The organism is Xenorhabdus sp. SGI 60 (assembly GCF_056632175.1).
Map to the genome: position 1 here is coordinate 1,095,758 of NZ_CP196860.1, position 222,937 is coordinate 1,318,694.

The following is a 222,937-nucleotide window of genomic DNA, read 5'->3' on the forward strand; positions in this document are numbered from 1 at the left end:
TTTTTTCAGCTTGATAAATATATTCCTAAATTTATCAGATTTTATCTTTGTCACATCAAACATGATCTCAGATGCAATTTCATATTTAATATACTCTTTACTCAAATCATCTAAATAAACATTGTACTCATTAAGGTATTTAATGTACTTTTTTGCCTTTCTCTCTCTAAACACACATACATCTGCATAAAGCTTCTTTAATACGGACAGAATAATACCAACAAAAGTCCCGATAGATCCCAAGACTTTCACGATATCATTACCATGTTTTACGATGTATTCAAGCATGTTTTTACTCTAATGAATTGAAAACATGCTTAAGTATATACCATGATAAATGTACTGGATTGCTTTCTGATATGTTAACATCTATCTCAGATAGTTTTTCTTTGCACAGTATATTTAGTTGTAATCATTTCTTTGTAAGATACATTTTTTATAAAATATATTGCATGAAATAACAAGGGATGATCGAGAGCAACAAATCAGGAGGAAAATTAAGTCCTTAATTAAAAGGCTTAATTTATGTAAGAGGTTGAAATGGCACTACTAATTACCAAACGCTGCATTAATTGTGATATGTGTGAACCCGAATGCCCTAATCAGGCCATCACCATGGGTGCAGAGATCTACGAAATTGAGCCTGAACGCTGTACCGAGTGTATCGGGCACTACGAAAAGCCAACTTGTCAATCCGTCTGCCCAATCACGAACACCATTATCTTTGACCCTAACCATCAGGAAACCGAAGAGCAGTTATGGGATAAGTTTGTGCTTCTACATCATGCTGATAAGATCTGAATTTAATTTTCCAATATCACCGTCGCACAGGCATAACGCCGTTCATCTGCTAGTGTGACATGCATGGATTTTATCCTCAGTTTGTTAGCCAGCACTGCGGCCTCTCCATGAAGTTTCAACGTGGGTTTTCCCAGTGGATCATTAGTCACTTCAAATTGATTAAAAGCCAGTCCATTGCGGATACCTGTTCCAAAAGCTTTAGCTGCCGCTTCCTTGACAGCAAACCGTTTTGCCAGGAAGCGGACAGGCTGGTTATGCTGTTGATATTGCTGCCATTCCCTATCACTCAGAATTCGCCTTGCCAGACGTTCGCCTGAACGCCCGACAATTTCTTCAATGCGAGATATTTCAACAATATCTGTGCCTAATCCAAGAATGGCCATTAACGGCGAGCTTCCCGCAATAAAGTTTTCATATCCGCCACAGCCGCAGATAAGCCACTGAATACAGCACGACCAATAATGGCATGTCCTATATTCAATTCATAAATTTCAGGTAAGGCTGCAATACGCTGCACATTGTGGTAGGTCAAACCGTGGCCTGCATTGACTTTAAGCCCTTTAGCAGCTGCGTAAGTTGCAGCTTCTTTGATACGCTGAAATTCTTTTTCCTGCTGTACCTCATTCCCTGCATCTGCATACGCCCCCGTGTGAATTTCAATAAATGGCGCTCCAACTTCGGCAGCAGCATCAATTTGTTGGTGATCCGCATCAATGAACAAAGACACTAAAATCCCCGCTTCTGATAAAGTCTTAACAGCCGCAGCAATGTGCTCTTTTTGTCCAGACACATCCAATCCCCCTTCGGTTGTGACCTCTTGACGCTTTTCAGGGACTAAACAACAGAAAGCAGGTTTGATTTGGCAAGCAATCCCCACCATCTCATCTGTGACCGCCATTTCAAGGTTCATACGGGTTTGGATTGTATTTTTTAATAATTGGACATCTCTGTCAGTAATATGGCGGCGATCTTCACGTAGGTGAACGGTTATACCATCTGCACCCGCTTGCTCTGCAACAAATGCAGCCTGAACGGGATCAGGGTATTGTGTCCCACGGGCATTACGCAAGGTTGCAATGTGATCAATGTTGATACCTAACAATACCTCAGCCATTTTTAGCTCCTGCAATAATATAAGATTTAATAAAGTCTACACTCTTCATCATGAAAAAGTGGCTTACTTTAGTTTTCATTTTTCTTGTTGGGGTTATCAGTTTTTTTACGCACGAAGTGACGAAATAGCTCACGGCTTTTTAACGGTTTTCCCCCCAGATAAGGTTTCAAGGCAATGCGAGTAAAACGCTTCGCTGCTTTCAAGGTCACCTGATCGGGAAATTCGCTACTTGCCAATGCCTTGAGTTCATAACCTGTAAAACTGTAATGATCCACAACCAAACTGGCGATAAAGCCTTTTTCTTCACGATAACGGTATGTCATGGTATCCGATACAGGTTCACCACTTCCCGCACAGTGAAGATAATCTACTCCGTATCCCATATTGGTGAGTAGCGCTAATTCAAAACGACGCAATGCACATTCTGGTGTGTATTCACTCACTGCAAGCGCTTGTAAACATTGGAGGTAATCAAAAAAAAGCGCGGGATATGCCGTTCCTTGCTCAAGGAGTCTGGATAAGAGTTCATTCACATACAAACCGCTGTAGAGCACACTTCCCGTTAAGGGGAGGGCCAATGAGACAGGCTCTGCGTCTCTTAATGTCTTGATTTCACCCCGCCCACTCCAACGAATAAGCAGCGGGGTGAAAGGTTGCAAGCAACCTTTCAGGTTGGAGCGACGGCTGCGTGCCCCTTTCGCTAAAACACGTACCCGCCCTTCATTTTCAGTAAAAAAATCCAGCAATAAACTGGTTTCACTGTAAGGGCGCCCATGAAGCACAAAGGCTCTCTGCCAGCCGTCCACACATCAGCCTTATAAGTCGTCGATGTAACCGAGGCTACGCAGCGCTCGTTCGTCATCAGCCCAACCCGCTTTCACTTTCACCCACAATTCCAGGCGGACTTTCATATCAAACAGCTTTTCCATATCTTGACGGGCTTCTATGCCGATCTTCTTGATTTTACTGCCTTTATTACCAATCACCATTTTCTTCTGGCCATCACGCTCTACCAGAATCAAGCCGTTGATGGTATAACCGCCACGTTCATTGGTAACAAATTGCTCAATTTCCACTGTCACGGAATAGGGGAGTTCTTCACCCAAAAAACGCATCAGTTTTTCACGGATGATTTCTGACGCCATAAAACGCTGTGAGCGATCAGTAATGTAATCTTCAGGGAAGTGATGTTCCGCCTGGGGTATATGATCACGCACTAGGTTGGCAATGGTATCAACATTCATGCCTTTTTCAGCGCTAATCGGCACAACATCAATAAAATTCATCTGTTGGCTAAGAAAACCGATATGTGGCAGAAGAATGGTTTTATCCGTCACATTGTCCACTTTATTGATAGCCAGTAAGACGGGACAACGCAAATGACGCAACTTATTCACCACCATTTCATCATCTGGTGTCCAATGCGTACCTTCCACAACAAAAATAACCAGTTCGACATCACCAATGGAGCTGCTCGCCGCACGGTTCATCAGGCGGTTGATCGCCCGTTTTTCTTCAATATGAAGGCCCGGTGTATCAACATAGATGGTTTGGTAAGCCCCTTCCGTATGGATCCCCATGATGCGATGCCGCGTCGTTTGAGGTTTACGGGAAGTGATGGATACTTTTTGGCCCAATAACTGATTCAATAACGTTGATTTACCAACATTGGGCCGACCGACTATTGCAACGAATCCGCAATAGTTTTTTTCTTCGCTCATTCAAGCTCCAGTTGTTTTAATGCTTGTTCCGCAGCCGCCTGCTCTGCCTTGCGGCGGCTGGAACCGACTCCTCTGACAGGTTGTTCAAATCCACTGACCTGACAGTGAATTGTAAATTCCTGATCGTGTGCTTCCCCACGAACCTGAACAACCAGATATGTAGGCAACGGCAAATGACGCCCTTGCAAATATTCTTGTAAACGGGTTTTAGGATCTTTTTGCTTATCGCCCGGGCTAATTTCATTCAAACGGGTTTCATACCAATTCAGGATAATCTTTTCGACCGTCTGAATATCGCTATCAAGAAAAACAGCACCGATTAAAGCTTCAATACTATCCGCTAAAATGGATTCGCGACGATGTCCTCCACTCTTTAACTCACCCGGCCCCAAACGCAGGCATTCACCTAACTCAAACTCTCTGGCTAGCTCCGCCAGAGTATTACCACGCACCAATGTTGCCCGCATGCGGCTCATGTCCCCTTCATCAACACGGGGAAAACGATGGTAAAGGGCATTAGCAATGACAAAACTCAGGATTGAGTCACCAAGAAATTCCAAACGTTCATTATGCTTACTGCTGGCACTGCGGTGAGTCAACGCTTGAAGCAACAAATCGTGTTGTTTAAAGCTATATCCCAGCTTATGTTGTAACCGGTTCGTTATTATGGGGTTCATGTGCTACCAATTCAGTTAGAATTCATCAAATAAAAGCACACGCAACAGACCTGTGAGACCATACCAACCAAGTTACCTTGGGAACATTTTTTGCGGTATGCCTTACAAAACTGTTGCGTTTGCACTGGCTCCCAAAGTCTTCATCTTCTTCAGGAGCCAGTCATCTCGTTTGAAAGAATATTCTACACTGTGAGATAAATTAATGCTGCGCTAATATATAAATATTAGTGAATTCCACCAATTCGACTGAAACGCACGCCAGTAGGCCATTCGCCTTCCTGTTTTTCAAAGCTCATCCAAATGGCGGTTGCACGGCCTACCAGATTTTTCTCCGGTATAAATCCCCATGAACGACTGTCATCACTATTGTCACGGTTATCACCCATGGCAAAATATTGCCCCTTGGGAACAATCCAAGTCCCCATTGGCAAGCCTTCTTGAGAGAAACCAGGGAAACGTTGTATTACAGGAATAGTCAAAATATGGTGTGACACATTACCTAAAGTTTCGACTCTTTCGTCCTGGCGAAGAGCGTATGGTCCGACTGGTTCATCGACAGGAACCTGATAAACACCACTTATACGAACGCCTTCTGGTGTCACATCTTCTTTTATTGTCCATTCACTTGGGAACACATTCCGGTAAGTAACAGGTAAATCGCCCTTACATTGTGTATTCCAGCCACAGCCAGGGTAAACCTGAAGCTCTTTATTGACGTAGTCATAAACGATCTTATCCCCAGGCAAACCAATAATGCGTTTTACAAAATCTATGCTTGGGTTCTTCGGATATTTGAAAACCGCAATATCTCCACGTTTAGGCTCGCCAGTCTTAATTAAGGTTGTTTGCGTAATGGGATCTTTTAAACCATAAGCAAATTTTTCAACCAGAATGAAATCCCCGATCAACAATGTCGGCATCATTGAACCAGAAGGGATCTGAAAAGGTTCATAAACAAAAGAGCGCAGAACCAACACAATGGCTAACACCGGAAAGACAGATGCAAGTGTTTCAACCCATGAAGGTTTGTTCAGTTTTTTAGCCAAAGCTTCCTGAGCTTCTGCACCTGTCGCCTGTTCCTGGATGTGAGCAAATTTTTTCTTACGTTCAGGCGCAAACTTAAATCGTTCTATGCACCAAAGAATACCGGTAATTAACGTTGCTAACGTTAATATCAAGGCAAAAGTGTTAGCCATTTGAACTCCTTACGACCTTGTGTTAATTATCTTTGCCAACATGCAGAATCGCTAAGAAGGCTTCCTGCGGCAGTTCAACATTTCCGACCTGCTTCATGCGTTTTTTACCTTCTTTCTGTTTCTGCAATAACTTTTTCTTACGACTGACGTCACCACCATAACATTTCGCCAGTACGTTTTTACGTAATTGCTTAACGGTAGAACGCGCAATAATGTGAGTTCCTATGGCAGCCTGAATGGCAATATCAAATTGCTGGCGTGGGATCAGCTCCTTCATTTTTTCCACCAGCTCACGACCACGGTATTGAGAATTCTCTCGGTGAGTAATCAATGCCAGAGCATCAACTCGCTCACTGTTAATCAAGACATCCACACGAACCATGTCCGAATCCTGGAAACGGATAAAATTGTAATCCAACGAGGCGTAACCACGAGAGGTTGATTTCAAACGGTCAAAGAAATCCAGAACCACTTCAGCCATTGGAATTTCATAAGTCAGAGCAACCTGATTACCGTGATAAACCATATTTGTCTGCACACCGCGTTTTTCTACGCAGAGTGTAATGACGTTACCAAGGTACTCTTTCGGCAACAACATGTGACATTCTGCAATCGGTTCACGCAGCTCCTCAATATTGTTCAATGGCGGCAACTTGGATGGACTATCAACGTAAATAATATCACCACTGGTTGTCTCAACTTCATAAACAACGGTTGGCGCTGTTGTGATCAAATCGAGATCATATTCACGCTCCAGACGTTCCTGAATGATTTCCATGTGCAGCAAGCCGAGGAAACCACAACGGAAACCGAAGCCCAACGCAGTCGAACTTTCTGGCTCATAGAATAATGACGCGTCATTTAAGCTCAGTTTGCCCAACGCATCACGGAAAGCTTCATAGTCATCAGAACTTATTGGGAACAGACCCGCATAAACCTGAGGTTTGACCTTTTTAAAACCAGGCAGGGCTTTTTCCGCAGGCTGACGGGCAGTTGTCAGTGTATCCCCAACTGGCGCCCCCAAAATATCTTTGATGGCACAAACCAACCAGCCTACTTCACCGCAATTCAATACATTACGGTCAATACGTTTCGGTGTGAAGATACCCAGACGGTCAGCGTTATATACCTGTCCGGTGCTCATTACCTTAATTTTGTCACCCTTACGCAACGTACCGTTTTTGATGCGGACAAGTGAAACAACACCAAGGTAATTATCAAACCATGAGTCAATAATCAGGGCCTGTAATGGAGCATCAGGATCGCCTTCCGGTGACGGTATCTCTTTCACCAGACGTTCAATGACATCCTGTACACCTACCCCCGTTTTTGCAGAACAGCGAACAGCATCTGTTGCATCAATACCAACAATGTCTTCTATTTCTTCAGCGACACGCTCTGGTTCAGCCGCAGGGAGGTCAATTTTATTCAGAACCGGAACCACTTCCAGATCCATTTCAATGGCGGTATAGCAGTTAGCCAATGTTTGGGCTTCAACCCCCTGGCCTGCATCAACAACCAGCAAGGCTCCTTCACAAGCCGCCAGTGAACGGGAAACTTCGTAAGAGAAGTCAACATGCCCCGGTGTATCGATAAAGTTTAATTGGTAAACTTGCCCGTCATTTGCCTTGTAATCAAGAGTGACACTTTGTGCTTTGATCGTGATCCCACGTTCACGTTCCAGATCCATTGAATCCAGTACTTGTGCTGCCATTTCGCGATCAGACAGTCCACCACAGATTTGAATAATCCGGTCAGAGAGCGTGGACTTACCGTGGTCAATGTGGGCGATAATGGAGAAATTTCTTATTTGCTTCATTATTAAATCTTTTTTGCCTTAATATTTCTGAATCATTCGCCTATGGACACATTGATGGACATAAAGCGACAGTTTATTGGTTCGGCCACTGGCCCGAAGCGCTGTATTCTACATGCCAAACCCGCGAAAACCAAACCCGTGAAAACTTAGCCATGTCTGTCATTTTCAATATGACCCAGTTATTTTCAGTAATGATAAATTAAAATTGAAACTTGTAGGGTAAAACAGATTATTCTTGCTGTAGAACCTTAATCGAATCAGGTGGTAAGCCAATTTGTAACACGACAGGCTGGTACGCTTGCAAATTATCCCAATACGCAGCAATCTTGCGGGCAATGAAGAAACCAGCGACTCCACCGCCAATCCCCCCTAAGCAGATCCATAATTGGACAGTCGTCCAGAATTGGAAAAGCACTCCCCCCAAAAACAAACCCAACAATGGTGTCAAATAAACCAACATAGCTGAACGTAGCAGGCTGCTTTCAGGAATGCCCACTTCAACCTTCTGCCCCGGTTGGAGTGGTTGAGAAATTTCCAGTTCCAACTGATGGATGCTTTCTGGCCCTATTTTTTCCAGTAAATAAGAACCACAGGCTGTTTTGGTTTGACAGCTACCGCAGCCTGAAGATGAGCCATAACGTAATAATGCCCGGCCTTTGTGCCAACGGACAACCGTTGCCCACTCTTTAACCATCAGTTTTTCCCGTAATCGTCACACTTGCTGCAATTTGTTCGGCTGTTGCGAAAGGCAGCTCACCAATAACTGTTATGCTGTTTTTGCCTCTGGCCAAAGTATAAACCGTTCTTCTGCCTTGTCGAAATGGTTGTTCATCAACAACCTTTTTATCCGAGTTCACAACATTGACAGAAAAATTAAACAATCCATCACTATACATGATGGATTCTAACCATTCTGTCTCTGATAGTTTCAGGCTGTTACGTGAAATTTCTTTGAAGCCGTCAGGCATTTTTCCAACCAGCCAATTGAATTTCAACTTATCAGCAGGAGGAATGAGTAACATAGGCGGTAATTTCAAATCAGTAATTACATTCAATTCTGTTTTAATATAGCCATTCACCGTTGATGACACGACACGGAATTGCTCAATAACTGTTTTATTATCCTTATCTAATAAGTCAATCAGCAAAGGGAGATGATTTTTCTCATCAATCAGCAGGTTATAGTTATAGCGGAATTTATCTTTCGATATGATGCGTACAAAATTCACAGGATGATCGCCAACATTTGTGCTGCCTGCATCAATAAAACGATAAAATTTTTGCAATTGGGTAAAATCGGCAAAGATGATCGGTGGAAGATAATCGACGATATGAGAACCACGGATACTAAATGAGTCTAATCCGGGTTCGTAATAGCTGATTTGGTCACCGCGCTGGATAATTTCTCTACGTGAGCCATCCATTTGGATGATTTGAGCAATCACCTGCCCATTGATAATGGCATGACGGTAACGCAAGGGAACGAGAAATTGCTGCTCTAAGATGATGAAACCAAGCTCGTAATCCAGCGTTTGCACTGCCTTACTCATATCTTGTAACAAAGCCTCAGCGTTGCTTTGTTGTTGCGCTGAGGCTTTTAGAGGATTTATCAGGCTACTCGCCAATAAAAAAACGACAACCCAAGTACGTTTCATCACTGTTGTTGTGACTGTTGTGGCGCTTGCTCTTCAGGAACCGGACTAACCTGAGTGACACCATAATTTTTTTCAGAGTGAATGCGCCGAGCGAGTTCATATTGCTGCAACATTGCATCAATTCGCTTATTGCTTTCTCGTACTTGCATACTCAAATCACCACCGAAAGTTTCTTCTTCGGCGGGAGAAGCTAAGCCAACTGTTGAGGCTGTCCCCATCACAGGCAACGTGTTAAAAGCTGGCGCCTCAAATTGGTTATCTGTTTCAACACTGCTATTACTATTATACTGCTGGACACCGATAATCACGGTCAGCGATACACAGGCAGCAACCCCAATTTGGGCAATTTGACTCTTCCATGCGCGAATTTTGTGCCAGAATGGCATGTTAGCCCATGTTTCAGGTTTTGGCTGAGATTCCAGAACGGCCGCTGGATTAATATGAATAGGTTCTTTTTCAAGCGCCAACGCTACTTGATTTGCAATGTCCAAATGCAATACATCCCCCACATCGCCACGCAGCACATCACGCACCAGATGATAGCGTTCCCACTGTTTTTGCATGACCGCATCTTCAGAGACCAAATGAATTACTTCACTATCAAGAGCTTCTCCATCCATTAATGCGGAAAGTTTTTCTCTTTGCATGCTAAAGTACCCTTCAATATTATTTTGTCCCACTGTTTTCCACTATATTATTGTTGGATCAGTGGTTGAACTTTATTATCAATCGCTTCCCTTGCCCGAAAAATTCGTGAACGCACAGTGCCTACAGGACATTCCATAATGTCGGCTATTTCTTCATAGCTCAATCCATCCAATTCCCTCAATGTAATCGCGACCCTCAAATCTTCTGGAAGCGATTCAATAGTGCGGAAAACCACTTCCTTTAATTCTTCAGACAACATTAAGTTCTCAGGGTTCGAAATTTCTTTTAATGAACTTGACGTATCATAATTTTCTGCATCATTGGCATCCAGATCATTGGATGGTGGACGGCGCCCCTGAGCAACTAAATAATTTTTCGCAGTATTAACGGCAATACGGTACAACCATGTATAAAATGCACTATCACCTCGGAAAGAAGAAAGTGCCCGATAAGTCTTAATGAAAACCTCCTGAGCAACATCGGGAACGTCGCCCTGAGGTACGTAACGAGCAATCAGGCTCGCTACTTTGTGCTGGTATCTCATCACCAGCAAATTAAATGCTTTTTGGTCGCCCTTCTGGGCGCGTTCAATCAGCATTTGATCCGTTAACTGCTCGCTCATCCGAGGTTCACTCTCCTGAGGTAAAACTCCACATTTATACTTAAATTAAACCAATATGATGTTCTGATTTCCCGAACAAGCATGACTTTGAGTATCAGTTCATTGTGAAGTTCAACTTTAATTGTAATTTTGATTACAACCACCTGTTATTTTCGTACTGCACTTTTCTAAATCATAGCCGCTATTTCACAGGACACGCGATTTTAAACTGAGAAAAAGAAAACCTTTGTTTTATTATACCGAAAAATCTAATTCTCCATCTCAATAGTGCTAACATTATCAATAATAAAGATAAAAATCTGTTATTAACTGACAAAAGTCGTCTGAATATGTGTCATCTGAGGAACGAATCGTTAATTCACTCACCTGGATGTCCTGTTCATGCCGTGACAATCCCAGTAATAGACGATGCAACGGCTTATCTTGCCTGTCACGAACATTGACGCGGAAATGGGTAAACCATCCCAAATCTGACGCCATTTTTTCAAATTGTTCACCAATTTCATAAGGGAGTACCAGGCAAAATAACCCTGTCGGCGTAAGCAATGACCGTACACACGCCAATAACCCCTGATGCGTCAATGACTCCGTATAACGCGCCTGATTGCGAGCTTTGTTTCGACATGCAATAGCCGGCTCAAAGTAGGGAGGATTGCTAACAATCAAATCGTATTGAGAGTTAATTTTCCACAATTCACTTTGTTGCATATGTTGTCGCACGAAATCATGAATATCCTGCTGATATACCGTAATACGGGAAGGCCACGGTGATTGCTGTACATTATCCACTGCCTGCATTGCAGCAAGGCCATCCAGCTCCACCGCATCAATAAGGGTATCTTCTTTTGCACGTTGGGCTATCATCAACGCAATCAAACCACTGCCACATCCAATATCCAGACATCTTTTCCTGTTATATACTGGCACCCAAGCTCCCAACAACACACCATCCGTCCCGACTTTCATCGCACATTTATCATGTCCAACAAAAAACTGTTTAAATGTAAAACCACCGCGGCGAAAAGCGGGTTTCTGTATCGATGCCATAACCTATTCTGCTGAAATTAGAATTTGTCATAGCATAAATCTTATGGCCGACGGATAAAAGTCACCTACTTATTGGATGCTTTTATAGGATGAAGAATGCGCCTAACCTGTTTATAATCGGTAAAATAATATTATTAATCAATTAAATATATCATTAAGGGGTGCTATTGGGGTGCCATAATAACAGCACCCGAAGTGACTTTTGACGCTTTCTTTGTTAATTTGCTTTTCTTTTAACCTGTATTCTTTCCACTTCTTTTGCCGCTAATTCCCTTTGATTGTCAATGTATGCTGCCAGATCATTCACATGAACGATTCTTGGTGATTTCTGACTGTCAGTTAATTTGTATGTAGGAATATTCAGCTTTCCTTCATTTGCTTTACGCTCAGCAGTTCCAGGGCTCATTCTGAGATATCTTTCCGCTATGGCCGACAAAGGAATTTGCGAAGTTTCAAATTCCGCCAATAACAAGAACACCGTGTTCATCTTCATTACTCAACTCCTTTCTGATACCCGTTCCACAAAACCATTTTTGCCACCATTTCAGGTGCTGCCAAGTCACTGAGTGTTGCTTCAAAAATGATGTCATACAGCTCCGTAGTCAGGATATCTTCCAAATTTCTTGGCCTTTCAGAGTAGGGCACTTCATCGGGCACCCCGTTCATGACATCAATAACCAATGCGGCGATTTCCTTTTCTCCCCGTTCCGGCTTGCGGTATCCGGCTTTCCATACTGCATCGGTGATATCAGCCGGATCGCCCCAAACTGAGGCGATGATTTGAGTCAGGTGGAGTGGCTTCATTTAAACCCCCTGCATATATTCGCTGCCCGTTCGCACATATCAGTGTCGAACCAGCCGAAATGACATTCGTTGAAACTGATTTCCAGTTGATTTGCTAACCATCTGTACGCCTCCGTGCGCTCCAAATTACGACTCCTGACGACATCATCGAAATACCGATGAGCCGATGCTCTGGCTCTGCGTGTCGGTTTATCTGCCAGTGACCCCATCGGGATATCCGTTCCCGGATGAATGCTGACACGCGCACCGCATGTCCAGCAGTGATACAGCCACGGCCAGCGGTTGTCATGGATGCGTTTAAAAACATTCAGATGATGCTCAATCATCACGTGCCTGCCGCAGTATCGGCAATGAGTCGGAATGGGGTAGGGGTCGTTAACTCTCTGTATTGCTCTTGGATTCGGGTTCCATGGGGTGAACTGCATGTAATCTCCTTAATGCTTCTTTCACGGCATTTAAACGAGAATCCATCCTTTCGTATTTTGGACTGTCAATATTTAGTGCGGGAGCCAGATATCCGGTGAGATATCCGTTATCAGCCTTGAGAATAAAATCAGATAATGAACTTCCCATTGCAGGCCAGAATGCAGTCCATGAATTACCATATTCAGAGATTGTTATTCGTCCCATCTTATTACCGTAATCTTCCAGATAAACATGAATAGGGTCATGTCGTGGTACATCCGTGATTTGAATTTTCACTACATCCGATGTTTCGATATGCACAATAATCCTCCCGCCGCATAGCAGCGTAGTGATAGGGTTGGGGTTACAGGGTTCTATCTGGATTGCCGAGCACGGTGACTCGGTGTTGAAAATCGGTGGTAGGTGGTGCTGGTTGTGCTGGTTTTTTCTTGACTTTACTCACATACTTACCTTGATTCTCATTGGCGCATATTCGTCTACACACAACACATCTACGGTTATTTGTGTATCTCAAAATGTGTCCATGTGGACAGGGTTTACCGTAAAAATATTTACTCGGTTCCGTGGTCATGAGTTACCTCTTCAAACTCAGCTTCAAATACAGCAGCATGTTCTTGATCGATATCTGACTCGGCTTTTTCATCTAAAACGACGGCTTTCTGTATCTCTATGGATACAGGAAGATATTTGAATATTTTTCTAATGGCTGTTTTCTTTGCCATTTCCTCCCAATGAGTCGCCCACGGAGAGTATGTTTCGGCTAAATTTATTGATCCGTCTTTATTTGTCTTCACTGACTTACTTTGGGCTGCAACCTTGTTTATTTGCTGCCTAGACATTACCTCAAATTGAGTCCCTCCATCTTTTAATCTGGCAACGGCATAAACATGGGTGATGGGGGCGTCATCATTACCGCATGGGACATGTGTTAGCGTTTCATTCAGTCCATATTCGTAATGAAATTGGTCACCCTCTCGGACGGCTCTTGCTGAGATACTGATTATCTGACCGGATCGACGAGCTAAATCAATCATTCCTCGGTAACCAATAATCAACTGGACATCAATTCGCTCGGTAACCCAAGTTCCATCTGTATTGCGCTTATTTTTCTTAAATGGTAAGAGGTAAGCGTGCCCTAATGCGTTACCGGGCTCCAGACCTAATTGAGCGCACTGGACAACAGCTCCGATAAAGCTATCCCTGTCGCACAATCCCAAATCAGGATTTTTTCGAATTTCCGTTGTCACTATTCGGATCATTCGTTCCGCGGTTAAATGTTTTGGTAGTGCATTTGCTAACTGGTTTTTCATTCCCGGTAAGTTAATAAACTGAATTAGCTGTAGATCTTTTGTCTTTTCCTTGACTGCTGTTCCTTGCGTCTTTTGCAAATCAGCTTGCGCCAATGGCGGTGTATTAGTCATTTCTCAACTCCTTAGCATAGTGAGGTAGTGATAGCTCTCTAATACCCGGCCATTCATTTGATTTTAGGCACTGAGCATAGGTTGCTAGATTTCTCTGGTAGGCTGTACGCCCTGCCGACCTTGCTTGTTCGTTCATAACGTAGATCCTGACGGGATAACGCCCGCAATCCACTGTGGTACTGACAACCAGAAAAACGAATGTTGGAATTTCTCCTGTGAGTTCGTTGTATCCGTCCGAATAAAACGCATCCTGCACGTGATAACGGTAGTCGTAGAACGCCCTGTCAAACCTGTTCATGTCTGCTGCTGTTTTGACGTCTACTATCCAGTGGTGCGCCTCAATTAATTTATCCGGCCTGCTCCTACATAAAACTCCAGTTGCAGCATCTTCCCAATAGATGCTACTTTCCGCTCTGCCTGCTGCCTCTAGACACCATTTAGCGATCGGATGAGCTAACGTGCTGTCTCTCATTATTTTCAACTTCCGATGTTGTTCATAATCCATGATGATTTTCCCTGTGTCGGCGCATTCTTTTAGAAACTCTTGTTCTTCCTGCTTTCCTGCATTGGTGCGTCGATTGAATGGAGGCGCCTCAATGAACCTCTTGCTGAACTCATCCGGTTCCAATAATAGGCAATGCAACGCTGTTCCCATATCTAATGATTTGATTTTTTCCTCATCAATAGGAGCGCGCCGTTGCCATATCAGTTCGGCGGGGGATTGGTCGATTATGTCCAACTGCGACTTGCTCACCCCCTCGCCCTGATGATAATCCTCGTTGGAAATGTCATAATAGATACCGGGTTTCATGTAGTTCTTCCTCCACTGCTCGACACACATCAAATAGCCATTCGTTGTATTTTTCGATTAATTCATCCTGTCTGTCGCCGGTGGTGGCTAACAGAGTGTTAATGAGCTCTGACCATGTGTTATCCGGCAATTGTCCCAGTCGGTCATTAGCTCGGTTATCCAGATCCGCAGCAAGGGCGTTCTGATATTCTTCATCCTCTTCCAGCCGTTCCTGACGATTTAACGCCGCCCGAATATCGTCATTTCTATTGCGAACATCGTCCCAATAGATTTCGTTATCGTCGTAGCTCATGCGGCCTCCTTATGCATATGCTGGGCGATAGCCATAAGTTCCCGATAGCTGAAACCCGCCTTTTGCATCTCTTCCGCGAGACGCTCTGTATCACAACGCACTCTGGCGTATTCCAGCATTTCGCTAACATCGAGGTCGGAACGCAGGGCGAACTCTTTGAATGGAATATTGAATTGCATATCACCCAGATCGTGATAATTGATATAGATTCGTCCGTTAAATACCCGTTCCTCTGGTTGGACATAACTGTAATTTATTGATGGCAACATATTACCCTCCGTTAAACCGGAATAAATACGAATAATGAGATAATGAGTAGTGCAATTCGGCGCGCATGGAAGCGCCGGTTCCTGACTGCCTGTGGTTTTGTGGGTACGACTGCGCACCCGTCCAACATGTTGTTACGCATGTAACAGTCCCTCGTTAGTGAAAACGATTGGTGATTTTCGAGTTTGGATTATTTAGAGGTCAGAGAAATGAGCGCCTTGGCGTGCAGTTCGGCGGATTCGCGGATTGCTCCGCTTTTGGTGAAAACAGCTTCTTCAGCACTCCATCCTTTGCGCAATCTTTTCCCGATAGTTTGAGGGCGAACATTACACTCTGGCATTCTAGCCCATTGTGATAATGTCATAGATACTCCATTTATAGTAATGAATACATTTGTTCTTGTGTTATTGCTTTGTATTAATTTTTTCGCCCACCTGCAGTTGTCAGGGCTATAATTCCCATTATTATCAATCCTATCTAAGCTATGGCTTTTGCTTGGCCTTCTTCCCATGTCTTGAATAAAATTTTTGAATTCAGACCACCTTTCACAAACCCTTATTCCCCTACCTCCATAAGATGGATATGCTTTGTTTCTTTTATTTTCACATCGCTGTCTCATTGCTGACCAAATAGAATATTCATTCGACTTCGCCATTTTATGTTTAGTAGGTCTATTATCATTCCATTTGCACCCGCAAGATGTGGAATTACCACTTTTTAAACTAGTCCCTCTAATTTGAACTTTATTTCCACAATCACAAATGCAATTCCAAAATCTACCGGGCTTTTCTGGAACAGGACTAATCACCAAAAGTCGATCGAATCTTAAATTTGTTAATTCCAATGGTTTCATATTGTCACGATTACCCCATAATTAAATCGGCGTGAATGTGTTTAGTCATTGTTATTCTCCCGTTCATTCATCATTCCATCAGCCATTTTGTAAGCTTCTTTTGCCAATGAAATTGACCATCCTTCATCAATAATAGGTAATAAATTAGTATTAATAAGTAACGCAGTTAATGCCTGAGCCGCAAAATAATCCCTCAATGTCATTTCATCCGATTTATTATTTTTCAGTATTGCTTCTCTAGATAATCCTAATGACTCAACCAAATTTTTAACGTTATTTAATCCACCTTCGGTAACCACTCCTTTATATTGAATTTTTTCCTTTGTTGGATAATAAATAACTTTCCCTTGTTTTGTTTGTATCGTTATAGTTCCGCAGGCATCAATGGTGTGATTAATACCTATTTCGTTGAGCTGCTTAGATGATTCAAAAACTAGTTTCTGTTTTTTCTCACTGAGTTGCATATTATTCTCCTGTCGGGGGGTGGGGCAACTCCATCCAGTGGGTGATTTCTGATTCATATAACCGCATACCTCCGCTGGGTTCTACATACCACGTATCAATAAGCTCATCACTATAGATACTTCTAGTAACACCACAGAATGTTACTATTGAGTAGCGAGCTTCATTGATTGAATTTCGATACAGTACTAAATATCTACCATATGGTGGTTTGCTATCACTGAGCTTAATCCACTCCATAAACCCTCCTGTTATTCATCGTCATCACAATAGCAATTGAGAATTCGCTGGTTTAATTGAGCTATTTCCGATGCAATTTCAGCTTTTTCTTGCAGACTGTTTTGAACGTGCTCATGAAACGACTTAGTAAACAGCGCAAAATATATGGAAGGTGAGCCTTGCAAATCACTTTTGGTGCTGAGTTTCACTTCGTCGCTGCCATTTGATATCAATTTTATTGTTAGTGTAAATTCGGCCATTATTATTTTCCTATATTCAGGTAATAAAAAGCCCCGCATTGGCGAGGCTGGTGTTTAATTTTCAATGTTTCAACTAATTCTTAACTGACATATTGCAATACGGGTGAGTAATTTGCGTATTATCTACAGAGCCCACACCTCCATCTTCAACTCTAGCTTTATGATCGTAGGATATAGACTTGGAACTATCTATATATCCGTTACAGATGGGACAAATTAACGCCGAAGATAGTGCTGTTCTTATGAATACAGTATTTTTGCTATCTTCACTGATTTTCTTTCCTTTTGTAATATTGCTTCCTTTTAATACATCACCTTCAAAATGAGAGAGTGAAATAATTTCTTCCCCATTAAGCTGTGAGTTTTCTGATTTTTTAATTTTTTCAAGCAGAAGATCTATCATTGATTCTAGAAATTCAGAGTAATAAACGACCCTTTTGTTATGGCTGGCTCTATTTACTAATGATGATATCAATTGCTTATTTTCAATAAGTGTTTTTTCTAGATTAGAGCGTATGGTAATAAATTCTTTAAAAAATCGCTTGTTATTAAATTTTAATTGCTTTGCTATTACTAATAATGTTCCTAGAAACATTGGGTTAATATGTCTACCCGATGAACTATAGAAATATACAGCTGGATGTAACCCAAGGCTACCCCTGTCATTACCTGTAATCCAATTTACTAATTTTAATGTCTTATCTAACGCTAAAGCAGTTTCTTCTCCATTTTGATCATCTGTTTGAGTTATTAATTCGTTTTGATATTTTTTATTCTGAACAATAGCGATTGATATAAGTTCAATTAAAATATCCAATGCTACTCTTACTTCTCTTGAGCCACCAAGAGGAAGATCTATTGTCTTTATTTTTGAATTTATATCTGGTGAAAATAAGGCTGAATTTAATTTAAGTGATTTCTCTTCGATTTTCTTTACTTTATCATCAGAGAATGAAGACCAATATTTATGACCTTTGCCAGCCCTAATTATTGCTCGCGCTGCTATAGATATTGGCTTTTTTCTATTTCTGAGAAGAAGTTCTTCCACATTATCTAAAGGAGTTCCTTTTTTGTTTATATTGAAAAAGGAAGTTTCAGCTTTCTCCGCATCACCTTTAACCCATTGTATTTGTAGTGCCCTTACATAAATATTAGTTAGAAGCCTAGTTTCATCAGGAGACATACTATTTGGATTTTGTATTTTTTTCTCTATTTCATCCCACTTACCTACAGATTCGTTAACAAGTTTCCTGGTTTTATCAGCGATGCTTTTTTGTTCTTCGGATATATTTCCACCAAAAAAAGATCGAGAAATAACTCCATCACCATAATCATCTTCTTTCCAAGCTCTTAATACGCTGAGCCTATGACCACCATCTATAACAAAAATATAGGAACTTTTCCAAAGAATGACTGATGGAATCAAATCTCCAGAGACAAAGCTTTGTAATAAAGAAACAACCTGTTCAGGTGTCCAGTGATTGGTTTCTCGTTGAAAGTCCGGCTTTCTTAACAATCCAGTTAGCATACCCATATCTCTCATTGCTATATTCTGAATCGATTCAAACCCCATTTCGCTATCGGCTTTTACGAGAAAGTCTTCTCTCGCAATCATTGCATCTAAATTAACTAAATTAGCTTTTCTTGCCATTTTTTTACTCATTTATCACCTTTGATTGTATTGTGATGATTCATCATTAATAAAAATTTAGCAATGACCTAGATCTCGTCGCGTGATTTACAACTCACACCCTCGCTGTCACATTCCCCGACGCCAGTCTACGGCGGGAGTTGGTTTTGGTTGAATACAGAGCGACGTCACTCATGCAGCAGGAACCGCTGTTGTTGTCACTCTCATCTTTCTTGAGTTGCGCAAATAAATTGGCCAGTACGTCAATTTCATCGACCGGCTGACCGAAAATACTGTCCCAAATTTCCCCTACTGAGCGATTCTTAGGTTTGGCTTCGTATTCAGCTCGCTTCCTGTCCCAGAACTCATTTTGTTTAGCTAAACGACGGGTTTTGGCATTTGCAGGTTTATTACTTCTCAGAATTTTTGTCATAACGCCTCCGTAAGTAAGTTTTGGTGGTGCAGTGATCGCTACGTTGTGACTCTATCGCAGATTGCGTCGACCGTAGTCCTGATACAGACATTCATCTGCGCTTGATGTCTGATTACTTTTAGGCTCAGTCACCACACCCCAAAACCTACTCAGCGGTTTAATGGGTTGCTCTAACACATAGTCAGAGCGCCAGAATTTTAAAGAGCGAACTTCCTTTTGCTTTTGGCTCCGTGCCGTTGATGTATTTAGTATCACTCCTAGTAATATGTTAGTCAACACTAATAGTAATAATATTTTATCACCATTAGTAATGTCATTGATTAATAAAGAAATAAATTTTTCTATAAGTGGGATATTGTGACTTATATCACTGACTGGTGATTGATTATTCGATTTGGCTAATGGCTATGTACGGGTATGTGAGAAAAGGTCACAAAAAAGCCCTCGTGGGGAGGGCTATTTTATAAACGTTTCAATGATTTTTGGTATCGCGGGTAATAGTTGAGAGAAGACAATGGCTCCAACAATCCACAAAATTATTTTGTTAGCAGAGCCTGTTACGTCTGATTTAGTAGCATAATTCGATTTGATGACAGCAAGAGAGGTTTTTATAGAATTTATATCTTCTTTAAGCTGCTTTAGATCCGTTTGCATATTGACCCCGCCCAAAATGTAATCATTTTTATGGTTTCTTCATGTACAGGTTTAGCAAAAACATAATGACAGGCATTCCTATTGAAAATAGCAATAGGGTCAAAAACCATATCTTAAGGCCACCGATTTTTGTATCTACTTGCTCAAAACTTGCTTTCTTGTTTACAGATGAGGATAGGCTATCCATCTTTTGCAGTATTAAAGCAACGTCACTATTATTGGCTTTACTCTCTACAGACGAAGAAAGGTTATCCATTTTCTGTAAAATCAGAGCAACGTCAGTTTTCACTACACCAATATCACTGGTAACTGATTTTAGGTCAGACTTCATATCATTCATAGTAGTTTTGATGTGTTCAACATCTGACTCAAGCCGCGCCACACGAGCTTCTAACATCTCATCACCTCCATCACCACCACCTATTTTAGATGGCAAATCACCTCTTATTGGGAACACATTGTCTGGTTTATTCATTGCTGTCTTTCTCCATGATAGCAGGATACTTTTGCTTTAACCATTCCAGAACTTGCAGAGAATCTATCATTATTACATTGCCACAATTTTTGCAAATAATTGAAATATAATAGTTATTTATTTTTTCGTGATAGATGCTTTCTGCTTTAACTACATTAACGTAAGGGCCAATTCTCATTCCAGCAGACAATACTCCAGCCACCCCAACTTGAGGAACAGTAAAATGAAGGTGACCACAAAGTCCACAGCGTGGTGAAATTTCTTTTGACTCAAAATATTCACTTAATATTTCGACTGTAATAAATGTCAAGTTTTCATCCATTAGAGCTATTTAACCTCTTGATTTTTAATATTTCATAGATTGATAATTAAACAAACTACCTACCTAACTACGCATTAATTCAGCAGGGATTACACCTAAGACATTATTAGACTGCGAGGCCGCGAAATGCGGCCTATATAAAAAATATGATCAGCATAACATTTCACAACGTTATGATTTACAGATGAAAATTCTTCTGCTAACTTGCTTTGATGCCACGTTTTGCCATCATTTCGGCAAAAATCGCATTAAAATGCGCCGATTTTGCCTTTAATTCGCGCAAGAAACGATCTGCTTCTTCTGATGGTAAACTATCGAACAGATCTAGTAGTTCTTTCTGCTGTTTTGTTAACTGGTTATTGGCTGGTCTCACTGTTTCAATATGTTCGCACAATGCACGAATGTATTGTGCCATTCCGGCAATTTCTGCCGCTAACGATGAACTAAAATCATCTACTGTAATCTCCAAAATTTCAGCGAATTTAGCTGCATGAGATACACCAATAGCGTTCTTCGCATTTAATAGCTGCGCAACAGCGCTCTGTCCCATACCCAGCTTTTCAGCCAATACCTCTTGGGACAATCCCAATGTTTTTTTCTTTGCCTCATATATTGCTTTAAGGCGATTTGCGTCCGAGATTTGCTCGTCGCTCAGTGGAATCTTCTTCATTACACGATTCTATAACTTAAAGTCATAATTACCAATTACCGTTAGTGTTGACTATTTTATTACTATAAGTAATACTCGTATCGAAACCAACAGGAGGATGACATGGAACGAATTCCGTTATCAGATTTTGTATCCCAAAAAGGGCAGGAAGAAACTGCCTCCCTATTTGGAATTAACCAAAGCGCGATTAGTAAGGCGCTCGCTATTGGGCGAAAAATTACAGTTATCATTCACCATGATGGGAAAGTGGAGGCAGAAGAATTAAAGCCATTCCCTGCTCATCGTCGTGAACATTCTGCTTAGGCTATCCGTTCTTTAACATCACTGGCGCCCTGAATACGTGTTAGGGCAATTCAACATCATCTATCTCAGGATAGTTGATACACCTGTATTTTTATTAAACGAAACTAAACATTAGGAATTTTACGTATGGATCACGCAAGTTACAGCAAATTATTCAGAGACAAGGAAAGTGAACTGATCAACAAACTCGTCCTAAAAGGCTCACGGAACGTAGCCCGAATAATTGGCGTCCATGAATCCCAAATCACTCGCTGGCAGCGCCCACAGAAAATCGATGACATGAGTTTCATTGAGAAAATGGCTCGGTTCCTGGTTGCTATTGAGTATGACTCACCAGACACAAACGTAGTGATAAACAGGGAGGATGCACAGAAATTAATAGCAGCACTGGAGTATATCCGATACCCCAAAAGAAAAACCTCGAAGGGTGCAACCTCCGAGGCTTCTGAAATGCAACTTGAGATAGGGATTTAGCGGTTCCCCGAAAATACATTTCGTTGGAGATAATTATGCACTTAGAAGAGATGGAAGTCCATAAAGGAATAATAACCCATGCGGAGTTATCGGAAGGTTTCCGGGTTGAGGGTTGGGTTTATGTACTCAGCAATAAATATATGCCGGGAATATATAAAGTTGGCATGACAACCACTTCACCAGAAGCAAGAGCAAAAGAACTGGCCTCTGCTACTGGTGTTCCTTGCAAGTTTGAAATAGCAGCCACTTTTTATTCAAGAGATCCCTCTAACGATGAAGCGACCGTGCATGACATGTTATTCGAATTTCGCATTAACGAATCCAGAGAATTTTTTGACGCCTCTTTGGAGGAAATTATAGCGGCTTGCGAAGGGGCGGGGCTTGTAAAAACTGGCGAACCCGTTGAGCGAATAGCTGACTATTACGACGTTATTTGTACTGAAAAATTAAATGAACTGAATCTTGATGCTTTGTTTGAAAGTTTGGGAGTCAGTATTTTTGGCTGCAAATTATCAGTAGCCGATAGATTAATAAGGTTTGCTGTTAAAAACCTCATAGAGAAAAACAGAGAAAGACCCCATTCACTTTTCTTCCAAAACGGAACTGCTTATCTAATTCAAAGTGAAGTGGATCAAATGCTCGAAGCTCACCTAAAGGAACAGGCTGCATTTATTGGCCCCCGTCTTCCCGTTCCATCAATAAACACAATAACAGATGTGCCTTTTTAAGGAGTTAACATGGCTAGGTCAAGAAACATCAAGCCGGGCTTTTTCACCAATGATGATTTAGCCGAGTGTGAACCATTAGCAAGATTATTATTCGCTGGTTTATGGACTATTGCTGATCGTGAAGGTCGGTTAGAAGATAAGCCTCGTAAAATTAAGGCAATGATTCTCCCTTATGATGATGCAAATTGTGATGATTTATTGCAGCAACTGCATAAGAAGAATTTCATCACCCGATATGCGGTAGATGGAAATGAGTTTATCCAGATTAATAACTGGAAGAAGCATCAAAACCCGCATTGTAAAGAAGCGGCAAGTGAAATACCTAAATACTGCGAGAGCAGTAAAGAGCCGAAACAAGCACAGGAAGAGAACAAAGAAAGCACAGAACAAGAACAGTGCAAGAATAGTGCAGAGCAACTGCAAATTATTGAAAATACAGAAACACAAGAAAAGCACAGTACTAATACAGTGCAAGAACAGTACAAGAACAATTTAAATCCTGCTGATTCCCTTAACCTGATTCCTGATTCCTTTAACCCTATAAACACCCAAGCCGAAAATCCGGCTTGCGTTGAGGAAAATCAAAATCGGCCTGCCAGTGTTCACCCCATGTCGAGCAAGTACGCATTTGAAGGGCAGATCATCCGCTTAAACCACAAAGACTATTCAGCATGGAAAAACCTATACCCGAATATCGATTTGCTGCATGAGCTTCAAAGGCTGGATCTGGAGTTTCAAGCGGAGAAACCGAAGAAATGGTTTATTACCACTAGCCAGAAACTGAATTACCAGAATAACCAGCAAGCCAATCGCTACAAACGCCGCGTTGGTGATCGCATTATTCAACCTGTACGCACAGAGCAATTCATTTCGGAGGATTTCTGATGAGCATGTCAACACTGGCTCGTTTTCATCGAATGATGCCTGAACATATCAAACGCAAATTCGCGAACGCTGAGGAGCTGATGGCATGGCATCGTGAACAGGGGGAGATTGATTCAAAGCGCATCATCGAAGAGAACAGGATTAGCCGACTAAATCGCATTATGGGCCGCTCTGGTATCAGTCCGTTACACCAGAATTGCACGTTTGATAATTACATCGCGACCACGCCTGAGCAGCAACGGGCATTAGTTCGGGCACGTCAGTATGCCGAAAATTTCGGCAACTCATTCGGCGGATTTATTTTCAGTGGTAATCCGGGAACGGGGAAAAATCACCTCGCGGCAGCCATTGGCAATCACATCATTCAGAACGGCAACAATATTTTGATTGCCACTCTGCCTGATTTGATGATGCGGGTGAGGGAAACCTACCAGAAAGACACGAAAATTAGCGAATCAGCATTGGTTGATGATTTGTGTGCTGTCGATTTGCTGGTGCTTGATGATGTCGGTGTGCAGCGTAATAACCTGAATGAGGATTTGATTATTTTTCAGGTGGTAGATCGGCGTCTGGCAAACAAAAAACCGGTTGGCGTGCTGACGAATTTAGATTTTGAGCAACTGACCGCTGTTTTGGGTGAACGGGTTATTGATCGCCTAAGAATGGGTACACCTACCAGCATTAATTTCAATTGGCAGAGTTACCGCCGCCAAGTTAAGTAACCCCCACCATAAGGACTTTTGAGATGACAGAGCAAGAAAAATTAGATGCAGACGCTAGACGACTAATAGAACGTAACAATCAAGCATTGCTTAGAATCATATCAAAAATTTGTCTAATCAAGACATCTAATGAAAATGATGAGCATGACCGCCAAGAGGCATTGCGTATAGCTAAGCATCAGAATACTGAAATCGAATTCTTCTTATTGGAACAAGATGCTGGGAATTTTTGAGCATGAATAATTACTTTCGTAATTATGTACATACCTCACAAAGCAAATAATTTTTTATCAATTAAGCGGTGAGAATTGTTTAGTATATGAATACTATGACAATGTTCAGCAAGCGGTGTCTGTCTAGGGTTTAGATGATCATTAAACAAGGTTAGGTGCCATGTCTAAATTATTTAAAAACAATGGATTAACTCAATTATCGGCTATTTCAGGTGCCACTCCCGTTCAGCAGCAACTCTTTCATGTGGAAAAGCAAGTTGAGATTGATGGCGTTGAAATGGGAGTTCTTGAAAGTGGTGTACCATTTTTATCAGGCCGTGGATTAGAACGAATGTGTGGGCTGGGGCATGGTCCATTCTACAGACTTACAATTAACTGGAATGATGAAAAAACAAAACCCAGAGGAAGAGAAATACAGAAAATACTCGAACAATATAATTACAGAGAAGATTCTTTATTTCTTAATGCTGAATTTAATGGAAGAGAAGTAAATGCATTCCCAGAACCTGTTTGCATGGCCCTTCTTCAGTATTATGCTTTCGTTGCTGATGAACCAAGAGAACAGGCTAAAAATGCATTTATAACATTAGCCAGAACTAAATTTACCGAGTATATCTATCAGGCTGTTGGTTATCACCCTAACCAGAAGAACATTGATAGCTGGAAACATTTTCACGATAGAATTGATTTAACTACAAGCGCAGTTCCTGATGGATTTTTTTGTATATTTACAGAAATAGCCTCAATGATTGTACCAATGATCAGGGCTGGGTTTGTCGTTAGTGATAAAGTTATTCCTGATATATCTGTCGGGAGAGCTTGGTCAGATTTTTGGGTAAAAAACTCACTTGCTGAAAAATATGGAGAAAGGGATAAATACGAGCATTATTATCCTGACTATTACCCGCAGTCAAAAAGTAATCCACAGGCACCATATGCTTATCCAGACTCCGCCTTGCCAGTGTTTAGATCTTGGTTAAAACAAAATTATATTATCAATAATTTTCCTAAGTATCTTTTAAATCAAGTTGGTAAAAAAAGCATTGGAAAGCAAGATGCGCTGAAGCTAATTTCTTTATTTGAAACTCCTGAGCTTCCAAATAAGTACTAATTCCAGCCCTCCCAAAGAGGGCTTTTTTATACCTGAGTAAATAACGGAGGTTAGAAATGGATAATTTCTGCCTACATGAATCAACCAAAAAATTATTTTACGACAACCTGAAACAACTACTCGCCACTCACCAAAAACTCAGTATCTCAATAAAACCTTACAAGCCCAGACGTAGCCTTTCTCAAAATAACCTTTCCCACAAATGGTACGACGAAATCAGTAAGTACCTGATTAAGTCTGGTCGTACTTGGATGACACCGAAAAAGGTTAAGCATGATTTGAAAGCAACCTATTTGGGCTTTAAGAAAGTCGAGTATACCGATTTTGTGACTGGCGAAATACATACAAAAGAGGAATTACGGAAAACATCGGAACTGGATACAGGCGACATGTACTACTACATGAGCCGGATAGAGGCATGGTGCGCTCAGTTCGGACTGGCTCTGACAATTCCTCATGACAGCGAGTACATGAAACTCAAACAGGAGGCAGGATGAATGTTAAAAATATTTCTCAGCATCCCAATGAGTTAATTGGTGAGCTTTATGAAGAAAATAACCGATTACGCAAGCAATTATTGATAACCAGACAGAGTTTAATCAGTGCTAACTCACGTTTAGATGCAGCTCAACGTGAATTGAGTTTGCGCAATTTTGATATCAGTTGCATGCCACCAATTTCTGTATCACCACAGATTAGACAATGGATGGACGAATATGGTGTGCCGTGGGAAGCGCTATATTGCCAGATCTGCCGCAGTTGGTTTTCTGATTTAGATAGTGCATTCCCATACCATTTGGAAGGATGCAGGTGTAAATGTGATGAAGAGCAGGATCAATGAGGTATTTAATATTTATCGGATTTTGGACAGCACTCATGCTGATTATGGGATTGGTGTTAGGGGGATAAGGTGGCAAAGTTTCGACAACGGAAATGTAAAGAATGCAGTGAGTGGTATCAACCAGAACGGCAATTACAAAATACCTGCTCAATTCAGTGTGCAATAGCCAGAGGTAGGAAGCAAGAGCAGAAAAAACGAGAGGAACAGGAACGACGACGAAAGAAAGACAATATCATCAAGCAGAAGTTAGCCCGTGATAAACTCAAAGCCCGCAAACTCTCAGTAAAACCCCGCAGTTATTGGATTCAACAAGCCCAGCACTCAGTCAATGCCTATATCAGAGAACGAGACTGCGATTTACCGTGTGTTTCTTGTGGTACGTATACGTCTGCTCAATGGGATGCGGGGCATTACCGGACGACGTCAGCAGCGCCACAACTGAGATTCGATGAGCGGAATATTCATCGCCAGTGCATTGTCTGTAATCAGCATAAATCGGGGAATCTGGTTCCGTACAGGGTGGAGCTAATTCGGCGAATCGGTCTGGCAGCGGTGGAGGCTATCGAATCCAATCATGATCGGCACCGATGGACGATTGAGGAGTGCAAGGCGATTAAAGCTGAGTTTCAGGAGAAATTAAAGACACTGAAACGGGAGGCAGCATGATATTTGAAATGACATCAATTCCCGACCTGCTCATAAAGCACAGAGGTAATCAAACTCAGTTAGCTCGTGAATTGGGTATTAACAGAATGACAGTTGGCAAATTCGCACGTGATTTTAAATGTCAGTATCACGTTATATGCAATGGAGTACTGATGACAAAATCAAAGCTGAAAGGGAACCAGAGAGGAATAAGATGAGGAGTAAAGAATCATTCCCGTTGCTGGCCTATGTAGCCAACAAGAAAGATTTACGTCGGGTGTGGGGTAAAGGCTGGAAAACAATCACACCAAGTCAGCGTGTTTGGGTCAGATATTTACTAATGATTTGGGGTAAGCAATATGGGGGGAATGAATATCCTGGTGGAGACTGTAGCGTCATAGGCCGCTTAATGACTCGTGAAGACTGGACTGATGCCGAAGGTGAGCGAATCGTCAAGGTAGTGAAAGATCTGCATAAACTAGGCTACGAAGGCGATGAGTTATTTCAGAAGGCTCATGAAGTTCTAAACCCCAAGCAAACATTAAGCGACATCATTGCTCTCGCCAAAGAATCAGATGATGCCGCCTTTGTTGAAATGGTTCTGAATAAGACGTTTAAGCGGGGTAATCCTATTCGTGATATCGCTATTAAACGATATTGTGAGCGCAAATGCCCGCAAAAGATTGCCCGTGAGTTATCAGGGGTGACTGGCTGTGATGTCCAATGGGCTAGGAAACGCGCTACATGGTCAGAAGAGCTATTGGAAGAGGAAATGTATTACGCGATTAAGAGGGAAATTAGAAAAGAAAACTGCGAAATATATCACTAAATATAAATATTTTCTAAATTAGCTTGATTTTGAGAAATTTAAGTGTATATTTTGTGTTATGCTCGGGAGGTAAAACCGAAAGCAGAGTAACAAGAGAAACCGAGGCGGCGCTTGTTACTGAACCGTCTAGTTCGTCAAGCGAAAGATTTTCGCCTACTCGAACCACTCCGGCTGAGAGGTCGGAATAAATTTATAGCCTCGCACTCGCGGGGCTTTTCTATTTCTATCAGTGGTCAACTCGGAGTTGACAGCTAAACTACCGAGGATTTTCAGGTAGTTCAAAATCCCGATATGGGAAATCCCATAACGGAATAAATTCAATCGGTTATAAATCCAAGGCTGCGCATAGCGTGGCCTTTTTGTTTTTCCACAATAAAAGTTAGGAATCTCACAATGAAAAAGTTAAAGGTGACAATTTCAGGTTTAACTGAAAATAACACTGCTGATTCTGTGAATTTCAAGATATGGCAGCATGATAAGTTGCTGGTTGAAGATACCCTGAAAGGCAAAATATCAGGGGAATACATCAAGGCTTATGATGTTGATTGCTCTGATGAACCGATTAGGGTTGAGCATAACCGAAATGACCTGTTATCACTTGAGATCACTGCCAACATCGCATAATCAATAGCATTTTATTGAACTTTAATTAACCAATTAATAATCTATTTTCCGGGTACCCAAACAAAGGAAATAGATATGTTTGTAGAAGAAGGTCTAAAGCCAGATCCGCTTAATGTGGGCTTTGTGTTCGGATGGGGTGTTGTTCGTTATTCCCCGTGGCATTTGGCAGGTGTATATGCCACTAAAGAAAAAGCCGAAATAGAAGCAGCTAAGTTAGGTTCAGCATATGAAGTACATTACGGATCGCACGGAATGGGTAGTGATGACTTTGTGTGGCACGGTGATTCTTAATATTTATGTCTCGATAAATTAATACAGAGGTCGCTTCGGTGGCCTTTTTCATTTATGCCACCGCAATCACTCACAGAACCTCAGTATCTCTATTGCGGCTGGCAGCCTATTAACTCACGTGAGGTGAATGATGATGAATGAAATTGATGAAGTTATTACGGGAATGATTTCAGAGAGAGATAAGCATTTGGCAGATCTCCAACATTTGGTAATGACTAGTGCTGCATGGGGTGTTAAAAAGGTTGATATTGATGTAACCAAAGCGGCTTTAATGGTGAAAATAACAGAAAAATTACTTCGTTCACAAATCTCATTGAGTAATGCCGAAGATCAGCGTTCTGTTATTGATTCAGTTTTGAATCCAAGTGTTTTGGGATACGGTATATCAGAAAAAAGTGAAACCGCTACAGCGATCTCACTTGAACTAAAAGAGAATTTATTTCAGGGCTTTTGCGCGAACCGCTGAAAGAATCCCCTGTGCAATACTAAGAGAATTTTGCCTCCTATTAAGAGAAAGACGTTCTTTCACTTCGTTCTCTATTTCCCAAATGAATGAATTGGCGTTTTCAGATTGCTTTGCCAGTACGGCAATCAGGGAAATCAGCACTGCCTCAGCAGCAACATCATAATCTGATGTTGACTCTGCAAGAGCTGTTCCTATTTCAAAAGATGCCATGTTTTTCCTTGTTCAGAGGTAATCAGCCATCCCTCTACTAGTTGATTGATTTTTGGCTGATCTAGCAGCTTACCTTAACTATCAACCTATTACTTTTAACCAACTCACAGGGGTAACCATCGTTCACCCCAAGGACGCCCATTGTTCAAATGGGGTGGAATATGAAGATGAAAGAAAATCCTGATACCTGGGTACATATCAGTGACTGGCTCTTATCGGTCAAAGAGCAAGGCATCTGGGCAACCCTCGCTGGAACAATGGCGTTCTTCCGAGGTCGCTACAACGGGGGCGGCTGGGTAAAGGTATCAATCGATGCCTTTATGTGTGCCATGTTCGCCTGGTTCATTCGTGATGTATTAAATCTGTTCGGTCTGAATCCTGACTTGGCCTACATCGGCAGTGTGGTGATTGGCTACTTGGGTACAGACTTCATTGGCCAACTGCTGCGTAAGATGGCAGAGAAAAGGGCGGGGGTAAAAATTGACGAGCCAAAACAGTGAGTCAGTATTTGGTGTGAGCTTTTCTTACATGGTAGAGCTTCTACATCAAAATCGTCGTCGCTGGTTGTTGCGTAAATGGCGTGGCTATTGGAATGAAGACAGGGACATTCGAGAGCAAGTTCGCTACTCCAAGTACCTACGCGCTTTATTTAATTTTGAGAGTCGTTATCGGGTTATCAAGTTGTTCGTAAGGGCTGACCAAGAAAGGGGAAAAATCTGATGAGAGGCATTCGTAATAACAATCCGGGCAATATCCGCCACGGCGCTGGCTGGCAGGGACTGTGCAGCAGGCAGACGGATAAGTCATTCTGTCAGTTTATCGCACCAGAATATGGTATTCGGGCGATGCTCAAAATCCTGCGCAATTACGTGAAACTCTATGATGACAGGACCATCCGCCAGTTTATTTCCCGCTGGGCACCCCCGAATGAAAATGACACCGAGAGTTACATTGCCTATGTCAGCGATATGGTGGATATCTCTCGCGATGCGGTGATTGATGTTAACAATCAGGACGTCATGACAGCATTAGTCAAGGCGATGATCTACATGGAGAACGGCAAGCAGCCTTATTCCGATGATGTTTTCACACGGGCGTTTGAGATGCTATGAACTGGAAATTACAGGTCTATTCAATAGTTGGCGTTGTGCTGCTGGGTTATATCTGTAATTACCTCATTGACAGATATATTGAGGTGCGGGATGAAAATGAATCACTGAAACAGCAGAACCAGCACCAGCAGTCCATCACCGACAACGCCTACCACTCTATCAGGTTATTCCATGACATCTCACGAATTAATAGCGAAAACCGGCAGCGGTCAGCCGTGGATTCTGAGAAAACTCAGGCCGCCATCAAAACTATTGTTGTTAATCATGATTGCGCCGCTCGCACTGTGCCTGATGGGGCTGTTAGCCGGTTGCAGCAGCACGCGAACCGAATACGTTCCGGTGCCGCCGATACCGATTCCGGCGCATCTGCTCGCTGATTGTCAGCCACCTGTAATACCGGACAAAATGACATGGGTTGACAGTCTGATTTTGAATGAGCAACTGTTGACAGTCATTGAGCAATGCAATCTGGATAAACGGGCGATACGGGAAATTGAAGAAAAACAAAACCCAGTTCCTCGGATTGAGAGAGTGGGCGAATACTGAATGTAGGAGTAATAATGGAAAACCAACACCGTAAGATCACGGGGTATCGTGAATTATCCCAAGATGAAATTGATTGCATGAATAAGATTAAAGCGAAAAGTGCAGAATTAGGTCAGCTCTATGATTATCTTGTAGCGACACATACACAAACAGGAAACCACCAAATTGATATGCGTTGGCTGAACGAAGGGCGAACTGAACTGCAAAAGGGCATTATGTGTTGGGTTCGTGCCGTGGCTCAACCAACTACATTCTGATTGAGTGTGGGAGAGCACAGTAATGACAGACAAACTCAAACCGTGCCCGTTTTGTAGTGGTTCAGATACGGCTGTTAATTCATATTCAAATGACACGTGGTTTTTTGTGCAATGTACTGACTGTGGTGCATGTGGGCCAGAGGAAGCGTCATCGGTCACTGCTGTATCTGCGTGGAATAACGCAACACCACCTCAGAGCAAATGATACTGAGGTGGTGGGAATGGGTTAAGGGGCAGTGCTTTAACTGAGTATTGGAATTTTTCTTAAAATTAGCTTTACGTCAGAGGACGAAGAAAAAAATAGTGCTATATATTCAGTAAGCGTTTAAAGTTTTTGTCCTAAAAAGCGAACACATTAACTCCTTGGAAAGAAAGACAAGAAAATGAAAGACATAGACGTGCGGCGTGCTGTTCATTCTAAGATATTGAAAGAGCATCATAAAGATCCAGATACACTGGTTATTGATGAGTTTTCTTTGAATCAGGGTCTATGCCGTGCTGATATTGCGGTTATTAATGGAATTATTCATGGTTATGAGTTAAAGAGCGAGAGAGACAATCTTTTGAGACTACCTAACCAGATAGAGCAGTATTCCTTAGTTATGGATAAAGTCACACTAGTTGTACATGATTCTCATTTATTGGCTGCTCAAAAAATTATCCCTGAATGGTGGGGGATAAAAATAGTCAATCAAGGTGGTAGGGGAGCGATTCATATACATAACTACAGGCGGGATAAACTAAATCCTGATGGTGATGTTTTTTCATTAGCAAAACTGCTTTGGAAAGATGAATGTCTTCGTATTATGGAAAAATGGAATATATTGAAAGGCAATAAAAGCAAACCACGTTTTGAACTATGGGATATAATTGCACAGCATACCTCACTTGAAAAATTGAAAGTTGAAGTGAGGCACACTTTGAAGCAAAGGACTACGTGGAAAAACTAAGGTATAGCAGGATATTTAGTGGAGTATTGAGAAAGCTGCTCAACTACCATAGTGAAATGATGTGTGTGTGCAACTTTTCTCCATATCTTTGAGCTACCAGCTTTTACAGTATTGTTAGCTCTATCGTGTATATATCTATCCCCCCAACTATAATTTGGGTCAAAATAATAGGGACTATTAACTAAGATTTGAGAGAGATTTTGTGTTTGCCCCCAACCATTTTTTCTGGCTGCCAAGCCCTTAACGATGATCCAATTGCTCCAATCAGAGTAACGAACTGAAACATGCGGGGACATCAATCGAGGGTCAATATTGCTTATTTCTGAGCTGGCAGTGGGGTAATCACTAAATCCTGGAGTTCTAGTCATGCCGGACGTTTCTACTATTTTTTGCCATAAACTCCACTCTTCTCTTGGGATGGTGTGTATCGTATGTTGCTGGATACCTGTTTGAAATTGTGGATAATGACAACTTGAAAATATTATTCTCCTCCAGTTCTTCAAGTTACAAACCGTTACATAGTGATAAATTGCATCCTCTATTAGTTTTGTGGTCAGATCTGGAATATCAGTAAAATCTATAATTAAATCGACATCTTTAGCGTCTAGTTTAATTTGTGTAAGTAAGTACAATATAAGCCCTGCATTTTTTGGTGTTACTTTTATTGCAGCACCATTACTATTATTTCTCAGTACAGAATATATATATTCTGTAGAGTAATCTGGTGATATGACAGGGATTAATTCTTTCCCGTGATTTTTTGCATGACTAATACAGATATCTAGTGGGTGATTTTGCATGTCACCATGCTCATCTAAATAACCAACATCAACAAATGCAGGACGTTCAGATTTCCATGAGTCAGCTAATATTTCTCCGAATGATGAAAGGTGATCTATCAAGTTTTTTTGATAGCATTCGTTTATGAAATCCCAAGGAATATCTAGAACAGAAATAATGGGAGTTAAACCAGAAATTACATCAAGTGATAACTCTTTAAGAGCTTCATATTCAGCCGCTTTCCATCGAATTTGGGGGTAATAATGGTGTATATTCATATATAGATATCCTTATAAAGTATAAAAAGAGAAAATATTACATACTTATTTTTCAATCTTCATACGAATAACTTTCTAAATGTGACTTACTGCATTCATTTTTTAATATAAGATACCTAAATAAAATTATTGCAATAAAAATAATAATACATGAATTAAACAATATTCCTCTGCCCATTCCCTGAGTGGCTACAGAAATAACCCATGCTGCCACCCGTTCCCATCGCGTACCCAACGCTCACGGGATGGTGGCATTTTTATTTTCACTGCGCATTCGCACGCGCAAATTTAATCCAAGAACCTACAGAAAGTGAGCCTGAGAAAACCGCTAATTACGTGGTTATCTTGGGGCGGCTTTTCTGTGCGAACAGGTTCACTTTCTATAGGAAACCACATGATGAAATACCCAACCGTTATTGTTAATGGCGTATCTGTTCGTGTAGATAACGAAGGACGTTACAACCTAAACGACTTGCATGCTGCTGCGGTAGCCAACGGAGAAGCAACAGAATCTCAAAAGCCTAGCAAGTTTATTCGAAGTGCTCAGGTTAAAAGATTCATAGAAGCATTAACCAAAGGACAAAAAAGTCCTCTGGAACAAAATCAACCACTTAAAGTTAACAATGGTGGTGATAATCCAGGAATATGGGGTGTTGAGCTGCTTGTGATTAGATATGCAGCTTGGCTCAAGCCAGAATTTGAAATCCGAGTTTATAACACTTTCCGTGATGCCGTGCTGCTTGGATTTGATGCAATGGTCCGCCTAAACAAATTGGATCTGGTTATTAATGCGGAAACAAAAGATATCAGTATCTGTGCTCGGAAAATGAATCAATGGGGAGTGGGTGGAAGAAAAGAACTATTGCTTACTGCTCGCGAGCGGATGATTGAACAGGTTCAGCCATTCTTGCCGGGAGTGGAATGATGGATATGCAAGTAGAACCTTATGAGTTTTTCGGCTGGCGAGTGGCTGAAGCCTATGTCTATCACTTAGTGGCGACTTGGCATCGCCCGATTTATCGTTATGAAACAGGTGATATTGAGGTTAGCCGTCACTTCTTATTTGGTCTTCTTGATGGATATCTGATGGATAGAAAAGATACTCAATGGCGAGCCAGATTCTACTCAATGCTACTTGAGCCATTTGATGAAAAACCGGCACCCAATACGGTCATCTGCGGTGGAAAAATACCTGTTTTGAGTAAGAGAGGTATCAGGTACATGAATGCGCTCGTTCATCAGTATGGCGACATGTTAACTGATATCGGTGTTCAAGATGAATACGGAACATTGATCCCACCAGAGAGCTATAGCGGAGTAAGTTTACAGTAATCAACTCAACATCCCAAAAAGTAGAAACCTCTACAAAGCATCCTCAAACGGGTGCTTGATAGAGTTTTGTGTAAGTTTTGGTCTGGTGTGGTCTCGCCCGAATAGGGGGTTATATAAACCAAGCCAGTTGATTATGCTAAATGAGGCAAAAACGATGATGATAATCCGCATTAATGAAGATGGTAGCACCTCGATACAGGCTGCTGGATACATGGCTTGTTACGATAAAGAAGGTAAGCCCAAAATGACGATAGGAGACGCCCCTCAACATCTCATCATTCACAATGGGTTCAACCCGAAAGCAGAAAAGGAACAGGCAACTATAGCAGCCGATAGCTTCAAGGTCTGTGACTCGGAAAGGAAAGTAAGAGCAGTTGCTGCTCCATTGAAACTGGCAGTAGATACAAACGCTAACGCCATCATCAATGAGGCGAAGAGGGCTTTTGAAGTAGCTTGTGGGGTTCACTTTAACTCTGCGGTTATTAATTCAGCGAAAATAAACAACATCCCCGATGATGATCATATTCGCCAGATAGTGCGCGAAGAGATACGCCAGTTTGTCAATCGTGAACTTAGGCAAGGCGGGCTGTTTTCAAAGTAAGGAATAAGAATGGCAAAACCAGATTGGGAGGCCATCGAATCGGCTTACCGGGCTGGGTTGATGTCACTCCGAGAAATTGCGTCCCAGCATGGTATATCAGAAGGAGCTATTCGCAAGCGAGCAAAGCGTGATGAATGGACAAGGGATTTGGCGGCTAAAGTCAAATCTCGCTCTGATGACATGGTACGCAAAGAAGAGGTACGCAATCAGGTACGCAGTGAAACAACACTCTCTGAACGCGTACTGATTGAAGCGTCTGCGGAGGTGATTACCAAGGTTCGCATGGAACACCGTGGTGATATCCGCAGAGCCAGAGATATTGCTAATGCGCTATTTGATGAGCTTGGTGCGGAATGCGCAGATATCGATGCCTTGAGGCAATTGGGGCAGCTAATGCACGAACCTGATGATAACGGGCGAGACAGGCTCAATGAACTCTATCACTCCATTATCAGCATGCCTGAGCGCGTGAAATCAATGAAAGCGCTGAGTGAGACACTAAAGAACATTATCGGGTTGGAACGTCAAGCATACGGGCTTGATGATATGCAACCGAATAAAGCGATTGATCAGCTATCGAATTTAATGGACGAACTTTCCAAGGGATAATCATGAAGCCGGAACATTTAGCGTTACTGCGCGATAAACTCTGGCGGCTCAACAATCTCTACTGGATAACCAACAAAGAAGGTCGCCCTGTCAGATTTAGGATGACGCCAGAGCAGTTGGAATATTTCGAAGGCATCCACACCCGCAATATCATTCTTAAAGCCCGCCAGTTGGGATTTACTACGGAAGTCTGCATTATTCAGCTGGACGCCGCCCTGTTCGAATCCGCCAAGTGTGCCCTGATAGCGCATACACTCAATGATGCTAAGCGCCTGTTTCGGGAAAAGGTCAAGTATGCCTATGACCGATTACCGGACGAGATTAAAGCGGCTAATCCTGCCAGTAATGATGCGGCAGGAGAATTGGTTTTTCGCAAAGGTGGTTCATTGTATGTCTCAACCTCGTTTCGTGGTGGCACATTACGCTATCTGCATGTTTCCGAATTCGGCAAGATTTGCGCTAAGTTTCCTGATAAGGCCCGCGAGATTGTCACTGGGGCATTTGAGGCGGTATCAACCGACTGTTTCACAACGATAGAAAGCACCGCAGAAGGGCGAGCCGGTTACTTCTTTGACTACTGCCAGACTGCTGAGAAGGCACAGATACAAGGCAAGCTACTCTCCAACCTCGACTGGAAGTTTTTCTTCTTTTCTTGGTGGAAAAACCCACTCTATGCGATTGATCCGGTTGAGCCAACCCCGCAGCGACTGGCTGATTACTTTGCTGAATTGAAAGCAAAGCACGGCATCAACCTGACCGAACGCCAACAGGCTTGGTACTACGCTAAAGAGAAAACGCTCGGCGACGACATGAAGCGGGAATACCCGTCAATACCGACTGAGGCATTCCAGCAATCAGTAGAAGGCGCTTACTATGCTAAGCAGTTCCGCTGGTTGTATGAAAATAAACGCATCGGCAAGCTACCGGATAATTCACATCTACCGATTCACACGTTCTGGGATATCGGCGTGGGGGACTCAACGGCTATCTGGTTCGTGCGTGAGGTGGGTGATGAATTTCATGTCATCGATCACTACTCGAACAGCGGCGAAGGATTGCGGCACTACATGAAGGTATTGAAAGACAAAGGTTACACATATGCCAGCCACAATGCCCCTCATGATATCGATAACCGTGAATTTGGCTATGATGCAAAATCAAGGCGAGAGCTTGCGCGGGAAGGTTATGAGATTGACGGGCAAAAGTACTCAATACGATTTGAGGTCGTTCCCAAGCTCTCTGTTGATGAAGGTATTGAGGCAGTCCGTGAAATTCTGTCTCGTTGCGTATTTGATGAAGAGAAGTGCAGTGAAGGGATATCCCATCTGGAAAGCTATCGTAAGGAGTGGGATGACAAGCGCGGGTGCTGGAAGGATAAGCCACTTCATGACTACACGTCCCATGATGCAGATGGGTTCAGGTATTTTGCGGTAAGCAGGCGAAACACCAAACGCCTCACCAAATCAATTAATTTCAACTGGAACTAACATGAATACAAACGTCGATTACAGACATCCGGCGTATACCGAATTTTTGCCAGAGTGGAACATGATCGGCGATTGTGTTGATGGCGAGCGGGTTGTTAAAAGTCGGGGTGAAAAATATTTGCCACATCCGGCAGATAAGAAAGACAAAGACGACCCAAGCAATGAGCGCTATAAGCGTTATCTGCTCCGGGCATCCTTTATTAATGCCACAGGGCGAACGTTGTTGGGGTTGCTGGGTATCGCCTTTAACAAACCCGTCAAAATTGATATGGCTGGTGGCATTGAGTATCTGGAAACAGATATCAATGGGGAAGGGCAACCGCTAACACAGATGATACGTGATTCATTATCCCAGGTATTACAGCGTGGGCGTGCGGGCTTGCTGACTGATTTTTCAGGCGCTGGCATTCAATCAGAGGCTGAAAAAGGCCGTCCGTATATTCGCCTGTTCACAGCAAAGCAAATCATCAATTGGCGGGTAACTAACGGGAAAACATCATTAGTGGTTATCCATTATCAGGAGCCGCTCGAATCTGATAATTTTGAATTGCAACTGGTTGATCGCTGGATTGAATTACGCCTCATAAATGGGCAGGCCTATTCCCGTTACTGGTGCCGAGACAGTGACTTAATCGCTGACGATTGGGTTGAGCTAAAAGACGCCAGCGGTAATCCCCTATCTGAATTACCGTGGTCATGGGTTGGTTCAATGAATAATGACCACACACCGGATGCGCCGCCACTTGCCGATATCGCTTATGTGAACATCAAGCATTATCAATCCGAAGCTGACATTGCAGAATCAGCGCACACGGTTGGGCAGCCAATGGTGGCACTGACTGGACTTGATGACATGTGGATAGAAAATCACATGAAGGATGGGTTTACAGTTGGTTCACGTAGTGGTGTGTTACTGCCTCAAAATGGCGATATGAAGTTCGCTCAACCGGAAGAGCGCAATATTCAGATAACAGTGGCAGAGCGTCGTGAAAAGCAAATGGCAATGTTAGGCGCTAAATTGATTGAGCGTGGTACGTCTGCACGAACCGCAACGCAGGCACAAAATGAAGCACAAACGGATAACTCTATCCTGTCATTGTGTGCCGGTAATGTGGAGCAGGCATTTAACCGCGCGTTACAGTTCTGTATCCAGTTTGCTGGCACTGGAGAAGCAGCGATTGAGCTGAACAAAACCTATGAAATCGCGCAACTTGATTCAGCGGCTATCTCAACGCTGTTATCTGCCGTCCAGTCTGGTGAAATGCGCAAGGTCGATTTCATTCGGTATCTACAAAGTATCAATATCGTTCCTCAGGACGAATCCCCGGAAGATATCGAAGATCAGTTAAGAAACAAAGAACCTGAAATACAGGGGTAGATAAATGAAATCCATCAACGAAATGATCATGGATGAGTTGATTGCACACTCCCTGTTTTCGGGTCGCTATGGTACCGGTGTTGCTCGTAAGATGGTTAGGGCGCTGAATGCGTTTGATGCAGAATTGACGGCATCTTTAATTGCCGTATTAGACGATACCCGCATTGACACTGACAGTTTCACTGTGCGGCGATTAGAATCGTTGTTATCCAGCGTGAGGGCAATCAATAAAAATGCGGTTGAAAGTGCATTTTCTGTGTTGTCTAGTCAAATGCTGGAACATGTCCGCTATGAAATGGGCTACTACCCGTCGCTGTTTGAGTCTCTGTTACCGGATGCTGTTCTGAGGCAATACCCGCTGATGAGCATTACAGAAGAGATGCTGTATTCCTCCGTAATGTCTCGACCGTTTCAGGGAAAGTTGTTATCAGAATGGGCAGAAGGGCTGGAAAAAGACCGTATGGCTCGTATCAGTAATGCGGTTCGCAATGGTTATCTGAACGGCGACAGTGCGGTTGATATAGGACGAAAAATCAGAGGTCATGCCAATCAGGGACATAAAGATGGCGCGTTACAAATGAGCCGGGCTAATGCAACCAGTATTGCCAAAACAGCGATAAACCATTTACAAGCAACCGCAAGGGAGCAGTTTACAAAAGCCAATAAGGATATTTTTGATTGTAAACGGTGGGTATCAACACTGGATAATAAAACATCCAATGACTGCATCATCCGTGATGGGCTGAAATACACACTGAATGATAAGCCTATCGGCCACAAAATTCCTTATCTGCAAGGCCCCGGCAAAATCCACTTTAATTGTCGTTCAATGGAAACGCTGGTGGTGAAATCATGGCGGGAACTGGGTATTAATGCTGATGAAATGAGCGAAGGGACACGGGCATCAATGGATGGTCAGGTTCCGGCAGAAACTAAATTTATTGAATGGATACAGAGACAACCTACATGGAGGCAAAAACAAGTGTTTGGCGAAACCCGCTATCGACTGATGAAAGAGGGTGGAATGCACCCTTCAGCGTTTTACACGGATAAAGGCGAATTTATTTCACTGGGAAAACTTAAAGAGATTGACGAACAAGCGTTCAGAGATGCTGGTTATCACTAGCCGGTAAATCTTGCCGGTAAAGAAATTACAAGGTCACTTCGGTGGCCTTTTTTATTGTCCGCAGTCGGTGACTGCATCATCAAAACCCGAGGTTAATGATGTTTAAGTTTTTATTAACAAAAGAAGAATTTGAGACGCTGACTGATGAACAAAAGGCCCTGTACAAAGAACAAGGTGACAAATATCAGTTACAAATCGAAGGGTTGCCAGAGATACCCGATGTTTCCGGCCTGCAAAAGAAAGTGGACGAGCTGCTTTCTGAGAAGAAATCAGAGCAGGAAAAACGCCGTCAGGCGGAAGAGGCCGCGAAAAAAGCCGCAGAAGAACAAGCCCGCAAAAACGGTGACATTGAAGCGCTGGAAAAAAGCTGGGCTGAAAAACTCAGTAACCGTGAGAAAGAGTTACTAACGCAGCTCGAAGAGAAAGACACTAATTTGCGCACATTGCTGGTGGATAACGTCGCTCAGTCACTGGCGGCTAAGTTGGCAGGGGACAGCGCGGCGCTGCTGCTTCCACATATCAAATCACGTCTAATCGTTGAAGATGGCAAAACACGTGTTGTGGACAGCGAGGGTAAACCCTCTGCACTGACTATTGACGATTTAGAAAAAGAATTCCGTAGCAACAAGCTGTTTGCGCCTGTTGTTATCGGCAGTAAAGCGACCGGAACCGGCGGCGAAGGTCAACGCCAAACTGTTGCCAGAGGCGGCGGTAAAACTTGGCACGACTATACGGAAGCAGAGCGCATCCGTTTATTTGAAGAAGATCCCGAGGAATTTAAACGCCTCGCAAAAACACAGTAAATTAGGAGCATAAGTAATGCCAACAACTCGTTTATCCGACATTTTCCGTGGTGACTACTATCAGGCTATTGCCCCACAGAACAGCCCGGAAAAAACCGCCGTTTTTGAGTCGGGGATTATTACCCGCCTGCCTCAGTTGGATGCTATCGCCTCTGATGGGCAAGGCACGGCAACCATTAACTACTGGAATGATTTGGACGCAAACGAAGCGCCTAACGCTACATCCGACAACCCAGACCAGATCGGCAAGGTGGGTAAGGCCAGCCAGTCTAGTCTGAAAGCTCGCGTTTTGTACCTCAACAAGGGTTATGGCGTAGCTGACTTGGCGGCAGAGCTGGCAAACAGTGAGCCAATGTCCCATATCCGTAACCGATTCGGTACTTACTGGACTCGGCAGTGGCAGCGCTATCTTATCGGTACTGCGCGTGGGATTATTGGCAACAACATTGTGAACAATGATAGCGACATGGTGATTCAGGGCGGCGATGAAATCTCAGCTAACAACCTGATTGATGCTGCTTTCACTGCTGGTGATGCTGCTGACACGTTCAGTGCTATTGGCGTTCACTCTGTCGTTATGAAACAGATGGCGACTAAGAACCTGATTGAAACTATCCGTGATTCAGAAGGGCGGGTTATTCTGCAAACGTATCTGGGCAAGCCTCTTTTCATGGATGATAGCCTGAAACATTCAGATGGTCGCTACCTGACCGTTTTCTTCGGCGGCGGTGCGTTTGGTTACGGTAGCGGTAATCCCCATACTCCGGTTGAATTAGACCGTAAGGCGTCAGGCGGTAATGGTGGTGGTGCTGAGGTGCTGTGGGAACGTAAGACCTTCATCCTGCAACCCGCTGGTTTTAGCTGGTTGGGAGAGGAAGATCCCAATAAGACACCATCCATTGATGACATCGCTCAGGCGGCTAACTGGCAGCGTAAGTTTGACCGCAAGAATGTTCCGTTTGCTGCGGTATTGAGCGGAAAGGCTGTTTCCGGCAGTAAAACGAAGAATACGGGCGACGGTCAATAACAAATAGGGGCATCTGCCCCTTTATTTTTGAGGTGAGCATGATTAATTCAGATAAAAACTCGCCAGAATTTAACAGCTATGCCAGTGTTGAGGACTTAAAGCAGTTTGCTGCACAGCGTGGCTATTCCCTGCCAGATGACAGTGTCTTGCCACCCCTCTTGTTTCAGGCGATGGATTATCTGTCCACTAAACAGTGGAAGGGGCAGAAAACTAATGCAGGTCAACCGCTGGCATTCCCGAGAAAAGGGGTTTATGTCGATGGTGAGTCAGTGTCGGCTGATGTTATCCCTAAGCAGATTATTCAGGCTCAGTGTCGATTGGCTATTGATTCACTGGAGCACGACCTAACCCCCACGGTAGGTGGTGAAGTACTGTCTGAATCTGTTAGTGGTGCCGTCTCGGTGACCTATGCAGAAGGGACTAACTCAGGCAAGCCTAACATGTCTTGGCTTAATGGCATGCTGCGGGATTTTCTGTCTGGTGGTGGCGTGACATTCAAGGTTTTCAGGGGGTAGCTATGGCTAATTTCTACCCGCGAATGCAAAAAACTGCCGAGCGGTTACTGAAAAAGTATGGTGCAGAATTTCAGGTAAAACGGAGCGGTCGGCATTGGGTTGATGAGGAGGGGAGAGAGCACCACGAATTGGAGAAAAGGTTTAATACTGTCGGGTTAAAGACTCGGTACAACCCCAATGAAATTGACGGCTCACTGATACTGTCTACAGATATCAAGATGGTGTTTTCACCTGATATTGAGATAAAAAAAGGTGATCATGTGCTGGTGGATAGCGTTTGGCTGAGAGTGATTGAACCTAACCCAATAAAACCCGCTGATATCGTACTTTGCTATCAATCTCAGTTGAGGGCGTGATATGGCAGATCCATTTATGACATCCATTGATGCGTTTGTGAATAAAGCCAAAGGCAACATTGAAGCAGCATCAAAAGGAACATTTATCAAAATACTGTCACGGTTGATTGTTATGTCGCCAGTAGGTAACCCTGAGCTATGGAAGGTCAATCAAACGGCAAGAGAATATAATCAGGCCGTGCATGACTGGAATGAACAACAGCAGTCAGATCCTAATAACCTGACCCCAAAAAAACGGCAGCTAAAAAAACGTGCTCGTGTCACTGACTCTATGGATATAAAAGCCCCACCGGGATACACAGGTGGTCGATTCCGGGGAAACTGGCAGGTAACCTTTGATGAAGTCCCAGCAGAAGAAACCGGACGGATTGATAAAAGCGGAAATATGACCCAAGCTGTGGGGGATTTGGTGATTGGTCAGTTTAAGGTTGGAGTTAAAGCGGTCTATTTCTCGAATATCGTCCCTTATGCTTATCGCCTTGAGATGGGCCATTCAACGCAGGCCCCCAATGGCATGCTTGCAGTAACAGCACAGGAATTTCAGAAGTTTTTTAGTGATGCTGTTACGGAGATAAAATCATGAACCAATCCAAGATAAACGAGGCTATTCGTTCTCACATTGCTAAATTTGCCCGGCGAGAAGGGGTGCTGGTGGCGTGGCCGAATATGCCATTTGATGATATCAACGAGCCTTACCTGCAATTACATATCATGCCCGCAACGACGCAGAACATCGGGTTATCGTTAGATATGCCCGTCTTCCGTGGTGTGATTCAGGTGAATGTTGTAGGAAAATCTGGCTCTGGTGAGTCAGTGTTAACACAAATTACTGATCGGATAACTGAATATTTACCGAATGGCTTGTCACTGACTAAAAGCCTGTATCTCAATGATGACCCTAGCGTCTTTCCTTCCATTCAGGATGGCGCAAATTACACCATTCCCATACGTACATCATATCGATGTGATGCAATTCGATAATGGCCGCAATTAGCGGCTTTTTTTATACACCAAAAGAGGTTGATGATGGCCTATAACATCCCTAATGGCTCTCGTGTTTATTTAGCAAGCGAATACGGAGATGATATTAAGTTCTCCGCAGCATCTAATGCTGAAGAGGTCGTACTGACGGTTGAATCAACTGTTGGCATCACTAAAGGTGACATTGTTCATGTCAGTTCTGGCTGGAAGAAAGCTTCCGGCGCTTACCGTGTCAAGCTCGTCGCAGAAAAAGCCATTACATTGGAAGGCCTGGATACGACGGACAAAAACACATTCCCTGCTGGTGGTGGAGCGGGTTCACTAAAAAAAGTATTGGCATGGGAAGTGATGCCGCAAGTCATGACACTTTCCACCGAGGGGGGTGAGCAACAAACGCAAGAGGTTCAGTTTTTGGAGGATGAGCAGGCTGAAACTATCGACACTTATAAAAACGGCGTTGTTCAGGTTTACACCTTTGCTCATGATGCCAAGTTACCTGTCCGTAAGCTGCTCATGAAACTGGATGACAGTAAGCAAATTACTGCCATTCGTTTCTTCAATAAACGTGCAGCAGAAGACCGCTATTACACCGCTTCCGTGTCGTTCCAGCGCGTACCCAATACCGCAATGAACGAAGTGGAAAACGTCACCGCGCGCTTCTCTCTTAAGTCTGAAATGCAGATTTACGCAGAATAATAATCGCCCCTCAATGGGGCTTTCTTTTGAGGATTTTTTTAAATGGCTAAGTTTACGCTCGTCCCTAACCCTAAATTCAAAGCCAATGTGCAGATCCCCGTCGCTGGGAAAGAGAAACCGGAAGTAGTAACTTTCACATTCAATCACAAGCCGATCAGTGAACTGGATAAAATGCGGGAAATGCCTGCTCAGGAATTCTTTGAGCAGATTATTACCGATTGGGCCATAGAGGAGCCTTACAACACTGAAAATCTCCGGCTATTGCTGGATAACTACCCATCAGCAACCACGGCAATTACAACCACGTATTACAACGAATTACTGGGTAATCGGGAAAAAAACTGATTGCGGTCGCTGAGGCGCTGTACGGGGGAATGAGCGCCAAAGATGCTGCTAATTTTGAACGGGCTTTTGGCTTCCTCCCGGACGAGTGTGATGTTGAGGTATGGCCTGATATATGGGATTCCTACCAGACGTTTAGTGCCATGAGGACGCAATGGCGTGTTGGTATGAACGGCGCTACAGGGCTGGATTACACGCCATTAAATCAGGTTATGGACTATCTCAACATCAAAGACAGGGCGACCGTATTTAACGATATTCGGGTGATGGAAGTTAAGGCACTCGAAGTTATGCATAAGAAGTAACAACTCCTTTTGTGACCTCCCTAGTGGAGGTTTTTTATACCCGAAGGAAAATCAAATGACTGATGTTGCAACTATCTCACTAAAGGTGAACACCTCTGACCTTGAAAGAGGTGAGCAAAAGTTAAACTCATTCAAGGATGCTGCTGACAAGGCCAGCAATTCCACAAATAAGTTAACCAGTCAGTCAGAAAAGAGCGCTGCGGCTTCGGCTGACATGGCTAAAGAAATTGACCGGATACACCGAAGTGTTACTGAGTTGGCTGCAAAGGAGCAAAGGGCAGCCGCATCTGCGAAGGTTCTTGCTGCGGAACAAGATAAAGTTGCAGAGTCCTTCTTTAAGCAGATTGATGCCATTAAACGTAATGCTACTGCGACAGAACAGTTAACCAGGATTCAGGCAGAGGCCAGAAAAGCCAGAAAGTCTGAAAAATTAGACCTTGAGTCTTATCGGAATATTCTGTCTGACATTATCGGCAAAAAGAAGCAGATGGCAGAAGCCGATGCGAAACAGACAGCAGCAGGTCAGGCGTTTATTACCAGATTAAAAGATCAACTGGCAACACAGAATCTCAGCCGTAATGAATTGCTGAAATATCGGGCGGCACAATTGGGTGTGAGTTCTGCGGCGGAAATTTATATCAATAAGCTTAAGGAAACGAGTAAGGAAACCAAGAATTTAAACCGGAATAACACTTCGGTTATTGCTGGACTTAGAAATATCTCCGATTCAATGGGTATGGGAGTATTGTTACGTGGTGGAGGGTGGGGGGCGGTAATTACAGGAATAGGAGGGGTTACTAAAGCTTATTATCATGCATTAGAAGTACAGGAAAACTTTAATAAGGCTATTATCGCTTCTGGGCGGTTTGCAGGAATTACGCAGGGGCAATTGATTGGTTATGCTGACAATATCAGTAAAACGGGTGCAGGTGCAGACGTTGCCGCCGAAGCGCTCACTAAGCTGATGAATGCAGGGCTTAAGCTAAACGTAGATATCGGTAAAGCTGGGGAATCTATTGTCGAGTTTTCCCGTTATTCTGGGCAGAGCGTTGATGAATTAGTTTCTCATTTCGCTCGATTATCTGATGATCCTTATGGTGGCTCTGTTGCCCTGAATAAGCAATATCGTTACCTCTCCGTTAACGTACTCCAACATATTAAGGAATTAGAGCTTCAAGGGAAAATAACAGAAGCCGTTACTTATGCCACTGACGCATTGAGCGGGGCGATGGCTGAGCGGGCAAAAGAAATCCGAAATAGCATGGGGACATTACCTAAACTATTTGACGAGATTAAACGTGCAGCTAATTTGATGTGGGACTCTGTCATGGGAATTGGAGCTAAACCGTCTGAAGCGGAGCACAGAGCCAGATTAGTGTTAAAAATCCGCACGGCAGAAAATGACCCCCGTCGCTATAATGGGAAAAAACCCAGTATATCAAATGAAATATTAGATCAGTGGAAGAAAGAACTGCGTGAACTGGATACTAAGATAAAGAAAGAAAAGGAATCCGCAGAACTTCAAGAGCGCAGTATTACCAGCCAGATTAAGTTTAATCAGCTGGTTGATAAAGGGACGAGTTGGACAGAAAAAAGAAAGCATGAACACAAGATGCTCAATAAATTGATAAAAGAAAATATCCAACTGGCAAAAGAAGGCAAGACCAAGCTATGGACGGCTGAGGATATTGCGAAAGCTCGCGCCGGTATCGAACATGAGTTTCGTGATCGTCGAGGACCTGGTTATGGGAAAAAGCTACCCAAGGAACCAAAATTTAAGGTTGATGCAGGCACTCGTGCGGATGAATCCGCTAAGGCTCGGATATTAGCATTGCAAGCAGAACTGAGAGCTTTAAGTGATGAAAGCCGTTATGTTGGTATTATTAGTCAACAGCGCAGGGAGCTACTTAGAGAACAGGCTAAATTTAATATTCTTGAGAATGCTCAGAAAGAGCGAAAGCTTAGCCTTGATGAAACCTTATTATTAGCCAAAAAGAATGAAATTCTTGCCGAAAAAGAAAAAGCGGCAGAATTGGGAGATCGGATTGAAAAACAAAAGCAACTTAATGCTTTGCGGTTGTCTAATGATGGGTTAGAGGAAGAGTTAAGGCTTCGCCATGAAAGTATAGGCAAAACTGACGAGCAGATTGCAAAAGAACGGGAGTTGTTAAATCTCAGAGGAGAAATGCGACGTAAAGGCATTTCAGAAGGCGATTCTGAGTATTTGCGCAGAATTGATCTGGTTGAACAAAAATATGCGAATGAGGAGTCTCTTCGTTCTAATTGGGAAGCAGGAGTTAAGAAGGGATTCGAGAACTTTGAAAAGGAAGCATCAAATACCTATGGAAATGTAGCTCAGATTACCCAAGCTACTTTTATGGGAATGAGTAACAGTCTTTCTGATTTTCTTCTCACAGGTAAGGCTAATTTCGCTGACTTCACCAAATCAGTGCTTGAAATGATCACCAAGATGCTTATGCAGATGGCTATGTTACAAGCTATGAAAGCCGCATTTGGTGGTACTTCATTTGGGGCTACCCTTGGATTTGCTGGTGGTGGTTACACAGGTAACGGTGGCAAATACGAACCTAAAGGCATTGTCCACGGTGGCGAGTTCGTGTTCACTAAGGAAGCAACTATGCGCCTCGGTGTGGCTAACCTATATCGATTAATGGATAGCACCAAGAAAGGCTATGCGAGTGGTGGTCACGTTGGTGGCTCTCAGCCGATGACAGTCAGCACTCCGGCTCCAATAATGTATGGTATACAACCTGCTTCCGCTGGTGGAGTTCAGGTCAATCTTGGCGGCATCCGTGTAGAAGGCCAGCAGCAACAATCTATTGCTTCAAATATAGACGCGCAGGCAGCGGAGCAATCACTGACGAGAAAAATAAGGGCGGTGATAGTTCAAGAAAGCCGTGATGGTGGTGATTTGTATAAGATCATTAGAGCGGCCAGAGGTAGAAATTATTAATAAGCGAGGTATGTATGTTTTTCAAAATTGGTTCAACAATAGTTAGCCCTGAACAGGAAAATATCAGCATTCCGGTAGAGGTGTTTAAAGGCAATCCCAAAGATGGTGGGTGCTTTATTGCGGGATTGAGTCCTGATGTTCACATCATCTATCACGCAGAATTCAATGCTGATAAGCCGCTATCGGTGTACTTCAAAGAGGCTGAGGAATACGCAGCTAGAGTTATCAAAGAATTTAACGATGAACAGCCACCAATCCGGTGACTTTTGTTACTAATACCTCAATTGAATAGAGTTTGCTTCATTTTGCACCATACTTTGTTTAAGATTCATGTATCTGATTAAAGAGGGAAAGCAGATGAAAAGGTTTTTTATTTTAGTTATTGGATGTGTATTTATGGTCACTGGTTGCGTTACTCCTATGACAAAACAGGAAATTTCGAGCGCGAAATATGACCAATTACCAACTAATTACCAGGAAACATTGAAAAATATTATAGCTTACACATTGAAAGATTCTGATTCGGCTAAGTATAAGTTTCATAAACCTAGGCTGGCTTATACCCCTGCTTCAAGAAACGTAGCTTATGTTGTTCCAGTGGATGTCAATGCCAAAAATAGTTACGGTGGTTATACAGGCTATAAAACAAAGTACTACGTTTACATTGGTGGAAAATACAAAGATGTTACAGCGGGAGTGCATTACACAGCAGTTAAATGGGTTGATGAAGTAATGGAATAACCAATAGAAAAGAAGGGATAAGGTGAAAACATTAACTACTGGGATGGTTGAAATGTTGGCGCTGAGTGGGTGCGCTCAGATAATGGATAACAAGCCCAGCCGACCTTGCAATACAGATCACAAACCATACCTCTTGAGTGAGGTTTTTGGTGTTTCTTTGCTAACCTCCTCAAGGAAAATTGAATATTACTGAGGGTGGTTATGAAATCCAAATCTCTGGGGCTAGACCCATTATATTGGCAGGCTGTTGACTTTGTAGTCAGAAAAAACTGTGTATCAATAGAAGAAATCCAAAGAGAATTTGATATTGAATGGCAAAGAGCAAACAGGTTAATCAATGAGTTAGAGTTGACCGGGGTTATATCAGGCAGTGATTATGATGGTAACCGAAATGTATTTGGCTTTCCTACAAGATTAGAATGGCGCGAGGTTAGTTCAGGGAAAAATAATGAAGGTTATTTTTCAAGGAATAGGTACACGAATGTTTTAAAATTGGATAAAGGTAAGACGGTAATTTACCAAGATTTCTACAATCGAGGTTTTTCTGAGAAACCTGAGTTTATCATTGATATTCACAATGATCTCGACAAATACAGCTCAGTGAATCTTGGTTCTGTCGATGAAAGGTTAAAACATGCTTACCTGTCATCATATTGGTCAAGAGAAACCATAGTTGCCTTCCATTATGATGAAGAAATCAGCACCTTATTCATTGATGTAGACTTGCCAGAAATAGAAGATACACCAGTCTCTAATGGTGAGCGCTTGAAAACCGCTGAGGAATATTTTCATGATTACGCGAGGCATGTTCACGCCGTGATCCTTCGCGTGTCAGGCATAGCTTTTATAGTGTGCCCAGAAATCCAATTTGTTGTGACGGCTGGTTATTCACAAATATTCAATCACGATACTGGTGATGAAGATGATCGTTATCTGATTAACGCTAGGCTCAATAGAGAGAAATTTGAGCATCTACCAATCAAAAGCATAGCTAAATGTGACCCCATACAATATTTATCAGGCTTTGATGTACTGATTAACATGGCAACTAACAACAAAATGAATGCAATTGAGTTGAGATGGTGACATAAAGCCCCATAGGGGCTTATTTGTTGAGTAGTTGCTCAAGCATGGAGTGGATAGAACTTAATTTCTTATCCATCTCTTTAAGGTGTGAATTTTTCTTAGTGATATGAATCGGCAAGGAATCTCTTTTTGAATGGATATCGAATTGTGATTGCACTGCAATACCTATAACTTCAAAATCTTTTCTATTAAAGGGCATAATTTCATAGCTAGCGTTTAAAGGTCTAAGATACCATTTACCCTGGTCGAAAAAGACCTGCCTAACCATAGAGTCACCGTTAGTTATGGAAAAAGTAAAAACAAAGTCACCATTTTGAGCTGTGAGATTTCTGTCAAAAATAACCACAGTTCCTTCAGGAAAACTGAGTCCTGACTCGGATTCCATGGAGTCTCCTGAGATTTTAACAGCAAAACAATCAGAACTAGCATTAGGAGGAGCCAAGACCGAACCATGACCAATGCCAGATGCAGTAAAACCGATTGTTGAAAATACATCACTATAATATTCCATCACTGGAATCTCATGTGTTGTCACTGTCTTGCGAATGTTACCTAGATCAGGTTCATCACCAACTCCGATTGCTAACCATTCTCTACTTGTGCCAAGTGCCGCAGCTAAATTAGTTAGAACATTATCCCTTGGCTTTGAGTCTCCAGCTTCATAGGCAGCGATTTGCCTTCTGACAACACCAACTTTATCGGCTAATTCTCCTTGAGTTAGATTGGCTGCCTGCCTAGCCATGGAAATTCGTGTTTTAAAATTGTCATCAATGTTCATATGTGAAGTCCAAAAAATTCATATTGACACATGGTGATTCATGGATTATAACTAATCATATCTTATGAAGATGTGAAGTTACAAATATACATAGGAGATAAAAATGAAAAAAGATACAAGACCATCCCCATTTCCTTTCAGAATGAAACCAGAAATGCGCCAATGGTTAGAAGATAAAGCCGAAGAAAAGCGCCGCTCTGTGCAGGTCCAATTGGAATACATAGTGGATATCGTGATGGAAATGGAGAAAAAAGGTGAGTTACAACTTCCATAAGAACGAAACCCCAACCGCGCCAACAGTTGAGGTTCCTAATTTGTCAGTAACGCTCGAAGAAACCGACATGTCAACCCATAACAGAGAGTGACAATATGAATAATGTAGCAAATAAAAACCTTCCTGTCATTGCAGGCGTAGAAATCACTACCGATTCAGAAGGTCGTTTTAATCTGAATGCCCTGCATAAAGCAAGTGGGCTTGGTGAAGAAAAGGCACCAGCTAAGTTCTTTCGCAACAAAACAGCAAAGGATTTGATTTCTGAATTAGAAAAACAAACTGGACAAATTTGTCTAGTTAGCTCAGAAGGCAAGTCTGGCGGTACTTTTGCCCACGAACTCTTAGCCATTGAGTACGCGGGGTGGATCTCTCCCAAATTCCGTTTGCAGGTAAACCAGACTTTCATTGATTACCGTTCTGGTAAGTTGGCGCCAGTTGACCCAATGCAAGTACTCAGTGACCCCGACGCATTACGCGGGATTCTTCTGACGTATACCGAGAAAGTGATTGCGTTGGAAGATAAGGTCGCGGACATGCAGCCTGACGTTGACGCCTTCGAACGCATTGCGAAAAAATCTACTGGCAGTATGTGCATAACAGACGCAGCGAAGCACCTACAAATTAAACCGAAAATTCTTTTCGATACATTATCGTCAATCAAGTGGATTTATCGCCGTTTAGGTAAAAAGAGTTGGATTGGCTACCAAGACAAGTTACAGCAAGGGTTATTGGAACACAAAATAACTGTTGTTGCCAAAGATGACGGAACAGAACGAGTTTGTGAACAGGTTCTCGTGACTGCAAAAGGCATTTCCAAGCTAGCTAAGATGTTGAGCGTGGATAAAGCAGCTTAAGAATTGCGCCAAGGATGGCGATCAAATACTGATCTATTCAACAGAATCAGCCAATCTAACAGTGATTGTTGGTGATAACAATACAAATTTACTCTTAATACGTGTGTAAATGGTTGAATATTCGAGGCGTCTCGCAATTCACGGCAGATAACCTTTACAAAACGTTACAATTACGTAATAAATATTGTCGTCCTAAAACGGCGAAGCCCCCAACTGCTGTAACAGTTGAGGGCCTCTAAATCGTCTAATACCATCTCAAGGAAAATAGACATGTCTATTATAGCAACTAAAGAAGTTAGTGAAACCATTAACGTTCCATTTTATGGTTCAGATCTCTATGTCGTAAATTATAACGGTGAGCCGTATGTACCGATGAAGCCGATTGTTGAAGGTATGGGAATGAATTGGGCTTCACAATTCACCAAATTAAAACAAAGATTTAAATCAACTGTTGTGGAAATCACAATGGTTGCCAATGATGGTAAGGGACGTGAAATGAGTTGCCTTGCCCTCCGTAAACTTGCTGGCTGGTTAGCGACTATCAGTCCAAATAAAGTCAAACCTGAAATCAGGGATAAAGTTATCCGCTATCAGGATGAATGCGATGATGTTCTTTATGAATATTGGACAACTGGTGAGGTTAAAGCGAAAAATAGCACAACCCAAGATAGAACTCCTCTTCGAGGTCTGGTTAACACTCTGATGGGTAAATATGGCGTCAGTAACAAAAAGTTGTTCCAGATGGTTCATCATGAGTTTGGGGTGAAACATATAAATGAGTTAACCAGTGAACAGATCCCATCTGCGATAGAGTATCTGGCGACCAAGGCAATTGAGGGTGAGTTTCTGGGTAAAGAAACTTTATGTATGCCAGAAAGTGAACCGCAAATTTCAGATGATAATTTACAAACTCTCTGCTGGTTATGGCAACATTCCATCAACATGGCTCGTTACATGATTGATGTAGAACCAATACTCAAAGTAGCTGAGCATAAACTAGCTGGTGAATACTACGCATACCCACGCAATGCCATAAAATGCGCCAACAATGCAAGGCGAATATTGGAAAAGGCCACAGAACATATCCAGATAAAGCGGATTCAAAAGGATAACTGGCAAGTATTACATAAGCTGAGGATTCCGAACTGTCCATTTTAACACCAAGCCACGGACGGTAAGATATGTTCCCCGTACACACGGGGATAAACCGGACGTCTGAAAAATGATTTTCATCACATGTATGACATTTAATACAAAGTGGTGGCAATATGGGGGTATTGGTTTAAATTCTTCTTCTAACGTGTCTATAACGTGCCGACATCTTCTTTAAACGTGATATATATGTCCTCTTCTTACCGAATCAAGTGGCTTGTATTGCTAAAGCTATTTAATTAAACTTAATACTAAGTTGCAGTTTTGGCACTGTGAAATTAACTGAATGGGAGGTAATCATGACAGCCACGATGCGCCGCTATATGAGGGCAATAGGTAGTGTTATGGACATTATGCCTTCAACTAATTATCGGAGTATTATTGCAGCTGGTAATGATGCGCAGAAATTGAGAAATGACGCTCTCAATATATCGAGAGACATGACTAGCGCTATTGTGAGATGTGGCGAGATAGCAAATGAGCGAAAACCAAAAGCCGATAAGTGACAATAATCAAAACGAGGATAGAAGCAGTACTGAGTTATCAGTGGAGCAGCTAGAGAGCGTCGTTGAAACCAATCCTCAGTTACTTGAAAGGCTTTTAGATAATCCTAAAGTCGTCTCTATTATTCAGCATAAAACATCTTTGTTCCAAGGCCCTCTTCCTCCACCCGATATGCTCAGAGAATATGATTCTATATTACCGGGGATGGCAGAGAGGATTCTTGAATTAACGGAAAAAGAGCAGCAATTTAGACACGAGACCCAAAAAACAGCACTCAATGCAGTTATAAAGAAAGATACCAGAGGGCAATGGATGGCTTGTGTTTTAAGCATTATTATCTTAGGTATAGCTGTGTATTTCGGTGTTAAAGGTGAATTAGGTTTTGCTGCAAAATTGATCACAGGAAATTTGATAGCGATAGCAGCTATTTTTGCTATTGGCAGGATATTCAAATCCAAAGATAAAGAAGATTCATAAACCCGCCTCGTGCGGGTTTTTCATTTTAACGCCGCTTAATTGCGGTTTTTTCTTTTATAGGTACTTATATGGCTATTGAAGAGTTTAAATGGCGAACTCAAATACAGGATTCGCCCAGCGGTGAATTTAAGCATCGAATTAAAACGGTTGAGTTTGGCGATGGTTATAAACAAGTATCAGGGGATGGAATTAACCCAGAAAGTCAGTCATGGCCTTACTCTTATATCGGCATAAAAGGGGAGGTTACTCCAATCTTTCAGTTTATTCGCAATCACACCTTGAAATCATTTATCTGGACGCCGCCGTTTGGAGAGAAAGGGTTGTATCGAGTTAAAGCAGACTCAATCACCATGCTCCCTATGGCAGGTGGGGTCATGAAAATATCAGCAATATTCGAACAGGCATTCAGTGCATGAAAATTAATGCAGATCTCCAGCGCCTTGAGTCGGGGAATAAAATTCTTTTGTTTTCTGTTGATGGTTCAGTGTTTGGTGGGCCAGAACTCTATTTCCATAATCACCCTATCCCTTATACGGAAAATGAACTGGAGGGTGATATAGATAATTTACCGATTAAATCGATCTGGTGGCAGGGCGTAGAGTATAAGCCGTGGCCTGTCAAAATTGAGGGGTTGGAGGTGAATAGCGATGGTCGTTCAACTTCATCCGCACTCACTGTGGCTAACCTTGATGGTGCTATTAGCGCCCTGTGTCTGGCATATCAGAACATGGCGCAGGCTTGCGTCACTATTCGTATGACATTCGCGCATTATCTAGATGCGCGTAATTTCCCGGAGGGTAACCCAGAGGCTGATCCCACACAGGAGAAAATCGACGTCTACTATATTGACAGCAAGACACATGAAGACAATACAGAAATTCATTTTGCCTTGTCTTCCCCCGCTGACTTACAAGGGATTCAAATTCCTACCCGTCAGATTCATAGCCTTTGCACATGGTGTATGCGGGGGTTATATCGCAAATCCCCCTGCAACTATACGGGAACGCGGTATTTTGATGAAGAGGGTAACCCGACCGATGATCCGTCAAAAGATGCCTGCGGTGGACTGATGAGTGATTGTAAAAAACGTTTTGGCGAGAACGCACAATTGCCCTTCGGTGGTTTTCCGGGTTCTGCGTTGCTTAGGAGGTAATATAGTGCAAACTCTGCCTGATGATATATCCTTATAGTCAATCCTTGATTATTGATTCAATTTTCTTCATTGTTGCAATTTTACTGACAAGTGAGAGAGCTTTTGATGAAAAAAATTATTTTAATTATCTTGACATTTTTCACCATAAATCAGTTGGCGTTTGGGTTGGCAAAAGATGAACCTCAAGCACCATTCGGATTCAAATGGGGTATGACTATTGATGAGGTTAGAAAATTAGACCTAAAAAAATTTAATGAATATCAAGATAAATTAGTATATACGGTAAGGATAGAATCAGCTCCTATAGAGTCTAAATATGATGGTGAGTACTTTTTGGACTTCTTTCCTCTTAACAGAGGGTTAAGATCAATTACTTTTGGCGTGAATGATTCGGGTAAAAATTTCGATAAATTAAAAGAGAAATTTAATTTCATTGCATCGAATCTGAACAATAAATATGGATCGCCTGTTCTTAATGAGCAGAATAACCATGAATTAGCTAAAGACTATGAATACAATGAAATGAAAATTCAGTTAAGACTCAATAAAGGAGAATCTGAACCTTATATACTGTGGGTGAATTATGAATATTACCCCAAGGAATTATTTACTAAAGACGAGCCAATACTTAAAAAATTAGGGTCACGTATTCAAAATGTTGATTGGTCTTAAATATAATATTCTCTTTCGATAAAAGTCCCGATGACTTTGTCATGCATTTCCGGTGATTTTGAATAGCCTAATGTTTTACGATTCAGCCGCTTAATTCGGTTTCTAAGGGTGAGGTTTTCACGTTCAATACGCTGCGTAAAACTTTTTCCGATGAGGTGTTTATCCGTGGGCAACAAGGTGTAAGCCTTGAATTTATCGGTACACCAAAAAGCGACGTTAAAGTGCGATAATTTTTTGAGCAGTTTCTTCAACGTCTTTTTGCTTCGTCGGCCGAAAGTATGGGCAATAATACGCTTCAGACGAGGCTCCCAAGCATACCATAACCAACGTTGTTGCTTTTTATTCCCAACAAATGACCACATCTCATCGACTTCACAGATGAGCTCAATTTCCACCTGCTCCAGCGGTAATGTGGTTACACATCGTGGGGACAATTTTTTAAAGTGCGAACGACAGCATTAATACTGATATGTAGTGCCCGTGCAGTGTCACGGATACCGGCATTATTCATGGCAAGATCCACAACTTGTTCTTTTATGCCCGTCCGGCAAGCACGATAAGCATATTCAAGCTGAAAAGTACGGCGACAAGACAGGCAACGATAACGCTGACGTTCACCTTGACCCGTGCCATGTTTTCTTACCGATTCGGTTTGTTGACAAAATCGACATTTCACTTCTACCGTTGCCATCTGATTTCCTGAAAAAGTGAGGAGTATACATGAGAAACAACAAATTGAATACGTGACCAAAATTAGCAGAAAAATACGACAACCCATTCTAGATATAATCATATGGCAATGTATGAACTATGAGATCCCGTCTTGACGGGATTTTTTATTATATAAGGAAACCTACATGCGCCCACACATCATCCAGTCCATCATAGATCACGCCAAAGCAGAATACCCCAATGAATGCTGTGGGCTGGTGGTTCAACATAGCCGCAAACAACAATATATCCCCTGTCGCAATACCGCACCTTTACCCACCGAGCAATTCAGCATTCACCCCGAAGATTATGCCAATGCCGAAGATATGGGGACTATTATTGCTATCGTTCACAGTCACCCCGACGCCACAACACAACCCAGTCAACTGGATATCGCCCAGTGTGACCTGTCACAAATCCCGTGGGTGATTGTCTCATGGCCCGAGGGGGATATTCGTACCCTGATGCCGACTGAGGGGATAAAACCGTTAATCGGTCGCCCGTTCGTGCATGGTATCTGGGACTGTTACGGCATTGTGCGCGACTGGTATCGGCTGGAGCGTGATATTGATATCCCGGATTTTGAACGCTCAGATAGCTGGTGGGAACGGGGCGAAAATCTGTATATGAAGCACTATGCTGAGGCTGGATTTGTGGAGTGCAGCGGTGAATTACAGGTGGGGGATGTGATCATTATGCAGGTACAGGCCAAAGAACCTAACCATGCCGGGGTGTATATCGGCGAGGGGTTAATGCTACACCACATGTACGGACAGCTCAGTCATCGCGTGTCGTACAGTGGCTACTGGCAGGAACGGACAATTATCACCCTGCGTCACAGGCACTCACCCGCTTCGGCGGGTTTTTTGTTGGAGTAAATCATGAATACAGTACGAATAATACGGCTGTACGGGATACTCGGTGCCCTGTTCGGGCGAGAGCACCGGTTGGCGGTATCGTCCCCTCAGGAAGCTATCAGGGCACTGTCTGTCCTGATTGACGGATTTGAAAAGTTTCTGCTGACCGCGAAAGAGCGCGGACTGACCTTTGCGGTGTTCAGCGGCAAGCGCAATATCAGTCAGGATGAATTGGAATTTTCCGGTGAGGACGATATCCGCATTGCCCCGATGATTATTGGCAGCAAAAAAGCGGGCGTGTTTCAGACTATTCTCGGTGCGGTGATGGTCGTCGCCGGGGCGTTTATGTGGATGACACCTTACGGTGCGCCAATGGTAATGTCCGGTGTGTCCATGATGCTGGGTGGCGTAGTGCAGATGTTATCCCCGATGCCGGGCGGACTGGCGCGACGGGAAGATCCGGATAACAAACCGTCCTATGCTTTTGGTGGGCCTGTGAACTCTGTCGCGCAGGGCAACCCTGTTCCGGTGGGCTACGGAAAGCGGCGTATCGGGGGCGCCATTATTTCAGCGGGCATTTACGCCGAAGACCAGCAGTAACGGTAATTGTTTTTTAGTCTCGCCGCACTTGCGGCTTTTTTTATGGGTGAACTATGGGAAATCATCTTATTCAGGGCAGCAAGGGCGGCGGTGGCAGTCCGCGTACCCCCGTTGAATCACCGGATTCACTGCAATCCACCTCGTATGCCAAAATCTTATTAGCATTGGGGGAAGGGGAATTCGCAGGTGGACTGGATGGCACCAATATCTTTCTGGATAACACGCCGATTATTGGTCCCGATGGTCAGGCTAATTTCGAGGGGGTGAAGTGGGAATTTCGTCCCGGCACCCCGCACCAGGATTACATACCGGGTATGCCCGCAGTGGAAAATGAACTGACCGTCGGCACGGAATTAGTCGAGTCATGGGTCAGATCGGTCACCAATACCCAATTATCCGCAGTGCGTATCCGGTTATCGTGGCCCCAGTTGCAAACCCAAAAAGAGGATGGGGATACCGTCGGCTATCGGATTGATTATACCATTGAAGTTGCTACGGATGGCGGTTCGTATCAGGAATTACCCACGCTGGCTGTTGATGGCAAGACCACCACGAAATACGAACGGTCACACCGTATTGACTTACCTAAAGCGCATTCAGGCTGGCAGGTGCGTGTGCGTCGTCTCACCCCGAAACAGAACAGTAACCGGATTGCCGATGCGATGGTGGTTGAGGCCATCACTGAGGTGATTGATGCCAAACTCAGTTACCCCGAAACCGCACTGTTATTTGTTCAGTTTGATGCTAAACAGTTCCGCAATATCCCTCAAATCTCATGTGAACCGAAGATGCGTGTTATCCGCGTGCCCGATAATTATGATCCGGAAAGTCGCACGTATTCGGGGGTATGGCAAGGTACATTTAAATGGGCGTGGACCGATAACCCCGCCTGGATACTGTATGACCTGATGATCAATGACCGGTTCAGTATTGGCACACGGGTTAAGACGGAAAACCTGAGTCTGGCAAAATGGGATTTATACCGCGTTGCGCAGTATTGTGATCAGCTAGTGCCCGATGGTAAAGGAGGGCAGGAGCCGCGTCATACCTGCAATGTCTATATCCAGTCACAAGAGGATGCATGGACGGTACTGAGAGATATTGCCAGCATTTTTCGGGGTATGACCTTCTGGGCCAACAACAATATGAATGTCCTGGCGGATATGCCACGTGATGTGGATTATCTCTATACCCGCGCTAATGTGCGTGACGGGAAATTTGTATATGCCAGTTCCAGCGAGAAAACCCATTACAGTACGGCCATGGTGAGCTGGTCAGATCCCCAGAATGGCTATCAGGATGCGGTCGAGCCTGTTTTCGATAACCGGTTAATCCGCCGTTATAACGTGAAACAGGCGGATGTGACGGCAATCGGCTGCACCCGCCAGAGTGAGGCGATCCGTCGCGGTAAGTGGATATTGCTCACCAACGAATATGACCGGATGGTGACCTTTACGGTGGGACTGGATGGCAAGATCCCGTTGCCTGGATATATCATCGGGGTGGCTGATGAAATGTTTTCCGGTCGTGTGTTGGGTGGGCGCGTGAGTGCGGTGAATGGGCGCAATATTACCCTGGACAGAATATCCTCAGCAAAAGTGGGTGAGCGGTTAATCCTGAATTTGCCATCGGGCAAAGCGGAGGGGCGCACCATTCAGGCTGTGAACGGGCCGATTGTCACAGTGACCACGGCCTACTCAGAAACGCCGGTCGCCGAATGTATCTGGGCGATTGATGCAACAGATTTAGCTATCCAGCAATTCAGGGTGACGGGCATTAAGGAAGGTGAGGACGGTGTATCCTTTGAAATCACCGCGGTTGAACATAACACCGACAAATACGCCCGCATTGACACTGGCGCCCGTATCGAAGAGCGGCCCATTTCTGTTATTCCGCCTGGCGTTCAATCCCCCCCGAAAAATGTCTCTATTAATAGTTACTCGGTCGTCAATCAGGGCATTGCTGTCACCACACTGCGTGTAACGTGGGATGCGGTGGAGAATGCGATTGCTTATGAGGCAGAATGGCGGCGGGATAATGGTAACTGGATATCGGCACCCCGCACCTCGACGCAGGGATTTGAGGTTCCAAACATTTACGCCGGTCGCTATCAGGCACGTGTCAGGGCAATCAATGCCGCTGAGATATCCAGTATCTGGGCGAATGCACCGGAAACCCATCTGAAAGGGAAAGAGGGCAACCCGCCGACACCGTTAGGCTTCAGAACAACGCCGATTATCTTCGGTATTCAGCTCGATTGGGGCTTTGCTGCCCAGACCGATGACACGCTAAAAACGGAAATCCAGTACAGCCGGACTAATGACGGTGAGGGATTGATGTTATTGGCCGACATTCCCTACCCACAACGCACGCATACTATGCAGGGACTGGCGGCAGGGGTGGCATTTTGGTTTCGTGCCCGCCTAGTAGATAAATCCGGCAATCAATCCCCGTGGACAGAGTTTGTCAGGGGTGAATCGTCCGATGATGCCAGCTGGATTATTGATGCAGCCGGTGACCAGTTCTTTTCAGCTCAGGCCGGAAAACGCCTGCAATCCGACATGAATTGGAGCAATGAAACCGCCCTTATTCTCGCCGACGCCCAGCAGCAACTATCCCGAGAGCTGATGGTGCGCGACGGGGAGAATAAAGCCAAAATCAGCGAGCTATGGCAGGTCAGAGTGACGGACAATGAGGCGTGGGCGCAGAAACTCACGGAATTGCGTACCAATATCGGGAACACTGACGACAGCGTGAACCGGATTGCAGCGGATATAATAGATAATAAGCAGGCCATATCCAATACGCAGAAAGCGGTCGCTGAATCAACGCAACAGTTTCAGGTGCAGTTTAAGAACCAACAGGCCATCATCAACAGCAAAATGCAGGCGGAATTTAACCAGTCCGGTAACGGTTATGCCATTCATAGTGTGAATATCACCATCAAGCACAATGGCCGGAATTACAACGCGGCGGGCATGGTGATTAGCGGTGAAGTGAAGAACGGTAATCTGGAGTCGTATATCGGATTTTCTGCCAATAATTTTGCGTTCTATAACCCCGTTAACGGCAGGATGGAACCGTTTATGGTGGTTAAAAATGGACAGTTGTTTGTCAGAGAGGCGTTTATTGATATGGCGAATATCAGGCAACTATTGGTTGGACTGGATATTAAATCCACGAATTACATTCCCAATCAGCGGGGCTTTCGGATTGACGCTAAAACTGGATACATTGAGATAAACGGTTCAGGAAATGGTTACCGGGTGCAGATCAAAGATTCAGGCTGGTATATGTTTGACAACAACGGCAGGGCAATCATTGAACTGGGGGAATTCTTATGAGTGGTTACGGGCTGAAAATTGTCAATCCACACGATGGAACGAGTTTTATTTTTAATGAGAAAACAACACCTGCCAGCCTGGTATGGACTGATTATGTCGCCAAAAATACACCGGGGATTCATCAAAGCCCGACTGACTGGCGGCATTATGAATGGGAGTGTCAAATCAAAATCCCGGTGGGCTATCAGGCACATGTCTATCCCGTTGGGTTCACAGAATTTCATCAAGATCGCTCAGGAAATGGATTCAGATTAACGGGGTTTTCTGAGCGAATTCGGTTCTCTCAGAATGGGGAAAACGTCATCGTCGATGGCCTGAGTTTACAGAATGTTTTTGATAATTGGCTCACGGAGCTGATAAAAATTATCGCGTACCCGCTGATGTTGGGTGGCAGGGCGGGATTAAAAATATTAAACAACAGTAATTTTAATACCAGCGTTCCGCCTGCCGGATTTGGTTATGTTTCCCATAAAGCGCGTGTGTATATACAGGGGCGATTTAACCCGGCGTCAATAGATCCCAGACTCAATTACGGAAATTGTCTGATGTTTTTTTACAATGAAGACCCGGCGTGCATGTTGGTTCACCGAGAAGGTTATTACAGCTGTAACAGGTACGATGGCGGTGACAGGGCGGGGTGGTATCGGGTTGTGGTTTTTTCTGACATCGGCGTTAAGGAGCGGCTCGAAGGTAAGGGATATGGCCTTAAACTTAGAAACAAGGACGGGGTTATTACCTTTAACTCCGGCGTTGGTGTGCTGACCAAACCCGTAAGTCTGGATGTCAGCAACAGAAAGCTGGGTGACATCATCCCCACAGCGGGGATACAACGCCCGATGTTGGTGCCTGCCTGGATAGGACATCATCTGTGGATGGACGGGAGTACCGCCTACAGCCGAGATTTGTCACTGACCTGCAATGGGGAGGGGGCGTTATTTGTTGGTTCAGGAAGGAGCGCATACCATAAGGCGAGCCAGTGGGGAACGACCAACTATACCACAAAACAACCCATTCTTATCTTGGACGCTGCCAGTTATTTCAATTTCTAATTTCTCAGGAACACACTATGCTCTATGAACAAGGCACGATTTCCACCGTGTCCGGCTCGGCTATTGTCCGCGGTACGGGCACCAAATTTATCTCGAACATTAACGGCGTTGCACCCGGACAGATTATATTGATCCAGTCCGGCAACGGTAATTTAATCTACATGATTCAGGCGGTGAACTCGGATACCGAACTGGTACTGGCTAGTAATGTCGCTGTCACCCTGAATAACACAAAATACCAGATTCAGGTTACCGTTCCTGATTCCGCCTCCGATGCCGTCCGGCATATTGTGGCCAACACCACCTACGTCACTCAATTTCTCCAGAACATGGACAAATGGATGTCACAGAATGGTGTGGTTGATGTGACCTTACCGAATGGACAGACCGTGTCATTGCAGTCTATACGGGCATTACAGGCGGCGATGCTGGATAAGAATAAAAACGGGGCAGACATCCCGAACAAATCGGAATTTGTAAAAAACCTTGGTTTGGTAACTCAGCAATGGGTAATAGATAATGGTTCTGGGTTTATCCAATATAAACCAATTGCTCCGACCGCCCTTACCGAGTTCACGTCGTGGATTAAATCGTTACCGAATGGTGGACATGCATTCCGTTTTGGAGCGCATGACGGGGAAATAGGTTACAAATGGTCATGTGGTTATGTAACACGAGCGGGGGATACATGGGCTGGATTCGTTGCACACTATAATCGGGGTGTTGCAGTCGTCCATGGTAGTGATGATGGTGGTTCTACAAAAGTGAGTTATTTGTGGACTAATAAAAATGCATGGAAAGATAGTAACGGCTACCTGAGAGCATCCTCCCCTCTCATCCAAATCTACCCCGATGGCAAGTTCACCACCAACGACGAATCCGAGGGGGCTACCGTCACTAAACTCGGCATCGGTCATTATCAAATATCTGGTGTGCTGGGCTATAACGCTGACGGGGCATGGGGTGTTCACGGCGGCATCTCGTCGCCTAAGAACAATAACGGACTGGAACTCATCTATATTGATGACCAGGTGCAAAAGGACGGTTGCATCACCATCAAGACATTCCACCGTCAGCACACTCATTTACCTAAGCAGTTCCAGAACAAGCGGATAAAAGACATTGTCGATGGTGAAAAGGTCTACTATGCCGATGCTGAACCTTGTGATATTCCCGAAGGCTGTCGATTAGATGTTCGTGTCCAGATGCCGGAGGATTCGGTGTGGAATTTGAGGCAGGGGAAGGTGACAGAGGATGGTGAACAGGTGACATGGTAGATGAATAAGCAAAAAGCCACCATAAGATGGCTTTCTGCAAGGGTATTTAATTCAGGCAACTTTATGATAAGTTCGTGCTAGTACTTCTTCTTTGCGAGCATATAATTCTGTTACAATTTTATCTAATCGCCTTGAAAGTGCTAGCATTTTATTAATGCTCTGTTGTTTGGTCATTGATAGTCTCCTAGGTATATTTATATTAGTATAGCGGTGATTTTTTCAACATCATTGCACTATTAGCACACATTTCTGGATTTTTAATTTTGATATCGTTTATTAGCATTTGTGCAATTAACAGGATTTGCTGAAGATTAAGATCGTCATGCTGTTTAGCTTCATGGCTCAGTTGCGAGACGATATCAGCCAAATCATCTAAGGATGGGTCAGTTATTTCATGTAATTTATCAATCCCTAGCTCAGCAAGACTTACAGTCACAAACTCAACTAAACCAGCTACAGCTTTCTTTATGCCATATAGCTGTCTTTCCTGAACAGACGCCTGAGCATCATCCTTAAGTACTGCATTATGAAATTGATGGGTCACAAATTATACTCCATATATAATACTTGACAATGTATTTTGCAAGGTATGTCTGGTAAATAATCATTAACTACGCATCCAATAATGAAAGAGGTGAAACAACACCAATGAATTTCAATCAACTGATTTTGTTTAATTTAACTTCTAATGAATTTAAATTCTGCAAACTTATATTTGTCAGTTACTTAACAGATTATTAACTAATATTATGTTTGTAGCTTACCTCTTTATGCTCAAGCGTTCAGAAACACTACTATCATCCTACTAAATAATGCTACTAAGCATCACTTCGCGCCTGTGCAGGGCATCATACACTACATTACTTTTATTGATATTTGATAGGAGATTGTCTGATTTTTGAGATAACTGCCATAATTAATTCACACAGAACTAAATAAAAAATATTATTTCAACTCAAAACTGTATCACTAGTTATATTATTGCCTTGTACCCACTTGTCCCACTCCCCACACAATCCCCATCAATTTATTCAACTATCCCCATTCGTTAATATATTCGGGCTGTCCAGCAATTAATAATTAAACAAGGAAATAGTATGTCTGACGTTATTAAGCCCGAATGTGAATGTCCATTCGATCCAAAACAATATCAGTGTGATTGCTTTATTGCCCCAGTAGGTTCTTTCTCTTGGGCGTTGATTCAATTAAAACTTCGCAAACGTGTTACCCGTTCTGTCTGGGGTGACAAAGGAATGTATCTGGCGATTACACCACGTGTGAGTAACTTAATCGTAGAAGAAGGCAGTGCTTACGCGGTTGATGGTGTAGCGGTTGGAACTCAGTACGATTATCTGACACACATTGATCTGCGCAATGAACACGGTAACTTCGTACCGTGGCAACCGACACAGGAAGATATGATGGCGTGTGATTGGGAGTTTGTGGAAGAAGAGGCGGCGAAGTCTGAGATTAAACCAGAGACATCAGAATATAATTTAGTCTTTGATTTGACTACCTCCCAGAAATATACAAACGCATATGGAGGTGATGTAGCAAATGGTAACTTAGTTAGGATTGAAGATAATATAGGTAATGATCCAATTTTTGCTTTTTATTTTGAAAAAAACTATAACGCAATCACTGTAAATTTTTCACATTTAAATCTAGCAAACGATATGGAAACATTAAATAATATAAGAGCGAAGCTACTAACAATTACTGTGGATGGAACAAAATATGAACTCGGGTATCCTATTGAAAAAACAGATTGGCCTCAACCTATTTATATTCCATGGTATAAAGGTAGCGATGTGGAAAAAATTTCTAACCTGCTAAAACAAGAAAATAAAAAATTCCGTTTCCATCTCAACTGGCATGATTAATCTTTTTAGGCTGCGCACCGCGTGGACTTCCCCAACCCCTTGATCTCCTTAATTTCCGTTTTTCTGACAGAAATAAGTAAAATCAAAATGTTACGTTAAATAGGATAATTATCCTATTTTAACCCCTTGATTTAATTGAATTCCGTTCCTGAGCAGGAATTAAGCAAAATCAACGACTTAGATAAAGGTGGGATTCCTCACCTTTAACCCGTTACTCGCTGATCACGTTATTCGTGATGCGTCACGATAAATAAAGGCCATTGATTCTTCCGTTTCAAACGGAGGTATGGAATTAACTGTAGGAATTACTTTAGTTTAAGGAGTCACTTTACTGAGCATGAGGGCTACGGAACTGTAGGGGATTCCTCTGTAGTTGATTACCCTGAGAGTTAAAGGGCCGACTGCAGCCCCTCCATGTTACTCTTCTTTCTTCTGCATGAGCTTATTGAATTTTTCATGCAGTGATTGTGGGTACAGTTCTGTGTATACCTGCCATAATACATCCAGTGAACGATGCCCTGTGACTTGCGCGACCTCTTCAATGGAAAATCCCGCCTCAAACAAACGACTGGCTCCTTCTCGGCGTAGGTCGTGGTAGCGGAGGTCTTCGATGCCAAGCTCGACACATGCTTTATGAAAACCCTTGGATATACTTCTCGTATTATAAGGAAATATCAGCCCACTATCAGATTTAGGCTGTCGTTGAACTATATCCCACGCCTCCCCAAGTAAGGGAACGAGCATATGATTGCCGACTTTCTTTCTGGGGTCTTTTCTGTCTCTTACGAGCACAGACCTCTGCTTCTCATCAATATCATCCCACCTGATTTTACATACCTCCCCAATGCGCATGCAGGAAAGTATTGAGAAATTCAATATATCCTCGTAAGGAATATTACTTGTCCAGTGGCTGCCTCGCCTGCGCAGCACCTCCATTAATCTATCTAACTCCTCGCGTTCTGGTCTTCTGCTGCGTCGTTGGCTTTTACTGATTAATCCCATTTGGGTTAAAACTGAACGAGCTTCATGTGCGGGATTCGAGGTGTAGTCTATACCATAGACAGGCTTGGCTGATTTTAGGACAGATGACAAATAGACGACATCATGATTAATTGTGGCGGGGGTAGTCCCTGTAGAATGTCGTTGCTTGCAATGTTCAATAATATGGCTGACCGAAAGCTCAGTTAGAATACGTTTTGCGAGATCACTCTTTAACAACGAATTCAATACATTTTTCTTATCTCTTCCTGCCTTTCCACCCAAACCTGGATCATTGATATATTTATGCAATAGAGCACCAACTGTAAAATCTTCGGTATCATTCTGTGTAGGGACTCCATTTTGTTCTAACTCAGCCACCCGCTGAGCACCCCATGTTTTGGCATGAGAGTGTTTTCCAAATGTACGGTTCTCTCTGTAAATGTATTTACCGCCAGACTTAACACCGACAGTGCAGCGGTAACGGACAGTGCCATCTGCGCGAGGGCGCTTTTCTATGCTATAGTAGGCCATCTGTGATGCTCTCCAGTTCAAATTTTTCACGACATAAAGGGGTGCCATTAGGGGTGCTGATAATCCCAAAATAGCCTAAAAAACCCTTAAATGCACGAAAATCAGCAAAAATAACAACTCAGGAAATTCAGCATAATAGCGAGCTATGGCGGGAGTCTGGCGTGTTATTTGGGTATTTTCTTTTTTCGTTTTACCGATTTATAATCGGCGGCCCAAACAGAGGTATATAATGACTGCGACAAACTTTTCCGAATTCGAACTTGATGAATCCTTGCTTGAAGCACTGAACAACAAAGGCTACGAACACCCGACCGCCATTCAGGCGGCAGCCATTCCTGCGGCGATGGACGGACGTGATGTATTAGGCTCAGCGCCGACCGGTACAGGTAAGACCGCCGCTTACCTGCTACCGGTTCTACAGCATTTACTGGATTTTCCTCGCAAAAAATCGGGACCTCCACGCATCCTGATTTTGACGCCAACCCGTGAATTGGCAATGCAGGTTGCCGAGCAGGCGAAAGAATTTGCGGCCCATACACATTTGGATATTGCCACCATTACGGGTGGTGTAGCCTATATGAATCATGCCGAAGTATTCAGTGAGAATCAGGATATTGTTGTCGCAACGACAGGGCGTCTGCTGCAATACATCAAAGAAGAAAATTTCGACTGCCGTGCAGTGGAAACGCTGATCCTTGATGAAGCTGACCGCATGTTGGATATGGGATTCGCCAATGATGTCGAAACGATTGCAGGCGAAACCCGCTGGCGTAAACAAACCTTGTTATTCTCCGCAACCCTTGAAGGGGAATCCATCCGTGATTTTGCCGAGCGCCTGTTAACTGATCCTATTGAAATTGATGCCGAACCTTCTCGCCGTGAGCGCAAGAAAATTCAGCAATTTTATTATCGTGCTGATTCGTTAGAGCACAAAACAGCCTTACTGTGTCACCTTCTCCAACAACCTGATGTGACTAAGTCCATTGTTTTCGTACGCAAACGAGAGCGTGTACGTGAGCTTGTCGACTGGTTGAATCAGGCAGGTATTCAAGCCGGTTTCCTTGAGGGTGAAATGGTGCAAGCCAAGCGTACCGATGCCATAAGACGCTTGAATGATGGCAAAGTCAAAGTTCTGGTCGCCACCGACGTTGCTTCCCGTGGATTGGATATCGAAGATATCAGTCACGTCTTTAACTTTGATTTACCTCGCACCGCAGATGTTTACTTACACCGAATTGGGCGTACAGCTCGTGCAGGTCGTAAGGGAACCGCCATTGCTCTGGTTGAGGCACACGATCAATCTCTTTTAGGTAAAATCAGCCGTTACCTCAAAGAACCTTTGAAAATACGAGTGGTTGATGAGCTTCGCCCGCAATCCAAAGCGCCAAGTGAGAAAAAGAGCAATAAGCCATCCAAAAAAGTACTGGCAAAACGTAAAGAGAAGAAGAAAACAGAAGAGACAAAGAAAAACCGCGTAAAAGTTCGTCATCGCGATAGCAAGAATATCGGTAAACGCCGCGCTCCTTCTGGCAATCCCAGACCAGGATTAACTGAATCTAGCAACGATTAACTCATAACCGATCGTAGAACATGGGCGAAGCCATACAGTGAATTCGCCCAAGTTCCGCAGACTGAGCGCTAAATATTACACAGCATAATGCTGCTCACTTTGCTGCGATGTGATATCTGTAACATCCGTTGACGCCAACATGGTATTCCCATTGTTCAGCCAAGGCTTTTGCTCCGCCATCAATTCGAGGACAGCTTCCAAAAAATGGGCTTTAAAGGTATGAAAACCATATCGATTGAGCAGAATAACATCCCATATACTGTCCAACTCATATTCATACTTAAGCTCTATGTTGTGTCCCATCGGTTGACGAAGCGGTAATGTTTTTTGCAAGTTACCCAACCAATCATGTTGGACGGTATAGTGGCGTATCAAACCGCTATCAGCCAATTCACGAGCAACGTCGGGTGATACTCCCATATATTTCAATGTAGCATCAGAAACACTAACAGAATTGTAAATAACTGCTGGTTTTCCTGTTGCCAATGCAGCCACTGTTGCTAATCCGCCTCCCAATGAATGCCCGGTGAAAATGATGTTTTCACCAAATACTTCTAACGCCTTATGTGCCAATTCCACGGCTTGATTATATTGCTTTTCATTGTAACCAAGCCCTTGACGAATACTTACCATAAAATCCTTTAATTCGTTCGAACCTGTAAAAGAGACAATATATAGTCCCTTATTATGGTATATACCGGCCTGAAACCCTGTTGAATAATCATTCAGAGTGTCAGGATCAATCCCTAATTTTGATAAATCCTCATCAGACAGGCGCACATAATCGCCAATCCCTAAACTAGTTTGTCGATAAACATCACGGGTAACCAGCGTCAAGGTATAATCGGCCAGTTTAGATTGTTTTCCCGCAATATCATTGGCTTTCAATTCAGGAGCTGCCATCGTGCTGGCATTTAAGTTATTAACCAATGATTGATAGAGCGCATTAACCTGCTTGGTATTTTCTGAAAATGAAATACTTGGGGAAGAAATGTGATCAACTTTGTCAGGTGGTGATTGAGCTGAAGAATGAGGTTGAGGTTGTAGCGCATTTCCTTGTAATGAATAGATCCCTAAGCTACTGAAAAAATCGGTATTAACTAATAAAGTCATGAAATTCCCCTACAGATTATTTAAATTTGGTGTGGTTTAAAAGCCCCAACTCTCTATCGGCAGAATTTTTAACAAAATTAAAACAAATTTAATCCATAATTAACAAAATTAATTCCCATAATTAAAACATGGAAAATAAAAAAGGGAGTATTGATTCTCCCTTTGGATTTTTTTTATAGCAGGATTGAATGAAATTATTTTCATATTTTTTCAAAAAAATTTATAAAAATAGATTTTCATCCTGAGAATTAAGCTTAGATTGGGATCTGAGGGTTTCCCTATCTCAAGGGAATCGGTAAGCTTAAGTCATCTAATAATCATCTAGAAAGGGATTGGCTATGTCCGTACCTCTCACATGGCACGATGTCATCGGCAATGAAAAGAAACAGCCTTATTTTGTTGATACATTGGCTTATGTTGCCAATGAACGTCAGGCGGGAAAAACCATTTATCCGCCTCAAACAGATGTTTTTAATGCATTCCGCTATACCGAATTGGCTGATGTAAAAGTCGTGATTTTAGGACAAGATCCTTACCACGGCCCGAATCAGGCCCACGGTTTGGCTTTCTCCGTACAGCCAGGTATTCCTGCGCCGCCTTCTCTGGTCAATATGTACAAAGAACTGGAATCGGACATTGCTGGATTTACTCGACCAAATCACGGTTGCTTGATCAGCTGGGCAAAACAGGGCGTATTATTGCTTAATACCGTACTCACCGTTGAGCGCGGTAACGCACATTCTCATGCTCATTTAGGCTGGGAAACGTTCACTGACAAAGTCATTGCAGCAATCAATGAACATCGCAACGGAGTCATTTTCTTGCTTTGGGGATCTCATGCCCAGAAAAAAGGCCATTTCATTGATATCCGACGCCATCATGTATTCAAAGCCCCCCATCCTTCACCTTTGTCTGCCCATCGTGGTTTCTTAGGCTGTAAACATTTTTCACAGTCCAACAACTTATTGGAATCACAAGGATTATCTCCTATAGATTGGGAGCCTCAATTACCCCAATAACCGATTTTGCCGACAAAAATGCCGCCTTTCTCATGGCGGCATTGCATCACGAGAGACCGTAACCTTTATTTAGAAACAGCAACCATTGCAGGACGCAATAGACGACCATTCAAGGTATAACCTTTCTGCATCACCAACATAACCTGATTAGGTTCATGCTGATCTGATTCCATCATGGTCATCGCCTGATGCACTTCTGGATTGAAAGGAACATTGGTGTCACAGACCACTTCAACGCCAAACTTACCCACTGAATCGATAAAAGATTTCAGAGTCAGTTCAATACCTTCAACCATTGGCAGTAACGCTTCATTGGTACGATCAGCCGCATCTAATGCACGTTCCAGATTGTCGATAACCGGCAGAAGTTCATTGACAAATTTTTCCAATGCAAATTTATGTGCCTTTTCTACATCCTGCTCAGTACGACGGCGAATGTTTTCGATTTCAGCACGTGTACGCAACAAAGCATCACGTTCATTAGTCTGAGCCTGTTTCAGTTGTTCTTCCAACTCAGCAACACGCGGATCAACAACGCTTTCAGTCTCTGGCGCATCTGCCTGTTCCGCATTTATTTGTTGCTCTAATACATTTTCTGTATTTTCTGCGACTTGCTCGTCAGGTACTTTTTGGTCTTTACTACTCATGAATATCTCCGCGTATTTTGTATTATCTTCGCCATTTGAGCTTATTATGGGGATCAAAATGCGGGATTCAAGGGAACAATCATTATTGTGAGGGCAAAACCATATGCTGAAGGAAATAACAGCAATGAATAATGAATTCAAATGCATCGGTATTGTCGGTCGTCCACGTCACCCTGAAGCGCTGGCCACCCACGAAATGCTGTATCACTGGCTGGTATCTAAAGGTTATTGTGTCATTGTGGATAGACAGGTCGCGAAAGACATTAATTTAAAAGACGCTCAGACGGGAGGATTGACAGAAATTGGTAAAATTGCCGATCTTGTGATTGTTGTCGGTGGTGATGGCAATATGCTCGGTGCAACCAGAGTATTATCACGTTATGACATTAAAGTCATTGGTATCAACCGAGGCAATTTGGGCTTTTTAACGGATTTGGATCCCGATAATGCTTTACAGCAGCTATCCGACGTTTTGGATGGCAAATATCGAGACGAAAAACGTTTTCTGCTTGAGGCACAAGTGACAAAAACTGGGCATAAATCCCGTCGTAGCACTGCATTAAATGAAGTCGTACTACATCCAGGCAAAGTTGCCCATATGATTGAATTCGAAGTATATATTGATGAACGTTTTGCTTTTTCTCAACGTTCAGATGGCTTAATCATAGCAACTCCTACTGGCTCAACGGCCTATTCACTGTCTGCTGGAGGACCGATATTAACCCCAAACTTAGATGCTATCGTGCTAGTGCCGATGTTTCCACATACGCTCTCGGCACGCCCTCTCGTTATCAGCAGCGAAAGTAGCATTCGCCTGAAATTTGCCCAAAACAGCAGTGACTACGAAGTCAGTTGTGACAGCCAGATCGTCCTGCCAATCCAAGATGGTGAAGAAGTGATCATCAAACGCAGTGACTATAATCTGCATTTAATTCATCCAAAAGATTACAACTACTTCAATACACTGAGCACAAAATTGGGCTGGTCGAAAAAAATGTTCTAAAAACAAGCTTTCCTACTTTACTGTATAAAAAACCAGTTTATACTGTATGGAAGTACAGACATGTTTTTATGCACAGGAACATGTTCTTATACAGTAACGTGTTTATATACAGTAAAAAGAAGGAGGAGCACGATGCTGACTCAATTGACCATCAGTAACTTTGCTATCGTTCGCGAACTTGAAATTGATTTCCGCCCAGGAATGACGGCAATCACAGGTGAAACCGGAGCCGGTAAATCCATCGCGATTGATGCATTAGGTTTATGTCTTGGCAATCGTGGCGAAGCTAACATGGTTCGCCCGGGTGCTCCGCGTACCGATCTTTGTGCCTGTTTTTCACTGGCTGATGCACCTTCTGCCCGCAAATGGCTTATAGACCACCAGCTTGACGGAAGTTTTGACGATGACAATGAGTGCTTGCTGCGTCGTACAATTACTGCTGATGGGCGCTCTCGCGGTTTTATCAATGGCACAGCTGTACCACTTTCTCAATTACGTGAATTAGGTTCCCATCTCATTCAAATTCACGGACAACATGCTCACCAATTATTGTTAGAAAATCGTCACCAAAGGCGCTTACTGGATATTTACACGAGCGATTTCGAACTTCAGCAAGAAATGAAACAGGCTTACCTAAAATGGCGCCAAAGCTGTCAGGCTCTCTCCCAATTCCAACAACAAGCTCTTGAGCGTCGCTCACGTCAGCAATTGTTGGAATATCACCTGAAAGAATTGGACGAACTGTCACCACAGCCAGGTCATTATCAAGAACAAGATAGTGAATACAAACGGCTGGCAAATTGCGGGCAATTTTTGTCCGTCAGTCAAAATATCCTCCAAATTTTAAGTGATAATGATGAACAGAACATTGTCAGTCTTCTTAGCTATGCCCGCAGTGAACTGACAGAGCTTGCCAGCATGGATCACAAACTCAGTGGCCTGCTTAACATGCTGGAAGAGGCTGCTATCCAAATCAATGAAGTGAGTGACGAGTTACGTCATTACAGCAACCAACTGGAACTGGACCCCAATCGTTTATTTGAACTGGAACAGAAAATTTCCCAACAAATCAGCATGGCCCGTAAACACCATGTTGCGCCAGAAGAGTTACCTGCATTACATCAACAATTGTTGGAAGAGCAATATCAACTATCCCAGCAGGAAAATGATTGTGCCCATCTCAGTGAACTTGTCAGCTTACATTATCAACAAGCCTTGACTGTGGCAGAAAAATTGCATCATATTCGCCAAAAATATGCCGCAGAATTGGGCCAACTGATAACAAACAGTATGCACCAACTTTCTATGCTTCATGGCCGTTTTACCATCGATGTTACCTTTGAAGCAGAACATTTAAATATTGATGGAGCCAGCAAAGTTGAATTCAATGTCACAACCAACCCTGGCCAACCCCATCAACCACTGGCAAAAGTGGCATCAGGTGGTGAACTTTCCCGTATTGCACTGGCAATCCAGGTCATTACGGCGAAAAAAATGGAAACCCCTGCGCTGATTTTCGATGAAGTTGATGTAGGTATCAGCGGTCCAACAGCGGCCATTGTTGGGCGTTTGCTACGTGAATTGGGGGAATCCACCCAAGTTATGTGTGTCACCCACTTACCTCAAGTCGCAGGGTGCGGGCATCAGCATTTTTATGTCAGCAAGCAAACAGACGGCGAAGAAACAGAAACCCAAATGCAACTATTGGATAAAAAAGCACGACTTCAAGAACTGGCGCGGCTTTTGGCGGGGAGTGAGGTTACAAAAAATACTCTGGCTAACGCAAAAGAGCTGTTAGCGGCATAAATTGAGACAACTTTCTTGTATAATTGCAGTCATAGGTAAATGCGTAGAGGTTTTCAACCTCTTCAATGTTTATTATTATCGACGGCCTAACGCCTAAAGGAATGTAATTACTATGCGCTGTAAATTGTTGACTGCCGCTACTGTATCACTTGTTATGCTGACTGCGGGTTGCTCCATGTTTGAGCGAATTGTTTATCGTCCTGATATTAATCAAGGGAACTACCTTACGCCGGCTGCGGTATCAAAAATCCATAAGGGAATGACTCAGCAGCAAGTTTCTTACACTTTGGGAACACCAATGCTGACCGATCCATTTGGAAGTCAAACTTGGTATTACGTATTCCGCCAACAACCAGGCCATGGGAAAACAACTCAGGAAACCCTGACACTTACCTTTGATAGCAAAGGTGTGCTAACTGATATCAAGGATGAAAAATCACTGCCAGAGAATCAGTAAGATGTGTGTTTTATTTATTCGCCAGTAGAAAATCTGGCGAATAAACAGACATTATTGTGTATTATTTTTCGCGCGCTCTGCTCGTTTACGGCGCATTTCTTTTGGATCAGCAACCAGAGGGCGATAAATCTCCACACGATCTCCCTCTTCCAACGTTTCAGTCAGTTTGGCAGGACGACTATAAATACCAACTTTATTTTTAGTCAAATCGATATCATTACGTAATGTCAAAAGGCCAGACGTTACAATCGCCTGTTCGACGGTAGCTCCTTGCGGTACTTTCACATTACGCAGATATTGCCGTTCAGGCAGAGCATAAACGACTTCGATATTAATCTCAGACACTATAGACCTCACGTGCACGCTGGGTAAAAGCCTGAACCATATTCCCAGCCAGCTCTTTAAATACTTTGCCAAAGGCCAGTTCAATCAACTTGTTGGTAAATTCAAAATCGAGATGCAACTCAACCTTACAAGCATCTTCACTTAACGGAGTAAAATGCCACCCTCCCATCAATTTACGGAAAGGTCCGTCAACAAGCTGCATACTGATGCGTTGATTATCAAATAACGTATTGCGCGTTACGAACGTCTTACTGATCCCTGCCTTAGAAACCTCAACGGAAGCCGTCATTTCATTATTGTTACTGCTTATTACACGGCTACCTACACATCCTGGTAAAAAATCAGGATAAGAAGTCACATCGTTGACCAATTTATACATTTGTTCCACGCTGTAAGGTACTAGCGCAGAGCGACTAATCTGTGGCATATCATTTCCTGTAAAACATAACAGCGCTGAATAGTATCACTTAAACATGGTTAAATAAAAACCCGATAACATTTAGAACAATAAATGCGCACTTATCGCTAAATATCATACAGAAGAGATTTCTTTCACTAACGCATGCAGTATAATACAACGCATTATGACAAAGAAAAAAGCATACAAACCCGGTTCGGCAACAATTGCCATGAATAAGCGAGCCCGCCACGAATACTTCATTGAGGAAGAATTCGAAGCAGGCTTATCCCTACAAGGTTGGGAAGTTAAATCACTGCGTGCTGGCAAGGCTAACATCAGTGAGAGTTATGTTTTACTCAAAGATGGTGATGCTTATCTTTTTGGTGCCACGATTACGCCATTAAACGTTGCTTCTTCCCACGTAGTTTGTGATCCGACACGGTCACGCAAGCTACTACTTAACAAACGCGAGCTTGATTCACTGTATGGTCGAATCAATCGAGAAGGTTATACCATCGTCGCACTTTCCATGTATTGGAAAAATGCCTGGTGCAAAATCAAAATTGGCGTTGCAAAAGGTAAAAAAGCGCACGATAAGCGTTCAGATATCAAAGAACGTGAGTGGAAATTAGACAAAGCGAGAATTATGAAGAATTCTGGGCGTTAATCGCTGGCATTATCATCCAATATTCTGATATACTTAATGCTTATTATACTTGGGGCTGATTCTGGATTCGACGGGATTCGCGAAACCCAAGGTGCATGCCGAGGGGCGGTTGGCCTCGTAAAAAGCCGCAAAACAATAGTCGCAAACGACGAAAACTACGCACTGGCAGCTTAATAACCTGCGCAGAGCCCTCTCTCCCTAGCCTCTGCTCTTAGGACGGGGATCAAGAGAGGTCAAACCCAAAAGAGATCGCGTGGATGCCCTGCCTGGGGTTGAAGCGTTAAATCCAATCAGGCTAGTTTGTTAGTGGCGTGTCTGTCCGCAGCTGGCAAGCGAATGTAAAGACCAGACTAAGCATGTAGTACCAAGGATGTAGGAATTTCGGACGCGGGTTCAACTCCCGCCAGCTCCACCAAATAAAACAAGGGGTTGCGTGAAAACGCAGCCCCTTTTTGTTTGTCCATGTCCACTTTACGTCCACCCATTTTATTTTTATGGGCACGCATGGACACTAACGAGATGTTAAAGCATTCACCAGTTTTAATTTCTCAGTAGCAGTCATTCCATTGATTAATTGCCTTACATCACAAACTCTTCTGTCTTCATCTTCAATTTGCAAATAGTGGCTGAATAAAAGGTCTACTTTAAATGGCAGGCTTGGGCACTGAGCGTTATTGCATAAAGCAAAAATTTCTGATTTTTCGCGGTGATAATATTTGACGTCGATAATACTGGCTGGCTTCTGACAGCATGGACAAATGATAGATTGTTCCAGAGAAGCAACATTCTTTTTACTTATGTAGCTACCTGTCTTTCTGATTGCAGGCAGAACTACACTAGTAACCCACTTACGAAAACGATGGGGTAGCGTTCCTGTCTTCACGGCATCACGACAGCGAATGGTCAGAAAGTACATTCCTGATTCATTGATAATGTTGACTTTACCCTGACGCCCTATGTTAAACATAGACCGTTCATCGCCATCTAATCTATCAATGGCTTGTGTCACGTTCTGGATATTTAATGCAGAACAAACATCTTGAGCAACAAACCACGGGTTACCACTAATATTGAGGGTTCTAATGTTATGAGATTCGAAAACGAATGGAACTACTAATTGATTAGCCATTACTGACTCCTTACTTTTCTTTGAGAGTTAGATTCACCATTAAAAATATGGTGTCAGGAGGCTCAAAACGGTAGTAAGAAACCGCGGACGTATTTCCCTTGCGGGTGTTGTATTAGTCGCCCTCCCGACATTGAGTCGGTAAGATGATAGCCGAATAGCTACCACTAAAAATTAGGCATAAAAAATCCAACACTGACGGGGTTGGTTTTGGCCGCTTACTTGAGGTTTTGAGTCCTCGTGCAAAAACGATAATGAATTACTTTCAGAAAATCAACTACATTTTCTTACAAAGAAAAAAATTTCAGTTCTGCACTCCCACAAAGCCGCACCAATCCTGAATTTTCATAGTTACGTGGCTTTGTTTTGTGATCCACTTACCCCACGTAAAATAGAATTCTCCTTTAATATCATTATGTTGATATCCTCTCCGCGATCCAGTCTTTGATTCAAGAACTGAAATTTCCTGAAAATCTTTTCACTCCTTTCAGTTCAGGATTTTTCCCATGCCGCCCGTGCTGGCGCGCTCTGGCGATACCGTTTGTAGTATTTTCAAACTGAAATAACTTTTTGATCCAAAACGTGCAGGCGGGCGCGGTGTAGTCCGTTTTACGTGGGGTTTCCGTTTATTTCGTGGGGATTCGTGGCTTATGCGCGATGTGGTGACGTGATCCAAATAAACCACATCAGGGCGGTGAGTTGATAGGTGAATGGCTTATAGTGCGTCTGATGTGCTTAATGAAGGAACGTAAAAAAGGCCACGATTTACGCAGCCTTTGAGGAGTGATCATCTTTATAGGATAGACACGGTTAATTGATGCCCGATAGCCGTCGCAGCCTTAGCGACCGTATCAATCTTAGTCGAGTGATGCAGGTCAAACAGGCGGGTGACTTCCTGTTTCTTCACGCCCATACGCTGGGCTAGCTCTGTTTGCGTTAAACGGGAATCCACAAACGCATTGAGCATCAGCACCTTTGAGGCCACGCTCAAGGACACATCAACATAATCATCACCTGACTTTACCGGGCTGGGTGATGGGATTTTTTTGCTGTCTTCGAAGTAGAATTCGAAAGAGGTTATTAACGCATCAAGCGCCATCGCTAACGCTTCTTCCCGTGTTTCCCCTTGGGTTAAGGCTTCAGGGATATCCGGGAACGAGACGAAATAGCCGCCCTCTTCTACAGGTTCGAGTATTACGGGATATCGCATATATTTGATAGTAAAGCTGTGCGAGAACCCGCCTCTGGTGAGACGGGTTTTTATTACAATCCTAACTGCTTGATGATTGCTTTCCTCAGTGGTTCTTTTATCTCATGGCTGGGATGCCTTGGCATTACGCTCTGCTTCCCCTTATATCTCAGTTTCAGATGGTTTGTCCCGTTTGAAACTTCGACGCCCTGAGCTTCCAGCCACCGTCTAAACTCGCTTTGCTTCACCACTCCTCCATTCTGTTGAACATGCAAACATAGTAAACATTTATGCTTACCATGTCAACTTTTTTGTTTACTAAAGTAAGGAAGTGCAGATAAAAATAAAGCCCCGGGTTCAACGCGAGGTTTATCTACGTTTCCGTTATTTTAAAAATGCACGGATCAATTCTAAAAGCGCAATTAACGCCTTGAGAACGATGATAGCGGTATAAATACATGCTTTCACCCGTTGACTCCAATTAAGGAATAAAGATTCACCCAATCACAGGCGAATACTTCTGTTTCAGCTCATCGGATTTATAAGCGGTGTTCCTGATGGCGCTGGCGTTCTCCGGTGTGCCTGTGTTGTGATGGGTATGGGCGGCGGTCAGTTCGGCCAGTTCCTTCACCACATCCAGTGTCTCTAACATCAAGGTCATGACGTTAAGTTGCTGGCTGCCCACCCAGACCACCGGCGCGACAATCTCTTGTTTAGCCCCCGCGATGCTTTGCTTAAGCAGGCCGATTTTCTCAATCAGCTTTTGCCCGACGTCAATATGAGCCGCTTTCCCCACACTGGCGATAAAATTCGCTGAGGTGGCCAGGCAGTAATCCCCGTCTGCCACCTGCTGGACAGCGCCCGCCAGTAAGGTAGATGTACCCAAAACGGTAGTCTTATCCGTAGCCTGAATGGTGGTATCACGGGTGACCACGGTGCGCGTTTCCGTGTCTGCCTTGACTTCACGGTGCATGGACGACTCATTAATGGTCTGGTCAGTCTGCCTGATCCAACTGCCTTCTTGTGTGACCCGTTGTGACACTTCCGCCCGCTGCTGCTGCAATTGTTCACCCGGCTTAATATCGGGCAGGGTATTGCCCTGGCTTAAGGTCTGGCGGATAAAGGGCTTGTCCGGTCGGCCACCTTCGAACGCAATTTCAACCACGGTGCCAATGGGCGGATACTGGAACATGCCCGATTCAGCGCCTGCCATCGGCAGGGGCAGCGGCACAGCCCGGTAAACCGGGGCGGCGGCATCCTTACCGTTATCATCCAGCAATTGCACATCCACCGCATAGCGTGGCCGGAACGGGTCAGCCATATCACCACTGACCGTATTTTCCGTGTGCGCCTCAATACGACCAAATTTGGGCAAGTGCGTGCCCGCCGATAATTCCGGATAAACGGCATCAATCTGGCGTTGGGCAGGGGTTTTGTCCGCGGGCTTCCCGTTAGGTAACCAGGTGATGGTCATGTTTTCATTGGTCAGATTGACCTTGCTGAGCCGTTGCTGATTGATCACAAAACCCGGCCGCAGGGATTGGATCATCGGAATCGTCATGCTATTGCCCGCCGACTGTTGCTGGCTAAATTCATTGGGGATCTCAACGGGCTTACCCTTAAACATCGAATGCGCCCAACTCCCCAGATAGACCGAACCCTCCGGCAACTGATGCCAGATATAATCCTCAATAGCAAAGACCTGCCCCAGATTTGCCAGTAGCTGGTAGCCTGTGCCATTGTGCGTGTAGTGCGGGACAGGCTTATCCGTGTAAGGGGCGTCCGGTAAGGTAAACGTCAGCCCGCTGTGCGTCTGCAACCAGCCCGCAATCTGGCGCAGGGTGGGATGCTGAAACGAGCACGGCCACGCTTTATCAAACACGCCAACCAGTTCACGCACAAACAGACGCTGGTAACCGTTCTGGGCAGGCTGTGAACGTTCCACATAGCCCGTAAACCAGCGCAGCACCAAATCCGGGTAGCCCACATCAAGGCGCACCAGTTTTCCGGTGTAATCGGTGGTGGTTTCTGCCGTCATGAAGCCTCGACCACAGGATGAGAGTTCCAGCATCAGATTGGCATCCACCAGGTGGATCTCATCACCCGACAGATAAAGCCGGTTAAGGGGTTTCATTGGCGGCCCCTATGCTGTCATTAATGGGCTTTAACACCTCGCGTTCAAACCAGCTTAATTTTTCTGGTTCTTCCCTGGCGGCTCCGCTTCCCTGTTCGGTCTGTTTCTTGGCCTGAATATTGCCGGTTGCACGGGCATCGCGTTTTTCAGATACGGATAAATGCTCCCGCAAGGTAAAGGTGACCTGCCAGGCCTGTTTACCGTCTACCTTGCTGGCATCAATCGTGCCCGTAAAGGTACTGATACGAAAGTTAATGGCCTGGGCGGTCAGGTTAGCGACCCGGTAGCGTTTCAGGTTACCGCCGTCTTTGGCTTCCGCCAGAGCAAACAAACGGGACAGGGTTTTCTGCTCGGTAAAGGGAATAATGCCCGTAATGCGCAGTTCTTTCGGCTTAATGCCCTGCTCGGCGACGGCGGTGCTGGATGACTGCCCGCTTTGGTCTTGATCCTGAAACATCATCGACGGTGTCACGGTCAGGCTTTTTAACGGAATAGCCTCGCCATCAAGGGCGAGGGTGATAATCTGGCTCATGCGATAATAGCATCCTTTCTAATGGGCGGAGCTCGTCTCCGGCAAACAAGATTGCCAGGGTATAAACGGCGTCGGGTTCAGGGATATTCTGGCACAATTTTTCCGCCAGATGTGTGCCGTTCCCTTTCCCGGAGAACGCCCAGACGTCGGCGGATTTTCCCTTAAGCCCGTTCATTGCCTCACTCATTTGCTGCAAGGCCGACTGGCGGGCGGTCGTGAATACCGCTAACTGTGACTTTATTCCCGCAATACTGCTGCCTGCACGGGTCTGCGCTTTGGCCTGTGCGATTAATTGCGCATTGACGACCAGACGGCTGGTTGCCGTTGACAAGGGTTGTGGCAGCGGTAGCCCACCGCCCGGCTTGCCCGGCAATTGCATTTTGGTGATAGCCAGACTGTCGGCTGTAGTTGCCATGCGCTTGACCTGCGCAAAAACCGGAAGCGGCAAGACCGATGAAAACTGCGTGAGGTGCTGCATAAACTCTGTGTGCGTCTTGGCGCAGACCATCAGCACCAGACTGTTGATATTGCCTGCGCCCGTGAGTTTCGTCGCCAGCGTGTCAATGGCGTTCGCCGGGCTTAAGTAACTGCCACTGTCGGTCTGTTGCCCGATACCATAAAGAAACGGGTGAACGGGCACAATGGCGGGGGATGTATCCCCGACAAATCCGGGGACAGTTGTAGGGTTTTACGCTGCCAGTACATTATGCGGGTTGCTCCGGCCAGTCAATATGAGCGACATTTGACACATCCAGGCGTATCAACATGACCAAGTATTTTTTCCAAGCCAGCAAGGTCTGTTCTTCGGCTTCGGTCGCCAGCCCGGTATCGACAGCATATTGTAAAGGCATAATGATTTTTTCTGCCTGCTCGCGCAATTCTTCCCGGCGTTTTTCCGCCTGTTGCACATCATGACGCTGTTTTGCCCTGGTATCTGTTACCCACTTTTTACCCTCCCATTTATCAAACGGGGTTCGGGGTTCAAGTAACGTCAAATCAATGGCGAGTTCCCCTATTTTCTGTATCTGTTGCGGTGCCTGGGTTTTGATATGGTAGGCCGTTTTGCCACGATAATCGGGCACCTGCAGCCAGCAGGTTTCATCAGGGGAACGGATCACCGCGATATCATCTGCTTCCGGTAATTCTGGTTCATCTAAATACGCATCCGAAACGATGGAAAAACCGACAGGCACACTGTCATACGATTTACCTAAAAACTCGCGTGTCTGCGCATGGCAGTGATAAACCTCTACCCAGCCCGCTTCAATTGCCAGTCCATGATCATCAAATTCCGCCATCGGAATATGGGTTGTGTATTTTGCCATTAGAATATCCTTGTAATATAAATCACTGCCTTGTTAATGGGGCGGTTTTCGTTTGCTGTTGGGACAACGCGTGACGCATCAAAGGTGAATGTGATTGAACCACCGCCACTTCCCGCAGAACGGCCGCCATCTTTAAATGTTGAAGCAAATGCCCCATCACCATACCCCCCTCTCTCTACCGTGGGTGAACCCAAACTACCCGTAATATTCCGTATAGTATCTCCCTGAACCGTGCCCAATTTACGCCCCGGATCAAGTCCCCTACTGATCCCGCCCATGGTATCCAATCCACGTTTAAATAATCCCCGATCATCAGGCAACCGCCCACTGGGAAACACTTTCAATAATTCTGGATATTGGGTTTTATCAAATTCTCGCCCGTTATTTTCCATAAATCCAAGCGGGATCAGTGCCTCGGATTGCCATTCAATCGTGGCACCAATGGGAACTCCGAGAATTTTTTGTTGTTCAATATTTCCATTTGAATTCAAATACCGTGTGTACAATGTCGCATAGGCATCAATCCAGATTTGTCCTACATCACTATTGATAAAACCCATACTAATTCCCCTGACCCACTCGCCTTCTCTACCACAGGCGAACGGTCCTATGTAGCTGCCATCAGGAATATGAGTCATAGACTTGGTTTGAGGAAATGCGTTCACATCCCATGCATTCAGTGTGATATCCCCCGTTAATAGCTTATTATTAATTCTCCGGGTAGTCGGAACCGCATTTTCTGCTTTTTCTACTGTTTTCGACAAACCCAGTTGCCGAACAAACTCAGATTTATTGAAAATATCTGCACCGTTTGCGGATTTAGCCAGACGGCTGTTGGCATTGTCACTGACTGCATTCATTGCGGCATTGGCGGCATAGTCCCCCTTCGGTTGTTTTGCATCCAATCCATTTAATACTTCCTGCCGTGTAGCATAATCCCCTTTGGGTTGTTTTCCACTCAAACCGCTGGATAACGCGGCTTTCGTGGCATAGTCTTGCTGAACCTTACTCAATGCTTTTTGTAGATCAGCAATATCTCGGTCGCTTAATGTTCCTTTATTACGTAAATCAACCACATTGCCATTATCATCAATACGAGCAATGGCAAACACATAATGCGGGTAGCCCGCTGCATCAATGTAGTTTTTTAGTTCGTTAGCTGCCGTCACCTTAACCACGGTTTTCCACTGGCTCACCAGATTGCCCTGATAGCTGAAATCGGCATACACGCGGGTATTGCGTTGACTGTTAAGCGTCTGGTCAAATGCCAGCAGCCCACGCAAGCCGCCGACATAGGCCAGCCCTTTTTTCACCAAGTATTGGTCACCGTGGCGCACCACGGCAAAGCCCTCACCGAAAAATGCGGCCTCGCCGTAACTGTCGGTATTGATCAAACGCTGCATCTCGTCGATACCGGATAAACGGGCGGTAAAATCAATCTGCCATGTTTCGGCGGTCGTAGTGATAGCGGTTTCAATCGCCGCGCCGTCAAACTCCAGCAGGAACGAGCGGGTTAAGACATTGCCCTGCAAGCCGTTGGCGGTCTTGATTTTCTTCTGGGTCGGGGCATGGGTGATCATCCCAATCACACCGGAAGCCTGATTGATTAAGCCAATCCAGTTAAAATCAAAATGGCCGACTTCCGTCCCTAATGTGACGCTGTAGGCCACGGCGTTCTCACTGGCCAGCCCGGTTTTATTGACCGCCTGACGGTGTACGATGTGGTTTTGTGCAGGTAATTTCTCATCACGGTTGATGGGTTGAGTGGGATCTAAATCCGGCACATTGGCAAAGACAAATTCATCCAAGATGACAGGCTGATTTGCAGCAACCTGCCGGGCTTTCCATTTTTCAAAGTCCAGGGTAATGACTGAGGCCATGTTTTATTTCCTTATAATGACGCACCGTAGGTCACAGTCGGTGCGGTATGTTCCTTGAGGCTGGCATTGTCACAGACGGCAACGCCCGCAATATGCCCGACCCGTAATAACAGGGGTTGTGTCGGGAGGGCAGCGGCATAACAGCCATAGTCAGCGCCCACGCTCCCCACACGCATAATCAATTGATTTTTGGCGATCACTTCAAAACGGTAGCGGCGGCAGGTGCGACCATACTGGCGGATGATGTTCATCAGCAAATCGGGGTTAGCCGCTATTTGGCCGTCACTGAGGCGCAGGATAATCACATCCCAGTCAATGCCTGGCTGACGCTCCAGCAATTCCACATAGCCCACGCCCAGCCGCGCAAAGATGGCAATAAAGCCTGCGATACTGCCCGCGTCCCTGGCGTTGATAAAGGCGTACTTCACCCGCTTGCGAAACAACGCCAGTGGTTCCCCGTTAAAGCGCTGGGTATCCCGCTGGTACGCCAGCATCGACAACAACGCTTCGGAGCAGGTTTCCGCATCCAGTTGCGCCAGCGGCCATTTAAGCCAGCTATAAACCGCTGTCCAGAATGCCCGCGCCGCACTGAGCAACTTGGCGGGTTCGCCCTTGTCCATCCATGAGGGTAAGGCCAGCCGCTTAAGGCGTTCCCGGAACTCAGACATTTTTCACCGCCACAGACAACGATTGCAGCCGGGGCACACTCAGCTCACTGAGGATGTCGCCCAGTGAAAAGGTCAGTGACTCAATGTCGGTGAATTCACGGTGTATCTCACGCCCCAGATTCGAAAAGGAAAAGCGCGAGTACGGCCAGGTCTTTTTAACCTGATAGTCGGTATTTTCCCGAAAGGCGCAGCGGATCAGATTGCTGACATCGGTTTTCAGGGTAGCGATTTGTTCCTGGCTGTAGTTCGCCCTATTCGCCACAAACAACGTCACGGTTAGCGCATGATGCGTTTCCGGCATCGGCAGGCACTGCATATCATCGCCGTGCCCGTGATGCCCCTGATTGCTGATGTAATCGTTCACCGCCGCAATAAAGGGCTGGCTGATGACCCCCGAATCCAGCAACAGGTAGGCATTCGCCGTGCCTGCCCCACGGGGCGCATCATGCAGAAAGAAAATACGGTCAATGCTTAAGCCTGCCACCGTCGCAATCATGCCCCGGTAAACCGCATCGGTATGGTAGTTACCCACGAGGTTATACTGGTTGCGGCAACGGTCACGCAGGTCATCATCGGATTCGGCATCTGCACCGGGCGTTAACAGCCAGCCTTCTTCATTCTGCACTCGTTCAACGCCGGACACGGCCACAGGCAGGATGCGAAAATAACCGGGGGCCAGGTTAAAGGCCCCGCCCGCGGCGTCGGCCGTCACGGGCAGTAAAGCACTGCTGACCCCTTCGGCCATCACGATACTTTCCGTGATGCTGACCCGGTAGATTTCGCCATTAATGCGCTCCGTCTGAATAACCGTTCCGGCAGGCACGGTCACCGCCGAAGCCCCTGCGGCTTTATAGAAACGGATCACCCCAAGGGCGGCCGAGGCAGGTTTACGTTTCAGGTTCACGCCCCAGGCGAACATATCCAGCCAAGTGCCCGATGCCGTCGCCAGGTACATGTTTTTCAGCGTGACGTTGATTAACGCTTCCTTGAGCCACAGCACCGGGCGCGTGACAAGGGTGTTAATCAGCCGCCAGAACGGCGACATGCGCGAGGTGTTGGTCACCAGACCCGCTGCATCCACGACCTGAGCAAAGGCTTTGCTGATATCGGCTTCCGTGGTCGGCATCCCGCTGTCACGCAAGACCTTTTCATAATCTATCGTCGGTTTAGTGTCCATGCCCCACACTCACACTCAGGCGGCCAAAATCATAGGTTTCCGCCGTGATCCATAACAAAGTCTGCGACGCTTCATTAATCGTGACCGTACCCGGAATAATCCGCTCATCATCCTCAACCAGAATTTCTATCTGAGTGCGGATATCGGCACGCAGGGTCGGGCTGCGTTCGGCAACCAGCGCCGTAGCCAGGCCGCTTTCAAGGATGGCATGAACACAATCCTGACCGACCGACACGCGGTTATTGCAAAAGCGCGGCTCATTCCCAGAGTTGAGCGTAAAATTGCCGCCCGTGATCCATAAATCAATGTATTTCGGCTCATCCATAAGCCACCTGTTCCCATTCTGTGAGTTGTGCCGGTGTGACGTTGCCCTTCACATTCAGTGTCACATTTTCAATCCGGCGACTGTTATCCGTGATGGTCTGTGAATGCGTTGTCACCGCTTTCATCAGACCCTGCTTGCCAATGCCCTGCGTTTTCCCGCCTGTTAATACGCCCTCAGTTTCGGGCGGCTTCATGGCTTTCACCGGCTGGATCATCGCTTGAGGCTGCCCCTGCAAAATCCCGCTGGGCTGAATCATTAATTTGGGATGATTTGCGCCCATGCCCATATTGGGTACTGCCGCGCCTCCCATGACTTTGGGCTGTTCCTGCACCGGAGCCGCCGCTTTTCCGGTCGGTTCGGTGACCGTCTTCTCAATAGCCTGGGTTTCAATATTGATGCCGGGAATGTAATTCAACTTGTCGATAATCCAATGGTAGGCGTCCCCAAACGACCCTTTCAGCCAGTCCCATAAGCCACCAAAGAGATTGCTGACACTGTCCACCATGCCGGAAAACGTATCCGCCAGTGAAAAGTTGCTGAACCAGTTACAGAGGTTATCCCACGCCTCACCAATCCAGGCAAAGACCGCCCCGAAGATCTCACCAACCCATTTCACACAAGCCGCGATAACCTTAAAGGCCGTCGTGTTCATGATGGCCGCCTTGATGGTATCCCAATGCTTAATCAGCAGGTAGATGCCGACAGCCAGCAACGCAATCGCCGCGATAATCAGCAGGATCGGCCACGTCATAAAACTGAATGAGATACCCGCTAATATGGCCTGCATACGGACAGCTATCAATGTATTGCGTAATATTCTCAGTCCGACGTTCCAGACGGTAACCGCGCCGTTACACAGCCACACCGCCGCCGTCCACAGCTTCATCACCAGCGTACAGGCTGCCCAAATACCCTTAAGGCCCATCCAGATAAATTTAGATACCCCCATCACGATATTGGCGGCCGCACCTGCGGCGGCAAAACTCAATATGCCCACCGCGATATACCCGATCCAACGGGCGATATTGGGAAACAGTTTCAGCCAGCGCACCACCAATTGACTGGTATTGGCCATCTGGTTCACCAATGGGGCAATCACCGGTAACAGGGTTGTGCCAATGGCAATACGGATATTTTCCCAAATCGCATGCAGCCGTTCCCACGGGTTCGCCATCTGTTCGGCCATCTCCTGTGTGCGTTTCATGCCATCGTTGGCGCCCAGTGCGGTCATGTTCTTGCGCAGCATATCGACATTGCCGTAAAGCTGTTTGACCACCACGGCCGAATCGCCAAAGGCGTCCTCAATTTCGGCCTGTGCCTTCAGGTTACCTTCAATGCTCTTGCCGTATTTGGCCTGGAGCTTCTCCAGCATGTCCGGCATCGACAGCAATTTCCCCGACGCATTGACAAAACTGAGTCCCAGTTTTTTCGCACTCGCTTCGGCGCTACCGATAAACGACTCATAGGCACCACTGGATTCACTGCCCAGCGAGCGTTGCAATTCCCCCAACACGGCCAACTGCTCATCAATGCCAACACCAAACTGGGTCCCGGCCGCGCGTGCCCCTTCCATAGCATCCGCTATTTCGGTCATGGACATGCCGAACGTTTTTGACATCACCACCGCCTTGCCAGCCAGTTCCTCGGCAAACTGGAGATGCCCCACTGCGTTGGCCTGGCTGGAGAACTGCGCAAACATTTTCCCCATATAACCCGCGGTATCGCTGGCACTGGATTTCAGGGCGGCGGCGGTTGTGTTGGCAATGTGGGTCATCTGAGGCAAGTCGCTGTGTGACAACACGCCGATCGCCTTACTGATTTCCGATGCCGACTGCACAAACTCAATGGACGATTTGCCGTACTGGGAGCTAAACGTCATGGCATCTTTGGCGACCTTATCCATCACGCTGCTGTCAATGCCCTGCAAAGACGCCGATTTCAGCGCCTCATCCATTTCAATGGCCGGATCAAGAAAGCCCTTGATAGACCAGAACGACGCCGCCAGTCCCGCCCCGCCCACGGCCAATTTCTCAAAGGCGCCTTGTGAAGACTGGGCGAACCCTGACACCGCTGCCTGGGCTTTCGCCAGCGGTTGGGTGATCTTATCAATCAGGCTTAAGGTAAAATCTAATTGCCCACTCATGGTTCACCCTTGAACGCCAATGCGATGCCGTTTGCCGTCGCAATGCGCATATTTTCCCAATAACGATTATCCAGCCAAATAGCCCGGGCTAAATTTTCCGTATTATCTGTTTCATTCGGTAAATAATGACGGCGTAATATTAAAGCCTGCTCGAATAAACTCGCTTCAATGGCCTTAACCCGTGCATTTAGTTTTTTATTTCGATCTCCAGTTTAGGGGCATATTCCGAATTCACCCGCTCCACAATCTGCATGGCCGCACCGGGGATTTGCAGGAACTCATCCAGCGCGGCTTTAGCCGCAGGTTGCACGATGCGGCGTAAGTAAGTGACAATCGGCACAATTTTATTATCCAGCGTCATGTCATTAATCATGCTGTTATAGGCAATAATATTCGGTTCAAATTTAATGTCAGTTTCGCCAATCATTAAGGTGATAATTTTATTTTCTTTACTCATGATTTAATTCCTTTCCTTTTATTTATTTCATCCACTAATTGATTATGCCGGGCGGCGCAATGGCCATATATCTGGACATAATCAATGACAATATTCGCTAAATTATTTCCGGTCATTCCCGCCAGTCGGGGTAACCGTTCCTGACAGGTTGTCAGCAGGCTTTCCTGATAAGGTACGCTCGACCCGTTCGGCGGTATCGTTGTACATCCTGACAAACTCAGGGCTAACGCACACAGCAGTAAAAACAGGCTTAACCACCTCAGTCCGTATTTCTCTGGGGGCAGCATGGGCGATCTCCTCCAGTTTACCTTCCAGTTGCCGGGCGGAAGCGCTGGCAATGGCCTGCAATGCCTGCCGGATATTCTCTCCGGTTTTCGCTGCCCGTGTGATGTTCAGTTCCACGCTGTCACGGTAATAACCATTCACGCGCCAGCCCGCAACGAACGCCAATGCCACGATGAGGAAATAGAGCGTCCGCGCCTTAAGCATCATTTCACCCCGTTATGGGCCAGCGAGAAATGATTGCCATCGGGACGGGAGAAACGCCCGCCCCATGTGCCGCCGAGCGACTCCCAATATTCCCCCAATGGCAAGTAGGCCTGACTGTGGGTCTGGTATTTGCCCTGGATAAACAGATTCAGATCAACCGCCAGACGCTGGGTATGCAGGCTATGGGCAATGCCCGTCCCTGTTTGCGCATTCAGTTTCGCCTGCTCCGGTGTCCGGTAGGCTTCCCCGAACGTCACGCGATAGCCGCGCTCATCCGCCCATAAAATAAGCTGGGCGATCAAGACGGCAAATAACTGCTGTTTCTCACTCAGTGTCATGGCTTTAACTTCCCTGTCAGTAAGGCGCTGCCGCGCTTCTGTAACCAGACCTCAACCAACTGATAGCCGGCAATCCCTAATGCGCTGCCAATCCCCGTGACCGCTATCGGGCTGATACCCGGCCACCAAATCAACAAGGCACCTGCCATCACTGACACCGCCGAACCGAGGATCACGCGACCGATAAACAGCCGTAAGGTGATGGGTTCATTGCCGGTCAGCATTTTGCCTAACGCAATCAGTGCCCCCAATAGCACCAGCGTGACAAAGGTTTTTTCATGTTCTTCCATGAACCGCCATCCTTAGCCAATCAAACTTTGTGTCAGTTCCGCTTCCAGATAGGGAATGCCGTTAATGCGCACAAAATCCGGTGAGGTGACGACAAACTTGACCTTATGGGTCATGACGCTGCCGCCTTTTGGGTCAACGTCGAGAATGTCACTGACAATCAGCTTGCAACCGTAGGCTTCGACCTTGATTTCCTCGTTGCCCGCTTTGGCGTACCACATTAAATCGACGGGCTGAATGCCGCGCCATGACCCCGCCGAACGGGCTTTGGCGGTCACAATCTCCAGATATTTGGTGCTGAGTTCAATCTCCCCTTCCGCCGCCACATCCCCGGCGATATAGCCATCCGGTACGCCCTGCGTCTGCGCGGCGGCGGTGTTGTCGGTAATGGACAGGTTGACCTTTTCCGCATGAACCAGATCCCCGTCCATATTAAAATCAATCGACTGGCCTGAAATACGTTGGCTCATGCGCTTTTCTCCAGCTGGCTGTCCAGCAACAGACTGACCGATATTCCTTTCGGGCATTCATAGGTGCGGATAGTGATATAAATCTCCACGGTGTTTTTATTGCGCCAGGTAATAGCGACATCGCCGTCTTTCGGTGACTTCACTTCGCCCGGAAACGTCACCCCGTTAATTTCAGTACTGCGTGACATTTCACGCAAGGTGCGGGCAAAGTAAGCCTGATGCGTGGCAACGCTGCCCGGCGTACTGTTTAAGCTGCGGTCGGCAATTTTGGCAATCGCCTGCAACCGCACACGGCGGGCAACCTTATCCACGACCCGCAAATTTTCGATACTCTGGTAGTCCCCGCCTTCCACGTCCAGCGTGCGGCCATCTGACCAGTACAATCCGTCATAATCGGGATACCACATCGGCACACTGAAACGCAGTTTTTCCAGTGCCTGTAAGGTGGCCAAATCAATCGGCGCGCCTGTACCATCCAAAGGAAAATCGGCTGAACCCAAATCCATCAGGGCACCTGTCTGTACCCGCGCCGGGCTGTCTGCCACGGTCACGGCGCGGTTACACAAACGCCCGGCCAGTACGCCCGCCTCATTGCCCCACAGGCACGGCACCAATTGCACCGATGACACGGCTTCCCCTTTTTGCAATTCCGCCAGTCGGTTCACGTAATCCGCCCATGGCTCTTTGGATTGCGGGCCATCCACGGTCAGGATCGCCCACTGCCAGCGACCAAACTTGGCGATGGTGTTGGCACGCAGGGTTTGCGCTGCCTTGATAACCGCTTTAGTGGCGCCAAGGGTCAGCACATAGCCCTCAACGCTGGCGACCGTCTGCGCGGCGGTCACTGCCTCGATAAAGGCCAGTTCATCCGCCGCGTCGGGCAAAATATGCACATAGCCCGACCAGTTTTGCCCCGCGTTGGCCATTGCCGCCAGTACGTGACGTTTGAGGGCGGTTTGTGCCGTTCCCAGCACGGCATCAAAGTCCGTTTGGGTATTGACGGCAATCGTCTTGCCTGTGTGGGTTTTGCCCGTCCCGACAAAGAGCAATACCCGCTCAATTTCCCGGGTTTCGCCTTGCAGTTGGTTAACCTGGTTAACCTGAACATGTGGCCACATAATTTAATCCTTTATCTTATGTCTCGTGGTTTATCTTTGCCCACCGTAATTAATACCTTGTAGTACTCTTTCCAGCGCCTTAACAAAATCCTCTTGGTTTATACCCAAAAATTCGCGCGCAGGAAGATCAATAGTCCATGTTTTTTTAGGAGCTTTTCCACTCAAGATTCGAATAAATTACCCCGCCTGCCAAAAACTCATGACACCCGTGATATTTTTTTGCGCTGGTGCTTTCCATCCCTTTCCCTTTCTGACCTTATAACCCAATGAGAGTAATTTTTTAGCCTGTTGTTTTTCCGCGCTTTTTTTGCTTCTATCACGGGGAGTTTTACTGTGACCGCTTTGTAAAGCGATAGCCATTTTGTTGGGCGACCACCTACCACCCCAGCAGGGATTGATTTTTTCCCGCTACGGTATCCTCCCCCCTTTAAGTAAAGACGGACACCCTGAATTTCCGGCATATGCTTGACATGTAAGATTTTCGGTAATTTTTCCAGCATTTCTGTTTTCTCTTACCTTTTCTCGCAGGCCACGGCTGCCCTTCCGGTGTCTGTTGTTTCGCGACATAACGTTTAGCTGCCGCGATAACTCCCTGCTTCGCCAATCTCATCATTAACGTCCGTTTTTTATTGGGCGTTAAATCAAGCTGTTTCAGTTCATTTTGCAGGTATTTCAGTTGCCCTTTGTTAATCTGTCCACTAAACATGATTTACTGCCCCAATCCGTGCACCTGTTTCATCCACGCTGTGAACTGCGCCTTGTTCAGCAAACCAAATCTCTGTGGCTGCCAGTGACCAGTGTTTGCCATCAAACGGGATCATGCCCTTAGGGTTTTCCCGTATCACCACAGGTTCAGCCAAAGAAAGCGTCACAATGACTACGGCTGTTTCACCATCAACATCAACTGTCAGTGTTGGCCGTTCCTGCTCGACATTGGCATCACCGAAACGATTTCCCTGAGTGGTTAACCATGAATCAATCAGCAGCGGAATATTGCGCGGATCGCACTCCCGATACGGAAAACGTCCCCAGGCAATCACCGCCTCATATTGCTGGACAAACATCTGGTATTGCCCCAGCCCTAAATCCCGCTGTGCCGGAATAAAGCGGATTTCATCCATTTCACTGGTAAATTCCGTCTCGCAAATCCGTTCCGGCAGGTTTTCCCGTAAAAAAGCCGTTAATTGCTGTAATTTGCTCATATTGAACGCACCGTGACACGTTTATGCCCTTTCATATTGCGCAGTACCACTGCGGCCTCAGCCAGCAGACGGGGACGGACTTCCGGGCTTTCCTGTCCCGGATGGGGGGCACGGCTGACCAGTGAAGTATATTCCCCCAATAAATCGGCTTTTGCCCGCGCATAAACCGCTTTTTTATACTGACTGACCAGCGCCGTATTGCCGTTAATGGAAATACCTGACACCTCAGCGGCGTTCTGGTAACCTTGGGCCTGTAAGCTGGCTTTCAGGCGTTGCAAATCAAGGTTGATCTCCGCCACCGTTGCCAGCAGCGCATTCGCCAGCATGTCGTTATCCAAATCAGGCGGTAATTTGCGATTGACCTGAAACTCCCGCAAATTCAAGTCCGGCCAAAAACCATCATTAGTGAGCGGGGCATCCCGATAATCCACCGTGTTGCCATTAAACATCGGTCATTCTCTCCCTGAAAAAAAGCGGGCTGTCCGGTTTCCACGGCCATCAGCAATCAATTGCTCTGCCTCCACCGCGCCCGCTCCGGCTTGCGGTAGTCGTTACGATTCGGTTGTCAGTGCCCGTATCCGGGCGGCAATCCTTTGCCGATAGGTTTTCACGCCGGAGGCCGGGTTGCATTGATGGGCTTTTGCTAACCAACTATCGGCTTGCTCCAGCACATCTAACCTATCCACTGAACTGGCTTTAATGTCGGTGTTATCCCCTTTTATCAGGTGCAAAGCGGCAAATTTGTAGTATTTGGCCTTGATTTTCTCGTGTACTGTCCATTTTTCAGTGACATTCTGAAATGTCCGTGAAAAATAGGGTTCAACGGGGTTCCCGGCTTCCGCTTCCCGTTGTGCCCAAAGCAGCACGGTGTCCGCGACAAAGGCCGGAAAACCACTGCGAAAATTGTCCGGGGTGAGCTGTCCCTGCTCAATGGCAATGTCTGCCCAGTCCAGTCCCTGACTGAATTCCCCGATATCAAATAACCAGATCACGCAGTAGACAAAAATCGGGTTGTGGTACACCTCGCCCTCTGCCAGATAGCGTTGTGCCGTGGGCAGGTAATTGGGCAGCAGTTCCCGCTTTTTCATGTCTACCCGTTCCGCCGTGGTCAGTAACTCACGTAATCGCTTAACATCCTGCCCAATGGCACGGGCTTGCAAGTGCATACTCGCGCCATCGGCAATGGCTACGGCTTGCTGCCGTGCCAGTTTCTGGCGAAGTTCCACTGCTGCCCGGTGTCGTTGAGCGGGTGATAACATTATTCGTGATCCGGTTTTTCATCCGGGACAGCATTCTGCCCCAGTTTTTCAGCCGGCTCTGCCACTGTGCCAATCGTGATGGCATTTTCATCATAGGCTGCATACAATTCCGGCGTTTCCAGTGCGTAACCTTCGTTGCGCAGGTATTTATTTTCGAACTGTTTACGGTCGTCCACAAATTCCGCCTTACGCTGACGGGTATTGCGCTGGGTCAGGATTTGCAGGTTCGGCAACATCGTGACGACCATACGCTTGCCCGGCATAAACGGCGGCACCATCGCCGGACGGCCAGCAATAGAGCTGCCCAGCATCTGCGCGGCGATTTTTTCTGTTGGCCTGTCAGCAGCCTGATAAAGCCGATATTGTTCAGCGGCGACCAAATCCGCGCCAACCAACACCGTTAAGCGGGGGTCATGGCGGAACTGCGGCGGAATACAGGTGTTAATCAGGTCGGAGGCCATCGCATCCAGTGACTTTAAATCGCCGTGTTCATCCAGTGTGACCGGGGTGGTAATAACCTGTTTCCCTTCGTTCCACTCTTTGGCAATCTGATGCCAGCCTTTGTTGACGTCTTCGCCATTCGGGTTAGCTTTGGGATCGGTAGTTTCCGCTACACCCTGACCGTTAAAGCCGACACGCAGCATATCCAGCGCAAAAGATTCATTGGTGAATGCCTGCATTTTCTGGAAGAATTCTTCTTCACTGCCGGAGTTCGCCCAGATAGACAGCAAGTCCCATTTCAGCGCGGCACCGGAATCAGTTTCGGCCAGTTTATACTCATTACCATCGACACCCGTCGCACGGATAAAACGGCCATCTTTTTTACGCCCGGTATAGAGTCCCGGATTACCGACCGATACGACCTGCCCGGAAAGGTGATCTACGTCCGCACAGGTAATCATGTTGAGGAACTCAACCGATTCCAGCAGTGCACTGCGCAGCGCCGTCTCTTTTGGATCAGACAAGGCGAAGTAACGTGAAGTATCAGGAACGCCATAGTCTTCGGCGAGTCCTACAGAATAATTCTGTAAAAAAGCACGTGCCCGTTGATTTAATTGCATAGTTCTTCCCTTCGCTGTTATAGGAAATTAAAACGGGCGTTTTTATTACCTTTCGGATTTTTATTCGGCAATGGCGTGGCAATGTTATTCAGCTTGCCGAAGTTCTTTAAAATTGTGCCCAAATTGTCACGTAAGCGCGCAAATTCTTCGGTATCGACCACTTCTTTCACGGTTTCGACCTCTTCCTGAACCGCTTCTATTTCCTGCTCTGTGGGTCTGCGCGGTTTCCAGTGTCGCCACGCGAGCTTCCAAATCTGCGACGGCCTGAGCCAGTGCCTGCAACGCATCATCACCGGATGTTTCGGTCGAGGTATCGTCCTGCTCTTCAATATTGAAGATACTGCGCCATGATTTTTTAGGTTTTTTACTTAGCCATCTTTGTTCCCTTTTGCTTAAATTCCCTGACCTCATCAATGACCAGCGGTTTATACGCACCGAATCGATGAGATTGTTTCTTTTTACTAAATTGTAGGCGTGTGGTGCCTACACTGGCTGGCGAGTCAGTCACTGCCAGTCCTTCCAGATAGGTTTTGCCGGTGCCGCGAAAATTACCGTTAAGGGTAAACTCCACGGAGGTAAACAGCAGTTGCCCGTCCCGGTTGGCCTCCAACAAGCGGTGATTGGGGCGCAGTTGCGCATAGAGACGCAAAGCGCCCTCATCGCCCCGCTCGGCTTTGACCGCGAGCACTTCCCCCATTGCCCCGAACCAGCGTTCATGTTCCGGCCAATCCGGGCGGTGTACAGTTGCGGATCGTAGAGTTCGGCCGCTTCCAGGATCCATTGCGGCTCGATTGTTCGGCCATCAACGGTGTCGCCCTCCATGGCAATACATATCCAGTTCGTCATTAACTGAGACATATCGCATTCCTTTCGTTTGCTTCGGACACAGTATTGCGAAATCAATCGGTCTGCGCGAGCAGTGCAATTCGGATGAATTCGGATATCACGCATAACCGAATGTAACCGAAGTAAACTGAACGAAAGCCATCTGTTCGCCCTGCATAATGAGGGCACCAAGGAAAGGATGCTTAAGGATATGGCTAAATACTCCCGATGAATTAATAAAAGTAGCGAAGTCGCTTTACCTGCGCCGCTATACGCCGGCTGAAATTGCCGGTGAGTTAAATCTGCCCAATCGGCGGATCATTTACTACTGGGCGGAAAAGTGGCACTGGGCGGATATGCTCAGTCATGAAACGGTGGCTGAGGCCATCAATCGCCGGATTGCCCTGCTCAGTGAACGCAATAGTAAAAACGCCCCCCGAACAGGACGAACTCGACCGCCTGATTACCCATCATGTCAAACTGATGGCGCAGGAAAATAAACATAAAGAAAAACTGGCTGAGATTCAGGCGCGGGCACACGCCGGCAATGACAGCGATCCGGCGTTCTCCGGGAACGGGGAACCGAAGAAAAGAAACGCTATCGCAAAAATGATATCTCTGCCCTGACGAGACTTCCAGACCTTTGTTGACGGCAATTTGTTTGGCTATCAAAAACATCTGCGCACCAACAAGCATAAACAGGTCAGAAATATCTTAAAATCGCGCCAGATTGGAGCAACATGGTATTTTGCGTTTGAAGCCTTTGAAGATGCCGTATTAACAGGCGAAAACCAGGTGTTTTTGTCAGCATCCAAACCTCAGGCGCAAGTCTTCCGCTCTTATATCGTTAACTTTGCTGAACAGCTTTTCGGGATGATCTCTAACGGGTGAGCGTCCGCGCCTGAGTAATGGAGCAGAACTTATTTTCTTATCCACCAATAAGAACACCGCGCAATCTTATTCCGGTCATTTGTATTGTGACGAATATTTCTGGGTACCCGACTTTAAGCGCCTGAATGAAGTCGCCTCTGCTATGGCAACCCATAATCATTGGCGCACGACCTATTTTTCAACACCCAGTGCCAAAACGCATCCGGCTTACCCGTTCTGGACGGGTGACGAATGGCGTGGTAACGATGCCAAACGTAAGAATGTGATATTTCCTACGGTTGATGAGATGCGCGATGGCGGGCGGGATTGCCCTGATGGTCAATGGCGCTATGTCATTACCATGATGGATGCTATCAAGGGCGGATTTAATCTGGCATCTATCGAAAAGCTACGTAACCGCTATAACCAAGATACCTTTAACATGCTCTATATGTGCCAATTTGTGGACAGTGGCACATCCGTCTTCAAATATCACCAACTGGAAAAGTGCGCTGTTGATATCAACCTGTGGGAAGATCACGACCTTGATGCGGCGCGCCCGTTCGGTGAGCGGGAAGTCTGGGGCGGTTTTGACCCGGCGCGCTCCGGTGATACGTCTACCTTTGTGATTGTTGCCCCGCCCCTGATGGCAGACGAGCCTTTTCGCATTTTGGCCACATTTTATTGGCAGGGTATGAACTGGAAACATCAAGCCAAACTGATTGAAGATCTCTTCAACCGTTACCGTTTTACCCATATCGGCATTGATACCACGGGCATTGGTCACGGGGTCTATGAGATGGTGCAGGACTTTGCGCCGCGCCAGACACAGGCGATTCACTACAGCCAGCAGAGCAAAAACCAGCTCGTTATGAAGATGATCGATGTGGTCAGCGAAGAACGCATCGAATGGGACGGCGAACAAAAAGAAATCCTGGCCTCATTCCTGGGTATTCGCCGTACGACCACAGGCAAAGGCGGTGCAATGACCTTTGTTGCTGACCGTTCGCAGGAAACCGGACATTCAGACACGTTCTGGGCAATCTCCCATGCCCTGATGAATGAACCCCTCAATTACGAGAAGAAACGCACCTCCAAATACCAATTTTCAAAGGCCGCATGATGAGCAAGAAAACGTTAAGGAAAACCACCAAAGCAGCACAGACCAACAACCGTCAACGGAAAATGAGCCTGATCACACTGGGTAAACCAGAACCCATACTCACGACCATGACGGATTACCAGAAAATCTGGTATGACAACGATTATGATCATTACACCCTGCCCATTGACCGTCTGGCACTGGCGCAGCTCACCAACATGAACGGGCAACACGGCGGTATTATTTACTCCCGCCACAATATGATTGCCTCGGATTACCTCGGCGGGGGCTTAAGCCACGAACAATTTAAATCCGCCGTGATTAATTTCCTGATTTTCGGGGATGTGGCCATCCTGAAAGTGCGCAACTTCTGGGGTGATATTGTGAGACTGGCGGTGCTGCCCTCCCTTTACCTGCGCCGCCGTAAAGACGGGGATTTTGTCGTCTTGCAGGAAGGTGAGCCATTGGTTTACTCACCGGACGAAGTGATTTTTATCAAGCAATATGATCCCCAGCAGCAGGTTTATGGCTTGCCGGATTATATCGGCGGCATCCATGCGGCCCTGCTCAACTCGGAAGCGACCATCTTTCGCCGTCGCTACTATCATAACGGGGCACATACGGGCGGTATCATCTATACCAATGATCCCAATATCTCTGATGAAACCGAAGAAGAAATCATCAGGAAACTGCAACAAAGCAAAGGGATCGGCAACTTTGACACGCTGTTTGTGAATATTCCCAATGGGGACCCTGACGGCATCAAGTTTATTCCGGTCGGGGACATTTCCGCTAATGATGAGTTTGCCAATGTCAAAAGTATCAGTTCCCAAGATGTGCTGACCGCCCACCGATTCCCGGCAGGGTTGGCAGGTATTATCCCGACCAATACGGCAGGTTTTGGCGACCCGGAAAAGATACGGGAGGCGTATCGAAAAGATGAGGTGATCCCGGTCCAAACCCTGTTTATGAATGCCATAAATCAGGATAATGTACCAGAAACACTACACGTTCATTTTAATCAAGATCGCGTTATTTCGGGTGAAAAATGAGGCTAAAAATGATAAAATCGCGTCAATTCGAGACATTAGGAATGAGGAATATGCGCGTATTAAAAATAATCTGCCCTGAGTGCGGCGCTAAGGCCGTCATTCGCAAAACCAACCGGATGCACCGCGAAATTGCTGATGTGTATTGTTCATGCGCTGATGTTGAGTGTGGTCATACGTTTGTGATGAACCTGACCTTTTCACATACCCTCAGCCCCAGTGCGAAAACTGGGGATATCCTGCTGCGAAATGTGATCAATAATCTCAGTTCGCAGCAGCGCCAGATGGCGTTAGATTTGTTGCAGACTCGTGCCGCATAAGTTTAGTGTTGAGCCACTCTTCAGTGGCTTTTCTCTTTGGGTTTCCAGCTCACTTTTGACTTGCTTAATCAAATCGCCAAGCCAGAACAGGGCAATCTGCCTGTCATTATCATTTAAATATTCCGAACCTCCCATTTTGCAAATTAATTCAATACGGTCTAAAAGAATGGAGGTGTTTAAAAGATCTAACATTTTATTCCTACTATTTGAAATACGACACTTGTAATACTGTATATATAAACAGATGTAATTAATATAATTGCTCTCTGAATTAATTGCATTAGGTAATATTTAATTGTGTGACTTAGCCGATATTTCTAGAATTTTTCACTAAAAACCACGCGTAAATTGATTTTTGATTGTAAAAATGACTTTTAAATCAATATGTAAACTTAGATTCTTTTTAGAGCAATAAGGCTGTTTTGGTGGCGCGAAGGTGGATGGTTTATTTTTAATTTCCTTGTGTAACCTTAAATCCTTGCTGTTCGATAGACGTTGTCATAGTTTCCTCATTTCCCCAAGTTGATTAATTCGCGCCCGCAACTTGTCGCGGCGCACCTGTTTTTGCCGTTCTGACTCCATAGGCATAAAGCTGCCATTCGTCCATAACTTAAATGGCTGCCCGTCTATGCTGATTTTTCCGGCTATGGTTAATGACTTCGCCATAAATCGGCTGAAATCCATGCCGACCGAATCGGCATAATCAATGATTTTCTCAATGAGTCCGTCACTACTGCTATTGACCGAACCAGACAACCCCGTACAGTTATTGACAGAACTCCAAGAGGATGAACAAGGTCAAGGTCAAGACCCTTGTCCGCTAGCTGCGGATTTCGGCACAATCTTCCACTTCACCGCACGGGTAAAAAGAAGAAGACTCGCCCAGAGCGAGTAAACACCAGAAATACGCTGAACATCTTCACCATAGGCATTACCTTGCTCTGTGATTTCATAGGCCAAACGCACAGTGAGATTTTTACGGGCAACCAGTGGCCCACCCTGACATTCAGTATAGGCTGACCAGTTACCCATATCCGCCGCAAATCTGAACGTTAATTCCACGTCTCATCCGGTAAAATCTGCTCGTCACCGCGTAAGCGACGCAGCTCGCGCCAGACAGATACCGGAGCACCGCCAATCTGCTGGAACTGACGAATACGCCAGCGACTCGCCCAGGCAGTCACGGAACGTGACATATCCTTGAGGTTTCTCGCCTGTCTCGTTATCTATTTCGCCATCCAGTGCGTAGCCATCAATATTCTTTGAAATGTATTTAGCGATATAGCCGGTTGCACTCCAATCTTTGGATCAATCGTTTCACCAGAAAACGGGCATTGCGGGCTGCCTCACTGTTCAACTCGTGGGCATCTTCCTGCATCGCATACTTGCGAACAATACCGCGCATTTGTTCGAGATGTTCAGGCAGCATAAATAACAACAGGTGCCAGTGTGGTGTGCCATCATGATGAGGCTCAACCACCCGAAAACCGAATACACTGATGCCAGCACGGGAATAAGCAGCACGGATTTTTGCCCAGACACGACATAAATACTTCTGGGTATCCCGTGGGCTTGCACCGTTCCAGTTCTTTACAAAGCCGCCGCCACTATGTACAGAGTGATATTTAGAAGGGGCAGTGATGGTATAAAAATCACCGACACAGCCCATTTCATTGGCTAAATCTTCAAATCCACGCTGACGCACCATCAGTTCACAACGACGAACGGCAGGGTTAGCAATGCTACCTAACACCTTATCAATGAGTGAAACCCGGTCACCGTCTTCATTTTCCAGTTCCATCGACTTAATAAAATCTTTGGTGCGGCGCTTCTGCTCCTTCCATTCGGAAATCGTTGTTTTGCTGGCGTAGGTGCTGGCTTTTTTGCTGACGCGGTTGATGGCGATTTGCAAGTGTTCGCGCCACTCTGCCGCCAGACGGCGGAGACGGCCTAACCACCACGTATCTAACGTCATGCGGGAAATGGCGGCAATCGCCTGTGATTCACCAAAACAGTAACCTGTCAGCTTATCCCAGTAAGGCACGGCCTGACGGTATGCTTTGGTGATGGTTGCTGCGCGCATATACAACTCATGCATCCGTTTCAGATCGCTCTCTTCAGGACGTTCGTCGGCGAGTGCCTGTAATTCCCGGTTGATAAAATCCGCAATATCTCTTGCCAGTAATTCGACATCTTCCCGTGTCATATCAGGAATACGATTAAACCGCCCCAGATACGTTGCGTTATCCGCGTTCATGTCCTGAATCCGGTAACGGTTCGTGACTAAATCCACTCTGGGCAAAATGCGATCAATGAAAGTCTTAGATAAAAAAGCCTCAGCGCGAGATGTCCCTTGCTCCTTTTCTAAAACACTCATTTTGTACTGCACGTCCATGCGAACAACAGCAGGCTGTTTCTTTAATACGTTCTGAGCATCCTCCTGCGCTTTGATCACCTTTGCAATAGCACGACGCTCTTCGTCTTTCTGGTATTGCTCTGCGTAGGTTGGGAATGGTCTGGTGATTGGCTGGAGAGGTTTATTCCACGGCGTAGAAATGCCAGCAACCAGAGCTGCGCTTTGTGGCATCTCTGGCTGGAATTTGCTGGATTGTGGTACGGGGTTCACTCACAAACCTCTGCAACTTCATTGCAGAAATAGGCAGGTGTTAATAACGAGTATTCATAAAAATTAATACAGACCTCATTAGGTGCGCTCATTCGATTAATAAGATGATACACATCCTCTATTTGTATCGTGATACGAGGTGAAGATTTATCACTCAATCCCTCTTCATCTCTCATCGTGATCAGAATTAACTCGCCGGGTAATGCAGTAGCAGGTAAAGCGGTATCATCGAAAAGGCATTCAATATTAATATGCTTAAAAATAAAAAATTGACCCGCTACCTCTAACTGTTTTGCAGTCAGTCCTTCCTCAAACGTATTAGCAACACCCACAACTCGATTATTTTTAATGATATTAAATTCTTGCTCAGTAACAAAAACTCGACGTAAGAAGTTCATCTTATTAACTCCGGTAATATTTCTTAATTAGTTCAAAATCACCCTGACAATCCACACAGCGTGTACAGCCCAATGCCTGAACACGGCGCATTTCGGGGATCACTTCGCCACAGTCTTCACACTCAAGCGCTGAATCTCCGACCCAACGGTTAACATGCGCAGTAATCTGACGTTCCAGTGTTGCCGCTGCGTATTCGCTGGCGCGGTCGATATCATCAGCCTCAAACATAATTCCACTCCTGCGCCTGACGCTCGATTCACAGGCTTCACTTTCCAGCAACTCCGCCACGGCGTAGCAATCTAAACGGTCTTTGATTGCCTTCGCTTTCAGATAGCGCAGACGGTCAGCCTGACGTTCTGCGCGGGCGCGTCTTTCATCTTCGCGGTTTTGTTGAATGCAATCCGCCAGAATGATGGCGTGAACATCCCGCCCCGTTAAATTCAACGGGGATAAATATGGGTTCGGGTATATTCATTTTTTGATTTCCTGTTTTAAGATAAAAAGAATCCCTGACGCGTTGACGCCATTAAAAATAAATCAGTAATTATTGTTATTTAATTAGGCAGTGATAACCCTGTGGGTAATAATGGAACAACTGCCTTAATTTTATTGATGGCTTTAATTAACTCGCTTCGCTCTTCGATGCTGAACTGATCTAATTCCAGCCCATGGCGTTCTTTTTTAATATTGGCAAGAAAGAAAATGGCTGCCAGTACGCGAATATTATCGACATAACTCGGATTGCGTTTATTCCGCATCTCATCAATAAAACTCTTTAATTGCTCGTTACCCGCCTTAAGATGTTGCTGTCTGATTTTTGCCAGTTGATTTAAACCATTCACGCGCACATCAAACGCTATTTTGCTGGCGCGTTGTTCTGTTGACTCAAATTGGTATTCTGTGTTCATTTAAACCTCACCGAATAAGAAACAGAAAAAAATAAGCAACGGAGCATAAGACAATCGGGAAAATAAATCCGTCACCTGACTTTGTATGGAATGACTTACTACTTAACCTGTACTGGTGCTGCTGTTGCTTTAATGCGTTCATGCTCACCTCAGACAATAAATAGTTGCCGGGTTTTTCCATGCCCGGCTCATGGTGTGGTAAGATTGAATTCCCCAAAACAAACGCACCACAAGGAAACAGAAACTTATGACAAACTAAAAACAAGGATTTTAAATAATGACCACTCAACCAACCCAAAGAAACCTTCCTTTTGATATCAGCTATTCCTTCCATCTCGAAGAAATGACGAGCTTGTTTCATCTTCACTGCAATCAAATTTGTACGCTTTTCCAGTGGTTTCTTGGTGCTTTTATCTTTGCTGGCAACCTGCACTGGCTGCTTGGCCTGATGATTGTCCTCATTGCTTCCCTGCAATTCAGCGCCGGATTTAACGAAAAAGCCGGTAACGCGAAAGTTCAGGCCAGCCGATATCGTCTCTTGCTTGATGACATGCCCAACTTGTCTGAGGATGACATTATCAAGCAATTGCAAGCCATCGAGAAAAGCGATAGCCAAGTAGTGTCCTCGCTTTGCAACCCAGCCCGTAAAAGAACCAGTATCGCACTGCACGGCTACGATCTTGAATCTGCAATGCCACTGACAGGACGCGAAAAAATCAGCGCTATTATTGGTGGCGGCATCCCTAGATAACATCGCATTCCCCTCAAACAATTGACGCACTTAAACCCGTAAAGGCATCTAATGCTGTTGTATAAGCAGGGTTTGAGTGCAATCGTGATGAAATGGTCACACCCGCCAACGTTAATAACCGCACTGCGTTATTGACTGTCTTCTTAAACTCTGCAACACGCGTCTGGTTGAAATGCTCACCCGAAACAGCCTCACTTGCCAGCTTGCCCACTTCTGCTGTTGCTCCTAACAGGTAGCTTGGCATATTGGCATCGCATACTTCATTCACCGGCACGGCGGGCTGACGCTGCAACTGCTTCAGCAGACCATCCAGAATGGAGGCGTCTTCTGTGGCATCCGTTAACTTCATTAAGTCAACACAAGTCAGCATGTGAGGCTGCTCAGGGTTTAGCTTATTGCGTAACATTTGCGGATTCATTCCGATGGCAGTTAGCAATCTGAACTAAATCGCCTTTGTTTGCATTGGAGAAAGCCCGACATGCGTTATCAAAGTGCAATTGTTTTGATACTCGATAGTCAAACATTGCCATTTACCTTTCCATTCACATAAAGTGAATACCAAATCCAAATGAGAACAAATAATGAAAACCCTAACCGTTATTCCAATCCAACCAATCAATGTAAACCTTCTCACCCGGCTTCTTTTTTGGTTTGATTTTTACTTTACCAGAAGCAACATAATACTTAGCAGTTCTTAAGCTAACTTCTGCTCTTTCGCAAAATTGCGGATAAGTAACCCACCGATGCTTAGCGTTTATTGCATTAGTTGTTTGCATAGTGCTAAATTCCCCTTTCGTGTTTTGTGCTCTATATTGCACGGCTTTGTTCTACATTGCCCGTAACTGTTCGTTAATGCACTACATAGTAGTGAATTGGCGGCAATATTACTCACTACAATGTAGCGAGTCAACTAGATTATTCACTTTGGTTAAGAAGATGAAACCATTTACAAACGCAAGAGAAGCGATAGAAAGAATATGCCAAGCATATGAATTTACTTCATTTAATCAATTAGCAACTTATTTATCGACTAGTAGTGGATCGCTTGGAAACAGAATGACAAGAAACAATTTTCCCTATGATCTTGTATTACGTTGTGCATTAGAAACAGGGGCATCGATAGAGTGGTTATCTTACGGCACAGGCAGTATGAGCAGCAGTATTCAAACCAAAATTGAAGCTGATGCTGAAACAATAAAGTTAGCTACATATAAACTGGCTGATGCAAAACTTCTGCAATCTAGCGCCCTTATTTTCGATAAGGTTATGCTGCCAAAAGACTATGGAGATATCGAGGCAATCAGATATGGCAGCGATATCTATTTCATCGATAGGAAACAGAACAAAGTCAATGATGGAAATTGGTTAATCGAGTTTTCAGGAAAATACCAATTTAAAGAATTGGAATTGATACCCGGAAACAAAATCCGTATGGATGGCGGTAAGTACCCTATCGACTGCGATATAGACGATATTACGGTAATAGGTAAAGTTATTTCTATTTATACGACTCTATAATGACCATAAGAAAAATTGATTCAGGTGAATGGCTATGTGACTTACGCCCTAATGGAGTTAAAGGCAAGCGCATTCGTAAAAGGTTTGTAACTAAGGGGGAAGCCCTTGCTTACGAACGCTATATATTGGGTGAAATGGAAGATAAACCGTGGATTGGTGAAAAAGAAGATAATAGAAAATTATCTGAGTTAATTTCGCTCTGGCACTCACTCTATGGTCGAACACTAGCAGACTCCGCTAGAATGCTATCAAAATTGACTGCTATCTGTAACGGATTAGGTGATCCGATAGCAAATCAGCTTACTACTGCTGATTTTAGTAAATACAGAGAGCAACGACTAGCGGGTTTATTGCCAGATGCTAGAGGTCGAATCATGGCAGTAAAACCGATTACAGTAAACCATGAGCAACGTAATCTATCCTCAGTTTTTGGAACACTCAAAAAATTAGGTCATGTCAATTATCCTAATCCCTTATCAGGTTTACCTACATTTAAAACCCAAGAAAGTGAGTTAGCTTTTTTATACCCTAATGAGATCACTCAATTACTAGAAGCCTGTAAAGACTCCCAAAGTAAAGATCTACTGTTAATTACTAAAATATGTCTAGCTACTGGAGCACGCTGGGGAGAAGCCGAAGAATTAGAAGGTCATCAAATTACACCAAATCGAATTACGTTTACCAAAACCAAAGGTAAACGCAATAGAACCGTTCCTATCTCCGAATCACTTTATAATCTGATTCCTAAAAAACGAGGCAGGTTGTTTACTCCTTGCCGTAAATCCTTTGAACGAGCAATAAAACGAGCAAAAATAGAATTACCTGAAGGACAATGCACCCACGTTCTACGACATACATTTGCCAGTCATTTTATGATGAACGGAGGAAACATTTTGGTATTACAGCGCATACTGGGTCATGCTGATATTAAAATGACTATGGTGTATGCACATTTCGCTCCGGATCACTTAGAAGATGCAATAACTAAGAACCCTCTTACGTTGCTAAATTTAGAAAATAAATGATCCACATTTTGTCCACACAGACTGTAAACCATTGCGCGTCATTGTTCCTTATTGCACGGTAACTAATTGAAAAATTACATAATCATATGTTTTATATATACCACTAGGAAAATGTAGGAATTTCGGACGCGGGTTCAACTCCCGCCAGCTCCACCAAATAAAACAAGGGGTTACGTGAAAACGTAGCCCTTTTTGTTTGATGATGGCGGCAAAATGGCGACAGCCATTTCTAGCTAAAGTCTTACTAACCCTAAAATTATTCTTGGCTTGCCTTCTGTTTTTACCTCTAACATAATTCATCACGGTTTAGTCAAACCGTACTTCAACCATTAAGGATAATGAAAATGTTTACGACAGAACGGAATATCAAAATCGAAGTTTCTAAAGACAGTACCCTAATCGATTTAAAAGGATTGTCGGCAGAAGAAGCCATCAAAGTTATCGAAACAGCTCAGGCCATCAGAGTTGTACACGCAGAAGAAGATAATTCACCGAAGCAATAAATTTCAGTCCCTCTTCTCTCACAAGGCCGCATCAATCCTGAATTCTCTAACCCGCTACGGCTTTGTTTTGTGATCCACTTACCCCACGTAAAATAGAATTTTTCCTTTAATATCAATGGAGTGATATCCTCTCCGCGATCCGTCTTTGATTCAAGAACTGAAATTCCCTGAAAATCTTTTCAATCCTTTCAGTTTAGGATTTTCCCCATGCCGCCCGTGCTGGCGCGCTCTGGCGATACCGTTTGTAGTATTTTCAAACTGAAATAACTTTTTGATCCAAAACGTGCAGGCGGGCGCGGTGTAGTCCGTTTTACGTGGGGTTTCCGTTTATTTCGTGGGGATCGTGACCTAGAGCACGATGCTGTTAACGTGATCCAAATTAGCCACGGTTGGACTATGTCAGTGAATGAATGCCCTAGCGGGCGTTTGGTTACGTTTTATAAGCACCTAAAAAAGACCACTCCGCGAAGAGTGGCCTTTGGTTGGAGGTGTTGAGTTCAAAAATGCAATCTATCACCGAAGCTAAGTTAAGCCGCGGTGAGTATTAATTCATAGCCTAAACTTGATAAGGCCTTTTCTACCGTGTCAATTTTTGTCGCGTGATACACATCCAGCAGTTGCTTGACGTTCTGCTTTTGAATGCCAACACGGCGCCCCAGTTCCGAACGGCTAACACCTGACCTTACCATAGCATTAAGCAACAAAATTTTAGCCGCAACACTCGCCGGAATATCAATATAGTGCTCCGTTACCGTATCGCCCGGTAACGGTATTTCCTTACTCTCATCGTCAAAATACATAGAAAAGGCAGTGAGTAGCGCATCATAGCCCATGGCTTTTGCATCGGCCAGGTCATCACCACAGGTCAACGCCTCTGGTATATCAGGGAACGAGACAAACAGGTTCGTTCCGTCTTCTTCAATATTTACTGGATATCGCATAATCATAGTAGTGAGTCGAGTTAGCCCAAGAACCAGCCCCGAAGGGCTGGTTAGTTATTTAAGTTTTAACTGCTTAAGGATTGATAGCCTTAATTTTTCGTTAATCTCTTTACTCGGATGTCTTGGCATTGCACTTCTTGCGTCTCCATTGAAGAGTATCAAGTGATTCTTTCCATTCTTGATTATGACTCCTTGAGACTCAAGCCACCGCCTGAACTCACTCTGCTTCACTCATCCTCCATTCTGCTTAACATGGTAAAATAGTAATATTTTTTTATTACCCTGTCAATGTGTTTGTAATATTTTTTTATTACCCCAGAAAAACAAAAAACCCGCCGAAGCAGGGTTAATTTGATCAACAGGCAATCAAGTGGTGAGGTTGGTTACTCTGTTTTTATTTTGATGAGAGGGTGTTTAGGAGTAAACGGATGAAAAAGTTTGACACCACAATCATCGTGTTCAAAGCGTTAATAGCGCTTTTAGAATTGATTCGTGTATTTCTAACGTAGACTTCATTACTCTACTTCTTACCACTTCAAATAGCAACTCCACACATTTGTAAGATAAACGACACTCACCCAATCACAGGCGAATACTTCTGTTTCAGTCCGTCCGATTTATAGGCCGTATTTCTTATCGCGCTGGCGTTCTCCGGGGTGCCGGTATTGTGATGGGTATGGGCGGCGGTCAGTTCGGCCAACTCCGTCACCACATCCAGTGTCTCCAACATTAAGGTCATCACGTTCAGTTGCTGGCTGCCAACCCTACACCACCGGCGCGCACAATCTCCTGTCTAGCCCCCGCGATGCTTTGCTTAAGCAGGCCGATTTTCTCATCAGCTTTTGCCCGACGTCAATATGAGCCGCTTTCCCCACACTGGCGATAAAATTCGCTGAAGGTGGCCAGGCAGTAATCCCGCTCGCCGCTGCCGCAGAGAGTTTGCGCTCGCCGGAGTAAGGTAGATGTACCCAAAACGGTAGTCTTATCCGTAGCCTGAATGGTGGTATTACGGGTGACCACGAGGTGTTTTGCGTCTGCCTTGATTTTCACGGTGGTTCACGCCTCATTAATGGTCTGGTCAGTCTGCCTATTGAACCGCCCTTCCGCGCGACCCGTTGTGACATTTCGCCTGCTGCTGCTGCAATTGTTCACCCGGCTTAATATCGGGCAAACGGGCATTGCCCTGGCTTAGGCTTGGCGGCATAAAGGGCTTGTCCGGTCGGCCACCTTCGAACGCAATTTCAACCACGGTGCGCCAGGGCGGAGATGGACATGGCCCGATTCAGCGCTGGCCATTGGCAGGCAGCGGCATAGCCCGGTAAACCGGGGCGGCGGCATCCTTACCGTTATCATCCAGCAATTGCACATCCACCGCATAGCGTGGCCGGACGGGTTAGCCATATCACCACTGACCGTATTTTCCGTGTGCGCCTCAATACGACCAAATTTGGGCAAGCGCGCGCCCGCCAGAACTCCCGGATAACGGCATCAACTGGCGTTGGGCAGGGGTTTTCTGCCGCGGGTTTCCCGTCAGGTAACCAGGTGATGGTCATGTTTTCATTGGTCAGATTGACCTTGCTGTACCGTTGCTGATTCATTACAAAACCCGGCCGCAGGATTGGATCATCGGATTCGTCATTGCTATTGCCCGCCGACTGTTGCTGGCTAAATTCATTGGGATCTCACGGGTTTACCCTTAAACATCGAATGCGCCCAACTCCCCAGATAGACCGAACCCCCCCTCGGTCTGACGACACAGGTCCCCAGAACAAAGACCTGCCCCAGATTTGCCAGTAGCTGGTAGCCTGTGCCATTGTGCGTGTAGTGCGGGCACAGGCTTATCCGTGCAAGGGGTGTCCGGTAAGGTAAACGTCAGCCCGCTGTGCGTCTGCGCAACTAGCCCGCAATCTGGCGCAGGTGGGATGCTGAAACCAGCACGGCCACGCTTTATCAAACACGCCAACCAGTTCACGCACAAACAGACGCCGGTAACCGTTCTGGGCAGGCTGTGAACGTTCCACATAGCCCGTAAACCAGCGCAGCACCAAATCCGGGTAGAGCGACATCAAGGCGCACCAGTTTTCCGGTGTAATGGTGGTGGTTTCTGCCGTGACTAAAGCTCGACCACAGGATGAGAGTTCCAGCATCAGATTGGCATCCACCAGGTGGATATCCCCATCACCCGACAGATAAAGCCGGTTAAGGGGTTTCATTCAGGCCCTATGCTGTCATTAATGGGCTTTAACACCTCGCGTTCAAACCAGCTTAATTTTTCTGGTTCTTCCCTGGCGGCTCCGCTTCCCTGTTCGGTCTGTTTCTTGGCCTGAACATCGCCGGTTGCACGGGCATCGCGTTTTTCAGATACGGATAAATGCTCCCGCAGGTAAAGGTGACCTGCCAGGTGGCTTTTACCGTCTACCTTGCTGGCATCAATCGTGCCGGTACTGATACGAAAGTTAATGGCCTGGGCGGTCAGGTTAGCGACCCGGTAGCGTTTCAGGTTACCGCCGTCTTTGGCTTCCGCCAGAGCAAACAAACGGGACAGGGTTTTCTGCGGGTAAAGGGAATAATGCCCGTAATGCGCAGTTCTTTCGGCTTAATGCCCTGCTCGGCGATGGTGTGCTGGATGACTGCCCGCTTTGGTCTTGATCCTGAAACATCATCGACGGTGTCACGGTCAGGCTTTTTAACGGTATAGCCTCGCCATCAAGGGCGAGGGTGATAATTTGGCTCATGGTGTAGCATCCTTTCTAATGGGCGGATAGCGTCTCCGGCAAACAAGATTGCCAGGGTATAAACGGCGTCGGGTTCGGGGATATTCTGGCGCAGTTTCTCCGCCACATGTGCGCCGTTCCCTTTCCCTGAGAACGCCCAGACGTCGGCCGATTTTCCCTTAAGCCCGTTAATGGCCTCACGCATTTGCTGCAAGGCGGACTGACGGGCGGTCGTGAACGCGGTTAATTGGGATTTTAACCCCGCAACACTGCTGCCTGCACTGGCCTGCGCTTTGGCCTGTTCGATTAACTGTGAATTAGCGGTCAAGCGACTGGTTGCGGTTGACAGCGGTTGCGGCAAGGGTAGCCCGCCGCCCTGTTTACCCGGCAATTGCATTTTGGTGATGGCAAGACTTTCTGCTGTTTTTGCCATCCGTTTGACCTGGGCGAACACCGGAAGTGGCAACACCGATGCAAACTGCGTGAGGTGCTGCATAAATTCATTATGGGTTTTGGCACAGACCATCAGTACCAGGCTATTGATATTGCCTGCACCCGTGAGTTTATTCGCCAGCGTATCAATGGCGTTCGCTGGGCTTAAATAGCTGCCACTGTCGGTCTGTTGCCCGATACCGTAGGCAAAGGGGTGAACGGGGACGATAGCACAATGAATCCCCGATAAATCCGGGGACAGTTGCATGACTTTACGCTGCCAGTGCATTATGCGGGCTGCTCCGGCCAGTTAATATGAGCGACATTTGACACATCCAGGCGTATCAACATGACCAAGTATTTTTTCCAAGCCAGCAAGGTCTGTTCTTCGGCTTCGGTCGCCAGCCCGGTATCGACAGCATATTGTAAAGGCATAATGATTTTTTCTGCCTGCTCGCGCAATTCTTCCCGGCGTTTTTCCGCCTGTTGCACATCATGACGCTGTTTTGCCCTGGTATCTGTTACCCACTTTTTACCCTCCCATTTATCAAACGGGGTTCGGGGTTCAAGTAACGTCAAATCAATGGCGAGTTCCCCTATTTTCTGTATCTGTTGCGGTGCCTGGGTTTTGATATGGTAGGCCGTTTTGCCACGATAATCGGGCACCTGCAGCCAGCAGGTTTCATCAGGGGAACGGATCACCGCGATATCATCTGCTTCCGGTAATTCTGGTTCATCTAAATACGCATCCGAAACGATGGAAAAACCGACAGGCACACTGTCATACGATTTACCTAAAAACTCGCGTGTCTGCGCATGGCAGTGATAAACCTCTACCCAGCCCGCTTCAATTGCCAGTCCATGATCATCAAATTCCGCCATCGGAATATGGGTTGTGTATTTTGCCATTAGAATATCCTTGTAATATAAATCACTGCCTTGTTAATGGGGCGGTTTTCGTTTGCTGTTGGGACAACGCGTGACGCATCAAAGGTGAATGTGATTGAACCACCACCACTTCCCGCAGAACGGCCACCATCTTTAAATGTTGAAGCAAATGCCCCATCACCATACCCCCCTCTCTCTACCGTGGGTGAACCCAAACTACCCGTAATATTCCGTATAGTATCTCCCTGAACCGTACCTAATTTACGCCCCGGATCAAGTCCCCTGCTGATCCCGCCCATGGTATCCAATCCACGTTTAAATAATCCCCGATCATCAGGCAACCGCCCACTGGGAAACACTTTCAATAATTCTGGATATTGGGTTTTATCAAATTCTCGCCCGTTATTCTCCATAAATCCAAGCGGGATCAGTGCCTCGGATTGCCATTCAATCGTGGCACCAATGGGAACTCCGAGAATTTTTTGTTGTTCAATATTTCCATTTGAATTCAAATACCGGGTGTACAATGTCGCATAGGCATCAATCCAGATTTGTCCTACATCACTATTGATAAAACCCATACTAATTCCCCTGACCCACTCGCCTTCTCTACCACAGGCGAACGGTCCTATGTAGCTGCCATCAGGAATATGAGTCATAGACTTGGTTTGAGGAAATGCGTTCACATCCCATGCATTCAGTGTGATATCCCCCGTTAATAGCTTATTATTAATTCTCCGGGTAGTCGGAACCGCATTTTCTGCTTTTTCTACTGTTTTCGACAAACCCAGTTGCCTAACAAACTCAGATTTATTGAAAATATCTGCACCGTTTGCGGATTTAGCCAGACGGCTGTTGGCATTGTCACTGACTGCATTCATTGCGGCATTGGCGGCATAGTCCCCCTTCGGTTGTTTTGCATCCAATCCATTTAATACTTCCTGCCGTGTAGCATAATCCCCTTTGGGTTGTTTTTCACTCAAACCGCTGGATAACGCGGCTTTCGTGGCATAGTCTTGCTGAACCTTACTCAATGCTTTTTGTAGATCAGCAATATCTCGGTCGCTTAATGTTCCTTTATTACGTAAATCAACCACATTGCCATTATCATCAATACGAGCAATGGCAAACACATAATGCGGGTAGCCCGCTGCATCAATGTAGTTTTTTAGTTCGTTAGCTGCCGTCACCTTAACCACGGTTTTCCACTGGCTCACCAGATTGCCCTGATAGCTGAAATCGGCATACACGCGGGTATTGCGTTGACTGTTAAGCGTCTGGTCAAATGCCAGCAGCCCACGCAAGCCGCCGACATAGGCCAGCCCTTTTTTCACCAAGTATTGGTCACCGTGGCGCACCACGGCAAAGCCCTCACCGAAAAATGCGGCCTCGCCGTAACTGTCGGTATTGATCAAACGCTGCATCTCGTCGATACCGGATAAACGGGCGGTAAAATCAATCTGCCATGTTTCGGCGGTCGTAGTGATAGCGGTTTCAATCGCCGCGCCGTCAAACTCCAGCAGGAACGAGCGGGTTAAGACATTGCCCTGCAAGCCGTTGGCGGTCTTGATTTTCTTCTGGGTCGGGGCATGGGTGATCATCCCAATCACACCGGAAGCCTGATTGATTAAGCCAATCCAGTTAAAATCAAAATGGCCACTTCCGTCCCTAATGTGACGCTGTAGGCCACGGCGTTCTCACTGGCCAGCCCGGTTTTATTGACCGCCTGACGGTGTACGATGTGGTTTTGTGCAGGTAATTTCTCATCACGGTTGATGGGTTGAGTGGGATCTAAATCCGGCACATTGGCAAAGACAAATTCATCCAAGATGACAGGCTGATTTGCAGCAACCTGCCGGGCTTTCCATTTTTCAAAGTCCAGGGTAATGACTGAGGCCATGTTTTATTTCCTTATAATGACGCACCGTAGGTCACAGTCGGTGCGGTATGTTCCTTGAGGCTGGCATTGTCACAGACGGCAACGCCCGCAATATGCCCGACCCGTAATAACAGGGGTTGTGTCGGGAGGGCAGCGGCATAACAGCCATAGTCAGCGCCCACGCTCCCCCACACGCATAATCAATTGATTTTTGGCGATCACTTCAAAACGGTAGCGGCGGCAGGTGCGACCATACTGGCGGATGATGTTCATCAGCAAATAGGGGTTACCCGCTATTTGGCCGTCACTGAGGCGCAGGATAATCACATCCCAGTCAATGCCTGGCTGACGCTCCAGCAATTCCACATAGCCCACGCCCAGCCGCGCAAAGATGGCAATAAAGCCTGCGATACTGCCCGCGTCCCTGGCGTTGATAAAGGCGTACTTCACCCGCTTGCGAAACAACGCCATTGTTCCCCGTTAAAGCGCTGGGTATCCCGCTGGTACGCCAGCATCGACAACAACGCTTCAAGCAGACCTCCGCATCCAGTTGCGCCAGCGGCCATTTAAGCCAGCTATAAACCGCTGTCCAGAATGCCCGCGCCGCACTGAGCAACTTGGCGGGTTCGCCCTTGTCCATCCATGAGGGTAAGGCCAGCCGCTTAAGGCGTTCCCGGAACTCACACATTTTTCACCGCCACAGACAACGATTGCAGCCGGGGCACACTCAGCTCACTGAGGATGTCGCCCAGTGAAAAGGTCAGTGACTCAATGTAGGTGAATTCACGGTGTTCTGTTCACCGCCCAGATTCAAAAGGAAAAGCGCGAGTACGGCCAGGTCTTTTCAACCTGATAGTCGGTATTTTCCCGAAAGGCGCAGCGGATCAGATTGCTGACATCGGTTTTCAGGGTAGCGATTTGTTCCTGGCTGTAGTTCGCCCTATTCGCCACAAACAACGTCACGGTTAGCGCATGATGCGTTTCCGGCATCGGCAGGCACTGCATATCATCGCCGTGCCCGTGATGCCCCTGATTGCTGATGTAATCATTTACCGCCTCAATAAAGGGCTGACTGGTTACGCCGGAATCTAATAACAGGTAGGCATTGGCCGTCCCTGCCCCACGGGGGGCATCATGCAAAAAGAAGATGCGGTCAATACTTAACCCTGCCACCGTGGCAATCATGCCTCGATACACCGCATCGGTATGATAGTTCCCCACGAGGTTATATTGGTTGCGGCAACGGTCACGCAACTCATCATCGGATTCAGCATCCGCGCCGGGCGTTAACAACCAGCCTTCTTCATTCTGCACCCGTTCAATGCCCGACACGGCCACAGGCAGAATACGAAAATAACCGGGCGCCAGGTTGAACGCCCCGCCCGCGGCGGCGGCTGTCACGGGCAGTAAGGCGCTGCTGACCCCTTCGGCTATTACGACACTTTCCAGGGTGCTGACCCGGTAGATCTCACCATTAATGCGCTCCGTCTGGATCACCGTTCCGGCTGGCACGGTCACCACCGAAGCGCCCGCCGATTTGTAGAAACGGATCACGCCCTGTGCTGCCGATGCAGGCTTACGTTTCAGGTTCACGCCCCAGGCGAACATATCCAGCCATGAGCCGGAGGCCGTGGCGAGATACATATTTTTCAGGGTGACATTGATTAATGCCTCTTTCAGCCACAACACCGGGCGCGTCACAATCGTGTTAATCAACCGCCAGAACGGGGACATACGCGAAGTATTGGTCACCAGGCCCGCTTCATCCACAACCCTGGCAAAGGCATGGCTGATTTCGGCTTCCGTGGTCGGCATCCCGCTGTCACGCAGCACCTTTTCATAATCAATGGTTGGTTTAGTGTCCATGCCCCACACTCACACTCACACGGCCAAAATCGTAAGTTTCCGCTGTGATCCACAATTTCACGGGCGATTCTTCGTTAATAATGACCGTACCCGGAATAATCCGTTCGTCATCTTCAACCAGAATTTCTATCTGGGTGCGAATATCCGCCCGCAGGGTCGGGCTGCGCTCGGCCACCAGTGCCGTGGCAAGGCCGCTTTCCAGAATGGCGTGAACGCAATCCTGACCGACTGACACGCGGTTATGGCAAAATTGCGGCTCATTGCCGGCGTTAAGCGTAAAATTGCCGTCTGTTATCAATAAATCAATGTATTTTGGCTCATCCATAAGCCACCTGTTCCCATTCCGTGAGTTGTGCCGGTGTGACGTTGCCTTTGACATTCAATGTCACATTTTCAATCCGGCGACTGTTATCAATCGATGTCTGGCTATTGCGGTTAAGGTTCTGACTCAACCCGCTTTTACCGATCCCTTTCATTTGCCCGCCCGTAATAACGCGGGATGCCACTTTCTGATTATCTATCGACGGTACTGTGACGGGCTTAGGGATTGACGTGCTGTTCTCAATGGCCTGGGTTTCAATATTCACGCCCGGAATGTAATTGAGTTTTTCTACAATCCAGTCGAATGCTTCACTGAATGACGCTTTGATGCTGTCCCATAAGCCACTAAAAAGATCACTGACACCCCCTGCCATGCCTGATAGCGCATCAGCCAGTGAAAAGTTGCTGAACCAGTTCCAAAATTTGTCCCAGCTTTGCCCAATCGCCCGCAATGCGGCACCCAATAACTGCGCCAGCATACCGACCGCCTGGATCACCCGATTAATCGGCATCATCAACAAGCCGATGGCACCAGACACAATACGCCCAAAAGAGCGACCCGTTTCAGTCACGCCCTGTAACGCTTCATCCGTATATTGGATGGGCGCTAATAAATCGGCAAACCAGCCAAACAGGCTTTTCACCGCTTCCCAGACAAAACCTATCGCACTCCCCAATGCATCAAAGGCGGGCGATAACGGTGCCAGTGCGCCACTGGCGCCACTAAATCCCTGAATAAACCCGTTAATAAACGCCTTAATCGGGTGCCAAAATTTAATGATCGCAATCACCAGGGCAGCAATCACCGCCATAATCGCCAGTACAGGCCAGGTCATGGCCGTAAACCCTGCCGCCGCCGCCCAAGAGGCTATCTTGGTGTAAATCAGGCTGGAACGCACCCAACCTAACATCGCTGTGAGTTTGGTGCTGGCCGCTGCCATAACGCCCATTCTTCCTGTCAATAAGGAAAGCATGAATGCGCCGGAATGCCATAACGGGATCAAGCCCAACCAGATAAATTTAGATACCCCCATCACGATATTGGCGTCGCACCTGCGGCGGCAAAACTCAATATGCCCACCGCGATATACCCGACCCAACGGGCGATATTGGGAAACAGTTTCAGCCAGCGCACCACCAATTGACTGGTATTGGCCATCTGGTTCACCAATGGGGCAATCACCGGTAACAGGGTTGTGCCAATGGCAATACGGATATTTTCCCAAATCGCATGCAGCCGTTCCCACGGGTTCGCCATCTGTTCGGCCATCTCCTGTGTGCGTTTCATGCCATCGTTGGCGCCCAGTGCGGTCATGTTCTTGCGCAGCATATCGACATTGCCGTAAAGCTGTTTGACCACCACGGCCGAATCGCCAAAGGCGTCCTCAATTTCGGCCTGTGCCTTCAGGTTACCTTCAATGCTCTTGCCGTATTTGGCCTGGAGCTTCTCCAGCATGTCCGGCATCGACAGCAATTTCCCCGACGCATTGACAAAACTGAGTCCCAGTTTTTTCGCACTCGCTTCGGCGCTACCGATAAACGACTCATAGGCACCACTGGATTCACTGCCCAGCGAGCGTTGCAATTCCCCCAACACGGCCAACTGCTCATCAATGCCAACACCAAACTGGGTCCCGGCCGCGCGTGCCCCTTCCATAGCATCCGCTATTTCGGTCATGGACATGCCGAACGTTTTTGACATCACCACCGCCTTGCCAGCCAGTTCCTCGGCAAACTGGAGATGCCCCACTGCGTTGGCCTGGCTGGAGAACTGCGCAAACATTTTCCCCATATAACCCGCGGTATCGCTGGCACTGGATTTCAGGGCGGCGGCGGTTGTGTTGGCAATGTGGGTCATCTGAGGCAAGTCGCTGTGTGACAACACGCCGATCGCCTTACTGATTTCCGATGCCGACTGCACAAACTCAATGGACGATTTGCCGTACTGGGAGCTAAACGTCATGGCATCTTTGGCGACCTTATCCATCACGCTGCTGTCAATGCCCTGCAAAGACGCCGATTTCAGCGCCTCATCCATTTCAATGGCCGGATCAAGAAAGCCCTTGATAGACCAGAACGACGCCGCCAGTCCCGCCCCGCCCACGGCCAATTTCTCAAAGGCGCCTTGTGAAGACTGGGCGAACCCTGACACCGCTGCCTGGGCTTTCGCCAGCGGTTGGGTGATCTTATCAATCAGGCTTAAGGTAAAATCTAATTGCCCACTCATGGTTCACCCTTGAACGCCAATGCGATGCCGTTTGCCGTCGCAATGCGCATATTTTCCCAATAACGATTATCCAGCCAAATAGCCCGGGCTAAATTTTCCGTATTATCTGTTTCATTCGGTAAATAATGACGGCGTAATATTAAAGCCTGCTCAAATAAACTCGCTTCAATGGCCTTAACCCGTGCATTTAGTTTTTTATTTCGATCTCCAGTTTAGGGGCATATTCCGAATTCACCCGCTCCACAATCTGCATGGCCGCACCGGGGATTTGCAGGAACTCATCCAGCGCGGCTTTAGCCGCAGGTTGCACGATGCGGCGTAAGTAAGTGACAATCGGCACAATTTTATTATCCAGCGTCATGTCATTAATCATGCTGTTATAGGCAATAATATTCGGTTCAAATTTAATGTCAGTTTCGCCAATCATTAAGGTGATAATTTTATTTTCTTTACTCATGATTTAATTCCTTTCTTTTATTTATTTCATCCACTAATTGATTATGCCGGGCGGCGCAATGGCCATATATCTGGACATAATCAATGACAATATTCGCTAAATTATTTCCGGTCATTCCCGCCAGTCGGGGTAACCGTTCCTGACAGGTTGTCAGCAGGCTTTCCTGATAAGGTACGCTCGACCCGTTCGGCGGTATCGTTGTACATCCTGACAAACTCAGGGCTAACGCACACAGCAGTAAAAACAGGCTTAACCACCTCAGTCCGTATTTCTCTGGGGGCAGCATGGGCGATCTCCTCCAGTTTACCTTCCAGTTGCCGGGCGGAAGCGCTGGCAATGGCCTGCAATGCCTGCCGGATATTCTCTCCGGTTTTCGCCGCTGCCCGTGTGATGTTCAGTTCCACGCTGTCACGGTAATAACCATTCACGCGCCAGCCCGCAACGAACGCCAATGCCACGATGAGGAAATAGAGCGTCCGCGCCTTAAGCATCATTTCACCCCGTTATGGGCCAGCGAGAAATGATTGCCATCGGGACGGGAGAAACGCCCGCCCCATGTGCCGCCGAGCGACTCCCAATATTCCCCCAATGGCAAGTAGGCCTGACTGTGGGTCTGGTATTTGCCCTGGATAAACAGATTCAGATCAACCGCCAGACGCTGGGTATGCAGGCTATGGGCAATGCCCGTCCCTGTTTGCGCATTCAGTTTCGCCTGCTCCGGTGTCCGGTAGGCTTCCCCGAACGTCACGCGATAGCCGCGCTCATCCGCCCATAAAATAAGCTGGGCGATCAGGACGGCAAATAACTGCTGTTTCTCACTCAGTGTCATGGCTTTAACTTCCCTGTCAGTAAGGCGCTGCCGCGCTTCTGTAACCAGACCTCAACCAACTGATAGCCGGCAATCCCTAATGCGCTGCCAATCCCCGTGACCGCTATCGGGCTGATACCCGGCCACCAAATCAACAAGGCACCTGCCATCACTGACACCGCCGAACCGAGGATCACGCGACCGATAAACAGCCGTAAGGTGATGGGTTCATTGCCGGTCAGCATTTTGCCTAACGCAATCAGTGCCCCCAATAGCACCAGCGTGACAAAGGTTTTTTCATGTTCTTCCATGAACCGCCATCCTTAGCCAATCAAACTTTGTGTCAGTTCCGCTTCCAGATAGGGAATGCCGTTAATGCGCACAAAATCCGGTGAGGTGACGACAAACTTGACCTTATGGGTCATGACGCTGCCGCCTTTTGGGTCAACGTCGAGAATGTCACTGACAATCAGCTTGCAACCGTAGGCTTCGACCTTGATTTCCTCGTTGCCCGCTTTGGCGTACCACATTAAATCGACGGGCTGAATGCCGCGCCATGACCCCGCCGAACGGGCTTTGGCGGTCACAATCTCCAGATATTTGGTGCTGAGTTCAATCTCCCCTTCCGCCGCCACATCCCCGGCGATATAGCCATCCGGTACGCCCTGCGTCTGCGCGGCGGCGGTGTTGTCGGTAATGGACAGGTTGACCTTTTCCGCATGAACCATATCCCCGTCCATATTAAAATCAATCGACTGGCCTGAAATACGTTGGCTCATGCGCTTTTCTCCAGCTGGCTGTCCAGCAACAGACTGACCGATATTCCTTTCGGGCATTCATAGGTGCGGATAGTGATATAAATCTCCACGGTGTTTTTATTGCGCCAGGTAATAGCGACATCGCCGTCTTTCGGTGACTTCACTTCGCCCGGAAACGTCACCCCGTTAATTTCAGTACTGCGTGACATTTCACGCAAGGTGCGGGCAAAGTAAGCCTGATGCGTGGCAACGCTGCCCGGCGTACTGTTTAAGCTGCGGTCGGCAATTTTGGCAATCGCCTGCAACCGCACACGGCGGGCAACCTTATCCACGACCCGCAAATTTTCGATACTCTGGTAGTCCCCGCCTTCCACGTCCAGCGTGCGGCCATCTGACCAGTACAATCCGTCATAATCGGGATACCACATCGGCACACTGAAACGCAGTTTTTCCAGTGCCTGTAAGGTGGCCAAATCAATCGGCGCGCCTGTACCATCCAAAGGAAAATCGGCTGAACCCAAATCCATCAGGGCACCTGTCTGTACCCGCGCCGGGCTGTCTGCCACGGTCACGGCGCGGTTACACAAACGCCCGGCCAGTACGCCCGCCTCATTGCCCCACAGGCACGGCACCAATTGCACCGATGACACGGCTTCCCCTTTTTGCAATTCCGCCAGTCGGTTCACGTAATCCGCCCATGGCTCTTTGGATTGCGGGCCATCCACGGTCAGGATCGCCCACTGCCAGCGACCAAACTTGGCGATGGTGTTGGCACGCAGGGTTTGCGCTGCCTTGATAACCGCTTTAGTGGCGCCAAGGGTCAGCACATAGCCCTCAACGCTGGCGACCGTCTGCGCGGCGGTCACTGCCTCGATAAAGGCCAGTTCATCCGCCGCGTCGGGCAAAATATGCACATAGCCCGACCAGTTTTGCCCCGCGTTGGCCATTGCCGCCAGTACGTGACGTTTGAGGGCGGTTTGTGCCGTTCCCAGCACGGCATCAAAGTCCGTTTGGGTATTGACGGCAATCGTCTTGCCTGTGTGGGTTTTGCCCGTCCCGACAAAGAGCAATACCCGCTCAATTTCCCGGGTTTCGCCTTGCAGTTGGTTAACCTGGTTAACCTGAACATGTGGCCACATAATTTAATCCTTTATCTTATGTCGTTATCTTTGCCCACCGTAATTAATACCTTGTAGTACTCTTTCCAGCGCCTTAACAAAATCCTCTTGGTTTATACCCAAAAATGCGCGCCCAGGAATGATAATAGTCCATTGTTTTTTTAGGCTTTCTCCACTTAAATATTGATCAATTACCCCGCCTGCCAAAAACTCATCACACGGGCGATAATTTTTTTGCGCTGGTGCTTTCCATCCCTTGCCCTTTCTGACCTTATAACCCAATGAGAGTAATTTTTTAGCCTGCCTGTTTTTCCCCTTTTTTTCTTCTATCAAGGGGGAATTTTAAAACTGTGACCGACTTGATAGTAAAGCGATAGCCATTTTGTTGGGCGTACCCCACTACCCAAGGCAGGGATTGTTTTCCCGCTACGGTAATCCGTCCCCCTTTAAGTAAAGACGACACCCCTGAATTTCCGGCATATGCTTGACATGTAAGATTTTCGGTAATTTTTCCAGCATTTTCTGTTTTCTCTTACCTTTTCTCGCAGGCCACGGCTGCCCTTCCGGTGTCTGTTGTTTCGCGACATAACGTTTAGCTGCCGCGATAACTCCCTGCTTCGCCAATCTCATCATTAACGTCCGTTTTTTATTGGGCGTTAAATCAAGCTGTTTCAGTTCATTTTGCAGGTATTTCAGTTGCCCTTTGCTTAATCTGTCCACTAAACATGATTTACTGCCCCAATCCGTGCACCTGTTTCATCCACGCTGTGAACTGCGCCTTGTTCAGCAAACCAAATCTCTGTGGCTGCCAGTGACCAGTGTTTGCCATCAAACGGGATCATGCCCTTAGGGTTTTCCCGTATCACCACAGGTTCAGCCAAAGAAAGCGTCACAATGACTACGGCTGTTTCACCATCAACATCAACTGTCAGTGTTGGCCGTTCCTGCTCGACATTGGCATCACCGAAACGATTTCCCTGAGTGGTTAACCATGAATCAATCAGCAGCGGAATATTGCGCGGATCGCACTCCCGATACGGAAAACGTCCCCAGGCAATCACCGCCTCATATTGCTGGACAAACATCTGGTATTGCCCCAGCCCTAAATCCCGCTGTGCCGGAATAAAGCGGATTTCATCCATTTCACTGGTAAATTCCGTCTCGCAAATCCGTTCCGGCAGGTTTTCCCGTAAAAAAGCCGTTAATTGCTGTAATTTGCTCATATTGAACGCACCGTGACACGTTTATGCCCTTTCATATTGCGCAGTACCACTGCGGCCTCAGCCAGCAGACGGGGACGGACTTCCGGGCTTTCCTGTCCCGGATGGGGGGCACGGCTGACCAGTGAAGTATATTCCCCCAATAAATCGGCTTTTGCCCGCGCATAAACCGCTTTTTTATACTGACTGACCAGCGCCGTATTGCCGTTAATGGAAATACCTGACACCTCAGCGGCGTTCTGGTAACCTTTGGCCTGTAAGCTGGCTTTCAGGCGTTGCAAATCAAGGTTGATCTCCGCCACCGTTGCCAGCAGCGCATTCGCCAGCATGTCGTTATCCAAATCAGGCGGTAATTTGCGATTGACCTGAAACTCCCGCAAATTCAAGTCCGGCCAAAAACCATCATTAGTGAGCGGGGCATCCCGATAATCCACCGTGTTGCCATTAAACATCGGTCATTCTCTCCCTGAAAAAAAGCGGGCTGTCCGGTTTCCACGGCCATCAGCAATCAATTGCTCTGCCTCCACCGCGCCCGCTCCGGCTTGCGGTAGTCGTTACGATTCGGTTGTCAGTGCCCGTATCCGGGCGGCAATCCTTTGCCGATAGGTTTTCACGCCGGAGGCCGGGTTGCATTGATGGGCTTTTGCTAACCAACTATCGGCTTGCTCCAGCACATCTAACCTATCCACTGAACTGGCTTTAATGTCGGTGTTATCCCCTTTTATCAGGTGCAAAGCGGCAAATTTGTAGTATTTGGCCTTGATTTTCTCGTGTACTGTCCATTTTTCAGTGACATTCTGAAATGTCCGTGAAAAATAGGGTTCAACGGGGTTCCCGGCTTCCGCTTCCCGTTGTGCCCAAAGCAGCACGGTGTCCGCGACAAAGGCCGGAAAACCACTGCGAAAATTGTCCGGGGTGAGCTGTCCCTGCTCAATGGCAATGTCTGCCCAGTCCAGTCCCTGACTGAATTCCCCGATATCAAATAACCAGATCACGCAGTAGACAAAAATCGGGTTGTGGTACACCTCGCCCTCTGCCAGATAGCGTTGTGCCGTGGGCAGGTAATTGGGCAGCAGTTCCCGCTTTTTCATGTCTACCCGTTCCGCCGTGGTCAGTAACTCACGTAATCGCTTAACATCCTGCCCAATGGCACGGGCTTGCAAGTGCATACTCGCGCCATCGGCAATGGCTACGGCTTGCTGCCGTGCCAGTTTCTGGCGAAGTTCCACTGCTGCCCGGTGTCGTTGAGCGGGTGATAACATTATTCGTGATCCGGTTTTTCATCCGGGACAGCATTCTGCCCCAGTTTTTCAGCCGGCTCTGCCACTGTGCCAATCGTGATGGCATTTTCATCATAGGCTGCATACAATTCCGGCGTTTCCAGTGCGTAACCTTCGTTGCGCAGGTATTTATTTTCGAACTGTTTACGGTCGTCCACAAATTCCGCCTTACGCTGACGGGTATTGCGCTGGGTCAGGATTTGCAGGTTCGGCAACATCGTGACGACCATACGCTTGCCCGGCATAAACGGCGGCACCATCGCCGGACGGCCAGCAATAGAGCTGCCCAGCATCTGCGCGGCGATTTTTTCTGTTGGCCTGTCAGCAGCCTGATAAAGCCGATATTGTTCAGCGGCGACCAAATCCGCGCCAACCAACACCGTTAAGCGGGGGTCATGGCGGAACTGCGGCGGAATACAGGTGTTAATCAGGTCGGAGGCCATCGCATCCAGTGACTTTAAATCGCCGTGTTCATCCAGTGTGACCGGGGTGGTAATAACCTGTTTCCCTTCGTTCCACTCTTTGGCAATCTGATGCCAGCCTTTGTTGACGTCTTCGCCATTCGGGTTAGCTTTGGGATCGGTAGTTTCCGCTACACCCTGACCGTTAAAGCCGACACGCAGCATATCCAGCGCAAAAGATTCATTGGTGAATGCCTGCATTTTCTGGAAGAATTCTTCTTCACTGCCGGAGTTCGCCCAGATAGACAGCAAGTCCCATTTCAGCGCGGCACCGGAATCAGTTTCGGCCAGTTTATACTCATTACCATCGACACCCGTCGCACGGATAAAACGGCCATCTTTTTTACGCCCGGTATAGAGTCCCGGATTACCGACCGATACGACCTGCCCGGAAAGGTGATCTACGTCCGCACAGGTAATCATGTTGAGGAACTCAACCGATTCCAGCAGTGCACTGCGCAGCGCCGTCTCTTTCGGATCAGACAAGGCGAAGTAACGTGAAGTATCAGGAACGCCATAGTCTTCGGCGAGTCCTACAGAATAATTCTGTAAAAAAGCACGTGCCCGTTGATTTAATTGCATAGTTCTTCCCTTCGCTGTTATAGGAAATTAAAACGGGCGTTTTTATTACCTTTTGGATTTTTATTCGGCAATGGCGTGGCAATGTTATTCAGCTTGCCGAAGTTCTTTAAAATTGTGCCCAAATTGTCACGTAAGCGCGCAAATTCTTCGGTATCGACCACTTCTTTCACGGTTTCGACCTCTTCCTGAACCGCTTCTATTTCCTGCTCTGTAGAGGTCTGCGCGGTTTCCAGTGTCGCCACGCGAGCTTCCAAATCTGCGACGGCCTGAGCCAGTGCCTGCAACGCATCATCACCGGATGTTTCGGTCGAGGTATCGTCCTGCTCTTCAATATTGAAGATACTGCGCCATGATTTTTTAGTTTTTAGGCCGTTAGCCATCTTTGTTCCCTTTTGCTTAAATTCCCTGACCTCATCAATGACCAGCGGTTTATACGCACCGAATCGATGAGATTGTTTCTTTTACTAAATTGTAGGCGTGTGGTGCCTACACTGGCTGGCGAGTCAGTCACTGCCAGTCCTTCCAGATAGGTTTTGCCGGTGCCGCGAAAATTACCGTTAAGGGTAAACTCCACGGAGGTAAACAGCAGTTGCCCGTCCCGGTTGGCCTCCAACAAGCGGTGATTGGGGCGCAGTTGCGCATAGAGACGCAAAGCGCCCTCATCGCCCCGCTCGGCTTTGACCGCGAGCACTTCCCCCATTGCCCCGAACCAGCGTTCATGTTCCGGCCAGATCCGGGCGGTGTACAGTTGCGGATCGTAGAGTTCGGCCGCTTCCAAGATCCATTGCGGCTCGATTGTTCGGCCATCAACGGTGTCGCCCTCCATGGCAATACATATCCAGTTCGTCATTAACTGAGACATATCGCATTCCTTTCGTTTGCTTCGGACACAGTATTGCGAAATCAATCGGTCTGCGCGAGCAGTGCAATTCGGATGAATTCGGATATCACGCATAACCGAATGTAACCGAAGTAAACTGAACGAAAGCCATCTGTTCGCCCTGCATAATGAGGGCACCAAGGAAAGGATGCTTAAGGATATGGCTAAATACTCCGATGAATTAATAAAAGTAGCGAAGTCGCTTTACCTGCGCCGCTATACGCCGGCTGAAATTGCCGGTGAGTTAAATCTGCCCAATCGGCGGATCATTTACTACTGGGCGGAAAAGTGGCACTGGGCGGATATGCTCAGTCATGAAACGGTGGCTGAGGCCATCAATCGCCGGATTGCCCTGCTCAGTGAACGCAATAGTAAAACCGCGCCCGAACAGGACGAACTCGACCGCCTGATTACCCATCATGTCAAACTGATGGCGCAGGAAAATAAACATAAAGAAAAACTGGCTGAGATTCAGGCGCGGGCACACGCCGGCAATGACAGCGATCCGGCGTTCTCCGGGAACGGGGAACCGAAGAAAAAGAAACGCTATCGCAAAAATGATATCTCTGCCCTGACGGAAGAAGACTTCCAGACCTTTGTTGACGGCAATTTGTTTGGCTATCAAAAACATCTGCGCACCAACAAGCATAAACAGGTCAGAAATATCTTAAAATCGCGCCAGATTGGAGCAACATGGTATTTTGCGTTTGAAGCCTTTGAAGATGCCGTATTAACAGGAAAAAACCAGGTGTTTTTGTCAGCATCCAAACCTCAGGCGCAAGTCTTCCGCTCTTATATCGTTAACTTTGCTGAACAGCTTTTCGGGATCACTTTAACGGGTGAGCGTCCGCGCCTGAGTAATGGAGCAGAACTTATTTTCTTATCCACCAATAAGAACACCGCGCAATCTTATTCCGGTCATTTGTATTGTGACGAATATTTCTGGGTACCCGACTTTAAGCGCCTGAATGAAGTCGCCTCTGCTATGGCAACCCATAATCATTGGCGCACGACCTACTTTTCAACACCCAGTGCCAAAACGCATCCGGCTTACCCGTTCTGGACGGGTGACGAATGGCGTGGTAACGATGCCAAACGTAAGAATGTGATCTTTCCTACGGTTGATGAGATGCGCGATGGCGGGCGGGATTGCCCTGATGGTCAATGGCGCTATGTCATTACCATGATGGATGCTATCAAGGGCGGATTTAATCTGGCATCTATCGAAAAGCTACGTAACCGCTATAACCAAGATACCTTTAACATGCTCTATATGTGCCAATTTGTGGACAGTGGCACATCCGTCTTCAAATATCACCAACTGGAAAAGTGCGCTGTTGATATCAACCTGTGGGAAGATCACGACCTTGATGCGGCGCGCCCGTTCGGTGAGCGGGAAGTCTGGGGCGGTTTTGACCCGGCGCGCTCCGGTGATACGTCTACCTTTGTGATTGTTGCCCCGCCCCTGATGGCAGACGAGCCTTTTCGCATTTTGGCCACATTTTATTGGCAGGGTATGAACTGGAAACATCAAGCCAAACTGATTGAAGATCTCTTCAACCGTTACCGTTTTACCCATATCGGCATTGATACCACGGGCATTGGTCACGGGGTCTATGAGATGGTGCAGGACTTTGCGCCGCGCCAGACACAGGCGATTCACTACAGCCAGCAGAGCAAAAACCAGCTCGTTATGAAGATGATCGATGTGGTCAGCGAAGAACGCATCGAATGGGACGGCGAACAAAAAGAAATCCTGGCCTCATTCCTGGGTATTCGCCGTACGACCACAGGCAAAGGCGGTGCAATGACCTTTGTTGCTGACCGTTCGCAGGAAACCGGACATTCAGACACGTTCTGGGCAATCTCCCATGCCCTGATGAATGAACCCCTCAATTACGAGAAGAAACGCACCTCCAAATACCAATTTTCAAAGGCCGCATGATGAGCAAGAAAACGTTAAGGAAAACCACCAAAGCAGCACAGACCAACAACCGTCAACGGAAAATGAGCCTGATCACACTGGGTAAACCAGAACCCATACTCACGACCATGACGGATTACCAGAAAATCTGGTATGACAACGATTATGATCATTACACCCTGCCCATTGACCGTCTGGCACTGGCGCAGCTCACCAACATGAACGGGCAACACGGCGGTATTATTTACTCCCGCCACAATATGATTGCCTCGGATTACCTCGGCGGGGGCTTAAGCCACGAACAATTTAAATCCGCCGTGATTAATTTCCTGATTTTCGGGGATGTGGCCATCCTGAAAGTGCGCAACTTCTGGGGTGATATTGTGAGACTGGCGGTGCTGCCCTCCCTTTACCTGCGCCGCCGTAAAGACGGGGATTTTGTCGTCTTGCAGGAAGGTGAGCCATTGGTTTACTCACCGGACGAAGTGATTTTTATCAAGCAATATGATCCCCAGCAGCAGGTTTATGGCTTGCCGGATTATATCGGCGGCATCCATGCGGCCCTGCTCAACTCGGAAGCGACCATCTTTCGCCGTCGCTACTATCATAACGGGGCACATACGGGCGGTATCATCTATACCAATGATCCCAATATCTCTGATGAAACCGAAGAAGAAATCATCAGGAAACTGCAACAAAGCAAAGGGATCGGCAACTTTGACACGCTGTTTGTGAATATTCCCAATGGGGACCCTGACGGCATCAAGTTTATTCCGGTCGGGGACATTTCCGCTAATGATGAGTTTGCCAATGTCAAAAGTATCAGTTCCCAAGATGTGCTGACCGCCCACCGATTCCCGGCAGGGTTGGCAGGTATTATCCCGACCAATACGGCAGGTTTTGGCGACCCGGAAAAGATACGGGAGGCGTATCGAAAAGATGAGGTGATCCCGGTCCAAACCCTGTTTATGAATGCCATAAATCAGGATAATGTACCAGAAACACTACACGTTCATTTTAATCAAGATCGCGTTATTTCGGGTGAAAAATGAGGCTAAAAATGATAAAATCGCGTCAATTCGAGACATTAGGAATGAGGAATATGCGCGTATTAAAAATAATCTGCCCTGAGTGCGGCGCTAAGGCCGTCATTCGCAAAACCAACCGGATGCACCGCGAAATTGCTGATGTGTATTGTTCATGCGCTGATGTTGAGTGTGGTCATACGTTTGTGATGAACCTGACCTTTTCACATACCCTCAGCCCCAGTGCGAAAACTGGGGATATCCTGCTGCGAAATGTGATCAATAATCTCAGTTCGCAGCAGCGCCAGATGGCGTTAGATTTGTTGCAGACCCGTGCCGCATAATTTTAGTGTTAGAGCCACTCTTCAGTGGCTTTTCTCTTTGGGTTTCCAGCTCACTTTTGACTTGCTTAATCAAATCGCCAAGCCAGAACAGGGCAATCTGCCTGTCATTATCATTTAAATATTCCGAACCTCCCATTTTGCAAATTAATTCAATACGGTCTAAAAGAATGGAGGTGTTTAAAGATCTAACATTTTATTCCTACTATTTGAAATACGACACTTGTAATACTGTATATATAAACAGATGTAATTAATATAATTGCTCTCTGAATTAATTGCATTAGGTAATATTTAATTGTGTGACTTAGCCGATATTTCTAGAATTTTTCACTAAAAACCACGCGTAAATTGATTTTTGATTGTAAAAATGACTTTTAAATCAATATGTAAACTTAGATTCTTTTTAGAGCAATAAGGCTGTTTTGGTGGCGCTGGATGGTTTATATTTAATTTCCTTGTGTAACCTTAAATCCTTGCTGTTCGATAGACGTTGTCATAGTTTCCTCATTTCCCCAAGTTGATTAATTCGCGCCCGCAACTTGTCGCGGCGCACCTGTTTTTGCCGTTCTGACTCCATAGGCATAAAGCTGCCATTCGTCCATAACTTAAATGGCTGCCCGTCTATGCTGATTTTTCCGGCTATGGTTAATGACTTCGCCATAAATCGGCTGAAATCCATGCCGACCGAATCGGCATAATCAATGATTTTCTCAATGAGTCCGTCACTACTGCTATTGACCGAACCAGACAACCCCGTACAGTTATTGACAGAACTCCAAGAGGAAGCAAGGTCAAGGTCAAGACCCTTGTCCGCAGCTAGCGGTGGGGATTTCGGCACAATCTTCCAGCTTCACCGCACGGGTAACAAAAGAAGAAGACTCGCCCAGACGGGGCGAGTAAACACCAGAAATACGCTGACAACATCTTCACCATAGGCATTATGCGCTTGCTCTGTGATTTCATAGGCCAAACGCACAGTGAGATTTTTACGGGCAACCAGTGGCCCACCCTGAACATTCAGTATAGGCTGACCAGTGACCCATATCCGCCGCAAATCATGAACCGCCGTTAATCGCATGCTACATCGCGGTAAAATCTTGCTCGTCACCGCGTAAGCGACGCAGCTCGCGCCAGACAGATACCGGAGCACCGCCAATCTGCTGGAACTGACGAATACGCCAGCGACTCGCCCAGGCAGTCACGGAACGTGACATATCTCTTTTTCAACGCCTGATCTCGTTATCTATTTCGCCATCCAGTGCGTAGCCATCAATATTCTTTGAAATGTATTTAGCGATATAGCCGGTTGCCTACCCTTTCTTTGGATCAATCGGTTTCACCAGGAAAACGGGCATTGCGGGCTGCCTCCACTGTTGCTGCATTCAACTCGTGGGCATCTTCCTGCATCGCATACTTGCGAACAATACCGCGCATTTGTTCGAAATATTCAGGCAGCATAAATAACAACAGGTGCCAGTGTGGTGTGCCATCATGATGAGGCTCAACCACCCGAAAACCGAAAATACACTGATGCCAGCACGCAGGAATAAGCAGCACGGATTTTTGCCCAGACACGACATAAATACTCTCGGGTATCCGTGGGCTTGCAACCGTTCCAGTTACTTTTACAAAGACCGCCGCCCCTATGTAACAGAGTGATATTTAGAAGGGGCAGTGATGGTATAAAAATCACCGACACAGCCCATTTCATCGCTAAATCTTCAAATCCACGCTGACGCACCATCAGTTCACAACGACGAACGGCAGGGTTAGCAATGCTACCTTAACACCTTATCAATGAGTATGAAACCCGGTCACCGTCTTCATTTTCCAGTTCAAACTCTTTCAGAAACTCCCAGTTACGGCGAAGCTTTTGCTCTGTCCACTCATGCAAGGGGTCTTACGGGAAACATAGGAAGAAGCCGCACTTTCTGAACCTGACCCACGCCAATCGCCATATGCTTTTTTTCGGCGCGAATGTCACGACATACGCTTTAAGCAGGCATAACCACGATTGATCTGTCATTTCATGCGCAGCACACTGGCGGCGATCCACGGCTTAATCACTTCAGAAGAACGGCCTTTAGCAAATTGCTGTGAGTAAGGGGCAGATGTGCCAATTTGTTGGGCTGATTTCGCCAGTTGGGTATAAACCGAAATTAACTGACGGCGCCCTTTCCTTCTTCGCGTCGCAGGTGTTGGTAATTCACTGAGATAGAACTCATAGCTGTTTAGACATATAGCGAGAAACGTTATTTGCCAACGTTCTTTATCTCCTTGCGTCCTAATGTGGCAAGGCGATCAAGTTGTTCAATAAAAGAGCATTATCTCCCCCCAGTTCACTTTGAAACTGATATTGCTCACTGACCAGATTGAACCGTGGTATATACCTCAATGAATGTACTGGCTCAAGATGCCTTGGCCAGCGTTCGTGGCCTGACCTAAAGAAAATATTAGCGTTTTGGCAAAGTAAACTAAAGCCAACGAGTCCGGCAGGTTCCTAAGTATTTGCTGAAAACACCATGTGTAATCGTCTGGGTTTGCTTCCCATATAATGCGTTCAGCCAGCGTTGCTATTTTTGGCATCGCTGGCTGAATTTGTTGTATTGGGGTACGGGGTTCACTCACAAACCTCTGCAACTTCATTGCAGAAATAGGCAGGTGTTAATAACGAGTATTCATAAAAATTAATACAGACCTCATTAGGTGCGCTCATTCGATTAATAAGATGATACACATCCTCTATTTGTATCGTGATACGAGGTGAAGATTTATCACTCAATCCCTCTTCATCTCTCATCGTGATCAGAATTAACTCGCCGGGTAATGCAGTAGCAGGTAAAGCGGTATCATCGAAAAGGCATTCAATATTAATATGCTTAAAAATAAAAAATTGACCCGCTACCTCTAACTGTTTTGCAGTCAGTCCTTCCTCAAACGTATTAGCAACACCCACAACTCGATTATTTTTAATGATATTAAATTCTTGCTCAGTAACAAAAACTCGACGTAAGAAGTTCATCTTATTAACTCCGGTAATATTTCTTAATTAGTTCAAAATCACCCTGACAATCCACACAGCGTGTACAGCCCAATGCCTGAACACGGCGCATTTCGGGGATCACTTCGCCACAGTCTTCACACTCAAGCGCTGAATCTCCGACCCAACGGTTAACATGCGCAGTAATCTGACGTTCCAGTGTTGCCGCTGCGTATTCGCTGGCGCGGTCGATATCATCAGCCTCAAACATAATTCCACTCCTGCGCCTGACGCTCGATTTCACAGGCTTCACTTTCCAGCAACTCCGCCACGGCGTAGCAATCTAAACGGTCTTTGATCTTTGCTTTTCAACGTCTGCGCGGGCGTCTTTCATCTTCGCGGTTTTGTTGAATGCAATCCGCCAGAATGATGGCGTGAACATCGCCGTTAAATTAACGGGGATAAATATGGGTTCGGGTATATTCATTTTTTGATTTCCTGTTTTAAGATAAAAAGAATCCCTGACGTGTTGACGCCATTAAAAATAAATCAGTAATTATTGTTATTTAATTAGGCAGTGATAACCCTGTGGGTAATAATGGAACAACTGCCTTAATTTTATTGATGGCTTTAATTAACTCACTGCGTTCTTCAAGATTAAATTCGTTTAATTCCAGCTCATGCCGTTCTTTTGGAATATGAGCAAGAAAGAATATGGCTGCCAGCACACGAATATTATCGACATAATTCGGATTGCGTTTATTACGCATCTCATCAATAAAAGTCTTTAATTGCTCGTTACCCGCTTTCAAATGTTGCTGCCTGATTTTTGCCAGTTGATTTAGACCATTTACGCGAACATCAAAGGCAAGTTTAACCGCCCGCTGTTCTGTTGATTCAAATTGGTATTCCGTGTTCATTTGCTTTACCTCATCTTAAACCAAGGATGCACCCATGCCTGCCATAACATCAACCGCTGAATTAAATGTAGGGTTAGAATGCAACCGTGATGAAATTGTCACCCCTGCTAATGTTAATAACCGCACTGCGTTATTAACCGTCTTCTTAAACTCCGCGACACGGGTCTGGTTAAGATGCTCACCCGAAACAGCCTCACTTGCCAGCTTGCCCACTTCTGCTGTTGCTCCTAACAGGTAGCTTGGCATATTGGCATCGCATACTTCATTCACCGGCACGGCGGGCTGACACTGCAACTGCTCCAGCAGACCATCCAGAATGGAGGCGTCTTCTGTGGCATCCGTTAACTTCATTAAGTCAACACAAGTCAGCATGTGAGGCTGCTCAGGGTTTAGCTTATTGCGTAACATTTGCGGATTCATTCCGATGGCAGTTGCAATCTGAACTAAATCGCCTTTGTGTGCATTGGAGAAAGCACGACATGCGTTATCAAAGTGCAATTGTTTTGATACTCGATAGTCAAACATTGTTTTAGTTCTCCAAAAGTTCCTATAATTGGTATTACTAACCAACGATGATACGAAAATTGGAATGACCAAGAGATTCACGAATCTGATCAGCTTTGTACATCAGATAGCGTAGGCTTACACGCCCCTTATTTTTTTCCTTTTTAACCATGTACTTAGCGAGTTTCCCATGATGGATTTTCTGGTAAACAGAACCGCGAGAAATACCTTCCCATTCCGCGAACTCTGCAGGTGTTGCCAGCTCTTTTGGTACATGAATTGATATATCTATGCTCATAGTGCATTATCTCTTAGTTTTAGTTCGTTTTACGTTGTTTAATTCCAACTTCTAAACTCTCATATTAGAAGTTTAAGATAAAAATACAGTCCTGATATTGCATTGTCAAGCGGAGGGTTTAATTTGAAGATCACTTCAGGTGTGGATACGGGAGGCAGAGAAGCCGTCAACCGGCTGATGGCTGCCTATGGGTTCGATACCCAAATAGCATTGGTTAAGCATCTGGGAGCGTCGAAAAGCACTATGGCAAACAGGCTATTACGTGACAGCTTCCCTGCTGATTGGGTTGTCCAGTGCGCTCTAGAAACGGGCACATCTTTGCTCTGGCTAGCAACAGGGCAAGGAGAAATGCACCCAACGGTAGATAATGAAAATAAGTCCAAAAACGAGACTCAAGCAACAATTAGGCCGTTATCGAAACTAATTACCCCATCCATAAGGCAAGTAAAAATCGAGAACGGCGCGCTTCTTGAACACGATGAAGTTTTCCTAGACCACAGTCTGATCCCTGGAGAAGCTGATAACTACCTTTATGTTAAAACCGCTGAATGTTTCTATATTGTTGATAAATCAGTAAAAAAAGTAAGTAATGGCTACTGGCTGATAGATATTGATGGAATGAAAAACATAGCCAAAGTTGCGCGCATCCCCGGTAATAAAATTATCGTTCACCAAGATGAATCGTCTTTCGAATGCTCCATTGATGATATTGATATCATTGGACGCGCTGTAAAAGTCATAAAGAGCATCTGATCATGACTATTAGAAAGCAGCCGAACGGAAAGTGGTTGTGTGAATGCTACCCAAACGGGCGTGACGGCAAACGCCTACGTAAGCAGTTTGCGACAAAAGGCGAGGCCATCGCTTTCGAAAACTTCACTATGGAAGAGGTGAATAAAAAGCCCTGGCTGGGTGAAAAGGAAGATCGGCGACACTTGTCCGAAATAATTGAACAATGGCATTCACTTTACGGGCAGACTCTTGCTGACCCAAAACGACTAATGGCGAAACTGAACATTATCTGTAATGGGCTGGGCGATCCCATTGCCTCAGAGTTAACGGCAGGTGACTTCACAAAATACCGAGAAGCCCGGTTAAAAGGTGAGGTTAAAAATGAAGAAGGTACGCTGATGTCGCCAGTTAAGCCCCGAACAGTGAACCTTGAACAGCGCAACCTATCATCTGTTTTTAGCACTCTGAAAAAATTAGGCCACTGGCCTGCGCCCAACCCGCTTGCAGGTCTACCAACATTTAAAATCGCAGAAGGTGAACTGGCGTTCTTAGCGCCGGAAGAAATTAAGCGCTTACTTGATGCCTGCGCCGATTCCCAAAACTCCAGCCTGTTAATGATTGCGAAAGTTTGTTTAGCTACCGGGGCACGCTGGAGTGAAGCCGAAAATCTACAGGGTCATCAAATAACAAGGTACCGAATCACCTATACAAAAACCAAAGGTAAGAAAAACAGAACCGTTCCGATATCTCAGGATTTGTACGAGGAACTCCCTAAAAACAGAGGAAAAATATTTACCCCCTGCCGAAAAGCCTTTGAACGAGCAGTTAAACGTGCGGGGATTGACCTACCTGAAGGACAATGCACTCATGTTCTGCGTCATACTTTCGCTAGCCACTTTATGATGAATGGCGGAAACATATTGGTATTGAGGGATATTCTAGGTCATGCCGATATTAAAATGACTATGATTTACGCTCACTTTGCGCCCGATCACTTGGAAGATGCAGTAACAAAAAACCCCCTTCACAATCTCAACTGGAACCGCTAATTTATGGCGGCGATTTGGCGACAGATAAATAAAAACACATAAAACCGAATGACACAAAATAAGAATAACCACATGAAAAATAAAATAATATATTGTTTTTAATGCTATTAAATTAGTATGTAGGAATTTCGGACGCGGGTTCAACTCCCGCCAGCTCCACCATTTTTGTATTCGGAAATCATCGGAATACACCGAAAGTAAAAGAAAAAGCCCTAAATCATAATGACTTAGGGCTTTTTTATTGCCTGTTTATATTCGTTTAGCATCGTTATAACTCGATAGTTTTGGTAGTATGTTTGGTAGTAAGTCGGCTACACTACAAAAACACTTACTACCAAAACCCAAATACCCAAGTAAACGCATTATATATTTAAGTTTTTCGCAAAAAATGTCGTCCCGACGTCCCAAAAACACTTAACTATATGATTTATAAAATAAAATACTATAGAAACGTCGTCCCAGACATATTTTCGCACACGTCCCAAAGCAGAAAATAAACATCAAGATATTGATTTAAATAATAAAAAATAAACAAAACACTTGTCCCCAGCACACAGCACAAGGTTAAAAAGATAAAAAGTTAACGCGATGCTCGACTTTAACATCCTATAACGTTGGCTTGTTGAAGCCAGTCGCGTTGACTTTTACCTTGTTTAAAATTGGCAAAAATACCCAACGTGTGAGAAAGCAGTTTTCTGGCAATTCGATTACCCAAATGCCACAAATCCCGCGCCCAGCACTTCTCGATAGCAAATTGCCCGGCGAGTTGACCAATCACGGTTTCAATTAAACGGCGTTTGTCATTAATACGCTTTCTGATTTCCCTGGGGAATCGGATCATCCATACTGGCACGCACCGGCGTAATCATCTCAATGCCCTGCTTTTTCATTTCCTGTTTAAACTCAACGCCTAAATACCCTTTATCGCCCAGCAAATAGCCTTTTATCGGGACAGACAAATCCCAGGCCGCTTCACGCTCACTGACGCTCGCAGGTGTTAACGTGAGCCCCGTGACTACGCCGGTTTCATCTATCATCAGATGCCCCTTAAAGCCGTAGTATGTTTCGTTCTGGCGGCACAATATCCATAATCCGCTTGCCCTTTAAAGTTGGCGCTGCCTTTCGCTCTTTTGAATCCACAGACGGGCAGGGGAAATCCGTCGATAATATGCACCGGTCTGTCGAGCACACCCAATAACGTCGCCAGCTGCTCTTGCAGCTTTTGTTTGACAACCCAAAGATTTGCCGCCTGTTTAGCAAAATTGGCGCGTGAGCCCGTCCCGGAAACCACTCGCGCCAGTGGTCAAAAAAGTATTTCCAAATCCCTTTATCTGTTGAAAACCCTAAGAATTCACCAATCACTTCCATCGTGATGACTTCGGCATCGCTCATTTATGTGGGTGCCCCCGGCTTCGTAATCGTGTGCCTTGCTGTAACGCCGTTAAATTATCGTCTACCCAACAAAACACCCAAATGATAAAATCTTGCTGTGACATAGCCTTTTGTTCCTTTATTTCTCTATTTTTGGCGATTTAAAGTTATAAAGGAGCGGCTATGTCATTTCAACTCATCATAAAAAGTCGAGCATCTCGTTATTTTACTAAAGTGGCAAAAATCATCGACATCACAAAAACTTCAACTAATTTGTCCATAGCCTGTTCTTTTTTAGATCGACATTTTATTAGTCAAAAATATTGATCCTGGAACAGGCTTTTAGTTTAACTTGTTATCCAGAATTCGGGTGTATTAGAAAACCGTACTAAATGACTTTGTGTGGGCCAAAACATTCATAATGGATATGTTGTTCATCAATGCCCATTGCCAGCAACTGTTTGGCGATATGTTGCATGAAAGCCACAGGCCCACAGAAATAGAAGTGCATCCCTTCTACCGCTATTGCGTCTCGCACGAGAGACAAATCCATAAGTCCGGTATGTTGATAATGTACGCCTTTCTGATCGAGGTCTCTGGGTTCACGATACCAAACTTGTGAATACAGATTAGGCATGGACTGGGAAATCTCATTCACGTTATTCGCGAAAGCGTGATGACCACCATGCTCTGCGGCATGGAACCAATTTACTGAGCCAATATGATGCTGGTTATGCAAGGATTGCAGCATACTCATCATCGGTGTCAAACCAACCCCGGCAGAAATCAGCGTCACTGGTGTATCAGATTGCACGTCAAGGAAGAAATCACCGTGTGGTGCTGCCAGCATCACAATATCCCCTTCTTGTACTTTATCGTGCATGTGGTTTGAAACCTTGCCCTGAGATTCACGTTTAATGGCAATTTGATAACTGGTGCTATTTGGCGCGGCGGTCAGTGAATATTGGCGGATTTCACGGTTTTCAAGTGTTGGATCTTCTATATAGATCGCCAAATATTGCCCTGGCTTGTAATCCATGACCTTGCCACCATCAACAGGCACAAACTCAAAGCTAGTAATGACATCACTTTGTGGTTGTTTCCGGCTAACACGGAACTGACGCAGATCACGCCAACCGCCCTCCAGAGACTCACCGCCTTGATAGATTTCCTCTTCCCGATTGATAAAGACATTAGCCAATATGTTGTAGGCTTTTTCCCAAGCGTTGAGAACGTCATCACCGGGATGAAATAGTTCATCAATGGTCGCCAGCAGGTGCGTACCTACAATTTGATAATGCTCAGGCTGAATGTTAAGGCTGGCATGTTTATGGGCGATTTTTTCTACGGCAGGTAAGAGCGCCGGCAGGTTATCGATATTGCCAGCATAAGCACAAAGGGCACTGAAAAGGGCTTCACGCTGATCACCATTGATCTGGTGACTCATATTAAAAATATCTTTTAATTCAGGATGGTGCTTGAACATACGTTCGTAAAAATGTGCAGTGAGCTGAGGGCCTGTAGAAATAATTAGTGGAATGGTCGATTTTATGGTTGCGATAACCTGATTATCTAGCATGGGGATCTCCTGAAATTTTCTCACATAATGCTGAAATTTATAAATTGCATTTTAAATGCAACTTATAGAGTTTGGGAATATGCCAGCTCAAGAAAAGAGGATTATCTTTCTTTAAATCAAAAAAATAGTGGTTTTGTTATTGTTGATCCCGATCAGGATCACAAATATCAGTAATAAATCCGTAATCATTAGCAAAACAACCCGTTATTTAACTGCTAATCGACCACTAACACTTGATGCAAACGTTTGCGTAATTTATTTTGTCAAGACTATCTCATTCGATAAAAAGAGTTTACACTGTGTGCCATTCTGGCCCTCAGGGGTATTTTTTTAGAGATGTAGCTGAGTCAGGAGAACCCAATGTTAAAGCGTGAAATGAATATTGCGAATTACGATCCCGAACTGTGGCAAGCGATGGAACAGGAGGTTTGTCGTCAAGAAGAACACATTGAATTGATTGCTTCTGAAAACTACACCAGCCCAAGAGTAATGCAGGCACAAGGCTCTCAGCTTACTAACAAGTATGCGGAAGGTTATCCGGGTAAACGTTACTACGGTGGCTGTGAGTATGTCGATGTGGTTGAACAGCTTGCGATTGACCGCGCAAAAGCGCTGTTTGGTGCAGATTATGCTAATGTCCAGCCACACTCTGGTTCTCAGGCAAATGCTGCGGTGTATATGACACTGCTAAAACCCGGCGATACGGTTTTAGGGATGAACCTGGCGCACGGTGGCCATCTGACTCACGGTTCTCCGGTTAACTTCTCTGGTAAACTTTATAACATCGTGCCTTATGGTATTGATGAAAATGGCAAAATCGATTACGACGATATTCGTAATCAAGCGCAAAAACATCAGCCTAAAATGATCATCGGTGGCTTCTCTGCGTATTCTGGCGTTGTCGATTGGGCGAAGATGCGTGAAATTGCGGATGAAGTCGGTGCCTATCTGTTCGTTGATATGGCTCACGTAGCGGGTCTGGTTGCCGCAGGAGTTTATCCAAACCCAGTACCTCATGCACACGTTGTGACAACAACAACGCACAAAACATTGGCTGGCCCACGTGGTGGCTTGATTTTGGCGAAGGGTGGCGATGAAGAGTTTTACAAGAAACTGAATTCCTCTGTCTTCCCGGGTTCCCAGGGTGGCCCGTTGATGCATGTGATTGCCGGTAAGGCCGTTGCATTGAAAGAAGCGATGGAGCCTGAATTCAAAGCTTACCAACAACAAGTCGCCAAGAACGCTAAAGAGATGGTAGACGTATTCTTGCAACGTGGTTACAAAGTGGTTTCTGGCAAAACCGAAAACCATCTGTTCTTGCTGGATCTGGTGGACAAAGACATTACGGGTAAAGATGCTGATGCGGCCTTGGGACGTGCCAATATCACTGTGAACAAAAACAGTGTTCCTAACGATCCACGCAGCCCATTCGTCACCTCTGGTATCCGTATTGGGACACCGGCAATTACCCGTCGTGGTTTCAAAGAAACCGAATCTCGCGAGCTGGCGGGCTGGATGTGTGATGTGCTGGATAACATCAATGATGAAGCAACCATTGAACGCGTTAAGCAAAAAGTATTGGACATCTGCGCAAAATATCCGGTTTACGCCTAATTTAAATAAGATGTAGTTTAGTAATAAGCCCGACTCATAACGTTAGTTTTGAGCGGGTTTTTTGTATCAAAAACGGGGGCATTTGGATGGTTGTTCCATCGACATTTTGGTTGGGCTTGGGCTATTTCACCTATTTTTTCTCCTACGGTATATTCTTGCCTTTTTGGTCTGTCTGGTTAAAAGGTGAAGGCATTGATGCCTCAATGATAGGTATTTTGCTAGGTGTTGGCATGGTAGCTCGTTTTGTCGGTAGTCTGGTTATCTCTCCTACGGTGAAAAACCCCGCTAAATTAATTAATGCATTGCGTCTCCTCTCATTATTGGCATTGCTTTTCGCTATTGGTTTTGCATTCGGTAGCTATTGGGTATGGCTTTTCTTTGTCATGGTTGGTTTCAACTTATTCTTCTCACCACTAGTTCCCTTATCAGATGCTTTGGCGGGAACATGGCAAAAGCAGTTTACCTTTGATTATGGCAAGGTAAGGGTTTGGGGTTCGATTGCATTTGTGATTAGTTCTTCGTTGACGGGCATATTGATGTCTGCCAATGGTATCAATCTCTCAATCAGCAGCCTGAATTTTGGTTGGAATATATCGTTTGATAGTTTGAATCATTGGGTTGGCAACGAGTTATTTGGCACACATCATATCATTCTGGCTTTTTTGCTATTCAGCGTTACAACTATGTTACTGGGAATGATGTTAAAACCTTCCATCATGCCGGTAGGTAAGATTAAAGCCGCCAATACCAATGCCGTTTCTTTTAAAGAACTCTTATCCGAAAAGTCAGTGTGGCGGTTTTTACTCTGTGTAACTTTATTGCAGGCTGCCCATGCGGGATATTACAGTTTTGGTTCCATTTATTGGGAGCAAGCGGGTTATTCCTCATCAACTATTGGTTATCTCTGGTCGTTGGGAGTGGTGGCTGAAGTTATTATCTTTACTTTTAGCAAGCGATTATTCCGTCGTTGGAGTGCCCGTAATTTGCTGTTATTGTCGGGGATTTGTGGGGTTGTTCGCTGGGGACTCATGGGAACCTCAACGGAATTATCGGTGCTTATTATTATTCAAATCCTGCATTGTGGTACTTTTACCGTTTGCCATTTGGCAGCGATGCGTTTTATTGGTGCCAGAAAAGAAAACGAAATCATCCGGTTGCAGGCAACTTACTCTGCTTTAGCTATGGGAGGCGGTATTGCCGTCATGAGTATGATTGCGGGTTTCATGTATGAGCAGATAGGAAGTGGCATATTTTGGGTGATGGCGCTGGTTGCGTTGCCCGCCCTCTTCCTGAGACCAAAAGTTGAAGCCCATTCACTTTCGCGCTAATAAAAAACGAAAATAAGAAAAAAGGGCACCTGAGAGGTGCCCTAAAAATAACATTGCTCAAATTATATTTATTCAATAATAACGAATTAACGTTTCAATGCTTCAGTCAATTCTTCACGCATTTCAGACAGAATGTCTTTAACGATACGTGGGCTACCTGCAACGATATTGCCAGAGGAGACATAGTTATGGCCACCAACGAAATCAGTGACAATACAACCTGATTCACGTACCAACAATTCACCGCCGAAGAAATCCCAAGGTTTCAGGCCAATTTCGAAGAAACCATCTACCCGTCCGGCAGCAACATACGCCATATCCAGCGCCGCAGAACCCGTGCGACGGAAATCTGCACAGCGATCGAATAATTTATTCAGTACATTCATATAAGGAATAGTGTGCTGCTTGGTTTTGAATGGGAAACCGGTCGCAAGGATAGTTCCATCCAGATCACGGGCATTAGTACCACGCAGACGATAACCGTTCAATTGAGCGCCTTGACCTCGAGTTGCAGTGAACAGCTCATTGCGCATTGGATCGTAAACCACGGACACTTCTGTGCGGCCTTTAATGCGCACAGCAATGGAAACAGCAAAATGGGGAAGACGTTTAATAAAGTTGGTGGTGCCATCCAGTGGATCGATAACCCATTGGAAGTCATCCTCTTCTCCTATGTGATCACCACTTTCTTCGGTGATAATCGTATGCTTAGGGTAAGATTTACGGATGATGTCAATGATCAGCTTTTCTGCTTCACGATCAACATTGGTAACGAAATCATTACTGCCTTTTTGGCTTGCTTCAACAGCATCAGGAGTTTCGTAGCTTTTGGCAATGTAGTTGCCGGCCTTACGCGCAGCGCGTATAGCGATGTTTAGCATCGGATGCATGGGTATCTTCCACCAGAATTTTAAAGAACGGGAAATAAATTGGCGCGCATTATAGCAGTAGTTCGTCAAAATGACTAATGCTGTGTTAAGATATTCGGCTCTTATACTGAATTTAAAAGCCGTCATGTTAGAGAATATCCGCATTATTCTGGTAGAAACTTCCCATACAGGGAACATGGGATCAACCGCCAGGGCCATGAAAACAATGGGATTGACCAATCTGTATCTGGTGAATCCGCTTGTCCAACCTGATTCTCACGCTGTTGCACTTTCAGCCGGTGCAAGTGATGTTATCGGCAATGCAACGATTGTGAATTCGTTGGATGAGGCATTGGCTGGGTGTGAGTTAGTCATTGGTACCAGTGCTCGTTCCCGAACCCTATCCTGGCCGATGGTTGAGCCACGTGAATGTGGTGAACGCTGTGTCGAAACTGCCAGCCACTCTCCAGTTGCTATTGTCTTTGGCCGTGAGCGTGTTGGCTTGACTAACGAAGAGTTGCAGAAGTGTAATTATCACCTTTATATCCCAACCAACCCGGAATATGGTTCGTTGAATTTGGCGATGGCGGTTCAGTTGGTTAGCTATGAAATTCGCATGGCATACCTTGTGGCTCAAGCGCAATTAGAAGAAGCAACGTCTCCAGAGCACGAAGTCGAGTATCCCCCTGTCGAAGATATGGAGCGTTTTTATCAGCACCTTGAACAGGTGTTGCAAGAGTCTGGTTTCATTCGCAAAGCGCATCCGGGCCAGATAATGAATAAATTAAGACGTCTTTATACTCGTGCCCGGCCAGAAACCCAAGAGCTGAATATCCTGCGTGGTATACTGACTTCCGTGGAGAAATGGGATAAAAAATAAATTGATGTAATTAAAATTAATGTACAGTTAGAATTGTGGCAGAAAGTAACAGGAAGCAGTCGCTAGAAAATACAATTCAACGGGATAATAGGTAACTGGATAATAGCGGAAAGCAGTTGGGAAAGCCGTGGGATAGGCAAATAATAGTTGAGTAAATTACTTGGTTAAATAGTTGACTAAAATACTCAGGAATGCCACAATTTCCCCCATATTTCACCACGGAGTTTTTGTTATGAGACTGACATCAAAAGGACGTTATGCGGTAACAGCCATGTTAGATGTGGCGTTGCATTCACAAGAAGGGCCGGTGCCGTTAGCCGATATTTCTGAACGTCAGGGTATTTCCCTTTCCTATCTTGAGCAGTTGTTTTCCCGCCTGCGTAAAAATGGTCTGGTTTCTAGCGTCCGTGGTCCAGGTGGCGGCTATTTATTGGGCAGAGATGCCGGTAAAATTTTCGTTGCCGAAGTGATTTCAGCCGTTGATGAATCTGTTGATGCCACTCGTTGTCAGGGGCGAGAAGGTTGTCAAGGCGGCGATCGGTGTTTGACTCATGCCTTGTGGCGTGATCTCAGTGATCGTATCACGAGTTTCCTGAGTAGCATCAGTTTAGAAGAATTAGTCAATAACCAAGAAGTATTGGATGTCGCTGATCGTCAAGACGGCGATAAGCGCCGTACCCCTGGCCCCAACGGCAGACTTCAAGAGACGATTAACGTTAATCTGCGTGCGTAACTTGCGGCAAATACTTGTGTGGCAATGAAAGTATTAAAAGTGTCTTACGGAGCATGTGAGCAATGAAATTACCCATTTATTTGGACTATTCAGCAACAACACCGGTCGATCCACGTGTTGCTGAAAAGATGATGAACTATTTGACTATTGACGGCGTCTTCGGTAACCCCGCTTCCCGTTCACACCGTTTTGGTTGGCAGGCTGAAGAAGCGGTTGATATCGCGCGCAATCAAATTGCTGACTTGGTTGGTGCGGACCCACGTGAAATCGTGTTTACTTCAGGTGCGACAGAATCAGATAACCTGGCAATTAAAGGTGCTGCAAAATTTTATCAGAAGAAAGGCAAGCACATTATCACCAGCAAAACTGAACATAAAGCGGTTTTAGATACTTGCCGGCAGCTGGAGCGCGAAGGTTTTGAGATCACTTATCTGGCACCAATGAGCAATGGTCTAATTGATCTGAAAGAACTGGAAGCGACCCTGCGTGAAGACACAATTCTGGTTTCCATCATGCACGTCAATAACGAAATCGGTATTGTTCAGGATATCGTGACCATTGGTGAATTATGCCGCAGCCGTGGCATTATTTTCCATGTGGATGCAACCCAAAGTGTGGGTAAATTGCCAATCGATCTCAGTCAGTTAAAAGTTGATTTGATGTCCTTTTCGGCCCATAAACTTTATGGCCCGATGGGGATTGGTGCGCTGTATGTTCGCCGTAAGCCTCGCGTGCGTATTGAAGCACAACAGCATGGTGGCGGTCATGAGCGCGGTATGCGTTCAGGTACATTGCCTGTTCACCAGATTGTTGGCATGGGTGAAGCTTACCGTATCGCGAAAGAAGAACTGGAATCAGAGGCAGAGCGTCTGCGTGGTCTGCGTCTGCGTTTGTGGAACGGTATCAAAGATATTGAAGAAGTTTACCTGAACGGTGATTTAGAACAGGGTGCGCCGCACATTCTGAATGTCAGCTTCAACTATGTTGAGGGTGAATCATTGATGATGTCATTGAAAGATCTGGCAGTTTCTTCTGGCTCGGCGTGTACTTCAGCGAGTCTGGAACCTTCTTATGTCCTGCGCGCACTAGGTATGAATGATGAACTCGCGCACAGTTCTATTCGTTTCTCTTTGGGGCGTTTTACCACAGAAGAAGAAATAGACTATGCAATCAATTTGATTCACAACGCAATTGGTCACCTGCGTGATCTTTCTCCATTGTGGGAAATGTTCAAACAGGGCGTGGATCTCAGCACCATCGAATGGTCTCATCATTAATCAGACGGTTTCAGGAGTAACGACATGGCTTACAGCGACAAAGTAATTGATCATTATGAAAACCCACGTAATGTTGGTTCATTCGATAGCGAAGATCCGACAGTGGGTAGTGGCATGGTAGGGGCACCGGCTTGTGGTGACGTCATGCGACTGCAAATCAAAGTCAACGATGAAGGTATCATTGAAGACGCTCGTTTCAAAACCTATGGCTGCGGCTCTGCAATTGCATCCAGTTCTTTGGTAACAGAATGGATGAAAGGTAAATCGTTGGAACAGGCTGAGTTGATAAAAAACACTCAGATTGCTGAAGAGTTAGAATTACCACCAGTGAAAATCCATTGTTCTATTTTGGCAGAAGATGCTATCAAAGCGGCTATTGCTGATTACAAAAGCAAGCGCCAGGCCAAATAATTTTTTCGCAAAAAGAAAATAATTCTGGTGGATATTGTTGCAATATCCACCTTTACTAGTTTTAAAGTGAGGTGTTGTATGTCAATTTCCCTGACAGAAAGTGCAGCCCAACGTATTTTGGCCTTTCTTGCCAATCGAGGAAAAGGTGTCGGGTTGCGCTTGGGAGTGAGAACATCCGGCTGCTCTGGTATGGCATATGTGCTTGAATTTGTTGATGCAGTAAATGAAGAAGATCAGATTTTTGAAGATAAGGGCGTGAAAGTCATCATTGACGGTAAAAGCATCATTTACCTTGATGGTACTGAGTTGGATTTTGTTAAAGAGGGCCTGAATGAAGGCTTTAAATTCAACAACCCCAATGTTTCCAGCGAATGCGGTTGTGGAGAAAGTTTCCACGTTTAACCCTGTTTTTTGACCCGCATTTTGCGAAACCAAGAGTAACTTATGGACTATTTTACTTTATTTGGGCTGCCTGCACGTTATGCGATTGATCGTGAACAGTTGGCGACCCGTTATCAGGAATTGCAACGCCAATTTCATCCTGATCGTTTTGCCAATCAGCCAGAACGTGAAAAAACACTGGCACTCCAACAAGCGGCTACCATCAATGATGGTTATCAGACGCTAAAACATCCCCTGAAACGCGCAGAATATATGCTGTCTCAGCAAGGATTCGATCTATCCAACGAACAGCACACGATGCAGGATACGGCTTTTTTGATGCAGCAGTTGGAATTGCGTGAAGAGCTTGATGCCATTGGGCGTAGCGTAGATCCAACAACAGCATTGAGTGATTTTTCATCTCGCTTGAATAAAATGATTAAAACACGTAGTGAGCAGATGGAACAGCAACTCAATGCTGCCGAGTGGTCAGTTGCAGCCGATACGGTCCGTAAATTACGCTTTCTGGATAAATTGCAACAGCAGGTTGAACAACTGGAAGAGCGGTTGTTGGATGATTTTTAGCGGACTTTTGACTACTTTTACTAATCGTATTGTTTAGCATGATTTTTGGCTGAATGGATTTCAGTTGAATAAATTTATGCTGATATAGATTTATAGGGGCACATATGGCTTTATTACAAATCAGCGAACCGGGTTTATCTGCCGCACCGCACCAACGCCGGCTGGCAGCGGGGATTGATCTTGGTACAACCCACTCATTGGTTGCGACTGTCCGTAGCGGTCAGACAGAAACATTGGCAGACAGTGAGAACCATCACTTGCTTCCTTCTGTTGTACAGTATCGCAAAGAAGACATCCAGGTTGGTTGGCAGGCGCGTCAGCAAGCTGCATCTGATCCTGCCAATACTATCAGTTCAGTCAAGCGGCTGCTGGGACGCTCTTTGGCTGACGTGCAACAACGTTATCCCAACCTGCCATATCAGTTTCAGGCCAGTGAAAACGGTTTGCCGTTGATCAATACCGTGGCGGGGCTGGTAGATCCTATTCAGGTTTCTTCTGAGATATTGAAGTCGTTGGCACAACGGGCAGAAGAAACGTTGGAGGGTAAACTGGATGGGGTCGTGATCACAGTTCCTGCTTATTTCGATGATGCTCAACGTCAGGGAACGAAAGATGCAGCTCGTTTAGCGGGCTTGCATGTTCTCCGTCTCCTGAATGAACCCACTGCGGCAGCAGTTGCCTATGGGCTTGATTCCGGTCAGGAAGGAGTGATCGCCGTTTACGATCTTGGTGGCGGAACATTTGATGTTTCCATTCTTCGCCTTAGCCGAGGCGTGTTTGAAGTACTGGCAACGGGAGGAGATACCGCCCTCGGTGGGGACGATTTTGATTCGTTGTTAGCAAATTGGATACGTGAGCAGGCTGGGATCAGCGATAACGGCCACGGATTGCAGCGTCAATTGCTGGATGTTGCTACCCAAACCAAAATTGCCTTGAGTGAGGCTGATAGAGCGGAAATCGATATTGCCAACTGGCAGGGCAGAATTACCCGTACCGAATTTAACGAATTGATTGCCTCTTTGGTCAAACGCACACTACTTTCCTGCCGTCGGGCGTTGAAAGATGCAGGTGTGGCCGTTGATGAGGTTTTGCAGGTTGTCATGGTAGGGGGGTCAACGCGCGTGCCGTTGGTACGCAGCATGGTGGGAGAATTCTTTGATCGTGAGCCATTAACTTCTATCGACCCGGACAAAGTGGTGGCTGTTGGTGCTGCCATTCAGGCCGATATTCTGGTGGGTAACAAACCAGACAGCGAAATGTTGTTACTTGATGTTATCCCGTTGTCACTTGGTTTGGAAACAATGGGAGGGTTGGTTGAAAAAATCATTCCACGTAATACCACCATTCCTGTTGCAAAAGCGCAAGAATTTACCACTTTTAAAGATGGTCAAAGCGCGATGAGCATTCATGTGGTGCAAGGCGAGAGAGAATTAGTCACCGATTGCCGTTCACTGGCGCGTTTCGCGCTGCACGGCATTCCGCCATTACCGGCTGGCGGTGCACATATCCGTGTGACTTTTCAGGTTGATGCGGATGGCCTGTTGAGCGTCAGTGCCTTGGAAAAATCTACGGGAATTGAAGCCTCCATTCAGGTTAAGCCTTCCTATGGTCTGTCGGATGAAGAAATTGCCCGTATGCTCAGAGACTCCATGACTAATGCACAGGAAGATGTTCAGGCACGCAAATTAGCTGAACAGAAAGTAGAAGCCGCCCGAATGCTGGAAAGTTTAACCCGTGCATTGGAAAAAGATGCGGATTTACTCAGTGAAGAAGAGCAGGCTGCTATTGATGCTGCCGCACAAGTATTAATTGAAAGTGCTCAGGGAACCTCCCCTGATGCGATTGAAAGTGCAATAAAACAATTGGACAAGCAAACGCAGGAATTTGCAGCACGCCGTATGGACACATCAATCCGCCGGGCTTTGGCGGGTCATTCTGTGGATGAGATTTAATTATGCCTAAAATTGTCTTTTTACCTCATAACGAACTTTGCCCTGAAGGAGCAGTATTGGACGCGCAGGAAGGCGAATCCATTTTGGATGTGGCATTACGTAATGGCATTGAAATTGAACATGCTTGTGAGAAATCCTGTGCGTGTACCACGTGTCACTGTATCGTCAGGGAGGGCTTTGACTCACTGGAAGAAAGCTCTGAACTGGAAGATGACATGTTGGATAAGGCATGGGGATTGGAACCTGAAAGTCGTTTGAGCTGTCAGGCCAAAGTTACCGATGAGGATTTAGTCGTTGAAATCCCGAAATACTCCATTAACCATGCGCGCGAACACTGACAGGAGAACAGAAAATGAAATGGTCTGACAGTCGTGATATTGGCGAAGCACTGTATGATAAATTTCCTGATTTAGATCCCAAAACAGTGCGTTTCACCGATATGCATGAATGGATTTGTGAGCTGGAGGGTTTTGATGATGATCCACAGAAATCCAACGAAAAAATATTGGAAGCAGTCTTGCTGGTGTGGCTGGATGAATATGAATAGTGTGCAATTTATCTAAGGCGGAAAATAGCGCAATTTCACCGATTCTTGCTCAATAGCTTGGCATAGTCTGTATTTAGTGGAAAACTGGCAATCGCCAGTTTTTTTATAAACCCTTACTGTGGAACAGTGACCGATGCGACACAGTGAACAATAAGATAAGAAGTGAGAAAAAATGACAAAGCAAATCATGCCCATAACACTGTCTTATGAGCCAGCTAACGCTTGCTGGGGTGAAAAAGCACTAATTAGCTCAAGTGAGCAAGGGATCACAATCCATTTAGAAGGCAATGGCAAGCTGGGGGCAATTCAACGTGCTGGACGTAAAATTGACGGGCAAGGAATTCGCAACATTGCCTTGATGGGTGAGGGTTGGGATCTGGAAAAAAGTTGGTCATTTTGGCTGGGCTTCCGTTCACCTAAGGGATTGCGCACCATTGAATGGCCACAACTCCCTGCGGCGGAAAAACAAGAGCTGGAAAGGCGGATCAAGTTCATTGATTGGGTGCGTGATACCATCAACCTTCCGGCAGAAGATTTGGGACCAGAACAGCTTGCCCGGAGAGCTATTGATTTATTGCGCGGGGTAGCAGGTGATGCCATTAGTTATCGAATTATCAAAGGAGATGAATTGCGTGAACAGGGATATGCGGGGGTATATACCGTCGGCCGTGGTTCTTCGCGTGATCCCGTGTTCCTGGTATTAGATTTCAATCCCACAAAAGAGGCAAAAGTCCCTGTCTTCGCCTGTTTGGTTGGTAAGGGGATTACCTTCGATTCCGGTGGATACAGCCTCAAACCTTCTAATTTCATGGAATCTATGAAATCGGATATGGGCGGTTCTGCGACATTAACAGGGGCACTGGCTCTGGCAATCAGTCGTGGCTTAAAACATCGTGTAAAACTATTCCTGAGTATCGCAGATAACATGGTGAGTGGTAATGCTTTCAAATTGGGCGATATCATTCACTACCGCAACGGTAAAACGGTTGAAGTGATGAACACAGATGCGGAAGGGCGTCTGGTTCTGGCTGATGGTTTGATTGATGCCAGTGCGGAAAAAGCGCAACTTATTATTGATGCCGCCACGTTGACTGGTGCAGCGAAAACAGCAGTAGGAAATGATTACCACTCAGTCTTAAGTTTTGATGATCAACTGGTATCTGACCTAATGGCAGCGGCCGATAATGAACATGAATTATTCTGGCGTTTACCGCTGGCTGAATTCCATCGTAGCCAACTGCCATCCAACTTTGCTGATCTGAATAACATTGCGTCACCGGCACATTCGGCAGGAGCAAGTACCGCAGCAGCATTCTTGTCGCACTTTGTTGAAAATTACAAAAAAGATTGGGTACATATTGACTGTTCAGCAACTTACCGTAAATCCTCTGTTGAACAATGGGCGGCTGGAGCAACGGGATATGGTGTACGTACCATTGCCAATTTATTGCTGACGAAAGCGAAATAAACTGAAACTCTTTTCTTAATAGCTCCTCTTGTGGGGGAGCTATTGTTGAATTTTTCGATGACCTTAACTTCAATTTAAACAGTATTGTCGGAGATTCTCATGAGCTTATTAAATGGGACTATTGCTACCGAAATAGAAGTTCCTGACGGAAGCCTTATTACGCTAAGTCAGCCAGAAGAACAGCCGACTCAGCTTATTGAGTCACTAATTCAATTATTTAAACAACATAAACCTGTTCGACAGGCTTTTTTAATTATGGCCCATGATAAAAATGTGGATGAAAAACCCAATGTATTAATTGGCCTGGAATTCAATGTGACACTGACAGAAAATGAGATTAATTTGTTGATTCAAGAAGCTGGTGAACTGGCTTGTACATATCTTGATGAAGATGAATTTGTCGATTTTTGCCTGCTTGATGAACAAGAAGGGGGTATCAGCCATTTCTTGCTTCATCATACTCAACCCTTTTATCAGCGAAAATTAGGGAGTTGGTTGCGTGATACCATCCCCGTTATTAATCAATAACGACTTGATTGCTTTACCATGACACCATTTTTTTCGTCATGAAATCAGCGTCTACAGCAATAGAATTTATTTTAAACGTAACGCATAACATTGCTGTTTCACCTATTCTGCCCTGTGACTTTCTTGTGATCTACGTTTATGTAACTTGATAACGTCTAATATTGCGAGGAGCATCGAAAATATAAAAACATAGGGTATAACTATAAGATCAATTCTTCTTTTGTCAGCAAATTAGTCTTATTTTTCTGTGCCTTAGTCATGCAAACGAGAATTGCCATAGTAAATATCCAAAAAATAATATCTCGGTATATCCGATAATGATAAGGATTATGGTTATGTATCAATATCAATGGCAGCAATGGGTGGCATGGAGAAAACAATATCTGGTAGCGCTGTTTGCCATCTTATTTTCGCTTCTTGCATTAGCTGGCTGCGATCAATCTGAAAAAACGAAATCAGAGGCATCAAAAAATAAAGTTGTGCAATCGACGAAGTGACCACTCAGAATAATGCACAAACCAAAATATGGGCAAAACGCTATGCGGGTAAAGATGTCACTATCTTAGATGCTTCTGAGCTGCAATTGGATGGGGCCAGTGCGATGGTCGTGACGTTTTCTGTTCCTTTGGAACCTGATCAGGATTTCGCAAAAGGTACATCTTGTTGATGTTAAATCCAGAGCTTGGGATGGTGCGTGGGAGCTTTCCAATAATCAGATGGAACTCAGGTTACGTCATTTGCCTCCTGCTCGTAGAGTACAGTTGACGGTTGACGCGGGCATAAAAGGTATAAATGAGCGTCATTTGATGAAAGCTTATGAGAAAAAGCTTAATACCGCGTCTATTATACCTACCGTTGGATTTGCCAGCAGGGGGCTATTGTTACCCGGCAAGGCGGCAGGAAGGATTACCTGTTCTGGCTCTTAATGTTGATAGTGTAGATGTCAATTTTTTCCAGATTAAAGAAGGTGCCTTCCTTAAATTCATCGCCAATTGGCGATCCGGCAGTGATGTGAACGATTGGGATTCCGAGGAATTACTGCGAGACACGGAGTTAGTTTACACTGGACGTTTTGACCTCAACCCTACCGCTAATACCCGCCGAAAAAATATTACTACCCTTAAGTAATATCAAAGAACTGCAAAAAAATGGGGTTTATTTGGCAGTGGTGCAGGACGGGAGAATCTTATTTCCAGTAATCCGGTTACTCTGTTCACACTGAGCGATATTGGTGTTTCTGTGCACAGTTATCTGAATAGGGTTGATGTATTTACCCAATCTTAAGCCTATGGCCTGAAAGGTGTTGAGATCCGCATGTTGGACGCAAAGGAGCGACTGGTCAAAAGCGACGACAGACAGTGATGGGCGTGCTTCTCTGGAAAAAAATAACAAAGCTAAACTATTGCTGGCTATCCAGGGTGGACATACCAGCATGATTGATTTGAACTCACCGGCGTTGATCTCTCTGAATTTGATATTGGTGGGCCGCAAGGATATAGCAAGCAGTTTTTTGTATTTGGACCAAGGGATCTTTTATCGGCCAGGAGAAACGTTGATCGTTAATGGCTTACTACGTGATGCTGATGGCCACCCGTTAAAATCACAACCAGTTAAGGTGGATGTATTAAAAGCGGATAATCAGGTTGTCCATACGTTTGTTTGGCAAGCGGAAAACGGATTATACCAATATCATTACCTGATCCCTCGTGAAGCTGAAACCGGAATGTGGTAAACGCGATTTGGTTGGAGATAAGGCGCCGCGCTATTACAAATTTAATGCTGGAAGATTTTAGATACCTTGAACGGATGGCGCTGGAAATGGAAATGTTAATAATCAGCCGATATTGACTAATGAAAATGTTGAATTTGCTATAACAGGTAGTTATCTGTACGGTGCGCCTGCTGCTAATAATCGTTTTTAGGGACAATTGTTTCTGCGTCCTGCCCGTCATGCTGTGGCGAAATTATCTGGATACGAATTTCGTTATGCAAAAGAAACCGATTTGCGACGGACGCTGGATAAAGTGACCTTACCTAAACAGTGAAGGGAAGACGAACCTTTCTGTCAACAAGGATAACTGGAAGTCAATGGCGTCTCCGGCAACCGTTATTGTACAGGCCAGTTTGCTGGAATGGGTGGACGTCCGGTGACACGCCGTGCTGAACAAACTATCTGGCCGCTAAGAAATTGGTTGGCATCGTTCCACTTCAACAAAAAGGGCGGTTGATTTACCGTACCGATCGCGATGAAGATCGCTATAGTGTGGATGAACACTCCCTGGCCGACTTTGAAATAGTGTATGCAGATGCCAGCGGTAAAAAATATGCGGCACCAGACTTAAGAGCGCGTCTGATATATGAACGGCGTGATTACTATTGGCGTTGGTCAGACGATACCGGTTGGAACTGGATTATGACCAGAAAGATTTGGTTATGGCCGATCAACATATCCAGATTGCAGAAAATGGAACAGCTAAAGTCAGTTTTCCTGTGGATTTTGGGTCTTATCGTATTGAAGTTGTTAACCCTAAAAATCAGCTCGTTACCAGCTTGAATTTCTGGGCGGGTTATTCATCGCAGGTAATACCGGAGGTACGGGGGCTGTGCGTGGGATCAGGTTAAATTGTCATTGGATAAGCCTGCCTATAAACCGGGCGAAAAAATGCAAGTGCGTTTGGTTGCGCCACAACAAGGTAAAGGTTATTTGCTGGTGGAATCTAGTGATGGCCCGTTGTGGTGGCAGGAGATAGACATCCCCGGAAAAAGGGTTGGATATTGAAATTCCAATTAATCAGGCATGGGCTCGTCATAATCTGTATCTCACTGCCGTTGTTGTGCGTCTCGGAGATAAATCCCGTCAAGCAACACCTAAGCAGGCAATCGGTGTATTGCACATACCTCTGATGGATGAAGGACGTAAATTAAACGTAACCTTAAATGCACCCGATAAGATGCATCCAATGAGAATATCAAAGTTAAAATCAAAGTAACGCCTCAACAAGGGCAACAACTGCCGCAACAGGTTAATGTTCTGCTTTCAGCCATGATCCACGTGCTGGCGTTCAAGCCTTAGACCCCGATCCTTATGAAGCGTTCTTTGGTCGTAAACGTTATGGCGTTGATCAATATGATGTTTATGGTCATCTGATTGAAGCAGAGGGACGACAGGCCAATCTACGCTTTGGGGGAGATGGTAGTGATGATGATCTGGAACGAGGGGGTAAAAAGCCGCTAACGGCAGATCAAATTTATCGCAGAGCAGGCTAAACCCGTCACCCTGAACGCCAATGGTGAAGGCGAAGTGACCTTGTCTATTCCTGACTTCAATCGGAGAACTCAGGTTGATGGCTCAAACCTGGAATAATGATAAATTCGGTCACAGTGAGCATAAAATTATTATCGCAGCACCGGTCATTACTCAAAATGTCATTGCCTCGTTTTATGGCAGGGGCAATGAATCCCAACTGTCGTTGGATCTCACTAATTTAACAGAGCAGCCTCAAACCCTGACATTGAGTTCTCAGCGGAGGGATTGATTAAATTACAGGGGGTGACAGCAAAAAAATCATGTTGGAAAAAGGGAAACGTTCGACCATTCAAATTCCGGTTAAAGCAAGACATTCGGGTTTGGGCAAGGTGAAGTCTTACTGAGATTAATGGCTTGAACCTGCCCAATAAAACTGACGCAATATCAAATCGTGGAAAATCGGTGTTCGTCCTGCTCATCCCGCCAAACAAATCCAGTTTTACTAACGTAATCCATCAAGGGCAAAATTGGCAATTACCACCGTCAGCCATTTCAGGTCTGGCACCAGAAACGACGAAGGGCAGCTATTGCTGACCAGCCGGCCACCATTGCAATTCCCCGTTATATTCGTGAATTGTACGCTTATCCTTATGGCTGTTTGGAACAAACAGTGGGTATTATCCATCACTCTATTCCAATGAAGCTGAATTGAAAAAGCTGGGTATTAATACACAAAGTGACGAAAAGCGCAGGAAGGCCATTGAGGTGGGGGAATTACCCATCTGCTCAGTATGCAGCGTTATGATGGCAGCTTACGTTGTGGAATCGTAATGGTAATGAAGAGTTTTGGCTGACGGCTTATGCGACGGATTTTCTGTTCCGTGCAAGCCAGCAGGGTTACAGCGTACCTGTCGATGCCCTGAAAACAGGCTAATAACCGTTTATTGCGTTATATTACAAGATAGAAACATCATCAGTGATCGCTACAGTGGTTCACGTTTAGCGACACAATTTTCTGTGCAGGCTTATGCTGGTACCATTATGGCCAGTCAGCAAAAAGCACCGCTGAGTGGGTTGAGGCAACTCTATGAACATCAGGAAGCAGGCTGAAAATGGCTTATCTTTGGTTCAATTGGGTATCGCACTGAAAATGATGGGAGATAATACCCGTGGTAATGAAGCTGTTTATCTGGGAATTAATCAACCCCGAAAACCGGGTTATGGCTGGGGGACTATGGCAGTGTTATCCGTGATAACGCACTGATTGTTGCTCTGCTGACAGAGCACAAGATGTACGAAAAAGAGCGTGATGAGAAGCTGCTCAACTTATCCGAATGAGTTATCGCCGCCGTTATTTCTCAACTCAGGAAAGTAATTCGCTGTATACTGGCTGGCCGTTACTTTATCAGTGCGACTGAACGACCCATGAGAGCGGTAATTAATCAGCAAACGCCACCACTTAACCGTGACAGTGCGTTAACCGAAGTGCTAACGGCAGGCCAGCTTTTAAAAGGCGTGGATATCAGCAATCGTGGCGACAGTACTCTGTCACCGCCTGAATATCATCAGGGTATCCACTGAATACTCCTGCCCCTTACTCAAATGTTCTGAAAATTAAGCGTACTTACCTAATCTGGGAGGGCAGTCCTGCCTCCATCGGCGTATGAGAAGTGGTGAAATGGTTGTCGTGAAGCTGGAGATCAGCGCAACCCAATCAGTGCCAGATGCATGAGTTATGTGATTTATTACCGCCGGATTGGAGATAGAGAATCAAAATCTGGCGACCAGCAGTGCCAGTTTGGATGAAAGTGTGACGGGTTTGACAGATTTTGTTGAAGACATGCAGGATGCGGATATCCGCCATATCGAATACCGTGATGATCGCTTTGTTGCCGCTGTTGCTGTGCCATCTTATACCCCAGTGACATTACTGTATTTGGCTCGTGCGGTTACACCTGGCATTTATCAAGTACCGGCACCACAGGTTGAATCCATGTATGTCCCTGACTGGCGGGCAGTGGGTAAAACCGACTCAAGACTGGAAGTACCGCTAATCATCGTTTGCCCTCTTTCGGAAGGTAGGGGCTGTTTCACTTCGGATACGGTTTTAATAGAAGATTCCTTTTTCCGCAAGCATCAAATTGTTTTGACGCTGTTTCTGGTCATTTTATTTGTTTTTCCCGCCGCCCTGTGGTTGGCAAATAAGATACGGGCCGTTGCCAATCGTCCACGTCAAAATGACACGTGTAGTCGTGGGGGCTGATGGTTCACCACTGTGGCGTTTTGCCGACAGCGGAGGATCTGGCGTTATCCTGTTACATTAAATAGAGTTTCTCCTGAATACCTACAGGCATTACTGACTTATGAAGATCGCTGGTTTTATAAGCATCCGGGCATCAATCCAATCTCTCTTTTGCGGGCAGCATGGCAAGACTTTCGTGCAGGAAAAATAGTGTCGGGGGCGGTGCTATTTCCATGCAAGTGGCCCGACTGATTCAGCCACACTCACGAACCCTTACCGGAAAATTCAAACAAATTGGGCGCACATTGCAACTGGAATGGCACTATTCAAAAGATGAAATTTTGGCGATGTACCTGAACCGTGCGCCATTTGGTGGAACATTCCGGGGGTTGGGGCGGCAAGTTCAGCTTGTGGGGAAATCACCGTCAGAACTTTCGCCGGAGAAGCGGCATTATTGGCCGATGTTGCCAGACACCACGACGTACGGCCTGATCGCTACCCGGAACGGGCACAAGCAGCGCGTGACAAAGTATTGCAGCGATTGGTGCAGTATTCAGTGTTGGTCAGAGAGTAAAGTAGCTGATATTAAAGAAGAAAATATCTGGCTGGCTACACGTTGAGGTCCCTCATCTTGCGCCATTATTGGCGAGGCGAATGGCAAATAGAAATCAGCAGGATGTGATCCAAACGACCATTGATATCGGTTTGCAACGTCAATTAGAAGATATGGTGCTTAACTGGAAATATCAGTTGGCGGGAAAAACATCAATTGGCGTATTAGTGGTGATCACACCGATATGTCTGTTAAAGCCTATATTGGTTCCGCAGATTTTCAGGATAACAGTCGCTTTGGGCATGTGGATATGGTGAGTGCATGGCATTAGCCCGGCTCGACACTGAAACCTTTTTTATATGCTATGGCGCTGGATGATGGATTAATTCACGCAGAATCTTTATTGCAGGATGTTCCCCGCCGTTTAATGATTATGGACCGGGTAATTTTGACAGTGGATTCGACGGGCCGGTGAGCGCCAGTGAGGCATTGGTTGAATCGCTTAATACCGCTGTACAGTTGCTTGAGGCCTATGGTTCGAAGCGATTCACGGCTAATTTACGCAATGTGGGAATGAATACATTTACCCGTTGGGCAGTGAACCCAATTTATCCCTTATCTGGGAGGGGGCGCTCTCGAATGGACGAATTGGTCTCGGTTTACAGTGCCTTTGCCCGTCAGGGAAAAGTCTCTCCACTGCGCTTTACACCGCAACAAAAAATACGGGACTGGCAACTGTTCTCTGCCGGGGCAGCTGATTGTCGAAAGAATTATCGCCGGTGCGAGGACATCCTCAGCCTGATGATATTCTGCCTGCCCGTGTTTACCGTTGGCATGGAAAACAGGCACAAGTTATGGCTATCGGGATGCATGGGGCAATTGGCCTGAATGCTCGTTATACCTTCGGGGTTTTGGGTAGGCCGACCCGACGGAACGCCTGTTACTGGTCAGTCAGGGTATGCCACAGCAATACCAATCATGAACCAAATTAATAATTTATTAATGAATAAATTACGTTATAGCTCAATGCGCATTCCTGTTAAATGCCGCCTACCAGTGTCACTCAGGCAACCTTAGCCAAGGTGGGTACTGTCTTGCCCCAAGGCAGTAATAACTACCAGCAACGGCGCTTAAGCTGGATTTCGGTAATTTCTGTTCCCCGACACTATCCGCTATAGAGCAGGAAGGTACTTTCAGGCATTAACGAGCCGATTTTCATTACGCAGATGATCCTAGCTTTGGTGTTCTCCTGATTTACCCGAATGCTCATCCTGAAACCATAAGCTTATGGCCAATCTCATTGGAAGCATGGCTACCAGCTAAAAAGCATCGGCAAATCGGCTGCCTCTTATTAATCCACAATGTCCGCCCATAAAAACGGATGTAGCACCATTATTGATGCTGGTCTTCAGGATGGAGAGGTGTTGAAGCGTATTCCAGGGAAAATGAGTCTGGATTTGCGGCTCACAACACAAGGAGGCAGCGGGAAGCAATGGTGGTTTTTGAATGGTGAACAGTGGGCCGTGACAGAAAATAATCAACCATGGAGCGAGACGTTATCACAATCAGGCAAATACCAACTTAGTGTTTTCAGTTTGGGTGGGCAAGTTAGCGTAATCAATTTTGTGGTGAAGTGACGGAAAAATCCAAGGGGATACGATTTTCTACCAGCAGGGCACAAATATACTATCACTATTATTGGTACGTCAGATAAAACTACCCAAGATCCTAAAGAATAATTCACAGGAAAATTTATAGTCTCTGATGAAAGTAAACAAGATATAAGTAAGAAAAGGGCTGACGAAGTTAAGCCTTTTATTCAATCTGTAACAGAGAAGGTTTTATAATTGACACTTAGTGAAAAACGCTAATTCAATGATCTTGGTCAGCATGCCTGTTTGGGAATTCATCGCCTGAACGGGCATTATTTTATAAAATAATTATTTTCATCGGGTATAACGAAGCGAAAATGTGATTTATGCTAAAAAATGATATTTTCGCTAATAAAGTTTTAATAAAATGTTATGTTTTTTGTAGGCAAGCCGAAACTCTCCTCCTATAATCAACGCCTATTTTATCCCTGTCAGATTCAGGGTAGAGTTGCCCCTCTGGGGCATAAAAATTAAAATGAATCATCGCTGAAAGTGCCAAAGAGGTTACTCAATGACAATTGAACGTACTTTTTCCATTATTAAACCCAATGCCGTGAAGAAAGATGTTATCGGTTCTATCTATGCCCGTTTTGAAAGTGCAGGATTTAAAATCATCGCGGCCAAAATGCTACATTTAACTCGCGAACAAGCGGAAGGCTTTTATGCTGAACACAAAGGCCGTCCTTTCTTTGATGGTCTGGTGGAATTCATGACCTCTGGCCCAATAATGGTACAAGTTCTGGAAGGTGAAAATGCCGTTCAACGTCACCGTGATCTGATGGGGGCGACTAATCCTGATAATGCCTTGGCAGGTACTCTGCGTGCAGATTATGCAGACAGTTTTACTGAAAATGCCGTTCACGGTTCAGACTCGATTGAATCTGCAAACCGCGAAATCGCTTATTTTTTCAGTGATGATGAAATTTTCCCTCGCTGCTAACGTTTTTCGCTGCATGTAGCATATAAACAGTAAAGTTTGTACAATGATGCGCCCCACTGATTTGGTTCAGCGGGGCGTTTATTATTTTATTTCAATGTCCATTCAATATGGTTCTGATTAAAAGAGAGAATGATCATTGAATTGGCAGTCACCGCATGAAAACTTAATGCTGAAATCAGATCAGCATAGAGCCGAAAGTGTAACAACGAGGCGATGTAACAATGTCCCAACTTAACGAAACCGTACTACTTGCAACTTCCGCCGTATCTGTCACGCCTGAAAAGAAAAACGGTAAAGTCAATTTGCTTGACCTTAACCGTAAACAAATGCGTCAATTTTTTGTCGATATGGGAGAGAAGCCTTTTCGTGCCGATCAGGTCATGAAATGGATTTACCATTATTGCTATGACGATTTTGAGCAGATGACGGATATTAACAAAGTGCTCAGGGCAAAATTACAACACGTTGCCGAAATCAGAGCACCCGAAGTTGCAGAAGAGCAACGCTCTGCTGATGGCACTATCAAATGGGCGATTACTGTCGGTGATCAACAGGTTGAAACGGTTTATATCCCAGAAGATGATCGTGCGACACTGTGTGTTTCATCTCAGGTGGGATGTGCTTTAGAGTGTAAATTTTGTTCTACGGCTCAACAGGGCTTTAACCGTAACCTGCGAGTTTCCGAGATTATTGGTCAGGTCTGGCGCGCCGCCAAGATTATAGGATCATTGAAATCCAGTGGTCGTCGTCCCATTACCAACGTCGTGATGATGGGAATGGGAGAACCATTGCTTAATTTGAATAATGTCGTGCCAGCAATGGAAATTATGATGGATGACTTCGGCTTTGGTTTGTCGAAACGTCGTGTGACATTGTCAACGTCTGGTGTTGTCCCTGCACTGGATAAACTGGGGGATATGATCGATGTTGCACTGGCCATTTCTTTGCATGCACCTACTGATGACATTCGTGACGAAATTGTGCCAATTAACCGTAAGTACAATATTGACGAGTTTCTGGCGGGAGTACGTCGTTACCTGACAAAATCCAATGCTAATCAGGGGCGGGTTACGGTGGAGTATGTGATGCTTGATCATGTCAATGACAGCGTTGAGCAGGCCCATCAGTTGGCCGAATGCCTGAAAGATACCCCCAGCAAGATCAACCTGATCCCGTGGAACCCGTTCCCGGGCGCACCTTATGGGCGCAGCTCAAACAGCCGCATCGATCGTTTTGCCAAGGTCCTGATGGGATACGGTTTTACAACCATCGTGCGTAAAACGAGGGGAGATGATATTGATGCAGCATGTGGGCAGCTTGCCGGTGATGTCATTGACAGAACCAAGCGAACCATGAAAAAACGTCTTGCAGGTGAACCTATTCAGGTAAAAACAGTCTAATTTTTTGTTTAATATCGATTAATGGCTAAAAATTTGGCAAATTTTAACATATCCTTATAAATGAAGATGGTATGATACGGAAATCAATAATTTGGTCTATAGTTTGTTTTGGCCTGTTAACGGGGTGTGTGGAACAATCAACGCATCGCGCTCATCAGGTTGTTGCCATAGATACACGGTTGCAGCTAGGGAAAGCTTATTTGGCGGAACGAAATTTATCGGCCGCTAAATATCATTTTCAAAAAGTCCTGCTGGCGGAACCTCATCATTCAGAGGCACATTTAGGCATGGCACTGCATGAACAATATGCAGGTCGCCCAGAAACCGCCAGTCAGCATTATAGAATGGCTATGCAGTATGCGGCTGAAAGTGATACCGTAGTACATCACTACCATATTTTTCTTTGTGAACAAAAGCAGTATGAAAAAGCTGAACAGTTGATCATTCATGAAAAGTAACACAGGCCGTTATAGCTGTGATAAATGATTTTCTGTGTCTAACGCAGTATTTAGATGATTTCGCTACACAAATTAAATGATATGTTCTATTCATTTAATTTGTGTAAATTCTTTAACCCTGAACAGTACCAGTATCCCTTGCTAATGAAGACTGAAACTTATCCAGAAGAAGCTAATCTGACAACCGGTCAGATTTTGCGTCAGGCTCGTGAAAAACATGAGCTTTCTCAGCAAACTGTGGCAGATCGCTTGTGTCTTAAACTGTCCACTGTTCGTGATATTGAAGAAGATAATATCCCGTCAAATATTTCGCCGACATTCCTTCGTGGATATATTCGTGCCTATGCAAAATTGGTTCAGGTGCCTGAATCTGAAATCTTGAGTACCTTGGATAAACAGATCCCCTCCAAGGCCATAAAACCGGCGCCTATGCAAAGTTTTTCAGCGGGGAAAAACGCAAGAAACGCGACGGTTGGTTAATGAAAATAACATGGGCTGTTATTGTTGTGTTGTTGGGAATGACATTCCTGTGGTGGTGGCAGAACTATAAAGTACAACAAACAGAACTGTCTTCAATGACCACACAATCAAATGCCCAGACAAATGCCCAGAATAGTCAGGTAACAGGTTCTGAAACTGATGCTCAATCTGGTGTTTCCCAGGAAAAAACATCGTCGGCAGAGGCAAATGACACAGAAGTAAACAGCAATGCTCCCGTATCTTCCAGCGCGCCAGTATCCACAGCAACAAATCAGCCTGCAACCAATGCAACGCCAGAAAATACGACTGCTGCTGCCAATGCAGAGATGAATAGTGCAGAGATGAATAGTGCTGTTGTGAGTCCCTCATCGACTGATGTAAATAGTATCAGCACGGCGAACCACGGTGAGTTAGCGATAGATTTCAGCGGTGAATGTTGGCTGGCAGTCGAAGATGCTAAAGGTAAGGTGTTGTTTAGTGGGATAAAAAAGAAAGGGGACAGCCTAAAACTTTCTGGTAATTTACCTTATTCGGTGAATATTGGCGCACCAGCCAAGGTTAAAGTCCAGTTCCAGGGAAAACCCGTGGATCTAAGTTCCTTCGTGAAGAAAGGCATCACTGCTAAACTGACGCTGAAATAAATGCCTTAACTGTTTTGGCCAAATTATTCACCACAGCATAGTTGTAATTCTTATAAACAAAAATACAGGGATGTAGGGGAGTAATGTAAAAATGCATATTGAATCACCGATAAAAAGACGTCAGTCTACACGTATTTATGTCGGTAATGTGCCTATCGGGAATGGCGCACCGATTGCAGTGCAATCAATGACTAACACACGAACAACTGATGTTGAAGCGACAGTCAAGCAAATTAAAGTGTTAGAGCGTGTAGGTGTTGATATCGTTCGAGTGTCTGTTCCAACAATGGATGCAGCCGAAGCGTTTAAGTCCATTAAACAGCAAGTCAATGTCCCTCTTGTTGCCGATATTCATTTCGATTACCGCATTGCTTTGAAAGTTGCGGAATATGGTGTTGACTGTCTGCGCATCAATCCTGGCAATATTGGTAATGAAGATCGTATTCGTCAGGTTGTGGATTGCGCCCGCCACAATAATATTCCAATTCGCATTGGGGTTAATGGTGGATCGCTGGAAAAAGATCTACAGGAAAAATATGGTGAACCCACACCAGAAGCGTTGGTTGAATCGGCAATGCGTCATGTGGATATTCTTGATCGCCTGAACTTCGACCAATTTAAGGTGAGCGTTAAGGCCTCTGACGTTTTTCTGGCGGTTGGGGCATACCGGTTACTGGCACAAAAAATTGATCAACCGCTGCATTTGGGGATTACGGAAGCAGGCGGAGCCCGTGCTGGTGCGGTGAAATCTTCAATTGGCCTTGGCATTTTGTTGTCAGAAGGCATTGGCGATACGCTGCGTATTTCGTTGGCCGCAGATCCCGTGGAAGAAGTTAAAGTCGGTTTTGATATTCTGAAAGCATTGCGTATTCGTTCACGGGGTATTAATTTCATTGCCTGTCCAACGTGTTCGCGCCAAGAATTTGACGTTATCGGTACAGTTAATGCGCTTGAGCAGCGTCTTGAAGACTTAATCACCCCGATGGATGTTTCTATCATTGGCTGTGTCGTGAATGGTCCGGGAGAAGCAGAAGTTTCAACGCTTGGCGTAACGGGGGCGAAAACAAAAAGTGGCTTTTATGAAGATGGCATTCGTCAAAAAGAGCGTTTTGACAATAACAACTTGATTGATCAACTTGAAGCGAAGATTCGGGCGAAGGCAGCTATCCTCGATGCTAAGAACCGAATCGGCATCAATCAGCTTGATGAGTAATTTATTGGGGATATAAGCATATAGATTTGCTTGCAGATTGAACCTTGCAAGTATTCGCTTTTATAATCGGTGGCATTGTATAAATATTAATAAGAGATAAAACGTGACAAAAAATATCCCAGCTATTCGTGGCATGAACGACTGCCTTCCTGCTGAAACGGCCATCTGGCAACGAGTTGAATCTACGGTGAAGCGTGTGCTGTCAGGTTACGGTTTTAGCGAAATTCGGACACCGATTGTAGAGCAGACCCCGTTATTCAAACGTGCAATTGGGGAAGTTACTGATGTTGTCGAAAAAGAGATGTATACCTTTGACGATCGCAATGGTGAAAGCTTGACCCTGCGCCCAGAAAATACCGCAGGATGTGTCCGTGCCGGTATTCAGCATGGTCTGCTGTACAATCAGGAACAGCGCTTATGGTATATCGGGCCTATGTTCCGTTATGAGCGCCCACAAAAAGGCCGTTATCGTCAATTCCATCAGTTAGGGGCTGAAGTGTTTGGCTTACAGGGGCCAGATATTGATGCCGAGCTTATTTTAATGACAGCACGTTGGTGGCGCGAACTCGGCATTGCTGATCACGTTACACTTGAGTTGAACTCAATTGGTTCATTAGAAGCCCGTGCCAATTATCGTGAGGCGCTAGTGGCATTCCTTGAACAACATAAAGAGAAATTGGACGAAGATTGTCAACGCCGCATGTATACCAACCCACTGCGTGTATTGGACTCTAAAAACCCTGAAATTCAACAAATTCTGAATGATGCACCGGAGCTGTTTGATTATCTTGATAGCGAGTCAAAAGAGCACTTTGATGGACTGTGTCAGCTACTTGATAGTGCAGGGATCAAATACCGCATCAACCAGCGTCTGGTTCGCGGCCTTGATTACTATAACCGTACTGTTTTTGAATGGGTGACATCGGCGTTGGGGGCACAGGGAACCGTCTGTGCTGGTGGTCGTTACGATGGCTTGGTGGAACAATTGGGCGGTAAGGCAACACCAGCGGTTGGTTTTGCCATGGGCATGGAACGTATGGTCCTGTTGGTGCAGGAAGTCAATCCTGATTTTGTTGCTGATCTGACTGTTGCCGATGTCTATTTCTCTTCCTTTGGTGAAGGTAGCCAGCAAACGGCATTGATATTGGCCGAAAAAATCCGTGATCAACTGCCAGAATTACGTCTGATGACCAATCATGGCGGTGGTAACTTTAAGAAACAGTTGACACGTGCGAGTAAACACGGTGCCAAAATTGCCTTGATCCTGGGAGAAGATGAAATTCAGGCAGGTAATATTACAGTGAAAGATTTACGCAACGGTGAACAAGAAACGTTGCCACAACAAGCGGTCGCAGCGCGTTTGAGCGAACTGTTAAGCTAAGGAGAGAGACTCTAGTGCAAGTCTATACCACAGAAACTGAACAAGTTGACGCGATCAAGCGTTTTTTCTCTACCAACGGTAAATACCTTGCTGTTGGCTTGGTGCTAGGCATTGGTGTTTTGTTGGGTTGGCGTTACTGGCAGACTCATCAAACCAACCAATTGTATAATACGGCAGCAGTATTTGAAGAGTTGAACAAATCACTGGCGTCGGGGTCGAAAGAAAATGTTGTTGCCGTAGAAAAGTTCGCTAATGAGACAGACAATGTCTACGGTGTTATGGCTGACCTGGAACTGGCAAAACAGGCTATTGCTCAGAATGATCTGGTTCAGGCAGAGAAAAATTTGCTAGCGGCATCCGGTAAAGCCAAAGATGGGAATATGCAGGCATTGTCTAACCTTCGTCTGGCTCGGGTTCAATTGGCGGAAGATAAAACAGATGCTGCATTGAAAACGCTGGATTTGGTCAAAGGCAAAGGCTGGCAGGTTATGGTTGAGGATATTCGTGGGGATATTCTGGCTAAAAAAGGGGATATTGCTGGCGCGCGTGCAGCCTATTCCATAGGGCTTGGACTTGATGGCCCGCAGGTAATTAAGGATTTTATGAAAATCAAACTTAATAATTTATCCAACTAAGGGAGCCAACTTCATAATGCAGCTGCGAAAAACACTCTTGGTTGGGCTGGTTGCTTCTGTTCTGCTAGCAGGTTGTTCAAGTGAACAGGATACGGTAACAATGTCACCGTTACCGAAGGTTGAAAATCAATTCAAACTTCGTATCGTTTGGGATAAGTCCGTTGGGAGTGGTACGGGAGAGTATTACTCTCATTTATCACCAACCTGGCAGGGTTCAACAGCTTACGTTGCTGACCGTCATGGTGTTGTCAAAGCATTTGATATAGACAGCGGCAAAGAGATATGGGCAACGGATCTGTCAGAAAAAGTAGGTTTATTGTCATCCCGTTTGCCAGCGCTGCTTTCTGGTGGTTTGACTGTATCCGGTGATCGTCTGTATGTCGGAACAGAAAAAGCAAAAGTCATCGCGCTGGATGCAACGAGCGGTAAGGTTGAATGGGAATCGACGGTTGCTGGCGAAGCGTTGTCCCGTCCTGTAGTGAGTGATGGTTTTGTCTTGATTCATACCGGCAATGGTATGTTGCAGGCATTAAACGAAACCGATGGTAGTATTGCCTGGTCAGTTAACATGGATACACCTTCGTTATCCGTTCGTGGTGAATCCGCTCCTGCCGTAGCCTATGGTGCAGCTATTGTAGGTGGTGACAATGGTCGTATTAGTGCGGTGTTGTTGTCTGAGGGACAACTAATTTGGCAACAGCGTATTTCTCAGGTAACAGGTTCTACCGAAATAGATCGCCTGAATGATGTTGATATGACCCCGGTCATTTCTGACAATGTTATTTACGCGATTGCTTATAACGGCAATTTGGTGGCAATGGATATGCGTTCAGGCCAGATCATCTGGAAACGTGATCTGGGATCAGTGCATGATATGGTGGTCACTGACAGCAACATTTTCATTGTTGATCAAGATGATCATATCTTGTCCTTGCGCAAGAGTGATGGCGTGACATTATGGTCGCAAAATGATCTCTTGCACCGTAACCTAACAGCACCGGAAATGTACAATGGCTATCTGGTTGTTGGTGATGCTGAAGGTTACTTGCATTGGTTGAATATGGCTGATGGCAAATTTGTAGCGCAGAACAAGGTCGATAGTTCTGGCCTGTTGAGTCGTCCGGTTGTTGCCAGCGATAAATTGATGCTACAAGCGAAGGACGGGACAGTTTATCTGTATACCCGCTAACTTCGAGCGTGTTTTAAATAACACGAAATTATACGGCTCCTGGACAATAACAGGGGCCGTTTCGTCTTTTTAGACTCTTTGTATCTTGCTGTGGTGAGCAATATTGAGAAATCACTTTCAGCAGGATATCGATTTAAATCTAGTCATGAGGCATCAAGAAAATGATACCTGTCGTTGCGCTGGTTGGGCGCCCCAATGTTGGAAAATCCACCTTATTTAACCGATTAACCCGAACCAGAGATGCGCTGGTAGCGGATTTCCCTGGCTTAACCCGTGATCGTAAGTATGGACGGGCAGAGGTTGAAGGGCAGGAATTCATCATCATTGATACGGGTGGTATTGATGGTACGGAAGAGGGCGTAGAAACGCATATGGCTACGCAATCTCTGATGGCCATAGAAGAGGCGGACATTGTTCTATTTATGGTTGACGCCAGATCGGGATTGATGCCGGCTGACCATGCGATTGCCAAGCATCTGCGTAGCCGTGAAAAAGCAACTTTTTTGGTGGCAAATAAAACCGATGGTATCGATATTGATATCTCGATAGCTGAGTTTTATTCACTAGGGTTAGGAGATGTTTATTCCATCGCTGCTTCTCACGGCCGAGGTGTAACACAACTGATTGAACGTGTGTTGTTGCCATTTTCTGATAAAGAAGAAACAGAAGAAGAAGTTGAATTAACGGAAGAAGAAGCTAACGCAGCTTATTGGGCGGAAATGGAGCAAGCCGAATTGGATGCTTCTGCTGAACAGGAAAAAGAGGAGGAGGCATTTGATCCCACAACCTTGCCTCTGAAACTTGCGATTGTTGGCCGCCCCAATGTGGGTAAATCCACATTAACCAACCGTATCCTCGGTGAAGAGCGTGTTGTCGTTTATGATATGCCAGGTACAACCCGTGACAGCATTTATATTCCCATGGAGCGTGATGGCCGTGAATATATTTTGATTGATACAGCGGGCGTTCGTAAACGAGGGAAAGTCACTGAAACGGTTGAAAAATTCTCTGTGATCAAAACGCTCCAGGCGATTGAAGATGCCAATGTTGTGTTACTGGTAGTGGATGCCCGTGAAGGCATTTCTGATCAAGATCTCTCTCTGCTTGGTTTTATTCTTAACAGTGGTCGTTCTCTGGTTATCGCCATCAACAAATGGGATGGCATGAGTCAGGAAGACAAAGATCACGTCAAAGATATACTTGAGTTGCGTTTGGGTTTTGTTGATTTTGCCCGTATTCACTTTATTTCCGCGCTACATGGTAGTGGTGTTGGGAATTTATTTGAATCAATTCTGGAAGCTTATGAAAGTGCAACTCGCCGCGTGAGTACTTCCTTATTGACCCGTATAATGCGCATGGCAGAAGATGATCACCAGCCGCCAATGATCCGTGGTCGTAGGGTGAAAATGAAATATGCCCATGCTGGTGGCTATAACCCACCTATCGTAGTTATCCACGGTAATCAAGTAACAGATTTACCTGATTCCTATAAGCGTTATTTGATGAATTATTTCCGTCGTTCTTTGAAGGTGATGGGAACACCTATCCGCATCCAATTTAAAGAAGGGGCTAACCCTTATGCGGATAAGAAAAATACATTAACAGCAACTCAGCTCCGTAAACGTAAGCGTTTAATGGAACATTTGAAAAAACGGTAATTATTTAAAAATATTGATATAAATAGAGGGCTATTCTTAGCCCTTTATTATTCCTTCATTTAAAGAATAGTTTAACCATCATAAAACAGAGCAGATAGAAAGAATTTTAAAAATTAATCTAATTAGCTTTAAAATATTTCAAGCTTATCAATGGATCTATTGTATATTTAGTTTTATTAATTTATTTGTCTCTTTTTTTTATATTAAAAATGATGAAAATCAGAGAGTAACGCTACTTTCCTGATAATTAATAGCTATCTTCTGGTTCAGGATTTTTTCTATTTTTATACAATAAAGGATCATCCTCAGAGTTTAAGACATCTTCTTTGATTGATTGCTTCATGAGTTTATTGACATGATCTAATGTGTTCAAAACATACTCTTTGTCATTAGCATCACAGGTTTTTGCAATATACTCCAATAAATAAGGGGGGATTATATTTTGTTTTTTTGCTTTATTATTACTCATGATAATGCCCTATTTTGTATGTATGCTATGGTGTTGGTGTATATTTGGTCGAATCTGAATAGTAGCCAAACTAACCATGTTAGTCACTACTAAAAATGTAAATTTTTTTATGATATGGCATGGAAGGATAAGATGATTAGTTTAATTAAATTAATGATAAATATATAAATGTAATCAAGACCTTCCCTGGTCTTGAATGATTAGAGAGGTATTATCATTTTTAGAGTAAAGTTCCGACTTGTTTCCATGAATGAGTCACAATATCTGAAATTTTCTTGCCAAATAATGTGTCAGCATTATCAACGGTTAGCTGTGCAAAATCATTAAAACTGGCTTTGTGGGATAATCGTTTGTCCAATAATGTGTGATACCAAATTTTTCCAGCTTGCTCCCAAGAATACCCTCCCAACTCTGTTGCTAATAAATAGAATGCCTTATTAGGAATACCAGAATACTTGTGGACACCGCCGTTATCATCTCTGACGGATAAGTCCTGATATTGATCCATATGACCGACTTGATTATCTTTCGGATTTGCTGTTCCGGGATTTTTGAATGAGCGCAAGGCAACATTAGGATCATTGTCCTGATTAAGGGCTGGACCAAATATTCCCTGACCTATCAACCAATCAGATTCGTTAGCCTTTTGGTTATTTGCATACTGTTTTACCATAATCCCGAATACATCTGAGATAGATTCATTTAATGCACCCGATTGATAAGCATAATCAAGGTTTGCTTCACTTTCAGTGACTCCGTGAGTGATTTCATGCGCTGTAATGTCAATGCAGGAGGTGAAACAGTTAAAATAAGGTGCATAACCATCACCGAAGACCATTTGATTATTATCCCAAAATGCATTCATATAGTTTTTTTGATAATGCACAGTAGCAACTAATTTAAGACCCTTGTTATCTATAGAATTACGGCCAAAAATTTCCTTGTAAAACTCATATGTTTTACCAAGGTAATTATAAGCTTCAGTGGCTGCAATATCATCAATCACAGCCATACCTTCGCATAAAATTAATTTATGTCCTGGGTATTGATCATTATACTCAGCATTGTAAATAGTTCTATTTAATTTATTGTCAAAACCTGGCCGATATCCATGAATTAATATATCCATTTCAGCAGAACTATTCATTAGATTGTAAACATGATCTAATGTTTTTAATATATGTGCTTTATCGATTTGGCCGCAAATTTTAACAACGTATTCCAATAAATATGGTGGGATGATACCAGATTTATTTAATTTATCTTGATGATTGCGCATAATGATACCCCCGATTTTTAGGTGTTATGCATATTTTATCTCTAGGGACTTTAATTAATTATTAATCTAAATGATGGTATTTGCTACTAATGGAAGGTGTTTTTGTTGGGATCTAACATATTAATCTATAAACATAATAAAGGGTTAATAGCAACCCTTTATTATTTATTTTAGGATTATCTTAACGCTACTGCTTAAAATATGAATTGGTATTTTATTAATGGTAATTTCATTATTCTTCGGAAAGTAGAACACCAACTTCTTTCCAACCATGACTAACAATATCTGACGTTTTCTTGCTGAATAATTTTTCAGCATTATCAATCGTCAGTTTGGCAAAATCTTCAAAATCTGCATCTGAAGATAGACGTTTATCCAGGAGCGTTTCATACCAAATTTTTCCTGCTTTTTCCCAGGCATAGCCTCCCAATTCCATCGCCACTAAATAAAATGCCCTGTTAGGAATGCCAGAGTGTATGTGAACGCCGCCATTATCAATTATGAAGGGAAGGTCTTCATATAGATCCATATGACCAACTTGCTTATCGCCGGAAAATGCGCTTCCGGGGTTAATAAAGGTGCGTAAGCCAACCTCGGATTTATTTTCTGGATTAAATTTTGGCCCCAGTAGACCTTGGCCTAATAGCCAATTGGATTCATCGACTTTTTGGTTATTAACATATTGTTTTACCATAATGCCAAATACGTCTGAGATGGATTCATTAAGTGCACCAGACTGATAGATATAATCCAGTCCAGCTTCGCTTTCGATAACACCATGGGTTAACTCATGAGCGATAATATCAATAGCAGAGGTAAAACTATTGAAGTATTTCCCATCACCATCACCAAATACCATTTGTTTTCTGGTCCAGAATGCATTCAGATAATTTTTTCCATAATGTACTGTAGCAACTAACTTGATTCCTTTGTTATCAAGAGAATTGCGGCTAAAAACTTTTTTATAGAATTCATGAGTCTTACCAATATACTCATAAGCCTCATTAACTGAATCGTCTGAACTCTTTGGCATACCTTCACTGCGAGATAAATCTTCCCCTGGGAATTCTTCTTTATTTTTAGCATCATAGATAGTACGATGCAGTTTATCATTCACCTCTTTTTTAGTTTCTTGTTTATCCTGTTGAGAAATAGTTTCTTCAGCAGGCGTACTCATCAATTGATAAACATGACCTAATGTCTTTAATACATATTGATTAGTATATGCATCACAATCATCAGAGATATGTTCCAGAACAAATGGAGGAATTAAGCTGTATATGTTGGTTTGATTATTGCTCATAATAATACCCTGTTTTGTTGTTAGATGTTGTATTCGTTTTTCGGGCCCAGATTGAATACTAGCTGTAATTAATAGGCGAGTCATTAGTGTAAGTATTGACTTTTTATGGCAGGGTATTGCTAATGAAAAATAATAAATGTTTTTATCAGTATTATGATAAATAACCCATCTGTTTTAGGTTTGTTTTTTATAAACAAGGAGTAAAACAGGAATAAAGAAATTGTCTTGTATTCCTGTTTTGAATTGTCATACCCAATCTTTTTTTATCAGAAATGAAGTATATAATTCAGATTCAGGAGAGTTTTTTTCTGGAGAGTAGCCATATTCCCAACGCACTAATGGAGGCATAGACATTAATATAGATTCAGTTCTTCCACCGCTTTGCAGGCCAAAAAGCGTTCCCCTGTCCCAAACAAGATTGAATTCAACATAGCGGCTTCGACGATATAATTGGAATTGCCTTTCATGCTCACCCCAGGTTAAATCTTTTCTTCTTTCTACAATAGGTAAATAGGCCGATAGAAATCCATTTCCGACAGCTTGCGTGAAATTAAAGCAGGTATCAAAATCAGGCGTATTCAGGTCGTCATAAAACAAACCACCAATGCCACGCGGTTCATTGCGGTGCTTAATAAAAAAGTAATCATCACACCATTTTTTATATCTGGGATAAACATCATCGCCAAACGGTTGACATAAATTTTTGGCAACGGTGTGCCAATGAATAGCATCTTCTTCGAAACCATAATAAGGCGTGAGATCAAAGCCACCGCCAAACCACCATACAGCAGGCTCACCTTCTTTTTCAGCAATAAAGAAACGCACATTTGCATGGCTGGTTGGGATATAGGGATTAAGTGGATGAATAACAAGAGAAATTCCCATCGCTTGGTAACTGCGACCTGCTAACTCAGGACGATGAGCCGTAGCAGAAGCGGGCATTGAAGCTCCAGAAATATGTGAAAAATTCACACCGGCTTTTTCAAAAACCTTACCTTCCGTCAACACACGGCTTCTTCCACCACCACCATCTTCTCGTTGCCAGCAATCTTCCATGAAGGTTGATTGACCATCAAGTTGTTCTAGCTGCTTGCAGAGGTGATCCTGTAATGAGAGGAAAAAATCCTTAACTTGATATAAATTAGGTATATTCATTTCTGCTTTCATTTTGGCTGGTTTATAAAGATATGCAGTATACCTGTTAGTATCAGTAAACGCATTTTCAGATTGATTCCAAAATAAAAGCAGTGATAATTAACATTGATTCAACTGCTTATTAAATAGGCTTACTAACTATGGAAATTCGGGTATTTCGGCAAGACGATTTTGAAGCCGTTATCACACTTTGGGAACGTTGTGATTTGATTAACTCTGGTGATGATCCAGAAATAGATATTGAGCGCAAACTCACCCATGACGCTGATTTATTTCTGGTTGCTGAAGTTGCGGGAGAAGTGGTTGGTACAGTTATGGGTGGTTATGATGGACATCGTGGTCATGCCTATTATCTGGGGGTGCATCCTGAATTCAGGGGCAGAGGAATAGCCAATGCATTAATCTCCCGTTTGGAAAAGAAATTATTGGCCAGAGGTTGCCCTGGTATTTTGATTGTGGTTCCAGAAGAAAATGATGCAACAATATGCATGTGTGAAAAAATGGAATATGATTATTTGGGCCAAGAAAATGTCATGTTTAGCAAGCGATTGATTATTGATTAAATGAATCGTTAGATAAATATACAAGCTAATGAAATGGCTGAATAGAATCATACTATTTATATACTCTCTATTTAGCCATTATCTTTTTCAACCACTACTTTTTTGATGAAGCATGAACAGAGTGTACCCATTTTCTCATATATTTGTTTTTTATAACAAGAAGATCTTTTGACATTGCCGGCTTTTCATTGTCAATGTAAAGCAGCACTTTAATATTTCCATTCTTATCCTTAGATAGAAAATAATGCTCAGGTATAGAGTATAGGGACTTTCCTTTTAATACAGTCCAGTCAGAAGGTTGTTGATAACTAACATGATATTGATAAGGAATATTCATCTTTTCTTTCCTGAGTTATATCATCTGGCCAATGAGCCATAACAAGGACATATGAAAATAAGCGTTGGCAGGCAGATAAGGATAAAAATTTATAATACTACTTTGATCATACAGTTTATTTTATAAATAGATGTGTAATATTTGATAAATAACATCTTTTAAACATGATTTTGATGTTTCTGTTGATGAATGGTTTGTATATTTACAATTGAATGTTTTTTTTAGAATGTGGTCTGATAGATATCAAATGACAATTCCATAGAGCCAAAGGTAAGAAAACAGTGATGGATAAATTTTTTACATTTAATTTCTGTTCTAAACAGAAGAGGGTTATGGTTGCCAGTAGTTTAGTCGGATGCTCATTTTTGTTGACGGCATGTGCCGGAACTTTAAAAATGTCATGGCCTGCCTTATCACCTTTTAATTGGTCTGGCAGTTCCTTAAGCGTTTCCGAGCAGGGTCTAGGAAAAATCAATAAACAGATGGATATGTCTCAATCTGCGATCGAAAAAGGGTTGGAGGGAAAATATCGTCTGCGTAGTGGTATGGAGATGCAAGATGGCAAGTTAGTGAGTGTTATTCAGGGCATGGAAGAAGGTCAGGTAAAACTGGAATTTCACGGTCTGGTCAATGGTAAAGTTAATCGTATTGACGTGTTGGATGATGAAGTTAAAACAGTTTGGGGAACGAAAATAGGTACACCTTTCTCCAATCTCTATAACCGGGCATTTGGAAAATGTCAGCGCTCCCATGATCTCACTGTGCCGCCTACAGTCATTTGTGCTGCTCCACAAAGTCAGCATGTCAGTTATGTTTTTACCGGAACTTGGGAAGGTCCTGAAGGATTAATGCCTTCTGATGATGTTTTGAAGGGCTGGAAAGTGTCGCGTATTATTTGGAAATCCTGATAAACGCCTACAAATAACTTTATATCAAGTAAAAAATCCTTTAATCCACTTGCATAGTGAGGGCAGAGTGCCAGAGTTCAAACCGTTTCAGTTCCTTGAAAAGCGGCTGGCACTTGTAATCTGATATTTTCTACATCTTATCGCTTTTCATCATTTCTCATGAAAATTCGGTATATAAAACAGTAGCCGGTAAACTACCCTGTTATAAAGATTCTGGATACAGTAGAGAAATTGTTGTCGAATAGCGTGATGAGTAAGGTGTTGGATGAAAATAGTGGCAATAAAAAATAAATTATTAAACGGAGTGGCTAGCCTGTTGTTTTTTGCCTGTCTCAACGTTTATAGCTCTAGCGCCTTGTCTGTTGAGTTGCTGAATAGTTCTTACGATATTGGACGAGAATTGTTCTTGAGCTTGAATCCGAAATTTGAAAAACAATGGAATGAACAGAACCCGCAGGATAAATTGACCATTAAGCAGTCCCATGCCGGTTCATCTAAACAAGCATTGGCTATTTTGCATGGATTGCGGGCGGATGTTGTCACTTATAACCAAGTCACAGATATTCAGATCTTGCACGATCGCGGCAATCTCATTCCCGTCAATTGGCAGCAGCGTTTGCCGAATAATAGTTCTCCATATTATTCCACTATGGCGTTTCTGGTACACAAAGGTAATCCCAAACATATCCAAACTTGGGAAGATTTGGTGCGAAATGATGTGAAATTAGTTTTCCCAAACCCAAAAACATCAGGTAATGGACGCTATACCTATTTGGCTGCATGGGGCGCTTTTCAGCAAAACAATCCGCATGATCCCGCTACGGTTAGCCAACTGATGCAGCACTTTTTACAGAATGTAGCGGTGTTTGATACCGGAGGTCGCGGGGCAACAACTTCCTTTATTGAACGGGGTATAGGGGATGTACTGATTAGCTTCGAATCTGAGGTCAAGAACATTCGCAAACAGTATGGAGAAGATAATTACCAGGTCATTGTACCGCCGGTAAATATTTTGGCTGAATTCCCGGTGACCTGGGTGGATAAGAGTGTGCAGAAAAATGGTACGGAAGCGGTTGCCAAAGCGTATTTAAATTATCTGTATAGTCCGTCAGCCCAGCAGATCATAGCCAGTTTTAGTTATCGTGTGATTGATCAACATGTGATGAAAGCACAACAATCCCGTTTTCCTGTAACCAAACTGTTTCGCCTCGAAGAACAATTCGGTAGCTGGCCTCAAGTGATGAAAACTCACTTTAATACTGGCGGTACGCTTGATCAGTTATTGAAAGAAGGGCGCAAATAATGTGGGTATTTAGCAAACGTGTCTTGCCCGGATTTGGGTTGAGTTTAGGCTGTAGCCTGTTTTATGTCTGCCTTATCCTGCTATTGCCATTAAGTGCATTGGTCGTACAGCTTTCCAGTATGACATGGGAACAATATTGGCAAGTCATCGCTAACCCGCAGGTTGTTGCCGCTTATCAGGTGACACTGTTGGCCGCGGCGATTGCCAGTTTATTCAATATGGTTTTTGGTATGTTGATGGCCTGGATATTAACGCGCTATCAATTTCCCGGACGTAGTTTATTAGATGGTTTGATGGATTTGCCATTTGCTTTACCGACGGCAGTTGCTGGTTTAACGCTAGCGACACTCTTTTCTGCCACAGGGTGGTATGGGGTTTGGCTTGGTCATTTCGATATCAAAATCGCCAATACCTGGCTGGGGATTGCGGTCGCAATGGCATTCACTAGCCTGCCGTTTGTTGTGCGTACTGTTCAGCCTGTGCTTGAAGAATTAGGTCCTGAATATGAGGAAGTAGCACAGACATTGGGAGCAAGCCGTTGGCAGACTTTTCGGCGGATTATATTACCAGAGGTTTCGCCTGCATTGATTGCCGGAACTGTGCTCTCTTTTACGCGTAGCCTGGGAGAATTTGGTGCCGTGATTTTCATTGCAGGCAATATTGCCTGGCAAACCGAAGTTGCCTCCCTGATGATCTTTGTCCGCCTGCAAGAATTTGATTATCCAGCGGCTAGTGCGATCGCTTCAGTCATCCTCGCGGCGTCGTTATTACTGCTGTTTAGCGTCAATATCTTGCAAAGTCGTTTTGGTAAACGGATAGGGGGACATTAATGACTGAATTTTCCGCATACACAGTGGCACAACGTCCCGCTATAAATTGGGAAAAATGGTTATTGATCGGCACTGGTGTACTTTTTTCCCTTCTGTTGTTGGTCATACCGATAGCATGGATTTTCTTGACCGCCTTTTCCAAAGGAATCGACATAGTTGCCCAGAATCTTTTCGATCCCGATATGCTGCACGCTATCTGGCTAACAGTGATGATTGCGCTTATCACCGTCCCCCTTAATTTAGTTTTTGGTGTGATGACGGCATGGTTAGTGACACGTTTCCAATTCCCCGGCAGACAATTATTGCTGACATTAATTGATATTCCGTTTGCGATTTCGCCGGTTGTGGCTGGATTACTTTATCTGCTGTTTTATGGTGCGAATGGCTGGTTAGGAAGTTGGCTTGGAAATTATGACATCCAATTGATGTTCTCATGGCCTGGTATGGTATTGGTGACAGTGTTTGTGACATGTCCGTTTGTTGTCCGTGAATTGGTGCCGGTGATGTTGAGCCAAGGCAATCAGGAGGATGAAGCTGCCATATTGTTGGGCGCCTCTGGCTGGAAGAGGTTCTGGCGCGTGACATTGCCAAATATTCGTTGGGCATTGTTATATGGTGTCGTTTTGACCAATGCGCGCGCGATTGGGGAATTTGGTGCTGTGTCTGTGGTATCGGGGGCAATTCGCGGTGAAACCTATACGCTGCCTTTGCAGGTTGAGCTGTTGTATCAAGATTACAACACGGTTGGCGCATTTACGGCTGCGGCCTTATTGGCGGTGATGGCGATTATTACTCTGATTGTCAAAAGTGCATTGCAATGGCGTTTAAGCCGCCAGCACGGGTAGGTTAGGAGCGGGATATGAGTATTGAAATCAATAAAATCAGTAAATCTTTTGGTCGATCTCAGATACTGAATGACATTTCACTGGATATCGAATCTGGTGAGATGGTCGCCTTGCTTGGTCCATCGGGTTCTGGCAAGACGACATTGTTGAGGATCATCGCAGGGCTGGAGCAGCAGAGTGCGGGCCAATTGAAATTCCACGGCCAGGATGTCAGCCGGCTACATGCAAAAGATCGGCGTGTTGGATTTGTATTCCAGCACTATGCCTTATTTCGCCATATGACGGTATTTGATAACGTGGCTTTTGGCCTGACGGTTCTTGCTCGTCGTCAGCGTCCCAGTGCTGAGGTATTGCGTAGTAAGGTCATGGCATTGCTGGATATGGTGCAACTGGCCCATTTGGCAGAACGTTATCCGTCGCAGCTTTCTGGTGGACAAAAACAACGTGTAGCATTAGCGAGGGCATTGGCGGTTGAGCCACAGATCCTCTTATTGGATGAGCCTTTTGGTGCATTAGATGCTCAGGTGCGCATGGAGTTACGTCGCTGGTTGCGTCAGCTGCATGAAGAATTGAAGTTTACCAGCGTATTTGTCACCCATGATCAGGAAGAGGCTATGGAGGTGGCTGACAGGGTAGTCCTTATGAATCAAGGACGCATTGAACAGGTCGGTACTCCCCAGCAGGTATGGCATGAACCAGAGAGCCGATTCGTGCTTGAATTTATGGGGGAAATAAACAAACTGAATGGTGAAATTAAAGGTTCCCAACTCCGTATTGGTGGGAAAATTTTTCCATTGAATATCACCCCCCTGCATCAAGGAAATGTTGATGTTTTTTTCCGGCCTTGGGATATGATGCTTAGTGCCAGGCAAACACCTGCTTGCCCTTTGCCGGTACAAATCGTGGAAGTAAGTCCTCGCGGTCATTTTTTCCTGTTATCAGTGCAGCCGATAGGGTGGGGTGATGAATATCTGTCGGTGATTTGGCAGGATAATTCATCCATACCAGTTAGAGGAAATCACTATTTTATTGGGGGCACTGGTGCCCGCTTGTATGCGGGAGATTTACCATTAAAAGTGTTGAGATTTGCTGAATCAGCCTGATTTAATTTACCTTTATATTGAATCCCTATTTTCCGCCATGCAAGGAAGTAGGGTTTTTTTGCTTAATGTCTTGCTACAGTTTCCTTAATATGATTATTTGCTTATCCATTCTCATACGAACTAGGTAATGCTGTGGCAAGCTTGGAAGAATTTATAGGTAATACACCGCTGGTAAAATTACAGCGAATTACAGAAGGTATTGACGCTGAGATTTGGGTGAAGCTGGAAGGTAATAACCCGGCGGGTTCCGTAAAAGATAGAGCTGCGCTTTCGATGATCCTGCAAGCGGAATTGCGTGGGGAAATCGTCCCGGGTGATGTTTTGATTGAAGCAACGAGTGGTAATACCGGTATTGCACTGGCGATGATCGCGGCGGTAAAAGGATATCGCCTAAAATTATTGATGCCTGAAAATATGAGCGTTGAGAGACAGGCATCAATGCGGGCTTACGGTGCTGAATTAATTTTAGTCAGTAAAGAATTGGGAATGGAAGGTGCGCGGGATTTGGCGCAAGAAATGGAGAAAAATGGGGAAGGAAAAGTTCTGGACCAATTTAATAATACGGATAATTCACTGGCTCATTTTAATACTACTGGCCCGGAAATTTGGCAGCAAACACAGGGACGGATCACGCACTTTGTTTCCAGTATGGGAACAACAGGCACGATTACGGGGGTAAGCCGCTATTTGAAATCTCAGTCAGACAGAGTGAAAGTTACCGGATTACAACCTGCGGAAGATAGTCATATTCCTGGTATTCGTCGTTGGACTCCAGCGTATATGCCCGGAATTTATCAGAAAGCGCTGGTGGATCAGATCCTGGATATCACCCAAACGGAAGCGGAAGAGACTATGCGTTTGTTGGCGCAAAAGGAAGGTATTTTCTGTGGTGTCAGTTCTGGTGGGGCAGTTTCTGGGGCATTACGTATTGCCGCCGAAAACCCTGGTGCCGTCATTGTAGCGATTATTTGTGATCGTGGTGACAGGTACTTGTCTACGGGGGTATTTAATTAACCTTTTATTATCCGTAAAAAATCGTCCTGTTTTATCAGACACTCTGAACTGACTAGCCTGATAAAGCAGTGACGATTTACGAACAGTTCATCAATTAAAATGAATCGGTTAACAGAAAAAGAGGCACATATTCCTCAATGACTTTTCTGTTACTTTTTGATTCGCATGATGACTGACTCACCTACGACTACGGAGCCATTTACTTTCGTTAACTCTTTAATTTCATCCATGTTAGAAATAACCACAGGCGTTAAGGTTGATTTAGCTCTTTCTTCCAGAAATGCCAGATCAAACTCTAAGACCAAATCCCCTTTTTGTACCCGTTGACCTTCTTCGGCAATGCGTTTAAAACCTTCACCTTTCAGTTCAACGGTGTCAATGCCAAAATGGACGAATAGCTCAATGCCACTATCAGATTCGATAGAAAAAGCATGATTAGTTTCGAAGATCTTACCAATGGTGCCATCAACAGGAGCGACAATTTTGTTGCCGGTTGGTTTAATTGCAATACCATCACCGACGATTTTTTCGGCAAAAACAACATCTGGAACATCTTCGATGTTGACTATCTCACCTGACAATGGCGCGATAATGTCAATACTGCCACTATTTTTTTTATCGTCTGAAACCAGAGATTTCAATTTATCAAGCAGACCCATGAATCTTCTCCTAATTGTTTAATGGGACCGTATTCTGGCTAATTCTTAGCAGAGTGTTTTTTCTCTGGTAAAGGTGTCAACCAAATCCATCAATTCCTTTGCTGTTGGCTGAGTCAAGGCCTGCTCTGCCAGTGCTTTTGCATCATCATAATTAGTATTACGGATGATCTTTTTAATGCGTGGAATTGATATTGCACTCATGCTGAACTCATCCAACCCCATGCCAAGGAGCAACAACGCGGCGCGTTCATCACCGGCAAGCTCTCCACACATGCCTGTCCATTTACCTTCGGCGTGTGAAGCATCAATAACCTGCTTGATTAAGCTCAGCACTGCTGGTGACATTGGGTTGTAGAGATGAGAAATCAGCTCATTACCACGGTCTACCGCAAGAGTATACTGAGTTAGATCGTTTGTCCCAATACTAAAAAAGTCAACCTCTTTTGCAAGATGATGAGCAATGGTTGCAGCAGCAGGCGTTTCCACCATGATGCCTACTTCAATCGATTCATCAAATGCTTTGTTTTCATTGCGTAATTGCTCTTTGAGTAACGCAAGCTCAACTTTCAATTCCCGAATTTCTTCAACTGAAATAATCATTGGGAACATAATGCGCAGTTTACCAAATGCAGAAGCTCTCAGGATAGCACGTAATTGAGAATGTAAGATCTCTTTACGGTCAAGGCAAATACGGATCGCGCGCCAGCCAAGGAATGGGTTCTCTTCTTTTGGCAGATTCATGTAAGGTAAGTCTTTATCGCCACCAATATCCATTGTACGGATAATGACGGCTTGATTACCAACAGCTTCTGCAACTGCTTTATAAGCTTCAAATTGTTCGTCTTCGGTTGGCAGCGAATCGCGATCCATAAATAGAAATTCAGTACGGTATAAACCAATACCTTCGGCACCATTGCGTTCAGCGCCGGCAATGTCACGCACCGTACCGATATTGGCGCAAACCTCAACTTGGTGACCATCCAATGTGATGGCAGGTAAGTCTTTCAGCTTCGCCAGTTCGGTTTTTTCTGTCAGATACTCACTTTTCGCCGTTTTCAGTTTCTCGATTTCAGTATCAGATGGGTTCACATAAATGTGATTATTGACGGCATCCAGAATCAGGTAATTGCCATTTTGGATTTGCTTGGTCGCATTGGTTGTGCCAACAATCGCCGGTAATTCCAGAGAACGAGCCATAATGGAAGTGTGTGACGTTCGGCCACCAAGATCAGTGATGAAGCCTAATACCTTGTCCAGATTAAGTTGTGCGGTTTCTGATGGGGTCAGGTCACTGGCAACCAAGATGACTTCTTCTTCAATGGAACCTAAGTCGATAATTGGCATATCCAGAATATTTCTCAGTAAGCGCTTACCAATATCACGGACATCGGCGGCTCGCTCTTTCAAATATTCATCATCCAGTTCTTCCAGCGCATTGGCCTGATCTTCAATAACGGAATGAACGGCTGCATCTGCTGTTAACAGATTTTTTTTAATCAGTGTGATAATTTCCTGCTCTAGCTCTTCATCTTCCAGCAACATAATATGGCCTTCGAAGATTTCAGCTTTTTCTGCACCCAGATTTTTTTCGGCTGTTTCTCTAATAATCTCTAATTGTGCGGAAGATTTGTCACGGCCTTGCTTAAAGCGGGAAATTTCTTGTTCAACTTGTTCAGGAATAATTTTTTTATGATTGATAATGATGGGATCTTCTTTCAGTAATAACGCTTTACCGAAAGCAATTCCTGGTGATACTAAAATACCTGAAATCATATTATATGACCTTACTGCGGGTGATTACCTTTCATTAAGACTTAGGGGAAACCCTAAATATCCCCAGATTTTATTGGCCTGGGGATAAACTGAATGGAATAGATTGGTTTAATTGAACGGACGATTATTCCAATTCACCCATTAATTTAACTAAATGTTCAACAGCCTGTTGTTCATCTTCGCCTTCAGCAGAAATCGTTACGACTGTACCTTGAGTCAATCCCAGCGTTTGTAATTTGAACAGGCTTTTTGCGCTGGCAGACTTGCCTCCAGAAGTCAGAGTAATGTCAGAAGCAAAGCCTTTTGCTTCTTTGACAAATTGTGCCGCAGGGCGAGTGTGGAGGCCATTTGGTGCAGTAATAGTAACTTCTTGCTGGAACATAGTATTTCCTCAATAACTTAAATATTCGTTGATAAGCCACAGAGAATTCCATTGGATATAGCTGAATTCTCTGTGGCTTATACAACCGTTAAAATGATAATGAAGTAAAGCGTATTCCCTTCGCTTTTCAAGTTATTGCGTGGCTAATTTTAACTTGAAATTTAGTGGGATTATAATAATCATTATCAAAAAATTAACATACTTGATGTACTCAATTGTTGATTTGGTGTTAATACACGCTATCCGAAGAATGCTTTAATTGAATAACGTCTGGTTGGCGATTAATTTCGTGCATCAAAATAATTACTGGTTAAATACTAAAGCTACTTGAATAAATCATCTAGGAAAGTTTTAAACTTTGATCTGATGCACAAAAAAGCACCCTGGAGGTGCCTTTTTGTCAAGGTAGTGAAAAATTCTAAGTATAATTTTTACTCACTGAGTAAGTCAGCAAACAGTGCTGTACTGAGATAACGTTCAGCCGACGAAGGCAAAATTACCACGATGTTTTTGTCTTTATAGGCTTCTTCTTGCGCTATTTTGACAGCCGCTGCAACAGCCGCCCCTGAAGAAATGCCAGCAAGAATTCCTTCTTTTTCAGTGACTTCCCGTGCAACTTGCATCGCTTCTTCACTGCTGATTTTAAATACACGGTCAACTAATGTTAAATCTAAGTTATCAGGAATGAAGCCAGCACCAATTCCCTGAATTTTATGTGGGCCTGGTTTAAGTTCTTCACCCGCCAATTTTTGGCTGATAACAGGTGAACTTTCGGGTTCTACCGCAACGATAGTCACTTGTTTGCCCCGCGTATTTTTTAAGTAACGGGCAACACCCGTGATTGTGCCGCCAGTTCCTACGCCAGCAACAAAAACGTCTACATTACCATCAGTATCTTCCCAAATTTCAGGGCCAGTGGTTTTTTCATGAATTTCCGGGTTGGCAGGATTACTGAATTGTTGCAGAAGGATATAACGGTCAGGATTGCTGTCACGGATTTCGTTAGCTTTCTCAATCGCGCCTTTCATGCCTTTTGCACCTTCGGTCAGCACCAAATTTGCGCCGAGTACTTTCAGCAATTTACGTCGTTCAAGGCTCATTGTTTCAGGCATGGTCAATGTCAGCTTATAACCACGAGCAGCTGCAACATAGGCAAGTGCAATCCCTGTATTACCACTGGTTGGCTCGATAAGTTCTTTATCTTTGGTCAGAATGCCACGTTTTTCAGCATCCCAAATCATATTGGCACCAATGCGGCATTTGACACTGAAGCTGGGGTTACGGGATTCTACTTTTGCCAAGATGCGACCATTTGCGAAATTTTTTAAACGTACTAGCGGAGTGTGACCAATAGTCAACGAATTATCTTCATAAATTTTGCTCATTGTTCGATTGCCCCTAACATACCGTAAATACTGATTAACCATACGCTAACATCCTATTTATGGAAATAAGGTTTCAGTCTATTCTTATTATATAAAAGAATAATTGATGGTCATTTTATATTCTTCTGATTATTTAAGATTGGCATGAATTTTTGCAAAAACAAAGCCCTCTGATATGCTTATAATTTGTCAGGGGCTTTGTTTGATGTAGTAGGCAGAAGGTAGTCAACAGGCGACTAAATTAGTTTGATGATGTGCGATTCAGGGCATGTTGAGCATGGTAGCGATCAACCCACATCGCAGTGGCTCCACAAACCGCAACGGGCATGATAAACAGGTTCACAATTGGGATCATAGTCAGAATGCTTACCGCTGTGCCGAATTGCAGGTTATCTATTTTATTTTGGCGTAACGTATTGCGCATGGTGGTAAAACTGACTTTATGGTTATCAAACGGATAATCACAATATTGGATTGTCAGCATCCAGGCACTGAAAATAAACCAAAGGAGGGGAACGATGGTTTGGCCTATTCCTGGAATGAAGTAAAGTAACAGTAGGATAAATGCACGCGGAATATAGTAAAGAATTTTCACTACTTCGCGTTTCAAAATACGGGGCGTGTCTTTGAATAAGTCAATAACGCCAGTATCAGGTGTCGGAATGCCTGTTAAGTCAGCCTCCAGTTTTTCTGCCAGCAAGCCATTGAATGGCGAAGCGATAAAATTAGCCAGTGTACTGAAAAAATAAGTAAAAACCAGTAAGATAGAGATAACTGCAATTGGCCAAATCAAATAGCTTAACCATTGCATCCAGTCTGGTATTTTATCGAGAGTCCATTGTATCCAGTCACCCAGTTTATGGTATAGCCACCAAAATGAACCACCTAGCAATAAGATGTTAGCCAATAAAGGTAATAAAACGAATCTCTTAATGCCAGGACGGATTATTAGTTGCCAACCTTGGGCAATATAGTGAAATCCACTCGCATGTTTTGGCAACTTTGTCGAATTCGTCATATTTTCTTATTCTCTCTTAGATGATTGAGACGGTATGATATAGGCAGGATTTTCTACTGACTAGTCGTTTTATGAGTAAAAAACATCCGAAAAAACAGAGAAATTCTCTCATTATGGTAAGAAAAGTACGTAGAGACTTGCACTTGTCCTATTTGACAAATACTCTTATCTAAAGAATATTCCGCCGTGATGGCAATTAATTTAAACAACAGAGATAGCAATGATGCAGGATTTGCGTCTGATATTAATCGTTGTTGGTGCGATAGCCATAATAGCATTGCTATTACATGGGTTGTGGACCAGCCGTAAAGAGCGTTCATCACTCTTTCGTGATCGCCCAGTTAAACGTCATAAACAGGGGCGTCAGGAAGAGCCAAAGGATGATGATGGCGATGAACAGTTTGATAATACGCCAAAATCGAATGTTCAGGAGTCGGCGAAACCGCAGACTGAACATCGTGCAGAGCCGGTTATCGAACGTCATGCGTCTGAATCGTCGGCCATAGTGCCTGATGATGGTACTGATCCTTTACTTGCCAGGCATCAATCTGATGCTTCTACAGTCAAGGTGAAAGATGTCGATGATCAACAGGAAGAACCACAACTTGGCTTGTTTGATCCGGTTGAGTCCGTTGAATCGAAAGAAACCAGTGTAGCAGACTCTGACATTGTGGAAGGGCAGCCAAAAGCAGCGAAAAATGAAGCACAGTCTAAATCTGAACAGACTAAAAAAGAGACCGTGTTGGTGTTGCATGTGGCCGCTCATCATGGGCAGGAGCTGAATGGTGAAGTACTGTTCCAAAGCGTTTTACAGTCAGGCTTCCGGTTTGGTGAGATGAATATTTTTCATCGCCATCTAAACCCATCGGGTAGCGGTGCTGTGTTGTTCAGTTTAGCTAACATGGTAAAACCTGGTTCGTTTGACCCAGACCAAATGGTCGATTTCACTACACCTGGCGTTTCCATATTTATGCTTGTGCCTTCATATGGTGATTCCCATCAGAATTTTAAACTGATGTTACAGGCGGCCCAGCGCATCGCTGCTGATGTGGGAGGCGTAGTTCTGGATGGTGAGCGCAAGTTGCTGACACCACAGATGATCGAACGCTATAAGGCGCGTATCCGTGATACGCTCAATGTCAGTGAATAACCCTTCTTTTTTAGTATCAAGCCCCCGCTAGTCGGGGGTTTTTCATCTCTGGTGATAAATCATGGAAAATATTATCCAAAAAATCAATGAATTAAAAACAACATTACGTCATCACGAATATTTGTATCATGTTATGGATGCGCCAGAGATCCCTGATGCAGAATATGATCGTTTGATGCGAGAATTAAAAGCGCTGGAAGAGCAGCATCCAGAACTGGTGACTGCGGATTCTCCTACCCAGCGAGTGGGAGCAGCACCGTTAACGGCGTTTGAGCAGGTACGCCATGAGATCCCTATGTTGTCTCTGGACAACGTATTTGATGAAGAGAGCTACCTGGCATTTGACAAACGCGTTCGTGATCGTCTGAAAGATGGCCGGGATTTGGTGTTTTGTTGTGAGCTAAAACTTGATGGTTTGGCGGTCAGTTTGCTGTATGAAAATGGGGAATTGGTACAAGCTGCGACTCGTGGTGATGGGACAACGGGGGAGAATATTACCGCCAACGTCCGTACTATCCGTGCCATTCCCTTGCGTTTGAAAGGGGATAATATTCCCGCTAGCGTCGAAATCCGTGGTGAAGTCTTTATGAAACAAGCCGGGTTTGAAAAATTCAACGAAGAAGCGCGTCGTACTGGAAATAAAGTCTTCGCCAATCCCCGCAATGCGGCGGCTGGATCATTGCGTCAGCTCGACCCTCGCATTACTGCCAAGCGTCCACTTACTTTCTATTGCTATGGGGTTGGTGTGCTGGAAGGCGGAGAGTTACCAGCAAGTCACTATGAACGCCTGATGCAATTCAAACGGTGGGGATTGCCTGTCAATGACAACGTGAAGTTATGCCAGGGCACTCAACGGGTGATGGATTTTTACCGTGACATTGAGCAGAAGCGGCCGACACTCGGCTTTGATATTGATGGAATTGTCGTCAAGGTTGATTCCCTCGAATTACAAGAAAGGTTGGGCTTTGTTGCCCGAGCGCCACGTTGGGCGACGGCTTTCAAGTTTCCGGCTCAAGAACAGATGACTATCATTCGTGATGTCGAGTTTCAGGTAGGGCGTACTGGCGCCATTACTCCGGTTGCTCGTCTGGAGCCTGTATTGGTGGCAGGTGTTACGGTGAGTAATGCCACGCTGCATAATGCAGATGAAATTGAACGTCTGGGGCTGCGTATTGGTGATACGGTGATTATTCGTCGTGCCGGAGATGTTATCCCGCAAGTCGTGGGCGTTGTTTATGAAAACAGACCAGCAGAAACTCAGGAAGTGATTTTTCTCGTACATTGTCCGGTTTGTGGCTCCGATATAGAGCGTGTCGAAGGTGAAGCAGTCGCTCGTTGTACAGGAGGCTTGTTCTGCGGAGCGCAGCGCAAAGAGGCACTGAAACATTTTGTTTCCCGTCGTGCTATGGATGTTGATGGCATGGGCGAAAAAATTATTGAACAGCTTGTGGATAAAGAATATGTCAAAACGCCAGCTGAACTTTTCCGATTGACCGCCGGGAAATTAACAGGTCTTGAGCGAATGGGACCTAAATCTGCGCAAAATATCATTAATGCCTTGGAGAAAGCGAAGAAAACCACTTTTGCACGCTTTATTTACTCTTTGGGTATTCGTGAAGTTGGTGAAGCGACAGCCGCCAACCTGGTTGCACATTTTGGCACGTTAGAAAAATTACGTGCAGCGGACATGGAGGCACTGATTGCGGTGCAAGATGTGGGAAGTGTTGTTGCCCGCCATGTCGTGAATTTCTTTAATGAGCCACACAATCAGGTGGTGATTGATGATTTGGTTAACAATATTGGTATTCATTGGGAATCGACTGAAAGTCTGAACTTTGATGAAGTCAACAATCCATTTGCTGGCAAGACAGTAGTATTGACGGGTTCACTGAACCGTTTATCCCGAGATGAAGCTAAAGATAAGCTGACTGCTTTAGGCGCAAAAGTGACAGGAAGTGTGTCTAAGAAAACAGATCTGGTTATTGCAGGTGAAGCTGCGGGTTCTAAATTAGCTAAGGCTAATGAGCTGGGAATTTACGTTATTGATGAAGAGGAAATGCTCCGTTTATTAGGTGAATAATATGTCTTCTATTTAGGGCGGCGATTATTAAAGTGTGATCGAGTTAGCTAAATAGAGACATGTAACCACCTAAATAGTAAATTAATGTGACAGTAATCAAAATTTACTATTATGTGTTACATAGAATACAGATGTAAATTTGCACAGAATCGTGTTTGGAGTTCTTCTTTATGGCTATATCTCATGTTTTACATTTTTTACTCGCATTAGTGGTCATTGGCGGCCTGGCGGTTTTGGCAAGTAATAACCGGAAGGATATTAAGATTCGTTATATTATTCAGCTGCTGATAATCGAACTCTTTCTGGCCTGGTTCTTCCTGAATTCTAACGTCGGTTTGGGAGTCGTTAAAGGATTTGACGATTTATTTGTCCATCTATTGTCTTATGCAGCGAAAGGGACCAGTTTTGTTTTTGGTGGCATGATAGAAGCAAATCTGGCCTTTTTCTTCCTGAATGTATTGTGTCCTATCATTTTTATCTCCGCCCTGATTGGTATTTTGCAACACATCAAAGTACTACCCATTATCATTCGTGTAATAGGTACAGTGCTGTCTAAAATTAACGGCATGGGTAAACTGGAATCATTTAATGCGGTCAGTTCATTGATTTTGGGGCAATCAGAGAATTTTATTGCTTATAAAAATGTGCTGGGCAAAATGTCTGAGCGCCGGATGTATACGATGGCGGCAACGGCAATGTCTACCGTATCTATGGCTATCGTCGGTGCTTACATGACGATGCTGGATGCAAAATATGTGGTTGCGGCACTGATCCTCAATATGTTCAGCACTTTTATCATCTTATCTCTCATCAACCCTTACTCTGTTGAGAATGAAGAAGATATCCATATGAGCAACCTCCACGAAGGGCAAAGTTTCTTTGAAATGCTGGGCGATTATATTCTGGCGGGTTTCAAAGTTGCTTTGATTGTCACTGCGATGTTGATCGGCTTTATTGCCTTGATTGCAGGCATTAATGCAATTTTCCATCTGGTATTTGGTATCACTTTCCAGGAATGTATGGGATATGTGTTTTATCCGTTTGCATGGATCATTGGTATTCCAAGTGATGAAGCGCTGAAAGTCGGCAGTATCATGGCAACCAAGTTAGTTTCTAACGAATTTGTGGCGATGCAGAGCCTGCAAGAGATGTCTGCTCAACTAAGTGAACATTCGAAAGGTATTCTGTCCGTATTTTTGGTTTCTTTCGCTAACTTTGGTTCCATTGGGATTATTTCTGGCGCTGTTAAAGGGCTGGATGAACAACAAGGTAATGCTGTTGCGCGCTTTGGCTTGAAATTGCTGTTTGGTTCAACGCTGGTGAGTTTCCTGTCCGCAGCAATTACCGGACTGATTTTGAGCGTCTAATCTGTGTCATTGGATTTGATAAAAAACAATCGAAAGTGGTGTCCTGGCAGATGCCACTTTTTTTATATTCATAGTGAGATAATAAGGTTGATATGATGAACAAAGAAAACTTGTTGGAAATAGCCAATACAGCTATGCCATTTGGTAAATACAAAGGGCAAATGCTAATTGATTTGCCGGAAGAGTATTTACTTTGGTTTGCCCGCAAGGGGGCGTTCCCACAGGGAAAACTGGGAGAGTTGATGGAAATGACGCTTGCAATAAAAATTGAAGGATTGGACGCGCTGGTAAAACCGTTGAAAGAAAAAATCCCTGAAAACTTGTGTCTTCAAGGATTGAGAATTTTGGTGGAGCTAAGCGGGATCGAACCGCTGACCTCTTGCATGCCATGCAAGCGCTCTCCCAGCTGAGCTATAGCCCCACAAATGTGGTTCAGGTTTTGAATACCAAATACTGATTACTCTGATGAGTAAGTAAGATAAGTATTTGGTGGAGCTAAGCGGGATCGAACCGCTGACCTCTTGCATGCCATGCAAGCGCTCTCCCAGCTGAGCTATAGCCCCAAATCAAAATCCTGTAGAACGGGGCGAATCATATGAAAACCGGAGAATTCTGTCAATGAATTCATTAATATTCTCCGTGTAAGCGCTGAAAAAGCCGTCAATGACCCGTTTTGAGGACAAAAAATCAAGGCACTGTAATAAGTTGAGTGCCTTGATTATTCACGCTACGTTATGACGTAACATCGGTAAATGATTATTTATTTTATTGCGCTTCACGCTGGGCAATATAAGCCAGAGCCTGATCAATACGAGCTAATGAACGAGCTTGGTTAATCGCGTGGATTGTTACATCAACGCTCGGAGACTGACCCGCACCTGTTACAGCAACACGCAGTGGCATACCGACTTTACCCATGCCAACGTCCAGCTCGTCAGCGGTAGCCTGAATAGCGTGATGGATATTCTCAGGTGTCCATTCAGTAATCGCGGCCAGTTTCGCACGGGCAACTTCTAGTGGCTGGCGAGCAACAGGGCGCAGATGTTTTTTCGCCGCATCCGCATCAAACTCGGCAAACTCTTCATAGAAATAGCGGCAAGATTCAGCCATTTCTTTCAGGGTCTTGCAGCGCTCACCCAACAGTTTGATCAAATCAACCAGTTCTGGACCCGTGCGAGTATCAATATTTTGCTGTTCAATATGCCATGCTAAATGTACAGCAACTTTTTCTGCTGGCAGGGTATTGATGTAATGGTGGTTCAACCATTGCAGTTTTTCCGTATTGAATGCACTGGCAGATTTACTGATGGCATCAAGGCTAAACAGTGTAGTCATCTCTTCAACGCTGAAAATTTCCTGATCGCCATGTGACCAGCCCAGACGAACCAGATAGTTCAACAATGCTTCTGGCAGATAACCATCATCACGGTATTGCATTACGCTGACTGCACCGTGGCGCTTGGACAGTTTTTTACCATCGTCGCCGAGGATCATGGAAACGTGGGCATATTCTGGGACAGGTGCGTCGAGCGCTTTTAGGATATTGATCTGACGTGGGGTATTGTTGATATGGTCTTCACCACGAATAACATGGGTAATTTCCATATCCCAGTCATCAATAACCACACAGAAATTATAAGTTGGTGAGCCGTCGGTACGGCGAATGATCAAATCGTCCAGCTCCTGGTTACTGAATTCAATCGGGCCACGGATGCTGTCATTAAAAATGACAGACCCTTCTTGTGGGTTGCGGAAACGCACAACATGTGGCTCATCGTGACTATGCAGGCATTCGCTATCACGGCATTTTCCGTCATAACGTGGTTTTTCACCATTAGCCATCTGAGTTTCACGCAATTGTTCCAAACGCTCTTTAGAGCAATAGCAGCGGTAAGCAGTACCTTGCTCTAACATTTCATCAATAACCTGGTTATAACGGTCGAAACGTTTGGTCTGGTAATAAGGGCCTTCATCCCAATTCAGATTTAACCAGTTCATCCCGTCCATAATTGCGTCAATGGCTTCTTGGGTAGAACGTTCCAGATCGGTATCTTCGATGCGAAGAACAAATTCACCTTTATTGTGGCGACTGTATAACCAGGAATAAAGAGCAGTACGCGCACCACCAACATGTAGATAGCCAGTAGGACTTGGTGCAAAACGGGTTTTAATTTTACTCATCAGGAATTGCCTTAATTACGTTTCTCTTTATCAGAGAGCGTGTTGGATGATTGAAGTAACAACAGTGGGGGTTATTTTATCACTGCACTTCAATTCCTCAATGGCGTTAACGGCAGGTTATTGAGAAAAGCTAAAATAACCCATCTAAATAATACCATGACGTGATTATAATTGTTTCATTCTGTTTAATTTTACGACGAACGATTGTTTTAGTGATAAAAAGCGTTGACTCACTTCGAACTATCCCTATAATGCGACTCCATCACGACGGGCGATTAGCTCAGTTGGTAGAGCATCTCCCTTACAAGGAGGGGGTCATCAGTTCGAATCTGGTATCGCCCACCATATTTCTCGTAGTGATAAAAATGATTTTATGATTGGGCGATTAGCTCAGTTGGTAGAGCATCTCCCTTACAAGGAGGGGGTCATCAGTTCGAATCTGGTATCGCCCACCAATCATAAATCAGTGGTATTGATGTCGTTAATAGTCATCATGAAGTGGGCGATTAGCTCAGTTGGTAGAGCATCTCCCTTACAAGGAGGGGGTCATCAGTTCGAATCTGGTATCGCCCACCACTTCATCGGGTTGTTTCGTCTCCGGTATCACATTGATATTTAGAATGGGTCGTTAGCTCAGTCGGTAGAGCAGTTGACTTTTAATCAATTGGTCGCAGGTTCGAATCCTGCACGACCCACCATTCAAATATCAAAATCAAAATTATCTAATTGGGTCGTTAGCTCAGTCGGTAGAGCAGTTGACTTTTAATCAATTGGTCGCAGGTTCGAATCCTGCACGACCCACCATTTAGATACCAAAATCAGAATTACCTAATTGGGTCGTTAGCTCAGTCGGTAGAGCAGTTGACTTTTAATCAATTGGTCGCAGGTTCGAATCCTGCACGACCCACCATTTAGGTAGCAAGATATGAAGTGGGCGATTAGCTCAGTTGGTAGAGCATCTCCCTTACAAGGAGGGGGTCATCAGTTCGAATCTGGTATTGCCCACCACTTCATCCCAGCACTTCTTATCAGGCACTCGCTTACCCTAGGATCATATCCCCTTGATACTTTTTCTTCTGATATACAAAACCTCGCGGCTATTTTACCTTTAGCCCATAACTTTTGAATTTTTCCAGCACTTGCTGCATTTCTGCCGGAGAAAGTATTGAAACTGTCCCCATAATTGGCAGCACTTTTAAATAAAGTTGTGCCAGTATTTCAATTTCATTGGCCAGCCATAGCGCTTTTTCCAAGCTAACTTCCATTGCGATCATGCCATGATGCTGCATCAATAATGCCTTACTGTATGTGATCCCCTTTTTTACATTGTCAGCTAATTCAGCTGTGCCAAAAGTGGCATAGGGAATGCAAGGAACATGATCAGTTCCGGTAACGGCAACCATGTAGTGGATAGCGGGTATGGCATGATTGAGAATAGAGACTGCCGTGGCATTAACAGCATGATTATGTACAACGGCATTGAGATCAAAACGTGTTTGATAGCAAGAGAGGTGAAAATACCACTCGCTTGAAGGCACCTTATCGGCTTCATATTCCCCCTGATGACTGACAAATACGATTTGATCAGCCGTTAGCTTTTCATAAGGTATGCCACTGGGGGTAATCAGAAAACCGTCTTGATAGCGGGCACTGATATTGCCCGATGTCCCTTGGTTCAATCCGAGTGCGTTCATTTTGAGACAAGTTTCAATAATCTCTTGGGCGATTTGCTCTCTAGTCATCATTTTTACCTTGCATGATAATGAGGTTACCCACACAGATCAGGGAAAAGCGCCTGTATTCCTGCCGCACTGGCATCACAAATCCCACGTTCAGTAATCAATCCGGTGATAAGTTCAGCAGGTGTAACATCAAAAGCATAATTTTCGCAGGATGTTCCATGTGGCGCTGTATTGACCCAGCTTCGTATACCTTCAGGTGTGATGCCATATACGTGGGATTGTTCTTCACCTGAACGCCGCTCAATGGGAATTTCTTTTACGCCATCCCAGATTGTAAAATCCAGTGTAGGAGATGGCAGGGCAACATAAAAAGGCACTTGATTGGCTTTGGCTGCTAATGCTTTGAGGTAAGTACCAATTTTGTTGCATACATCGCCGCGGGCCGTTGTCCGGTCTGTGCCAACAATACAGAGGTCCACTTTGCCATGTTGCATCAAATGCCCACCGGCGTTGTCAGCAATTAAAGTATGTGGTACGCCATGTGAGCCTAATTCGAAAGCAGTTAACCCTCCCTGATTACGTGGGCGGGTTTCATCAACCCAGACATGAACCTTGAGTCCGGCATCATGTGCCATATAAATTGGCGCCAGAGCAGTTCCCCAATCTACCGTTGCGAGCCAGCCGGCGTTGCAGTGAGTCAAAATATTGACTGTTTCGCCTGTTGATTTTGTTTCTGCGATACTCTGGATTATTTTTAATCCGTACTCACCAATTTTGCGACAGAGTTCCACATCTTCATCTGCAATTTCATTGGCGATACGATAAGCCATTGCTTCACGTTGTGAATGTTCGATATTTTCTAATGCTCGATAAATGCGCTCCAAGGCCCACTTTAAATTGATCGCAGTAGGACGAGTTTTCACCAAAACATTGTAAGCCTGTTGCAGACTTTTATCGCTACTTTCTTGATGCATTGCCAAAGCCATACCATAAGCGGCGACGACACCAATCAACGGCGCTCCCCGTACCCACATTTCTTTGATGGCTGTTGCAGCATCTTGCATAGTGCGTAGTTGAATCGTCTGCACTTCAAAAGGAAGTTTGGTTTGGTCGAAAATTTCGACGATATAACCATCGTCAGCAAGCCAAACAGAACGGTAATGAATACCATTAATTTTCATATCAACCTCTTAACACTGTGCAATATAACGTCTGATTAGCGAAAAAGTGGGATAATTTTCTCCATTGACTATCAATTCTCGTGCCAGTTTCAGTACTCGTTTTTCACAGATAGCGCGCTGGTTTTGATCTTCAATTTGTTTGAAATCGGCAACACCGGCAAACCCAACAATACGCCGATTGATTTCTAAGCCGGCATAGGCGAGTGTGTCTTTAAATAGGGTGGATAGAAAGTCATCTTGCACTGTTTTTAAGAAGGAAGCATCGAATGTACCCTGTTGATAAAGTACGATAGGATAGGCATCGCCAATCTCTTTTTCATTCCATAATTGGCGAAAATGGCGTTCAAATACCGACCAGGTTGTTTCTATTTGTCCTAAAAGCCATGTTTGATAATCAACGCATTGCGCATTATTTTCTCGCAGGGCTGGCTGGGCGAAGTAAGCCATTAATAAATTACCGATATAGTTACCGATATCAAACGCCATTGGTCCCATAAAACTAAATTCTGGATCAATAACTTTGATGGAATTTGACGTCACCATGATTGAGCCGGAATGGAGATCACCATGCAGCAAAGCTTGTGCTTGCGTCATGAATTGATACTTATACTGCATGGCGGCTTGAATAAGTGCTCGATCTTGCCAAATGGAGTCGATCTCATCGTCAAGTTGGGGGGAAGTCCAGCTATTTCTCTCTGCGTTAAAATAGGGTTCAGTAAAAATCAGATCTTCAGTGATCTTGCAAAGTTCATGATTATTAGCGAAGCGAGCAACAAGATTTTTTTTATCTTTACCAGCCATACCAATATCAGAGGTATAGAACAGCGTATTTGCAAGGAAAATGCCCATATCTTCAGCGAGATGGGGGAGTTTTTCTCCGGCAATCAGGCGATTGCGCAGGATGATATGCTGAGATAAATACTCCATGACAAAGAGCGACATTTTCTCATCATAAAAATAGACATCAGGAACATATTCTTTGGCGACTTTTTTTTCTTCAATCAGGGCATGATATTCAAAATGCGCACGAACAAGGGAAAGCGGCCATGATTCACCCGCAGCCCGTACATAAGGCAGGGCCTGTTTTACGACAATCGTTTTTTCTTTTCCAGAGACGATAAAGACTAAATTAAGATTTCCATCACCCACTTCTTGAATTTGCCAGGTTTCAGGGGAACCGCCTGGTGAAATGGTTGTTGGTAAATTTTTAGTGAGATAATGTGATAAAGATTCGCAAGTTTGTGGAATATACCCTGTGGGGAGATGAGCAGACATTATTTTTCATCCTGATAATTTCATGAAGGAAAGTTCATAAACTGCACAGCGATAACTCATTCTGCTGTAATAAAATTGACATTTGTTAACTATAGATATGCAAAAGTAAGGTGTCTGTGATGAGACTAACGAATTCCTCTTGAGTGAAATATTCTGTTTTTTATTCGACTAATATCAAACGAGTATCAACTATGTTTGAGGTTTTGGCAGAGGGGGAAGGCCATAAGCCGCTCTGGCACGATCACAACTTTCATTATAATCTTCCGTTTCCCAGGCTTGGGGAAATTCTCTGCAAGGGGAGGGCCTTTTATCATAAATAGAACAGGAAACCGACTTACCAATTTCACCACATAAATTGATACATCGAGGGTGAGGTTCATTGGTGCCTTTCATACAGCGCCTGAAATCATTTAATTTTTCGGTCATAGATACGGGAACTGTGCCGCCACCATCCTCAGCTTCAGCCCAATAAAATGAAACACGAAAATATGCACAGCAAGCTCCGCAATTAATACAGGGATTGTCTTGTAACTTGGATTGAGATATTAACGTTTTACTCATACCCGATGTCATTATCTGATGTTTAAGACCTATACTTAGGAAAAATAACCTTTCCGCAAAAAGCCCGTTTTCCAATGGAAATCGAGCCTCCTTAAAAATAAATTATGTTGCCAAATTATGTCTATTTTCAAGATAAATTTATATACCAATCGCCTTTCAATATGTGTCTTATTATCTCCCTCGCTACGCGGGGAGATATAAACAATCACATTGATTTGCAAGCTGCAATTTGAAGTTGGATTGGTATATATAGTCAAGATTAAAGGCTATTTGATCTACAAAATCAATGCAGTGATTGATTTTAAATTTATTCGCGATGCCGTTGCTGTAAAAAATATTAAAGTTTGCGGGTTGTTTAATTCCTTTAATTACAGTTCTTGACTGCTTTTAAGTAGAAGAACGAATAAGCTGAATGACAGATCATGCTGTCGATTTGAATGAAAATGAAATATTTTCGAAGTGGTTTTTCTCTAAAAATGAACTTTAATAAGGATCACATTTTCGATTGTTCCACTCTGCTGTAATTGTTTCTTGATATGGGCAGTTTGATCTTGACGCTGGGATTACCATTAGGCACTGATTGTTTTTGGTGCCGACGTCATTGTGGTTGATGAATAAGAAATATCTATTTTAATTAAAAACGTAAGGTTTTTAAACATATCTGAATAGTCTGGAGATACTATGCAGCCATTATTGCAGTTGATCCACCGCCATAAATCAGGCGAGAACGTTGGGGTTTACTCTGTTTGCTCGGCACATCCCTGGGTGCTGGAAAGTGCTATTCGTTTTGCCAAAGAGAGAGACTCTTCGGTACTTATTGAGGCAACTTCTAATCAGGTTAATCAGTTCGGTGGATATACCGGAATGCAACCGACAGATTTCCGCGCAATGGTCTGGAACATTGCTGACAAAATAGGGCTTCCTCGCGAAAAAGTCTGGCTTGGTGGTGATCATCTGGGGCCTAATGCATGGCAAAACCGTAGCGCACAAGAGGCGATGCAGCTCTCTGAAACACTGATTTACGATTATGTTGCGGCAGGTTTCAGGAAAATTCATCTCGATTGTTCAATGTCCTGTGCCGATGATCCGGTGCCGCTCTGTGATGAAATCGTAGCATCTCGTGCAGCGAGGCTGTGTCAGGTTGCTGAGCGCAGTTGGAAAGCGCACGGCGGTGAACGCCCTGTTTATGTGATTGGCACTGAAGTTCCTGTTCCGGGAGGTGCTAAAGCGTCAATGGCAGGGATGCAGATCACTTCGCCTCTGGCTGCAGAAACGACGCTGAAAATTCATCAACACGCATGGCAGGAACATGGTTTAGCGGATGTCTGGCCGCGGGTTATTGGCCTTGTGGTTCAGCCAGGCGTCGAATTTGATCATCATAATGTTGAACATTACAAGTCAGCGAAAGCACAAACACTCAGCCAGTTTATCGAGACAGTCCCCCATTTGGTTTATGAGGCGCATTCTACGGATTACCAAACTCCGCGTGCTTACCGTGAATTGGTGCGTGACCATTTTGCCATCCTAAAAGTGGGGCCTGCACTGACGTTTGCCCTGCGCGAGGGGTTGTTTGCTCTCGATAAGCTAGATCGTGAATGGAATGGTGAGCTGAATGCGGCTCACCTGCACAGTACGCTGGAGCAAATCATGCATGAGCAGCCTCAGCACTGGCATCCTTATTACCAAGGCAATGCACATCAGCAATATATCGACCGCCAATACAGTTTTAGTGACCGCATTCGTTATTACTGGGCAGATCCAAAGGCAGAAGCGGCAGTCAATAAGCTGTTGGATAACCTGCGTAATAACCCAATACCTCTGTCGATGTTAAGTCAATACCTGCCTGAGCAGGCTGAAGCAGTAAAAGCAGGGCGGCTGGAACAGGATCCGAAAGTGTGGGTGATGGATAAAGTGAGAACCGTTTTACTTCAGTACGCACTCGCGTGTGAAGGAGCTGTCGCATGAAGACGATACTGTCATATTCACAGTCATGGCTAGAAGAACACGATGCGCTGTTTACCGCAGAGGAAATAGCCCATCAACCCCGTTTATGGCGTGAACTCTATCGTGAATTGGAGTCCAGTGCGGCACAGTGGCAGCCTTTTTTGTCTTCATTGTTAGCTAAGCCTGATCTACAGATTATCCTCTGTGGTGCCGGTTCTTCCGCTTTTGTCGGTAAAGCGATGGCTCCGTGGTTACGTGAACATTGCGGGTTGGATGTTTGCGCCTATGCATCGACAGATATTCTGCCGACACCGTGGCAGTATCTTGAAAAACAGCGTCCGACCTTACTAGTCTCCTATGCACGTTCTGGTAACAGTCCGGAAAGTGTTGGTGTAATTGCGCTGGCAGATCAACTGGCAGGTGATGTTTATCACTTGATACTTACCTGTAATCCTGATGGCGCGCTTGCCCATTATGTCAAGGAGAAGCGGGCTGAGGGTAAGAACAATGTCTGTTCGCTGATTATGCCTAAAGGTTCCCATGATCGTAGTTTTGCAATGACATCCAGCTTCAGCTGCATGACATTGGCGACATTGCTACTGCTTGGCAAACTGGATTTTGCACGGGCAGATAAGTCAGTCGAAAAGATGGCCACTCTCTGTGAAAAGTGTTTTTCAGAATGGTTGCCGCAGATTCAGAAAGTATCACAGTCCGATTTCAACAGAATGGTAGCGTTGGGTTCCGGCTGTTTTACCGGTATCGCGGAAGAAGGTGCCCTGAAGATGCTTGAACTGACCGCCGGGAAAGTAGCAACCCGTTTTGATTCTACACTTGGCGTACGTCATGGTCCTAAATTTATGATCGATGAAACTACCTTAGTTGTCGTGATGCTGTCGGCTGAAGCGTATTGCCGCCGCTATGATATCGATCTGCTCAATGAACTGAAACATGATGAACTAGCAAAACAGATTATTCCGCTTAGTAGCCTGCCATTGTTGGGAGCTGTTGAACTGAATAGTGAGCTCTCTGATGTCTGGTTAATGTTCCCGTATCTTATCTTTTTCCAGTTGTTGGCATTCAATACCTCGCTGTCACATCGCTTATCGCCCGATAATCCTTGCCCAACAGGGGAAGTAAATCGGGTTGTACAAGGTGTCCAGCTATACCCTTATTAACAACAAAATAATAACAGGAGTGAGTATGTCTACCCCAAACATATTGATGACCCGAATCGATAACCGTCTGATTCATGGTCAGGTTGGCGTGACCTGGACAAATTCACTGGGCGCGAATTTGGTTGTGGTGGCAAATGATGAAGCATCAGCCGACCCTGTTGCGCAATCTTTAATGGATATGGTGGTTTCTGACGATGTGCAGACCCGCTATTTCACATTGCAGAAAACAATCGATGTCATCCACAAGGCGGCGGACAGGCAGAAAATTTTTATTGTCTGCAAAACACCTCAGGATGTGCTTACTCTGGTTAAAGGAGGTGTTCCTATTAAATTTGTCAATGTCGGAAATATGCATTTCTCGGAAGGAAAAAAACAGATCCACAAAACAGTTTCTGTTGATGATGCTGATATCAATGCATTCCGTGAGTTGGATAAATTGGGAATCACTTGTGAAATCCGTCGGGTGCCGGATGAAGCAGGTGAATCTGTCTCTAAGCTGATTAGCTGAGGAGGTCAGTATGCTTACTAGCGCACTACTTATCGCTTTACTGGCAGGGATAGCTGGTGTTGATTTGTTCAACGGACTGACTCATATTCACCGTCCCATCGTGATCGGCCCTTTGGTTGGACTGATTTTAGGGGATGTACAGACGGGTTTGCTGGTTGGCGGAACGCTGGAACTGGTCTGGATGGGGATGGTGCCACTGGCCGGAGCACAGCCACCTAATGTGGTTATCGGTGGGGTGATTGGAACAACGTTTGCGATCATGGCACATACCGATCCGAAAGTGGCGATAGGGATAGCTGTGCCATTTTCGATAGCCGTACAGGGTTGCATCACACTGTTGTTTACTATCTATTCACCGATGATGCACAAGTGCGATGAAATGGTGAAAAAACTAAACTGGCGTGGTGTTGAATGGGTTAACTACTTCGGTATGCTCATTCTGTTTTTGTTCTACTTTATTGTGGCTTTCCTGCCTATCTATTTCGGTGCAGATGCGGCGAGTGCCATAGTCAGAAAAGCGCCACAATGGTTGCTTGATGGCCTTGCGGTCGCAGGGGGAATGATGCCTGCGATTGGTTTCTCATTACTGATGAAACTCATGATGAAAAAAACCTATGTGGCCTACTTCATGCTAGGTTTTATTTCCGTAACTTTCCTGAACATGCCGATTATTGCAGTCGCACTCTGCGCATTCGCAATCGCACTGATTGATTTCTTTAATCGTACCCGTAACGACAGCAACGACGATCAGGGTGCTGGTTCTCAGACTACCGCACAGGAGATGAACGATGGCATTTAACATGGAAACCAGTCAGGTTGATCGGGACGACTATATTGATAGTGATCCTGCTCCCGAACTGACAAACCGCGATATTAACGTAATGGCGCTGCGCTCACTATTATTGCAAGCATCGTTTAACTATGAACGTATGCAGGCAGGAGGTTGGTTATATACCCTGATACCAGCACTGCGCAAGATCCATAAAAATCCACAGGATTTATCCAACTCCATGAAAATGCATATGGAGTTTATCAATGTTCATCCCTTTGACGTCACTTTTCTGTCTGGGCTTGTACTGGCGATGGAAAAGAGCAAAGAGAAGGTATCTACTATCCGTGCTGTGAAAGTTGCATTAATGGGACCTTTAGGCGGGATCGGTGATGCTCTATTCTGGTTGACTCTACTACCTATTTGCGCCGGCATTGGGGCATCTTTGGCACTTCAGGGCAGTTTATTCGGACCGATTATTTTTCTGCTAATGTTTAATATTGTGCACTTTGCCCTGCGTTTCGGGCTGGCGCATTACGGCTATCAGGCCGGTACCAAAGCGATTGCCATGCTGAAAACGCACACCAGAAACATCTCTCATGCGGCTTCAATTGTCGGTATGACAGTGATAGGCGCGCTGGTCGCTTCTTATGTTCATCTTTCCACTCCGTTAGTCATGAAGGCTGGTGAGGCGAAGGTTGCTCTACAGACGGATGTACTGGATAAACTGATGCCTAATCTGCTGCCTCTGGCTTTTACTCTACTGGTGTACTGGCTGATGAAGAAGGGAAGCTCACCGGTGAAACTGATTGGTATCACAGTGGTGTTCGGGGTTGTCGGTAAATTAGTTGGTTTTCTATAAGGGGTGCAGATGTTAGGTGTAGTGATAACCGGACATGGTAGTTTTGCCAGTGGCCTGTTGCAGGCAGTAGAGCAGGTCATTGGCCCACAGGCGCAGTGTGTAGCCGTAGATTTTCCAGAAGGAATGTGTACTGAGACACTGAAAAAGGCACTGGCGGCTGCGTGCAGTCAATGTGATCAGGGGGACGGGCTGGTTTTTCTCACCGATTTACTCGGTGGTTCTCCATTCAGACAGTCTGCGCAACTGGCATTAAATCATCCTGCATATCAGGTTATTACCGGTACTAATATGCAGATGGTTGTGGAAATGATGCTTGAACGTGACGGTATGACAGCCTTTGAGTTCCGTGACATGGCACTGGAATGTGGACATCGTGGGCTGACCAGTCTGTGGCATGAGCAACAGCGTGAAAAACCGTCATCACAGGATATTGATGGTATCTGAGGAGGTCACATGTATCTGATTTCTAATCGAGAAATGCTAAAAAAAGCGCAACGGGGTGGATATGCTGTACCCGCTTTTAATGTCCATAACCTTGAAACAGTGCAGGTGGTAGTAGAAACCGCCGCCGCACTGTCATCACCGGTAATATTGGCGGGAACACCTGGCACTTTTACCTACGCAGGGCTGGAATATATGGTGTCTATCTGTCGTGAAGCGGCCTATATCAACCATCTGCCAGTGGCACTGCATCTGGATCACCATGAAGAGTATGATGATATCTGTCATAAAGTGCAGTCTGGTATTCGTTCTGTGATGATTGATGGTTCACATCTGCCTTTTGAGCAGAATATTGAGGCAGTATCCCGGGTGGTTCGATTTTGCCAGAACTACGATGTCAGCGTTGAGGCAGAATTAGGTCGACTTGGCGGGCAGGAGGATGACTTAGTCGTCGATAGCAAAGATAGCTTCTATACTGATCCTATAGCGGCGAAAGAGTATGTTGCTCGGACAGGTATTGATTCACTGGCGGTTGCGATAGGTTCAGCGCATGGCCTGTATCACGGGGAGCCGCACCTTGATTTTGGTCGCCTGGACGCCATCAGGCAGCAGGTTGATATTCCACTGGTACTGCATGGTGCATCGGGTATCCCTGAAGAGATGGTTCGGCGTGCGATTAATTTTGGGATCTGCAAGGTGAATGTGGCGACAGATCTGAAAATCGCTTTTGCTGACGCGGTCAAAGCCTATTTTGCTGAACACCCTGAGGCAAACGATCCGCGCAAATATATCACACCAGGTAAAGAGGCTATGCGCAAGGTGGTCGAAACTAAAATCCACATTTGCGGTAGTGCAGGAATGATGTAACATTTTACAGCAATGCTTTCACAAAGAAGGCGCTCGCTTTTTTAGGGTTGCCTTTTCTATTCTTAATTATTTTTTCTTTACGGACTTTCATTAATTCCTGTTGTTCATCGGAAGTTAATGTCTTGGGTTGGGATTGTTCAACCTGCAAAATTATCTGTAATTTTTTAGCCGATTTACGCTTTATAACGACATGTTAATTAATGTCATTCTATTCCTTTACCAAGGTGTCCTGATTGATTAAAGCACACACATCCCACAGTAAAATTTCCAAAAGATTACAGGCCTCTGAAGGGATATTGGCAGTGTCAGGGGGGTATTTTGGAATTTGATAAATGCATACAAAAAAAAGTCATCAATCAGGTTGTGTAATTACAGAAGTCGATATATTGTGACGAGAGTGATAGCTATGTCACATAGCTGATTGGCTTTTCTTGAATGGTGAGAAACAGTGGCATAGTGTTATCACAGGTTTATTTAATTTCAGACATTTTACCTCGCTTCGGCGAGGTTTTTTGTTGTGTGCCATAGCCTTTGATGTGGTTCAAAGCGCGGATAAGGGAACTAACGGGGCGCAATACGGGAAGAAAAAGCCTCGCTCAGCTAATCCAAGGGCTAAAACGCTATCTGAGGAGCTGGAAAAGCCACTATAGCCAGAGCCAGTGGCCATCGGTGATGCCGATGGATAAGACGTAAGCTACGCAGCATCCTCTGGAAACAGTGGCGAATAAGTTGTAGCCCCCTGAATATGGCACTGCCGTGGAGCTGGGCTTGGTGGAGTCACGCGAAATTAGATTTGGTATTCTATCATGCGTTTTAGAAACAGTGCCTGTATGTCTTGTCGTTGGTTTAAAATGACATGTACGACTACATCAGTTTCTGAATCGACTGTGTAAAGAATTTTGTATCCATTTTTTGTATTACACTCACGATACTCAAATACACCAATCTTACTTAGCTGAAACGAGATTGGGCTTGCTAATGGAAAAATGCTCACATTACTTTCGAATTCCGAAATGAAATCGTTAATTATGGATAAAGGATCAATATCTTTAGTCCGCAAAAAGTTCGCAATATCTTTAACGCATATTTTGCAGTGCCAGTGTATTTTATTGTTACAGTTTTATTCATAATAATTAAATAAAATTTAAAACTCATAAAACCTACAAGTGAACACACTAATGTACAAACAGAAAACATATTCGCCATAGCACATAGTTATGGATTTTATGCTAGTTGGATAGGGAAAGCTTAAGAATAACGGGTAAGGATAAAAAGAAACCATTATCACTATAGGGCGGTCATCTGCCCTTTAACTCTCAGGGTGATCAACTATGGTAGAAATTAACGGTTCCCGCAGATGGCTCAAATCTGAGTCATGATGGAAATTCCCATCATCTTTAAACCCTGCATTGTTATTTTCCCAACACAGGGTGACTTAATGTAACTGAGTAACTCACAACGAATTTCGTCGGCAGTGAGTTAATTGGCTTTTAAATCCCATTTAACAACATTAAGTAAGGCTCGCAGGCAACCTTTTAATAAGTCTCGTAGTCCTCATACTCAGTAAAGTGAGGAGCCTCCGAGATTAAGGATTCCTTGTTGACGAAAGTATAACCTACGAAAATTTCGTAGTTGAATCTTTAAGATTGATGACACCTTAATCTGAAGGAATCCCTATAATCGCGTAAAATATCGCGAGCGTTTTCAGTATCTCAATGAGCACGTTCCAGAAAATATTGAATACTATCCGGTGAGTGTTCACCCAACCATTCAGCTAGTTGCCAGCTTCATAACCCACCCAATATTGTATAGAAGAAATATTGGGAGTTTCTATACAACAAATTGTAGAGATTTAGGAAGACGGTTGTAGACTTCGAGAGATTAGGGTTTTTCTCTATGGCTTGATTTATCTGGGATTAAGAGACTTTAGTAGACGTCGAGAGAGGTTTGTTTGGCGTCCCCTGCAGGAATCGAACCTGCAACTAGCCCTTAGGAGGGGCTCGTTATATCCATTTAACTAAGGGGACAGCGGAACGCAGTATACCTGTTTTTCTTGTCAGAGATAAGGCATAACGAACTGTTTGCCTATATAATCACCACTCTTTTTGATTACCATTAATGAAAGATAGGCAGTATATTTTACATATTGGGTGCAATAGCTGGTATACAGCACGATAATTGATATCTAAAAATAATTATATGGAGAACAATATGAAGTATCGTCTGAGCGGGGTTGCTCTTACAGCCGTCTTACTTGTGGGATGTGCCAGTTCATCAAATACGATGGAGCAGGGACGTTCTGATCCGCTGGAAGGGTTTAACCGCGCTATGTTCAACTTTAATTATGATGTTCTCGACCCATATGTGCTGCGCCCTGTTGCTGTAGCTTGGCGTGATTATGTGCCGATGCCCGCACGAAATGGTATTGGTAATTTTATGAGCAACCTCGAAGAGCCAGCCAGTATGGTGAACAGTTTCTTGCGTGGCGATGTTCATGAAGGTGCAAAACACTTCAACCGTTTCTTTTTGAATACCTTGTTGGGAATGGGAGGGCTTATTGATGTTGCTTCCATGGCGAACCCCAAACTGGCAAAAGAAGATCCGATGCGTTTTGGTAGCACATTGGGATACTATAACGTGGGGTATGGTCCCTATGTTGTTCTGCCCGGTTACGGTAGTTTTACATTGCGTGATGAAGGCGGTAACTTTGCGGATATGACTTATCCCATATTGAGTTATCTCACGGGTTGGATGTCGGTAGGTAAGTGGGTTTTCCAAGGTATAGAAACCCGCTCACGCTTGCTGGACTCTGATGGCCTGTTAAAGAACTCTTCAGATCCTTATTTGATGATGCGCGATGCTTACTTCCAACGCCACGATTTTATGGCCAATGGCGGCATATTGGAGCCAGAAAAAAATCCTAATGCGGCAAGTATTCAAGATGAATTGGATTCTATAGATTAGTTCGTACTCATAATCAAAAAAGGATAGCGGGCGCTATCCTTTTTGGGGTTACGGTATGTAGTTAGAACGTATAGTTAAAGTTTATACCATACAACCATGCGGTTCCTTTGGAATCGAATTCATATGATGTACTGAAACCGTCGCGTCCTCTTGCAGTTTTTCGCTAACATGTACTTTTTTACCGCGCATATAGGAAACACCAACATCTACAGAAGCATCTTTATTGAATGCATAAGTGGTTCCTAAGCTAAACCAAAAACGATCTTGATCCGGAATGGAGATAGAACGATTTTTGGCTGGTACAGGGCTTTCATCAAAAGCGATACCGGTACGGAATGTCCAGTTATCGTCATAGTAGTAAGTTGTACCTAGCGAGATACGGTAAGCATCGCGGAAACCTTCGTGTTTGTGGAATAAGGTATCGCCGGAATCTTTGTTTTTACCACGTAATTCTTTAAATTCGCTCCAGCCTGTATACAGGAAGCTATAGTGAATTGCCCATTGTGGTGCAACGCGGTTATAGCCTGAGAATTCCCACATATCCGGTAAATTCAGATCCAATGTTCCTTTGATGGTATTACCCTCAAGGCCATTTATGCCAGGAAATTTGATAGCCGGGTTAGCAGGAATATTAGGCAGTTCATTGCTGTAATCGCCTTTTTTAAACTTCACTTTAACTTTTGAACGGTAAGTTAAGCTATAACGATTATTTTCATCAAATTGGTACAAAAGGCCTGCATTCCAACCATAACCCCAATCTTTGCCTTCCAAACGGGCACCTTCGGTATGTTGAAGGGATGTTAGTCTTAGATTTTGGGATTAATTTTGTGAATCATTCCTGTTAACGCTGGCCCGACTTCGCCCATATGACGAACAATTTCAGCATCGGCATAAATAGCATTAACACCTAAGCCAAAGCTGAATTGATCATTAAATTTGTAAGCGCTACTCAGATTAAAGTTCACAGTCTTGAGCGATGTTTTTCCACCAATGGGGCCAGCAGAATAATTATTACTGAAGTTGGTAGACAAGCCAAAGTTAGAAGTCGCAGAGGCGCCAATATACCACTGATCATTAATTGGAGCGATAAAATGCAGGTTTGGGATCCATGCATGTGGAGCGATGTTTTTAGCATTTGTGCTCTGACCCGTTACAGGTGACTTCCCGGTAATATCAACATCTGGGTTGACATACACCAAACCACCAGAAAACGACGGGCGATCAAATAAGGTCATGGCCGCAGGGTTACGACTGCCGACGGAAGCGTTGTCTGCAACGGCACCTGCCCCAGAAAATGCACGGCCTAGTCCTGATGATGAATATTCATTCAATTGAAAACCAGCAGCACTAGCGTTGGATGAGAGGATTGCAACCGCCACTGCTAACGCTGAACGTGTAAATAGGTTTTTCTGGTCCATAACCAAACCTCATTGTCTAATTATTATTAACATGCCACTCAAGTAGCTGAGAGCGCGGGATTGTAGAGTCGATTTGTCGCAATGACAACAATGACAAATCAGACCAGTGCACGAAGTATAGGCTTGATAATAGAATATGTTGCAAGAATGTTTTCTAAATACAACTAAAATGATTCTTAAATTGGGACTTACTTAACAAAAAATAGACAACTTCCGTTAATGAAGTGTAAACGAGTTTCTGTTGACGTGGTCAGATCAATAAATAGTGAGATAAATGGCTTCAAACAGCGTAAGTGCTGGTTATCGGCAGTCAGGAAAACGTAGAATTATCAGCAAGTTTTTTAGCCGGAGTCAATTTAAATGTCTGATGCGATTAATCGCTGTAATGCCGAAGAAACGGCAGCTTACTGTTGTGTTGATGTGGGAACCGTTATTGATAATGAAGACTGTACCGCTTCTTATCAGTGTATTTTTACGAGTGAACAAGACGCCGAAATCATGCTTAATATGTTGATCAAAAAGGCAAAATCAGTGGAATCAGATCCCTGTGTTATACGCCATAGTATTGAAGCGGTTGACGGTGGAATGCAATTATCTGTGGACTTTACCTTTAGCTGCCAAGCGGAAGCCCTCATCTTTCAATTAGGCTTGCGTTAATTCACTCTGAACAACGGTTTTCTCATTGTTTTGTCATGCCAATCAGTGAGAAAATCGCTTGTAATAGATTGTAAATCATTGTCTTCTCTTTGTACTCCTGTCGCTCATTCTTCGTTTAAGTTGTATAAATTATAAATAGTTTAAAGTTGAGTTTGTTCTCATTTTTCGTTTATTCCTATTTGCTATTTTCCAACATTGCGTTAACAATGCATCAGCAGGTCTGACCTCTTATGAGGTGAGTAAATATTTTTAATCAATCAATTGATTTAGTTAATAATAATGATTAGGAGTTGCTATGGGTCGTTCTTCAACAAAAGTAATACCGCAAAAGGAACGTGTCGCTATTGTCAGCGGATTGCGCATTCCTTTTGCGAAACAGGCAACTTGCTACCACGGTATTCCGGCTGTTGACTTAGGAAAGGCGGTTGTGAGCGAGCTGGTCATTAGGAGCGGTTTGTCGCCTGAGAAGATCGACCAATTGGTTTTTGGACAGGTGGTTCAAATGCCGGAAGCACCAAATATTGCAAGGGAAATTGTTTTGGGGACAGGCTTAAGTGTAAATACTGATGCCTATAGTGTTTCCCGCGCCTGTGCGACGAGTTTTCAGGCAATTGCAAATGTGGCTGAAAGTATTATGGCAGGGACAGTCAATATAGGGATCGCCGGAGGTGCGGATTCTTCATCCGTTTTGCCCATCGGAGTGACTAAGTCACTGGCGCGCACGTTAGTTGACATGAACAAAGCCAAGAGCCTCTCTCAACGATTAAAATTACTCAGCCGATTGAAATTCCGTGATTTATTGCCTGTATCCCCTGCCGTTGCTGAATATTCTACAGGGTTGAGAATGGGGGATACCGCTGAACAGATGGCAAAAACGTATCATATCAGTCGCGAAGATCAGGATGCACTTGCGCATCGCTCCCACGTATTAGCCGCTAAAGCCTGGGAGCAAGGGCTTTTGCAAAAGGAAATTATATCGGCATATTTCCCGCCATACAGTAAGACATTGGCAGAAGATAACAATATCAGAAAAAACTCCACCTTAGCTTCTTATGCCAAATTGCGCCCGGCTTTTGATCGTAAACATGGCACAGTTACCGCGGCAAACAGTACACCATTGACTGATGGTGCAGCGGCAGTAATGTTAATGCGTGAATCGGTTGCCAAAGAACTCGGTATGGTTCCATTGGGGTATTTACGCAGTTATGCATTTTCTGCCATTGATGTTTGGCAGGACATGTTACTGGGACCGTCCTATGCAACCCCGCTGGCACTGGATCGTGCGGGTATCACCCTGAATGAGCTGACTCTTATCGACATGCATGAAGCATTTGCTGCCCAAACATTAACGAATTTAAACATGTTTGCCAGTGAGAAATTTGCCCGTGAAAAGTTAGGGCGTTCTCAGGCAATAGGCGAAGTGGATATGGATAAATTCAATGTATTGGGTGGATCAATTGCTTATGGGCATCCCTTCGCGGCGACAGGAGCCAGAATGGTTACCCAGACGTTGAATGAATTGCATCGCCGTGGTGGTGGTTTTGGGTTAACGACAGCTTGTGCCGCTGGTGGTTTGGGTGCAGCAATGGTATTGGAGGTAGAATAATGGCTCAGGTTGAAAAAGAAACGGTTATGTCAGCAGCAATGCAACCGGAGCAATCAGTATTCAGTTTTTCTGTCAGGGACGACAAGGTGGGAATTATCACCATTGATGTACCCGGAGAGAAAGTCAACACACTGAAAGCTGAATTTGTTGAACAGTTCCTGATCATGTTTGAAAAAGCGCAACAAGTTTCAAGCTTGAAAGGGCTGGTTATTGTATCCGGTAAGCCAGATACTTTCATTGCTGGTGCTGACATTAGCATGATAGCTCACTGCCAATCTCAGGAAGAAGCGACAGCATTGGCTGAAAAAGGTCAAAAACTGTTTGCGCAGATTGCCAGCTATCCTTTACCGGTTGTGGCCGCGATTCATGGCGCGTGTTTAGGGGGTGGGCTGGAGTTGGCATTGGCTTGTCATGCGCGAATCTGTTCTTTGGATGAGAAAACCCGTCTTGGTTTGCCGGAAGTTCAGCTTGGGTTATTACCAGGTTCAGGCGGAACGCAAAGATTGCCTCGTTTGATTGGTGTCAGTGCTGCTTTAGACATCATATTGACCGGCCGTCAGCTCAAGGCAAAACAGGCGCAACGGTTGGGCGTTGTGGATGACGCAGTTCCTTTAGATATCTTGCTGGATGTTGCTGTGCAGTATGTTAAAAAAGGCATCGTGAAACGTAAGCCATTGGCATGGTCACAGCGCATACTGGCAAGTGCATTAGGCAGGCCGTTGTTATTCCAGATGGTCCATAAAAAAACGCGAGAAAAAACTCGCGGTCATTATCCCGCACCAGAAAAAATCATCAATGTGATTCGTGCCGGCCTGGAAAAAGGCCCAGAGAAAGGTTTTCAGCTTGAAGCCAGGGCGTTTGGTGAACTGGCGATGACACAAGAATCAGAAGCATTGCGGAGTCTGTTTTTTGCTTCTACAACGTTGAAGAATGAAACTGGCTCTTCAGAACAGCCTGCCGAAATCAGACATGTGGGGATTTTGGGAGGAGGCCTGATGGGGGGCGGTATTGCCAATGTGACCGTGACGCGAGGAAATTTACCTGCTCGCATTAAAGATATTAATGAAAAAGGCATTAATCAGGCCTTGAAATATACATGGGATCTCCTTTCTAAGCGGGTAAAACAGCGTCGTTTGCAATCAAGTGAGCGTTCTCGTCAGATGTCTCTATTGACAGGAACGACAGATTACAGTGGGTTTAAGCAAGCTGATATTGTTGTTGAAGCGGTATTTGAAGATTTAGTATTGAAACGCAAAATGGTTGCAGAAATTGAAGACAATACAAAAACCGAAACTATTTTTGCGTCTAACACTTCTTCATTGCCAATCCATAAGATCGCTGAAGCTGCGACTCGGCCAGAGCAGGTGATCGGTCTTCACTATTTCAGTCCTGTAGACAAAATGCCGCTGGTGGAAGTCATTCCACATGAGGGAACGAGTGAAAAAACGATCGCAACGGCCGTAGCGTTAGCCAAGAAACAGGGAAAAACAGCGATTGTTGTCGGGGATAAAGCGGGTTTTTATGTGAACCGAATTCTGACACCTTACATTAATGAGGCGGGTTATTGTTTATTGGAAGGTGAACCGATTGAACATATTGATAATGCTTTGCTGAATTTTGGTTTTCCTATTGGTCCCATCAATCTGCTGGATGAAGTTGGCATAGATGTGGGTACTAAAATCATCCCTATTTTAGTAGAAGAATTAGGCAGTCGATTTGCGGCACCGGAGATTTTGGCTGCAATTTTGCAGGATGACCGAAAGGGCAGGAAGAATGGCCGCGGTTTCTATTTATATGCGAGTAGAAAATTATATGCGAGTAGAAAAAGCGCATTCTGGCCTTTTGGCAGAAAAAACAAAGAAGTGGATGCTTCGATTTATTCCTTATTAAAGATCAAACCAGCGATAAAAATGTTGCCTGCTGACATTGCCCAGCGTTGTGTGATGCTCATGCTGAATGAAGCCGTGCGTTGTTTGGATGAGGGGATTATCAGAAGTCCGCGTGATGGTGATATTGGTGCTGTATTTGGCATTGGGTTCCCACCGTTCTTGGGTGGGCCATTCCGTTATATTGATAAGCTTGGCAGTGATAAAGTTGTAGAAATTTTACGTCGTCTGGAGACGCAATATGGCGAAAGATTTACTCCCTGTGAGGGTTTAATTCGGATGGCAGAACAGAAAAAGAAATTTCACGTATAGCTTGAATTTTATTTGTTAAAACAGTCAGGTCGGCTCTTGTAATTAAGGGCCGATTTTTTATAGGAAATAATTAATTGTTTATTCATGGTTTGAAGAAAAGCTAAAGTGTGGGGTATTTTGAGACAGATTCACAATTAACTTAACGGTGGATTATGTACGTTTTTATTATGCGTCATGGTGATGCTGCTTTGAATGCAATCAGTGATGCAGCGCGGGAACTGACCTCCAGAGGATATCAAGAATCACAGCAAATGGCTCATGGGCTTTCGCAACAATCGCCTGACATCGACTGTGTTCTGGTCAGTCCTTATATCCGAGCAGAACAAACATTGAAGGCGGTACGAGAAAACCTGGCGCTTCCCGACAAGGAAGAAATACTGGCTGAGTTAACGCCATCGGGAGATGTAATGTTGATTGCCAGCTACTTGCACGTTTTGTCAATACAAGGGTATAAATCTGTATTGATAGTTTCTCATTTACCGTTGGTCGGCTATTTGGTGTCTGAGCTTTGCCCGGGGCAAACTCCGCCGATGTTTACGACATCAAGCATTGCTTGTGTCGAGTTGGATCACCAAACGGAAAAAGGGTGTCTGTTATGGCAAACATCCCCTGCACAATTAGCGGCGAAATTCTAACCAGACACCTTAATTCTCAGGCAATTTAATTAAATATAACGACAAGTTAGCGCTGCGTAAATTCATCCATCTCTACCAAAATGAGTAACGCCGCGCTCCCTCCCCACGCTTTGGGAGCTTGATGGAAGGCAATAATATCAGGATGTTGGGCAAGCCATAGCGGGGCTTGTTGTTTGAGAATATGTTTACCATGTCCATGCATAACGCAGGCACAATAGACATGCTCTCGACGGCAGGCAGCGATTAATGCCCCAATTTCTTGTTTGGCCTGTAACTGAGTTAGTCCATGTAAATCCAGGAAAAGTTCAGGGGAATAATCTCCACGCCGCAATTTCTTTAATTCATAATGGCTGGTGCCTTCCCGAATGTAGCGGGTCGGGCCTTCCATATCCAAATTTGGCTGGAATTCATCGGAAAAATAATAACTGGCATCAGCTTGCTCTTGCTTCAAGCGTTCGGGGGCAATACGGTTAATTTTTTTTCTTTTCGGGGGATGGGAAATCGTATCTTGTGCAATGCGACGGGTTCCCGTGACAGACGTCCTGAATAGGCTGATGTCTTCTGTGTTTAATTGATATTTTTTCTTCATTACACGTTCATTTACTCACAACTTTTAGCAAGTGTACCTGATTTTTTGTGATTTTTCCTGATAGTTATCATTTAAAGTAACAAAGTGTTCACAAAATGATTTGACAATTATGTCTGGTTATAAAATAAATGTATATACAACATGAGGTCTGATACAAACAACAAAAATAACAGGATAGTACAATGTCGATTGAACTAAGAGACACTGATGTCATATGGCGCAATGCCAAACTTGCCACAATGAATCCTGCAATTAAAGACATGGCTGGTGAAAGCAATTATGGCATGTTAGAACAGCATGACCTTATTATCCGGGCCGAAAAAATCTTAGCGATTGTGCCGACAGATAGCGTACCCGCCAACCAATGCAAGGTCATTGACGCAGAGCAGAGGCCGATCACTCCCGGCTTAATTGATTGCCACACTCACTTAGTTTTTGGTGGTAATAGAGCCTCTGAGTGGGAACAGCGCCTGAATGGGGTTTCTTATGAAGAAATTAGTGCCAAAGGGGGAGGGATTAATTCTACAGTGAATGCCACCCGCAACAGTTCAGCTCAACAGTTGGAAAGTGTATCCCAGAAACGTCTCAATACACTGATGGCCGAAGGCGTGACAACGATTGAGATGAAATCCGGTTATGGGCTGGATCTGATAAATGAAGAAAAACAGTTGAATGTCGTGCGGGCATTGGCACAGAAAAATCCCATCGAAATTAGCCCGACATTACTTTCTGCCCATGCCGTCCCACCTGAATATAAACATGATCCAGATGCCTACACTGATTTAGTTTGTGGCTCCATCCTGCCTACTCTTTGGCAAAAACAGTTATTCGAAGCTGTAGATGTATTTTGTGAAACGGTTGGTTTCAATCTGGAACAGACCCGACGCCTTTTTGAAACAGCAAAGCGCCTGAATATTCCTGTAAAAGGTCATGTTGAGCAACTTTCCAATTTGGGAGGAAGTGAACTGGTTGCTGAATATCAAGGTTTATCAGTGGATCACATTGAACATTTGGATGAAAAAGGCATTGAGGCTCTCAGTCGTAGTGGAACAGTGGCCGTGTTACTGCCGGGGGCATTTTACTTCCTGAGAGAAACTCAACGTCCCCCGATTGCATTATTGCGCCAATATGGTGTTCCAATGGCTATTTCGACAGATTTTAATCCCGGCACGAGTCCTTTTGCCTCTTTGCGCCTGATGATGAATATGGCATGCGTACAATTTGGTTTGACGCCGGAAGAAGTATGGCAGGGAGTCACCATTCATGCAGCCAACGCATTGGGACGAGCGGAGAGTCATGGTCAACTTACGGCAGGTTTTATAGCGGACTTTGTCGTTTGGGATGCCCAGAATCCGGTGGATATCTTATATGAATTGGGACATAACCCGTTGGTTTATCGTATTTATCATGGTGAAATGACGCATCGTGATGACTTAAATAGCTTTAATTAATGGTGGTGAGGGAAAAAATATGAATTTATGGCATCCAACATCAGAAAATATTTGGCAGGGGCGTAATGATCTTGCAGAAGCCAATAATGCCTTACGTATATTCCAGACAATAAAGCAGCCCGCCAGTTTCTCCCCAGCCGAATTTCCCCATCACATTGCGCTATTGGGTTTTGAATGCGATGAAGGCGTTAAACTGAATCAGGGGCGTCCGGGAGCAAAACAGGGAGCAGAATATCTACGCCAATCGCTGGCAAATCTGGCGAGCTATGACGGCCATGATAGGTTAGTGGATTTGGGAAATATTCGCGCTGATTCAGGCGAACTGAGTGAAGCCCAGCAAGCGCTCAGTGATGCTGTTTATGAATGCCAGCAACATAATATGAAAACGCTGATTTTTGGGGGGGGGCATGAAACGGCTTTTGCTCATGGGATGGGAATTTACCGTGCGTTTCCGAAGCAGCGTGTTGGTATCATCAATTTTGATGCCCATTTGGATCTGCGCAATTCACCGCAGCCTACATCAGGCACTCCATTTAGGCAACTTGCGCATTACTGCCAGCAACACCAGCGTCCATTTAATTACAGTTGTGTTGGTGCCAGCCTGGCATCAAATACTGAGGCATTACTGGATGAGGCTAATCATCTTGATGTCACGATTATTTGGGATACCCACTGTGTTGAATCCATGTTGGATAAGGTACAGCAGCAATTACAAGATATAATTAATCAGGTTGATATTATTTATATGACTATCGACTTGGATGTGCTGCCAATTTGGCAAATGCCGTCTGTTTCTGCGCCTGCGGCATTGGGAATTCCGCTGGAGCGTTTATTGCCATTGGTTCAACTCATCTGTCAGAGCAAAAAATTGCAGGCGGTGGATTTAGTGGAGCTTAACCCTTTGTATGATATTCAGGGAATGGGGGGAAAAGCGGCGGCTCGCCTTGCCTGGCAGTTGGTGCACTGGTGGAATAAATAACTGGTGGGGAGCGAAAAAGTGGGAAGGAAGGGATAATGACAGACGATTTACCAGATACATATGCCAAGCCTGTGCCCCTGTATGCAAAAGTCAAACAAGCGATTATTGAAAAGATCTATACAGGGGAATGGAAACCGCATGATCGGGTTCCTTCGGAAGCGGAATTAGTCAAAAAATTTGGCTGTAGTCGTATGACGGCTAATCGGGCATTGAGGGAGTTAACGGCAGAAGGTTTCCTATTTCGTTTGCAGGGAGTGGGATCGTTTGTCTCTGAGCCAAAAGGACAATCTGCGTTATTTGAAATTCACAGTATTGCAGATGAAATTGCTTCCCGCACTAACCGACATAGTTGCAAGGTGCTGAAACTCGCTGAAGTGACCGCCAATATCACTCAGGCTGAGGAATTCAGTATTGCAGCAGGGGCGCCTCTCTACCATTCCATCATTCTGCATTATGAAAATGATATACCTGTGCAAATTGAAGATCGTTATGTCAATGTTCAGGCGGCACCGGAATATTTGCGGCAAGATTTTCGGCAACAAACCGCCCATGATTACTTATCTCAGGTAGCACCATTAACAGAAGGGGAGCATATTGTTGAAGCTGTGGCGGGAGATGCCCTTTTTTGTCGGTTATTACAAATTGAAGCAAATACACCTTGTTTATTAATTAGTCGACGAACCTGGTCGAAAGAGTTTATTGTTTCCAGTGCCAGATTATTGTTTCCTGGTCATCGATATAAATTAAAAGGGCGGTTTAATTCATAGTCTTCCTATAAGTTACAAAAAATTAAGCCACAAAAACCTCTTTTTCCTTATTGGGAAGGAGAGGTTTTTCATTAACCATTGTGACAATAATGTAAAATCAATGTGATATTAAACACAAAACCAGTAAAAATATTTACCTGTTTATCACGGAATAAATCAATATCATCTTATTGATTTTTATCATAAATGGTATTGTGTCCCGCATCATTCACTTTATCTGTGTCACATTTTTGCCTATTGAATATACATGTATATACAACTATACAATTAACAAAATTCACAAAAATGAAATAGGAAAAAAACCGTGACGACGCAAAATAATAAATTCAGCAACGTAACCATCCGCTCTCCCAGAGGGACACAACTCACAGCAAAAAGCTGGCTAACCGAAGCACCGCTTCGTATGCTCATGAATAACCTTGATCCCGATGTGGCGGAAAATCCCTGCGAATTGGTGGTTTATGGTGGAATTGGCCGTGCAGCCAGAAACTGGGAATGCTATGAAAAAATCGTTGAAACCTTAAAAAATCTGGACAATAACGAAACTCTGCTGGTGCAATCAGGTAAGCCTGTGGGGGTGTTTAAAACACATGAAAATGCCCCGCGTGTTTTAATTGCCAACTCGAATTTGGTGCCCCATTGGGCGACATGGGAACATTTTAACGAACTGGATGCCAAAGGGCTGGCTATGTATGGCCAGATGACCGCCGGTAGTTGGATTTACATTGGAAGCCAGGGCATTGTACAGGGAACTTACGAAACTTTTGTCGAAGCAGGTCGCCAACACTACAACGGCAATTTGACCGGCCGCTGGATATTGACGGCGGGTCTGGGTGGTATGGGAGGAGCACAGCCACTGGCAGCAACATTGGCAGGTGCCTCTTCATTAACCATAGAGTGCCAACAAAGTCGCATTGATTTTCGTTTGCGTACCAAATATGTGGATGAACAGGCCGTTGATCTGGATGATGCTTTAGCGCGTATTGAACGTTATACCCAGGAAGGTAAAGCAATCTCAATCGCATTATGTGGTAATGCTTCAGAGATCTTACCTGAATTAGTACGCCGCGGTGTACGTCCTGATATGGTGACAGACCAAACCAGCTCCCATGATCCATTACATGGTTATTTGCCAGCTGGTTGGACATGGGAAGAATATTGTCGTCGTGCTGAAAGTGAACCAGAAGTGGTGATCCAAGCGGCAAAAGCGTCAATGGCCGCACATGTTGAAGCCATGCTGGCTTTCCAGAAACAAGGTGTGCCTACCTTTGATTATGGCAATAATATTCGCCAAATGGCGAAAGAATCGGGGGTTGAAAACGCCTTTGATTTTCCCGGATTTGTACCTGCTTACATTCGCCCTCTATTCTGTCGCGGTATCGGACCTTTCCGTTGGGCAGCACTTTCCGGTGATCCTGAGGATATTTATAAAACCGATGCCAAGGTAAAAGAGCTGCTGCCGAATGATGACCATTTACACCGCTGGTTAGATATGGCGAGAGAGCGCATCAGTTTTCAGGGCTTGCCTGCCCGTATTTGTTGGGTGGGATTGGGAGATCGCGTCAAATTAGGCTTGGCATTCAATGAAATGGTTCGCCGTGGGGAACTTTCCGCGCCAATCGTAATTGGTCGTGACCATCTGGATTCCGGCTCTGTCGCCAGCCCTAATCGTGAAACTGAAGCCATGCAAGATGGTTCTGATGCTGTTTCTGACTGGCCATTGCTGAATGCCTTACTGAATACTGCCAGTGGTGCGACGTGGGTTTCCTTGCATCATGGCGGCGGCGTTGGTATGGGATTCTCTCAGCATTCCGGCATGGTCATTGTTGGTGATGGAACGGATGAAGCGGCTGCACGCATTGCTCGCGTCTTACACAATGATCCGGCAACAGGCGTTATGCGTCATGCTGATGCGGGCTATGAATTGGCTATTCAGTGTGCGAAAGAGCAGGGACTAAACTTGCCAATGTTAAACCTGCCAATGGCTGATGCGAAATAAGGAGCGTTGTTAAAATGAAAAACATTACTATTCATCCGGGAAAAATGACGCTTGAAGAACTACGTCATGTTTATCAGCACCCTGTTCAGATTCGTTTGGACGAACAGTGCTTTCCTGCCATTGAGAACAGTGTTGCTTGTGTGAATCGCATTATCAATGAGAATAAAACGGCTTATGGTATCAATACCGGTTTTGGTTTGCTGGCGAATACCCGTATTGCAGAGCAGGATTTAGAAGAGTTGCAGCGTTCTATCGTGTTGTCACATGCGGCGGGAGTGGGTAAGCCTCTGCCGGATGAAATTGTCCGATTGATTATGGTGTTGAAAATTAATAGCCTTGCCCGTGGTTATTCTGGCATTCGTCTGGACGTAATTCAGGGATTGATTGCCCTGGTCAACGCTGAAGTGTATCCCTGTATTCCAGGTAAAGGTTCAGTAGGGGCTTCCGGTGATCTGGCGCCATTAGCGCATATGAGCTTGTTATTGTTGGGAGAAGGTAAGGCCCGTTATCGTGGCGAATGGCTCCCGGCAAAAGTGGCACTGGAAAAAGCAGGACTTGAGCCGATGTGTCTTGTCGCAAAAGAAGGATTGGCACTGCTCAACGGTACACAAGTTTCTACTGCCTTTGCCTTAAAAGGGCTATTTGCCGCCGAAGATTTACTCGCATCGGCGATTGTTTGTGGCGCCTTGTCGGTTGAAGCCTCTCTTGGCTCCCGTAAACCTTTTGATGCTCGTATTCAGGAAGTCCGTGGACAGAAAGGCCAGATTGATGTGGCAGCCCTTTACCGTCTGGTATTGGAAGAACAAAGTGAGATTTCTGCATCTCATCAAAACTGTCCGAAAGTTCAGGATCCTTATTCGTTGCGTTGCCAGCCACAGGTAATGGGGGCCTGTTTAACCCAAATCCGCCATGCTGCTGATGTCATTATGGTTGAAGCCAATGCCGTCTCTGATAATCCCCTGGTCTTTACCGAAGAAGATGAGGTGATTTCTGGTGGTAATTTCCACGCTGAACCGGTCGCGATGGCAGCGGATAATCTGGCTCTTGCTTTGGCAGAAATCGGTTCATTGTCAGAACGCCGTATTGCTTTGCTGATGGATAGCAATATGTCGCAGTTACCGCCATTCTTGGTCGAAAACAGCGGTGTTAACTCCGGTTTCATGATTGCGCAGGTGACGGCGGCGGCGCTGGCAAGTGAGAACAAGGCGCTGGCACATCCTTCTAGTGTCGATAGTCTGCCAACATCTGCCAATCAAGAAGATCACGTTTCAATGGCACCTGCCGCGGGCCGTCGCCTATGGGAAATGGCAGATAATGTGCGTGGTATTTTAGCGATAGAATGGTTGACGGCTTGCCAAGGCATGGATTTTCGTCATGGTTTGGAAAGTAGTCCGATATTAGAAAAAGCCCGCCATATTCTCCGCGACAAAGTGGCCCATTATGATAAAGATCGCTTTTTCGCACCGGATATTGATGTAGCAATCCAGTTGTTGGCTGGGCAGCAACTTTCTGCCTTGTTGCCTGCTGGGAATATCTTAGAAAACTAAGTACAAAACATCGTTTTAGGCCGGATAAAATCCGGCCTTATCGTAGTATTTATCTCTTCCAATCTAATAATAAAAGACACAAGGATAAATCATGCAAAGCATCTCACAACTCAAGCGAGGGTTAAGCGTTCGCCACATTCGATTTATGGCACTGGGTTCGGCAATTGGCACAGGTCTTTTCTATGGTTCGGCAGGCGCCATTAAAGCCGCAGGACCCGCAGTATTGCTGGCTTATGCCATTGGTGGTGCCGCCGTTTTTATGGTCATGCGGGCTTTGGGGGAAATGGCGGTACATCGCTCTGCGCCAGGCTCTTTCTCTTATTATGCTACCCAATACTTAGGGCCATTGGCGGGTTTTCTGACCGGATGGACTTACGTCTTTGAAATGCTGGTTGTTTGTCTTGCTGACGTCACCGCATTTGGCATCTATATGAAGCTCTGGTTTCCCCATGTTGACCAGTGGATTTGGGTACTTGGCATTGTCTTTTTTATTGGTGCCATCAACCTGTGTAATGTCAAAGTATTTGGTGAAATGGAGTTTTGGCTGTCAATCATCAAGGTTGTTGCGATTATCGCCATGATTGTCGGCGGTTTTGCCATCATGATGTATGGGTTTGGTCAGGAGTCTGAGCATGCCACAGGCCTGTCGAACTTATGGGAGCATGGTGGATTTATGCCAAACGGCATCGCGGGAATAATTGCTTCGCTCACCGTCGTTATGTTTGCCTTTGGTGGTATTGAAGTCATCGGCATTACTGCCAGTGAAGCTAAAAACCCGGAAAAATCCATTCCGCGTGCAATCAATGCGGTTCCGTTTCGTATCTTACTGTTCTATGTCCTTACGCTGTTTGTTTTAATGTGCATTTATCCGTGGAACCAGGTGGGGCAAAATGGCAGCCCATTTGTCCAAATTTTCTCCAGTTTGGGAATTGATTCCGCAGCCAATATTTTGAATATTGTCGTGATTACCGCAGCAATTTCCGCGATTAACAGTGATATTTTTGGCGCCGGACGGATGATGTATGGCATGGCGCAGGAAAAACAGGCACCGGCCTCGTTTACTCAACTGACTAAAAACGGTGTACCGTGGGTTACAGTGCTGGTGATGTCAGGGGTCTTGCTGGTGGGCGTTCTTTTAAATTATTTACTGCCGGAAAAAATTTTCATCATCATTGCGTCTATTGCAACATTTGCAACCGTCTGGGTATGGCTGATGATTTTGCTGTCACAATATATCATGCGTCGGAAAATGCCGGCAGAAGAGGCCAAACAGCTTAAATTCCCTGTTCCTTTCTGGCCTGTAGCACCGGCTTTGACTATTGCTTTTATGGCCTTTGTTATTGCGGTATTAGGCTATTTCCCCAATACCCGCATCGCCTTGTACGTTGGGATAGTATGGATAGCATTATTGACAATAAGCTATTACCTATGGGTGAAAAAGAATAAATAATCACCAACTAACCTAAACATGCCACCCTGCCTTTAGGGTGGTTTTTATAACCTCCTTTTCAATTCCTAAGATAATTCATCTGTTCAGAAAGCTGATTTGTGTCCGGGAACGTGGCAAACTAGCGCGTTGATACATTTTTATTATTGGGAGGTGGTTTTTGGATAAGATTTTTGTGGATGAGGCGGTTGCAGAGTTACAGACCATTCAGGATATGCTGCGCTGGTCTACCAGCAGCTTTAATGCTGCCAATATCTATTATGGACATGGAACGGATAACCCGTGGGATGAGGCTTTGCAACTAGTTCTTCCCACCTTGTATTTGCCTCTGGATATTCCAGAAAATATGATGACATCGCGCTTAACATCAACAGAGCGCCTTCGCATTGTTGAGCGAGTCCTACGCCGCATTAATGAACGAATTCCCGTGGCTTACCTGACCAATCGTGCCTGGTTTTGTGGTCACGAGTTTTATGTTGATGAGCGGGTTTTAGTTCCGCGTTCACCAATTGGCGAATTGATCAACAATAAATTTGCTGGTTTGGTTGCACACGAACCATCAACCATTTTAGATCTCTGCACAGGCAGCGGTTGTATTGCGATTGCTTGTGCTCATGCTTTTCCAGAAGCTGAAGTGGATGCAGTTGATATTTCAGAAGATGCTTTGGCAATCACTGAACAGAATATTGAAAATCACGGGCTTTCCCACCGCGTCATTCCGATTCGTTCAGATCTATTCCGTGATATGCCGCCAATGAAATATGATCTCATTGTCACTAATCCGCCGTATGTGGATGAAGAAGACATGAGTGATCTACCCGACGAATTCCATTATGAACCTGAATTGGGATTGGCCGCGGGAACTGATGGATTACAATTGGCTTGCCGAATTCTGGCGACAGCACCGGATTTCCTCACGGAAAACGGAGTGCTTATTTGTGAAGTAGGCAACAGTATGGTTCATCTGATTGAGCAATATCCAGAAGTGCCATTTACCTGGCTGGAATTCGAACATGGCGGTGATGGGGTTTTCATGCTGACTCGCCAGCAATTAGTTGAGCATCACGCATATTTCTGCCAGTTTAAAGATTAATCATTTCTTATGGCACTCAATGGTTAAAACAGACATACAGTGTTAAATCATATCTAATAACAAGCTAGCAAGTAAATATCAAGGCATAGACTAGCCAACCACGTTATGGTTTGAAAAATAAAGGCAAATAAAATTGCTGAAATAAGATAGGTTTTAATCATTGAGTGAGTTATTGTTATTCGATCTCATTTGTAACGCAAATAATGATGGCAGGGTAGGAATGGCAGGAAATAGTATTGGGCAGTTTTTTCGTG

General features: G+C 45.0%; 263 protein-coding genes, 10 tRNA genes, 1 other RNA gene and 14 pseudogenes (2 of these 288 cut by a window edge). 145 read left to right on the forward strand and 143 right to left on the reverse strand.

Annotation, left to right across the window (positions count from 1 at the left end; genetic code table 11):
- Positions 1-288 carry the 5' portion of a hypothetical protein gene (locus ACSJJG_RS05060; protein WP_481088706.1) on the reverse strand. It extends 360 nt beyond the left edge of the window, so 288 of the gene's 648 nt are visible here — the first part of the coding sequence; it begins with the start codon at positions 286-288; its stop codon lies beyond the left edge, outside the window.
- Between the two features lie 252 nt (positions 289-540).
- On the opposite strand from ACSJJG_RS05060, the gene ACSJJG_RS05065 reads away from it, so the two are divergent.
- Positions 541-801, forward strand: coding sequence for a YfhL family 4Fe-4S dicluster ferredoxin (locus ACSJJG_RS05065; RefSeq protein ID WP_481088707.1), 261 nt, complete (start codon positions 541-543; stop codon positions 799-801).
- Positions 802-803: 2 nt separating this feature from the next.
- Here ACSJJG_RS05065 and acpS read toward each other — a convergent pair whose 3' ends face one another.
- The 30 genes and pseudogenes from acpS to ACSJJG_RS05215 all read right to left on the reverse strand — a co-directional run bounded on the left by acpS (position 804) and on the right by ACSJJG_RS05215 (position 21,299).
- Complete coding sequence (acpS, locus tag ACSJJG_RS05070) at positions 804-1,184, reverse strand: holo-ACP synthase (protein WP_481088708.1); 381 nt, start codon at positions 1,182-1,184, stop codon at positions 804-806.
- Entirely contained in the window at positions 1,184-1,915 is a 732-nt protein-coding gene (gene pdxJ / locus ACSJJG_RS05075) for a pyridoxine 5'-phosphate synthase (protein WP_481088709.1), read from the reverse strand. Before pdxJ ends, acpS begins: the two co-directional genes overlap by 1 nt.
- A gap of 68 nt (positions 1,916-1,983) precedes the next feature.
- The gene (gene recO, locus ACSJJG_RS05080) at positions 1,984-2,721 is read right to left on the reverse strand and encodes a DNA repair protein RecO (RefSeq protein WP_481088710.1); all 738 of its coding nucleotides are present in this window, start codon (positions 2,719-2,721) and stop codon (positions 1,984-1,986) included.
- A gap of 9 nt (positions 2,722-2,730) precedes the next feature.
- A complete protein-coding gene (gene era, locus ACSJJG_RS05085; protein ID WP_481088711.1) occupies positions 2,731-3,636 on the reverse strand; it encodes a GTPase Era in 906 nt (301 codons plus the stop codon).
- The gene (gene rnc, locus ACSJJG_RS05090; RefSeq protein ID WP_481088712.1) at positions 3,633-4,313 is read right to left on the reverse strand and encodes a ribonuclease III; all 681 of its coding nucleotides are present in this window, start codon (positions 4,311-4,313) and stop codon (positions 3,633-3,635) included. Before rnc ends, era begins: the two co-directional genes overlap by 4 nt.
- Positions 4,314-4,537: 224 nt before the next feature.
- On the reverse strand, positions 4,538-5,509 hold the full coding sequence (lepB, locus tag ACSJJG_RS05095; protein WP_481088713.1) for a signal peptidase I: 972 nt from the start codon (positions 5,507-5,509) through the stop codon (positions 4,538-4,540).
- A gap of 22 nt (positions 5,510-5,531) precedes the next feature.
- A complete protein-coding gene (gene lepA / locus ACSJJG_RS05100; RefSeq protein ID WP_481088714.1) occupies positions 5,532-7,328 on the reverse strand; it encodes a translation elongation factor 4 in 1,797 nt (598 codons plus the stop codon).
- Between the two features lie 229 nt (positions 7,329-7,557).
- Positions 7,558-8,022 (reverse strand): SoxR-reducing system protein RseC, encoded by a 465-nt coding sequence (gene rseC / locus ACSJJG_RS05105; protein ID WP_481088715.1) that lies wholly within the window; start codon positions 8,020-8,022, stop codon positions 7,558-7,560.
- Positions 8,015-8,983: a sigma-E factor regulatory protein RseB gene (rseB, locus tag ACSJJG_RS05110; RefSeq protein WP_481088716.1), complete on the reverse strand. Its 969-nt coding sequence runs from the start codon at positions 8,981-8,983 to the stop codon at positions 8,015-8,017. The genes rseC and rseB overlap by 8 nt, the downstream gene beginning before the upstream one ends.
- Positions 8,983-9,630 (reverse strand): anti-sigma-E factor RseA, encoded by a 648-nt coding sequence (rseA, locus tag ACSJJG_RS05115; protein WP_481088717.1) that lies wholly within the window; start codon positions 9,628-9,630, stop codon positions 8,983-8,985. Before rseA ends, rseB begins: the two co-directional genes overlap by 1 nt.
- A 47-nt stretch (positions 9,631-9,677) precedes the next feature.
- Positions 9,678-10,253, reverse strand: a complete 576-nt coding sequence (gene rpoE / locus ACSJJG_RS05120) for an RNA polymerase sigma factor RpoE (protein ID WP_481088718.1) — start codon at positions 10,251-10,253, stop codon at positions 9,678-9,680.
- Positions 10,254-10,532: 279 nt separating this feature from the next.
- Positions 10,533-11,300 carry a tRNA(1)(Val) (adenine(37)-N(6))-methyltransferase TrmN gene (trmN, locus tag ACSJJG_RS05125; RefSeq protein WP_481088719.1) on the reverse strand — a complete coding sequence of 256 codons (768 nt, stop codon included), beginning with the start codon at positions 11,298-11,300 and terminating at the stop codon, positions 10,533-10,535.
- 217 nt (positions 11,301-11,517) lie between these two features.
- Positions 11,518-11,787: a pyocin activator PrtN family protein gene (locus ACSJJG_RS05130; RefSeq protein ID WP_189760422.1), complete on the reverse strand. Its 270-nt coding sequence runs from the start codon at positions 11,785-11,787 to the stop codon at positions 11,518-11,520.
- A 5-nt stretch (positions 11,788-11,792) separates the two neighbouring features.
- Complete coding sequence (locus ACSJJG_RS05135) at positions 11,793-12,104, reverse strand: hypothetical protein (RefSeq protein WP_189760405.1); 312 nt, start codon at positions 12,102-12,104, stop codon at positions 11,793-11,795.
- Positions 12,101-12,529, reverse strand: coding sequence for a zinc-finger-containing protein (locus ACSJJG_RS05140; RefSeq protein WP_282885501.1), 429 nt, complete (start codon positions 12,527-12,529; stop codon positions 12,101-12,103). The genes ACSJJG_RS05135 and ACSJJG_RS05140 overlap by 4 nt, the downstream gene beginning before the upstream one ends.
- On the reverse strand, positions 12,480-12,830 hold the full coding sequence (locus ACSJJG_RS05145) for a phiTE_072 family protein (protein WP_189761435.1): 351 nt from the start codon (positions 12,828-12,830) through the stop codon (positions 12,480-12,482). The genes ACSJJG_RS05140 and ACSJJG_RS05145 overlap by 50 nt, the downstream gene beginning before the upstream one ends.
- A gap of 251 nt (positions 12,831-13,081) precedes the next feature.
- On the reverse strand, positions 13,082-13,951 hold the full coding sequence (gene recT, locus ACSJJG_RS05150) for a recombination protein RecT (RefSeq protein WP_189761364.1): 870 nt from the start codon (positions 13,949-13,951) through the stop codon (positions 13,082-13,084).
- Positions 13,944-14,762 (reverse strand): annotated as a pseudogene (locus tag ACSJJG_RS05155) (PD-(D/E)XK nuclease-like domain-containing protein); the annotation flags it as partial. The gene recT and the pseudogene ACSJJG_RS05155, both read right to left, overlap by 8 nt.
- Complete coding sequence (locus ACSJJG_RS05160) at positions 14,740-15,054, reverse strand: hypothetical protein (protein ID WP_282885500.1); 315 nt, start codon at positions 15,052-15,054, stop codon at positions 14,740-14,742. The pseudogene ACSJJG_RS05155 and the gene ACSJJG_RS05160, both read right to left, overlap by 23 nt.
- Positions 15,051-15,323 carry a hypothetical protein gene (locus ACSJJG_RS05165; protein ID WP_282885499.1) on the reverse strand — a complete coding sequence of 91 codons (273 nt, stop codon included), beginning with the start codon at positions 15,321-15,323 and terminating at the stop codon, positions 15,051-15,053. Before ACSJJG_RS05165 ends, ACSJJG_RS05160 begins: the two co-directional genes overlap by 4 nt.
- A gap of 188 nt (positions 15,324-15,511) precedes the next feature.
- Positions 15,512-16,174: a hypothetical protein gene (locus tag ACSJJG_RS05170; RefSeq protein WP_282885498.1), complete on the reverse strand. Its 663-nt coding sequence runs from the start codon at positions 16,172-16,174 to the stop codon at positions 15,512-15,514.
- 41 nt (positions 16,175-16,215) lie between these two features.
- Positions 16,216-16,638, reverse strand: coding sequence for a hypothetical protein (locus ACSJJG_RS05175; RefSeq protein WP_189761425.1), 423 nt, complete (start codon positions 16,636-16,638; stop codon positions 16,216-16,218).
- 1 nt (position 16,639) lies between these two features.
- A complete protein-coding gene (locus tag ACSJJG_RS05180; RefSeq protein WP_189761424.1) occupies positions 16,640-16,876 on the reverse strand; it encodes a DUF551 domain-containing protein in 237 nt (78 codons plus the stop codon).
- A gap of 11 nt (positions 16,877-16,887) precedes the next feature.
- A complete protein-coding gene (locus ACSJJG_RS05185) occupies positions 16,888-17,115 on the reverse strand; it encodes a hypothetical protein (RefSeq protein WP_193836487.1) in 228 nt (75 codons plus the stop codon).
- A gap of 73 nt (positions 17,116-17,188) precedes the next feature.
- The gene (locus ACSJJG_RS05190; RefSeq protein ID WP_223281901.1) at positions 17,189-18,778 is read right to left on the reverse strand and encodes a DUF262 domain-containing protein; all 1,590 of its coding nucleotides are present in this window, start codon (positions 18,776-18,778) and stop codon (positions 17,189-17,191) included.
- Positions 18,779-18,860: 82 nt separating this feature from the next.
- Complete coding sequence (locus ACSJJG_RS05195) at positions 18,861-19,178, reverse strand: hypothetical protein (RefSeq protein WP_189761075.1); 318 nt, start codon at positions 19,176-19,178, stop codon at positions 18,861-18,863.
- 456 nt (positions 19,179-19,634) lie between these two features.
- Entirely contained in the window at positions 19,635-19,832 is a 198-nt protein-coding gene (locus tag ACSJJG_RS05200; RefSeq protein WP_189761074.1) for a hypothetical protein, read from the reverse strand.
- 28 nt (positions 19,833-19,860) lie between these two features.
- Positions 19,861-20,307 carry a hypothetical protein gene (locus ACSJJG_RS05205; RefSeq protein WP_189761073.1) on the reverse strand — a complete coding sequence of 149 codons (447 nt, stop codon included), beginning with the start codon at positions 20,305-20,307 and terminating at the stop codon, positions 19,861-19,863.
- On the reverse strand, positions 20,300-20,629 hold the full coding sequence (locus tag ACSJJG_RS05210; protein ID WP_223281855.1) for a hypothetical protein: 330 nt from the start codon (positions 20,627-20,629) through the stop codon (positions 20,300-20,302). Before ACSJJG_RS05210 ends, ACSJJG_RS05205 begins: the two co-directional genes overlap by 8 nt.
- A gap of 199 nt (positions 20,630-20,828) precedes the next feature.
- Positions 20,829-21,299 (reverse strand): helix-turn-helix domain-containing protein, encoded by a 471-nt coding sequence (locus ACSJJG_RS05215; RefSeq protein WP_189761072.1) that lies wholly within the window; start codon positions 21,297-21,299, stop codon positions 20,829-20,831.
- 102 nt (positions 21,300-21,401) lie between these two features.
- On the opposite strand from ACSJJG_RS05215, the gene ACSJJG_RS05220 reads away from it, so the two are divergent.
- From ACSJJG_RS05220 to ACSJJG_RS05290, 15 genes are all read left to right on the forward strand, one after another.
- Positions 21,402-21,602 (forward strand): Cro/CI family transcriptional regulator, encoded by a 201-nt coding sequence (locus ACSJJG_RS05220; protein ID WP_189761071.1) that lies wholly within the window; start codon positions 21,402-21,404, stop codon positions 21,600-21,602.
- 126 nt (positions 21,603-21,728) lie between these two features.
- Positions 21,729-22,076, forward strand: coding sequence for a CII family transcriptional regulator (locus tag ACSJJG_RS05225; protein ID WP_189761070.1), 348 nt, complete (start codon positions 21,729-21,731; stop codon positions 22,074-22,076).
- 35 nt (positions 22,077-22,111) lie between these two features.
- On the forward strand, positions 22,112-22,804 hold the full coding sequence (locus ACSJJG_RS05230; RefSeq protein WP_189761069.1) for a GIY-YIG nuclease family protein: 693 nt from the start codon (positions 22,112-22,114) through the stop codon (positions 22,802-22,804).
- 9 nt (positions 22,805-22,813) lie between these two features.
- Positions 22,814-23,689: a hypothetical protein gene (locus ACSJJG_RS05235; RefSeq protein ID WP_189761068.1), complete on the forward strand. Its 876-nt coding sequence runs from the start codon at positions 22,814-22,816 to the stop codon at positions 23,687-23,689.
- A complete protein-coding gene (locus tag ACSJJG_RS05240; protein WP_189761067.1) occupies positions 23,689-24,411 on the forward strand; it encodes an ATP-binding protein in 723 nt (240 codons plus the stop codon). Before ACSJJG_RS05235 ends, ACSJJG_RS05240 begins: the two co-directional genes overlap by 1 nt.
- A gap of 23 nt (positions 24,412-24,434) precedes the next feature.
- Positions 24,435-24,644, forward strand: a complete 210-nt coding sequence (locus ACSJJG_RS05245) for a hypothetical protein (protein WP_189761066.1) — start codon at positions 24,435-24,437, stop codon at positions 24,642-24,644.
- A 160-nt stretch (positions 24,645-24,804) separates the two neighbouring features.
- Complete coding sequence (locus ACSJJG_RS05250) at positions 24,805-25,755, forward strand: BstA C-terminal domain-containing protein (protein ID WP_189761065.1); 951 nt, start codon at positions 24,805-24,807, stop codon at positions 25,753-25,755.
- A 56-nt stretch (positions 25,756-25,811) separates the two neighbouring features.
- Positions 25,812-26,252, forward strand: coding sequence for a NinB/YbcN family protein (locus ACSJJG_RS05255; protein WP_189761064.1), 441 nt, complete (start codon positions 25,812-25,814; stop codon positions 26,250-26,252).
- Positions 26,249-26,596, forward strand: coding sequence for an SH3 domain-containing protein (locus ACSJJG_RS05260; RefSeq protein ID WP_189761063.1), 348 nt, complete (start codon positions 26,249-26,251; stop codon positions 26,594-26,596). The genes ACSJJG_RS05255 and ACSJJG_RS05260 overlap by 4 nt, the downstream gene beginning before the upstream one ends.
- 69 nt (positions 26,597-26,665) lie before the next feature.
- The gene (locus ACSJJG_RS05265; protein WP_189761368.1) at positions 26,666-27,262 is read left to right on the forward strand and encodes a recombination protein NinG; all 597 of its coding nucleotides are present in this window, start codon (positions 26,666-26,668) and stop codon (positions 27,260-27,262) included.
- 8 nt (positions 27,263-27,270) lie between these two features.
- Positions 27,271-27,459 carry a helix-turn-helix domain-containing protein gene (locus ACSJJG_RS05270; RefSeq protein WP_399494491.1) on the forward strand — a complete coding sequence of 63 codons (189 nt, stop codon included), beginning with the start codon at positions 27,271-27,273 and terminating at the stop codon, positions 27,457-27,459.
- Positions 27,381-28,070, forward strand: coding sequence for a hypothetical protein (locus ACSJJG_RS05275; protein ID WP_311062333.1), 690 nt, complete (start codon positions 27,381-27,383; stop codon positions 28,068-28,070). Before ACSJJG_RS05270 ends, ACSJJG_RS05275 begins: the two co-directional genes overlap by 79 nt.
- A gap of 393 nt (positions 28,071-28,463) precedes the next feature.
- The gene (locus ACSJJG_RS05280; protein ID WP_189761437.1) at positions 28,464-28,694 is read left to right on the forward strand and encodes a hypothetical protein; all 231 of its coding nucleotides are present in this window, start codon (positions 28,464-28,466) and stop codon (positions 28,692-28,694) included.
- 75 nt (positions 28,695-28,769) lie between these two features.
- Positions 28,770-28,985, forward strand: a complete 216-nt coding sequence (locus ACSJJG_RS05285; protein WP_189761438.1) for a hypothetical protein — start codon at positions 28,770-28,772, stop codon at positions 28,983-28,985.
- 127 nt (positions 28,986-29,112) lie between these two features.
- A complete protein-coding gene (locus ACSJJG_RS05290) occupies positions 29,113-29,451 on the forward strand; it encodes a hypothetical protein (protein WP_282885465.1) in 339 nt (112 codons plus the stop codon).
- Here the strand turns inward: ACSJJG_RS05290 and ACSJJG_RS05295 are convergent.
- Positions 29,422-29,661, reverse strand: a complete 240-nt coding sequence (locus ACSJJG_RS05295) for a hypothetical protein (protein ID WP_189761445.1) — start codon at positions 29,659-29,661, stop codon at positions 29,422-29,424. The two genes, ACSJJG_RS05290 and ACSJJG_RS05295, sit on opposite strands and share 30 nt — an antisense overlap.
- A gap of 167 nt (positions 29,662-29,828) precedes the next feature.
- Between ACSJJG_RS05295 and ACSJJG_RS05300 the strand changes: the two genes are divergently transcribed.
- The 8 genes from ACSJJG_RS05300 (at position 29,829) to ACSJJG_RS05335 (ending at position 32,526) form a co-directional block, all read left to right on the forward strand.
- The gene (locus tag ACSJJG_RS05300) at positions 29,829-30,161 is read left to right on the forward strand and encodes a phage holin, lambda family (protein WP_189761361.1); all 333 of its coding nucleotides are present in this window, start codon (positions 29,829-29,831) and stop codon (positions 30,159-30,161) included.
- A complete protein-coding gene (locus ACSJJG_RS05305) occupies positions 30,142-30,381 on the forward strand; it encodes a hypothetical protein (RefSeq protein ID WP_189761358.1) in 240 nt (79 codons plus the stop codon). The genes ACSJJG_RS05300 and ACSJJG_RS05305 overlap by 20 nt, the downstream gene beginning before the upstream one ends.
- Positions 30,378-30,773: a structural protein gene (locus ACSJJG_RS05310; RefSeq protein WP_189761360.1), complete on the forward strand. Its 396-nt coding sequence runs from the start codon at positions 30,378-30,380 to the stop codon at positions 30,771-30,773. The genes ACSJJG_RS05305 and ACSJJG_RS05310 overlap by 4 nt, the downstream gene beginning before the upstream one ends.
- Positions 30,770-31,150 carry a hypothetical protein gene (locus tag ACSJJG_RS05315; RefSeq protein WP_189761362.1) on the forward strand — a complete coding sequence of 127 codons (381 nt, stop codon included), beginning with the start codon at positions 30,770-30,772 and terminating at the stop codon, positions 31,148-31,150. Before ACSJJG_RS05310 ends, ACSJJG_RS05315 begins: the two co-directional genes overlap by 4 nt.
- A complete protein-coding gene (gene lysC, locus ACSJJG_RS05320) occupies positions 31,065-31,319 on the forward strand; it encodes an Rz1-like lysis system protein LysC (RefSeq protein ID WP_420856253.1) in 255 nt (84 codons plus the stop codon). The genes ACSJJG_RS05315 and lysC overlap by 86 nt, the downstream gene beginning before the upstream one ends.
- Before the next feature lie 14 nt (positions 31,320-31,333).
- Positions 31,334-31,576 (forward strand): Acb2/Tad1 domain-containing protein, encoded by a 243-nt coding sequence (locus tag ACSJJG_RS05325; protein ID WP_189761357.1) that lies wholly within the window; start codon positions 31,334-31,336, stop codon positions 31,574-31,576.
- Between the two features lie 22 nt (positions 31,577-31,598).
- A complete protein-coding gene (locus ACSJJG_RS05330; RefSeq protein WP_189761273.1) occupies positions 31,599-31,781 on the forward strand; it encodes a Lar family restriction alleviation protein in 183 nt (60 codons plus the stop codon).
- Between the two features lie 178 nt (positions 31,782-31,959).
- Positions 31,960-32,526 (forward strand): sce7726 family protein, encoded by a 567-nt coding sequence (locus ACSJJG_RS05335; protein ID WP_189761270.1) that lies wholly within the window; start codon positions 31,960-31,962, stop codon positions 32,524-32,526.
- On the opposite strand, the gene ACSJJG_RS05340 is transcribed toward ACSJJG_RS05335, so the two are convergent.
- Positions 32,523-33,584 carry a beta family protein gene (locus tag ACSJJG_RS05340; protein ID WP_189761271.1) on the reverse strand — a complete coding sequence of 354 codons (1,062 nt, stop codon included), beginning with the start codon at positions 33,582-33,584 and terminating at the stop codon, positions 32,523-32,525. The genes ACSJJG_RS05335 and ACSJJG_RS05340 overlap by 4 nt on opposite strands.
- 397 nt (positions 33,585-33,981) lie before the next feature.
- Here ACSJJG_RS05340 and ACSJJG_RS05345 point away from each other — a divergent pair, with 397 nt between their 5' ends.
- From ACSJJG_RS05345 to ACSJJG_RS05440, 20 genes are all read left to right on the forward strand, one after another.
- Positions 33,982-34,509, forward strand: coding sequence for a KilA-N domain-containing protein (locus tag ACSJJG_RS05345; RefSeq protein WP_189761274.1), 528 nt, complete (start codon positions 33,982-33,984; stop codon positions 34,507-34,509).
- On the forward strand, positions 34,506-34,916 hold the full coding sequence (locus tag ACSJJG_RS05350) for a hypothetical protein (RefSeq protein WP_189761272.1): 411 nt from the start codon (positions 34,506-34,508) through the stop codon (positions 34,914-34,916). Before ACSJJG_RS05345 ends, ACSJJG_RS05350 begins: the two co-directional genes overlap by 4 nt.
- A 154-nt stretch (positions 34,917-35,070) precedes the next feature.
- Positions 35,071-35,517, forward strand: coding sequence for a hypothetical protein (locus tag ACSJJG_RS05355; RefSeq protein ID WP_189760187.1), 447 nt, complete (start codon positions 35,071-35,073; stop codon positions 35,515-35,517).
- A 9-nt stretch (positions 35,518-35,526) separates the two neighbouring features.
- Positions 35,527-36,126, forward strand: a complete 600-nt coding sequence (locus ACSJJG_RS05360; RefSeq protein ID WP_189760186.1) for a hypothetical protein — start codon at positions 35,527-35,529, stop codon at positions 36,124-36,126.
- A 2-nt stretch (positions 36,127-36,128) separates the two neighbouring features.
- The gene (locus ACSJJG_RS05365; RefSeq protein WP_282885497.1) at positions 36,129-37,613 is read left to right on the forward strand and encodes a terminase; all 1,485 of its coding nucleotides are present in this window, start codon (positions 36,129-36,131) and stop codon (positions 37,611-37,613) included.
- Between the two features lies 1 nt (position 37,614).
- A complete protein-coding gene (locus ACSJJG_RS05370) occupies positions 37,615-38,991 on the forward strand; it encodes a DUF4055 domain-containing protein (protein WP_189760512.1) in 1,377 nt (458 codons plus the stop codon).
- Positions 38,992-38,995: 4 nt separating this feature from the next.
- The gene (locus ACSJJG_RS05375) at positions 38,996-40,117 is read left to right on the forward strand and encodes a phage minor head protein (protein WP_189760511.1); all 1,122 of its coding nucleotides are present in this window, start codon (positions 38,996-38,998) and stop codon (positions 40,115-40,117) included.
- Positions 40,118-40,212: 95 nt separating this feature from the next.
- Positions 40,213-40,920 carry a hypothetical protein gene (locus tag ACSJJG_RS05380; RefSeq protein ID WP_282892735.1) on the forward strand — a complete coding sequence of 236 codons (708 nt, stop codon included), beginning with the start codon at positions 40,213-40,215 and terminating at the stop codon, positions 40,918-40,920.
- Between the two features lie 16 nt (positions 40,921-40,936).
- A complete protein-coding gene (locus ACSJJG_RS05385; protein ID WP_189760510.1) occupies positions 40,937-41,947 on the forward strand; it encodes a phage coat protein in 1,011 nt (336 codons plus the stop codon).
- A gap of 38 nt (positions 41,948-41,985) precedes the next feature.
- On the forward strand, positions 41,986-42,462 hold the full coding sequence (locus ACSJJG_RS05390) for a DnaT-like ssDNA-binding protein (RefSeq protein ID WP_189760509.1): 477 nt from the start codon (positions 41,986-41,988) through the stop codon (positions 42,460-42,462).
- A gap of 2 nt (positions 42,463-42,464) precedes the next feature.
- Complete coding sequence (locus tag ACSJJG_RS05395) at positions 42,465-42,818, forward strand: hypothetical protein (protein WP_189760508.1); 354 nt, start codon at positions 42,465-42,467, stop codon at positions 42,816-42,818.
- A 1-nt stretch (position 42,819) separates the two neighbouring features.
- Positions 42,820-43,401 (forward strand): hypothetical protein, encoded by a 582-nt coding sequence (locus ACSJJG_RS05400; RefSeq protein WP_189760507.1) that lies wholly within the window; start codon positions 42,820-42,822, stop codon positions 43,399-43,401.
- Positions 43,398-43,799 carry a phage tail terminator-like protein gene (locus ACSJJG_RS05405; protein WP_189760506.1) on the forward strand — a complete coding sequence of 134 codons (402 nt, stop codon included), beginning with the start codon at positions 43,398-43,400 and terminating at the stop codon, positions 43,797-43,799. The genes ACSJJG_RS05400 and ACSJJG_RS05405 overlap by 4 nt, the downstream gene beginning before the upstream one ends.
- Positions 43,800-43,841: 42 nt before the next feature.
- Positions 43,842-44,495 carry a phage tail protein gene (locus tag ACSJJG_RS05410; protein ID WP_223281782.1) on the forward strand — a complete coding sequence of 218 codons (654 nt, stop codon included), beginning with the start codon at positions 43,842-43,844 and terminating at the stop codon, positions 44,493-44,495.
- Between the two features lie 42 nt (positions 44,496-44,537).
- Positions 44,538-44,840 carry a phage tail assembly chaperone gene (locus ACSJJG_RS05415; protein WP_189760505.1) on the forward strand — a complete coding sequence of 101 codons (303 nt, stop codon included), beginning with the start codon at positions 44,538-44,540 and terminating at the stop codon, positions 44,838-44,840.
- A gap of 29 nt (positions 44,841-44,869) precedes the next feature.
- Positions 44,870-45,142 (forward strand): DUF1799 domain-containing protein, encoded by a 273-nt coding sequence (locus ACSJJG_RS05420; protein ID WP_189760504.1) that lies wholly within the window; start codon positions 44,870-44,872, stop codon positions 45,140-45,142.
- 55 nt (positions 45,143-45,197) lie between these two features.
- Positions 45,198-48,116: a phage tail tape measure protein gene (locus tag ACSJJG_RS05425; RefSeq protein ID WP_189760503.1), complete on the forward strand. Its 2,919-nt coding sequence runs from the start codon at positions 45,198-45,200 to the stop codon at positions 48,114-48,116.
- Between the two features lie 14 nt (positions 48,117-48,130).
- Entirely contained in the window at positions 48,131-48,379 is a 249-nt protein-coding gene (locus tag ACSJJG_RS05430; protein WP_189760502.1) for a hypothetical protein, read from the forward strand.
- A 94-nt stretch (positions 48,380-48,473) separates the two neighbouring features.
- On the forward strand, positions 48,474-48,857 hold the full coding sequence (locus tag ACSJJG_RS05435) for a hypothetical protein (protein ID WP_189760501.1): 384 nt from the start codon (positions 48,474-48,476) through the stop codon (positions 48,855-48,857).
- A gap of 201 nt (positions 48,858-49,058) precedes the next feature.
- Positions 49,059-49,943 carry a DNA translocase FtsK gene (locus tag ACSJJG_RS05440; RefSeq protein WP_189760500.1) on the forward strand — a complete coding sequence of 295 codons (885 nt, stop codon included), beginning with the start codon at positions 49,059-49,061 and terminating at the stop codon, positions 49,941-49,943.
- A 19-nt stretch (positions 49,944-49,962) separates the two neighbouring features.
- On the opposite strand, the gene ACSJJG_RS05445 is transcribed toward ACSJJG_RS05440, so the two are convergent.
- Positions 49,963-50,721: a LexA family protein gene (locus tag ACSJJG_RS05445; RefSeq protein ID WP_189760499.1), complete on the reverse strand. Its 759-nt coding sequence runs from the start codon at positions 50,719-50,721 to the stop codon at positions 49,963-49,965.
- 103 nt (positions 50,722-50,824) lie between these two features.
- On the opposite strand from ACSJJG_RS05445, the gene ACSJJG_RS05450 reads away from it, so the two are divergent.
- The 7 genes from ACSJJG_RS05450 (at position 50,825) to ACSJJG_RS05480 (ending at position 55,807) form a co-directional block, all read left to right on the forward strand.
- Complete coding sequence (locus ACSJJG_RS05450; RefSeq protein WP_189760498.1) at positions 50,825-50,995, forward strand: hypothetical protein; 171 nt, start codon at positions 50,825-50,827, stop codon at positions 50,993-50,995.
- Between the two features lie 95 nt (positions 50,996-51,090).
- Positions 51,091-51,849 (forward strand): phage antirepressor KilAC domain-containing protein, encoded by a 759-nt coding sequence (locus ACSJJG_RS05455; RefSeq protein WP_189760497.1) that lies wholly within the window; start codon positions 51,091-51,093, stop codon positions 51,847-51,849.
- A 270-nt stretch (positions 51,850-52,119) separates the two neighbouring features.
- Positions 52,120-53,007, forward strand: a complete 888-nt coding sequence (locus tag ACSJJG_RS05460; RefSeq protein ID WP_189760496.1) for a phage antirepressor N-terminal domain-containing protein — start codon at positions 52,120-52,122, stop codon at positions 53,005-53,007.
- 471 nt (positions 53,008-53,478) lie between these two features.
- Entirely contained in the window at positions 53,479-53,982 is a 504-nt protein-coding gene (locus ACSJJG_RS05465; protein WP_189760495.1) for a DUF2335 domain-containing protein, read from the forward strand.
- Between the two features lie 68 nt (positions 53,983-54,050).
- Entirely contained in the window at positions 54,051-54,398 is a 348-nt protein-coding gene (locus tag ACSJJG_RS05470) for a phage tail protein (RefSeq protein WP_189760494.1), read from the forward strand.
- Positions 54,395-55,135 carry a phage minor tail protein L gene (locus ACSJJG_RS05475; protein WP_189760493.1) on the forward strand — a complete coding sequence of 247 codons (741 nt, stop codon included), beginning with the start codon at positions 54,395-54,397 and terminating at the stop codon, positions 55,133-55,135. Before ACSJJG_RS05470 ends, ACSJJG_RS05475 begins: the two co-directional genes overlap by 4 nt.
- 105 nt (positions 55,136-55,240) lie before the next feature.
- Positions 55,241-55,807, forward strand: coding sequence for a hypothetical protein (locus tag ACSJJG_RS05480; RefSeq protein WP_189760492.1), 567 nt, complete (start codon positions 55,241-55,243; stop codon positions 55,805-55,807).
- Here the strand turns inward: ACSJJG_RS05480 and ACSJJG_RS05485 are convergent.
- Positions 55,804-56,498, reverse strand: a protein-coding gene (locus tag ACSJJG_RS05485) for an IS1 family transposase (protein WP_189761441.1) whose coding sequence is annotated in 2 segments (ribosomal slippage) — positions 55,804-56,249 and positions 56,249-56,498 — 696 coding nt in all. Because the reading frame shifts where the segments join, the coding sequence is not laid out codon by codon here. The genes ACSJJG_RS05480 and ACSJJG_RS05485 overlap by 4 nt on opposite strands.
- 166 nt (positions 56,499-56,664) lie before the next feature.
- On the opposite strand from ACSJJG_RS05485, the gene ACSJJG_RS05490 reads away from it, so the two are divergent.
- The 5 genes from ACSJJG_RS05490 to ACSJJG_RS05510 are packed head-to-tail and all read left to right on the forward strand — an operon-like array spanning position 56,665 to position 63,645.
- Positions 56,665-57,396, forward strand: a complete 732-nt coding sequence (locus ACSJJG_RS05490) for a C40 family peptidase (RefSeq protein WP_189761256.1) — start codon at positions 56,665-56,667, stop codon at positions 57,394-57,396.
- Between the two features lie 3 nt (positions 57,397-57,399).
- Entirely contained in the window at positions 57,400-57,975 is a 576-nt protein-coding gene (locus tag ACSJJG_RS05495; RefSeq protein ID WP_189761255.1) for a tail assembly protein, read from the forward strand.
- Positions 57,976-58,028: 53 nt separating this feature from the next.
- A complete protein-coding gene (locus ACSJJG_RS05500; protein WP_282885496.1) occupies positions 58,029-61,319 on the forward strand; it encodes a TipJ family phage tail tip protein in 3,291 nt (1,096 codons plus the stop codon).
- Positions 61,316-62,368, forward strand: coding sequence for a hypothetical protein (locus ACSJJG_RS05505; RefSeq protein WP_282885495.1), 1,053 nt, complete (start codon positions 61,316-61,318; stop codon positions 62,366-62,368). The genes ACSJJG_RS05500 and ACSJJG_RS05505 overlap by 4 nt, the downstream gene beginning before the upstream one ends.
- Before the next feature lie 17 nt (positions 62,369-62,385).
- Complete coding sequence (locus ACSJJG_RS05510; RefSeq protein ID WP_282885494.1) at positions 62,386-63,645, forward strand: phage tail fiber protein; 1,260 nt, start codon at positions 62,386-62,388, stop codon at positions 63,643-63,645.
- 51 nt (positions 63,646-63,696) lie between these two features.
- On the opposite strand, the gene ACSJJG_RS05515 is transcribed toward ACSJJG_RS05510, so the two are convergent.
- Both ACSJJG_RS05515 and ACSJJG_RS05520 read right to left on the reverse strand, forming a co-directional pair.
- The gene (locus tag ACSJJG_RS05515) at positions 63,697-63,819 is read right to left on the reverse strand and encodes a hypothetical protein (RefSeq protein ID WP_262985625.1); all 123 of its coding nucleotides are present in this window, start codon (positions 63,817-63,819) and stop codon (positions 63,697-63,699) included.
- 25 nt (positions 63,820-63,844) lie between these two features.
- The gene (locus tag ACSJJG_RS05520) at positions 63,845-64,189 is read right to left on the reverse strand and encodes a hypothetical protein (RefSeq protein WP_189761386.1); all 345 of its coding nucleotides are present in this window, start codon (positions 64,187-64,189) and stop codon (positions 63,845-63,847) included.
- Between the two features lie 553 nt (positions 64,190-64,742).
- Between ACSJJG_RS05520 and ACSJJG_RS05525 the strand changes: the two genes are divergently transcribed.
- Positions 64,743-65,528 carry a DUF2829 domain-containing protein gene (locus ACSJJG_RS05525; protein WP_282885493.1) on the forward strand — a complete coding sequence of 262 codons (786 nt, stop codon included), beginning with the start codon at positions 64,743-64,745 and terminating at the stop codon, positions 65,526-65,528.
- Positions 65,529-65,945: 417 nt separating this feature from the next.
- On the opposite strand, the gene ACSJJG_RS05530 is transcribed toward ACSJJG_RS05525, so the two are convergent.
- On the reverse strand, positions 65,946-67,040 hold the full coding sequence (locus tag ACSJJG_RS05530; protein ID WP_189760701.1) for a site-specific integrase: 1,095 nt from the start codon (positions 67,038-67,040) through the stop codon (positions 65,946-65,948).
- A 229-nt stretch (positions 67,041-67,269) separates the two neighbouring features.
- Between ACSJJG_RS05530 and srmB the strand changes: the two genes are divergently transcribed.
- Entirely contained in the window at positions 67,270-68,610 is a 1,341-nt protein-coding gene (gene srmB / locus ACSJJG_RS05535; protein WP_481088720.1) for an ATP-dependent RNA helicase SrmB, read from the forward strand.
- Positions 68,611-68,685: 75 nt separating this feature from the next.
- Here the strand turns inward: srmB and ACSJJG_RS05540 are convergent, their stop codons facing one another.
- The gene (locus tag ACSJJG_RS05540) at positions 68,686-69,723 is read right to left on the reverse strand and encodes a Tle-like phospholipase domain-containing protein (RefSeq protein ID WP_481088721.1); all 1,038 of its coding nucleotides are present in this window, start codon (positions 69,721-69,723) and stop codon (positions 68,686-68,688) included.
- Between the two features lie 338 nt (positions 69,724-70,061).
- Here ACSJJG_RS05540 and ung point away from each other — a divergent pair, with 338 nt between their 5' ends.
- Complete coding sequence (ung, locus tag ACSJJG_RS05545; RefSeq protein WP_481088722.1) at positions 70,062-70,742, forward strand: uracil-DNA glycosylase; 681 nt, start codon at positions 70,062-70,064, stop codon at positions 70,740-70,742.
- 65 nt (positions 70,743-70,807) lie between these two features.
- Here ung and grpE read toward each other — a convergent pair whose 3' ends face one another.
- Entirely contained in the window at positions 70,808-71,389 is a 582-nt protein-coding gene (gene grpE, locus ACSJJG_RS05550; RefSeq protein ID WP_481088723.1) for a nucleotide exchange factor GrpE, read from the reverse strand.
- A gap of 124 nt (positions 71,390-71,513) precedes the next feature.
- Here grpE and nadK point away from each other — a divergent pair, with 124 nt between their 5' ends.
- From nadK to bamE, 3 genes are all read left to right on the forward strand, one after another.
- Positions 71,514-72,392 carry an NAD(+) kinase gene (gene nadK / locus ACSJJG_RS05555; protein WP_481088724.1) on the forward strand — a complete coding sequence of 293 codons (879 nt, stop codon included), beginning with the start codon at positions 71,514-71,516 and terminating at the stop codon, positions 72,390-72,392.
- 132 nt (positions 72,393-72,524) lie between these two features.
- Positions 72,525-74,198 carry a DNA repair protein RecN gene (gene recN, locus ACSJJG_RS05560; protein WP_481088725.1) on the forward strand — a complete coding sequence of 558 codons (1,674 nt, stop codon included), beginning with the start codon at positions 72,525-72,527 and terminating at the stop codon, positions 74,196-74,198.
- 112 nt (positions 74,199-74,310) lie between these two features.
- On the forward strand, positions 74,311-74,655 hold the full coding sequence (bamE, locus tag ACSJJG_RS05565; protein WP_189760706.1) for an outer membrane protein assembly factor BamE: 345 nt from the start codon (positions 74,311-74,313) through the stop codon (positions 74,653-74,655).
- Positions 74,656-74,706: 51 nt separating this feature from the next.
- On the opposite strand, the gene ACSJJG_RS05570 is transcribed toward bamE, so the two are convergent.
- Both ACSJJG_RS05570 and ACSJJG_RS05575 read right to left on the reverse strand, forming a co-directional pair.
- Positions 74,707-75,000 carry an RnfH family protein gene (locus tag ACSJJG_RS05570; RefSeq protein ID WP_481088726.1) on the reverse strand — a complete coding sequence of 98 codons (294 nt, stop codon included), beginning with the start codon at positions 74,998-75,000 and terminating at the stop codon, positions 74,707-74,709.
- Positions 74,993-75,427: a type II toxin-antitoxin system RatA family toxin gene (locus ACSJJG_RS05575; protein WP_481088727.1), complete on the reverse strand. Its 435-nt coding sequence runs from the start codon at positions 75,425-75,427 to the stop codon at positions 74,993-74,995. Before ACSJJG_RS05575 ends, ACSJJG_RS05570 begins: the two co-directional genes overlap by 8 nt.
- 157 nt (positions 75,428-75,584) lie before the next feature.
- Between ACSJJG_RS05575 and smpB the strand changes: the two genes are divergently transcribed.
- Positions 75,585-76,067 carry an SsrA-binding protein SmpB gene (gene smpB / locus ACSJJG_RS05580; RefSeq protein ID WP_047768254.1) on the forward strand — a complete coding sequence of 161 codons (483 nt, stop codon included), beginning with the start codon at positions 75,585-75,587 and terminating at the stop codon, positions 76,065-76,067.
- Positions 76,068-76,118: 51 nt separating this feature from the next.
- Positions 76,119-76,482, forward strand: a transfer-messenger RNA (tmRNA) gene (ssrA, locus tag ACSJJG_RS05585).
- A gap of 96 nt (positions 76,483-76,578) precedes the next feature.
- Here the strand turns inward: ssrA and ACSJJG_RS05590 are convergent.
- The 28 genes and pseudogenes from ACSJJG_RS05590 to ACSJJG_RS05725 form a co-directional block, all read right to left on the reverse strand.
- On the reverse strand, positions 76,579-77,196 hold the full coding sequence (locus ACSJJG_RS05590; RefSeq protein ID WP_189760710.1) for a BRO-N domain-containing protein: 618 nt from the start codon (positions 77,194-77,196) through the stop codon (positions 76,579-76,581).
- Between the two features lie 790 nt (positions 77,197-77,986).
- Entirely contained in the window at positions 77,987-78,403 is a 417-nt protein-coding gene (locus ACSJJG_RS05595; RefSeq protein ID WP_481088728.1) for a type II toxin-antitoxin system HicB family antitoxin, read from the reverse strand.
- A gap of 53 nt (positions 78,404-78,456) precedes the next feature.
- Entirely contained in the window at positions 78,457-78,630 is a 174-nt protein-coding gene (locus ACSJJG_RS05600; RefSeq protein ID WP_481088729.1) for a type II toxin-antitoxin system HicA family toxin, read from the reverse strand.
- A gap of 136 nt (positions 78,631-78,766) precedes the next feature.
- Entirely contained in the window at positions 78,767-78,850 is an 84-nt protein-coding gene (dinQ, locus tag ACSJJG_RS05605) for a damage-inducible type I toxin DinQ (RefSeq protein WP_481090383.1), read from the reverse strand.
- Between the two features lie 28 nt (positions 78,851-78,878).
- Positions 78,879-80,516: a hypothetical protein gene (locus tag ACSJJG_RS05610; RefSeq protein WP_481088730.1), complete on the reverse strand. Its 1,638-nt coding sequence runs from the start codon at positions 80,514-80,516 to the stop codon at positions 78,879-78,881.
- Positions 80,503-81,048, reverse strand: coding sequence for a baseplate complex protein (locus tag ACSJJG_RS05615; RefSeq protein WP_481088731.1), 546 nt, complete (start codon positions 81,046-81,048; stop codon positions 80,503-80,505). The genes ACSJJG_RS05610 and ACSJJG_RS05615 overlap by 14 nt, the downstream gene beginning before the upstream one ends.
- The gene (locus tag ACSJJG_RS05620; RefSeq protein ID WP_481088732.1) at positions 81,020-81,688 is read right to left on the reverse strand and encodes a hypothetical protein; all 669 of its coding nucleotides are present in this window, start codon (positions 81,686-81,688) and stop codon (positions 81,020-81,022) included. The genes ACSJJG_RS05615 and ACSJJG_RS05620 overlap by 29 nt, the downstream gene beginning before the upstream one ends.
- Positions 81,689-81,752: 64 nt before the next feature.
- Entirely contained in the window at positions 81,753-82,373 is a 621-nt protein-coding gene (locus ACSJJG_RS05625; RefSeq protein WP_481088733.1) for a tail fiber assembly protein, read from the reverse strand.
- Entirely contained in the window at positions 82,373-84,253 is a 1,881-nt protein-coding gene (locus tag ACSJJG_RS05630; protein ID WP_481088734.1) for a phage tail-collar fiber domain-containing protein, read from the reverse strand. Before ACSJJG_RS05630 ends, ACSJJG_RS05625 begins: the two co-directional genes overlap by 1 nt.
- An 11-nt stretch (positions 84,254-84,264) precedes the next feature.
- Complete coding sequence (locus ACSJJG_RS05635) at positions 84,265-84,921, reverse strand: phage tail protein (protein ID WP_481088735.1); 657 nt, start codon at positions 84,919-84,921, stop codon at positions 84,265-84,267.
- Positions 84,914-86,098, reverse strand: a complete 1,185-nt coding sequence (locus tag ACSJJG_RS05640; RefSeq protein WP_481088736.1) for a baseplate J/gp47 family protein — start codon at positions 86,096-86,098, stop codon at positions 84,914-84,916. The genes ACSJJG_RS05635 and ACSJJG_RS05640 overlap by 8 nt, the downstream gene beginning before the upstream one ends.
- The gene (locus tag ACSJJG_RS05645; RefSeq protein WP_481088737.1) at positions 86,088-86,423 is read right to left on the reverse strand and encodes a DUF2590 family protein; all 336 of its coding nucleotides are present in this window, start codon (positions 86,421-86,423) and stop codon (positions 86,088-86,090) included. The genes ACSJJG_RS05640 and ACSJJG_RS05645 overlap by 11 nt, the downstream gene beginning before the upstream one ends.
- Entirely contained in the window at positions 86,416-88,566 is a 2,151-nt protein-coding gene (locus ACSJJG_RS05650; protein ID WP_481088738.1) for a phage tail tape measure protein, read from the reverse strand. The genes ACSJJG_RS05645 and ACSJJG_RS05650 overlap by 8 nt, the downstream gene beginning before the upstream one ends.
- Positions 88,563-88,736 carry a DUF6890 family protein gene (locus ACSJJG_RS05655; RefSeq protein ID WP_481090384.1) on the reverse strand — a complete coding sequence of 58 codons (174 nt, stop codon included), beginning with the start codon at positions 88,734-88,736 and terminating at the stop codon, positions 88,563-88,565. The genes ACSJJG_RS05650 and ACSJJG_RS05655 overlap by 4 nt, the downstream gene beginning before the upstream one ends.
- 17 nt (positions 88,737-88,753) lie before the next feature.
- Positions 88,754-89,023, reverse strand: coding sequence for a putative phage tail assembly chaperone (locus ACSJJG_RS05660; RefSeq protein ID WP_481088739.1), 270 nt, complete (start codon positions 89,021-89,023; stop codon positions 88,754-88,756).
- A 102-nt stretch (positions 89,024-89,125) separates the two neighbouring features.
- Complete coding sequence (locus ACSJJG_RS05665) at positions 89,126-89,515, reverse strand: hypothetical protein (RefSeq protein WP_481088740.1); 390 nt, start codon at positions 89,513-89,515, stop codon at positions 89,126-89,128.
- Entirely contained in the window at positions 89,512-89,850 is a 339-nt protein-coding gene (locus ACSJJG_RS05670) for a M15 family metallopeptidase (RefSeq protein ID WP_481088741.1), read from the reverse strand. The genes ACSJJG_RS05665 and ACSJJG_RS05670 overlap by 4 nt, the downstream gene beginning before the upstream one ends.
- Entirely contained in the window at positions 89,847-90,140 is a 294-nt protein-coding gene (locus ACSJJG_RS05675) for a phage holin family protein (protein WP_481088742.1), read from the reverse strand. The genes ACSJJG_RS05670 and ACSJJG_RS05675 overlap by 4 nt, the downstream gene beginning before the upstream one ends.
- Before the next feature lie 12 nt (positions 90,141-90,152).
- A complete protein-coding gene (locus ACSJJG_RS05680) occupies positions 90,153-90,608 on the reverse strand; it encodes a DUF2597 family protein (RefSeq protein WP_099117085.1) in 456 nt (151 codons plus the stop codon).
- Positions 90,605-91,729, reverse strand: coding sequence for a DUF2586 domain-containing protein (locus ACSJJG_RS05685; protein ID WP_481090385.1), 1,125 nt, complete (start codon positions 91,727-91,729; stop codon positions 90,605-90,607). Before ACSJJG_RS05685 ends, ACSJJG_RS05680 begins: the two co-directional genes overlap by 4 nt.
- 27 nt (positions 91,730-91,756) lie before the next feature.
- A pseudogene (locus tag ACSJJG_RS05690) lies at positions 91,757-92,432 on the reverse strand (hypothetical protein).
- Positions 92,425-92,928 (reverse strand): phage tail protein, encoded by a 504-nt coding sequence (locus ACSJJG_RS05695; protein ID WP_481088743.1) that lies wholly within the window; start codon positions 92,926-92,928, stop codon positions 92,425-92,427. The pseudogene ACSJJG_RS05690 and the gene ACSJJG_RS05695 overlap by 8 nt, the downstream one beginning before the upstream one ends.
- Positions 92,925-93,377, reverse strand: a complete 453-nt coding sequence (locus tag ACSJJG_RS05700; protein ID WP_481088744.1) for a head completion/stabilization protein — start codon at positions 93,375-93,377, stop codon at positions 92,925-92,927. Before ACSJJG_RS05700 ends, ACSJJG_RS05695 begins: the two co-directional genes overlap by 4 nt.
- Before the next feature lie 102 nt (positions 93,378-93,479).
- Positions 93,480-94,187, reverse strand: a complete 708-nt coding sequence (gene gpM, locus ACSJJG_RS05705) for a phage terminase small subunit (RefSeq protein ID WP_481088745.1) — start codon at positions 94,185-94,187, stop codon at positions 93,480-93,482.
- On the reverse strand, positions 94,187-95,248 hold the full coding sequence (locus ACSJJG_RS05710; RefSeq protein ID WP_481088746.1) for a phage major capsid protein, P2 family: 1,062 nt from the start codon (positions 95,246-95,248) through the stop codon (positions 94,187-94,189). The genes gpM (ACSJJG_RS05705) and ACSJJG_RS05710 overlap by 1 nt, the downstream gene beginning before the upstream one ends.
- A 126-nt stretch (positions 95,249-95,374) precedes the next feature.
- Positions 95,375-95,659 carry a hypothetical protein gene (locus ACSJJG_RS05715; RefSeq protein WP_481090486.1) on the reverse strand — a complete coding sequence of 95 codons (285 nt, stop codon included), beginning with the start codon at positions 95,657-95,659 and terminating at the stop codon, positions 95,375-95,377.
- Positions 95,613-96,029 (reverse strand): GPO family capsid scaffolding protein, encoded by a 417-nt coding sequence (locus ACSJJG_RS05720; protein ID WP_481088747.1) that lies wholly within the window; start codon positions 96,027-96,029, stop codon positions 95,613-95,615. Before ACSJJG_RS05720 ends, ACSJJG_RS05715 begins: the two co-directional genes overlap by 47 nt.
- A pseudogene (locus tag ACSJJG_RS05725) lies at positions 96,029-96,199 on the reverse strand (hypothetical protein); the annotation flags it as partial. The pseudogene ACSJJG_RS05725 and the gene ACSJJG_RS05720, both read right to left, overlap by 1 nt.
- An 85-nt stretch (positions 96,200-96,284) precedes the next feature.
- Between ACSJJG_RS05725 and ACSJJG_RS05730 the strand changes: the two are divergent.
- From ACSJJG_RS05730 to ACSJJG_RS05740, 3 genes and pseudogenes are all read left to right on the forward strand, one after another.
- Positions 96,285-98,066, forward strand: a pseudogene (locus ACSJJG_RS05730) (terminase large subunit domain-containing protein).
- A complete protein-coding gene (locus ACSJJG_RS05735; RefSeq protein ID WP_481090386.1) occupies positions 98,066-99,097 on the forward strand; it encodes a phage portal protein in 1,032 nt (343 codons plus the stop codon). Before ACSJJG_RS05730 ends, ACSJJG_RS05735 begins: the two are co-directional and overlap by 1 nt.
- Complete coding sequence (locus ACSJJG_RS05740; protein WP_481088748.1) at positions 99,094-99,414, forward strand: Ogr/Delta-like zinc finger protein; 321 nt, start codon at positions 99,094-99,096, stop codon at positions 99,412-99,414. Before ACSJJG_RS05735 ends, ACSJJG_RS05740 begins: the two co-directional genes overlap by 4 nt.
- Here the strand turns inward: ACSJJG_RS05740 and ACSJJG_RS05745 are convergent.
- The 8 genes from ACSJJG_RS05745 to ACSJJG_RS05780 form a co-directional block, all read right to left on the reverse strand.
- On the reverse strand, positions 99,385-99,606 hold the full coding sequence (locus ACSJJG_RS05745; protein WP_481088749.1) for a hypothetical protein: 222 nt from the start codon (positions 99,604-99,606) through the stop codon (positions 99,385-99,387). The genes ACSJJG_RS05740 and ACSJJG_RS05745 overlap by 30 nt on opposite strands.
- A gap of 306 nt (positions 99,607-99,912) precedes the next feature.
- Positions 99,913-100,170 (reverse strand): hypothetical protein, encoded by a 258-nt coding sequence (locus ACSJJG_RS05750; RefSeq protein WP_481088750.1) that lies wholly within the window; start codon positions 100,168-100,170, stop codon positions 99,913-99,915.
- A 48-nt stretch (positions 100,171-100,218) separates the two neighbouring features.
- A complete protein-coding gene (locus ACSJJG_RS05755) occupies positions 100,219-100,476 on the reverse strand; it encodes a hypothetical protein (protein WP_481088751.1) in 258 nt (85 codons plus the stop codon).
- Positions 100,467-100,610 (reverse strand): hypothetical protein, encoded by a 144-nt coding sequence (locus ACSJJG_RS05760; protein ID WP_481088752.1) that lies wholly within the window; start codon positions 100,608-100,610, stop codon positions 100,467-100,469. The genes ACSJJG_RS05755 and ACSJJG_RS05760 overlap by 10 nt, the downstream gene beginning before the upstream one ends.
- Positions 100,611-100,687: 77 nt before the next feature.
- Entirely contained in the window at positions 100,688-102,040 is a 1,353-nt protein-coding gene (locus ACSJJG_RS05765; RefSeq protein WP_481088753.1) for a replication endonuclease, read from the reverse strand.
- Positions 102,037-102,438, reverse strand: a complete 402-nt coding sequence (locus ACSJJG_RS05770; protein WP_481088754.1) for a hypothetical protein — start codon at positions 102,436-102,438, stop codon at positions 102,037-102,039. Before ACSJJG_RS05770 ends, ACSJJG_RS05765 begins: the two co-directional genes overlap by 4 nt.
- 4 nt (positions 102,439-102,442) lie before the next feature.
- Positions 102,443-102,883, reverse strand: a complete 441-nt coding sequence (locus ACSJJG_RS05775) for a TraR/DksA family transcriptional regulator (RefSeq protein ID WP_481088755.1) — start codon at positions 102,881-102,883, stop codon at positions 102,443-102,445.
- 110 nt (positions 102,884-102,993) lie between these two features.
- Positions 102,994-103,347, reverse strand: coding sequence for a DUF5347 family protein (locus tag ACSJJG_RS05780; RefSeq protein WP_481088756.1), 354 nt, complete (start codon positions 103,345-103,347; stop codon positions 102,994-102,996).
- 277 nt (positions 103,348-103,624) lie between these two features.
- On the opposite strand from ACSJJG_RS05780, the gene ACSJJG_RS05785 reads away from it, so the two are divergent.
- Positions 103,625-104,098, forward strand: coding sequence for a hypothetical protein (locus ACSJJG_RS05785; RefSeq protein WP_189761195.1), 474 nt, complete (start codon positions 103,625-103,627; stop codon positions 104,096-104,098).
- 13 nt (positions 104,099-104,111) lie between these two features.
- Here ACSJJG_RS05785 and ACSJJG_RS05790 read toward each other — a convergent pair whose 3' ends face one another.
- Together ACSJJG_RS05790 and ACSJJG_RS05795 are read right to left on the reverse strand one after the other, a co-directional pair.
- On the reverse strand, positions 104,112-104,504 hold the full coding sequence (locus ACSJJG_RS05790) for a phage regulatory CII family protein (RefSeq protein WP_481088757.1): 393 nt from the start codon (positions 104,502-104,504) through the stop codon (positions 104,112-104,114).
- A gap of 184 nt (positions 104,505-104,688) precedes the next feature.
- On the reverse strand, positions 104,689-104,874 hold the full coding sequence (locus ACSJJG_RS05795) for a hypothetical protein (protein ID WP_189761194.1): 186 nt from the start codon (positions 104,872-104,874) through the stop codon (positions 104,689-104,691).
- Positions 104,875-105,034: 160 nt separating this feature from the next.
- Between ACSJJG_RS05795 and ACSJJG_RS05800 the strand changes: the two genes are divergently transcribed.
- The 3 genes from ACSJJG_RS05800 to ACSJJG_RS05810 all read left to right on the forward strand — a co-directional run bounded on the left by ACSJJG_RS05800 (position 105,035) and on the right by ACSJJG_RS05810 (position 107,144).
- Positions 105,035-105,616: a phage repressor protein CI gene (locus ACSJJG_RS05800; protein WP_189761193.1), complete on the forward strand. Its 582-nt coding sequence runs from the start codon at positions 105,035-105,037 to the stop codon at positions 105,614-105,616.
- Positions 105,616-106,641 (forward strand): site-specific integrase, encoded by a 1,026-nt coding sequence (locus ACSJJG_RS05805; protein ID WP_189761192.1) that lies wholly within the window; start codon positions 105,616-105,618, stop codon positions 106,639-106,641. The genes ACSJJG_RS05800 and ACSJJG_RS05805 overlap by 1 nt, the downstream gene beginning before the upstream one ends.
- A 344-nt stretch (positions 106,642-106,985) precedes the next feature.
- On the forward strand, positions 106,986-107,144 hold the full coding sequence (locus ACSJJG_RS05810) for a hypothetical protein (RefSeq protein ID WP_189761191.1): 159 nt from the start codon (positions 106,986-106,988) through the stop codon (positions 107,142-107,144).
- Positions 107,145-107,671: 527 nt separating this feature from the next.
- On the opposite strand, the gene ACSJJG_RS05815 is transcribed toward ACSJJG_RS05810, so the two are convergent.
- Positions 107,672-108,091 carry a type II toxin-antitoxin system HicB family antitoxin gene (locus ACSJJG_RS05815; protein ID WP_311062342.1) on the reverse strand — a complete coding sequence of 140 codons (420 nt, stop codon included), beginning with the start codon at positions 108,089-108,091 and terminating at the stop codon, positions 107,672-107,674.
- A 48-nt stretch (positions 108,092-108,139) separates the two neighbouring features.
- A complete protein-coding gene (locus ACSJJG_RS05820) occupies positions 108,140-108,316 on the reverse strand; it encodes a type II toxin-antitoxin system HicA family toxin (protein ID WP_099143265.1) in 177 nt (58 codons plus the stop codon).
- A gap of 197 nt (positions 108,317-108,513) precedes the next feature.
- Between ACSJJG_RS05820 and dinQ (ACSJJG_RS05825) the strand changes: the two genes are divergently transcribed.
- Positions 108,514-108,594, forward strand: coding sequence for a damage-inducible type I toxin DinQ (dinQ, locus tag ACSJJG_RS05825; protein WP_370588394.1), 81 nt, complete (start codon positions 108,514-108,516; stop codon positions 108,592-108,594).
- Between the two features lie 65 nt (positions 108,595-108,659).
- On the opposite strand, the gene ACSJJG_RS05830 is transcribed toward dinQ (ACSJJG_RS05825), so the two are convergent.
- Positions 108,660-108,827, reverse strand: coding sequence for a hypothetical protein (locus ACSJJG_RS05830; protein WP_481090487.1), 168 nt, complete (start codon positions 108,825-108,827; stop codon positions 108,660-108,662).
- Between the two features lie 270 nt (positions 108,828-109,097).
- Here ACSJJG_RS05830 and ACSJJG_RS05835 point away from each other — a divergent pair, with 270 nt between their 5' ends.
- The gene (locus ACSJJG_RS05835; RefSeq protein ID WP_481088758.1) at positions 109,098-109,277 is read left to right on the forward strand and encodes a hypothetical protein; all 180 of its coding nucleotides are present in this window, start codon (positions 109,098-109,100) and stop codon (positions 109,275-109,277) included.
- A 157-nt stretch (positions 109,278-109,434) separates the two neighbouring features.
- Here the strand turns inward: ACSJJG_RS05835 and ACSJJG_RS05840 are convergent, their stop codons facing one another.
- From ACSJJG_RS05840 to ACSJJG_RS05960, 25 genes and pseudogenes are all read right to left on the reverse strand, one after another.
- Positions 109,435-109,683: a hypothetical protein gene (locus tag ACSJJG_RS05840; protein ID WP_481088759.1), complete on the reverse strand. Its 249-nt coding sequence runs from the start codon at positions 109,681-109,683 to the stop codon at positions 109,435-109,437.
- Positions 109,684-109,923: 240 nt separating this feature from the next.
- Positions 109,924-110,298 (reverse strand): hypothetical protein, encoded by a 375-nt coding sequence (locus ACSJJG_RS05845; protein WP_481088760.1) that lies wholly within the window; start codon positions 110,296-110,298, stop codon positions 109,924-109,926.
- Positions 110,295-110,820, reverse strand: a pseudogene (locus ACSJJG_RS05850) (baseplate complex protein). Before ACSJJG_RS05850 ends, ACSJJG_RS05845 begins: the two are co-directional and overlap by 4 nt.
- On the reverse strand, positions 110,792-111,520 hold the full coding sequence (locus tag ACSJJG_RS05855; protein ID WP_189761239.1) for a hypothetical protein: 729 nt from the start codon (positions 111,518-111,520) through the stop codon (positions 110,792-110,794). Before ACSJJG_RS05855 ends, ACSJJG_RS05850 begins: the two are co-directional and overlap by 29 nt.
- A complete protein-coding gene (locus tag ACSJJG_RS05860) occupies positions 111,520-112,140 on the reverse strand; it encodes a tail fiber assembly protein (protein WP_189761238.1) in 621 nt (206 codons plus the stop codon). Before ACSJJG_RS05860 ends, ACSJJG_RS05855 begins: the two co-directional genes overlap by 1 nt.
- A pseudogene (locus ACSJJG_RS05865) lies at positions 112,140-114,019 on the reverse strand (phage tail-collar fiber domain-containing protein). The gene ACSJJG_RS05860 and the pseudogene ACSJJG_RS05865 overlap by 1 nt, the downstream one beginning before the upstream one ends.
- Before the next feature lie 11 nt (positions 114,020-114,030).
- Entirely contained in the window at positions 114,031-114,180 is a 150-nt protein-coding gene (locus ACSJJG_RS05870) for a hypothetical protein (RefSeq protein WP_481088761.1), read from the reverse strand.
- Positions 114,170-114,686, reverse strand: a pseudogene (locus ACSJJG_RS05875) (hypothetical protein). The gene ACSJJG_RS05870 and the pseudogene ACSJJG_RS05875 overlap by 11 nt, the downstream one beginning before the upstream one ends.
- Positions 114,679-115,864 (reverse strand): annotated as a pseudogene (locus ACSJJG_RS05880) (baseplate J/gp47 family protein). The pseudogenes ACSJJG_RS05875 and ACSJJG_RS05880 overlap by 8 nt, the downstream one beginning before the upstream one ends.
- The gene (locus tag ACSJJG_RS05885) at positions 115,854-116,189 is read right to left on the reverse strand and encodes a DUF2590 family protein (RefSeq protein ID WP_189761247.1); all 336 of its coding nucleotides are present in this window, start codon (positions 116,187-116,189) and stop codon (positions 115,854-115,856) included. The pseudogene ACSJJG_RS05880 and the gene ACSJJG_RS05885 overlap by 11 nt, the downstream one beginning before the upstream one ends.
- Before the next feature lie 1,029 nt (positions 116,190-117,218).
- Positions 117,219-118,412 (reverse strand): phage tail tape measure protein, encoded by a 1,194-nt coding sequence (locus ACSJJG_RS05890; protein WP_481088762.1) that lies wholly within the window; start codon positions 118,410-118,412, stop codon positions 117,219-117,221.
- Entirely contained in the window at positions 118,409-118,582 is a 174-nt protein-coding gene (locus ACSJJG_RS05895) for a DUF6890 family protein (RefSeq protein WP_481090384.1), read from the reverse strand. Before ACSJJG_RS05895 ends, ACSJJG_RS05890 begins: the two co-directional genes overlap by 4 nt.
- Positions 118,583-118,599: 17 nt before the next feature.
- The gene (locus tag ACSJJG_RS05900; protein WP_481088739.1) at positions 118,600-118,869 is read right to left on the reverse strand and encodes a putative phage tail assembly chaperone; all 270 of its coding nucleotides are present in this window, start codon (positions 118,867-118,869) and stop codon (positions 118,600-118,602) included.
- Between the two features lie 101 nt (positions 118,870-118,970).
- Positions 118,971-119,363 (reverse strand): hypothetical protein, encoded by a 393-nt coding sequence (locus tag ACSJJG_RS05905; protein ID WP_481088763.1) that lies wholly within the window; start codon positions 119,361-119,363, stop codon positions 118,971-118,973.
- Complete coding sequence (locus ACSJJG_RS05910) at positions 119,360-119,698, reverse strand: M15 family metallopeptidase (RefSeq protein WP_481088741.1); 339 nt, start codon at positions 119,696-119,698, stop codon at positions 119,360-119,362. Before ACSJJG_RS05910 ends, ACSJJG_RS05905 begins: the two co-directional genes overlap by 4 nt.
- The gene (locus ACSJJG_RS05915) at positions 119,695-119,988 is read right to left on the reverse strand and encodes a phage holin family protein (RefSeq protein ID WP_481088742.1); all 294 of its coding nucleotides are present in this window, start codon (positions 119,986-119,988) and stop codon (positions 119,695-119,697) included. The genes ACSJJG_RS05910 and ACSJJG_RS05915 overlap by 4 nt, the downstream gene beginning before the upstream one ends.
- 12 nt (positions 119,989-120,000) lie before the next feature.
- On the reverse strand, positions 120,001-120,456 hold the full coding sequence (locus ACSJJG_RS05920) for a DUF2597 family protein (RefSeq protein ID WP_481088764.1): 456 nt from the start codon (positions 120,454-120,456) through the stop codon (positions 120,001-120,003).
- Positions 120,453-121,577: a DUF2586 domain-containing protein gene (locus tag ACSJJG_RS05925; protein ID WP_481090385.1), complete on the reverse strand. Its 1,125-nt coding sequence runs from the start codon at positions 121,575-121,577 to the stop codon at positions 120,453-120,455. The genes ACSJJG_RS05920 and ACSJJG_RS05925 overlap by 4 nt, the downstream gene beginning before the upstream one ends.
- Before the next feature lie 21 nt (positions 121,578-121,598).
- Positions 121,599-121,886, reverse strand: a complete 288-nt coding sequence (locus ACSJJG_RS05930) for a hypothetical protein (RefSeq protein ID WP_481088765.1) — start codon at positions 121,884-121,886, stop codon at positions 121,599-121,601.
- A 93-nt stretch (positions 121,887-121,979) separates the two neighbouring features.
- Positions 121,980-122,273 carry a phage virion morphogenesis family protein gene (locus ACSJJG_RS05935; protein WP_481088766.1) on the reverse strand — a complete coding sequence of 98 codons (294 nt, stop codon included), beginning with the start codon at positions 122,271-122,273 and terminating at the stop codon, positions 121,980-121,982.
- The gene (locus tag ACSJJG_RS05940) at positions 122,273-122,776 is read right to left on the reverse strand and encodes a phage tail protein (protein WP_481088743.1); all 504 of its coding nucleotides are present in this window, start codon (positions 122,774-122,776) and stop codon (positions 122,273-122,275) included. The genes ACSJJG_RS05935 and ACSJJG_RS05940 overlap by 1 nt, the downstream gene beginning before the upstream one ends.
- Positions 122,773-123,225, reverse strand: a complete 453-nt coding sequence (locus ACSJJG_RS05945) for a head completion/stabilization protein (RefSeq protein ID WP_481088767.1) — start codon at positions 123,223-123,225, stop codon at positions 122,773-122,775. Before ACSJJG_RS05945 ends, ACSJJG_RS05940 begins: the two co-directional genes overlap by 4 nt.
- 102 nt (positions 123,226-123,327) lie before the next feature.
- The gene (gene gpM, locus ACSJJG_RS05950; RefSeq protein ID WP_481088745.1) at positions 123,328-124,035 is read right to left on the reverse strand and encodes a phage terminase small subunit; all 708 of its coding nucleotides are present in this window, start codon (positions 124,033-124,035) and stop codon (positions 123,328-123,330) included.
- A complete protein-coding gene (locus ACSJJG_RS05955; RefSeq protein WP_481088746.1) occupies positions 124,035-125,096 on the reverse strand; it encodes a phage major capsid protein, P2 family in 1,062 nt (353 codons plus the stop codon). The genes gpM (ACSJJG_RS05950) and ACSJJG_RS05955 overlap by 1 nt, the downstream gene beginning before the upstream one ends.
- A gap of 17 nt (positions 125,097-125,113) precedes the next feature.
- Positions 125,114-125,958 (reverse strand): annotated as a pseudogene (locus tag ACSJJG_RS05960) (GPO family capsid scaffolding protein).
- A gap of 178 nt (positions 125,959-126,136) precedes the next feature.
- On the opposite strand from ACSJJG_RS05960, the gene ACSJJG_RS05965 reads away from it, so the two are divergent.
- Genes ACSJJG_RS05965 through ACSJJG_RS05975 form a run of 3 tightly spaced genes read left to right on the forward strand, consistent with a single transcriptional unit; the run spans position 126,137 to position 129,269 of the window.
- Complete coding sequence (locus ACSJJG_RS05965) at positions 126,137-127,921, forward strand: terminase large subunit domain-containing protein (RefSeq protein ID WP_481088768.1); 1,785 nt, start codon at positions 126,137-126,139, stop codon at positions 127,919-127,921.
- A complete protein-coding gene (locus ACSJJG_RS05970) occupies positions 127,921-128,952 on the forward strand; it encodes a phage portal protein (protein ID WP_481090386.1) in 1,032 nt (343 codons plus the stop codon). The genes ACSJJG_RS05965 and ACSJJG_RS05970 overlap by 1 nt, the downstream gene beginning before the upstream one ends.
- Entirely contained in the window at positions 128,949-129,269 is a 321-nt protein-coding gene (locus tag ACSJJG_RS05975) for an Ogr/Delta-like zinc finger protein (RefSeq protein ID WP_481088748.1), read from the forward strand. The genes ACSJJG_RS05970 and ACSJJG_RS05975 overlap by 4 nt, the downstream gene beginning before the upstream one ends.
- Positions 129,270-129,762: 493 nt before the next feature.
- On the opposite strand, the gene ACSJJG_RS05980 is transcribed toward ACSJJG_RS05975, so the two are convergent.
- The 12 genes from ACSJJG_RS05980 to ACSJJG_RS06035 form a co-directional block, all read right to left on the reverse strand.
- The gene (locus ACSJJG_RS05980; protein ID WP_481088769.1) at positions 129,763-130,107 is read right to left on the reverse strand and encodes a hypothetical protein; all 345 of its coding nucleotides are present in this window, start codon (positions 130,105-130,107) and stop codon (positions 129,763-129,765) included.
- A 12-nt stretch (positions 130,108-130,119) separates the two neighbouring features.
- Positions 130,120-130,347: a hypothetical protein gene (locus tag ACSJJG_RS05985; protein WP_481088770.1), complete on the reverse strand. Its 228-nt coding sequence runs from the start codon at positions 130,345-130,347 to the stop codon at positions 130,120-130,122.
- Position 130,348: 1 nt separating this feature from the next.
- On the reverse strand, positions 130,349-130,483 hold the full coding sequence (locus ACSJJG_RS05990) for a hypothetical protein (RefSeq protein WP_481088771.1): 135 nt from the start codon (positions 130,481-130,483) through the stop codon (positions 130,349-130,351).
- 112 nt (positions 130,484-130,595) lie between these two features.
- A complete protein-coding gene (locus ACSJJG_RS05995) occupies positions 130,596-130,844 on the reverse strand; it encodes a replication endonuclease (protein WP_481088772.1) in 249 nt (82 codons plus the stop codon).
- Positions 130,771-131,013 (reverse strand): hypothetical protein, encoded by a 243-nt coding sequence (locus tag ACSJJG_RS06000; protein WP_481088773.1) that lies wholly within the window; start codon positions 131,011-131,013, stop codon positions 130,771-130,773. The genes ACSJJG_RS05995 and ACSJJG_RS06000 overlap by 74 nt, the downstream gene beginning before the upstream one ends.
- A gap of 647 nt (positions 131,014-131,660) precedes the next feature.
- Positions 131,661-131,897, reverse strand: a complete 237-nt coding sequence (locus ACSJJG_RS06005) for a hypothetical protein (RefSeq protein WP_481088774.1) — start codon at positions 131,895-131,897, stop codon at positions 131,661-131,663.
- Positions 131,890-132,291 carry a hypothetical protein gene (locus ACSJJG_RS06010; protein WP_481088754.1) on the reverse strand — a complete coding sequence of 134 codons (402 nt, stop codon included), beginning with the start codon at positions 132,289-132,291 and terminating at the stop codon, positions 131,890-131,892. The genes ACSJJG_RS06005 and ACSJJG_RS06010 overlap by 8 nt, the downstream gene beginning before the upstream one ends.
- Positions 132,292-132,295: 4 nt before the next feature.
- On the reverse strand, positions 132,296-132,520 hold the full coding sequence (locus tag ACSJJG_RS06015; protein ID WP_481088775.1) for a TraR/DksA family transcriptional regulator: 225 nt from the start codon (positions 132,518-132,520) through the stop codon (positions 132,296-132,298).
- Between the two features lie 72 nt (positions 132,521-132,592).
- The gene (locus tag ACSJJG_RS06020; RefSeq protein ID WP_481088776.1) at positions 132,593-132,736 is read right to left on the reverse strand and encodes a hypothetical protein; all 144 of its coding nucleotides are present in this window, start codon (positions 132,734-132,736) and stop codon (positions 132,593-132,595) included.
- Positions 132,737-132,815: 79 nt separating this feature from the next.
- A complete protein-coding gene (locus ACSJJG_RS06025) occupies positions 132,816-133,169 on the reverse strand; it encodes a DUF5347 family protein (protein ID WP_481088777.1) in 354 nt (117 codons plus the stop codon).
- Positions 133,170-133,184: 15 nt separating this feature from the next.
- Positions 133,185-133,694: a phage regulatory CII family protein gene (locus tag ACSJJG_RS06030; protein ID WP_481088778.1), complete on the reverse strand. Its 510-nt coding sequence runs from the start codon at positions 133,692-133,694 to the stop codon at positions 133,185-133,187.
- A gap of 37 nt (positions 133,695-133,731) precedes the next feature.
- Entirely contained in the window at positions 133,732-133,971 is a 240-nt protein-coding gene (locus tag ACSJJG_RS06035) for a Rha family transcriptional regulator (RefSeq protein ID WP_189761295.1), read from the reverse strand.
- Between the two features lie 123 nt (positions 133,972-134,094).
- Between ACSJJG_RS06035 and ACSJJG_RS06040 the strand changes: the two genes are divergently transcribed.
- Entirely contained in the window at positions 134,095-134,724 is a 630-nt protein-coding gene (locus tag ACSJJG_RS06040) for a phage repressor protein CI (protein ID WP_223281886.1), read from the forward strand.
- Positions 134,725-134,726: 2 nt separating this feature from the next.
- Positions 134,727-135,752 (forward strand): site-specific integrase, encoded by a 1,026-nt coding sequence (locus tag ACSJJG_RS06045; protein ID WP_189761296.1) that lies wholly within the window; start codon positions 134,727-134,729, stop codon positions 135,750-135,752.
- Between the two features lie 598 nt (positions 135,753-136,350).
- Here ACSJJG_RS06045 and ACSJJG_RS06050 read toward each other — a convergent pair.
- Both ACSJJG_RS06050 and hmpA read right to left on the reverse strand, forming a co-directional pair.
- Positions 136,351-137,248 (reverse strand): annotated as a pseudogene (locus tag ACSJJG_RS06050) (IS982 family transposase).
- Between the two features lie 263 nt (positions 137,249-137,511).
- A complete protein-coding gene (hmpA, locus tag ACSJJG_RS06055; protein WP_481088779.1) occupies positions 137,512-138,702 on the reverse strand; it encodes an NO-inducible flavohemoprotein in 1,191 nt (396 codons plus the stop codon).
- A 360-nt stretch (positions 138,703-139,062) separates the two neighbouring features.
- On the opposite strand from hmpA, the gene glyA reads away from it, so the two are divergent.
- Positions 139,063-140,316: a serine hydroxymethyltransferase gene (gene glyA / locus ACSJJG_RS06060; RefSeq protein WP_481088780.1), complete on the forward strand. Its 1,254-nt coding sequence runs from the start codon at positions 139,063-139,065 to the stop codon at positions 140,314-140,316.
- Between the two features lie 86 nt (positions 140,317-140,402).
- Positions 140,403-141,644: a 3-phenylpropionate MFS transporter gene (locus tag ACSJJG_RS06065; protein ID WP_481088781.1), complete on the forward strand. Its 1,242-nt coding sequence runs from the start codon at positions 140,403-140,405 to the stop codon at positions 141,642-141,644.
- Positions 141,645-141,730: 86 nt separating this feature from the next.
- On the opposite strand, the gene suhB is transcribed toward ACSJJG_RS06065, so the two are convergent.
- Complete coding sequence (gene suhB, locus ACSJJG_RS06070; RefSeq protein WP_481090387.1) at positions 141,731-142,534, reverse strand: inositol-1-monophosphatase; 804 nt, start codon at positions 142,532-142,534, stop codon at positions 141,731-141,733.
- Between the two features lie 124 nt (positions 142,535-142,658).
- Here suhB and trmJ point away from each other — a divergent pair, with 124 nt between their 5' ends.
- The 26 genes and pseudogenes from trmJ to der all read left to right on the forward strand — a co-directional run bounded on the left by trmJ (position 142,659) and on the right by der (position 168,964).
- Positions 142,659-143,393 (forward strand): tRNA (cytosine(32)/uridine(32)-2'-O)-methyltransferase TrmJ, encoded by a 735-nt coding sequence (gene trmJ / locus ACSJJG_RS06075; protein WP_481088782.1) that lies wholly within the window; start codon positions 142,659-142,661, stop codon positions 143,391-143,393.
- Positions 143,394-143,625: 232 nt separating this feature from the next.
- Positions 143,626-144,126 (forward strand): Fe-S cluster assembly transcriptional regulator IscR, encoded by a 501-nt coding sequence (gene iscR / locus ACSJJG_RS06080; protein ID WP_099132109.1) that lies wholly within the window; start codon positions 143,626-143,628, stop codon positions 144,124-144,126.
- Between the two features lie 62 nt (positions 144,127-144,188).
- Positions 144,189-145,403, forward strand: coding sequence for an IscS subfamily cysteine desulfurase (locus ACSJJG_RS06085; protein ID WP_481088783.1), 1,215 nt, complete (start codon positions 144,189-144,191; stop codon positions 145,401-145,403).
- A gap of 24 nt (positions 145,404-145,427) precedes the next feature.
- A complete protein-coding gene (gene iscU / locus ACSJJG_RS06090; protein ID WP_047768467.1) occupies positions 145,428-145,814 on the forward strand; it encodes a Fe-S cluster assembly scaffold IscU in 387 nt (128 codons plus the stop codon).
- A gap of 78 nt (positions 145,815-145,892) precedes the next feature.
- Positions 145,893-146,216, forward strand: coding sequence for an iron-sulfur cluster assembly protein IscA (iscA, locus tag ACSJJG_RS06095; RefSeq protein ID WP_481088784.1), 324 nt, complete (start codon positions 145,893-145,895; stop codon positions 146,214-146,216).
- A gap of 42 nt (positions 146,217-146,258) precedes the next feature.
- The gene (hscB, locus tag ACSJJG_RS06100; RefSeq protein WP_481088785.1) at positions 146,259-146,780 is read left to right on the forward strand and encodes a co-chaperone HscB; all 522 of its coding nucleotides are present in this window, start codon (positions 146,259-146,261) and stop codon (positions 146,778-146,780) included.
- 104 nt (positions 146,781-146,884) lie between these two features.
- Positions 146,885-148,732: a Fe-S protein assembly chaperone HscA gene (hscA, locus tag ACSJJG_RS06105; protein ID WP_481088786.1), complete on the forward strand. Its 1,848-nt coding sequence runs from the start codon at positions 146,885-146,887 to the stop codon at positions 148,730-148,732.
- A gap of 2 nt (positions 148,733-148,734) precedes the next feature.
- Positions 148,735-149,070, forward strand: a complete 336-nt coding sequence (gene fdx / locus ACSJJG_RS06110) for an ISC system 2Fe-2S type ferredoxin (RefSeq protein WP_047768461.1) — start codon at positions 148,735-148,737, stop codon at positions 149,068-149,070.
- A gap of 14 nt (positions 149,071-149,084) precedes the next feature.
- Positions 149,085-149,279 carry a Fe-S cluster assembly protein IscX gene (iscX, locus tag ACSJJG_RS06115; protein WP_481088787.1) on the forward strand — a complete coding sequence of 65 codons (195 nt, stop codon included), beginning with the start codon at positions 149,085-149,087 and terminating at the stop codon, positions 149,277-149,279.
- Positions 149,280-149,451: 172 nt separating this feature from the next.
- Positions 149,452-150,747 carry an aminopeptidase PepB gene (gene pepB / locus ACSJJG_RS06120; RefSeq protein ID WP_481088788.1) on the forward strand — a complete coding sequence of 432 codons (1,296 nt, stop codon included), beginning with the start codon at positions 149,452-149,454 and terminating at the stop codon, positions 150,745-150,747.
- A gap of 99 nt (positions 150,748-150,846) precedes the next feature.
- Entirely contained in the window at positions 150,847-151,275 is a 429-nt protein-coding gene (locus ACSJJG_RS06125; RefSeq protein WP_481088789.1) for an enhanced serine sensitivity protein SseB C-terminal domain-containing protein, read from the forward strand.
- A 335-nt stretch (positions 151,276-151,610) separates the two neighbouring features.
- Positions 151,611-156,569 (forward strand): annotated as a pseudogene (locus ACSJJG_RS06130) (alpha-2-macroglobulin family protein); the annotation flags it as partial.
- Between the two features lie 228 nt (positions 156,570-156,797).
- Positions 156,798-157,384: pseudogene (locus ACSJJG_RS06135) on the forward strand (transglycosylase domain-containing protein).
- Positions 157,385-157,418: 34 nt separating this feature from the next.
- The gene (locus tag ACSJJG_RS06140) at positions 157,419-157,634 is read left to right on the forward strand and encodes a hypothetical protein (protein ID WP_481088790.1); all 216 of its coding nucleotides are present in this window, start codon (positions 157,419-157,421) and stop codon (positions 157,632-157,634) included.
- Between the two features lie 154 nt (positions 157,635-157,788).
- Complete coding sequence (locus ACSJJG_RS06145) at positions 157,789-158,205, forward strand: hypothetical protein (RefSeq protein WP_481088791.1); 417 nt, start codon at positions 157,789-157,791, stop codon at positions 158,203-158,205.
- A 473-nt stretch (positions 158,206-158,678) separates the two neighbouring features.
- Positions 158,679-158,954 carry a hypothetical protein gene (locus ACSJJG_RS06150; RefSeq protein WP_481088792.1) on the forward strand — a complete coding sequence of 92 codons (276 nt, stop codon included), beginning with the start codon at positions 158,679-158,681 and terminating at the stop codon, positions 158,952-158,954.
- 526 nt (positions 158,955-159,480) lie between these two features.
- Positions 159,481-159,909: a nucleoside-diphosphate kinase gene (gene ndk / locus ACSJJG_RS06155; RefSeq protein ID WP_047768450.1), complete on the forward strand. Its 429-nt coding sequence runs from the start codon at positions 159,481-159,483 to the stop codon at positions 159,907-159,909.
- 221 nt (positions 159,910-160,130) lie between these two features.
- Entirely contained in the window at positions 160,131-161,309 is a 1,179-nt protein-coding gene (rlmN, locus tag ACSJJG_RS06160) for a dual-specificity RNA methyltransferase RlmN (protein WP_481088793.1), read from the forward strand.
- 128 nt (positions 161,310-161,437) lie between these two features.
- Positions 161,438-161,767 carry a fimbrial assembly protein gene (locus tag ACSJJG_RS06165; RefSeq protein WP_481088794.1) on the forward strand — a complete coding sequence of 110 codons (330 nt, stop codon included), beginning with the start codon at positions 161,438-161,440 and terminating at the stop codon, positions 161,765-161,767.
- A 144-nt stretch (positions 161,768-161,911) separates the two neighbouring features.
- A complete protein-coding gene (locus ACSJJG_RS06170; protein WP_481088795.1) occupies positions 161,912-162,247 on the forward strand; it encodes a helix-turn-helix domain-containing protein in 336 nt (111 codons plus the stop codon).
- Positions 162,247-162,888 (forward strand): RodZ domain-containing protein, encoded by a 642-nt coding sequence (locus ACSJJG_RS06175; RefSeq protein WP_481088796.1) that lies wholly within the window; start codon positions 162,247-162,249, stop codon positions 162,886-162,888. Before ACSJJG_RS06170 ends, ACSJJG_RS06175 begins: the two co-directional genes overlap by 1 nt.
- Positions 162,889-162,979: 91 nt before the next feature.
- Positions 162,980-164,101, forward strand: coding sequence for a flavodoxin-dependent (E)-4-hydroxy-3-methylbut-2-enyl-diphosphate synthase (gene ispG, locus ACSJJG_RS06180; protein ID WP_481088797.1), 1,122 nt, complete (start codon positions 162,980-162,982; stop codon positions 164,099-164,101).
- A gap of 133 nt (positions 164,102-164,234) precedes the next feature.
- Positions 164,235-165,482 (forward strand): histidine--tRNA ligase, encoded by a 1,248-nt coding sequence (hisS, locus tag ACSJJG_RS06185; protein WP_481090388.1) that lies wholly within the window; start codon positions 164,235-164,237, stop codon positions 165,480-165,482.
- 14 nt (positions 165,483-165,496) lie between these two features.
- A complete protein-coding gene (locus tag ACSJJG_RS06190) occupies positions 165,497-166,117 on the forward strand; it encodes a YfgM family protein (protein WP_481088798.1) in 621 nt (206 codons plus the stop codon).
- 16 nt (positions 166,118-166,133) lie between these two features.
- The gene (gene bamB, locus ACSJJG_RS06195; protein WP_481088799.1) at positions 166,134-167,306 is read left to right on the forward strand and encodes an outer membrane protein assembly factor BamB; all 1,173 of its coding nucleotides are present in this window, start codon (positions 166,134-166,136) and stop codon (positions 167,304-167,306) included.
- A 161-nt stretch (positions 167,307-167,467) separates the two neighbouring features.
- The gene (der, locus tag ACSJJG_RS06200) at positions 167,468-168,964 is read left to right on the forward strand and encodes a ribosome biogenesis GTPase Der (RefSeq protein ID WP_481088800.1); all 1,497 of its coding nucleotides are present in this window, start codon (positions 167,468-167,470) and stop codon (positions 168,962-168,964) included.
- 247 nt (positions 168,965-169,211) lie between these two features.
- On the opposite strand, the gene ACSJJG_RS06205 is transcribed toward der, so the two are convergent.
- The 4 genes from ACSJJG_RS06205 to hemF form a co-directional block, all read right to left on the reverse strand.
- The gene (locus tag ACSJJG_RS06205) at positions 169,212-169,433 is read right to left on the reverse strand and encodes a protealysin propeptide domain-containing protein (protein ID WP_481088801.1); all 222 of its coding nucleotides are present in this window, start codon (positions 169,431-169,433) and stop codon (positions 169,212-169,214) included.
- 220 nt (positions 169,434-169,653) lie between these two features.
- Positions 169,654-170,712, reverse strand: coding sequence for a M4 family metallopeptidase (locus ACSJJG_RS06210; RefSeq protein WP_481088802.1), 1,059 nt, complete (start codon positions 170,710-170,712; stop codon positions 169,654-169,656).
- A gap of 232 nt (positions 170,713-170,944) precedes the next feature.
- On the reverse strand, positions 170,945-172,015 hold the full coding sequence (locus ACSJJG_RS06215; protein WP_481088803.1) for a M4 family metallopeptidase: 1,071 nt from the start codon (positions 172,013-172,015) through the stop codon (positions 170,945-170,947).
- Positions 172,016-172,261: 246 nt separating this feature from the next.
- Positions 172,262-173,170, reverse strand: coding sequence for an oxygen-dependent coproporphyrinogen oxidase (gene hemF / locus ACSJJG_RS06220; protein WP_481088804.1), 909 nt, complete (start codon positions 173,168-173,170; stop codon positions 172,262-172,264).
- A 140-nt stretch (positions 173,171-173,310) separates the two neighbouring features.
- Between hemF and ACSJJG_RS06225 the strand changes: the two genes are divergently transcribed.
- The gene (locus ACSJJG_RS06225; RefSeq protein WP_047768426.1) at positions 173,311-173,733 is read left to right on the forward strand and encodes a GNAT family acetyltransferase; all 423 of its coding nucleotides are present in this window, start codon (positions 173,311-173,313) and stop codon (positions 173,731-173,733) included.
- 94 nt (positions 173,734-173,827) lie between these two features.
- Here the strand turns inward: ACSJJG_RS06225 and ACSJJG_RS06230 are convergent, their stop codons facing one another.
- On the reverse strand, positions 173,828-174,070 hold the full coding sequence (locus ACSJJG_RS06230) for a hypothetical protein (protein WP_481088805.1): 243 nt from the start codon (positions 174,068-174,070) through the stop codon (positions 173,828-173,830).
- 332 nt (positions 174,071-174,402) lie between these two features.
- Here ACSJJG_RS06230 and ACSJJG_RS06235 point away from each other — a divergent pair, with 332 nt between their 5' ends.
- From ACSJJG_RS06235 to cysM, 6 genes are all read left to right on the forward strand, one after another.
- A complete protein-coding gene (locus ACSJJG_RS06235) occupies positions 174,403-174,978 on the forward strand; it encodes an RpoE-regulated lipoprotein (RefSeq protein WP_481088806.1) in 576 nt (191 codons plus the stop codon).
- Positions 174,979-175,243: 265 nt separating this feature from the next.
- Positions 175,244-176,281, forward strand: coding sequence for a sulfate ABC transporter substrate-binding protein (locus tag ACSJJG_RS06240; protein WP_481088807.1), 1,038 nt, complete (start codon positions 175,244-175,246; stop codon positions 176,279-176,281).
- On the forward strand, positions 176,281-177,111 hold the full coding sequence (cysT, locus tag ACSJJG_RS06245; RefSeq protein ID WP_481088808.1) for a sulfate/thiosulfate ABC transporter permease CysT: 831 nt from the start codon (positions 176,281-176,283) through the stop codon (positions 177,109-177,111). Before ACSJJG_RS06240 ends, cysT begins: the two co-directional genes overlap by 1 nt.
- On the forward strand, positions 177,111-177,956 hold the full coding sequence (gene cysW / locus ACSJJG_RS06250; RefSeq protein WP_481088809.1) for a sulfate/thiosulfate ABC transporter permease CysW: 846 nt from the start codon (positions 177,111-177,113) through the stop codon (positions 177,954-177,956). Before cysT ends, cysW begins: the two co-directional genes overlap by 1 nt.
- A gap of 14 nt (positions 177,957-177,970) precedes the next feature.
- Positions 177,971-179,059: a sulfate/thiosulfate ABC transporter ATP-binding protein CysA gene (gene cysA, locus ACSJJG_RS06255; RefSeq protein WP_481088810.1), complete on the forward strand. Its 1,089-nt coding sequence runs from the start codon at positions 177,971-177,973 to the stop codon at positions 179,057-179,059.
- Between the two features lie 132 nt (positions 179,060-179,191).
- Positions 179,192-180,073 (forward strand): cysteine synthase CysM, encoded by an 882-nt coding sequence (gene cysM, locus ACSJJG_RS06260; RefSeq protein WP_481088811.1) that lies wholly within the window; start codon positions 179,192-179,194, stop codon positions 180,071-180,073.
- Between the two features lie 149 nt (positions 180,074-180,222).
- Here cysM and crr read toward each other — a convergent pair whose 3' ends face one another.
- The 5 genes from crr to cysZ all read right to left on the reverse strand — a co-directional run bounded on the left by crr (position 180,223) and on the right by cysZ (position 185,290).
- Entirely contained in the window at positions 180,223-180,732 is a 510-nt protein-coding gene (crr, locus tag ACSJJG_RS06265; protein WP_481088812.1) for a PTS glucose transporter subunit IIA, read from the reverse strand.
- 45 nt (positions 180,733-180,777) lie between these two features.
- The gene (ptsI, locus tag ACSJJG_RS06270; protein WP_481088813.1) at positions 180,778-182,505 is read right to left on the reverse strand and encodes a phosphoenolpyruvate-protein phosphotransferase PtsI; all 1,728 of its coding nucleotides are present in this window, start codon (positions 182,503-182,505) and stop codon (positions 180,778-180,780) included.
- A 124-nt stretch (positions 182,506-182,629) separates the two neighbouring features.
- A complete protein-coding gene (gene ptsH, locus ACSJJG_RS06275) occupies positions 182,630-182,887 on the reverse strand; it encodes a phosphocarrier protein Hpr (RefSeq protein ID WP_047767271.1) in 258 nt (85 codons plus the stop codon).
- A 431-nt stretch (positions 182,888-183,318) separates the two neighbouring features.
- On the reverse strand, positions 183,319-184,272 hold the full coding sequence (gene cysK / locus ACSJJG_RS06280) for a cysteine synthase A (protein WP_481088814.1): 954 nt from the start codon (positions 184,270-184,272) through the stop codon (positions 183,319-183,321).
- 241 nt (positions 184,273-184,513) lie between these two features.
- Positions 184,514-185,290, reverse strand: coding sequence for a sulfate transporter CysZ (gene cysZ / locus ACSJJG_RS06285; RefSeq protein ID WP_481088815.1), 777 nt, complete (start codon positions 185,288-185,290; stop codon positions 184,514-184,516).
- A 220-nt stretch (positions 185,291-185,510) separates the two neighbouring features.
- Here cysZ and zipA point away from each other — a divergent pair, with 220 nt between their 5' ends.
- From zipA to ACSJJG_RS06305, 4 genes and pseudogenes are all read left to right on the forward strand, one after another.
- A complete protein-coding gene (gene zipA, locus ACSJJG_RS06290; protein ID WP_481088816.1) occupies positions 185,511-186,440 on the forward strand; it encodes a cell division protein ZipA in 930 nt (309 codons plus the stop codon).
- Between the two features lie 61 nt (positions 186,441-186,501).
- A complete protein-coding gene (gene ligA, locus ACSJJG_RS06295; protein WP_481088817.1) occupies positions 186,502-188,520 on the forward strand; it encodes an NAD-dependent DNA ligase LigA in 2,019 nt (672 codons plus the stop codon).
- Positions 188,521-188,696: 176 nt separating this feature from the next.
- The gene (locus ACSJJG_RS06300) at positions 188,697-189,887 is read left to right on the forward strand and encodes a NupC/NupG family nucleoside CNT transporter (RefSeq protein WP_481090389.1); all 1,191 of its coding nucleotides are present in this window, start codon (positions 188,697-188,699) and stop codon (positions 189,885-189,887) included.
- A gap of 95 nt (positions 189,888-189,982) precedes the next feature.
- Positions 189,983-190,189 (forward strand): annotated as a pseudogene (locus ACSJJG_RS06305) (DUF3820 family protein); the annotation flags it as partial.
- 43 nt (positions 190,190-190,232) lie between these two features.
- Here ACSJJG_RS06305 and ACSJJG_RS06310 read toward each other — a convergent pair.
- The 3 genes from ACSJJG_RS06310 to gltX all read right to left on the reverse strand — a co-directional run bounded on the left by ACSJJG_RS06310 (position 190,233) and on the right by gltX (position 192,068).
- Positions 190,233-190,308: transfer RNA gene (locus ACSJJG_RS06310), tRNA-Ala, on the reverse strand.
- A 66-nt stretch (positions 190,309-190,374) separates the two neighbouring features.
- A tRNA-Ala gene (locus ACSJJG_RS06315) sits at positions 190,375-190,450 on the reverse strand.
- Between the two features lie 202 nt (positions 190,451-190,652).
- The gene (gene gltX / locus ACSJJG_RS06320; RefSeq protein WP_481088818.1) at positions 190,653-192,068 is read right to left on the reverse strand and encodes a glutamate--tRNA ligase; all 1,416 of its coding nucleotides are present in this window, start codon (positions 192,066-192,068) and stop codon (positions 190,653-190,655) included.
- Positions 192,069-192,337: 269 nt separating this feature from the next.
- Between gltX and ACSJJG_RS06325 the strand changes: the two genes are divergently transcribed.
- The 7 genes from ACSJJG_RS06325 (at position 192,338) to ACSJJG_RS06355 (ending at position 193,076) form a co-directional block, all read left to right on the forward strand.
- Positions 192,338-192,413: transfer RNA gene (locus ACSJJG_RS06325), tRNA-Val, on the forward strand.
- 34 nt (positions 192,414-192,447) lie between these two features.
- Positions 192,448-192,523, forward strand: a tRNA-Val gene (locus ACSJJG_RS06330).
- A 45-nt stretch (positions 192,524-192,568) separates the two neighbouring features.
- A tRNA-Val gene (locus tag ACSJJG_RS06335) sits at positions 192,569-192,644 on the forward strand.
- A 46-nt stretch (positions 192,645-192,690) separates the two neighbouring features.
- Positions 192,691-192,766, forward strand: a tRNA-Lys gene (locus tag ACSJJG_RS06340).
- A gap of 30 nt (positions 192,767-192,796) precedes the next feature.
- Positions 192,797-192,872, forward strand: a tRNA-Lys gene (locus ACSJJG_RS06345).
- Positions 192,873-192,902: 30 nt separating this feature from the next.
- Positions 192,903-192,978 (forward strand) — tRNA-Lys (locus ACSJJG_RS06350).
- 22 nt (positions 192,979-193,000) lie between these two features.
- Positions 193,001-193,076: transfer RNA gene (locus ACSJJG_RS06355), tRNA-Val, on the forward strand.
- Between the two features lie 89 nt (positions 193,077-193,165).
- Here ACSJJG_RS06355 and ACSJJG_RS06360 read toward each other — a convergent pair.
- The 4 genes from ACSJJG_RS06360 to ACSJJG_RS06375 all read right to left on the reverse strand — a co-directional run bounded on the left by ACSJJG_RS06360 (position 193,166) and on the right by ACSJJG_RS06375 (position 196,767).
- A complete protein-coding gene (locus ACSJJG_RS06360) occupies positions 193,166-193,810 on the reverse strand; it encodes an L-fuculose-phosphate aldolase (protein ID WP_481090390.1) in 645 nt (214 codons plus the stop codon).
- Positions 193,811-193,836: 26 nt separating this feature from the next.
- The gene (mtnA, locus tag ACSJJG_RS06365) at positions 193,837-194,931 is read right to left on the reverse strand and encodes an S-methyl-5-thioribose-1-phosphate isomerase (protein ID WP_481088819.1); all 1,095 of its coding nucleotides are present in this window, start codon (positions 194,929-194,931) and stop codon (positions 193,837-193,839) included.
- A 9-nt stretch (positions 194,932-194,940) separates the two neighbouring features.
- A complete protein-coding gene (mtnK, locus tag ACSJJG_RS06370; protein WP_481088820.1) occupies positions 194,941-196,206 on the reverse strand; it encodes an S-methyl-5-thioribose kinase in 1,266 nt (421 codons plus the stop codon).
- A gap of 189 nt (positions 196,207-196,395) precedes the next feature.
- Positions 196,396-196,767, reverse strand: a complete 372-nt coding sequence (locus ACSJJG_RS06375) for a YkgJ family cysteine cluster protein (protein WP_481090391.1) — start codon at positions 196,765-196,767, stop codon at positions 196,396-196,398.
- Positions 196,768-197,448: 681 nt separating this feature from the next.
- Between ACSJJG_RS06375 and ACSJJG_RS06380 the strand changes: the two genes are divergently transcribed.
- From ACSJJG_RS06380 to ACSJJG_RS06415, 8 genes are all read left to right on the forward strand, one after another.
- Positions 197,449-198,732, forward strand: coding sequence for a D-tagatose-bisphosphate aldolase, class II, non-catalytic subunit (locus ACSJJG_RS06380; RefSeq protein WP_189758824.1), 1,284 nt, complete (start codon positions 197,449-197,451; stop codon positions 198,730-198,732).
- Positions 198,729-199,886 carry an SIS domain-containing protein gene (locus ACSJJG_RS06385; RefSeq protein ID WP_189758825.1) on the forward strand — a complete coding sequence of 386 codons (1,158 nt, stop codon included), beginning with the start codon at positions 198,729-198,731 and terminating at the stop codon, positions 199,884-199,886. Before ACSJJG_RS06380 ends, ACSJJG_RS06385 begins: the two co-directional genes overlap by 4 nt.
- A gap of 25 nt (positions 199,887-199,911) precedes the next feature.
- On the forward strand, positions 199,912-200,394 hold the full coding sequence (gene agaV, locus ACSJJG_RS06390; protein WP_189758826.1) for a PTS N-acetylgalactosamine transporter subunit IIB: 483 nt from the start codon (positions 199,912-199,914) through the stop codon (positions 200,392-200,394).
- 10 nt (positions 200,395-200,404) lie between these two features.
- On the forward strand, positions 200,405-201,193 hold the full coding sequence (gene agaW / locus ACSJJG_RS06395; protein WP_189758827.1) for a PTS N-acetylgalactosamine transporter subunit IIC: 789 nt from the start codon (positions 200,405-200,407) through the stop codon (positions 201,191-201,193).
- Entirely contained in the window at positions 201,183-202,025 is an 843-nt protein-coding gene (locus ACSJJG_RS06400) for a PTS system mannose/fructose/sorbose family transporter subunit IID (protein ID WP_189758828.1), read from the forward strand. Before agaW ends, ACSJJG_RS06400 begins: the two co-directional genes overlap by 11 nt.
- Before the next feature lie 9 nt (positions 202,026-202,034).
- The gene (gene agaF, locus ACSJJG_RS06405) at positions 202,035-202,469 is read left to right on the forward strand and encodes a PTS galactosamine/N-acetylgalactosamine transporter subunit IIA (RefSeq protein WP_189758829.1); all 435 of its coding nucleotides are present in this window, start codon (positions 202,035-202,037) and stop codon (positions 202,467-202,469) included.
- A gap of 9 nt (positions 202,470-202,478) precedes the next feature.
- Positions 202,479-203,333, forward strand: a complete 855-nt coding sequence (locus tag ACSJJG_RS06410) for a tagatose bisphosphate family class II aldolase (RefSeq protein ID WP_189758830.1) — start codon at positions 202,479-202,481, stop codon at positions 203,331-203,333.
- A 534-nt stretch (positions 203,334-203,867) separates the two neighbouring features.
- On the forward strand, positions 203,868-204,026 hold the full coding sequence (locus tag ACSJJG_RS06415) for a group II intron maturase-specific domain-containing protein (RefSeq protein ID WP_223281619.1): 159 nt from the start codon (positions 203,868-203,870) through the stop codon (positions 204,024-204,026).
- A 1,259-nt stretch (positions 204,027-205,285) separates the two neighbouring features.
- Here the strand turns inward: ACSJJG_RS06415 and ACSJJG_RS06420 are convergent.
- Positions 205,286-205,360, reverse strand: a tRNA-Arg gene (locus ACSJJG_RS06420).
- A 184-nt stretch (positions 205,361-205,544) separates the two neighbouring features.
- On the opposite strand from ACSJJG_RS06420, the gene mlaA reads away from it, so the two are divergent.
- Positions 205,545-206,297, forward strand: a complete 753-nt coding sequence (gene mlaA, locus ACSJJG_RS06425) for a phospholipid-binding lipoprotein MlaA (RefSeq protein WP_481088821.1) — start codon at positions 205,545-205,547, stop codon at positions 206,295-206,297.
- A gap of 61 nt (positions 206,298-206,358) precedes the next feature.
- Here mlaA and fadL read toward each other — a convergent pair.
- A pseudogene (fadL, locus tag ACSJJG_RS06430) lies at positions 206,359-207,715 on the reverse strand (long-chain fatty acid transporter FadL).
- 360 nt (positions 207,716-208,075) lie between these two features.
- Between fadL and ACSJJG_RS06435 the strand changes: the two are divergent.
- The 4 genes from ACSJJG_RS06435 (at position 208,076) to sixA (ending at position 212,811) form a co-directional block, all read left to right on the forward strand.
- Complete coding sequence (locus tag ACSJJG_RS06435) at positions 208,076-208,372, forward strand: YfcZ/YiiS family protein (RefSeq protein WP_481088822.1); 297 nt, start codon at positions 208,076-208,078, stop codon at positions 208,370-208,372.
- Between the two features lie 295 nt (positions 208,373-208,667).
- Positions 208,668-209,978, forward strand: coding sequence for an acetyl-CoA C-acyltransferase FadI (fadI, locus tag ACSJJG_RS06440; protein WP_481088823.1), 1,311 nt, complete (start codon positions 208,668-208,670; stop codon positions 209,976-209,978).
- The gene (fadJ, locus tag ACSJJG_RS06445; protein WP_481088824.1) at positions 209,978-212,176 is read left to right on the forward strand and encodes a fatty acid oxidation complex subunit alpha FadJ; all 2,199 of its coding nucleotides are present in this window, start codon (positions 209,978-209,980) and stop codon (positions 212,174-212,176) included. Before fadI ends, fadJ begins: the two co-directional genes overlap by 1 nt.
- A gap of 152 nt (positions 212,177-212,328) precedes the next feature.
- Complete coding sequence (gene sixA, locus ACSJJG_RS06450; protein ID WP_481088825.1) at positions 212,329-212,811, forward strand: phosphohistidine phosphatase SixA; 483 nt, start codon at positions 212,329-212,331, stop codon at positions 212,809-212,811.
- Between the two features lie 46 nt (positions 212,812-212,857).
- On the opposite strand, the gene smrB is transcribed toward sixA, so the two are convergent.
- Positions 212,858-213,400 (reverse strand): endonuclease SmrB, encoded by a 543-nt coding sequence (smrB, locus tag ACSJJG_RS06455; RefSeq protein ID WP_481088826.1) that lies wholly within the window; start codon positions 213,398-213,400, stop codon positions 212,858-212,860.
- A 182-nt stretch (positions 213,401-213,582) separates the two neighbouring features.
- Here smrB and hutI point away from each other — a divergent pair, with 182 nt between their 5' ends.
- The 8 genes from hutI to aroC form a co-directional block, all read left to right on the forward strand.
- Positions 213,583-214,851: an imidazolonepropionase gene (gene hutI, locus ACSJJG_RS06460; RefSeq protein ID WP_481088827.1), complete on the forward strand. Its 1,269-nt coding sequence runs from the start codon at positions 213,583-213,585 to the stop codon at positions 214,849-214,851.
- Between the two features lie 19 nt (positions 214,852-214,870).
- On the forward strand, positions 214,871-215,830 hold the full coding sequence (gene hutG / locus ACSJJG_RS06465) for a formimidoylglutamase (protein ID WP_481088828.1): 960 nt from the start codon (positions 214,871-214,873) through the stop codon (positions 215,828-215,830).
- Between the two features lie 35 nt (positions 215,831-215,865).
- Positions 215,866-216,597, forward strand: coding sequence for a histidine utilization repressor (hutC, locus tag ACSJJG_RS06470; protein ID WP_481088829.1), 732 nt, complete (start codon positions 215,866-215,868; stop codon positions 216,595-216,597).
- Positions 216,598-216,901: 304 nt separating this feature from the next.
- Positions 216,902-218,596, forward strand: a complete 1,695-nt coding sequence (hutU, locus tag ACSJJG_RS06475; protein ID WP_481088830.1) for a urocanate hydratase — start codon at positions 216,902-216,904, stop codon at positions 218,594-218,596.
- A 14-nt stretch (positions 218,597-218,610) separates the two neighbouring features.
- On the forward strand, positions 218,611-220,143 hold the full coding sequence (hutH, locus tag ACSJJG_RS06480; protein ID WP_481088831.1) for a histidine ammonia-lyase: 1,533 nt from the start codon (positions 218,611-218,613) through the stop codon (positions 220,141-220,143).
- Positions 220,144-220,234: 91 nt separating this feature from the next.
- Positions 220,235-221,593, forward strand: a complete 1,359-nt coding sequence (locus tag ACSJJG_RS06485) for an amino acid permease (protein WP_481088832.1) — start codon at positions 220,235-220,237, stop codon at positions 221,591-221,593.
- Between the two features lie 157 nt (positions 221,594-221,750).
- Complete coding sequence (prmB, locus tag ACSJJG_RS06490) at positions 221,751-222,683, forward strand: 50S ribosomal protein L3 N(5)-glutamine methyltransferase (RefSeq protein ID WP_481088833.1); 933 nt, start codon at positions 221,751-221,753, stop codon at positions 222,681-222,683.
- Positions 222,684-222,903: 220 nt separating this feature from the next.
- On the forward strand, positions 222,904-222,937 hold the start of the coding sequence (gene aroC / locus ACSJJG_RS06495) for a chorismate synthase (RefSeq protein WP_481090392.1). The gene runs 1,052 nt beyond the window's last position; 34 of the gene's 1,086 nt are visible here — the first part of the coding sequence; it begins with the start codon at positions 222,904-222,906; its stop codon lies off the right edge, out of view.

Excerpts from the sequence above, each read along its gene's own strand:
- ACSJJG_RS05295 (WP_189761445.1), bottom strand. The coding sequence starts at position 29,661 with ATGGCATCTTTTGAAATAGGAACAGCTCTTGCAGAGTCAACATCAGAT.
- ACSJJG_RS05645 (WP_481088737.1), bottom strand. The coding sequence starts at position 86,423 with ATGGATGAGCCGAAATACATTGATTTATGGATCACGGGCGGCAATTTT.
- cysA (WP_481088810.1), top strand. The coding sequence starts at position 177,971 with ATGAGTATTGAAATCAATAAAATCAGTAAATCTTTTGGTCGATCTCAG.
- ACSJJG_RS05590 (WP_189760710.1), bottom strand. The coding sequence starts at position 77,196 with ATGGCTAATCAATTAGTAGTTCCATTCGTTTTCGAATCTCATAACATT.
- ACSJJG_RS06205 (WP_481088801.1), bottom strand. The coding sequence starts at position 169,433 with ATGAGTAATAATAAAGCAAAAAAACAAAATATAATCCCCCCTTATTTA.
- ACSJJG_RS06150 (WP_481088792.1), top strand. The coding sequence starts at position 158,679 with ATGTCCGCCCATAAAAACGGATGTAGCACCATTATTGATGCTGGTCTT.
- ACSJJG_RS05900 (WP_481088739.1), bottom strand. The coding sequence starts at position 118,869 with ATGAGTAAAGAAAATAAAATTATCACCTTAATGATTGGCGAAACTGAC.
- ACSJJG_RS05400 (WP_189760507.1), top strand. The coding sequence starts at position 42,820 with ATGGCAGATCCATTTATGACATCCATTGATGCGTTTGTGAATAAAGCC.
- ACSJJG_RS05440 (WP_189760500.1), top strand. The coding sequence starts at position 49,059 with ATGAAATCCAAATCTCTGGGGCTAGACCCATTATATTGGCAGGCTGTT.
- iscR (WP_099132109.1), top strand. The coding sequence starts at position 143,626 with ATGAGACTGACATCAAAAGGACGTTATGCGGTAACAGCCATGTTAGAT.
- mtnA (WP_481088819.1), bottom strand. The coding sequence starts at position 194,931 with ATGAAAATTAATGGTATTCATTACCGTTCTGTTTGGCTTGCTGACGAT.
- ACSJJG_RS06435 (WP_481088822.1), top strand. The coding sequence starts at position 208,076 with ATGTCTGATGCGATTAATCGCTGTAATGCCGAAGAAACGGCAGCTTAC.
- ACSJJG_RS05955 (WP_481088746.1), bottom strand. The coding sequence starts at position 125,096 with ATGCAATTAAATCAACGGGCACGTGCTTTTTTACAGAATTATTCTGTA.
- ACSJJG_RS05785 (WP_189761195.1), top strand. The coding sequence starts at position 103,625 with ATGACCACTCAACCAACCCAAAGAAACCTTCCTTTTGATATCAGCTAT.
- cysW (WP_481088809.1), top strand. The coding sequence starts at position 177,111 with ATGACTGAATTTTCCGCATACACAGTGGCACAACGTCCCGCTATAAAT.
- hmpA (WP_481088779.1), bottom strand. The coding sequence starts at position 138,702 with ATGCTAGATAATCAGGTTATCGCAACCATAAAATCGACCATTCCACTA.
- trmN (WP_481088719.1), bottom strand. The coding sequence starts at position 11,300 with ATGGCATCGATACAGAAACCCGCTTTTCGCCGCGGTGGTTTTACATTT.
- ACSJJG_RS06000 (WP_481088773.1), bottom strand. The coding sequence starts at position 131,013 with ATGGTGCGTCAGCGTGGATTTGAAGATTTAGCGATGAAATGGGCTGTG.
- sixA (WP_481088825.1), top strand. The coding sequence starts at position 212,329 with ATGTACGTTTTTATTATGCGTCATGGTGATGCTGCTTTGAATGCAATC.
- ACSJJG_RS05240 (WP_189761067.1), top strand. The coding sequence starts at position 23,689 with ATGAGCATGTCAACACTGGCTCGTTTTCATCGAATGATGCCTGAACAT.
- ACSJJG_RS05170 (WP_282885498.1), bottom strand. The coding sequence starts at position 16,174 with ATGAAACCATTGGAATTAACAAATTTAAGATTCGATCGACTTTTGGTG.
- ACSJJG_RS05430 (WP_189760502.1), top strand. The coding sequence starts at position 48,131 with ATGTTTTTCAAAATTGGTTCAACAATAGTTAGCCCTGAACAGGAAAAT.
- ACSJJG_RS05325 (WP_189761357.1), top strand. The coding sequence starts at position 31,334 with ATGGAAAACCAACACCGTAAGATCACGGGGTATCGTGAATTATCCCAA.
- ACSJJG_RS05640 (WP_481088736.1), bottom strand. The coding sequence starts at position 86,098 with ATGGACACTAAACCGACGATAGATTATGAAAAGGTCTTGCGTGACAGC.
- ACSJJG_RS06385 (WP_189758825.1), top strand. The coding sequence starts at position 198,729 with ATGAAGACGATACTGTCATATTCACAGTCATGGCTAGAAGAACACGAT.
- ACSJJG_RS05210 (WP_223281855.1), bottom strand. The coding sequence starts at position 20,629 with ATGGATGAAAACTTGACATTTATTACAGTCGAAATATTAAGTGAATAT.
- ACSJJG_RS05525 (WP_282885493.1), top strand. The coding sequence starts at position 64,743 with ATGTCTGACGTTATTAAGCCCGAATGTGAATGTCCATTCGATCCAAAA.
- ACSJJG_RS05370 (WP_189760512.1), top strand. The coding sequence starts at position 37,615 with ATGAATACAAACGTCGATTACAGACATCCGGCGTATACCGAATTTTTG.
- ACSJJG_RS06030 (WP_481088778.1), bottom strand. The coding sequence starts at position 133,694 with ATGTTTGACTATCGAGTATCAAAACAATTGCACTTTGATAACGCATGT.
- ACSJJG_RS05805 (WP_189761192.1), top strand. The coding sequence starts at position 105,616 with ATGACCATAAGAAAAATTGATTCAGGTGAATGGCTATGTGACTTACGC.
- ACSJJG_RS05510 (WP_282885494.1), top strand. The coding sequence starts at position 62,386 with ATGCTCTATGAACAAGGCACGATTTCCACCGTGTCCGGCTCGGCTATT.
- ACSJJG_RS06415 (WP_223281619.1), top strand. The coding sequence starts at position 203,868 with ATGTGGTTCAAAGCGCGGATAAGGGAACTAACGGGGCGCAATACGGGA.
- lepB (WP_481088713.1), bottom strand. The coding sequence starts at position 5,509 with ATGGCTAACACTTTTGCCTTGATATTAACGTTAGCAACGTTAATTACC.
- rnc (WP_481088712.1), bottom strand. The coding sequence starts at position 4,313 with ATGAACCCCATAATAACGAACCGGTTACAACATAAGCTGGGATATAGC.
- suhB (WP_481090387.1), bottom strand. The coding sequence starts at position 142,534 with ATGCATCCGATGCTAAACATCGCTATACGCGCTGCGCGTAAGGCCGGC.
- iscU (WP_047768467.1), top strand. The coding sequence starts at position 145,428 with ATGGCTTACAGCGACAAAGTAATTGATCATTATGAAAACCCACGTAAT.
- ACSJJG_RS05985 (WP_481088770.1), bottom strand. The coding sequence starts at position 130,347 with ATGCGATTAACGGCGGTTCATGATTTGCGGCGGATATGGGTCACTGGT.
- ACSJJG_RS05445 (WP_189760499.1), bottom strand. The coding sequence starts at position 50,721 with ATGAACATTGATGACAATTTTAAAACACGAATTTCCATGGCTAGGCAG.
- rseB (WP_481088716.1), bottom strand. The coding sequence starts at position 8,983 with ATGAAACGTACTTGGGTTGTCGTTTTTTTATTGGCGAGTAGCCTGATA.
- ACSJJG_RS05745 (WP_481088749.1), bottom strand. The coding sequence starts at position 99,606 with ATGTTAGATCTTTTAAACACCTCCATTCTTTTAGACCGTATTGAATTA.
- ACSJJG_RS06400 (WP_189758828.1), top strand. The coding sequence starts at position 201,183 with ATGGCATTTAACATGGAAACCAGTCAGGTTGATCGGGACGACTATATT.
- grpE (WP_481088723.1), bottom strand. The coding sequence starts at position 71,389 with ATGAGTAGTAAAGACCAAAAAGTACCTGACGAGCAAGTCGCAGAAAAT.
- ACSJJG_RS05800 (WP_189761193.1), top strand. The coding sequence starts at position 105,035 with ATGAAACCATTTACAAACGCAAGAGAAGCGATAGAAAGAATATGCCAA.
- hemF (WP_481088804.1), bottom strand. The coding sequence starts at position 173,170 with ATGAATATACCTAATTTATATCAAGTTAAGGATTTTTTCCTCTCATTA.
- ACSJJG_RS06010 (WP_481088754.1), bottom strand. The coding sequence starts at position 132,291 with ATGAACTTCTTACGTCGAGTTTTTGTTACTGAGCAAGAATTTAATATC.
- recT (WP_189761364.1), bottom strand. The coding sequence starts at position 13,951 with ATGACTAATACACCGCCATTGGCGCAAGCTGATTTGCAAAAGACGCAA.
- der (WP_481088800.1), top strand. The coding sequence starts at position 167,468 with ATGATACCTGTCGTTGCGCTGGTTGGGCGCCCCAATGTTGGAAAATCC.
- ACSJJG_RS05460 (WP_189760496.1), top strand. The coding sequence starts at position 52,120 with ATGTCTATTATAGCAACTAAAGAAGTTAGTGAAACCATTAACGTTCCA.
- ACSJJG_RS05720 (WP_481088747.1), bottom strand. The coding sequence starts at position 96,029 with ATGGATCCTGGAAGCGGCCGAACTCTACGATCCGCAACTGTACACCGC.
- ung (WP_481088722.1), top strand. The coding sequence starts at position 70,062 with ATGTCCGTACCTCTCACATGGCACGATGTCATCGGCAATGAAAAGAAA.
- ACSJJG_RS05200 (WP_189761074.1), bottom strand. The coding sequence starts at position 19,832 with ATGCAAACGGATCTAAAGCAGCTTAAAGAAGATATAAATTCTATAAAA.
- pdxJ (WP_481088709.1), bottom strand. The coding sequence starts at position 1,915 with ATGGCTGAGGTATTGTTAGGTATCAACATTGATCACATTGCAACCTTG.
- rpoE (WP_481088718.1), bottom strand. The coding sequence starts at position 10,253 with ATGAGCGAGCAGTTAACGGATCAAATGCTGATTGAACGCGCCCAGAAG.
- ACSJJG_RS05610 (WP_481088730.1), bottom strand. The coding sequence starts at position 80,516 with ATGAAACCCCTTAACCGGCTTTATCTGTCGGGTGATGAGATCCACCTG.
- ACSJJG_RS06215 (WP_481088803.1), bottom strand. The coding sequence starts at position 172,015 with ATGAGCAATAATCAAACCAACATATACAGCTTAATTCCTCCATTTGTT.
- hutG (WP_481088828.1), top strand. The coding sequence starts at position 214,871 with ATGAATTTATGGCATCCAACATCAGAAAATATTTGGCAGGGGCGTAAT.
- ACSJJG_RS05425 (WP_189760503.1), top strand. The coding sequence starts at position 45,198 with ATGACTGATGTTGCAACTATCTCACTAAAGGTGAACACCTCTGACCTT.
- ACSJJG_RS05490 (WP_189761256.1), top strand. The coding sequence starts at position 56,665 with ATGCGCCCACACATCATCCAGTCCATCATAGATCACGCCAAAGCAGAA.
- cysT (WP_481088808.1), top strand. The coding sequence starts at position 176,281 with ATGTGGGTATTTAGCAAACGTGTCTTGCCCGGATTTGGGTTGAGTTTA.
- ACSJJG_RS05410 (WP_223281782.1), top strand. The coding sequence starts at position 43,842 with ATGATGGCCTATAACATCCCTAATGGCTCTCGTGTTTATTTAGCAAGC.
- ACSJJG_RS05330 (WP_189761273.1), top strand. The coding sequence starts at position 31,599 with ATGACAGACAAACTCAAACCGTGCCCGTTTTGTAGTGGTTCAGATACG.
- smrB (WP_481088826.1), bottom strand. The coding sequence starts at position 213,400 with ATGAAGAAAAAATATCAATTAAACACAGAAGACATCAGCCTATTCAGG.
- bamB (WP_481088799.1), top strand. The coding sequence starts at position 166,134 with ATGCAGCTGCGAAAAACACTCTTGGTTGGGCTGGTTGCTTCTGTTCTG.
- ACSJJG_RS05540 (WP_481088721.1), bottom strand. The coding sequence starts at position 69,723 with ATGACTTTATTAGTTAATACCGATTTTTTCAGTAGCTTAGGGATCTAT.
- glyA (WP_481088780.1), top strand. The coding sequence starts at position 139,063 with ATGTTAAAGCGTGAAATGAATATTGCGAATTACGATCCCGAACTGTGG.
- ACSJJG_RS05965 (WP_481088768.1), top strand. The coding sequence starts at position 126,137 with ATGGCTAAATACTCCGATGAATTAATAAAAGTAGCGAAGTCGCTTTAC.
- ACSJJG_RS06020 (WP_481088776.1), bottom strand. The coding sequence starts at position 132,736 with ATGAATATACCCGAACCCATATTTATCCCCGTTAATTTAACGGCGATG.
- rseA (WP_481088717.1), bottom strand. The coding sequence starts at position 9,630 with ATGCAAAGAGAAAAACTTTCCGCATTAATGGATGGAGAAGCTCTTGAT.
- ACSJJG_RS05505 (WP_282885495.1), top strand. The coding sequence starts at position 61,316 with ATGAGTGGTTACGGGCTGAAAATTGTCAATCCACACGATGGAACGAGT.
- ACSJJG_RS05855 (WP_189761239.1), bottom strand. The coding sequence starts at position 111,520 with ATGCACTGGCAGCGTAAAGTCATGCAACTGTCCCCGGATTTATCGGGG.
- ACSJJG_RS05630 (WP_481088734.1), bottom strand. The coding sequence starts at position 84,253 with ATGGCCTCAGTCATTACCCTGGACTTTGAAAAATGGAAAGCCCGGCAG.
- ACSJJG_RS06375 (WP_481090391.1), bottom strand. The coding sequence starts at position 196,767 with ATGAGTAAAACGTTAATATCTCAATCCAAGTTACAAGACAATCCCTGT.
- ACSJJG_RS05415 (WP_189760505.1), top strand. The coding sequence starts at position 44,538 with ATGGCTAAGTTTACGCTCGTCCCTAACCCTAAATTCAAAGCCAATGTG.
- ACSJJG_RS05160 (WP_282885500.1), bottom strand. The coding sequence starts at position 15,054 with ATGAGCTACGACGATAACGAAATCTATTGGGACGATGTTCGCAATAGA.
- ACSJJG_RS05810 (WP_189761191.1), top strand. The coding sequence starts at position 106,986 with ATGTTTACGACAGAACGGAATATCAAAATCGAAGTTTCTAAAGACAGT.
- lepA (WP_481088714.1), bottom strand. The coding sequence starts at position 7,328 with ATGAAGCAAATAAGAAATTTCTCCATTATCGCCCACATTGACCACGGT.
- ACSJJG_RS05180 (WP_189761424.1), bottom strand. The coding sequence starts at position 16,876 with ATGGAGTGGATTAAGCTCAGTGATAGCAAACCACCATATGGTAGATAT.
- cysK (WP_481088814.1), bottom strand. The coding sequence starts at position 184,272 with ATGAGCAAAATTTATGAAGATAATTCGTTGACTATTGGTCACACTCCG.
- mlaA (WP_481088821.1), top strand. The coding sequence starts at position 205,545 with ATGAAGTATCGTCTGAGCGGGGTTGCTCTTACAGCCGTCTTACTTGTG.
- lysC (WP_420856253.1), top strand. The coding sequence starts at position 31,065 with ATGGGGCTGTTAGCCGGTTGCAGCAGCACGCGAACCGAATACGTTCCG.
- ACSJJG_RS05235 (WP_189761068.1), top strand. The coding sequence starts at position 22,814 with ATGGCTAGGTCAAGAAACATCAAGCCGGGCTTTTTCACCAATGATGAT.
- ACSJJG_RS05215 (WP_189761072.1), bottom strand. The coding sequence starts at position 21,299 with ATGAAGAAGATTCCACTGAGCGACGAGCAAATCTCGGACGCAAATCGC.
- gpM (WP_481088745.1), bottom strand. The coding sequence starts at position 94,187 with ATGTTATCACCCGCTCAACGACACCGGGCAGCAGTGGAACTTCGCCAG.
- ACSJJG_RS05380 (WP_282892735.1), top strand. The coding sequence starts at position 40,213 with ATGATGTTTAAGTTTTTATTAACAAAAGAAGAATTTGAGACGCTGACT.
- rlmN (WP_481088793.1), top strand. The coding sequence starts at position 160,131 with ATGTCCCAACTTAACGAAACCGTACTACTTGCAACTTCCGCCGTATCT.
- ACSJJG_RS05165 (WP_282885499.1), bottom strand. The coding sequence starts at position 15,323 with ATGTTGCCATCAATAAATTACAGTTATGTCCAACCAGAGGAACGGGTA.
- ACSJJG_RS05840 (WP_481088759.1), bottom strand. The coding sequence starts at position 109,683 with ATGAATCAGCAACGGTACAGCAAGGTCAATCTGACCAATGAAAACATG.
- ACSJJG_RS05735 (WP_481090386.1), top strand. The coding sequence starts at position 98,066 with ATGAGCAAGAAAACGTTAAGGAAAACCACCAAAGCAGCACAGACCAAC.
- ACSJJG_RS05065 (WP_481088707.1), top strand. The coding sequence starts at position 541 with ATGGCACTACTAATTACCAAACGCTGCATTAATTGTGATATGTGTGAA.
- ACSJJG_RS05340 (WP_189761271.1), bottom strand. The coding sequence starts at position 33,584 with ATGAATATACACCATTATTACCCCCAAATTCGATGGAAAGCGGCTGAA.
- ACSJJG_RS05360 (WP_189760186.1), top strand. The coding sequence starts at position 35,527 with ATGGCAAAACCAGATTGGGAGGCCATCGAATCGGCTTACCGGGCTGGG.
- era (WP_481088711.1), bottom strand. The coding sequence starts at position 3,636 with ATGAGCGAAGAAAAAAACTATTGCGGATTCGTTGCAATAGTCGGTCGG.
- iscX (WP_481088787.1), top strand. The coding sequence starts at position 149,085 with ATGAAATGGTCTGACAGTCGTGATATTGGCGAAGCACTGTATGATAAA.
- hutH (WP_481088831.1), top strand. The coding sequence starts at position 218,611 with ATGAAAAACATTACTATTCATCCGGGAAAAATGACGCTTGAAGAACTA.
- ACSJJG_RS05285 (WP_189761438.1), top strand. The coding sequence starts at position 28,770 with ATGTTTGTAGAAGAAGGTCTAAAGCCAGATCCGCTTAATGTGGGCTTT.
- ACSJJG_RS05290 (WP_282885465.1), top strand. The coding sequence starts at position 29,113 with ATGATGATGAATGAAATTGATGAAGTTATTACGGGAATGATTTCAGAG.
- ACSJJG_RS05130 (WP_189760422.1), bottom strand. The coding sequence starts at position 11,787 with ATGAACACGGTGTTCTTGTTATTGGCGGAATTTGAAACTTCGCAAATT.
- zipA (WP_481088816.1), top strand. The coding sequence starts at position 185,511 with ATGATGCAGGATTTGCGTCTGATATTAATCGTTGTTGGTGCGATAGCC.
- ACSJJG_RS05920 (WP_481088764.1), bottom strand. The coding sequence starts at position 120,456 with ATGAGCCAACGTATTTCAGGCCAGTCGATTGATTTTAATATGGACGGG.
- hisS (WP_481090388.1), top strand. The coding sequence starts at position 164,235 with ATGAACGACTGCCTTCCTGCTGAAACGGCCATCTGGCAACGAGTTGAA.
- ACSJJG_RS05270 (WP_399494491.1), top strand. The coding sequence starts at position 27,271 with ATGACATCAATTCCCGACCTGCTCATAAAGCACAGAGGTAATCAAACT.
- hutC (WP_481088829.1), top strand. The coding sequence starts at position 215,866 with ATGACAGACGATTTACCAGATACATATGCCAAGCCTGTGCCCCTGTAT.
- ACSJJG_RS05940 (WP_481088743.1), bottom strand. The coding sequence starts at position 122,776 with ATGAGCAAATTACAGCAATTAACGGCTTTTTTACGGGAAAACCTGCCG.
- ACSJJG_RS05860 (WP_189761238.1), bottom strand. The coding sequence starts at position 112,140 with ATGGCAAAATACACAACCCATATTCCGATGGCGGAATTTGATGATCAT.
- fadI (WP_481088823.1), top strand. The coding sequence starts at position 208,668 with ATGGGTCGTTCTTCAACAAAAGTAATACCGCAAAAGGAACGTGTCGCT.
- ACSJJG_RS06235 (WP_481088806.1), top strand. The coding sequence starts at position 174,403 with ATGGTTGCCAGTAGTTTAGTCGGATGCTCATTTTTGTTGACGGCATGT.
- ACSJJG_RS05515 (WP_262985625.1), bottom strand. The coding sequence starts at position 63,819 with ATGACCAAACAACAGAGCATTAATAAAATGCTAGCACTTTCAAGGCGA.
- hscA (WP_481088786.1), top strand. The coding sequence starts at position 146,885 with ATGGCTTTATTACAAATCAGCGAACCGGGTTTATCTGCCGCACCGCAC.
- ACSJJG_RS05435 (WP_189760501.1), top strand. The coding sequence starts at position 48,474 with ATGAAAAGGTTTTTTATTTTAGTTATTGGATGTGTATTTATGGTCACT.
- hscB (WP_481088785.1), top strand. The coding sequence starts at position 146,259 with ATGGACTATTTTACTTTATTTGGGCTGCCTGCACGTTATGCGATTGAT.
- ACSJJG_RS05890 (WP_481088762.1), bottom strand. The coding sequence starts at position 118,412 with ATGAGTGGGCAATTAGATTTTACCTTAAGCCTGATTGATAAGATCACC.
- ACSJJG_RS05845 (WP_481088760.1), bottom strand. The coding sequence starts at position 110,298 with ATGAAACCCCTTAACCGGCTTTATCTGTCGGGTGATGGGGATATCCAC.
- ACSJJG_RS05420 (WP_189760504.1), top strand. The coding sequence starts at position 44,870 with ATGAGCGCCAAAGATGCTGCTAATTTTGAACGGGCTTTTGGCTTCCTC.
- ACSJJG_RS05365 (WP_282885497.1), top strand. The coding sequence starts at position 36,129 with ATGAAGCCGGAACATTTAGCGTTACTGCGCGATAAACTCTGGCGGCTC.
- gltX (WP_481088818.1), bottom strand. The coding sequence starts at position 192,068 with ATGAGTAAAATTAAAACCCGTTTTGCACCAAGTCCTACTGGCTATCTA.
- ACSJJG_RS05790 (WP_481088757.1), bottom strand. The coding sequence starts at position 104,504 with ATGTTACGCAATAAGCTAAACCCTGAGCAGCCTCACATGCTGACTTGT.
- ligA (WP_481088817.1), top strand. The coding sequence starts at position 186,502 with ATGGAAAATATTATCCAAAAAATCAATGAATTAAAAACAACATTACGT.
- ACSJJG_RS06230 (WP_481088805.1), bottom strand. The coding sequence starts at position 174,070 with ATGAATATTCCTTATCAATATCATGTTAGTTATCAACAACCTTCTGAC.
- ACSJJG_RS06035 (WP_189761295.1), bottom strand. The coding sequence starts at position 133,971 with ATGAGCATAGATATATCAATTCATGTACCAAAAGAGCTGGCAACACCT.
- ACSJJG_RS05140 (WP_282885501.1), bottom strand. The coding sequence starts at position 12,529 with ATGCAGTTCACCCCATGGAACCCGAATCCAAGAGCAATACAGAGAGTT.
- ACSJJG_RS05700 (WP_481088744.1), bottom strand. The coding sequence starts at position 93,377 with ATGTTTAATGGCAACACGGTGGATTATCGGGATGCCCCGCTCACTAAT.
- ACSJJG_RS05195 (WP_189761075.1), bottom strand. The coding sequence starts at position 19,178 with ATGACAAAAATTCTGAGAAGTAATAAACCTGCAAATGCCAAAACCCGT.
- ACSJJG_RS05345 (WP_189761274.1), top strand. The coding sequence starts at position 33,982 with ATGAAATACCCAACCGTTATTGTTAATGGCGTATCTGTTCGTGTAGAT.
- ACSJJG_RS06380 (WP_189758824.1), top strand. The coding sequence starts at position 197,449 with ATGCAGCCATTATTGCAGTTGATCCACCGCCATAAATCAGGCGAGAAC.
- smpB (WP_047768254.1), top strand. The coding sequence starts at position 75,585 with ATGACAAAGAAAAAAGCATACAAACCCGGTTCGGCAACAATTGCCATG.
- hutI (WP_481088827.1), top strand. The coding sequence starts at position 213,583 with ATGTCGATTGAACTAAGAGACACTGATGTCATATGGCGCAATGCCAAA.
- ACSJJG_RS05635 (WP_481088735.1), bottom strand. The coding sequence starts at position 84,921 with ATGTCTGAGTTCCGGGAACGCCTTAAGCGGCTGGCCTTACCCTCATGG.
- ACSJJG_RS05185 (WP_193836487.1), bottom strand. The coding sequence starts at position 17,115 with ATGGCCGAATTTACACTAACAATAAAATTGATATCAAATGGCAGCGAC.
- ACSJJG_RS05715 (WP_481090486.1), bottom strand. The coding sequence starts at position 95,659 with ATGAGGTCAGGGAATTTAAGCAAAAGGGAACAAAGATGGCTAAGTAAA.
- ACSJJG_RS05660 (WP_481088739.1), bottom strand. The coding sequence starts at position 89,023 with ATGAGTAAAGAAAATAAAATTATCACCTTAATGATTGGCGAAACTGAC.
- ACSJJG_RS06140 (WP_481088790.1), top strand. The coding sequence starts at position 157,419 with ATGGCAAATAGAAATCAGCAGGATGTGATCCAAACGACCATTGATATC.
- ACSJJG_RS05910 (WP_481088741.1), bottom strand. The coding sequence starts at position 119,698 with ATGACACTGAGTGAGAAACAGCAGTTATTTGCCGTCCTGATCGCCCAG.
- ACSJJG_RS05315 (WP_189761362.1), top strand. The coding sequence starts at position 30,770 with ATGAACTGGAAATTACAGGTCTATTCAATAGTTGGCGTTGTGCTGCTG.
- ACSJJG_RS06085 (WP_481088783.1), top strand. The coding sequence starts at position 144,189 with ATGAAATTACCCATTTATTTGGACTATTCAGCAACAACACCGGTCGAT.
- ACSJJG_RS06240 (WP_481088807.1), top strand. The coding sequence starts at position 175,244 with ATGAAAATAGTGGCAATAAAAAATAAATTATTAAACGGAGTGGCTAGC.
- ACSJJG_RS05990 (WP_481088771.1), bottom strand. The coding sequence starts at position 130,483 with ATGTCACGTTCCGTGACTGCCTGGGCGAGTCGCTGGCGTATTCGTCAG.
- dinQ (WP_370588394.1), top strand. The coding sequence starts at position 108,514 with ATGAAAAAGTTTGACACCACAATCATCGTGTTCAAAGCGTTAATAGCG.
- ispG (WP_481088797.1), top strand. The coding sequence starts at position 162,980 with ATGCATATTGAATCACCGATAAAAAGACGTCAGTCTACACGTATTTAT.
- recN (WP_481088725.1), top strand. The coding sequence starts at position 72,525 with ATGCTGACTCAATTGACCATCAGTAACTTTGCTATCGTTCGCGAACTT.
- ACSJJG_RS05225 (WP_189761070.1), top strand. The coding sequence starts at position 21,729 with ATGGATCACGCAAGTTACAGCAAATTATTCAGAGACAAGGAAAGTGAA.
- trmJ (WP_481088782.1), top strand. The coding sequence starts at position 142,659 with ATGTTAGAGAATATCCGCATTATTCTGGTAGAAACTTCCCATACAGGG.
- iscA (WP_481088784.1), top strand. The coding sequence starts at position 145,893 with ATGTCAATTTCCCTGACAGAAAGTGCAGCCCAACGTATTTTGGCCTTT.
- ACSJJG_RS06015 (WP_481088775.1), bottom strand. The coding sequence starts at position 132,520 with ATGTTTGAGGCTGATGATATCGACCGCGCCAGCGAATACGCAGCGGCA.
- mtnK (WP_481088820.1), bottom strand. The coding sequence starts at position 196,206 with ATGTCTGCTCATCTCCCCACAGGGTATATTCCACAAACTTGCGAATCT.
- ACSJJG_RS06410 (WP_189758830.1), top strand. The coding sequence starts at position 202,479 with ATGTATCTGATTTCTAATCGAGAAATGCTAAAAAAAGCGCAACGGGGT.
- ACSJJG_RS05675 (WP_481088742.1), bottom strand. The coding sequence starts at position 90,140 with ATGGAAGAACATGAAAAAACCTTTGTCACGCTGGTGCTATTGGGGGCA.
- ACSJJG_RS05495 (WP_189761255.1), top strand. The coding sequence starts at position 57,400 with ATGAATACAGTACGAATAATACGGCTGTACGGGATACTCGGTGCCCTG.
- ACSJJG_RS05260 (WP_189761063.1), top strand. The coding sequence starts at position 26,249 with ATGAATGTTAAAAATATTTCTCAGCATCCCAATGAGTTAATTGGTGAG.
- ACSJJG_RS05375 (WP_189760511.1), top strand. The coding sequence starts at position 38,996 with ATGAAATCCATCAACGAAATGATCATGGATGAGTTGATTGCACACTCC.
- ACSJJG_RS05475 (WP_189760493.1), top strand. The coding sequence starts at position 54,395 with ATGAAAATTAATGCAGATCTCCAGCGCCTTGAGTCGGGGAATAAAATT.
- ACSJJG_RS05885 (WP_189761247.1), bottom strand. The coding sequence starts at position 116,189 with ATGGATGAGCCAAAATACATTGATTTATTGATAACAGACGGCAATTTT.
- ACSJJG_RS05760 (WP_481088752.1), bottom strand. The coding sequence starts at position 100,610 with ATGTCACGTTCCGTGACTGCCTGGGCGAGTCGCTGGCGTATTCGTCAG.
- ACSJJG_RS05905 (WP_481088763.1), bottom strand. The coding sequence starts at position 119,363 with ATGATGCTTAAGGCGCGGACGCTCTATTTCCTCATCGTGGCATTGGCG.
- ACSJJG_RS05350 (WP_189761272.1), top strand. The coding sequence starts at position 34,506 with ATGATGGATATGCAAGTAGAACCTTATGAGTTTTTCGGCTGGCGAGTG.
- ACSJJG_RS05390 (WP_189760509.1), top strand. The coding sequence starts at position 41,986 with ATGATTAATTCAGATAAAAACTCGCCAGAATTTAACAGCTATGCCAGT.
- ACSJJG_RS06225 (WP_047768426.1), top strand. The coding sequence starts at position 173,311 with ATGGAAATTCGGGTATTTCGGCAAGACGATTTTGAAGCCGTTATCACA.
- gpM (WP_481088745.1), bottom strand. The coding sequence starts at position 124,035 with ATGTTATCACCCGCTCAACGACACCGGGCAGCAGTGGAACTTCGCCAG.
- ACSJJG_RS05915 (WP_481088742.1), bottom strand. The coding sequence starts at position 119,988 with ATGGAAGAACATGAAAAAACCTTTGTCACGCTGGTGCTATTGGGGGCA.
- ACSJJG_RS05945 (WP_481088767.1), bottom strand. The coding sequence starts at position 123,225 with ATGTTTAATGGCAACACGGTGGATTATCGGGATGCCCCGCTCACTAAT.
- ACSJJG_RS05695 (WP_481088743.1), bottom strand. The coding sequence starts at position 92,928 with ATGAGCAAATTACAGCAATTAACGGCTTTTTTACGGGAAAACCTGCCG.
- agaF (WP_189758829.1), top strand. The coding sequence starts at position 202,035 with ATGTTAGGTGTAGTGATAACCGGACATGGTAGTTTTGCCAGTGGCCTG.
- ACSJJG_RS05650 (WP_481088738.1), bottom strand. The coding sequence starts at position 88,566 with ATGAGTGGGCAATTAGATTTTACCTTAAGCCTGATTGATAAGATCACC.
- ptsI (WP_481088813.1), bottom strand. The coding sequence starts at position 182,505 with ATGATTTCAGGTATTTTAGTATCACCAGGAATTGCTTTCGGTAAAGCG.
- ACSJJG_RS06025 (WP_481088777.1), bottom strand. The coding sequence starts at position 133,169 with ATGAACACGGAATACCAATTTGAATCAACAGAACAGCGGGCGGTTAAA.
- ACSJJG_RS05395 (WP_189760508.1), top strand. The coding sequence starts at position 42,465 with ATGGCTAATTTCTACCCGCGAATGCAAAAAACTGCCGAGCGGTTACTG.
- ACSJJG_RS05255 (WP_189761064.1), top strand. The coding sequence starts at position 25,812 with ATGGATAATTTCTGCCTACATGAATCAACCAAAAAATTATTTTACGAC.
- ACSJJG_RS05385 (WP_189760510.1), top strand. The coding sequence starts at position 40,937 with ATGCCAACAACTCGTTTATCCGACATTTTCCGTGGTGACTACTATCAG.
- ACSJJG_RS05220 (WP_189761071.1), top strand. The coding sequence starts at position 21,402 with ATGGAACGAATTCCGTTATCAGATTTTGTATCCCAAAAAGGGCAGGAA.
- agaW (WP_189758827.1), top strand. The coding sequence starts at position 200,405 with ATGCTTACTAGCGCACTACTTATCGCTTTACTGGCAGGGATAGCTGGT.
- acpS (WP_481088708.1), bottom strand. The coding sequence starts at position 1,184 with ATGGCCATTCTTGGATTAGGCACAGATATTGTTGAAATATCTCGCATT.
- ACSJJG_RS05625 (WP_481088733.1), bottom strand. The coding sequence starts at position 82,373 with ATGGCAAAATACACAACCCATATTCCGATGGCGGAATTTGATGATCAT.
- ACSJJG_RS05335 (WP_189761270.1), top strand. The coding sequence starts at position 31,960 with ATGAAAGACATAGACGTGCGGCGTGCTGTTCATTCTAAGATATTGAAA.
- ACSJJG_RS06175 (WP_481088796.1), top strand. The coding sequence starts at position 162,247 with ATGAAAATAACATGGGCTGTTATTGTTGTGTTGTTGGGAATGACATTC.
- ACSJJG_RS05770 (WP_481088754.1), bottom strand. The coding sequence starts at position 102,438 with ATGAACTTCTTACGTCGAGTTTTTGTTACTGAGCAAGAATTTAATATC.
- ACSJJG_RS05175 (WP_189761425.1), bottom strand. The coding sequence starts at position 16,638 with ATGCAACTCAGTGAGAAAAAACAGAAACTAGTTTTTGAATCATCTAAG.
- ACSJJG_RS05465 (WP_189760495.1), top strand. The coding sequence starts at position 53,479 with ATGAGCGAAAACCAAAAGCCGATAAGTGACAATAATCAAAACGAGGAT.
- ACSJJG_RS05595 (WP_481088728.1), bottom strand. The coding sequence starts at position 78,403 with ATGCGATATCCCGTAATACTCGAACCTGTAGAAGAGGGCGGCTATTTC.
- ndk (WP_047768450.1), top strand. The coding sequence starts at position 159,481 with ATGACAATTGAACGTACTTTTTCCATTATTAAACCCAATGCCGTGAAG.
- bamE (WP_189760706.1), top strand. The coding sequence starts at position 74,311 with ATGCGCTGTAAATTGTTGACTGCCGCTACTGTATCACTTGTTATGCTG.
- rseC (WP_481088715.1), bottom strand. The coding sequence starts at position 8,022 with ATGGTTAAAGAGTGGGCAACGGTTGTCCGTTGGCACAAAGGCCGGGCA.
- ACSJJG_RS06485 (WP_481088832.1), top strand. The coding sequence starts at position 220,235 with ATGCAAAGCATCTCACAACTCAAGCGAGGGTTAAGCGTTCGCCACATT.
- ptsH (WP_047767271.1), bottom strand. The coding sequence starts at position 182,887 with ATGTTCCAGCAAGAAGTTACTATTACTGCACCAAATGGCCTCCACACT.
- srmB (WP_481088720.1), top strand. The coding sequence starts at position 67,270 with ATGACTGCGACAAACTTTTCCGAATTCGAACTTGATGAATCCTTGCTT.
- fdx (WP_047768461.1), top strand. The coding sequence starts at position 148,735 with ATGCCTAAAATTGTCTTTTTACCTCATAACGAACTTTGCCCTGAAGGA.
- ACSJJG_RS06125 (WP_481088789.1), top strand. The coding sequence starts at position 150,847 with ATGAGCTTATTAAATGGGACTATTGCTACCGAAATAGAAGTTCCTGAC.
- ACSJJG_RS05615 (WP_481088731.1), bottom strand. The coding sequence starts at position 81,048 with ATGAGCCAGATTATCACCCTCGCCCTTGATGGCGAGGCTATTCCGTTA.
- ACSJJG_RS06045 (WP_189761296.1), top strand. The coding sequence starts at position 134,727 with ATGACTATTAGAAAGCAGCCGAACGGAAAGTGGTTGTGTGAATGCTAC.
- ACSJJG_RS05670 (WP_481088741.1), bottom strand. The coding sequence starts at position 89,850 with ATGACACTGAGTGAGAAACAGCAGTTATTTGCCGTCTTGATCGCCCAG.
- ACSJJG_RS05780 (WP_481088756.1), bottom strand. The coding sequence starts at position 103,347 with ATGAACACAGAATACCAATTTGAGTCAACAGAACAACGCGCCAGCAAA.
- ACSJJG_RS06065 (WP_481088781.1), top strand. The coding sequence starts at position 140,403 with ATGGTTGTTCCATCGACATTTTGGTTGGGCTTGGGCTATTTCACCTAT.
- ACSJJG_RS05280 (WP_189761437.1), top strand. The coding sequence starts at position 28,464 with ATGAAAAAGTTAAAGGTGACAATTTCAGGTTTAACTGAAAATAACACT.
- ACSJJG_RS06210 (WP_481088802.1), bottom strand. The coding sequence starts at position 170,712 with ATGCGCAATCATCAAGATAAATTAAATAAATCTGGTATCATCCCACCA.
- ACSJJG_RS05205 (WP_189761073.1), bottom strand. The coding sequence starts at position 20,307 with ATGAATAAACCAGACAATGTGTTCCCAATAAGAGGTGATTTGCCATCT.
- ACSJJG_RS05665 (WP_481088740.1), bottom strand. The coding sequence starts at position 89,515 with ATGATGCTTAAGGCGCGGACGCTCTATTTCCTCATCGTGGCATTGGCG.
- ACSJJG_RS05230 (WP_189761069.1), top strand. The coding sequence starts at position 22,112 with ATGCACTTAGAAGAGATGGAAGTCCATAAAGGAATAATAACCCATGCG.
- ACSJJG_RS05710 (WP_481088746.1), bottom strand. The coding sequence starts at position 95,248 with ATGCAATTAAATCAACGGGCACGTGCTTTTTTACAGAATTATTCTGTA.
- nadK (WP_481088724.1), top strand. The coding sequence starts at position 71,514 with ATGAATAATGAATTCAAATGCATCGGTATTGTCGGTCGTCCACGTCAC.
- crr (WP_481088812.1), bottom strand. The coding sequence starts at position 180,732 with ATGGGTCTGCTTGATAAATTGAAATCTCTGGTTTCAGACGATAAAAAA.
- ACSJJG_RS06360 (WP_481090390.1), bottom strand. The coding sequence starts at position 193,810 with ATGACTAGAGAGCAAATCGCCCAAGAGATTATTGAAACTTGTCTCAAA.
- ACSJJG_RS05975 (WP_481088748.1), top strand. The coding sequence starts at position 128,949 with ATGAGGCTAAAAATGATAAAATCGCGTCAATTCGAGACATTAGGAATG.
- agaV (WP_189758826.1), top strand. The coding sequence starts at position 199,912 with ATGTCTACCCCAAACATATTGATGACCCGAATCGATAACCGTCTGATT.
- ACSJJG_RS05575 (WP_481088727.1), bottom strand. The coding sequence starts at position 75,427 with ATGCCACAGATTAGTCGCTCTGCGCTAGTACCTTACAGCGTGGAACAA.
- ACSJJG_RS05795 (WP_189761194.1), bottom strand. The coding sequence starts at position 104,874 with ATGCAAACAACTAATGCAATAAACGCTAAGCATCGGTGGGTTACTTAT.
- ACSJJG_RS05250 (WP_189761065.1), top strand. The coding sequence starts at position 24,805 with ATGTCTAAATTATTTAAAAACAATGGATTAACTCAATTATCGGCTATT.
- ACSJJG_RS06170 (WP_481088795.1), top strand. The coding sequence starts at position 161,912 with ATGAAGACTGAAACTTATCCAGAAGAAGCTAATCTGACAACCGGTCAG.
- pepB (WP_481088788.1), top strand. The coding sequence starts at position 149,452 with ATGACAAAGCAAATCATGCCCATAACACTGTCTTATGAGCCAGCTAAC.
- ACSJJG_RS05190 (WP_223281901.1), bottom strand. The coding sequence starts at position 18,778 with ATGAGTAAAAAAATGGCAAGAAAAGCTAATTTAGTTAATTTAGATGCA.
- ACSJJG_RS05450 (WP_189760498.1), top strand. The coding sequence starts at position 50,825 with ATGAAAAAAGATACAAGACCATCCCCATTTCCTTTCAGAATGAAACCA.
- ACSJJG_RS05300 (WP_189761361.1), top strand. The coding sequence starts at position 29,829 with ATGAAAGAAAATCCTGATACCTGGGTACATATCAGTGACTGGCTCTTA.
- fadJ (WP_481088824.1), top strand. The coding sequence starts at position 209,978 with ATGGCTCAGGTTGAAAAAGAAACGGTTATGTCAGCAGCAATGCAACCG.
- ACSJJG_RS05455 (WP_189760497.1), top strand. The coding sequence starts at position 51,091 with ATGAATAATGTAGCAAATAAAAACCTTCCTGTCATTGCAGGCGTAGAA.
- ACSJJG_RS05530 (WP_189760701.1), bottom strand. The coding sequence starts at position 67,040 with ATGGCCTACTATAGCATAGAAAAGCGCCCTCGCGCAGATGGCACTGTC.
- ACSJJG_RS05680 (WP_099117085.1), bottom strand. The coding sequence starts at position 90,608 with ATGAGCCAACGTATTTCAGGCCAGTCGATTGATTTTAATATGGACGGG.
- cysZ (WP_481088815.1), bottom strand. The coding sequence starts at position 185,290 with ATGACGAATTCGACAAAGTTGCCAAAACATGCGAGTGGATTTCACTAT.
- ACSJJG_RS05500 (WP_282885496.1), top strand. The coding sequence starts at position 58,029 with ATGGGAAATCATCTTATTCAGGGCAGCAAGGGCGGCGGTGGCAGTCCG.
- ACSJJG_RS05275 (WP_311062333.1), top strand. The coding sequence starts at position 27,381 with ATGTCAGTATCACGTTATATGCAATGGAGTACTGATGACAAAATCAAA.
- ACSJJG_RS05970 (WP_481090386.1), top strand. The coding sequence starts at position 127,921 with ATGAGCAAGAAAACGTTAAGGAAAACCACCAAAGCAGCACAGACCAAC.
- ACSJJG_RS05245 (WP_189761066.1), top strand. The coding sequence starts at position 24,435 with ATGACAGAGCAAGAAAAATTAGATGCAGACGCTAGACGACTAATAGAA.
- ACSJJG_RS05740 (WP_481088748.1), top strand. The coding sequence starts at position 99,094 with ATGAGGCTAAAAATGATAAAATCGCGTCAATTCGAGACATTAGGAATG.
- ACSJJG_RS05470 (WP_189760494.1), top strand. The coding sequence starts at position 54,051 with ATGGCTATTGAAGAGTTTAAATGGCGAACTCAAATACAGGATTCGCCC.
- ACSJJG_RS05355 (WP_189760187.1), top strand. The coding sequence starts at position 35,071 with ATGATGATAATCCGCATTAATGAAGATGGTAGCACCTCGATACAGGCT.
- ACSJJG_RS05135 (WP_189760405.1), bottom strand. The coding sequence starts at position 12,104 with ATGAAGCCACTCCACCTGACTCAAATCATCGCCTCAGTTTGGGGCGAT.
- ACSJJG_RS05405 (WP_189760506.1), top strand. The coding sequence starts at position 43,398 with ATGAACCAATCCAAGATAAACGAGGCTATTCGTTCTCACATTGCTAAA.
- ACSJJG_RS05480 (WP_189760492.1), top strand. The coding sequence starts at position 55,241 with ATGAAAAAAATTATTTTAATTATCTTGACATTTTTCACCATAAATCAG.
- ACSJJG_RS05815 (WP_311062342.1), bottom strand. The coding sequence starts at position 108,091 with ATGATTATGCGATATCCAGTAAATATTGAAGAAGACGGAACGAACCTG.